This is a genomic window from Paracoccus sp. SCSIO 75233 (assembly GCF_027912675.1).
Lineage (GTDB): Bacteria > Pseudomonadota > Alphaproteobacteria > Rhodobacterales > Rhodobacteraceae > Paracoccus.
In genome coordinates this window covers 1,474,258-1,697,573 of sequence record NZ_CP115757.1, presented here as the reverse complement: position 1 = coordinate 1,697,573, position 223,316 = coordinate 1,474,258, and the positions used below count along the sequence as shown (strand labels likewise).

220 protein-coding genes, 4 tRNA genes, 1 other RNA gene and 1 pseudogene (2 of these 226 only partly in view) are annotated in these 223,316 nt (G+C 63.6%); 116 read left to right on the top strand and 110 right to left on the bottom strand.

Going from position 1 to position 223,316, the window contains the following annotated elements; all coding sequences use genetic code 11:
* From PAF12_RS08210 to PAF12_RS08195, 4 genes are all read left to right on the top strand, one after another.
* Positions 1 to 1,174 carry the end of a ligase-associated DNA damage response DEXH box helicase gene (locus PAF12_RS08210; protein WP_271106457.1) on the top strand. It extends 1,223 nt beyond the left edge of the window, so 1,174 of the gene's 2,397 nt are visible here — the last part of the coding sequence; the start codon falls outside the window, past its left edge; its stop codon occupies positions 1,172 to 1,174.
* A complete protein-coding gene (gene pdeM / locus PAF12_RS08205; RefSeq protein WP_368045132.1) occupies positions 1,171 to 1,812 on the top strand; it encodes a ligase-associated DNA damage response endonuclease PdeM in 642 nt (213 codons plus the stop codon). Before PAF12_RS08210 ends, pdeM begins: the two co-directional genes overlap by 4 nt.
* 101 nt (positions 1,813 to 1,913) lie before the next feature.
* On the top strand, positions 1,914 to 3,653 hold the full coding sequence (gene recJ, locus PAF12_RS08200) for a single-stranded-DNA-specific exonuclease RecJ (protein ID WP_271106456.1): 1,740 nt from the start codon (positions 1,914 to 1,916) through the stop codon (positions 3,651 to 3,653).
* A 104-nt stretch (positions 3,654 to 3,757) separates the two neighbouring features.
* Positions 3,758 to 3,832: transfer RNA gene (locus PAF12_RS08195), tRNA-Glu, on the top strand.
* A 218-nt stretch (positions 3,833 to 4,050) separates the two neighbouring features.
* Here the strand turns inward: PAF12_RS08195 and PAF12_RS08190 are convergent.
* Positions 4,051 to 5,358, bottom strand: coding sequence for a methyl-accepting chemotaxis protein (locus PAF12_RS08190; protein ID WP_271106455.1), 1,308 nt, complete (start codon positions 5,356 to 5,358; stop codon positions 4,051 to 4,053).
* A 137-nt stretch (positions 5,359 to 5,495) separates the two neighbouring features.
* Between PAF12_RS08190 and PAF12_RS08185 the strand changes: the two genes are divergently transcribed.
* Together PAF12_RS08185 and PAF12_RS08180 are read left to right on the top strand one after the other, a co-directional pair.
* Complete coding sequence (locus PAF12_RS08185) at positions 5,496 to 6,332, top strand: TIGR00282 family metallophosphoesterase (RefSeq protein ID WP_271106454.1); 837 nt, start codon at positions 5,496 to 5,498, stop codon at positions 6,330 to 6,332.
* 81 nt (positions 6,333 to 6,413) lie between these two features.
* On the top strand, positions 6,414 to 8,192 hold the full coding sequence (locus tag PAF12_RS08180) for an SLC13 family permease (protein ID WP_271106453.1): 1,779 nt from the start codon (positions 6,414 to 6,416) through the stop codon (positions 8,190 to 8,192).
* A gap of 9 nt (positions 8,193 to 8,201) precedes the next feature.
* On the opposite strand, the gene PAF12_RS08175 is transcribed toward PAF12_RS08180, so the two are convergent.
* Complete coding sequence (locus PAF12_RS08175) at positions 8,202 to 9,986, bottom strand: SLC13 family permease (protein WP_271106452.1); 1,785 nt, start codon at positions 9,984 to 9,986, stop codon at positions 8,202 to 8,204.
* A 155-nt stretch (positions 9,987 to 10,141) separates the two neighbouring features.
* Here PAF12_RS08175 and PAF12_RS08170 point away from each other — a divergent pair, with 155 nt between their 5' ends.
* The gene (locus tag PAF12_RS08170) at positions 10,142 to 10,885 is read left to right on the top strand and encodes a YebC/PmpR family DNA-binding transcriptional regulator (RefSeq protein ID WP_271106451.1); all 744 of its coding nucleotides are present in this window, start codon (positions 10,142 to 10,144) and stop codon (positions 10,883 to 10,885) included.
* A 31-nt stretch (positions 10,886 to 10,916) separates the two neighbouring features.
* Here PAF12_RS08170 and PAF12_RS08165 read toward each other — a convergent pair whose 3' ends face one another.
* The gene (locus tag PAF12_RS08165; RefSeq protein WP_271106450.1) at positions 10,917 to 11,789 is read right to left on the bottom strand and encodes a LysR family transcriptional regulator ArgP; all 873 of its coding nucleotides are present in this window, start codon (positions 11,787 to 11,789) and stop codon (positions 10,917 to 10,919) included.
* 84 nt (positions 11,790 to 11,873) lie between these two features.
* Between PAF12_RS08165 and PAF12_RS08160 the strand changes: the two genes are divergently transcribed.
* Both PAF12_RS08160 and PAF12_RS08155 read left to right on the top strand, forming a co-directional pair.
* Complete coding sequence (locus tag PAF12_RS08160; protein ID WP_271106449.1) at positions 11,874 to 12,470, top strand: LysE/ArgO family amino acid transporter; 597 nt, start codon at positions 11,874 to 11,876, stop codon at positions 12,468 to 12,470.
* A 42-nt stretch (positions 12,471 to 12,512) separates the two neighbouring features.
* On the top strand, positions 12,513 to 13,352 hold the full coding sequence (locus tag PAF12_RS08155; protein ID WP_271109672.1) for a DMT family transporter: 840 nt from the start codon (positions 12,513 to 12,515) through the stop codon (positions 13,350 to 13,352).
* A gap of 18 nt (positions 13,353 to 13,370) precedes the next feature.
* On the opposite strand, the gene choV is transcribed toward PAF12_RS08155, so the two are convergent.
* The 3 genes from choV to choX are packed head-to-tail and all read right to left on the bottom strand — an operon-like array spanning position 13,371 to position 16,155.
* Positions 13,371 to 14,369 carry a choline ABC transporter ATP-binding protein gene (gene choV, locus PAF12_RS08150; protein ID WP_271106448.1) on the bottom strand — a complete coding sequence of 333 codons (999 nt, stop codon included), beginning with the start codon at positions 14,367 to 14,369 and terminating at the stop codon, positions 13,371 to 13,373.
* Positions 14,366 to 15,214 carry a choline ABC transporter permease subunit gene (choW, locus tag PAF12_RS08145; protein ID WP_271106447.1) on the bottom strand — a complete coding sequence of 283 codons (849 nt, stop codon included), beginning with the start codon at positions 15,212 to 15,214 and terminating at the stop codon, positions 14,366 to 14,368. Before choW ends, choV begins: the two co-directional genes overlap by 4 nt.
* Positions 15,215 to 15,222: 8 nt before the next feature.
* Positions 15,223 to 16,155: a choline ABC transporter substrate-binding protein gene (gene choX / locus PAF12_RS08140; RefSeq protein ID WP_271106446.1), complete on the bottom strand. Its 933-nt coding sequence runs from the start codon at positions 16,153 to 16,155 to the stop codon at positions 15,223 to 15,225.
* 80 nt (positions 16,156 to 16,235) lie between these two features.
* On the opposite strand from choX, the gene betI reads away from it, so the two are divergent.
* Complete coding sequence (gene betI / locus PAF12_RS08135; protein WP_271106445.1) at positions 16,236 to 16,817, top strand: transcriptional regulator BetI; 582 nt, start codon at positions 16,236 to 16,238, stop codon at positions 16,815 to 16,817.
* Between the two features lie 68 nt (positions 16,818 to 16,885).
* Here betI and rpsD read toward each other — a convergent pair whose 3' ends face one another.
* A complete protein-coding gene (rpsD, locus tag PAF12_RS08130) occupies positions 16,886 to 17,506 on the bottom strand; it encodes a 30S ribosomal protein S4 (RefSeq protein WP_271106444.1) in 621 nt (206 codons plus the stop codon).
* Positions 17,507 to 17,717: 211 nt separating this feature from the next.
* Here rpsD and PAF12_RS08125 point away from each other — a divergent pair, with 211 nt between their 5' ends.
* Positions 17,718 to 18,515 (top strand): glycosyl transferase, encoded by a 798-nt coding sequence (locus tag PAF12_RS08125; RefSeq protein WP_271106443.1) that lies wholly within the window; start codon positions 17,718 to 17,720, stop codon positions 18,513 to 18,515.
* Between the two features lie 130 nt (positions 18,516 to 18,645).
* Here the strand turns inward: PAF12_RS08125 and PAF12_RS08120 are convergent, their stop codons facing one another.
* Positions 18,646 to 19,605, bottom strand: coding sequence for a glycosyltransferase (locus PAF12_RS08120; protein WP_271106442.1), 960 nt, complete (start codon positions 19,603 to 19,605; stop codon positions 18,646 to 18,648).
* Positions 19,606 to 19,691: 86 nt separating this feature from the next.
* On the opposite strand from PAF12_RS08120, the gene PAF12_RS08115 reads away from it, so the two are divergent.
* Positions 19,692 to 20,063, top strand: coding sequence for a DUF4260 domain-containing protein (locus PAF12_RS08115; RefSeq protein WP_271106441.1), 372 nt, complete (start codon positions 19,692 to 19,694; stop codon positions 20,061 to 20,063).
* Positions 20,064 to 20,140: 77 nt separating this feature from the next.
* Positions 20,141 to 21,493 carry a proline--tRNA ligase gene (gene proS / locus PAF12_RS08110; protein ID WP_271106440.1) on the top strand — a complete coding sequence of 451 codons (1,353 nt, stop codon included), beginning with the start codon at positions 20,141 to 20,143 and terminating at the stop codon, positions 21,491 to 21,493.
* Positions 21,494 to 21,574: 81 nt separating this feature from the next.
* Here proS and hisG read toward each other — a convergent pair whose 3' ends face one another.
* Genes hisG through hisS form a run of 3 tightly spaced genes read right to left on the bottom strand, consistent with a single transcriptional unit; the run spans position 21,575 to position 24,788 of the window.
* Positions 21,575 to 22,252 carry an ATP phosphoribosyltransferase gene (gene hisG, locus PAF12_RS08105; protein WP_271106439.1) on the bottom strand — a complete coding sequence of 226 codons (678 nt, stop codon included), beginning with the start codon at positions 22,250 to 22,252 and terminating at the stop codon, positions 21,575 to 21,577.
* Positions 22,246 to 23,307, bottom strand: a complete 1,062-nt coding sequence (locus PAF12_RS08100; RefSeq protein ID WP_271106438.1) for an ATP phosphoribosyltransferase regulatory subunit — start codon at positions 23,305 to 23,307, stop codon at positions 22,246 to 22,248. The genes hisG and PAF12_RS08100 overlap by 7 nt, the downstream gene beginning before the upstream one ends.
* Complete coding sequence (hisS, locus tag PAF12_RS08095; protein ID WP_271106437.1) at positions 23,301 to 24,788, bottom strand: histidine--tRNA ligase; 1,488 nt, start codon at positions 24,786 to 24,788, stop codon at positions 23,301 to 23,303. Before hisS ends, PAF12_RS08100 begins: the two co-directional genes overlap by 7 nt.
* 47 nt (positions 24,789 to 24,835) lie before the next feature.
* Between hisS and PAF12_RS08090 the strand changes: the two genes are divergently transcribed.
* Entirely contained in the window at positions 24,836 to 25,039 is a 204-nt protein-coding gene (locus PAF12_RS08090; protein WP_271106436.1) for a SlyX family protein, read from the top strand.
* 431 nt (positions 25,040 to 25,470) lie between these two features.
* On the opposite strand, the gene PAF12_RS08085 is transcribed toward PAF12_RS08090, so the two are convergent.
* On the bottom strand, positions 25,471 to 25,827 hold the full coding sequence (locus PAF12_RS08085; protein WP_271106435.1) for an SUF system Fe-S cluster assembly protein: 357 nt from the start codon (positions 25,825 to 25,827) through the stop codon (positions 25,471 to 25,473).
* 15 nt (positions 25,828 to 25,842) lie between these two features.
* Between PAF12_RS08085 and arsC the strand changes: the two genes are divergently transcribed.
* On the top strand, positions 25,843 to 26,256 hold the full coding sequence (gene arsC, locus PAF12_RS08080) for an arsenate reductase (glutaredoxin) (RefSeq protein WP_271106434.1): 414 nt from the start codon (positions 25,843 to 25,845) through the stop codon (positions 26,254 to 26,256).
* Positions 26,257 to 26,272: 16 nt separating this feature from the next.
* On the opposite strand, the gene kdsA is transcribed toward arsC, so the two are convergent.
* Genes kdsA through PAF12_RS08065 form a run of 3 tightly spaced genes read right to left on the bottom strand, consistent with a single transcriptional unit; the run spans position 26,273 to position 29,347 of the window.
* A complete protein-coding gene (gene kdsA, locus PAF12_RS08075) occupies positions 26,273 to 27,109 on the bottom strand; it encodes a 3-deoxy-8-phosphooctulonate synthase (protein ID WP_271106433.1) in 837 nt (278 codons plus the stop codon).
* Positions 27,106 to 28,710: a capsule biosynthesis protein gene (locus PAF12_RS08070; protein ID WP_271106432.1), complete on the bottom strand. Its 1,605-nt coding sequence runs from the start codon at positions 28,708 to 28,710 to the stop codon at positions 27,106 to 27,108. The genes kdsA and PAF12_RS08070 overlap by 4 nt, the downstream gene beginning before the upstream one ends.
* The gene (locus PAF12_RS08065; protein ID WP_271106431.1) at positions 28,694 to 29,347 is read right to left on the bottom strand and encodes an ABC transporter ATP-binding protein; all 654 of its coding nucleotides are present in this window, start codon (positions 29,345 to 29,347) and stop codon (positions 28,694 to 28,696) included. The genes PAF12_RS08070 and PAF12_RS08065 overlap by 17 nt, the downstream gene beginning before the upstream one ends.
* Before the next feature lie 201 nt (positions 29,348 to 29,548).
* Between PAF12_RS08065 and PAF12_RS08060 the strand changes: the two genes are divergently transcribed.
* Both PAF12_RS08060 and PAF12_RS08055 read left to right on the top strand, forming a co-directional pair.
* A complete protein-coding gene (locus PAF12_RS08060) occupies positions 29,549 to 30,148 on the top strand; it encodes a uracil-DNA glycosylase family protein (RefSeq protein ID WP_271106430.1) in 600 nt (199 codons plus the stop codon).
* On the top strand, positions 30,135 to 30,899 hold the full coding sequence (locus PAF12_RS08055) for an SseB family protein (protein WP_271106429.1): 765 nt from the start codon (positions 30,135 to 30,137) through the stop codon (positions 30,897 to 30,899). Before PAF12_RS08060 ends, PAF12_RS08055 begins: the two co-directional genes overlap by 14 nt.
* On the opposite strand, the gene PAF12_RS08050 is transcribed toward PAF12_RS08055, so the two are convergent.
* From PAF12_RS08050 to folK, 11 genes are all read right to left on the bottom strand, one after another.
* Entirely contained in the window at positions 30,896 to 31,798 is a 903-nt protein-coding gene (locus tag PAF12_RS08050) for a glyoxylate/hydroxypyruvate reductase A (RefSeq protein WP_271106428.1), read from the bottom strand. The genes PAF12_RS08055 and PAF12_RS08050 overlap by 4 nt on opposite strands.
* A 142-nt stretch (positions 31,799 to 31,940) precedes the next feature.
* A complete protein-coding gene (rodA, locus tag PAF12_RS08045) occupies positions 31,941 to 33,080 on the bottom strand; it encodes a rod shape-determining protein RodA (RefSeq protein WP_271106427.1) in 1,140 nt (379 codons plus the stop codon).
* Positions 33,080 to 35,026, bottom strand: a complete 1,947-nt coding sequence (gene mrdA, locus PAF12_RS08040; protein ID WP_271106426.1) for a penicillin-binding protein 2 — start codon at positions 35,024 to 35,026, stop codon at positions 33,080 to 33,082. Before mrdA ends, rodA begins: the two co-directional genes overlap by 1 nt.
* Entirely contained in the window at positions 35,026 to 35,556 is a 531-nt protein-coding gene (locus PAF12_RS08035) for a rod shape-determining protein MreD (protein WP_271106425.1), read from the bottom strand. Before PAF12_RS08035 ends, mrdA begins: the two co-directional genes overlap by 1 nt.
* Positions 35,553 to 36,473 carry a rod shape-determining protein MreC gene (gene mreC / locus PAF12_RS08030; RefSeq protein WP_271106424.1) on the bottom strand — a complete coding sequence of 307 codons (921 nt, stop codon included), beginning with the start codon at positions 36,471 to 36,473 and terminating at the stop codon, positions 35,553 to 35,555. Before mreC ends, PAF12_RS08035 begins: the two co-directional genes overlap by 4 nt.
* 15 nt (positions 36,474 to 36,488) lie before the next feature.
* Positions 36,489 to 37,523, bottom strand: a complete 1,035-nt coding sequence (locus PAF12_RS08025) for a rod shape-determining protein (RefSeq protein ID WP_271106423.1) — start codon at positions 37,521 to 37,523, stop codon at positions 36,489 to 36,491.
* Between the two features lie 340 nt (positions 37,524 to 37,863).
* Positions 37,864 to 39,426 (bottom strand): 2-isopropylmalate synthase, encoded by a 1,563-nt coding sequence (locus PAF12_RS08020; protein ID WP_271106422.1) that lies wholly within the window; start codon positions 39,424 to 39,426, stop codon positions 37,864 to 37,866.
* 222 nt (positions 39,427 to 39,648) lie between these two features.
* On the bottom strand, positions 39,649 to 40,341 hold the full coding sequence (locus PAF12_RS08015; protein ID WP_271106421.1) for a DUF2062 domain-containing protein: 693 nt from the start codon (positions 40,339 to 40,341) through the stop codon (positions 39,649 to 39,651).
* 43 nt (positions 40,342 to 40,384) lie between these two features.
* Positions 40,385 to 42,511 carry a bifunctional (p)ppGpp synthetase/guanosine-3',5'-bis(diphosphate) 3'-pyrophosphohydrolase gene (locus tag PAF12_RS08010; RefSeq protein ID WP_271106420.1) on the bottom strand — a complete coding sequence of 709 codons (2,127 nt, stop codon included), beginning with the start codon at positions 42,509 to 42,511 and terminating at the stop codon, positions 40,385 to 40,387.
* Positions 42,512 to 42,530: 19 nt separating this feature from the next.
* A complete protein-coding gene (gene rpoZ / locus PAF12_RS08005) occupies positions 42,531 to 42,887 on the bottom strand; it encodes a DNA-directed RNA polymerase subunit omega (protein ID WP_271106419.1) in 357 nt (118 codons plus the stop codon).
* Between the two features lie 9 nt (positions 42,888 to 42,896).
* Entirely contained in the window at positions 42,897 to 43,556 is a 660-nt protein-coding gene (gene folK / locus PAF12_RS08000) for a 2-amino-4-hydroxy-6-hydroxymethyldihydropteridine diphosphokinase (RefSeq protein WP_271106418.1), read from the bottom strand.
* Between the two features lie 49 nt (positions 43,557 to 43,605).
* Between folK and PAF12_RS07995 the strand changes: the two genes are divergently transcribed.
* Positions 43,606 to 44,172: an NYN domain-containing protein gene (locus PAF12_RS07995; RefSeq protein WP_271106417.1), complete on the top strand. Its 567-nt coding sequence runs from the start codon at positions 43,606 to 43,608 to the stop codon at positions 44,170 to 44,172.
* 45 nt (positions 44,173 to 44,217) lie between these two features.
* Here the strand turns inward: PAF12_RS07995 and PAF12_RS07990 are convergent, their stop codons facing one another.
* On the bottom strand, positions 44,218 to 45,402 hold the full coding sequence (locus tag PAF12_RS07990; RefSeq protein ID WP_271106416.1) for a PQQ-dependent sugar dehydrogenase: 1,185 nt from the start codon (positions 45,400 to 45,402) through the stop codon (positions 44,218 to 44,220).
* Positions 45,403 to 45,501: 99 nt separating this feature from the next.
* On the opposite strand from PAF12_RS07990, the gene ispH reads away from it, so the two are divergent.
* From ispH to rnhA, 4 genes are all read left to right on the top strand, one after another.
* The gene (gene ispH, locus PAF12_RS07985) at positions 45,502 to 46,458 is read left to right on the top strand and encodes a 4-hydroxy-3-methylbut-2-enyl diphosphate reductase (protein WP_271106415.1); all 957 of its coding nucleotides are present in this window, start codon (positions 45,502 to 45,504) and stop codon (positions 46,456 to 46,458) included.
* 65 nt (positions 46,459 to 46,523) lie between these two features.
* Positions 46,524 to 47,129 (top strand): glutathione S-transferase family protein, encoded by a 606-nt coding sequence (locus tag PAF12_RS07980; RefSeq protein WP_271106414.1) that lies wholly within the window; start codon positions 46,524 to 46,526, stop codon positions 47,127 to 47,129.
* Entirely contained in the window at positions 47,126 to 47,728 is a 603-nt protein-coding gene (locus tag PAF12_RS07975; protein WP_271106413.1) for a LysE family translocator, read from the top strand. Before PAF12_RS07980 ends, PAF12_RS07975 begins: the two co-directional genes overlap by 4 nt.
* The gene (rnhA, locus tag PAF12_RS07970) at positions 47,725 to 48,177 is read left to right on the top strand and encodes a ribonuclease HI (protein WP_271106412.1); all 453 of its coding nucleotides are present in this window, start codon (positions 47,725 to 47,727) and stop codon (positions 48,175 to 48,177) included. The genes PAF12_RS07975 and rnhA overlap by 4 nt, the downstream gene beginning before the upstream one ends.
* On the opposite strand, the gene PAF12_RS07965 is transcribed toward rnhA, so the two are convergent.
* Entirely contained in the window at positions 48,174 to 48,701 is a 528-nt protein-coding gene (locus PAF12_RS07965; protein ID WP_271106411.1) for a DUF177 domain-containing protein, read from the bottom strand. The two genes, rnhA and PAF12_RS07965, sit on opposite strands and share 4 nt — an antisense overlap.
* Positions 48,702 to 48,822: 121 nt before the next feature.
* On the opposite strand from PAF12_RS07965, the gene PAF12_RS07960 reads away from it, so the two are divergent.
* Together PAF12_RS07960 and PAF12_RS07955 are read left to right on the top strand one after the other, a co-directional pair.
* Positions 48,823 to 49,266 carry an outer membrane protein assembly factor BamE gene (locus tag PAF12_RS07960; RefSeq protein ID WP_271106410.1) on the top strand — a complete coding sequence of 148 codons (444 nt, stop codon included), beginning with the start codon at positions 48,823 to 48,825 and terminating at the stop codon, positions 49,264 to 49,266.
* A gap of 113 nt (positions 49,267 to 49,379) precedes the next feature.
* Positions 49,380 to 50,555: an AI-2E family transporter gene (locus PAF12_RS07955; RefSeq protein ID WP_271106409.1), complete on the top strand. Its 1,176-nt coding sequence runs from the start codon at positions 49,380 to 49,382 to the stop codon at positions 50,553 to 50,555.
* Here PAF12_RS07955 and PAF12_RS07950 read toward each other — a convergent pair.
* Positions 50,522 to 51,583 carry an NAD-dependent epimerase/dehydratase family protein gene (locus PAF12_RS07950; RefSeq protein WP_271106408.1) on the bottom strand — a complete coding sequence of 354 codons (1,062 nt, stop codon included), beginning with the start codon at positions 51,581 to 51,583 and terminating at the stop codon, positions 50,522 to 50,524. The two genes, PAF12_RS07955 and PAF12_RS07950, sit on opposite strands and share 34 nt — an antisense overlap.
* A gap of 45 nt (positions 51,584 to 51,628) precedes the next feature.
* Between PAF12_RS07950 and PAF12_RS07945 the strand changes: the two genes are divergently transcribed.
* Positions 51,629 to 52,249 carry a TetR/AcrR family transcriptional regulator gene (locus PAF12_RS07945; protein ID WP_271106407.1) on the top strand — a complete coding sequence of 207 codons (621 nt, stop codon included), beginning with the start codon at positions 51,629 to 51,631 and terminating at the stop codon, positions 52,247 to 52,249.
* 6 nt (positions 52,250 to 52,255) lie between these two features.
* On the opposite strand, the gene msrB is transcribed toward PAF12_RS07945, so the two are convergent.
* The gene (gene msrB, locus PAF12_RS07940; protein WP_271106406.1) at positions 52,256 to 52,648 is read right to left on the bottom strand and encodes a peptide-methionine (R)-S-oxide reductase MsrB; all 393 of its coding nucleotides are present in this window, start codon (positions 52,646 to 52,648) and stop codon (positions 52,256 to 52,258) included.
* Between the two features lie 84 nt (positions 52,649 to 52,732).
* Here msrB and PAF12_RS07935 point away from each other — a divergent pair, with 84 nt between their 5' ends.
* On the top strand, positions 52,733 to 53,485 hold the full coding sequence (locus PAF12_RS07935) for a GNAT family N-acetyltransferase (RefSeq protein WP_271106405.1): 753 nt from the start codon (positions 52,733 to 52,735) through the stop codon (positions 53,483 to 53,485).
* Positions 53,486 to 53,559: 74 nt separating this feature from the next.
* Here the strand turns inward: PAF12_RS07935 and PAF12_RS07930 are convergent, their stop codons facing one another.
* Complete coding sequence (locus tag PAF12_RS07930) at positions 53,560 to 54,303, bottom strand: MipA/OmpV family protein (RefSeq protein WP_271106404.1); 744 nt, start codon at positions 54,301 to 54,303, stop codon at positions 53,560 to 53,562.
* Positions 54,304 to 54,449: 146 nt separating this feature from the next.
* Positions 54,450 to 56,297 (bottom strand): ABC-F family ATP-binding cassette domain-containing protein, encoded by a 1,848-nt coding sequence (locus PAF12_RS07925; protein ID WP_271106403.1) that lies wholly within the window; start codon positions 56,295 to 56,297, stop codon positions 54,450 to 54,452.
* Between the two features lie 226 nt (positions 56,298 to 56,523).
* On the opposite strand from PAF12_RS07925, the gene PAF12_RS07920 reads away from it, so the two are divergent.
* The 10 genes from PAF12_RS07920 to PAF12_RS07875 all read left to right on the top strand — a co-directional run bounded on the left by PAF12_RS07920 (position 56,524) and on the right by PAF12_RS07875 (position 62,760).
* Positions 56,524 to 56,763, top strand: a complete 240-nt coding sequence (locus PAF12_RS07920; protein WP_271106402.1) for a hypothetical protein — start codon at positions 56,524 to 56,526, stop codon at positions 56,761 to 56,763.
* Positions 56,760 to 56,981, top strand: coding sequence for a hypothetical protein (locus PAF12_RS07915; protein ID WP_271106401.1), 222 nt, complete (start codon positions 56,760 to 56,762; stop codon positions 56,979 to 56,981). Before PAF12_RS07920 ends, PAF12_RS07915 begins: the two co-directional genes overlap by 4 nt.
* A gap of 3 nt (positions 56,982 to 56,984) precedes the next feature.
* Positions 56,985 to 57,248 carry a hypothetical protein gene (locus PAF12_RS07910; protein ID WP_271106400.1) on the top strand — a complete coding sequence of 88 codons (264 nt, stop codon included), beginning with the start codon at positions 56,985 to 56,987 and terminating at the stop codon, positions 57,246 to 57,248.
* A 289-nt stretch (positions 57,249 to 57,537) separates the two neighbouring features.
* The gene (gene ndk / locus PAF12_RS07905) at positions 57,538 to 57,960 is read left to right on the top strand and encodes a nucleoside-diphosphate kinase (protein WP_271106399.1); all 423 of its coding nucleotides are present in this window, start codon (positions 57,538 to 57,540) and stop codon (positions 57,958 to 57,960) included.
* A gap of 115 nt (positions 57,961 to 58,075) precedes the next feature.
* Positions 58,076 to 59,005 carry an ACP S-malonyltransferase gene (gene fabD, locus PAF12_RS07900; RefSeq protein ID WP_271106398.1) on the top strand — a complete coding sequence of 310 codons (930 nt, stop codon included), beginning with the start codon at positions 58,076 to 58,078 and terminating at the stop codon, positions 59,003 to 59,005.
* 3 nt (positions 59,006 to 59,008) lie between these two features.
* Positions 59,009 to 59,719 (top strand): aspartate/glutamate racemase family protein, encoded by a 711-nt coding sequence (locus tag PAF12_RS07895; protein ID WP_271106397.1) that lies wholly within the window; start codon positions 59,009 to 59,011, stop codon positions 59,717 to 59,719.
* Positions 59,712 to 60,449, top strand: a complete 738-nt coding sequence (fabG, locus tag PAF12_RS07890; protein ID WP_271106396.1) for a 3-oxoacyl-[acyl-carrier-protein] reductase — start codon at positions 59,712 to 59,714, stop codon at positions 60,447 to 60,449. Before PAF12_RS07895 ends, fabG begins: the two co-directional genes overlap by 8 nt.
* Positions 60,450 to 60,684: 235 nt before the next feature.
* Positions 60,685 to 60,918, top strand: a complete 234-nt coding sequence (locus PAF12_RS07885) for an acyl carrier protein (RefSeq protein WP_271106395.1) — start codon at positions 60,685 to 60,687, stop codon at positions 60,916 to 60,918.
* A 468-nt stretch (positions 60,919 to 61,386) separates the two neighbouring features.
* Positions 61,387 to 62,058 carry a M15 family metallopeptidase gene (locus PAF12_RS07880; protein WP_271106394.1) on the top strand — a complete coding sequence of 224 codons (672 nt, stop codon included), beginning with the start codon at positions 61,387 to 61,389 and terminating at the stop codon, positions 62,056 to 62,058.
* Between the two features lie 6 nt (positions 62,059 to 62,064).
* Positions 62,065 to 62,760: a glycoside hydrolase domain-containing protein gene (locus tag PAF12_RS07875; protein WP_271106393.1), complete on the top strand. Its 696-nt coding sequence runs from the start codon at positions 62,065 to 62,067 to the stop codon at positions 62,758 to 62,760.
* 240 nt (positions 62,761 to 63,000) lie between these two features.
* On the opposite strand, the gene PAF12_RS07870 is transcribed toward PAF12_RS07875, so the two are convergent.
* Positions 63,001 to 63,606: a DUF1190 domain-containing protein gene (locus PAF12_RS07870; protein ID WP_271106392.1), complete on the bottom strand. Its 606-nt coding sequence runs from the start codon at positions 63,604 to 63,606 to the stop codon at positions 63,001 to 63,003.
* Between the two features lie 2 nt (positions 63,607 to 63,608).
* The gene (locus tag PAF12_RS07865) at positions 63,609 to 64,832 is read right to left on the bottom strand and encodes a glutathionylspermidine synthase family protein (protein WP_271109611.1); all 1,224 of its coding nucleotides are present in this window, start codon (positions 64,830 to 64,832) and stop codon (positions 63,609 to 63,611) included.
* A gap of 355 nt (positions 64,833 to 65,187) precedes the next feature.
* On the opposite strand from PAF12_RS07865, the gene PAF12_RS07860 reads away from it, so the two are divergent.
* The 4 genes from PAF12_RS07860 to PAF12_RS07845 all read left to right on the top strand — a co-directional run bounded on the left by PAF12_RS07860 (position 65,188) and on the right by PAF12_RS07845 (position 72,734).
* On the top strand, positions 65,188 to 66,417 hold the full coding sequence (locus tag PAF12_RS07860; RefSeq protein ID WP_271109610.1) for an efflux RND transporter periplasmic adaptor subunit: 1,230 nt from the start codon (positions 65,188 to 65,190) through the stop codon (positions 66,415 to 66,417).
* Positions 66,414 to 69,470, top strand: a complete 3,057-nt coding sequence (locus PAF12_RS07855; RefSeq protein ID WP_271109609.1) for an efflux RND transporter permease subunit — start codon at positions 66,414 to 66,416, stop codon at positions 69,468 to 69,470. Before PAF12_RS07860 ends, PAF12_RS07855 begins: the two co-directional genes overlap by 4 nt.
* Entirely contained in the window at positions 69,467 to 70,633 is a 1,167-nt protein-coding gene (locus PAF12_RS07850; RefSeq protein ID WP_271109608.1) for an RsmB/NOP family class I SAM-dependent RNA methyltransferase, read from the top strand. Before PAF12_RS07855 ends, PAF12_RS07850 begins: the two co-directional genes overlap by 4 nt.
* 103 nt (positions 70,634 to 70,736) lie before the next feature.
* A complete protein-coding gene (locus PAF12_RS07845) occupies positions 70,737 to 72,734 on the top strand; it encodes an ATP-binding protein (RefSeq protein WP_271109607.1) in 1,998 nt (665 codons plus the stop codon).
* Here PAF12_RS07845 and PAF12_RS07840 read toward each other — a convergent pair.
* The gene (locus PAF12_RS07840) at positions 72,723 to 73,307 is read right to left on the bottom strand and encodes a hypothetical protein (RefSeq protein WP_271109606.1); all 585 of its coding nucleotides are present in this window, start codon (positions 73,305 to 73,307) and stop codon (positions 72,723 to 72,725) included. The genes PAF12_RS07845 and PAF12_RS07840 overlap by 12 nt on opposite strands.
* 204 nt (positions 73,308 to 73,511) lie before the next feature.
* Between PAF12_RS07840 and recA the strand changes: the two genes are divergently transcribed.
* The 3 genes from recA to PAF12_RS07825 all read left to right on the top strand — a co-directional run bounded on the left by recA (position 73,512) and on the right by PAF12_RS07825 (position 76,940).
* Entirely contained in the window at positions 73,512 to 74,570 is a 1,059-nt protein-coding gene (gene recA, locus PAF12_RS07835; RefSeq protein WP_271109605.1) for a recombinase RecA, read from the top strand.
* Between the two features lie 310 nt (positions 74,571 to 74,880).
* The gene (locus PAF12_RS07830; protein WP_271109604.1) at positions 74,881 to 75,864 is read left to right on the top strand and encodes an imelysin family protein; all 984 of its coding nucleotides are present in this window, start codon (positions 74,881 to 74,883) and stop codon (positions 75,862 to 75,864) included.
* Positions 75,864 to 76,940 (top strand): DUF1513 domain-containing protein, encoded by a 1,077-nt coding sequence (locus PAF12_RS07825; RefSeq protein ID WP_271109603.1) that lies wholly within the window; start codon positions 75,864 to 75,866, stop codon positions 76,938 to 76,940. The genes PAF12_RS07830 and PAF12_RS07825 overlap by 1 nt, the downstream gene beginning before the upstream one ends.
* A gap of 8 nt (positions 76,941 to 76,948) precedes the next feature.
* Here the strand turns inward: PAF12_RS07825 and PAF12_RS07820 are convergent, their stop codons facing one another.
* Positions 76,949 to 77,278: a hypothetical protein gene (locus tag PAF12_RS07820; protein ID WP_271109602.1), complete on the bottom strand. Its 330-nt coding sequence runs from the start codon at positions 77,276 to 77,278 to the stop codon at positions 76,949 to 76,951.
* A gap of 71 nt (positions 77,279 to 77,349) precedes the next feature.
* Positions 77,350 to 79,140, bottom strand: coding sequence for an extracellular solute-binding protein (locus tag PAF12_RS07815; RefSeq protein WP_271109601.1), 1,791 nt, complete (start codon positions 79,138 to 79,140; stop codon positions 77,350 to 77,352).
* Between the two features lie 316 nt (positions 79,141 to 79,456).
* Here PAF12_RS07815 and PAF12_RS07810 point away from each other — a divergent pair, with 316 nt between their 5' ends.
* A complete protein-coding gene (locus PAF12_RS07810) occupies positions 79,457 to 80,239 on the top strand; it encodes a 3-hydroxybutyrate dehydrogenase (RefSeq protein ID WP_271109600.1) in 783 nt (260 codons plus the stop codon).
* Complete coding sequence (locus PAF12_RS07805) at positions 80,217 to 80,393, top strand: hypothetical protein (RefSeq protein ID WP_271109599.1); 177 nt, start codon at positions 80,217 to 80,219, stop codon at positions 80,391 to 80,393. The genes PAF12_RS07810 and PAF12_RS07805 overlap by 23 nt, the downstream gene beginning before the upstream one ends.
* Positions 80,394 to 80,401: 8 nt before the next feature.
* On the opposite strand, the gene PAF12_RS07800 is transcribed toward PAF12_RS07805, so the two are convergent.
* Positions 80,402 to 81,313 carry a LysR substrate-binding domain-containing protein gene (locus PAF12_RS07800; protein ID WP_271109598.1) on the bottom strand — a complete coding sequence of 304 codons (912 nt, stop codon included), beginning with the start codon at positions 81,311 to 81,313 and terminating at the stop codon, positions 80,402 to 80,404.
* A gap of 209 nt (positions 81,314 to 81,522) precedes the next feature.
* Here PAF12_RS07800 and PAF12_RS07795 point away from each other — a divergent pair, with 209 nt between their 5' ends.
* Positions 81,523 to 81,783, top strand: a complete 261-nt coding sequence (locus PAF12_RS07795) for a hypothetical protein (protein ID WP_271109597.1) — start codon at positions 81,523 to 81,525, stop codon at positions 81,781 to 81,783.
* 37 nt (positions 81,784 to 81,820) lie between these two features.
* Here the strand turns inward: PAF12_RS07795 and PAF12_RS07790 are convergent, their stop codons facing one another.
* The gene (locus PAF12_RS07790) at positions 81,821 to 83,023 is read right to left on the bottom strand and encodes a pyridoxal phosphate-dependent aminotransferase (RefSeq protein ID WP_271109596.1); all 1,203 of its coding nucleotides are present in this window, start codon (positions 83,021 to 83,023) and stop codon (positions 81,821 to 81,823) included.
* A 70-nt stretch (positions 83,024 to 83,093) separates the two neighbouring features.
* Between PAF12_RS07790 and PAF12_RS07785 the strand changes: the two genes are divergently transcribed.
* Positions 83,094 to 83,417 carry a succinate dehydrogenase assembly factor 2 gene (locus PAF12_RS07785; RefSeq protein ID WP_271109595.1) on the top strand — a complete coding sequence of 108 codons (324 nt, stop codon included), beginning with the start codon at positions 83,094 to 83,096 and terminating at the stop codon, positions 83,415 to 83,417.
* Between the two features lie 52 nt (positions 83,418 to 83,469).
* Complete coding sequence (locus tag PAF12_RS07780; RefSeq protein ID WP_271109594.1) at positions 83,470 to 83,970, top strand: MarR family winged helix-turn-helix transcriptional regulator; 501 nt, start codon at positions 83,470 to 83,472, stop codon at positions 83,968 to 83,970.
* Between the two features lie 75 nt (positions 83,971 to 84,045).
* Here the strand turns inward: PAF12_RS07780 and PAF12_RS07775 are convergent, their stop codons facing one another.
* Positions 84,046 to 84,474, bottom strand: a complete 429-nt coding sequence (locus PAF12_RS07775; RefSeq protein ID WP_271109593.1) for a VOC family protein — start codon at positions 84,472 to 84,474, stop codon at positions 84,046 to 84,048.
* A 124-nt stretch (positions 84,475 to 84,598) separates the two neighbouring features.
* On the opposite strand from PAF12_RS07775, the gene PAF12_RS07770 reads away from it, so the two are divergent.
* Positions 84,599 to 85,432, top strand: coding sequence for a thymidylate synthase (locus PAF12_RS07770; protein WP_271109592.1), 834 nt, complete (start codon positions 84,599 to 84,601; stop codon positions 85,430 to 85,432).
* Positions 85,432 to 85,911: a dihydrofolate reductase gene (locus PAF12_RS07765; RefSeq protein ID WP_271109591.1), complete on the top strand. Its 480-nt coding sequence runs from the start codon at positions 85,432 to 85,434 to the stop codon at positions 85,909 to 85,911. Before PAF12_RS07770 ends, PAF12_RS07765 begins: the two co-directional genes overlap by 1 nt.
* Here PAF12_RS07765 and PAF12_RS07760 read toward each other — a convergent pair.
* The 10 genes and pseudogenes from PAF12_RS07760 to hutI form a co-directional block, all read right to left on the bottom strand.
* Positions 85,904 to 87,097, bottom strand: coding sequence for a UbiH/UbiF family hydroxylase (locus PAF12_RS07760; RefSeq protein ID WP_271109590.1), 1,194 nt, complete (start codon positions 87,095 to 87,097; stop codon positions 85,904 to 85,906). The two genes, PAF12_RS07765 and PAF12_RS07760, sit on opposite strands and share 8 nt — an antisense overlap.
* A gap of 4 nt (positions 87,098 to 87,101) precedes the next feature.
* Positions 87,102 to 87,308, bottom strand: coding sequence for a hypothetical protein (locus PAF12_RS07755; RefSeq protein ID WP_271109589.1), 207 nt, complete (start codon positions 87,306 to 87,308; stop codon positions 87,102 to 87,104).
* A 49-nt stretch (positions 87,309 to 87,357) separates the two neighbouring features.
* Positions 87,358 to 88,020 carry a pyrimidine 5'-nucleotidase gene (locus PAF12_RS07750; RefSeq protein WP_271109588.1) on the bottom strand — a complete coding sequence of 221 codons (663 nt, stop codon included), beginning with the start codon at positions 88,018 to 88,020 and terminating at the stop codon, positions 87,358 to 87,360.
* A gap of 50 nt (positions 88,021 to 88,070) precedes the next feature.
* Complete coding sequence (hutG, locus tag PAF12_RS07745; protein WP_271109587.1) at positions 88,071 to 88,994, bottom strand: formimidoylglutamase; 924 nt, start codon at positions 88,992 to 88,994, stop codon at positions 88,071 to 88,073.
* On the bottom strand, positions 88,987 to 90,531 hold the full coding sequence (locus tag PAF12_RS07740) for a TRAP transporter large permease subunit (RefSeq protein WP_271109586.1): 1,545 nt from the start codon (positions 90,529 to 90,531) through the stop codon (positions 88,987 to 88,989). The genes hutG and PAF12_RS07740 overlap by 8 nt, the downstream gene beginning before the upstream one ends.
* Positions 90,524 to 91,039, bottom strand: coding sequence for a TRAP transporter small permease subunit (locus tag PAF12_RS07735; protein ID WP_271109585.1), 516 nt, complete (start codon positions 91,037 to 91,039; stop codon positions 90,524 to 90,526). The genes PAF12_RS07740 and PAF12_RS07735 overlap by 8 nt, the downstream gene beginning before the upstream one ends.
* Positions 91,039 to 92,121 (bottom strand): TRAP transporter substrate-binding protein, encoded by a 1,083-nt coding sequence (locus PAF12_RS07730; protein WP_271109584.1) that lies wholly within the window; start codon positions 92,119 to 92,121, stop codon positions 91,039 to 91,041. The genes PAF12_RS07735 and PAF12_RS07730 overlap by 1 nt, the downstream gene beginning before the upstream one ends.
* Positions 92,122 to 92,184: 63 nt before the next feature.
* Positions 92,185 to 93,873, bottom strand: a complete 1,689-nt coding sequence (hutU, locus tag PAF12_RS07725) for a urocanate hydratase (protein ID WP_271109583.1) — start codon at positions 93,871 to 93,873, stop codon at positions 92,185 to 92,187.
* A complete protein-coding gene (gene hutH / locus PAF12_RS07720; protein WP_271109582.1) occupies positions 93,870 to 95,408 on the bottom strand; it encodes a histidine ammonia-lyase in 1,539 nt (512 codons plus the stop codon). Before hutH ends, hutU begins: the two co-directional genes overlap by 4 nt.
* Positions 95,402 to 96,514: pseudogene (gene hutI, locus PAF12_RS07715) on the bottom strand (imidazolonepropionase); the annotation flags it as partial. The pseudogene hutI and the gene hutH, both read right to left, overlap by 7 nt.
* 195 nt (positions 96,515 to 96,709) lie before the next feature.
* Here hutI and PAF12_RS07710 point away from each other — a divergent pair.
* Positions 96,710 to 97,381, top strand: a complete 672-nt coding sequence (locus tag PAF12_RS07710; RefSeq protein ID WP_271109581.1) for a GntR family transcriptional regulator — start codon at positions 96,710 to 96,712, stop codon at positions 97,379 to 97,381.
* 192 nt (positions 97,382 to 97,573) lie between these two features.
* Here the strand turns inward: PAF12_RS07710 and PAF12_RS07705 are convergent, their stop codons facing one another.
* Complete coding sequence (locus PAF12_RS07705; protein ID WP_271109580.1) at positions 97,574 to 98,347, bottom strand: alpha/beta fold hydrolase; 774 nt, start codon at positions 98,345 to 98,347, stop codon at positions 97,574 to 97,576.
* Positions 98,348 to 98,417: 70 nt separating this feature from the next.
* On the opposite strand from PAF12_RS07705, the gene PAF12_RS07700 reads away from it, so the two are divergent.
* Genes PAF12_RS07700 through PAF12_RS07690 form a run of 3 tightly spaced genes read left to right on the top strand, consistent with a single transcriptional unit; the run spans position 98,418 to position 100,504 of the window.
* Positions 98,418 to 98,801: a hypothetical protein gene (locus PAF12_RS07700; protein ID WP_271109579.1), complete on the top strand. Its 384-nt coding sequence runs from the start codon at positions 98,418 to 98,420 to the stop codon at positions 98,799 to 98,801.
* Positions 98,802 to 98,858: 57 nt separating this feature from the next.
* Positions 98,859 to 100,172, top strand: coding sequence for a tRNA (N6-isopentenyl adenosine(37)-C2)-methylthiotransferase MiaB (gene miaB / locus PAF12_RS07695; protein ID WP_271109578.1), 1,314 nt, complete (start codon positions 98,859 to 98,861; stop codon positions 100,170 to 100,172).
* The gene (locus tag PAF12_RS07690) at positions 100,172 to 100,504 is read left to right on the top strand and encodes a multidrug efflux SMR transporter (protein WP_271109577.1); all 333 of its coding nucleotides are present in this window, start codon (positions 100,172 to 100,174) and stop codon (positions 100,502 to 100,504) included. Before miaB ends, PAF12_RS07690 begins: the two co-directional genes overlap by 1 nt.
* A gap of 31 nt (positions 100,505 to 100,535) precedes the next feature.
* Here PAF12_RS07690 and PAF12_RS07685 read toward each other — a convergent pair whose 3' ends face one another.
* From PAF12_RS07685 to PAF12_RS07675, 3 genes are all read right to left on the bottom strand, one after another.
* Entirely contained in the window at positions 100,536 to 101,117 is a 582-nt protein-coding gene (locus PAF12_RS07685; RefSeq protein ID WP_271109576.1) for a DUF4177 domain-containing protein, read from the bottom strand.
* Between the two features lie 124 nt (positions 101,118 to 101,241).
* Positions 101,242 to 102,756: an Asp-tRNA(Asn)/Glu-tRNA(Gln) amidotransferase subunit GatB gene (gene gatB / locus PAF12_RS07680; protein WP_271109575.1), complete on the bottom strand. Its 1,515-nt coding sequence runs from the start codon at positions 102,754 to 102,756 to the stop codon at positions 101,242 to 101,244.
* Positions 102,757 to 102,884: 128 nt separating this feature from the next.
* Positions 102,885 to 104,267: a dipeptidase gene (locus tag PAF12_RS07675; protein WP_271109574.1), complete on the bottom strand. Its 1,383-nt coding sequence runs from the start codon at positions 104,265 to 104,267 to the stop codon at positions 102,885 to 102,887.
* Positions 104,268 to 104,422: 155 nt separating this feature from the next.
* Between PAF12_RS07675 and hemA the strand changes: the two genes are divergently transcribed.
* Both hemA and PAF12_RS07665 read left to right on the top strand, forming a co-directional pair.
* Complete coding sequence (gene hemA, locus PAF12_RS07670) at positions 104,423 to 105,652, top strand: 5-aminolevulinate synthase (RefSeq protein WP_271109573.1); 1,230 nt, start codon at positions 104,423 to 104,425, stop codon at positions 105,650 to 105,652.
* Between the two features lie 113 nt (positions 105,653 to 105,765).
* Positions 105,766 to 107,052 (top strand): helix-turn-helix domain-containing protein, encoded by a 1,287-nt coding sequence (locus PAF12_RS07665; protein WP_271109572.1) that lies wholly within the window; start codon positions 105,766 to 105,768, stop codon positions 107,050 to 107,052.
* A gap of 79 nt (positions 107,053 to 107,131) precedes the next feature.
* On the opposite strand, the gene hemN is transcribed toward PAF12_RS07665, so the two are convergent.
* The gene (gene hemN, locus PAF12_RS07660; RefSeq protein WP_271109571.1) at positions 107,132 to 108,490 is read right to left on the bottom strand and encodes an oxygen-independent coproporphyrinogen III oxidase; all 1,359 of its coding nucleotides are present in this window, start codon (positions 108,488 to 108,490) and stop codon (positions 107,132 to 107,134) included.
* A 37-nt stretch (positions 108,491 to 108,527) separates the two neighbouring features.
* Between hemN and fnrL the strand changes: the two genes are divergently transcribed.
* Positions 108,528 to 109,292 (top strand): transcriptional regulator FnrL, encoded by a 765-nt coding sequence (gene fnrL, locus PAF12_RS07655; protein WP_271109570.1) that lies wholly within the window; start codon positions 108,528 to 108,530, stop codon positions 109,290 to 109,292.
* A gap of 3 nt (positions 109,293 to 109,295) precedes the next feature.
* Here fnrL and PAF12_RS07650 read toward each other — a convergent pair whose 3' ends face one another.
* The 6 genes from PAF12_RS07650 to PAF12_RS07625 are packed head-to-tail and all read right to left on the bottom strand — an operon-like array spanning position 109,296 to position 114,110.
* Positions 109,296 to 109,985, bottom strand: a complete 690-nt coding sequence (locus tag PAF12_RS07650) for a M48 family metallopeptidase (RefSeq protein WP_271109569.1) — start codon at positions 109,983 to 109,985, stop codon at positions 109,296 to 109,298.
* 39 nt (positions 109,986 to 110,024) lie between these two features.
* Complete coding sequence (locus tag PAF12_RS07645) at positions 110,025 to 110,648, bottom strand: DedA family protein (protein WP_271109568.1); 624 nt, start codon at positions 110,646 to 110,648, stop codon at positions 110,025 to 110,027.
* Entirely contained in the window at positions 110,645 to 111,076 is a 432-nt protein-coding gene (locus PAF12_RS07640) for a hypothetical protein (protein ID WP_271109567.1), read from the bottom strand. Before PAF12_RS07640 ends, PAF12_RS07645 begins: the two co-directional genes overlap by 4 nt.
* A 15-nt stretch (positions 111,077 to 111,091) precedes the next feature.
* A complete protein-coding gene (locus PAF12_RS07635) occupies positions 111,092 to 112,273 on the bottom strand; it encodes a VWA domain-containing protein (protein ID WP_271109566.1) in 1,182 nt (393 codons plus the stop codon).
* The gene (locus tag PAF12_RS07630; RefSeq protein ID WP_271109565.1) at positions 112,273 to 112,437 is read right to left on the bottom strand and encodes a hypothetical protein; all 165 of its coding nucleotides are present in this window, start codon (positions 112,435 to 112,437) and stop codon (positions 112,273 to 112,275) included. Before PAF12_RS07630 ends, PAF12_RS07635 begins: the two co-directional genes overlap by 1 nt.
* Positions 112,434 to 114,110 (bottom strand): 2-isopropylmalate synthase, encoded by a 1,677-nt coding sequence (locus tag PAF12_RS07625; protein ID WP_271109564.1) that lies wholly within the window; start codon positions 114,108 to 114,110, stop codon positions 112,434 to 112,436. The genes PAF12_RS07630 and PAF12_RS07625 overlap by 4 nt, the downstream gene beginning before the upstream one ends.
* Before the next feature lie 117 nt (positions 114,111 to 114,227).
* On the opposite strand from PAF12_RS07625, the gene PAF12_RS07620 reads away from it, so the two are divergent.
* The 4 genes from PAF12_RS07620 (at position 114,228) to rpmG (ending at position 117,986) form a co-directional block, all read left to right on the top strand.
* On the top strand, positions 114,228 to 115,898 hold the full coding sequence (locus PAF12_RS07620) for an NAD+ synthase (protein WP_271109671.1): 1,671 nt from the start codon (positions 114,228 to 114,230) through the stop codon (positions 115,896 to 115,898).
* 104 nt (positions 115,899 to 116,002) lie between these two features.
* Positions 116,003 to 117,235, top strand: coding sequence for a SulP family inorganic anion transporter (locus PAF12_RS07615; RefSeq protein WP_271109563.1), 1,233 nt, complete (start codon positions 116,003 to 116,005; stop codon positions 117,233 to 117,235).
* Positions 117,236 to 117,326: 91 nt separating this feature from the next.
* Positions 117,327 to 117,695, top strand: an RNA gene (gene rnpB / locus PAF12_RS07610) — RNase P RNA component class A.
* Positions 117,696 to 117,818: 123 nt separating this feature from the next.
* Positions 117,819 to 117,986 (top strand): 50S ribosomal protein L33, encoded by a 168-nt coding sequence (gene rpmG / locus PAF12_RS07605; RefSeq protein WP_011750518.1) that lies wholly within the window; start codon positions 117,819 to 117,821, stop codon positions 117,984 to 117,986.
* A 143-nt stretch (positions 117,987 to 118,129) separates the two neighbouring features.
* Here the strand turns inward: rpmG and lnt are convergent, their stop codons facing one another.
* On the bottom strand, positions 118,130 to 119,671 hold the full coding sequence (gene lnt, locus PAF12_RS07600) for an apolipoprotein N-acyltransferase (RefSeq protein WP_271109562.1): 1,542 nt from the start codon (positions 119,669 to 119,671) through the stop codon (positions 118,130 to 118,132).
* 10 nt (positions 119,672 to 119,681) lie between these two features.
* On the bottom strand, positions 119,682 to 121,760 hold the full coding sequence (locus PAF12_RS07595; protein WP_271109561.1) for a DEAD/DEAH box helicase: 2,079 nt from the start codon (positions 121,758 to 121,760) through the stop codon (positions 119,682 to 119,684).
* Between the two features lie 209 nt (positions 121,761 to 121,969).
* On the opposite strand from PAF12_RS07595, the gene PAF12_RS07590 reads away from it, so the two are divergent.
* Both PAF12_RS07590 and PAF12_RS07585 read left to right on the top strand, forming a co-directional pair.
* On the top strand, positions 121,970 to 124,072 hold the full coding sequence (locus PAF12_RS07590; RefSeq protein WP_271109560.1) for a cation:proton antiporter: 2,103 nt from the start codon (positions 121,970 to 121,972) through the stop codon (positions 124,070 to 124,072).
* A gap of 105 nt (positions 124,073 to 124,177) precedes the next feature.
* Positions 124,178 to 125,806, top strand: coding sequence for a DUF4139 domain-containing protein (locus PAF12_RS07585; RefSeq protein ID WP_271109559.1), 1,629 nt, complete (start codon positions 124,178 to 124,180; stop codon positions 125,804 to 125,806).
* Positions 125,807 to 125,812: 6 nt separating this feature from the next.
* Here PAF12_RS07585 and PAF12_RS07580 read toward each other — a convergent pair whose 3' ends face one another.
* From PAF12_RS07580 to tkt, 3 genes are all read right to left on the bottom strand, one after another.
* Entirely contained in the window at positions 125,813 to 126,703 is an 891-nt protein-coding gene (locus PAF12_RS07580; protein ID WP_271109558.1) for a lysophospholipid acyltransferase family protein, read from the bottom strand.
* Entirely contained in the window at positions 126,696 to 127,625 is a 930-nt protein-coding gene (locus PAF12_RS07575; protein WP_271109557.1) for a DMT family transporter, read from the bottom strand. Before PAF12_RS07575 ends, PAF12_RS07580 begins: the two co-directional genes overlap by 8 nt.
* A 68-nt stretch (positions 127,626 to 127,693) precedes the next feature.
* Entirely contained in the window at positions 127,694 to 129,712 is a 2,019-nt protein-coding gene (tkt, locus tag PAF12_RS07570; protein ID WP_271109556.1) for a transketolase, read from the bottom strand.
* 476 nt (positions 129,713 to 130,188) lie between these two features.
* Here tkt and PAF12_RS07565 point away from each other — a divergent pair, with 476 nt between their 5' ends.
* From PAF12_RS07565 to glpK, 6 genes are all read left to right on the top strand, one after another.
* Positions 130,189 to 130,908 (top strand): 50S ribosomal protein L21, encoded by a 720-nt coding sequence (locus PAF12_RS07565; protein WP_271109555.1) that lies wholly within the window; start codon positions 130,189 to 130,191, stop codon positions 130,906 to 130,908.
* A 4-nt stretch (positions 130,909 to 130,912) separates the two neighbouring features.
* Positions 130,913 to 131,185, top strand: coding sequence for a 50S ribosomal protein L27 (gene rpmA / locus PAF12_RS07560; protein ID WP_271109554.1), 273 nt, complete (start codon positions 130,913 to 130,915; stop codon positions 131,183 to 131,185).
* A 151-nt stretch (positions 131,186 to 131,336) separates the two neighbouring features.
* Positions 131,337 to 131,867 carry a GNAT family N-acetyltransferase gene (locus tag PAF12_RS07555; RefSeq protein WP_271109670.1) on the top strand — a complete coding sequence of 177 codons (531 nt, stop codon included), beginning with the start codon at positions 131,337 to 131,339 and terminating at the stop codon, positions 131,865 to 131,867.
* A 279-nt stretch (positions 131,868 to 132,146) separates the two neighbouring features.
* Entirely contained in the window at positions 132,147 to 133,040 is an 894-nt protein-coding gene (locus PAF12_RS07550) for an aldo/keto reductase family oxidoreductase (RefSeq protein ID WP_271109553.1), read from the top strand.
* Positions 133,037 to 133,528 (top strand): flavin reductase family protein, encoded by a 492-nt coding sequence (locus PAF12_RS07545; RefSeq protein WP_271109552.1) that lies wholly within the window; start codon positions 133,037 to 133,039, stop codon positions 133,526 to 133,528. The genes PAF12_RS07550 and PAF12_RS07545 overlap by 4 nt, the downstream gene beginning before the upstream one ends.
* Before the next feature lie 44 nt (positions 133,529 to 133,572).
* Positions 133,573 to 135,066: a glycerol kinase GlpK gene (gene glpK, locus PAF12_RS07540; protein ID WP_271109551.1), complete on the top strand. Its 1,494-nt coding sequence runs from the start codon at positions 133,573 to 133,575 to the stop codon at positions 135,064 to 135,066.
* Here the strand turns inward: glpK and PAF12_RS07535 are convergent.
* Positions 135,054 to 136,532, bottom strand: a complete 1,479-nt coding sequence (locus PAF12_RS07535) for a carboxypeptidase M32 (protein ID WP_271109550.1) — start codon at positions 136,530 to 136,532, stop codon at positions 135,054 to 135,056. The genes glpK and PAF12_RS07535 overlap by 13 nt on opposite strands.
* Positions 136,529 to 137,677, bottom strand: a complete 1,149-nt coding sequence (gene ctaA / locus PAF12_RS07530) for a heme A synthase (RefSeq protein ID WP_271109549.1) — start codon at positions 137,675 to 137,677, stop codon at positions 136,529 to 136,531. Before ctaA ends, PAF12_RS07535 begins: the two co-directional genes overlap by 4 nt.
* A gap of 214 nt (positions 137,678 to 137,891) precedes the next feature.
* On the opposite strand from ctaA, the gene PAF12_RS07525 reads away from it, so the two are divergent.
* Positions 137,892 to 137,966, top strand: a tRNA-Gly gene (locus PAF12_RS07525).
* A gap of 101 nt (positions 137,967 to 138,067) precedes the next feature.
* Here PAF12_RS07525 and PAF12_RS07520 read toward each other — a convergent pair.
* Genes PAF12_RS07520 through trpA form a run of 3 tightly spaced genes read right to left on the bottom strand, consistent with a single transcriptional unit; the run spans position 138,068 to position 139,962 of the window.
* Positions 138,068 to 138,574, bottom strand: a complete 507-nt coding sequence (locus PAF12_RS07520) for a GNAT family N-acetyltransferase (protein ID WP_271109548.1) — start codon at positions 138,572 to 138,574, stop codon at positions 138,068 to 138,070.
* Positions 138,571 to 139,158 (bottom strand): VOC family protein, encoded by a 588-nt coding sequence (locus tag PAF12_RS07515; RefSeq protein ID WP_271109547.1) that lies wholly within the window; start codon positions 139,156 to 139,158, stop codon positions 138,571 to 138,573. The genes PAF12_RS07520 and PAF12_RS07515 overlap by 4 nt, the downstream gene beginning before the upstream one ends.
* 6 nt (positions 139,159 to 139,164) lie before the next feature.
* The gene (gene trpA, locus PAF12_RS07510) at positions 139,165 to 139,962 is read right to left on the bottom strand and encodes a tryptophan synthase subunit alpha (RefSeq protein WP_271109669.1); all 798 of its coding nucleotides are present in this window, start codon (positions 139,960 to 139,962) and stop codon (positions 139,165 to 139,167) included.
* Between the two features lie 114 nt (positions 139,963 to 140,076).
* On the opposite strand from trpA, the gene PAF12_RS07505 reads away from it, so the two are divergent.
* Positions 140,077 to 141,396 (top strand): GH1 family beta-glucosidase, encoded by a 1,320-nt coding sequence (locus PAF12_RS07505; protein WP_271109546.1) that lies wholly within the window; start codon positions 140,077 to 140,079, stop codon positions 141,394 to 141,396.
* On the opposite strand, the gene PAF12_RS07500 is transcribed toward PAF12_RS07505, so the two are convergent.
* The gene (locus PAF12_RS07500) at positions 141,386 to 142,525 is read right to left on the bottom strand and encodes an amidohydrolase (RefSeq protein ID WP_271109545.1); all 1,140 of its coding nucleotides are present in this window, start codon (positions 142,523 to 142,525) and stop codon (positions 141,386 to 141,388) included. The genes PAF12_RS07505 and PAF12_RS07500 overlap by 11 nt on opposite strands.
* Before the next feature lie 44 nt (positions 142,526 to 142,569).
* Between PAF12_RS07500 and PAF12_RS07495 the strand changes: the two genes are divergently transcribed.
* Genes PAF12_RS07495 through PAF12_RS07485 form a run of 3 tightly spaced genes read left to right on the top strand, consistent with a single transcriptional unit; the run spans position 142,570 to position 144,451 of the window.
* Positions 142,570 to 143,139 carry a DUF4202 domain-containing protein gene (locus tag PAF12_RS07495; protein ID WP_271109544.1) on the top strand — a complete coding sequence of 190 codons (570 nt, stop codon included), beginning with the start codon at positions 142,570 to 142,572 and terminating at the stop codon, positions 143,137 to 143,139.
* 42 nt (positions 143,140 to 143,181) lie between these two features.
* Complete coding sequence (locus PAF12_RS07490; RefSeq protein WP_368045167.1) at positions 143,182 to 144,114, top strand: DnaJ C-terminal domain-containing protein; 933 nt, start codon at positions 143,182 to 143,184, stop codon at positions 144,112 to 144,114.
* A complete protein-coding gene (locus PAF12_RS07485; protein WP_271109542.1) occupies positions 144,086 to 144,451 on the top strand; it encodes a hypothetical protein in 366 nt (121 codons plus the stop codon). The genes PAF12_RS07490 and PAF12_RS07485 overlap by 29 nt, the downstream gene beginning before the upstream one ends.
* A gap of 236 nt (positions 144,452 to 144,687) precedes the next feature.
* Here the strand turns inward: PAF12_RS07485 and smpB are convergent, their stop codons facing one another.
* Positions 144,688 to 145,161, bottom strand: a complete 474-nt coding sequence (gene smpB / locus PAF12_RS07480; RefSeq protein ID WP_271109541.1) for an SsrA-binding protein SmpB — start codon at positions 145,159 to 145,161, stop codon at positions 144,688 to 144,690.
* A 131-nt stretch (positions 145,162 to 145,292) separates the two neighbouring features.
* Between smpB and sseA the strand changes: the two genes are divergently transcribed.
* Together sseA and PAF12_RS07470 are read left to right on the top strand one after the other, a co-directional pair.
* Positions 145,293 to 146,144 (top strand): 3-mercaptopyruvate sulfurtransferase, encoded by an 852-nt coding sequence (sseA, locus tag PAF12_RS07475; RefSeq protein WP_271109540.1) that lies wholly within the window; start codon positions 145,293 to 145,295, stop codon positions 146,142 to 146,144.
* Positions 146,144 to 147,325 carry an amino acid aminotransferase gene (locus PAF12_RS07470; RefSeq protein ID WP_271109539.1) on the top strand — a complete coding sequence of 394 codons (1,182 nt, stop codon included), beginning with the start codon at positions 146,144 to 146,146 and terminating at the stop codon, positions 147,323 to 147,325. The genes sseA and PAF12_RS07470 overlap by 1 nt, the downstream gene beginning before the upstream one ends.
* A 96-nt stretch (positions 147,326 to 147,421) precedes the next feature.
* Here PAF12_RS07470 and PAF12_RS07465 read toward each other — a convergent pair whose 3' ends face one another.
* From PAF12_RS07465 to ubiA, 3 genes are all read right to left on the bottom strand, one after another.
* Complete coding sequence (locus PAF12_RS07465) at positions 147,422 to 147,751, bottom strand: hypothetical protein (protein ID WP_271109538.1); 330 nt, start codon at positions 147,749 to 147,751, stop codon at positions 147,422 to 147,424.
* Positions 147,748 to 149,814 carry an OmpA family protein gene (locus PAF12_RS07460; RefSeq protein WP_271109537.1) on the bottom strand — a complete coding sequence of 689 codons (2,067 nt, stop codon included), beginning with the start codon at positions 149,812 to 149,814 and terminating at the stop codon, positions 147,748 to 147,750. Before PAF12_RS07460 ends, PAF12_RS07465 begins: the two co-directional genes overlap by 4 nt.
* A gap of 99 nt (positions 149,815 to 149,913) precedes the next feature.
* Positions 149,914 to 150,861: a 4-hydroxybenzoate octaprenyltransferase gene (gene ubiA, locus PAF12_RS07455; protein ID WP_271109536.1), complete on the bottom strand. Its 948-nt coding sequence runs from the start codon at positions 150,859 to 150,861 to the stop codon at positions 149,914 to 149,916.
* 11 nt (positions 150,862 to 150,872) lie between these two features.
* On the opposite strand from ubiA, the gene PAF12_RS07450 reads away from it, so the two are divergent.
* The 4 genes from PAF12_RS07450 to PAF12_RS07435 all read left to right on the top strand — a co-directional run bounded on the left by PAF12_RS07450 (position 150,873) and on the right by PAF12_RS07435 (position 153,652).
* Positions 150,873 to 151,589: a 16S rRNA (uracil(1498)-N(3))-methyltransferase gene (locus PAF12_RS07450; protein WP_271109535.1), complete on the top strand. Its 717-nt coding sequence runs from the start codon at positions 150,873 to 150,875 to the stop codon at positions 151,587 to 151,589.
* A 191-nt stretch (positions 151,590 to 151,780) separates the two neighbouring features.
* Entirely contained in the window at positions 151,781 to 151,990 is a 210-nt protein-coding gene (locus PAF12_RS07445) for a DUF1127 domain-containing protein (RefSeq protein ID WP_271109534.1), read from the top strand.
* Between the two features lie 211 nt (positions 151,991 to 152,201).
* Positions 152,202 to 152,783: a peptide-methionine (S)-S-oxide reductase MsrA gene (msrA, locus tag PAF12_RS07440; protein WP_271109533.1), complete on the top strand. Its 582-nt coding sequence runs from the start codon at positions 152,202 to 152,204 to the stop codon at positions 152,781 to 152,783.
* Positions 152,783 to 153,652, top strand: coding sequence for a 50S ribosomal protein L11 methyltransferase (locus PAF12_RS07435; protein ID WP_271109532.1), 870 nt, complete (start codon positions 152,783 to 152,785; stop codon positions 153,650 to 153,652). Before msrA ends, PAF12_RS07435 begins: the two co-directional genes overlap by 1 nt.
* A gap of 18 nt (positions 153,653 to 153,670) precedes the next feature.
* Here PAF12_RS07435 and PAF12_RS07430 read toward each other — a convergent pair whose 3' ends face one another.
* From PAF12_RS07430 to PAF12_RS07420, 3 genes are read right to left on the bottom strand one after another with little or no spacing between them, the layout of a single operon-like run.
* Positions 153,671 to 154,708, bottom strand: coding sequence for an ABC transporter substrate-binding protein (locus tag PAF12_RS07430; RefSeq protein WP_271109531.1), 1,038 nt, complete (start codon positions 154,706 to 154,708; stop codon positions 153,671 to 153,673).
* A complete protein-coding gene (locus PAF12_RS07425) occupies positions 154,705 to 156,096 on the bottom strand; it encodes a sensor histidine kinase N-terminal domain-containing protein (RefSeq protein WP_271109530.1) in 1,392 nt (463 codons plus the stop codon). Before PAF12_RS07425 ends, PAF12_RS07430 begins: the two co-directional genes overlap by 4 nt.
* Positions 156,089 to 156,760: a response regulator transcription factor gene (locus PAF12_RS07420; protein ID WP_271109529.1), complete on the bottom strand. Its 672-nt coding sequence runs from the start codon at positions 156,758 to 156,760 to the stop codon at positions 156,089 to 156,091. Before PAF12_RS07420 ends, PAF12_RS07425 begins: the two co-directional genes overlap by 8 nt.
* 158 nt (positions 156,761 to 156,918) lie before the next feature.
* On the opposite strand from PAF12_RS07420, the gene PAF12_RS07415 reads away from it, so the two are divergent.
* From PAF12_RS07415 to PAF12_RS07405, 3 genes are all read left to right on the top strand, one after another.
* Positions 156,919 to 157,896: a tripartite tricarboxylate transporter substrate binding protein gene (locus PAF12_RS07415; protein ID WP_271109528.1), complete on the top strand. Its 978-nt coding sequence runs from the start codon at positions 156,919 to 156,921 to the stop codon at positions 157,894 to 157,896.
* Between the two features lie 82 nt (positions 157,897 to 157,978).
* Entirely contained in the window at positions 157,979 to 158,410 is a 432-nt protein-coding gene (locus PAF12_RS07410; protein WP_271109527.1) for a tripartite tricarboxylate transporter TctB family protein, read from the top strand.
* Between the two features lie 10 nt (positions 158,411 to 158,420).
* Positions 158,421 to 159,959: a tripartite tricarboxylate transporter permease gene (locus tag PAF12_RS07405; protein WP_271109526.1), complete on the top strand. Its 1,539-nt coding sequence runs from the start codon at positions 158,421 to 158,423 to the stop codon at positions 159,957 to 159,959.
* 48 nt (positions 159,960 to 160,007) lie between these two features.
* On the opposite strand, the gene PAF12_RS07400 is transcribed toward PAF12_RS07405, so the two are convergent.
* Positions 160,008 to 160,430 (bottom strand): helix-turn-helix domain-containing protein, encoded by a 423-nt coding sequence (locus PAF12_RS07400; protein ID WP_271109525.1) that lies wholly within the window; start codon positions 160,428 to 160,430, stop codon positions 160,008 to 160,010.
* Between the two features lie 84 nt (positions 160,431 to 160,514).
* Here PAF12_RS07400 and PAF12_RS07395 point away from each other — a divergent pair, with 84 nt between their 5' ends.
* Positions 160,515 to 162,818, top strand: coding sequence for a heavy metal translocating P-type ATPase (locus PAF12_RS07395; protein WP_271109524.1), 2,304 nt, complete (start codon positions 160,515 to 160,517; stop codon positions 162,816 to 162,818).
* Positions 162,819 to 162,840: 22 nt separating this feature from the next.
* On the opposite strand, the gene phnE is transcribed toward PAF12_RS07395, so the two are convergent.
* From phnE to PAF12_RS07380, 3 genes are all read right to left on the bottom strand, one after another.
* Positions 162,841 to 163,656 carry a phosphonate ABC transporter, permease protein PhnE gene (gene phnE, locus PAF12_RS07390; protein WP_271109523.1) on the bottom strand — a complete coding sequence of 272 codons (816 nt, stop codon included), beginning with the start codon at positions 163,654 to 163,656 and terminating at the stop codon, positions 162,841 to 162,843.
* The gene (locus tag PAF12_RS07385; protein WP_271109522.1) at positions 163,649 to 164,461 is read right to left on the bottom strand and encodes a phosphonate ABC transporter ATP-binding protein; all 813 of its coding nucleotides are present in this window, start codon (positions 164,459 to 164,461) and stop codon (positions 163,649 to 163,651) included. The genes phnE and PAF12_RS07385 overlap by 8 nt, the downstream gene beginning before the upstream one ends.
* 72 nt (positions 164,462 to 164,533) lie before the next feature.
* The gene (locus PAF12_RS07380) at positions 164,534 to 165,385 is read right to left on the bottom strand and encodes a phosphate/phosphite/phosphonate ABC transporter substrate-binding protein (protein ID WP_271109521.1); all 852 of its coding nucleotides are present in this window, start codon (positions 165,383 to 165,385) and stop codon (positions 164,534 to 164,536) included.
* 76 nt (positions 165,386 to 165,461) lie between these two features.
* On the opposite strand from PAF12_RS07380, the gene PAF12_RS07375 reads away from it, so the two are divergent.
* From PAF12_RS07375 to phnA, 3 genes are read left to right on the top strand one after another with little or no spacing between them, the layout of a single operon-like run.
* On the top strand, positions 165,462 to 166,610 hold the full coding sequence (locus tag PAF12_RS07375) for an alpha-D-ribose 1-methylphosphonate 5-triphosphate diphosphatase (RefSeq protein WP_271109520.1): 1,149 nt from the start codon (positions 165,462 to 165,464) through the stop codon (positions 166,608 to 166,610).
* A complete protein-coding gene (phnF, locus tag PAF12_RS07370; RefSeq protein ID WP_271109519.1) occupies positions 166,603 to 167,412 on the top strand; it encodes a phosphonate metabolism transcriptional regulator PhnF in 810 nt (269 codons plus the stop codon). Before PAF12_RS07375 ends, phnF begins: the two co-directional genes overlap by 8 nt.
* Positions 167,409 to 168,650 carry a phosphonoacetate hydrolase gene (gene phnA, locus PAF12_RS07365; protein WP_271109518.1) on the top strand — a complete coding sequence of 414 codons (1,242 nt, stop codon included), beginning with the start codon at positions 167,409 to 167,411 and terminating at the stop codon, positions 168,648 to 168,650. The genes phnF and phnA overlap by 4 nt, the downstream gene beginning before the upstream one ends.
* 27 nt (positions 168,651 to 168,677) lie before the next feature.
* On the opposite strand, the gene PAF12_RS07360 is transcribed toward phnA, so the two are convergent.
* Entirely contained in the window at positions 168,678 to 169,298 is a 621-nt protein-coding gene (locus tag PAF12_RS07360; RefSeq protein ID WP_271109517.1) for a TetR/AcrR family transcriptional regulator, read from the bottom strand.
* A gap of 95 nt (positions 169,299 to 169,393) precedes the next feature.
* On the opposite strand from PAF12_RS07360, the gene PAF12_RS07355 reads away from it, so the two are divergent.
* The 3 genes from PAF12_RS07355 to PAF12_RS07345 all read left to right on the top strand — a co-directional run bounded on the left by PAF12_RS07355 (position 169,394) and on the right by PAF12_RS07345 (position 172,691).
* Positions 169,394 to 170,242: a DUF6544 family protein gene (locus tag PAF12_RS07355; RefSeq protein WP_271109516.1), complete on the top strand. Its 849-nt coding sequence runs from the start codon at positions 169,394 to 169,396 to the stop codon at positions 170,240 to 170,242.
* Between the two features lie 11 nt (positions 170,243 to 170,253).
* On the top strand, positions 170,254 to 171,099 hold the full coding sequence (locus PAF12_RS07350) for a DUF6544 family protein (protein WP_271109515.1): 846 nt from the start codon (positions 170,254 to 170,256) through the stop codon (positions 171,097 to 171,099).
* A gap of 170 nt (positions 171,100 to 171,269) precedes the next feature.
* Positions 171,270 to 172,691, top strand: a complete 1,422-nt coding sequence (locus PAF12_RS07345; protein ID WP_271109514.1) for a tyrosine-type recombinase/integrase — start codon at positions 171,270 to 171,272, stop codon at positions 172,689 to 172,691.
* Between the two features lie 108 nt (positions 172,692 to 172,799).
* On the opposite strand, the gene PAF12_RS07340 is transcribed toward PAF12_RS07345, so the two are convergent.
* The 7 genes from PAF12_RS07340 to PAF12_RS07310 all read right to left on the bottom strand — a co-directional run bounded on the left by PAF12_RS07340 (position 172,800) and on the right by PAF12_RS07310 (position 177,868).
* A complete protein-coding gene (locus PAF12_RS07340) occupies positions 172,800 to 173,642 on the bottom strand; it encodes a hypothetical protein (RefSeq protein WP_271109513.1) in 843 nt (280 codons plus the stop codon).
* Positions 173,639 to 174,331, bottom strand: coding sequence for a hypothetical protein (locus PAF12_RS07335; RefSeq protein ID WP_271109512.1), 693 nt, complete (start codon positions 174,329 to 174,331; stop codon positions 173,639 to 173,641). The genes PAF12_RS07340 and PAF12_RS07335 overlap by 4 nt, the downstream gene beginning before the upstream one ends.
* A 395-nt stretch (positions 174,332 to 174,726) precedes the next feature.
* Complete coding sequence (locus tag PAF12_RS07330) at positions 174,727 to 175,206, bottom strand: BRO family protein (protein ID WP_271109511.1); 480 nt, start codon at positions 175,204 to 175,206, stop codon at positions 174,727 to 174,729.
* A gap of 510 nt (positions 175,207 to 175,716) precedes the next feature.
* Positions 175,717 to 176,325 (bottom strand): recombinase family protein, encoded by a 609-nt coding sequence (locus PAF12_RS07325; RefSeq protein WP_271109510.1) that lies wholly within the window; start codon positions 176,323 to 176,325, stop codon positions 175,717 to 175,719.
* Between the two features lie 530 nt (positions 176,326 to 176,855).
* Positions 176,856 to 176,931 (bottom strand) — tRNA-Ala (locus PAF12_RS07320).
* A gap of 144 nt (positions 176,932 to 177,075) precedes the next feature.
* On the bottom strand, positions 177,076 to 177,474 hold the full coding sequence (locus PAF12_RS07315) for a DoxX family protein (protein ID WP_271109509.1): 399 nt from the start codon (positions 177,472 to 177,474) through the stop codon (positions 177,076 to 177,078).
* Between the two features lie 67 nt (positions 177,475 to 177,541).
* On the bottom strand, positions 177,542 to 177,868 hold the full coding sequence (locus tag PAF12_RS07310) for a TIGR02300 family protein (RefSeq protein ID WP_271109508.1): 327 nt from the start codon (positions 177,866 to 177,868) through the stop codon (positions 177,542 to 177,544).
* 85 nt (positions 177,869 to 177,953) lie between these two features.
* On the opposite strand from PAF12_RS07310, the gene PAF12_RS07305 reads away from it, so the two are divergent.
* The 8 genes from PAF12_RS07305 to PAF12_RS07270 all read left to right on the top strand — a co-directional run bounded on the left by PAF12_RS07305 (position 177,954) and on the right by PAF12_RS07270 (position 185,050).
* Entirely contained in the window at positions 177,954 to 178,637 is a 684-nt protein-coding gene (locus PAF12_RS07305) for a M48 family metallopeptidase (protein ID WP_271109507.1), read from the top strand.
* A 30-nt stretch (positions 178,638 to 178,667) separates the two neighbouring features.
* On the top strand, positions 178,668 to 179,324 hold the full coding sequence (locus tag PAF12_RS07300; RefSeq protein ID WP_271109506.1) for a GntR family transcriptional regulator: 657 nt from the start codon (positions 178,668 to 178,670) through the stop codon (positions 179,322 to 179,324).
* A gap of 51 nt (positions 179,325 to 179,375) precedes the next feature.
* Positions 179,376 to 181,121, top strand: a complete 1,746-nt coding sequence (gene argS / locus PAF12_RS07295) for an arginine--tRNA ligase (protein ID WP_271109505.1) — start codon at positions 179,376 to 179,378, stop codon at positions 181,119 to 181,121.
* 63 nt (positions 181,122 to 181,184) lie between these two features.
* Positions 181,185 to 182,315 (top strand): SPOR domain-containing protein, encoded by a 1,131-nt coding sequence (locus tag PAF12_RS07290; RefSeq protein ID WP_271109504.1) that lies wholly within the window; start codon positions 181,185 to 181,187, stop codon positions 182,313 to 182,315.
* Positions 182,312 to 183,307 (top strand): glycoside hydrolase family 3 N-terminal domain-containing protein, encoded by a 996-nt coding sequence (locus tag PAF12_RS07285; protein ID WP_271109503.1) that lies wholly within the window; start codon positions 182,312 to 182,314, stop codon positions 183,305 to 183,307. Before PAF12_RS07290 ends, PAF12_RS07285 begins: the two co-directional genes overlap by 4 nt.
* Before the next feature lie 151 nt (positions 183,308 to 183,458).
* Positions 183,459 to 184,184, top strand: a complete 726-nt coding sequence (locus tag PAF12_RS07280; protein WP_271109668.1) for a ScpA family protein — start codon at positions 183,459 to 183,461, stop codon at positions 184,182 to 184,184.
* Entirely contained in the window at positions 184,181 to 184,825 is a 645-nt protein-coding gene (gene scpB, locus PAF12_RS07275) for an SMC-Scp complex subunit ScpB (protein ID WP_271109502.1), read from the top strand. The genes PAF12_RS07280 and scpB overlap by 4 nt, the downstream gene beginning before the upstream one ends.
* A gap of 3 nt (positions 184,826 to 184,828) precedes the next feature.
* The gene (locus PAF12_RS07270; protein WP_271109501.1) at positions 184,829 to 185,050 is read left to right on the top strand and encodes a hypothetical protein; all 222 of its coding nucleotides are present in this window, start codon (positions 184,829 to 184,831) and stop codon (positions 185,048 to 185,050) included.
* On the opposite strand, the gene PAF12_RS07265 is transcribed toward PAF12_RS07270, so the two are convergent.
* The 4 genes from PAF12_RS07265 to ihfA form a co-directional block, all read right to left on the bottom strand.
* Entirely contained in the window at positions 185,031 to 186,110 is a 1,080-nt protein-coding gene (locus PAF12_RS07265) for a 2'-deoxycytidine 5'-triphosphate deaminase (RefSeq protein WP_271109500.1), read from the bottom strand. The genes PAF12_RS07270 and PAF12_RS07265 overlap by 20 nt on opposite strands.
* A gap of 54 nt (positions 186,111 to 186,164) precedes the next feature.
* Positions 186,165 to 186,242 (bottom strand) — tRNA-Pro (locus PAF12_RS07260).
* Positions 186,243 to 186,326: 84 nt separating this feature from the next.
* Positions 186,327 to 187,070 (bottom strand): MerR family transcriptional regulator, encoded by a 744-nt coding sequence (locus PAF12_RS07255; RefSeq protein ID WP_271109499.1) that lies wholly within the window; start codon positions 187,068 to 187,070, stop codon positions 186,327 to 186,329.
* A gap of 1 nt (position 187,071) precedes the next feature.
* Complete coding sequence (ihfA, locus tag PAF12_RS07250; protein ID WP_271109498.1) at positions 187,072 to 187,374, bottom strand: integration host factor subunit alpha; 303 nt, start codon at positions 187,372 to 187,374, stop codon at positions 187,072 to 187,074.
* A gap of 254 nt (positions 187,375 to 187,628) precedes the next feature.
* Here ihfA and dps point away from each other — a divergent pair, with 254 nt between their 5' ends.
* From dps to PAF12_RS07230, 4 genes are all read left to right on the top strand, one after another.
* A complete protein-coding gene (gene dps, locus PAF12_RS07245) occupies positions 187,629 to 188,102 on the top strand; it encodes a DNA starvation/stationary phase protection protein Dps (RefSeq protein WP_271109497.1) in 474 nt (157 codons plus the stop codon).
* Positions 188,103 to 188,203: 101 nt separating this feature from the next.
* Positions 188,204 to 189,802, top strand: a complete 1,599-nt coding sequence (locus PAF12_RS07240) for a peptide chain release factor 3 (protein WP_271109496.1) — start codon at positions 188,204 to 188,206, stop codon at positions 189,800 to 189,802.
* Between the two features lie 170 nt (positions 189,803 to 189,972).
* A complete protein-coding gene (locus PAF12_RS07235) occupies positions 189,973 to 190,341 on the top strand; it encodes a hypothetical protein (protein WP_271109495.1) in 369 nt (122 codons plus the stop codon).
* A gap of 91 nt (positions 190,342 to 190,432) precedes the next feature.
* Entirely contained in the window at positions 190,433 to 190,876 is a 444-nt protein-coding gene (locus tag PAF12_RS07230) for a GNAT family N-acetyltransferase (RefSeq protein ID WP_271109494.1), read from the top strand.
* 234 nt (positions 190,877 to 191,110) lie between these two features.
* On the opposite strand, the gene PAF12_RS07225 is transcribed toward PAF12_RS07230, so the two are convergent.
* From PAF12_RS07225 to PAF12_RS07205, 5 genes are all read right to left on the bottom strand, one after another.
* Positions 191,111 to 192,409, bottom strand: a complete 1,299-nt coding sequence (locus PAF12_RS07225) for a pyruvate dehydrogenase complex dihydrolipoamide acetyltransferase (RefSeq protein WP_271109493.1) — start codon at positions 192,407 to 192,409, stop codon at positions 191,111 to 191,113.
* Positions 192,410 to 192,421: 12 nt separating this feature from the next.
* Positions 192,422 to 193,795, bottom strand: coding sequence for a pyruvate dehydrogenase complex E1 component subunit beta (locus PAF12_RS07220; protein WP_271109492.1), 1,374 nt, complete (start codon positions 193,793 to 193,795; stop codon positions 192,422 to 192,424).
* A gap of 14 nt (positions 193,796 to 193,809) precedes the next feature.
* Positions 193,810 to 194,877 (bottom strand): pyruvate dehydrogenase (acetyl-transferring) E1 component subunit alpha, encoded by a 1,068-nt coding sequence (pdhA, locus tag PAF12_RS07215; protein ID WP_271109491.1) that lies wholly within the window; start codon positions 194,875 to 194,877, stop codon positions 193,810 to 193,812.
* Positions 194,878 to 194,975: 98 nt separating this feature from the next.
* Complete coding sequence (locus tag PAF12_RS07210; protein ID WP_271109490.1) at positions 194,976 to 195,269, bottom strand: septum formation initiator family protein; 294 nt, start codon at positions 195,267 to 195,269, stop codon at positions 194,976 to 194,978.
* A 207-nt stretch (positions 195,270 to 195,476) separates the two neighbouring features.
* Entirely contained in the window at positions 195,477 to 195,875 is a 399-nt protein-coding gene (locus tag PAF12_RS07205; RefSeq protein WP_271109489.1) for a hypothetical protein, read from the bottom strand.
* A 237-nt stretch (positions 195,876 to 196,112) separates the two neighbouring features.
* Here PAF12_RS07205 and PAF12_RS07200 point away from each other — a divergent pair, with 237 nt between their 5' ends.
* On the top strand, positions 196,113 to 196,502 hold the full coding sequence (locus PAF12_RS07200; RefSeq protein ID WP_271109488.1) for an NUDIX domain-containing protein: 390 nt from the start codon (positions 196,113 to 196,115) through the stop codon (positions 196,500 to 196,502).
* Between the two features lie 47 nt (positions 196,503 to 196,549).
* Here PAF12_RS07200 and PAF12_RS07195 read toward each other — a convergent pair whose 3' ends face one another.
* Together PAF12_RS07195 and PAF12_RS07190 are read right to left on the bottom strand one after the other, a co-directional pair.
* A complete protein-coding gene (locus PAF12_RS07195) occupies positions 196,550 to 197,095 on the bottom strand; it encodes a hypothetical protein (RefSeq protein ID WP_271109487.1) in 546 nt (181 codons plus the stop codon).
* Positions 197,082 to 198,371, bottom strand: coding sequence for an acetylornithine deacetylase/succinyl-diaminopimelate desuccinylase family protein (locus tag PAF12_RS07190; protein WP_271109486.1), 1,290 nt, complete (start codon positions 198,369 to 198,371; stop codon positions 197,082 to 197,084). Before PAF12_RS07190 ends, PAF12_RS07195 begins: the two co-directional genes overlap by 14 nt.
* A gap of 335 nt (positions 198,372 to 198,706) precedes the next feature.
* Here PAF12_RS07190 and PAF12_RS07185 point away from each other — a divergent pair, with 335 nt between their 5' ends.
* From PAF12_RS07185 to PAF12_RS07145, 9 genes are all read left to right on the top strand, one after another.
* Positions 198,707 to 199,780, top strand: coding sequence for a hypothetical protein (locus tag PAF12_RS07185; protein WP_271109485.1), 1,074 nt, complete (start codon positions 198,707 to 198,709; stop codon positions 199,778 to 199,780).
* Positions 199,781 to 199,801: 21 nt separating this feature from the next.
* Positions 199,802 to 200,938, top strand: a complete 1,137-nt coding sequence (locus PAF12_RS07180) for a hypothetical protein (RefSeq protein WP_271109484.1) — start codon at positions 199,802 to 199,804, stop codon at positions 200,936 to 200,938.
* The gene (locus PAF12_RS07175) at positions 200,938 to 201,507 is read left to right on the top strand and encodes a putative glycolipid-binding domain-containing protein (RefSeq protein ID WP_271109483.1); all 570 of its coding nucleotides are present in this window, start codon (positions 200,938 to 200,940) and stop codon (positions 201,505 to 201,507) included. Before PAF12_RS07180 ends, PAF12_RS07175 begins: the two co-directional genes overlap by 1 nt.
* A complete protein-coding gene (locus PAF12_RS07170; protein WP_271109482.1) occupies positions 201,494 to 203,422 on the top strand; it encodes an ATP-binding protein in 1,929 nt (642 codons plus the stop codon). The genes PAF12_RS07175 and PAF12_RS07170 overlap by 14 nt, the downstream gene beginning before the upstream one ends.
* A gap of 229 nt (positions 203,423 to 203,651) precedes the next feature.
* Positions 203,652 to 205,034 (top strand): DUF6638 family protein, encoded by a 1,383-nt coding sequence (locus PAF12_RS07165; protein ID WP_271109481.1) that lies wholly within the window; start codon positions 203,652 to 203,654, stop codon positions 205,032 to 205,034.
* Between the two features lie 3 nt (positions 205,035 to 205,037).
* Positions 205,038 to 205,316 carry a hypothetical protein gene (locus tag PAF12_RS07160; protein ID WP_271109480.1) on the top strand — a complete coding sequence of 93 codons (279 nt, stop codon included), beginning with the start codon at positions 205,038 to 205,040 and terminating at the stop codon, positions 205,314 to 205,316.
* 13 nt (positions 205,317 to 205,329) lie between these two features.
* Positions 205,330 to 206,028, top strand: coding sequence for a DUF1523 family protein (locus tag PAF12_RS07155; RefSeq protein WP_271109479.1), 699 nt, complete (start codon positions 205,330 to 205,332; stop codon positions 206,026 to 206,028).
* A gap of 103 nt (positions 206,029 to 206,131) precedes the next feature.
* On the top strand, positions 206,132 to 207,082 hold the full coding sequence (gene deoC, locus PAF12_RS07150; RefSeq protein ID WP_271109478.1) for a deoxyribose-phosphate aldolase: 951 nt from the start codon (positions 206,132 to 206,134) through the stop codon (positions 207,080 to 207,082).
* 8 nt (positions 207,083 to 207,090) lie between these two features.
* Positions 207,091 to 209,424 (top strand): aldehyde dehydrogenase family protein, encoded by a 2,334-nt coding sequence (locus PAF12_RS07145; protein WP_271109477.1) that lies wholly within the window; start codon positions 207,091 to 207,093, stop codon positions 209,422 to 209,424.
* Between the two features lie 462 nt (positions 209,425 to 209,886).
* Here PAF12_RS07145 and PAF12_RS07140 read toward each other — a convergent pair whose 3' ends face one another.
* Both PAF12_RS07140 and PAF12_RS07135 read right to left on the bottom strand, forming a co-directional pair.
* Complete coding sequence (locus PAF12_RS07140; protein ID WP_271109476.1) at positions 209,887 to 210,732, bottom strand: transglutaminase family protein; 846 nt, start codon at positions 210,730 to 210,732, stop codon at positions 209,887 to 209,889.
* Positions 210,729 to 211,151, bottom strand: coding sequence for an OsmC family protein (locus PAF12_RS07135; RefSeq protein WP_271109475.1), 423 nt, complete (start codon positions 211,149 to 211,151; stop codon positions 210,729 to 210,731). Before PAF12_RS07135 ends, PAF12_RS07140 begins: the two co-directional genes overlap by 4 nt.
* Positions 211,152 to 211,213: 62 nt before the next feature.
* On the opposite strand from PAF12_RS07135, the gene PAF12_RS07130 reads away from it, so the two are divergent.
* Positions 211,214 to 212,131: a DMT family transporter gene (locus PAF12_RS07130; protein ID WP_271109474.1), complete on the top strand. Its 918-nt coding sequence runs from the start codon at positions 211,214 to 211,216 to the stop codon at positions 212,129 to 212,131.
* A 10-nt stretch (positions 212,132 to 212,141) separates the two neighbouring features.
* Here PAF12_RS07130 and PAF12_RS07125 read toward each other — a convergent pair whose 3' ends face one another.
* Positions 212,142 to 213,290: a deoxyguanosinetriphosphate triphosphohydrolase gene (locus tag PAF12_RS07125; RefSeq protein WP_271109473.1), complete on the bottom strand. Its 1,149-nt coding sequence runs from the start codon at positions 213,288 to 213,290 to the stop codon at positions 212,142 to 212,144.
* 69 nt (positions 213,291 to 213,359) lie between these two features.
* On the opposite strand from PAF12_RS07125, the gene PAF12_RS07120 reads away from it, so the two are divergent.
* The 3 genes from PAF12_RS07120 to PAF12_RS07110 all read left to right on the top strand — a co-directional run bounded on the left by PAF12_RS07120 (position 213,360) and on the right by PAF12_RS07110 (position 218,082).
* Positions 213,360 to 213,686: an iron-sulfur cluster assembly accessory protein gene (locus PAF12_RS07120; RefSeq protein WP_271109472.1), complete on the top strand. Its 327-nt coding sequence runs from the start codon at positions 213,360 to 213,362 to the stop codon at positions 213,684 to 213,686.
* Positions 213,687 to 213,758: 72 nt separating this feature from the next.
* Entirely contained in the window at positions 213,759 to 214,544 is a 786-nt protein-coding gene (gene xth, locus PAF12_RS07115) for an exodeoxyribonuclease III (protein WP_271109471.1), read from the top strand.
* A gap of 94 nt (positions 214,545 to 214,638) precedes the next feature.
* Positions 214,639 to 218,082, top strand: a complete 3,444-nt coding sequence (locus tag PAF12_RS07110) for a pyruvate carboxylase (protein WP_271109470.1) — start codon at positions 214,639 to 214,641, stop codon at positions 218,080 to 218,082.
* 109 nt (positions 218,083 to 218,191) lie between these two features.
* On the opposite strand, the gene PAF12_RS07105 is transcribed toward PAF12_RS07110, so the two are convergent.
* The 5 genes from PAF12_RS07105 to pbpC all read right to left on the bottom strand — a co-directional run.
* Positions 218,192 to 219,817: a di-heme oxidoredictase family protein gene (locus PAF12_RS07105; protein ID WP_271109469.1), complete on the bottom strand. Its 1,626-nt coding sequence runs from the start codon at positions 219,815 to 219,817 to the stop codon at positions 218,192 to 218,194.
* 63 nt (positions 219,818 to 219,880) lie between these two features.
* A complete protein-coding gene (gene bfr / locus PAF12_RS07100; protein ID WP_271109468.1) occupies positions 219,881 to 220,366 on the bottom strand; it encodes a bacterioferritin in 486 nt (161 codons plus the stop codon).
* A 16-nt stretch (positions 220,367 to 220,382) separates the two neighbouring features.
* Positions 220,383 to 220,637, bottom strand: coding sequence for a bacterioferritin-associated ferredoxin (locus PAF12_RS07095; protein ID WP_271109467.1), 255 nt, complete (start codon positions 220,635 to 220,637; stop codon positions 220,383 to 220,385).
* Positions 220,638 to 220,664: 27 nt separating this feature from the next.
* Complete coding sequence (locus tag PAF12_RS07090; RefSeq protein ID WP_271109667.1) at positions 220,665 to 221,906, bottom strand: imelysin family protein; 1,242 nt, start codon at positions 221,904 to 221,906, stop codon at positions 220,665 to 220,667.
* A 173-nt stretch (positions 221,907 to 222,079) separates the two neighbouring features.
* Positions 222,080 to 223,316 carry the 3' portion of a penicillin-binding protein 1C gene (gene pbpC / locus PAF12_RS07085; RefSeq protein WP_368045166.1) on the bottom strand. 890 nt of this gene lie beyond the right edge of the window, so the window shows 1,237 of its 2,127 coding nt (coding positions 891-2,127); its start codon lies beyond the right edge, outside the window; the stop codon is at positions 222,080 to 222,082.

The following is a 223,316-nucleotide window of genomic DNA, read 5'->3' as shown; positions in this document are numbered from 1 at the left end:
CAGTGCCGGACCTTACGCCTCGCTCAGCCGGGCGCAATTCGACGATTGCCTCGATTTCGTGGCGACCGGCGGTTATGCGCTGCGTGCCTATGACCGCTGGCAAAGGCTGGTTGAACGGGACGGCAAATGGCAGCTGCGTGATCCCCGTGCTGCCCGGATGATCCGCATGAATATCGGCACCATCACCGATACCGAAACGCTGAAGGTCAGGCGTCGCAATGGCGGTGCCCCGCTGGGCGAGGTTGAGGAAGGCTTTGCCGCCAGTCTCGCCCCCGGTGACACCTTCCTGATCGGCGGGCAAACCGTGCGATATGACCGGCTGCGCGAAATGGTGGTCGAGGTCACGCCGCAGCCGTCGAAAACCCCGAGGATTGCGGTGTTCAGCGGCACCAAGCTGGCCACCTCGACTGAGTTGTCGGCGCGGGTTCTGGCGCTGATCGGCAACCCCGATGCTTGGGACGCGCTGCCCAGGCATACGCAGGACTGGCTGGAATTGCAGCGCGAGATTTCCGTCCTGCCGCAGCCCGGCACGCTGACCTGCGAGAGCTTCCTGCGTGGCCGCGCCTATTTCTGCGCCTACAGCTTTGCGGGGCAAAACGCGAACCAGACGCTCGGACTGCTGGTCACAAGGCGGATGGAGGAGGCGGGGCTTGGCCCGCTGGGCTTCGTCGCCACCGATTATGCGCTGCTGATCTGGTCAATGGACCCGGTGACCGATCCCGCGCCGTTCTTCGCGCCGGAGGCGCTGCGCGACGGTCTGGATGACTGGCTGGGCGAAAACGCGGTGATGAAGCGCAGTTTCCGCAATGTGGCGATGGTGGCGGGGCTGTTGCAGCGCAACCTGCCGGGGCAGCGCAAATCCGGCAAGCAGGCGACGTTTTCCAGCGACATCATCTATGACACGCTGTGCCGCCACGATCCCGATCATCTGCTGATGCGGCTGACCCGGTCAGAGGCGATGCGCGGGCTGGTCGATTTTGGCCGGGTTGAGGAGATGCTGTCATCGCGACCTGAGATCGTTCACGCCACGCCGCCCCATGTCACGCCACTCTCCGCGCCGCTTCTTCTGGAGGTCGGCAAGGTCCCGATCCGCGGCATGGGCGAAGATCGCCTGCTGGAAGAGGAAGCCGCGCGGATGATGGCCGAGGCCGGGCTGGAGGGCGAGGCGGCATGAACGGCAATATGAATGGCTGCGCGTTCCGATTTGCCGGGCAGGATTTCATCGCCCGCGCCTCCGGTGCGCTTTACTGGCCGTCGCAGGACATGCTGATCGTGGCGGATCTGCATCTGGGCAAATCCGAGCGTATGGCGCGGCGCGGCGGCGCGCTTCTGCCGCCATTCGAAAGCCGCGAGACCTTGCAGCGCCTGCGGGCGGAGATGGCGGCGGTCTCTCCTTCGCATCTGGCGCTGCTGGGGGACGTCTATGATGACGATGCGGCGGCGGAGGCGTTGGCGCCGCAGGACCGGGCCGATCTCGATTCGATCATGGCCGGGTGCCGCTGCACGCTTCTCTCGGGCAATCACGACGCCCGGACCGGGGCGGAGGAGATTGCGCTTGCCGGTATCACGCTGCGCCATATCGCCGGGGATGGTCCGGACATTTCGGGTCATTACCACCCGAAAGCCACGCTCGCCGGACGCAGCCGCCCCTGTTTCCTGATCGGCGCGCAGCATGTGATCCTGCCCGCCTTCGGTCACTATACTGGCGGGCTGCGCCATGACAGTCCGGCCCTGAGCGCGCTGGTGCCGGAGGGGCGGGCGATCCTGACAGGCCGGGCGGCGCTGGCAATCCCGCTCAACCGCGCGGGATAGCGCGGAAGGGTCAAGGGGGTTCTGCTGGACGCCCCTATAGGGATGGCCTACGACATGGTGACAGACAGCCCTCCAAGAATGACGCCTTTCAACGCCCTGCCATGACCGATTTCCTCAACGTCTCAGATTCCCTCACGCATCGCCGCTGGGTCGGACCGGATGACAACGTCACCCGCCGTGCCGAAGCCCTGTCGCAAACCGCCGCATTGCCGCTGCCGGTCGCACGCATTCTGGCCGAGCGGGGGGTGGTGGTGGCGGAGGCCGCGGGCTACCTCGCCCCGACCTTGCGCGACATGCTGCCCGATCCGCTTTTGCTGCGCGATATGGAACCGGCAGCGGCGCGGCTGGTTGCGGCGGCCACGGGCGGGGAGCGGATTGCGATCTTTGCTGATTATGACGTCGATGGCGGGTCTTCGGCGGCGCTGCTGCTCGACTGGCTGCGCCAGCAGGGGCGGGATGCGACGCTGTATATCCCGGATCGGATAGATGAGGGCTACGGTCCCAATGCGCCTGCAATGGCGGAGCTTGCGGCCTCGCATGATCTGATCGTGTGCGTCGATTGCGGGACGCTGTCGCATGATGCGCTGGCGGCGGCGGACGCGGCGGATGTGATCGTGCTGGATCACCATCTGGGCGGCGAGACCCTGCCGCCCGCGCTCGCCGTGGTGAACCCGAACCGGCAGGACGAGGATGGCGGACTCGGCCATCTCTGCGCGGCGGGCGTCGTGTTCCTGACGCTGGTACAGGCAGGCCGGGTGCTGCGGGAACAGGGCAAAAAGGAACCGCAGCTTCTCCCGATGCTGGATCTGGTCGCGCTTGCCACGGTGGCCGATGTCGCGCCGCTGATCGGGGTGAACCGGGCCTTCGTCCGGCAGGGTCTGGCGATCATGGCGCGGCGGCAGCGTCCGGGGCTTGTCGCGCTCTCGGATGTGTCGCGGCTGGATACGGCACCGTCGAGCTTTCATCTGGGCTTCATGCTCGGGCCACGGGTCAATGCCGGGGGGCGGGTCGGCAAGGCCGATCTCGGCGCCCGCTGCCTCAGCGCCGTCGACGCGGCGGAGGCACGGAAACTGGCGGAGATGCTGGACGACCTGAACCGCGACCGCCGCGCCATCGAAGCCGCCGTCCGGGAGGAGGCGCTGGCGCAGGTGGAGGCGCGCGGCGACAGCGTGCTGTCATGGGCCGCGGGCGAGGGCTGGCATCCCGGCGTCGTCGGCATCGTCGCCGCCAGGATCAAGGAACGCAGCAATCTGCCCTCCGTGGTGATCGGGGTCGAAGACGGCATCGGCAAGGGCTCCGCCCGGTCGGTGCCGGGGGTCGATCTGGGCCATGCCGTGCAGCGTCTGGCCGCCGAAGGGCTGATCGAGAAGGGCGGGGGCCACAAAATGGCCGCCGGTCTGACCGTCGCCGCCGCCGGGATCGAGGCGGCAATGGCGCGGCTGGCCGATCTGATCGCGCCGGAGCTGGCCGGGCGAAGCGGCGTCAACGATCTGCGCATCTCCGGCCTGATGGAACCCGCCGCTGCCACGCCCGAACTGATGGACATGATCGAGGCCGCAGGCCCCTTCGGTCAGGCGGCCCCCGCGCCGCGCTATGCGTTCTCTGATCTGTTGCTGGACAGCGTGGCGGGCATGGGCGACGGCCACCTGCGCGCGACGTTCCGCGCGAGCGGGCAAAACCCGCTGGAGGCGGTCGCCTGGGGTGCCATGTCCGGCCCGCTCGGCCCGGCGCTGATGGGCGCGAAAGGCAGGCGTTTCCACATCGCCGGCAAGCTGGAACTGTCGCAATGGGGCGGCCGCAGCCGCGTCCGCCTGCGCCTCGACGATGCGGCCTCGCTCTAGCGGAAGAAATTTTCCGGAAAGGCGATTTTTCGTCTTGCAGCCCCGGCGCGGCTGACCTAAACACCGCTCCACGCCACGGGGCAACGCCCCTTGCCGCGAAGGCTGGCCCGTTCGTCTATCGGTTAGGACGCCAGGTTTTCAACCTGGAAAGAGGGGTTCGATTCCCCTACGGGCTGCCATTTTTCAAATTCGTCCTTTGAAATCATTCACTTTTTCGCTGTTTCCTGTATCACGAATCGCGGGTGATATACCGTTCCCAGTGTATCCGTCGCCCATGATCAGCTTTTGGTCTCGGCGGAGCGTCCGCAAAGGGCGAACTTATAACGCGTCCTGTGGTTGCCCAATTGCATGATCGCCGACGGCAGGTTCCCTGCCGCCGCCGCCAACTGCCTGTGGGTCACGCCACCTGCCGGATCGGGGTCGTCCGTGCCGTGTCGGTTTCGAACTTCTCCAGCAACTGCGTCAGTTCGTCGACCTGCGAGGACAGCGAGCTTGCTGCCGTTGCGTAGTTTTCCGACATTGACAGATTGGCCTGATTGACCCCGTCGAGATGCGCCAGCGCGGAGGAGACCTCCTGCACGCCGGTCGACTGTTCCGCCGTGGCGTGCGCGATGCCGGAGATGTTGCCGACCACGTCGCGCACGGCGGTCTGAATATCGTTCAGCGCGGTGCCGGTCTGACGGACCAGATCGGCGCCCGATTTCACCTCGTTCTCGCTTTTCCCGATCAGCTCCGCGATGCTCTGCGATGCCTTGCCCGATTGCTGGGCGAGGTTGCGGACCTCCTGCGCCACGACCGCGAAACCCCGGCCGACCTCACCGGCGCGGGCGGCCTCCACGGCGGCGTTGATGGACAGAAGATTGGTCTGGAAGGCGAAATTCTCGATCACCGTGGTGAATTCGCCCATGCTTTTCGTATGCTGCTCGATCCGCTCGATGGCGGAGACCGCGTCTGCGACCACGTCATTGCCGTGTTTCACCACCTTCTCCGCGTTCTGGGCGGCGTCGTTCACCTCCTGCGCGGCGCCGCTGGTGGTGGCGGTATTGCCCGATATCTGCTCGACCGCCGCCGCCGTCTGCTCCAGCGATGCGGCCTGGCTTTCGCCGCGCTTGGCCAGATCGTCGGCACCCTGCGCGATCTGGGCGGCCTCCTTGTGGATCATGCTGGCGCGTTCGCGGATATCCTCGACCATACCGGCGAAATTCTCGACCGTCCGGTTGAAATTGTCCCGCACGCCGAGGAACTCCGCCGGCATGTCCTGCGTCAGCCGGTAGGTCAGCTTCCCGTCAGCCAGCTGGACCAGCCCGTCGATAATCCCTTCGACAGCGCGTTTCTTCGCTGTGATGTCCGTCGCCATCTTCAGCACGCCGCGCACCTGTCCGGCCGTGTCGATCAGCGGCACATAGCTGCCGCTTATCCACACCCGGGCACCGTCGCGGTTCACCCGTTCAAACTCGCCGGTGAAGGCCGCGCCAGAGCTGAGCTGCCGCCAGAAATCGGCATATTCGATGCTGTTCACATGGTCTGGCCGCACGAAGGTGCGATGATGCCGCCCGACAATATCGTCGCGCCGATAACCCATCAGGGACAGGAAATTCTCATTGGCGTCCAGAATTGTCCCGTCGGGCTTGAACTCGATCACGGCCTGCGCGTTGCTCAGCGCGCGAACCCGGTCGCTGTCGGTAATCTGAATTGATTCGGTCATCGCCGTCCTCTCGGTTTGCTGGCGACGGTTTTATCTATCAAAGATTAAAATCCGCTTTATTCCCGGCAAATTTCTGGAAAGGCTCAGCGTTTTCCGTTATCAGCCGCCTAAATTCCCGGCGACTCGCAGGGGGGCGAATGCGGATATTGTTTCTTGGCGACGTTATGGGCCGCGCCGGTCGTGCGGCGGTTGTGGATCGTCTGGCCGGGCTGAAATCCGCCACGCGCGCCGATTTCTGTATCGTGAACGGCGAAAACGCCTCGGGCGGGATGGGGCTGACCGGGGGGCATGCCCAGCTTCTGCTCAGCGCCGGCGCCGATGTGGTGACGCTGGGCGATCATGCCTTCGATCAGCGCGACATGCTGGGCTTTATCGAGAAGGAACCGCGGGTGCTGCGGCCCATCAACTTCGCCAAGGACGCCCCCGGTCGCGGGGTTGCCGTGTTCGAGGCGTCGCGGGGGCGCAAGGTCCTCGTCGCGCAGGTGCTGGGCAATGTGTTCATGAAACGCGCCTTTGACGACCCGTTCTCCGCGCTTGATACGGTCCTGCGGGCGCATCCGATGGGGGCGATGGCCGGTGTGCAGGCGGTAATGATCGATTTCCACGCCGAAGCAACGTCGGAGAAGATGGCGGCAGGGCATTTCTGCGACGGGCGCGCCAGCCTTGTGGCAGGCACCCACACCCATGTCCCGACCGGCGATGCGCAAATCCTGCCGCGCGGCACCGGCTATCTGACCGATGCCGGGATGTGCGGGGATTATGACAGCGTCATCGGCATGGAAAAGGCAGAACCCATGCGCCGCTTTGTCACCGGCATGAGCCGCGAGCGCTTCACGCCAGCCGGGGGCGATGTCAGCCTGTGTGGGGTGATGGTCGAAACCGATGACCGCACCGGGCTTGCGCGCCAGATCTGGCCGGTCCGCGACGGCGGCAGGCTTGCCCCTGCGATGCCGTCAATCGGCGGTGAAAGTTAACGCTTCGCTTGCACACACCCCCGTGATCGTCCAATGATGCGCCGATTGACCGGCCATGCCGGTTGCGGATTTGAGGGCTGAATGTTCGGCTTCGAACTTACCGGGACGGCGTCCGCCATTGCCACGATTGCCATTATCGCCGGCATGCTGACCCTGTTCATCCGCGAAATCTATCCGCCGGAAGTTACTGCAATTATCGGCGCTATGGTTTTGCTTTCGCTGGGAATACTTCCCGCCGACCGAATAGTCGACGTGCTCGCCAACCCGGCGCCGTGGACGATTGCCTTCATGTTCATCATCGTTGGCGGGCTGGTGCGCACCGGCGCGCTGGACTGGATCGGCCAGCACGCCGCGCGCCACGCGAAGGAGCGGCCCTTTGTCACGCTGGCCGGGCTGTCGGCGACCGTGCTGGCGATGTCGGCTTTCGTCAACAATACCCCGCTGGTGGTGGTGATGATGCCGATTTTCATCCAGCTTGCGCGGGAGCTTGAACAATCCCCGTCCAAGCTGCTGATGCCGTTGTCTTATCTGTCGATCCTCGGTGGCACGGTGACGATGATCGGCACCTCGACAAACCTGCTCGTTGATGGTGTGGCGCGTCAGGCCGGTCAGCCCGCCTTCGGGATTTTTGAGATTACCCCGGTCGGGCTTTGCATGGCGGCTGTCGGGCTGACCTATCTGCTGTTTGTCGCCCCGCGTATCCTGCCGGAGCGGGATTCCATGTCCTCGCTCATTTCCGGGCGCTCGAAGATGAAGTTTTTCACCGAGGTTGCAATCCCGGAGGACAGCGCGCTGGTCGGCAAGAAGCTGGAGGAGATCGACATTTTCTCCCGCGAAAACGCCCGCGTGATCGACGTTCTGCGCGGCGACGCCTCGCTCAGGCGCGATCTGGGGGCGGTGACGCTGGACGCGGGCGACCGGGTGGTGCTGCGTACCCCGATGTCGGAGGTGCTGGGCCTGCACGGCAACAAGGATCTGCGCATGGTCGACAAGCTCAGCTCCGTCCAGACCTCGACGGTGGAGGTGCTGATTACCCCCGGCTGCCACATGGTCGGCCGCTCGCTCGGTTCGATGCGGCTCCGGCGGCGCTACGGGGTCTATGTGCTGGCCGCGCATCGCAAGAACCAGAATATCGGGCGGCAGCTTGACGATCTGGTGGTGCGCGTCGGGGATACGCTGCTGCTGGAAGGCGCGCCTGCCGATATTCAGCGTCTCGCCGCCGATATGGAAATGGTGGAGGTGAACGCGCCCTCCGACCGCGCCTTCCGCCGCCGCCACGCGCCGATTGTGGTTGCGGTCCTTGCGGCTGTGGTGATCCTGTCGGCGCTGGATGTGGCACCGATCCTGCTTCTGGCCTTTGCCGGGGTCGCCATCGTTCTGGGCACGCGCTGCATCGACGCCGATGAGGCGCTGAGCTTCGTCGACGGGCGTCTGCTCGCGCTGATTTTCGCCATGCTTGCGGTCGGTGTCGGGCTGGACAATTCCGGCGCGGTCGAACTGATCGTCTCCGGCGTCGCGCCGCTTCTGGCCAATCTGCCGAACTGGGCGCTTGTGCTGGCGGTCTATCTGCTGGCGATGGCGCTGACCGAAACCGTCACGAATAACGCCGTCGCGGTGATCGTGACGCCGGTCGCAATCAGCCTTGCGCTGTCGCTGGAGGTCGATCCGCGCCCGCTGATCATCGCCGTCATGATGGGTGCCTCGGCCAGTTTTGCCACGCCGATCGGCTATCAGACCAACACGCTGGTCTACGGTCCCGGCGGCTACCGGTTCAGCGACTTCATCCGCGTGGGCCTGCCGCTGAACCTGTTGATGGCGGTGACCGCCTCGACCGTGATCCCGATTTTCTGGCCGCTCTGAGCGTTCGCCCTATAGCGGCCAGACAATCAGCAGCATCGGGACGGAGACGAGCATCACGATCACCTCCAACGGCAGCCCCATGCGCCAGTAATCGCCGAAACGATAATCGCCGGGGCCCATGATCAGCGTGTTGTTCTGGTGCCCGATGGGGGTCAGGAACGCACAGGCGGCAGAGACCGCGACGCCCATCAGGAATGCGTCCGGGTTGACCTCCAGCTTTTCGGCCAGACGGATGCCAACCGGGGCGGCAATGATCGTGGTCGCGTTGTTGTTCAGAATATCCGACATGAACATCGTCGTGACCATCAACAGCGCCAGCGCCACCCATGCCGGGAATCCCGCCGTCACGCTGGCCAGCCCGCTGGCGATCAGCGCCGAACCTCCGGTCGAATCCAGTGCCAGCCCCAAGGGGATCATCGAGCCCAGCAACACCACGACAGACCAATCCACATGGTCGTAAATCTCGGTGATCGACAGCACCCCGAACAGCACATAAAGCACGATCACGCAGCCAAGCGCGATCGGCATGGTAATCAGCCCGAGGCTGGTCAGCACGACCGCGGCCACAAACAGACCAAGCGTCATCGCCATCTGCCATTCGCGCATCACCGAGCGCGTGGCCCCGTCCAGACGCAGCAGGCCAAGCCCGCCACGAACCTGCTCCTCGCGCCCCTCGGGGACCAGCAACAGCAGCATATCGCCCGCCTGCACGGTCTGGCGGCGCAGGTTTCCGGTGACGATCTCGCCCCGCCTCCGCATCCCCATCAGGACCGAGTTATAACGATTGGTCAGCCCGACCTGCTGCACCGTCTGTCCGGTCAGGTCGGATGTCAGCGGCGCCAGAAATTCGATCAGCGATTCCCCGCGTTCGCTGCGGGGGCGTGCGCGTGCCTCGGAATGGCCATCGGGATAGGCCAGCTTCATCGAGGACCGGAAATCGTCCAGCGCATTGGGATCGGCCCGCAAGGTCAGCACGTCGCCGGCGGCGAGGGTCACGGTGGCGGGATCGTCCTCGACCCGATGGTGATGGCGGCTGAGCGCGTTGATCCACGCATCCGAGGCGCGGGCGCTGTCGCGCAGATCGGCCAGCGTCATGCCAAGCGCGGCGCTGTCCTCGGTCACGACCAGCTCGGCCTGATAGCCGCGCGGCAGGTTTTCGGCGTTGCTGCCATCATCCACCTTGTCATGCAGCGGGATCAGCCGCCAGCCGATCAGCGCCACGAAGGCGATCCCGGCAATGGCGACGGCGCCGCCGACCGGCAGGAACTGGAACATCCGGTACGGCTCGCCCAGCACCTCCTGCCGGAAGCCCGAGACGATCAGGTTCGGCGGCGTCCCGATCAGCGTCAGCATGCCGCCAAGGATGGTGGCGAAGGCCAGCGGCATCAGCGTCAGCCCGACGGCGCGGCCCGCCTTGCGCGCGATCTGGATGTCGATGGGCATCAGGATCGCCAGCGCCGCGATATTGTTCATGAACCCCGACAGTGCGCCGCCGATCCCGCCCATCACCGCGATATGCAGGCTGATCGGGCGATCCGCATCGACCAGCAGCCGCGTGAGCCGCGCCACTGCGCCAGACCGCATCAGCCCCGCCGTGGTGATCAGGATCAGCGCCACGACCATCGTCGCGGGGTGGCCGAAACCGCTGAACGCCTCGTCCCCCGGTACGACGCCCAGAAGCACGCCGGCCATCAGCCCGGCGAAGGCGACCAGATCATGCCGCCATTTGCCGATGAACATCAGCACCATGACCGCGCCGAAAATCGAAAACAGGACAATCTGGGGGAAGGTCATCGCGAAATCCTCGCCATCAATCAGGTGGCGATGATAACCGCCTCCGCTTATGGTGCAATGGCGTTCGCGGCTCCGCAATGCCTTGCGGTCGGCCCCCGTGCTGGATTAAAAGCCCAAAAAACCCGATTTCTGCTGACGTTTAAGGACCATCTATCATGGCAGGCCATTCAAAATGGGCGAATATTCAGCATCGCAAGGGTCGCCAGGACGCGATCCGGTCGAAGCTGTTCTCGAAGCTGGCGAAGGAGATTACCGTCGCCGCGAAGATGGGCGATCCCGACCCCGAGAAGAACCCGAGGCTGCGGCTGGCGGTAAAAGAGGCGAAGTCGAACTCGGTCCCCAAGGACGTCATCGACCGCGCGATCAAGAAGTCGCTGGGCGGCGATGCGGAGAATTACGACGAAATCCGCTATGAGGGTTACGGCCCGAATGGTATCGCGATCATTGTCGAGGCGATGACCGACAACCGCAACCGCACGGCGTCGAATGTGCGCTCGACCTTCACCAAGAATGGCGGCGATCTGGGCCAGACCGGCAGCGTCAGCTTCATGTTCGACCGCGTGGGGGAGATCAAATACCCGGTTGAGGCAGGCGATGCCGACACGGTGATGATGGCCGCGATCGAGGCCGGGGCGGAGGATGTGCAATCCGATGATGACGGCCACTGGATCTATTGCGCCGATACCGACCTGAACGAGGTCTCGACCGCGCTTGAGGAGGCTCTGGGCGAATCCGAGACGGCGAAGCTGATCTGGAAACCGCAGGCCCCGACCGAAGTGACCGATATGGACACGGCGCAGAAGCTGATGAAGCTGATCGAGACGCTGGAGGATGACGACGACGTGCAGAACGTCACCGGCAATTTCGATCTCTCGGACGAGGTTGCGGAGCAATTGTGATCACGTTGCCCCGGTGATTTCGGGGCTGTGATCACAAAGGGCGCAGCGCCGCGCGGGCGGTGCGTCTGATATTGCGGGTCAGATCGGTCAGCGCCGGGGCCATGATCCGCGCGATCTGCCAGTATAGCGGCACGCCGAGTTTCGTGTCCGGCAATAGCGGGATCAGGCGACCGCTGCGCAGATCCTCCGCAATCAGGATTTCAGGGTTCATCCCCCAGCCCATGCCGAGCCTGACCGCCTGCGCAAATGCCTCGCTCGTCGGGATCAGATGGGTCGGCAGGGTGATCCGCTGGCCGAAATTCCGCTTCACCCATTCATTTTGCAGCGCGTCCTTCTTGTTGAAGGTGATCGCGGGGGCAGCCCGCAGCGCCTCTGCCGTGATCCCGTCGGGGAAATGGCGGGAAATGAAATCCGGCGTCGCCACAGCGAGGTAATCCATCACCCCGAGCGCGTGGCTGTCGCATCCGGCGACCGGCCCGCGCTGTGCCGTGACCGCCGCGCTGACCAGCCCCGCCCGCAGCAGCCCCTCGGCATGGTCCTGATCGTCGATCACCAGATCCAGCAGCCCCGGCGCGTGCGGCAGCGCCGCAATCGCCCAGCTTGCAAGGCTGTCGGCATTCACCGCCACCCGGATGGTCGGGGGCAGGGCGTCGCCTGGTGCGATGCCTGCCAGACCCGCCTCCAGCAGACGGACCTGATCGTGATGCGCGACCAGTCGCATCCCGGCCTCAGTCGCGGTCACAGGCGGGCCGCGATCCAGCAGCACCTGTCCCAGCCGAGCCTCAAGCGACTTGATCCGCTGGGACACGGCGGGCTGCGTGATGCCGAGTGCATGGGCGGCGGCGTCGAAGGAACCGCGCCGGATCACCTCTGCCAAGGCCGCGAGGGCGGGGTAGTCGATCATTAGAATTTCTTATCCAGATAAATCAAAATGAATTTCACTTATTTCGACGGCTGATGCAAGACGGGCGCAACGAAAGGGTTAAACATGCACGCTTATCTTGCAGGTCTCGGCACCGGATTATCGCTGATCGTCGCCATCGGGGCGCAGAACGCCTTTGTGCTGCGACAGGGGCTGTTGCGCAGCCATGTCCTGCCTGTGGTGCTGTTCTGCGCCATTTCCGACGCGATCCTTGTCAGCGTCGGGGTGTTCGGCGCGGAGCTTCTGACGCAGGTCGCGCCATGGTTCACCGAAGCGATGAGATGGGGCGGGGCGGCGTTTCTGATCCTCTACGGGTTGCGCGCCGCAATGTCCGCGCTCAAGGGTGGGGATGCGCTTCGGGTTGCGGGACAGGCGCAGGCGTTCTGGCCGACAATGGCGGCGGTTGCGGCAATCACCTGGGCCAACCCGCATGTCTATCTGGATACGGTCGTGCTGCTTGGCGCGGTTTCTGCCGATTTTGCCAACAAGACCGCCTTTGCCGCCGGTGCGATCAGCGGATCGTTCCTGTTTTTCTTCTCGCTCGGCTATGGGGCGCGGCTGCTTGCGCCGGTCTTTGCGCGGCCCCGTGCATGGCAGATCCTCGATCTGGTCATCGCCTTTATTATGTGGTCTATCGCGCTCAGGCTGATAATGGGTGACTAGGTGAACGAGACGCAGCGCAACGATCTGGCCGGGATCGGGTGGATGGTTGTGACCGGGCTGTGCTTCGTTTTCGTCAACGCGCTGGTCAAGCATTTCGGGCAAGGGCTGCCAGCGCCGCAATCGGCTTTCATCCGCTTCGTGTTCGGCATTTTCTTCACCATGCCGGTTCTGGTGCAGATCGCGCGGCAGGGCCTGCCGGCGGGAACGCTGGGACCGTTTGCCCTGCGGGGCGCGCTGCATGTGCTGGCGGTCATGCTGTGGTTTTACGCCATGACCCGGATCTCCATTGCCGAGGTGACGGCGATCGGCTTTCTCAACCCGATTATCGCCACCATTGGTGCTGCGCTGCTGTTTGGCGAGTTGCTGTCATGGCGGCGCGGGATCGCCATCGGTGTGGCGCTGATCGGGGCGCTGATCGTGCTGCGGCCCGGTGTCCGGGAGCTGAACAGCGGTCATCTGGCGCAGACCGCGGCGGCTTTTGCATTCGGGATTTCCTACCTCATCGCGCGGCAACTGGCGCTTCGGGCCCCGGCGCAGGTGGTGGTCGCGATGATGTCGCTGACCGTGACCGTGGCGCTTGCGCCGATTGCCCTTGCCGTCTGGGTGCCGCCGACATGGGCACAGATCGGCGGGCTTGGTCTGGTCGCGGTTTTCGCGACCACGGGTCATTATACCATGACGCGGGCCTTCGCCTCGGCGCCGATGTCGGTGACCCAGCCGGTCACATTCCTGCAACTGATCTGGGCCAGCCTGCTGGACGTGGCGCTGTTCGCGGAGCCGGTCGACCCGATGGTGCTGCTGGGCGGCGGCGTGATGATCGGGGCGATCACCTATATCACATGGCGCGAGTCGCGGAAGCGCGGTCTGCCGCCGGATCATTGAGCGGCACGTCCGACCCGTTTACGACCCCGCCAGCCGCCGCAGCAGATCGGCGCGGGTGATCCGTCCCGCGCCCGCCACCGGCAGCGCCTCACGCTCGGCAAGCGCCGTCAGCACCTGTTTCAGCGGCATATCCGGCGGCAGGGGCGTGCCCGTCGCATCGCCTTCGCGCGCCAGATCGCCCGCTGTCAGCACGTCGAGCGGGTTGAGATGGGCGACGAAGGCCGCGACATAATCATTCGCCGGTTGTGCCATGATCTGCCGCGCGGTGCCGGTCTGCACGATCCGCCCGCCCTCCATCAGCGCGATGCGGTTGCCGAGCTTGAACGCCTCGTCCAGATCGTGACTGACAAACAGGATGGAGCGTTTCGCGGTTCGCTGAAGCGCCAGCAGGTCGTCCTGAAGCCGCGCCCGGATCAGCGGGTCAAGCGCGCTGAACGGTTCATCCATCAGCAGGATCGGGGCGCGTGTTGCGAAGGCACGGGCGAGGCCGACGCGTTGCTGCATCCCGCCCGACAATTCCGCCACCTGACGATCCGCCCAGCCATCTAGCCCGACCAGTTCAAGCTGCTCCGCCACGCGGGCCGCGCGCTGGCTGCGGGGCATGCCGGCCAGTTCCATGCCCAGCCCGACATTATCCGCCACGCTGCGCCACGGCAGCAGGCCGAATTGCTGGAACACCATCGAGACATGGTTCAGCCGCAATTCCCGCAGCGTCGCCCGGTTCGCACCGGGAACGGAGATCATCCGGTCCCCCATCCGGACCCGCACATCGCCGCGCGCCACCGGGTTCAGCCCGTTCACGGCCCTGAGCAGCGTCGATTTGCCGGAGCCGGAAAGACCCATCAGCACGACGATTTCCCCATCATCGACGCTCAGCGAAGCATCATGGACGCCCAGAACCTGCCCGGTCGCGGCCTCGATCTCGCTGCGGTCGTGACCGGCATCGGCGCGGTTCAGCGCCGTATCGGGCCGGTCCCCGAACATGATCGAGCAATTGTCGAAGGCGATGGCGGTCACGGTTTTTCCCTTCTGCGCAAGGCCCGGTCGAGCATCACAGCCAGCACCACGATCACCAGCCCGGATTCGAAACCCAGTGCCGCATTCACGCTGTTGAGCGCGCGGACCACCGGCACCCCCAGCCCTGCCGCGCCGACAAGTGCCGCGATCACCACCATCGACAGCGACAGCATGATGGTCTGGTTCAGCCCGGTCATGATCTGGGGCAGGGCGCTTGGCATTTCCACCTTCCACAGAAGCTGTCGCGGGGTGGCGCCGAAGGCCACGGCCGCCTCGCGCAGCGGCGCGGGGGTGGAGGCGATGCCAAGCTGGGTCAGCCGGATCGGCGCGGGCAGCACGAAAATCACGGTCGCGATCAGCCCCGGCACCATGCCGATATTGAACAGCACCACAGCCGGGATCAGATAAACGAAGGTCGGCAGCGTCTGCATCAGATCAAGCAGCGGGCGCACCCATTCATAGAGTTTCGGACGATGGGCGAGCGCGATGCCCGCGGGCACGCCCAGCCCCATGCAGACGACACAGGCCGACAGCACCAGCGTCAGCGACTCCATCGTCTCCTTCCAGTAGCCCTGATTGAGGATGAACAGGAAACCCAGCCCGATGCCGAGCGTGATCGTCACGCTGCGCTGCAACGCATAGGTGACGGCCATCGCGATCAGGATGAACAGAAACGGAGGCGGCGCGGTCAGCAGAAACAGGACGCCGTCAATCCCGGCCTCGATCGCTGCGTGAAGCGCGTCGAAAAACCCGGTTGCATTGGTGGCCAGCCAGTCAAAAACCCGGTCGGCGGTTTGGCCGACCGGGATTTTATGGGCTGTGACCAGTTCGGTCAGTTGTTCCAAGGCGCGGCTCAGCCTTCCAGTGCGGCGTTGAGCATGTCGGCGGCGTCGCTGCCATCCTGCGCGGTGACGCCCTCCAGCCACGGGGTCGCGGCGTCGGGATTGGCCTTCAGCCATTCGGTTGCCGCGTCGCCGGGCATGGCGCCGTCATTCAGGATCGCGCCCATGATCTGATTTTCCATCTCCAGCGTGAATTCCAGATTTTTCAGGAACTGGCCGACATTGGGGCATTCATCGACATATCCGGCGCGGGTATTGGTCCGTACCTCCGCCCCGCCGAGATTGGGGCCGAACACATCGTCGCCGCCTTCGAGATAGGTCAGCTCATATTCGGCATTCATCGGATGCGGCTCCCAGCCGAGGAAGACGATCGGGTTGCCCGCCCGCACCTCGCGCGCGACCTGTGCCAGCATCCCCTGTTCGGAGGATTCCACCACCTCGAACGTGCCCAGGCCGAACTGATCCTCTGCCACCATCTCCAGCAGCAGGCGGTTGCCGTCATTGCCCGGCTCGATCCCGTAGATCTTGCCGTCAAGCGCCTCCTGATGCTGGGCGATGCTGGCGAAATCGGTGATGCCGAGATCGGCCCCGGCCTTGTTCGTGGCCAGCGTATATTTCGCGCCGGTCAGATTGGTGCGCACCGTGTCGACCGTGCCGGAATCGCGATAGGGGGCAATATCGGCCTCCATCGTCGGCATCCAGTTGCCCAGGAACACATCGACATCGCCGGTCGACATGGCCGTATAGCTGACCGGGACGGAAAGAACCTTGATCTCGGTCTCATAGCCGAGACTGTCGAGGATGGTCGTCGCGACCGCCGTGGTTGCGGTGATATCCGTCCAGCCGACATCGGAGAACACGATATTCTTGCAGCTCTCGGGCTCCTGCGCGGCGGCGGGCAGGGCGATGGCGGCGGTTACGAGGAAAGCGGCGATACGGGTCATTTTTATTCTCCTTGATTTTATTGATTGACCAGTCAATCAAGCCGGGTTAAAAAACACTAAACCGACCGCGAGGTGCGCGGATGCGTAAGCGTGCGCGGGAGAATACCCGAAAAAGCGAATTGATCAACGCCGCAATCCAAACGATTGCGCGATCCGGCACGATTGACGTGACGGTCGCCGAAATCGCGCGGGAGGCGGGGATGTCCCCGGCACTGGCGCATCATTATTTCGGCTCCAAGGACATGATGTTCCTTTCCGCCATGCGCGAGATCCTGCGCCGCTATGGCGTCGCGGTGCGCAAGGCATTGGCTGAGGCAGAGGGGTCACGGGCGCGGCTGCTGGCGGTGCTGGAAGCCAGTCTCGGCCCGGAGCATTTCGATGACGATACGGTCGCGGCGTGGCTGAATTTCTACGTTCTCGCCCAGCAGGATACGGAAGCCGCGCGGCTGCTGGCGGTCTATCAGCGACGGCTGCGCTCGACGCTGCTGGTGGATCTGCGCGCCTTGCTTGGGCCGGAGGCGGAGCCGGTGGCGGAGACGCTGGCGGCGCTGATCGACGGGGTCTATCTGCGCAAGGCGCTGTGCCGGAGCGCGCCTGCGGATCTGCTGGTGCTGCCGCGCCGCTATCTGCTGGGGGTTCTGGACGCCGGGGCCGGGGGCTGAGCCTGACGGGGCTGCCATGCAAAAGGCCGCCCGATGGGCGGCCTTCGAATTCTGCGGATCGGCGAAGATCAGTTCTTCGCGTAATATTCGACCACGAGGTTCGGTTCCATCTGCACCGCGTAAGGCACATCGCCAAGGGCCGGGGTGCGCACGAAGGTCGCGGTCATCTTGTTGTGGTCCGCCTCGACATAATCCGGGACATCACGTTCCGGCAGTTGAACGGCTTCCAGAACCAGGGCCAGCTGGCGCGAGCGTTCGCGGACCGAGACCACGTCGCCTTCCTTGACGCGGTAAGAGGCGATGTTCACCTTCTTGCCGTTCACCTCGATATGGCCGTGGTTGATGAACTGGCGCGCGGCGAAGATCGTCGGCACGAATTTGGCGCGATAGATGACGGCGTCCAGACGACGCTCCAGCAGACCGATCAGGTTTTCGCCGGTGTCGCCCTTGACGCGTTCAGCTTCGGCATAGATGCGGCGGAACTGCTTTTCGGTCAGGTCGCCGTAATAGCCCTTCAGCTTCTGCTTGGCGCGGAGCTGGGTGCCGAAGTCGGACAGCTTGCCCTTGCGGCGCTGGCCGTGCTGGCCGGGGCCGTATTCGCGGCGGTTGACCGGGGATTTGGCGCGGCCCCAGATGTTTTCGCCCATGCGGCGGTCAATTTTATACTTGGCAGACGTGCGTTTGGTCACGGCTGATCTCCTTTTGTCAATTTCAAAAGGGCGTTGTCCTTTGGGTTTCCCCCGACAGGCATCCCCTTGCAGGGGCCACCAACACCAATGAAGCGGCGCTTATAGCCGGGATGGCGGCGGAGTCAACAGCTCTCGGGCCGTCTCTTTCGTTTGGACGGGCAAATATCCGACCGTCCTTGTCGCGGCCTCATATTATGTCCAATATGACTGCATGAAACAGATTATCTGCATCAAATGGGGCACGAAATACGGGCCCGACTATGTGAACCGCTTCTATAACATGGTGGCGCGCAACATCACTCCGCCTTTCCGGGTGATCTGTTTCACGGATCAGACCGATGGCATTGATCCGGGCGTCGAGACCCGGCCCTTGCCCGACCCGGATTTCGTGATGCCGAAGAACACGCCGGGAAAATGGCCGAAATCGCAGCTTTGGGGCGATCTGGGCGATATCACCGGCACGGTGCTGTTCATGGATTTGGATGTGATCGTGACCGGCAATCTGGACGAGTTTTTCGACTATGGCGATCCCTCCGACACGATCACGGCGAAAAACCCGAACACCCCGTTCGAGCGGTTGGCGCAGACCTCCATCTACCGGATGCAGGTCGGACGGCTGAAACCGATGCAGGAGGCGTTTCTGGCCGACCCGCAGGCTGCCGCCGATAAATACCGCTATGAGCAGCGCTTCGTCACCCATAACGCGCCCGGCGGGGTGAAGTTCTGGCCGAAGGGCTGGGTCAGCCATTTCCGGCTGCACTGTATCCCGCCGTTTCCGCTGAACTATATCCAGCCGCCACGGGTGCCGAAGGGGACGAAAGTGGTGATCTTCGCCGGGCATCTGAACCCGGATGACGCGGTGATCGGCCAGTGGTCGAAGAAAGACCCGATCCGCTCTCCGGCGGATCATCTGAAAGCCACATTCAACGGCGGGCGGCGCGAGAGCGTTGCGAAACATCTGCGGCATTTTTATCTGCCGGCGGGGTGGATTTCGGAGAAGTGGCAGTAAGCTGGGCCGTCGCTGCCGAACCTGCTTAGCACAGAGCGTCCGACCTGGTGGGCGCGCAACGCGCCCGCCTGGGGGAGGGCGGACGCGTGGCTGTCGCTGGCGCGACAGCGATGCGAAGCGTCAATGGCATCTATAGCAATGTATATTCATCCGCGAACCGGCCCAGATAATCCAGCATCGGCCCGACCGCGCGCCATTGCTTGAACAGCGATTTTCCCAGTTCCCGCCCTGCGGGCCAGTGGCGGCGATCCAGTGCCGTGCCGCGGGGCGCATCGGGGAAATGTTCCGGCAGGATGCGGGCGTAATCTTTGCGCAGCCGCATCGGCACGCGGGTATCGGCGCTGTCCAGCCACGGTTTATGCGGGCCGATGAAATGGATCAGGCAGGGATCGGCCATCGACATCAGATGCGCCGAGGACCAGGTGAATTGCCAGTTCCATAGCGGGCTGATCTCCGCCCAGTTGCCATAAAGCACGCCGTTCATCAGCGCCTGATCCCGGCCCAGCCCCACCAGATGATCGCGCGCGAAATCGGCGGCCTCGGCGGACAGACCGGCCCCGGCCCAGCCCTCGGTGTCGATCATCACCACGCCCGCGTTGAAATAGGGGGCTGCGGGGCGGTTCAGCTTGCGGAACTCTGCCACGCGGCGCTTCGGGCTGCGCCATTGCCGGTTGTCGCGCACCGCCGCAACCGCATGACCCCGCATATCGGCGCGCAGGAGCCTGCCCGGATCGCCGCGCTCAAAGATCACGTCGCTGTCGAGGACGAGGATCCGGCGATAGACCCCATGCAGCGCGCGGGCGAGAAACAGCTCCATATAGGTCGCGATAGAACGCCGGGCATCGGTCGGCAGCGCATCGATGATCGTATCGTCCAGTGCCGCGACATGGCCGATCCCGGCGTCACGCAGGAATTGCGGCAGCTCCAGCGTCTCCGGCCCGCCGATCAGCACGTCGAAGTCGCGCCCCGGCCGGGCAAGCTGCAAAGCGGGGATCGCTGCATAGGGCAGATAATTCGCGTCACATGCGACGATCACGGCAACATCATGCCGAGGCGAGAAACCTGCAGAGAATTCGGGTCTTTTCGGCATCCGCAGTTTTCCTCTAGATGTCGGGCATATCCGGCAGGGCAGTTATGCAATTCGGATGCAAAACAGACAATAGAGGAGCGAACCCGATGACAGGCGTGGTGATCTGGCAGCGTGTCGAAGGCGCGGTCATCTTTCTGGCCGGGCTTTGGGTGGTGAACGCCATCGGAACAGGGCTCCCATGGTGGGCGTTGCTGCTGCTGTTCTTCGCCCCGGATATCGGCTTTGCGGGCTATGCGCTGGGTCCGAAGGTCGGGGCTGCGGTTTATAACATCCTGCATTTCTACGGGTTCGGGCTGCTGCTTCTGATGTTGGGGAGCGTCTCGGGAAGCAGTCTCATGATTGCGCTCGGTGCGCTGTGGTTCGCCCATGCCGGGCTTGACCGGATGCTGGGATACGGACTGAAAACCGGCGAGGGCTTCAGCCATACCCATCTGGGCCGGATCGGGCGGGGCGGCTGAGGGCAGGCGGCATGGGCCTTGCCCCGCGCATGGGCATCGGCTAACCGTCGCGGAAACCCGTTACGGAAGGCCCGCCCATGCGTCTGTCGCGTTATTTTCTGCCCGTCCTCAAGGAAGACCCCAAAGAGGCGCAGATCGTCAGCCACAGGCTGATGCTGCGCGCCGGGATGATCAAGCAGCAGGCAGCGGGGATCTATTCCTGGCTGCCGCTTGGCCAGAAGGTGCTGCGCCGGATCGAGCAGATCGTCCATGAGGAACAGCAGCGCGCCGGTCACATCCCGGTTCTGATGCCGACGCTGCAATCGGCGGATCTGTGGCGTGAAAGCGGGCGCTACGATGCCTATGGCGAGGAATTGCTGCGCATCACCGACCGCCATAAGCGCGACATGCTGTATGGTCCGACCAATGAGGAGATGATTACCGACATCTTCCGGTCCCATGTGAACAGCTACAAGGATCTGCCGCTGACGCTGTATCACATCCAGTGGAAATTCCGCGACGAGGTCCGCCCGCGTTTCGGCGTCATGCGGGGGCGCGAGTTCCTGATGAAGGACGGCTATAATTTCGACCTGACCCGCGAAGACGCGCTGCATGCCTATAACCGGCATCTGGTCAGCTATCTGCGGACCTATGAGCGCATGGGGCTTCAGGCGATCCCGATGCGGGCCGATAGCGGGCCGATCGGGGGGGACGACACGCATGAATTCCTCGTGCTGGCGGAGACCGGCGAGTCGGAAGTGTTCTATGACAGCCAGATCACCGAGCTGAAATTCGGTGATCGCGAGATCGACTATGACAGCGTCGAGCAGTGTCAGGCCGTGCTGGAGGAATTCACCAGCCGTTACGCCCGCACCGACGAAACCCATGACGAGGCGGTCTTTAACCAGATCCCGGAGGAGCGCCGCCGCAGCGCGCGAGGCATCGAGGTCGGGCAGATATTCTATTTCGGCACCAAATATTCCGAACCCATGGGCGCCACGGTTGTCGGTCCTGACGGGCAGCGCGTGCCAGTCCATATGGGCAGCCACGGCATCGGCGTGTCGCGTCTTGTCGGCGCGATTATCGAGGCGAGCCATGACGAAAAGGGCATCGTCTGGCCGGAGGGCGTGACGCCGTTCCATGTCGGTATTGTCAATCTGAAACAGGGCGACGGCTCCGTCGATTCCGCCTGCGAGGCGCTTTATCGCGAATTGACGGCGAAGGGGTTCGATGTCCTCTATGACGACCGCGACGAACGGGCGGGCGCGAAATTCGCCACGATGGATCTGATCGGTCTGCCGTGGCGGATCACCGTCGGCCCGCGCGGCCTGCAGGCGAACAAGGTCGAGCTGACCTCGCGAAAAACAGGTATGTCCGAGGAGATTTCGCCCGCCGAGGCCGTGGCGCGGTTGGAGAAGATCTATCAGCCGGTGTTTGACGCGGCGAAGTGATCGCCCAAGTGACCGCCGGGGGCTGCGCGCCCCCGGACCCCTGCGGGATATTTTTGCCAGGATGAAAGAGGCTTTAGCCGCTCAGGCGTTTGCTGAGAGGCGGGTGGCGAAGTTGTCCACTTTCGTCTGATCGGCTTTTGTTGAGGCAAACAGGGTCGCCTGGCTCGCGTGGATCAGCGCGTCGGGCAGAATCTTCAGGTGGTTGGCGCGCAGCGTCTCGCCGGTGCTGGTGATATCGGCAATGGCCTCGGCCGTCAGATTGGCGACGGTGCCTTCGGTCGCGCCCTGACTGTCGGTCAGTTGATAATCCGCGACCTCATGTTCCGACAGGAAGGCGCGGACGAGGCGGTGATATTTCGTCGCGATCCGCAGGCGGAAGCCGTGATTTTCGCGGAACTGCCGGGTGATGGCGGCGAAATCGTCGAGGTTCTCACAATCGCGCCATGCAGCGGGAACCGCCAGCACCAGATCGGCATGGCCGAACCCCATCGGTGCCACCTCGCGCACATCGGAGCGCCAGCCGGCCAGTTTCTCGCGCACCAAATCAGAGCCGGTGACGCCCAGATCGATCCGGCCCGAGGCCAGTTCGCGGGGGATTTCGCTGGCCGAAAGCAGCAGCAGCGACAGTTCCGCGCCCTCCACCCGTCCGGCATATTCGCGGTCGGAACCGCTGCGCGACAGGGTGATGCCGCGATCCGCGAACCACTGGAAGGTTTTTTCCATCAGCCGCCCTTTGGACGGCACGCCGAGCTTCAGCATGTGGCCTCCATCACTGCCAGCAAACCGGGGCGGATGATACCGCCAACCGCCGGGATGGCGCGGCCCTGACCGAGCTGGGCGGTCAGCGCGTCATAGCGCCCGCCGGAGGCGACCGGGGGCCAGTCGGGGTTTTGGGCTTCAAAGGTGAAGGTCATGCCGTCGTAATATTCCATCGTCTCCCGCCCGTGGCTGGCGGCGAAGCGGATCGAGGCCGGATCGACGCCGCGCGCCGCGATCTGGTCGAGGCGCCGGGCAAGGCGGTCCACAGCCTCGGCAATCGCCGGGAGTTCATCCGTGATGCCGCGCAATTGGGCAAGCGCATCGGGGGCCGGGGCGTCGATGGCAAAGAGCCGGGTTAGCCGGTCGCTCCATTCCGCTGGCAGCGGCGGTTCCTGCGGTTCGGCGTTGAGCGTGGCGATGCGGGTTTCCATCTCGGACCCGGTGCGCAGGCCGGTCCAGGGCGCATCGCTGTCCGGCAGGTCGCGCGGGCTGGCGGGGGCCGAGAACCGGGCGAGCAGCCGGGAAAACCGGATCGGCCGCCAGACATGGTGCAGCAGTGCCGCACGGCGGGCATCGGAAACGGGCAGGGCGCGGATCGCATCCAGCAGGATGTCCATATCGCCCATTGATGCGCGCAACCCGTAAGGGGCGAGCAGGTTATGGAACAGCGCGAAGATTTCGGCGTCGGCCTCTTCATCACGTGCGAATATCTCGAAACCTGCTTGCAGATATTCATTGTCGCGTGGCGTGTCGGGGCGTGTGTCGCCGTGATCCTGCTTGCGGAATATCTCGCCCAGATAGCAGTAGCGGGCGGGCTCGGCCCCGTCCTGCATATGCATCTGCACGACCGGAACGGTGAAATCCGGGCGCAGCACCACCTCGCCCCGCACCGGATCGGTGGTGACATAGGCGCGGGCGCGGATATCCTCGCCGTAAAGATCGAGCAGCGTGGCGGCGTTGAGCAGTATATCCGGCGCGACCTCAGCCGCCCCGGCCTCGCGGAAGGCGGAGAGCAGGCGCTGCCCGATCTCCTGCTTGGCGGCCTTGCTTACCATCTTGCCAGCATCTCCTGCACGGCGGCGACGAGGTTTTCGCGCGCGGCCTCCGTCTGGGCGGGCTGGGATTTCCATTCCTCATGGCTGACCTCGGAGGCGAGTTTTGCGCCGAGGATCAGATCCTTGATCTGGACGATGCCGCGTTCCGCCTCGTCCCCGCCCTGAATGATGGCAATCGGGGCGCTGCGCTTATCGGCGTATTTGAGCTGGTTGCCGAAGTTCTTCGGGTTGCCCAGATAGACCTCCGCGCGGATCCCGGCGGCGCGGAGTTCAGCAGCCATGGCGTGATAATCGGCCATGCGGTCGCGGTCCATGACGGTGACGACGACGGGGCCCGTTGCCTCGCCGCCGGTCAGCCCCTTGGCGCGCAGCGCGGCCAGCAGCCGGTCGACGCCGATGGAGACGCCGGTGGCAGGTACTTTCTGGCCGGTGAAGCGTTCGACCAACCCGTCATAGCGCCCGCCCCCCGCGACGGAGCCGAATTGCCGCCTGCGGCCTTTTTCGTCTAGGATTTCGAAGGTCAGTTCCGCCTCGAAGACCGGCCCGGTGTAATAGCCGAGGCCGCGCACGACGGAGGGGTCGATGACGGCGCGGTCTTCGCCGACACCGAGGCTGGCCAGAAGGGCCGCCATCTTCGCCAGTTCCTCCACGCCTTCCGCGCCTGTGGCCGAGGGGCCGACGGCGGCGCGCAGATTATGCAGCGTTGCGGCATTGTCGTGGCCCTTGGACGTCAGGAACGCCAGCACCGGCACGGCCTGCTGATCGCTGAGCCCGACACCGTCGATAAAGGCACCGCTGTCATCCTTGCGCCCGGCGGTCAGCAGCTGACGGACGCCGTCCTCGCCTACCTTGTCGAATTTATCTATCTGGCGCAGCACATCGTCGGCCTGATCGTCGCGGATCTCTGCCGCCTCAAGCACGCCGTTCAGCACCTTGCGATTGTTGATCCGCACGAGGTAATCGCCGCGCGCGATCCCGACCGCTTCCAGCGCGTCCGCGAGCATGGCGCAGATCTCCGCATCCGCCGCGACTGAGGCGCTGCCGACCGTATCGGCGTCGCATTGATAGAACTGCCGGAACCGGCCCGGCCCCGGCTTTTCGTTCCGCCAGACCGGCCCCATGGCGTAGCGGCGATAGGGCGTCGGCAGATCGTTGCGATATTGGGCCGCGACACGGGCCAGCGGCGCGGTCAGGTCATAGCGCAGCGCCAGCCAGTCGCCGGAGCCGCCGCCGGGGACGTCCTCTTCCTGCCAGGCGAAGACGCCGGCATTGGGGCGGTCCACATCGGGGAGAAATTTGCCAAGTGCCTCCACCGTTTCGACGGCGGAGCTTTCCAGCGGCTCGAACCCGTGGAGATGGTAGATTTCGCCGATCCGGTCGAGCATCGCCTTGCGCTCGGTGACTTCTGCGCCGAAATAGTCGCGGAACCCCTTGGGCGTGGCGGCTTTGGGGCGGGGTGATTTCTTCTTGTCCTGCGGCATGGAACCTGTCTCCAGTCTCGGGAGCGGGCTTAACGGAGATAGACGAGATGGACAAGTTGCAGCGGGTGGAAGAGACGATTGCGCATCTGGCGCGCGTGGTGGAGGAGCTTTCGGACGTGGTCGCCCGCCAGGATCAGGAGATCGTGCGGCTGAAATCGCGGGTCGGCATGTTGATGGAGCGCGAGGCGGAGCGGGAGGCCGATGCGGGCGCGGGGGTTCCGTTGGCGGATCAGCGGCCGCCGCATTGGTGATGGGTGTGTTTGGGTTGGTGGTGCGTTGAAATGCAGCCCACGGGTTGTGGAAATGCGGTCCGGGGTTTGGTGCGTTGAAACGCACCCTACGGGGTGTGGAAATGGGGCGCGGGTTGTGGAAACAGATGCGATGCGGCGTAGGGTGCGTTTCAACGCACCGTGAAAAACACCGGAACATCCCGATCCACGTAGGGTGCGCTTTAGCGCACCAAACCGACACCCCGAAAACACCGATACGGGATCCGCACCATCCCACCCACCAATAATGACCAAACCACGCATCGTGCGTTTCAACGCACCACGCAAAAAAAACCGCGCGATGCGCGCAATTGACGAACCGAACCCCGCAAACCCCGTAGGGTGCGTTTCAACGCACCATCACCCGAAACAACCGCCCAGCCCGGCCATGACAGCGCGCCCGCAAACCGCCCTCAGATGAACCCCAGCTCCAGCCGGGCCTCTTCGGACATCATGTCCATGCCCCATTGCGGCTGGAAGGTCATTTCCACCTCCACCTCGCGCACGCCGGGCACGGCTTCGACGGCATCGGCGACCCAGCCGGGCATCTCGCCGGCCACGGGACAGCCGGGCGCGGTCAGGGTCATGGTGACATTCACCTTGCCGTCATCCGAAATAACCAGCGTATAGATCAGCCCGAGATCGTAGATATTCACCGGGATTTCGGGGTCATAGACTGTCCGGCAGGCCTCTACCACCTGATCGTAAAGCGGATGATCCGTGCTGGAGGGCCGGATCAGAGGTTCGCCTTCCTGAAGCTCTTCGTGCATATCTGTTACCCCGTGATGACAATCCCTGATATAGGCGAAACGCGGCAATGCTTCCAGACCCGGAACAGGATGAGCGACGAGATGACCGTGAAGATTTACCACAACCCCAAATGCGTGACCTCCCGCAAGGTTCTGGCGGCGATCCGCGACAAGGGCGTTGAGCCGGAGGTGATCGAATACCTCAAGACCCCGCCGTCGCGAGCGGATCTGATTGCGCTGGCAGAGGCGTCAGGGCTGGGTGTGCGTGGATTGCTGAGGCGGCGTAACACGCCCTATGACGAGTTGGGGCTCGGTAATACTGACCTCAGCGACGATGCGCTGCTGGATGCGATGGCGGCGCATCCGGTGCTGCTGGAGCGACCGATTGTCGTCACCGAAAAGGGTGTGCGTCTGGTGCGGCCGGTTGAAAAGCTGGAGGAGATCCTCTGAGCCCCGCCGGGGCGTTTCACGCGTCCATCACCGGATCGGCTTTCGCCAGCTTGTCAAACCGCATCAGGCTGGCGATCAGCCCCGCCATCTGGTCGAGATGGATCATATTCGGCCCGTCCGAGGGGGCGTTGTCGGGGTCCTGATGGGTTTCGATAAACACCCCCGCCACCCCGAGCGCGACCGCCGCACGCGCCATCACCGGCGCAAATTCGCGCTGCCCGCCGGAACTGCCGCCCTGACCGCCGGGTTGCTGGACCGAATGTGTGGCGTCCATGATCACCGGATAGCCGGTGCGCGCCATGATCGGGATCGAGCGCATATCCGCAACCAGCGTGTTATAGCCGAAGCTCGCCCCGCGTTCGGTCAGCAGGATTTTCTGATTACCGGTCGAGGCGACCTTGTCCGCCACATTCGGCATATCCCACGGCGCGAGGAACTGGCCCTTCTTGATATTCACCACGGCCCCGGTTTCCCCGGCTGCCAGCAACAGATCGGTCTGGCGGCACAGAAAGGCCGGGATCTGGATCACGTCCACCACGCTGCCTGCCGCGCGTGCCTGTTCGATGTCGTGAACATCCGTCAGCACCGGACAGCCGAGCCGTTCGCGCACGGTTTCCAGCATGCGCAGCCCCTCATCCATGCCAATGCCGCGCCGCCCCTTGAGCGAGGTGCGGTTGGCCTTGTCGTAGCTGGCCTTGAACACATAATGCGCACCGGCAGCGGCACAGGCTTTCGCGACAGTTTCGGCGATCATCAGGGCGTGATCCAGCGTCTCAAGCTGACAGGGGCCGGCGATCACCGTCAAAGGCTGATCGTTGCTGCAGTTGAAATCGCCGATACGGACCTGTGTCATGTGGATACCTGTTCACGCAAGATGGATGCCGTCAGCGACATCATGAGATAGATACCCATGAATATCAGGAAGGCGACGATGGTGTTCAAGACCGCTTTCGGATAGCTCGCTTCCTGGGGCGCCACCGGCGACACTGAAAGCGAAAGATAGCGGACCTGCTTGTTGGCTTCGCCGCGCGCCCTTTCAAGCTGTTCGGCGGCTGTGAAAAGCAGTTGCTGGCGAATCTCGAGATCCGCCTGCGCAATCGCCAATTGCCCGCCGATCTGCGCCAGCGAGCTGTGATCCTCGCCGCTTTCGGTCAGATCGGCACGGGTTTCGGCGATCAGTTCCTGAAGTCGCTTGATGTCACCCCGGACCCCCGAGACCCGGCTTGCATTGGGGTTGGCGTTCGAAAGCAATTGTGAAAGTTCAAGCTGCTTATCGATGAGCTGGGATTGTAGCTGGCCGACCTGGCTCATCACCAGGCTGGATTCGGATTCGGCGTCGAGCATCCCGACCTGTTCCTGAAGCTTCTGGACTTCGATCTGAGCATCCCGGAGCTTCTTTTCCGCAGCTTCGTAACCGGCCTGCGCACCCGACATCTGGTCGTTGCGCACCCGTGCGGTCATTTCGTCCACCATGCCCTCGGCATAACCCAGAAGCGCGCGCGAGAATCTTTCGCTGAGTTCCGGATCGGGGGCGACCACATCCATGTTCAAGACGCCCTCCGTCGGGTCGTATCCGACCTTCACCATGTCGGCATATGTCTTGAAAGCGTCGTCTTCCGTTGCGTCGGGCGGCAGGCGCAGAAGCGGATCGATGGAGGGATCCTGAAAGGCTTCCTTGAAGCCGATTTCCTCATCCAGCCGCAGCATGGCGTTCTTGGAGGTGAGATAGCTCTGCACGGACACGGAATCGGGGTTAAGCTGGATGCCGCTGAGGATCGACGTTCCCATCTCTGTCGAGGCGGCGTCCGCTTGCTGGATCAGGAACTGGGATTTGGTTTCATAAAGCGGGGTTGCGACGGTGAAATAATACCATCCCGCGATGAAAGTCGGTAAGCCGACCAGCAGCAATAACCGGACCGCGAGCCAGAATTGACGGCTGCGCCGCCGCCGCGCGATGTCGCGCTGGATGCGGATGATTTCGGCGGCGCGTTTTTCCTCGTTGAGTTTTTCGTGAGGCGAAATCTGATCGGCGGGGATCTGCCCCTTGGCGATGCGGCCCAGCGGGGTTGCGCTGCCCGGCAATTGCGGGCCTTTTCTGAGCGCGAGTTCCTTGATGCCGCTGCCTTGCTGCGCCTGCGCGTCGGCATTGCCCATTGCCGAGCCGAGCGAGGACCGGTGGAACGGGTCGACGCCGCGTTCGCGCAGCCGGATCACGGCTTCCTCGTCGCTTTCGACGGGAACGCCATGCATCGCCGCGATGCGTCGCGCCAGCCGTAGCTGGCGAGAGGTCAGCCCCTCGGCCTTGACCGCCTCGATCCTGGCTTGCAGGTCGCCGTCATCCGCGGGCTCTGGCAGTTCCTCATCGGCCGACTGTTCTGCCGCCGTATCCTGTTCGTCGGGAGCCGATTCGCCGCGCTTCCGGCGGTAGATGCGCACCTTAGGCGGAGTAGTCATAATATTGTTTTGCCTCTTGAAGCGTGTCGAACATATAAAGCTTGCCATCGCGCAGGACGGCCGCGCGCTGGCAGAATTCTTCCAGAATCTGGGCGCTGTGGGAAACGACGACGACGGTGGAGTTCTTCAGCCGCTCTTTCAGGACCTGTCCCGCCTTGCGGTTGAATTCGGCGTCGGTGGCGTTCGGCATGCCTTCGTCGATCAGGTAGATGTCGAATTCCAGCGACAGCAGCAGCGAAAACACGAAACGCTGACGCATCCCGGAGGAGTAGGTCGCGACCGGCATGTCGAAATATTCGTCGATATCGGTCAGCCAGCGGGTGAAGGCGGCGACATAATCCGGGTCAAGGCCATAAATTCTTGCTATAAAACGAGAATTTTCATTGGCGGAATGCATCGAAACCACCCCGCCCATGAACCCCAGCGGAAATGAGACCCGGCATTCGCTTCTGATGCTGCCCTCGTCAGGCTTTTCCAGCCCGCACATCATATTGATGACCGTGGTCTTGCCGGTGCCGTTCGGGGCCAGAATGCCCAGCGATTGCCCAAGATCGACACGGAACGACGCCCGATCGAGGATGACCTTGCGCTGCGTCCCGGTCCAGAATGATTTTGAGACGTTATCGAATTCCAGCATTCATCAATTCCGAGCGACGATTTTCGCCATCAAGCCCTATAAATACTCCAGAATCGACGCAAAACGCACTGATGGTTGTCAGGGTAAGCGCCGGGCCTCACAAAATCTACTCGCTCTCTGCGGTCATGGTTTACGCTGAACTCGCCACATCTTCAATAACCGATGGAAAGGGCACAGATATTAGCGCATGACAGGTAGCGCATGACTGACACAGCCGAACTGATCGCGGAAATCCGCGCCTGCACGATCTGCGCGGAACGCTTCGCGGGGACGCAGACGCATCACCGCCCGCGCCCGGTGGTCTGGTTTGCGCCGGGTGCGAAGCTGCTGATCGCAGGGCAGGCGCCCGGTGCGCGGGTGCATGAAAGCGGCAAGCCGTTCGATGATCCCTCCGGGAAACGGCTGCGGGAATGGATGGGTGTCGATGAGGCGACGTTCTATGACAAAAGCCGGATCGCAATTGTGCCGATGGCATTCTGTTTTCCCGGATATGACAAGAACGGGGCCGATCTGCCGCCGCCTGCGATCTGTGCTGCGACATGGCGGGCGCGGGTCATGGATTTTCTGCAACCCAAACTGACGCTGCTGATCGGCGGCTATGCGCATCGCTGGCATCTCGGGTCTCGGCAGAGCGTTACGGCGGCGGTGGCGGGTTGGCGCGATCATGCCCCGTCCGTCTTCCCCTTGCCTCATCCGTCCTGGCGCAATACCGGGTGGCTGAAGCGCAATCCGTGGTTTGAGGCTGAGTTGCTGCCGGAGTTGCGCGCAAGGATTCAGGAGGTGCTGAATGACCCCGCTTGATGCGCTTTGCGAAGCGCCGTTTCACGAACTGCCCGATGCGGCGCGGGCCCGTGTGCTGAACCGGCTGGCGGATACGGAGATCGTCGTCGCTCTCGCCGACGAGCCGGAGGGGGACCGGGTCGAGTTGAAACTGTTCGATCTGGCAGAGGGGCGGATGGCTGTCGCCGCTGATCGGGAGGATCGTCTGTCGGCGTTTTTCGATGCGCCGGTCGCCTATGCAGCCCTGCCGGGGCGGGTGCTGGCGGCGATGCTTGCGCCGGAAAATGTCACGCTGATGGTTAACCCTTCCGCACCCTCGGAGATGTTACTGTCGCCGGAGACGCTGGGTTGGCTTTCAGAGGCGCTGTCTGATGCGCCGGACGAGGATCAGGTTGGCCCGGCCAGCTTGTCGGCACCGTCTGCGCAGATGATCGCGGCGCTGGCAGGCCCTCTGGCCACACGGCTGGAGGATATGTCGGGGCTGGTCGAATCGGCGGCGCTGGTGACGGCGGAATGGCCGGATGGCGGTCGGGGGCATCTGATCGTGGTGCATGGCGTTGCGGAGGCACGCCGGGCCGTGTTGGCGAAGGCATTGGCGGAGCTGATCGCTTTCCTGCCGCCCCTGCCGGATGCCTGCGATGTCGCCTTTGATCTGCCCTTGCCGGAAAACGCGCTGATTATCCGGCTGGAAAAGACCGAAGCCCGGCAGCCAGGCACAGGCCCGGTCGCGCCCGGCAGCGACCCGGAGAAGCCGCCGATCCTGCGCTTCTAGTAACCCTTGCCCCGATCCACGAGATACAGGGCGCTTTCCCCACGCATGACCCGGCGCAGATTCTCCGCCACAACCAGCGATGCGGTCTCTGGTCTGGTGTCGGAGGCGATATGCGGCGTGACCGTGACCTGCGGATGCGCCCAGTAGGGGTGATCGGGCGGCAGCGGCTCGGTCCGGAACACGTCCAGCACGGCGTGGCTGATATGGCCGCGATCCAGTGACGCCAGCAATGCGTCGTCGTCGATCAGCGTGCCACGACCGGGGTTGATGATGGTGCAGCCCTGAGGCAGCAGGGCAAGCGTTTCTCCATTAAGAATGTCCCGCGTCTCCGCCGTATCCGGCAGCAGCAGAACAAGAATTTCGGCGCGCGCCAGCGCCTGTTCCAGTTGGTCGCCCGCAAATGCCGTGGCACCGTCGACGCCCCGGCCCGACAGCGACCATGTCGCGACATCGAAGCCCAGACCGACGAGCGCGCCTGCGACCGCACCGCCAAGCGCGCCTGCGCCCAGCACCGTCACGCGCCGGTTTTTCGCCAGCGGCGGCACCTCTCTGCCACGCCATTTGCCGTCTTGCGCATAGTGATCCATGCCCAGATGCGCCCTGAGCACCCAGCCGGTGCAATATTCGGTCATGCCCTGCTCAAGCCCCGGATCGACCATGCGGGCAAGGGGCTGGGTCAGGCTTGGATCCGGCGCGATGCGTTCGACCCCGGCCCACAGGCTCTGAACCAGACGGGCGGACGGGTAGGCGGCAAAATCGCAGCCCGGCCCGCTGGGTGCGTACAGGATTGCGTCGACGCTGTCCGGCGCTGCCGCTTGCAGCAATTCCATCTCCGGGCAGGCAGTCCGCAGCGCCGCCGACCATTCCTCCCAGTCACTCGCCGCAAAGAGTACCCGCATGCTGCCTCCCTGAAAAATGGATCGGGGTTTCCGATGCGGATCATCAAGCATCGAAGCGGCGGGATTGGCAAGCGGGTTGGGAAAACTGGTCCTGTCGCGGCGTCTGGATCGGGCTTATGCGCAAGCGCCGATGCTGATCCGTCTATCTCGGCCGGTGAACATGCGCCGATTGCACCATCCCGAAGGCCATCAGCAGAATCATCATCGCCGTCCCGCCATAGCTGACCAGTGGCAGGGGTACGCCGACGACCGGCAGCAGTCCCATCACCATGCCCATATTGATCGAGAAGAACAGGAAGAACGTACCCGCGATACCGATGGTCATCAGGCTGGAAAAACGGTCGCGATTGGACAGCGCCGAGTAGAGGCAGAAACCGACGATCAGCGTGTAGAGAAGCAGCAGCGATCCGGCACCGATGAAGCCGAATTCCTCGGCCAGCGTGGTGAAAATGAAATCGGTTTCCTTCTCGGGCAGGAAGTTCAGCCGCGACTGGCTGCCCTGCATGAAGCCGCGTCCCGACCAGCCGCCGGAACCAAGGGCGATCTGCGCCTGGGTGATGTTGTACCCGGCCCCGAGCGGATCGGATGAGGGGTCAAGAAATGTGTCGATGCGGCGATATTGGTAATCGCGCAGCAATTGCCATGAGGTGCCGCGGCTTTCCAGCACCGCCCAGACGAGGCCCGCTCCGGCGGCGAAGACGGCACCGAAATACCACAGGCTGACGCCGGCTGCGAACATCACGATGGCCCCGCCCATCAGCAGCAAAAGCGAGGTGCCGAGATCGGGCTGTTGCAGTACCAGCCCGGTCGGGATCAGGATCAGCACGACCGGGATCAGCACCCAGAGCGGGCGTGAGGTCTTGGAGATGTCGAGCCATGCGTAATAAGCCGCCAGTACCAGCACGAGGGCGATTTTCATCAGCTCTGACGGTTGCAGGCGGATCGGGCCGAGATTGATCCAGCGTTGCGCGCCCATGCCGACATGGCCGAACAGATCGACCGCGATCAGCAGCGCGATGCAGCCCAGATAGGCAAAGATCGAGATCCCGCGCCAGAACCATGTCGGCACGAAGGCAAGCCCGATCATGGCGACCATGCCGACGGCAAAACGCTCCATCTGGGGGCGGGCCCATGTGTTGATATTGCCGCCCGCGACCGAGTACAGCATCAGAAACCCGACCGAGGCGACCGCCGCCAGCAGCACCACGAGCGGCCAGTTGAGATAAAAAATCTTGCGGAAGCCGCGCGGGGTCTCGGCGACCTTGTAATCGAGATAGCTCATCAGGCGCGCGTCCGGCTGGTGGTGTTTTCCGCAACCGGCGCAAACAGGCGCATGTTGCGGTGCATTTCCTCGATGCCGCCGCGCTGCCCGTCGGGATAGGCGTCAAGGGGCGGAACGCCGCCCGCGAGTGCATAGAGCAGGATGTCGCGCGCAATCGGGGCCGCGACCGAGCCGCCGCCGCCGCCATGTTCCACGACGACGGAGACCGCGTATTTCGGGTTTTTGTAAGGTGCGAAGCAGACGAACAGCGCGTGGTCACGGCGGTTCCACGGCAGCTGGTCGTTGCGGATGACGCCGCGCGCGCGCTCGGCGGCGGTGATATTGCGGACCTGGCTGGTTCCGGTCTTGCCAGCCATGCGCCATTCCTCGGTCACGATGCGGGCCTTGCGCGCCGTTCCTGCCGCGCTGTTCATCACGGCATCCATCCCCTGCTGCGCGATCCGCAGATTTGCGGGGTGCAGGCCAAGGTCGGAAAACTCCGGCGCGGGTTCTGCCACGCCGTCGATCGCACGGACCAGACGCGGCTTGACCTCCAGCCCGGTCGCGACGCGGGCCGTCATGACCGCGAGTTGCAGGGGCGAGGCCAGCACGAAGCCCTGACCTATAGAAGCGTTGAGCGAATCCCCGATCACCCAGGGTTTTTCAAAACGCTCCATCTTCCATGCCTTGTCCGGGGCGATCCCGGTCGCGACCGCTGACATCGGCAGGTCATGTTCGACACCGACGCCCAGCCTGCGGGCCATCTCCGCGATCCGGTCGATGCCGACTGCGCGGGCGGTTTCGTAATAATACACGTCGCAGGATTTCTGCAGGCTTTCGATCGGGTTGACATACCCGTGGCCGCCCCGGCTCCAGCAGTGGAATTTGCGTCCCCCCACTTCCAGCGCGCCATTGCAGAAAAAGCTGGAGCCGCCATTGATCGCACCGGCTTCCAGCCCCGCCAGCAAGGTAATCATCTTGAAGGTGGAGCCGGGCGGATAGACGCCCTGCACCGTCTTGTCGGCCAGCGGTCTATGGTCATGGTCCATCAGCGCCCGGTAATCCGCCGAGGAAATTCCACGAACGAAAAGATTGGGATCAAACACCGGGGAAGAGGCGATGGCCATGATGTCGCCATTGGTCACGTCGATCACCACGGCGGCAGCGGATTCCTCGCCCAGCCGTTGTGTCGCGTAATTCTGAAGCCCGGCATCCAGTGTCATGCGAACCGTCGCGCCTTGCTGGCCTTCCTGCCGGCTGAGTTCGCGCATCTCGCGCCCGGCTGCGTTCACCTCCACCTTGCGGGTGCCGGCCTTGCCGCGCAGGATCGGCTCCAGCTTGTTTTCTACCCCGACCTTGCCGAACTGGAATTCCGGCAGCATCAGCACCGGGTCGGGGTCTTCCATCTTCGACAGGTCGTAATCGGAAACCCGACCGACATATCCCAGCACATGCGCGAAATCCCCGGCGCGCGGATAGACGCGTGACAAGACCGATTCCGGCTGCACGCCGGGCAGGGCGGGGGCGTTGACGGCGATGGAGCTGAACTCCTCCCAGCTCAGATGATCGCCGATGCTGACCGGGGTGATGGCGCTGCGCTTCTTGATCGTCTCTAGAAGCTCCTTGGCTTCCTCGTCGGACATATGCACCAGATGGCGCAGCTTGCCGACAACCTGATCGACGTCGCCTGCCAGTTCGCGGGTAATGGTGGCGCGGTAATTCTGTTCGTTCCCAGCGATGACGATGCCGTTGCGGTCATGGATCAGCCCGCGCACCGGGCGCAGCAGGCGGATCTTGATCGAGTTGCCATCCGCCAGCAGGCGATATTCATCCGCCTGTTCGATCTGCATCGAGCGCAGCCGCCAGGCCAGCGTCCCGATCACGGCAGCCTGGGCGATGCCCAGAATGATGCCGCGGCGCGTGATCATCCGCGCGCTGTCGATAACGTTCTTTGGCGATTTGCGCATCAATGCCCTACCATCTCAAGCTCCGCAGCCGTCAACCGCCTGACACCGATCAGCCGCACGGCCAGCACCACCAGCGGATAAGCCGCAATCGTTGCCAGCAGTTTCAGCAGGACCGGCCCCAGCGGCGGAACCGGCAAAAGGAACAGGATCATAATCATCCTCTCGCCGATGATCATCAAGCCCATGAGGACGGAAATTCGCAGCCACTCGAACAAGAAGGCTTGATCGGCCCAGCGTTGCGAGCGCAATCGCAGCATCTCGGAGCCGACGAGGACCAGGAAACTCCACAACCCGAATGGCCGGCCCAGAATGAGATCGCCGGTCAGGGTCAGGGCGACGATGGCGATGGCGGGAAGTTGATCGGGCCTGCGCAGCACCCAGGCGAAGGTCAGGCAGAGCGTCAGTTCCGGCCCCGGCAGGCTCGGCTCTCCGGGGTTGAGCGGCATCAGCCGGAAGAACAGGATCACCAGTCCGATGGCAATATACCCGAGAGAGGCCATCAGCCCCTTCCGCGTCAGCAGCCCGTTCATGCGTCGTCGCCGTCAGCTGGCCGTGCTGCGGGTGCGGCGGGCATGGCCGGACCGATCAGCCCCGGCTCCGGCGGCAGGATCAGCGCGCCGCCATCCTCCAGCCGCTCGGACGGGTGAGAGCGCAGGACGCGCAGGAATTCCAGCCGCCCGTAATCGGCGGCCATGCGCAGCCGCAACCGCCCGTCGCTGCCCTGTACGACCTGACCGATGAGGATATCGGGCGGAAACACCCCGCCATCGCCCGAACTGACCACCCGGTCGCCGGGGCGGACATTTTCGGGCCGCTCGATGAAATCCAGTGTCGGCAGGGTCGAGTTGTCGCCGTTCAGCAGCGCATTTTCGCCGGAGGGCTGCACCTGCACCGGAATGCGCGAGGACGGATCGGTCAGCAGCACGACCCGGCTGGTCTGGTTGCCGACGCCCGAAATCCGGCCCACCAGCCCCAGCCCGTCCATCACGGCCCAGCCATCGACCACACCGTCGCGGCGACCGACATTGATCAGCACCGACTGCCGGAACGCGGTGCCGGAATCGGTCAGCACCACCCCGGTGAGCGAGGTCAGCGACGGGTCGATCTGGACGTTGTTCTGCGCCAGCAGCTTGGCGTTTTCCTGCTCAAGCTGGACGGCGGCTTCCTTCCAGCGCTCCATCTCCCGCAACTCGCGGCGCAGTTCCTGATTTTGCTGATAGATGCGCGAATAGCTTTGCAGGCCGGACACCATGCGGCTGACCTGCGTCACTGGCGTCATCGCCCATTCGAAACTGGGCACGAAGCGGTCGATGAAATCGGAACGCATTGCCTCGGCGCGGGGGCTGTCGATGCGCCAGAACAGGAACAGGGCAAGCAGGCACAGTCCAAGCAGACCGATCAGGATCCGGCGGACAGGGGTGGCGAAATCATAACCCTTGCGCGCCATCGCGCCTTACCTGCCTTAGCTGTCGTAATCGATGACGTGGCGAAGCTGCTTTTCGTATTCGAGCGCCTTGCCGGTGCCCAGTGCCACACAGCTCATCGGCTGATCCGCGATGGAGATCGACAGCCCGGTCTGCTCGCGCAGCGCCAGATCCAGCTCACCCAGCATCGCGCCACCGCCGGTCAGCATCACGCCACGGTCGACGATGTCAGCCGCCAGATCGGGCGGGGTCGCCTCAAGCGCCACCATCACCGCCTCGCAGATCTGCTGGACCGGCTCGGTCAGCGCCTCGGCGACCATGCCCTGTGTAATCTCCAGCTCACGCGGCACACCGTTCAGCAGGTCGCGCCCGCGCACCGGCAGCGTCGCGCCGCGCCCGTCATCGGGCATCCGTGCCGTGCCGATGGAGGTTTTCACCCGCTCCGCCGTCTGATCCCCGATCAGCAGGTTATGGTTGCGGCGCAGATAGTTGATGATCGCCTCGTCCATGCGGTCGCCGCCGACCCGGACCGAGCGGGCATAGACGATGTCGCCAAGGCTCAGCACCGCGACTTCCGTGGTGCCGCCGCCGATATCGACCACCATGCTGCCCGTGGGATCGGTGATCGGCATTCCCGCCCCGACCGCCGCCGCAATCGGTTCCGCGATCAGCCCGGCCTTGCGCGCGCCCGCCGACAGGACGGACTGGCGGATCGCACGTTTCTCCACCGGGGTGGCACCGTGCGGCACGCAGACGATCACTTTCGGTTTCGAGAAGGTGGTGCGATTGAACACTTTCTTAATGAAATGCTTGATCATCTGTTCGGCGCTGTCGAAATCCGCGATCACGCCTTCACGCATGGGCCGGATCGCCTCGATGCTGCCAGGGGTGCGGCCCAGCATCAGCTTGGCATCCTCGCCCACGGCCAGAACCTGCTTCTTGCCGTCCTTGACGTGATAGGCCACGACAGAAGGCTCATTCAGGATGATGCCTTTGCCCTTCAGGTAGACCAGCGTATTCGCGGTCCCCAGATCGATTGCAATATCCGTCGAAAACAGCCCGAAGAATGCCATCCTGCCTAAACCCTTCGATGCCGGACTTATGCCGGCTTGATCACGTTTTTCCCGCCCCGAGACTCGCCCCGCAGCGGATTGCGCTTCGTATAAGGGAGCATTTCAGGGCGCGAAACCCCAATATTTAAGGGTTTAGCTGGCTTTTGCGGCATTTGGGCGGGGGATTGCCACGAACGCTGCGGCAAAGCGGGCGATTATCGTGACGTATCGTCATGCCCTGACAACGCGCGAAATGGGGCTGCGCGCTCCGGTGACAGGCTGCATGCCGGTAAACTGTGGCGGCCAAAAAGAAAACGCCGCCCCGAAGGGCGGCGCTGTCCTGTGCATCGGCTGGTTTGCGTCAATGCGAATACATGGTCACCTGTTTCGCATCGCTGCCTTCGCCGACCTGATCGCGGCGGACCTTCAGCCGGTTCAGTGCGCCGACATAGGCTTTGACGCTGGCGAGGATGGTGTCGGTATCGGCGGCCTGCCCGGTGGCGATCCGGCCTTCCTCCTCCATCCTGACAGATACGGTTGCCTGCGCATCCGTGCCCTCGGTCACGGCATGAACCTGATAAAGCTGCAAGCGCGCGTGATGCGGATAGATTTCCTTGACCGCGTTGAACACGGCATCGACCGGCCCGTCGCCGCTGGTTGAGGCGGTTTTTTCCGCGCCGTCCACGATCAGCGTCAGATCGGCGCTTTGCCCGTCCGATCCGCAGACGACGCGCAGATGCTTGACCTGCATGTAATCGTCGCCGGTATTCGCGGCGCTGTCCTGCATCAGCGCGATCAGGTCTTCGTCATAGACCTCCTTCTTGCGGTCGGCGAGGCCCTTGAAGCGGACGAACACGTCCTTCAACTGGTTGTCGCCGACCTCATAGCCCAGATCCTTCAGCTTCGCGCGCAAGGCAGCGCGGCCGGAATGCTTGCCCATGACGATATTCGCCTCGTTCAGGCCGATATCGGCGGGCTTCATGATCTCGAACGTCTCGACGTTTTTCAGCACGCCGTCCTGATGAATGCCGCTTTCATGCAGGAAGGCGTTCTTGCCGACGATGGCCTTGTTGAACTGCACCGGAAAGCCCGAGACCTGCGAGACGCGGCGGCTGATGCCCATGATCTTCGTGGTGTCGATGCCGGTCGTAAACGGCATGATGTCGTGACGCACCCGCAGCGCCATCACCACCTCTTCCAATGCGGTATTGCCCGCGCGTTCGCCCAGTCCGTTGATCGTGCATTCGATCTGACGCGCCCCGGCCTCGACCGCAGCGAGGGAGTTCGCCGTCGCCATGCCCAGATCGTTATGGCAATGGGTGGAGAAGATCACCTCATCCGCGCCCGGCACCCGCTCCAGCAACATGCGGATCAGGGCCGCCGATTCCAGCGGCGCGGTATAGCCGACCGTATCGGGGATGTTGATCGTGGTCGCCCCGCATTTGATCGCGATCTCGACGACCCGGCACAGGTAATCATGCTCGGTCCGTGTGGCGTCCATTGGTGACCACTGCACATTGTCGCACAGATTGCGGGCATGGGTCACGGTCTGCTCAATCCGCTCCGCCATCTGGTCCATATCCAGATTGGGGATCGCGCGGTGCAGGGGCGAGGTGCCGATGAAAGTATGAATGCGCGGGCGTTTCGCGTGCCGGATCGCCTCCCAGCAACGGTCGATATCGGGGATCTGCGCGCGCGCGAGGCCGCAGATCACGCTGTTCTGCGATTGCCTGGCAATCTCGGAGACGGCCTTGAAATCGCCTTCGGAGGCAATCGGGAACCCGGCTTCGATAATATCCACCTTCATCTCGTCCAGCATGGAGGCGATCTCCAGCTTTTCGGAATGGGACATGGTGGCGCCGGGGGATTGTTCACCGTCACGCAGGGTGGTGTCGAAAATATAAACGCGGTTCTTGTCGGACATTTTGCTTCTCATGCTTGAATGGGTCAGGTGCCGGGCACGGGACCGGCTGAGCGGCGGCCCGGCTGGACCCGCTCAGCGCAGCGTAAGAAGCAGAAGACCGCAGAGCCTCACGGCAGAACGCGCGCAAATCTGCGCGTTCAACTCGGATATGATATGTCGTGTCCCGGTCATGTTCGCGACTATACAAAGGTCAGACGCGATGAAAACCCCAAAATTCAGGGCTCAGTCCGGTTTTCCTTCGGATGACCCGGCTTGGCCGTCATCCTGATCGGGCAGGGCCCGCTGCGCCCGTTTTCCCGCACCGGCATCGCGCATCTTCTCCACCCGCTTGGCGAGGCGACGCGCACGGCGGCGGTGATAGGCGCGGATGACCGGCACCGTCATGTAATGCGTGGCGATGCCCGCCAGAATGCCCATGATGATGCCGCCCACCAGATAGGGCAGGAAAATATCCTGGAAAAAGGAATGCAACCTGTCCCAATGCACCTGCTCCGGCCCGAACATGGCGCGGATATTCTGCCAGATCTGCCCGCCCGCATCCGCGAACTCGTTCAGGATCAGACGCGGCGACAACTTGCCATCGGTGCCCAGAATCCTGCGGCCAAGCCAGGTCGAGCTATAGGCGATGAACGGAAATGTCAGCGGGTTGCCGACGAAGGTCGCCAGCAGGGCCGCCAGAATATTCCCGCCGATCACCCAAGCCGCCGAGGCGGCTGCCAGAAAATGAAGCCCGAACAACGGCGTAAACGACGCGAAGACGCCCGCCGCCATGCCGCGCGCGATCCGGTGCGGCTGATCGGGCAGGCGGCGCAGGCGGTGCAGCACATATTGCCCGGCGCGGAACCAGCCGCCGCGCGGGTAAATCAGCTCGGTCGCCATTTGCGAGTAGCTTCGAGGCTTGCGGCGTTTGAACATCTTTACTGGCTATTTCCATCCACGAAGCTGCTTGAACGCCGGTCTAAGGCGCAAGTTCCGGCCTGAGAAGCCGGCTGACCTGCGCCACATCCGATTCTGCCTCAAGCGAGGTTAACAGCGCGTGAAGCTGATCGGTACCGTGCAACTCTACCTCAACTTGCAGTCGATAGAAATCCGGCTTTCGGTCCGCGAAGACGAGATCGGAGATATTCGCCCCTTGCGCCCCGATCAGCGTGCAGATCCGGCCCAGCACGCCCGCGTCATGGCGTATGGTGACCGACAGCGTGACCGCATAGGCGGACGGGTGGCGGCCATCGCGCCATTGCAGGTCGATCCAGCGCTTCATGTCCTCCTCGCTCTCCAGCGCGGCGAGGGCGGGGCAGTCGATGGCGTGGATGATGATCCCGCGTCCGCGATAGGTGATGCCGACGATCCGCTCCCCCGGCAAGGGCTGGCAGCAATTCGCGCGGCCCAGCGTCTGATCGGCTTCCAGCCCGGCGACGGGGCGCTTGGGGTCGACGGTCTCCTCGCCCACGGCCAGTTCCGGGTAAAGCGTCGTCAGTACATCCTGGGCAGAGGTCTCCGCGCAGCCGATCCGGGCCAGCAATTCATCGGCGCTTGGCAGGGCGAGTTTCGATGCCGCCGTCCGCAGGGCCTTGTCGGTGACCCGGCGCCCGTGATGCTCAAAGGAAATCCGCACCAGTTCCGAGCCGAGCCGGATCAGCCGCGCGCGATCCTCTTCCCGGAGCGAGCGGCGGATGGCGGATTTCGCGCGCCCGGTCTGCACGATCTCCAGCCACGCCGCCTGCGGGCGCTGCCCGGCGGCGGTGATGATCTCCACCACCTGACCGTTTTTCAGCCGCGTCCACAGCGGCACCCGGATGCCGTCGACCTTCGCGCCGACAGTGCTGTGCCCGATCCTTGTGTGAATCGCATAGGCGAAATCAATCGGCGTCGCGCCCTTCGGCAACTGGATCACGTCGCCCTTGGGGGTGAAGATGAAAACCTGATCGGAGTACATCTCAAGCTTCACATGCTCAAGAAACTCGTCGTGATCCTCGCCGCCCAGACGTTCGTTCAGCTGCGAAATCCACTCCGCCGGATCGACGGCGAAGGGGTTGGTCGACCGCACACCGTCGCGATAGGCCCAATGCGCGGCCACCCCGGCCTCCGCCACCTCGTGCATCTGGCGGGTGCGGATCTGCACCTCCACCCGCTTGCCGTCGCGGCCCGTGACCGTGGTGTGAATGGACCGGTAACCGTTGGCCTTGGGCTGGCTGATATAATCCTTGAACCGCCCCGGCACGGCCCGCCAGCGGTGATGGATCAGGCCAAGTGCGCGATAACATTCCGCCTCGGTCCCGACGATGATGCGGAAGCCGTAAATATCCGACAGCCGCGAGAAGGTGAGCTGCTTTTCCTGCATCTTGCGCCAGACGCTGAACGGGCGCTTGGCGCGGCCATAGACATTCGCCTCGATCTCCTCCCGGTCCAACTCGGCGCGGATATCGGCAGTGATCTTCGCGATAATGTCGCCGGATTCCTTTTGCAGCGTCAGGAAGCGGCGGATGATGGAGTTGCGGGCCTCGGGGTTGATGACCTTGAAGGCGAGGTCTTCCAACTCCTCCCGCATCCACTGCATCCCCATGCGCCCGGCGAGCGGCGCATAGATGTCCATCGTCTCGCGCGCTTTCGTCGCCTGTTTGTCGGGACGCATGGCGCGGATGGTGCGCATATTATGCAGCCGGTCAGCCAGCTTGACGAGGATCACGCGCAGGTCGCGGGTCATCGCCATGAACAGCTTGCGGAAATTCTCCGCCTGCTTGGAATGGCTGCCGGAAAGCTGGAGATTGGTCAGCTTGGTCACACCGTCGACCAGATCGGCAATCTCGCGACCGAATTTCTCCGCCACATCCGCCCAGGTGGAGCGCGTGTCCTCGATCGTGTCGTGCAACAGTGCCGTTACGATGGTCGCATCGTCCAGCCGCATCTCCGTCAGGATTGCGGCGACGGCGACGGGATGGGTGAAATAGGGCTCGCCCGAATGGCGAACCTGCCCCTCATGCATACGCTGGCCGTAATCGAAGGCCTTGCGGATCAGGGTTTCGTCAGTGCGCGGATTGTAGTTGCGGATCAGCGCCAGAAGGTCTTCGACGTCGAACTTTTCCAATCGAAGACCCTGCCTGCACTCACTTCCGTTCGTTTGCTTCCAGCATCATGCGGAGCATTTTTTCTTCCGACTCCTCGTCGGTCGGGGTCGGGCGGTCGGTTTCCGCACCCAGCAGAAGCGCCATCGCGTCCTCTTCCGGCTCGTCAACCTCGATCTGGGTCTGGCTGGCCTCGATCATGCGCTCGCGCAGATCGTCGACCTGCTGGGTTTCCTCGGCGATTTCGCGCAGGGCGACGACGGGGTTCTTGTCGTTGTCGCGCTCGACGCTCAGCGGGCTGCCGGTCGCAATCTCGCGGGCACGATGGGCGGACAGCATTACCAGGTCGAAGCGGTTCGGAACCTTGTCAACGCAGTCTTCGACGGTCACGCGAGCCATTGGAATCACCTATTGGTTCGAATCAGATGCAAATGCGGAAGGGGCTTTCTCGTCAGTTTCGCAAGCGGTGTCAAGCAAAACCCTTACCGAACGGCGGTCGCTTTCCGGCAGCGCCGATAACATTTCCGCGACGCGCAAACCGCTGACCGGATGCACCCAGTTCGCGGCGATTTCTGCCATCGGAACAAGCACGAAGCTGCGGTCCTGCAGTCTTGGGTGGGGCAGAACAAGTTGTTCGGGCGCGCGGCGCATCTGCTGGGCGGGGTCGAGGTCGCGCCAGGCCGCGTAACCCTGCCGGTCCGGCGCGACTTCCTGCTCATACCCCAGCAAATCCAGATCAATCGCCCGTGCGCCCCATCTTGTGCCGTCACGGACCCGGCCCAGATCCGCCTCGATCCGGTGCAAGGCGGTTAACAAATCATCCGGGCTCAATGTTGTCATAATTGCCGCACAGGCGTTCACAAAATCAGGACCGCTGCCCACGGGGAAAGCAGGGGTCTTGTAGAATCGAGAAACGGCAGCAATATTGACGTTCCGAAGATTGGAAACGGATCGGAGCGCGGCAGAAAGGCTCGATTGCGGGCGACCTGACAAAGAAGACAAGTTTGCCCCCAAGGCAATAAAAGCTAATTTGTATAGCATTCTGGCTTCGTTGTACGTTTCCAGCATTTTACCAGTATAATGTGACGCGGCTGGCTGGCCGTGTCGAGGAGTATCAGTGTTCTATAAAGATGACCGTCTCGCATTGTTTATTGACGGGGCCAACCTCTACGCAGCCGCAAAATCCCTTGGCTTCGATATTGATTACAAATTGCTTCGGCAGGAGTTCGAACGACGCGGCAAATTGTTGAGAGCTTATTATTACACAGCGCTGCTGGAGAACGAGGAATATTCCCCGATCCGCCCCCTTGTCGACTGGCTGCAATATAACGGCTTCGCGCTGGTGACCAAGGCAGCGAAGGAATATACCGACGCGCTCGGTCGCCGCAAGATCAAGGGCAATATGGATATTGAGCTGACCGTGAACGCGATGGAACTCGCGCCGCGGCTGGATCATGCGGTGCTGTTCTCAGGTGATGGCGATTTTCGCCCGCTGGTCGATGCGCTGCAACGGCAGGGTGTGCGCGTCTCCGTCGTGTCCACGACCCGCAGCCAGCAGCCGATGATCGCGGATGAGTTGCGTCGTCAGGCCGATAATTTCATCGAACTCGACGCGCTGCGCGATGTCATCGGACGCCCGCCACGCGAAACCAATCTGCGGGAAGAACCGGCGCTGGAAACCTGAGCCGGGCAGGGGGCGGCGACCCGCCCCGATCCGGAAGACGCAGGCTCAGCCGCGTGGCGACAGGCGATACAGCCCGCCGCGATTTTCATCCGTGACCACCCAGACCGTGCCGTCATCCGCGACCTGCACATCGCGGACGCGACCGACGCCAAGGTCGAAGCGTTCCTCGCCGGTGACGCGGCCATTCTCCAGCGACAGGCGCACCAGACCGGGCGGGCTCATCGCGCCGATCAGCAAATCGCCTCGCCAGGCGCCGAACAGATTGCCGTCATAGAAATCGGCGCCCGAGGGCGCGATGACCGGGTCCCAGTAATAAACCGGCTCCTCAAACCCGTCGCGGCGGCTGATGCCCTCATTGATCGGGCCGCCTGAATAATCGATCCCGTAGGACACCACCGGCCAGCCGTAGTTTTTCCCCGGCTCGGGCCGGTTCAGCTCATCTCCGCCGCGCGGTCCGTGTTCGACCGTCCAGATCTGACCGGAGGCGTCGAGCGTCGCCGCCTGCACATTGCGCAGCCCGCTGGCATAAATCTCCTGCCGCCCGCCTTCGCCGCTGGCATAGGGGTTGTTGGAGGGGATATTCCCCTCCGGCGTGATGCGGACCAGCTTGCCCAGATGGTTCTGCATATCCTGCGCTGTGTCGCGGATCGGCACGTCCGACCGCTCGCCCAGCGTGATGAACAATGTGCCATCGGGGGCGGGGACGATCCGGCTGCCGAAATGCCTTGTCCCGTTATAGGTCGGTGACTGGCGGAAGATCACCTGCACATCGCTGACCGATGTGCCATCGTCTGACAGTACCATCCGCGCCACCGTGGTGCCGTTGCCGCCGTCGCGCGGCTCGGCATAGGACAGGAAGATCACGCGATTTTGTTCGAAATCAGGCGACAGCGCCACGTCCAGCAGCCCGCCCTGACCGCGCGCATCGACCGCCGGGATGCCGCTGACGTCGCGGATGCTGCCGTCTGTGGCGTAATGTTTCAGCCGGCCGGGCCGTTCGGTGATCAGCGCGCCGCCGCCGGGCAGAAGCGCGACCGCCCAGGGGTGGGCCAGACCTTCGACGACCGGTTCGACCTCCAGATTGACGCCGCTGTTCATTGCTTCGGCGCGGGTTTGCTGCGGAAAAGCTGGCTGGAAACCGGCATTCGCGGCACCCTGAGGCCACGGATCGGCAAATGCAGCGCCAGAGATCAGGATGGCTGCTGTCGTGCCCGTCAAAAGAAATTTCATGAGAAAGCTCCACTCAAAAAGTTGCGCCTGACCGTACAACGTCCGGCGCCTTGTTCGGGTCCACTGGATTTTCCTTCAAGGGCGGGTTACCTGCGTTCTATGGAAAACGCGCTGCCCCCGCTGAAGCTCTATCTCGCCGCGCCGCGCGGCTTCTGTGCCGGTGTCGACCGGGCGATCAAGATCGTCGAGATGGCGCTTCAGAAATGGGGCGCGCCGGTCTATGTCCGCCATGAGATCGTCCACAATAAATTCGTCGTCGACGGGCTGCGCGAAAAAGGTGCGGTCTTTGTCGAGGAGCTGGACGAATGCCCCGATGACCGCCCGGTGATTTTTTCCGCCCACGGCGTGCCGAAATCGGTCCCGGCAGAGGCGCAGCGGCGCGAGATGATCTATGTCGACGCGACCTGTCCGCTGGTCTCCAAGGTCCATGTCGAGGCGGAACGGCACCATGCCGACGGTTTGCAGATGGTGATGATCGGCCATGCCGGTCACCCGGAGGTGCTGGGCACGATGGGCCAGTTGCCACCGGGCGAGGTGCTGCTGGTCGAAACCGTCGACGACGTCGCCGGGATCGAACCGCGCGACCCGGACAGGCTTGCCTTCATCACCCAGACCACGCTGTCGGTCGATGACACCGCCGCCATTGTCGCCGCCCTTCAGGCCCGGTTTCCGGCGATTATCGGTCCGGCCAAGGAAGATATCTGCTACGCCACCACCAACCGTCAGGCCGCCGTGAAATCCGTTGCGCCGAAGATCGACGCGCTGCTGGTCATCGGCGCGCCGAACTCGTCCAATTCCCGCCGTCTGGTCGAGGTCGGCAAATCCGCCGGCTGCGCCTATTCGCAGCTTGTGATGCGCGCCGATCAGATCGACTGGCGCGCGATGGAGGGGGTCACTGCAGTCGGCGTCACCGCCGGGGCGAGCGCGCCGGAGGTGCTGGTGAATGAGGTGATCGACGCTTTTCGTTCGCGCTTTAAAGTCGACGTCGAGATCGTTGAAACCGCGCAGGAAAATGTCGAATTCAAGGTTCCTCGGGTGCTGCGTCAGCCTGCCTGAGATGCCGGACCGGGGGCGCGTCGCCCCCCGGACCCCCAGAGGATATTTTGCCAGGGTGAGATGAGATGAAGCTTTATTCCATGCCGTCATCGGGCAACAGCTACAAGGTCAGGCTGCTGCTGGCGCTTCTGGGGCGCGAGCTGGAGATTGTCGATGTCGAGGATAGCTCGCCCGAGATTGCGGCCGCGAAACAGGCCGGGCGGCTGCCCTTTGGCAAGGCCCCGGTGCTGGAACTGGATGACGGGCGGCTGCTGCCGGAATCGAACGCGATCCTGACCTATCTGGGTGAGGGGACGGATTTCGTGCCGGGGGATGCGGGTGACCGTGCGTCCATGCTCGGCTGGATGTTCTGGGAGCAGAACCAGCATGAGGGGGTGATCGCCGTGCGCGCATCGCTTCGGAGTTATGAGAATCGCCGTCACCTCGCTACGCCGGAACGGATGGCGGAGTTGCTGGAACGTGGGCATGCGCTTTTGCAGATCATGGAGAACCGGCTCGCGGATCGTGACTGGCTGGTCGGCGACAGCGTGACTCTGGCCGATCTTTGCCTTTACGGCTACACCCATTCCGCCGGGACGAAAGGCGGGTTTGACATGACCCGTTTCCCCGGCATCAATCGCTGGATCGCGCGGATCGCCGCGCTGCCGGGATATAAGGGGTCAGGCGCATGAGCTGGGATTATCTGCTGACGGCGTTCATCGTCTGCCTCGCACCGGGGATCGGTGTGGTTTATACGCTGTCGGTCACGCTCGGCGGCGGCTTTCGGGCCGGGTTCTGGGCTGCGCTTGGCTGCACCATTGCGACCGTGGTTCACATGATCGTCGCCATGGCCGGGCTGGCGGCGGTGCTGCACACCAGCGCGGTGCTGTTCCAGATCATCAAATTCGCCGGGGTGGCCTATCTGCTGTGGATGGCCTGGGCGGTGCTGAAGGATCGCGGCGGGCTGTCGGTGCGCCCGTCAGAGCCGGAACCGGCGTGGCGTCTGGTCCGTCGTGGCATTCTGCTGAATATCCTGAACCCGAAACTGCCGCTGTTCTTCATGGCGTTCATCCCGCAATTCATGCCGGAAGGTGCCGGAACCGCCATGCTCATGCAACTGGGTGCGGGCTTCACGGCGATGACCTTCGCCGTGTTCATGGGTTATGTCGCCCTTGCCGCGACCGGCCGACAGCGTGTGCTGGCCAGCGAGACGGCGATGAACTGGATGCGCCGCATCTTTGCCGCCAGCTTCGCGGCCCTTGGCCTGAAACTCGCGACGGAGCGGGCGTGACCGAACTTTACGCCTGGACGGACGGCGCCTGCAGCGGAAATCCCGGCCCCGGAGGCTGGGGGGTTCTGATGCGCGCCATGCGTGGCGATGAGATCGTCAAGGAACGCACGTTGAACGGCGGCGAGCCGGAGACCACGAATAATCGCATGGAGCTGATGGCGGCGATTTCGGCGCTCGAAACCCTGACCCGACCGTCCGCGATCACCATCACCACCGATTCTGCTTATGTCAAAAACGGCGTCACCGGCTGGATTCACGGCTGGAAGAAAAACGGCTGGAAGACGGCGGCGAAAAAGCCGGTGAAGAATGTCGATCTGTGGCAACGTCTGGATGCGGCGCAGGGGCGGCATCGGGTGACATGGGAATGGATCAAGGGCCATGCCGGTCACCCGGAGAATGAACGCGCCGACGAACTCGCCCGCGAGGGAATGAAACCCTATAAGGCCTAGCCGTCCTTTTTCAGCAGATCGGCCAGCCCGGCGAAGGGTTTGCGCCCGTCATCCCCAGTCATATCGACCTCCTCAGCGGGCGCAGGCATCTCCGCGCCCGGTGCGCGCGGATTGACCGGCAGGGCCAGTGTCAGCGCCTCGATGGCGATTTCGCCCAGCATGATCGACTGACCCAGAGGCTCGACGGTTTCATCGCCCATCTCGACCTCCTCTTCCTCCGGGTCGGTGACATGGGGGGAGAAGATCAGCGAAACATCCTCGGTGATGTCCGTCTCGACCGGCTCCAGCGTGATAACGCAAGGCTGGACCACGCGCGCGGTCAGCCTGCCGTCCAGCGCCCATTCATCCGACCCCGACGCCCTGACCTCGCCCTTGAAACGCATCGCGGGCAGGGCGGTCAGATCAAGCTGCCCGGCCAGCGCCTGAAGCCGGTCTTCCGCCGGTTGCAGATCGAACGGGTTCGGGCGGTTTGGCGACAGATGCGCCACGCGCAGCCGTTCGGGCAGGGGGTTGCGTTCCGACATAAGACCTTATCCAATGAGCAGCGACACTTGCCCGTGATCTTCTTGAGCGGGCTGACGGAGTTTGCTAAGCCTTGCGGGCGGCGTCAACCGGGGCCGTTTAAACGGCGGGAAAGACTGATATATGATACCGATCCGCAGCCTCTTGGTCGTTCTGGCCCTGACCGTGACCGCATGTGTCCCGGTATATCGCCATCACGGCTATATCCCGCCCGAGGAAGATCTGGCGCTGGTGCAGGTCGGACAGACCAGCCAGGTAGAGCTTGAGGGCATGATCGGCGAACCCTCCGCAATGGGGCTGCTGGAAGGCTCCGGCTGGTATTATGTCGGCTCCCGCTGGCGTTACTACGGCGCGCGCCGCCCGGCGGAGATCAACCGCGAGGTCGTGGCGATCAATTTCACACCCGACGGGACGGTCGCGAATATCGAGAGATTTGGGCTGGAGCAGGGGCGCATCGTGGTGTTGTCGCGTCGCGTCACCGATTCGAACATCACTTCGATCAGCGTGATTCGCCAGATCCTCGGCAATCTTGGCAATTTCGACGCTTCGAATATCTTCGACGAATAATATCCGCGATCTGCCGTGCAACTGCGCGGCGCCAGATCCGTTTCTTTCGACCCGGCCCATGTGAAACCTGAGGCGCAGCGGGCCAGCGCCATGTGAGCAGGTGGAGCAGCCGCATGCCGAGACAGCCGGAACTGCCCGACCCCGAAGCCGATGACGGCGCGCTGAAAATCTCTCGCCGCCCGGTGCCGGTCCCGACCATCCTGACCACATTCGCCGTGGCCCTGACGCTGCTGCTGATCTGGGAGCTGTCCTTCGTTCTGCTTATGGGCTTTGCGGCTGTGCTGTTTGGCATCGCGATCCGCAAGACCGCGAATTACCTTGTGCGCTGGACCGGGCTGTCGCCATCGCTGGCGGTGTTCACCGTGCTGGCGCTCGGGTTGCTGGCTGTGATCGGGTTGTTCCTGAATGCCGGGCCGCAGATATCCGAACAGATGCGCCAGCTTGTTGCAGCGATTCCGCGGGCATGGGGGCAAGTGCTGGACTGGATCAACAGCTCGGCCCTTGGCAATTTCATCTTTGAGCGCAATGCCGAGGCCGCGGCTGCCGCCAACGGGCAATCCGGCAGCGGCAGTGGCGGGGGCCGGAATGCGGCGCGCGCGGCGATGGAGTCCTTTACCGGCCTGTTCGGCGTCGTGCGCGGTACGGTCAACGCGGTCATCGGCGGGATCGCCAATCTGGTGCTTGTGCTGACCGTGGCGATTTTTCTGGCGCTTCACCCGGAAACTTATGTGCAGGGCATGCTGCGGATGGTTCCGATCGCGCATCGCGAGCACGCCGCCGAAATCCTCCGCGAAATCGGCGACAAGCTGTGGAGTTGGCTGGCCGGGCAATCGCTCGACATGCTGATCGTGGCGATCCTGACCGGCGGCGGGCTGTGGTTGCTGGACATTCCGCTGGCGCTCGTCCTTGGGATCATCGCGGGCCTGACGAATGCGATCCCCTATATCGGCCCGTTCCTCTCCGGTATTCCTGCCGTGCTGTTCTCGCTGACGCAGGGTCCGCGTGATGCGCTTTATGTGCTGCTGTTGTTCGTTGCCGTGCAGCAGTTGGAGGGCAATGTCATCATGCCGTTGATCCAGCGCCGGGCGGCCGGGCTGCCGCCGGTGATGACGATTTTCGGCGTCATCGGCTTCGGCGTGCTGTTCGGCCTGCCCGGCATCCTTGTCGCGGCACCGCTGATGGTCGTGGCAATGGTGCTGGTCCAGCGGCTTTATATCGAGGGCGTGCTGGGCGACGATCTTCCCGATCACGTCCCCTATAAGGACGATGCAACCAGCGAAGACGGCTGATCGTCCCCGACCAATCCCTGCCTTATCATCGAGGTGACCGTGGCCCGGATGGTTTCCCGCACCGGATAGGGGTCCCGCCCGATCAGCGCCCGACCGCGCCCGCCATCGGTGATCTTGCGCACGCCCAGAAACGGTTTCGCATCGCGCAGCGCGGGCTGAAACGGTGCGATCAGCGCGGCCATCCAGCCGGGCATCTGACGGCGTGGAAGCTGCCCGGCGAATTCCGGGAAATCCTCGCGGATGAAATTTGCGATCTCCAGAAGCGACAGGTTCGGGCCCGACACGATATGCCGATGCCCGCCCGCCTCCGGTGCGCTGAGCGCCGCGACATGGGCGGCGGCCACGTCCCGCACATCCGCATATTCAAGCCGGATCTCCGGTGCCAACGGCATTTTCCCCGTCAGCATCGGTAGCAGCATCGCCGGTGATGTGCCGGGGTCGCGATCCAGCAGCGGGCCGAGAATTGCGGACGGGTTGATCGTAACCAGCCGCTCCGCCAGCCCGGCACGCGACATGATCTGCCACGCCGCGCGCTCCGCCAGTGTCTTTGACGCCGCATAGGCGGTCACAGTTTTGTCATCAGGGTCGGTCCAATCGCTTTCACTATAAACTTTGTTATACGTTAACGGTGCCGAATCTATCGCAGCGACGGAGGATGTGAGTACGATGCGTTTATGCCCGGCCCGAAGCGCGGCATTCAGCGCATGTTCCGTTCCGTCAACTGCGGGCCGGATCAGCATGTCCGGGTTTTTCGGCATCACGGTCACGAAGGGCGAGGCCGTGTGGATAAGAAACCGGCATTGCGCCGCCGCCTCCCCCCATCCGTCGCCGTCCAGCAGATCCAGCGTCACGAAGGACAGTCTGGAGGTATCCCCGCGGGCAAGCGCAATCGCCTTGCGCGCCATCTCCGCTTTTTCGGGACTGCGGACCGAACCCAGAACCCGATACCCTTTTTGCAGCAACTGCAATGCAACATGACCCCCCAGAAACCCGGAGGCCCCGGTCAGAAAAACCTGATCGCCCGACATGAAAACCAGCCTTAACGGTAAAATTTTAACAGTGATAAAATCGATATGAGTGTAATCCCTGACTCTGTCAAGAAGGTGCGGGCGCATAAATGGGGCAATCTGCGTCCCGTGCTGCTGGAGGTTGCGGAGGCGCTTCTCGCGGAGCGTGGCGTTGACGGCTTCAGCCTGCGCGAAACCGCGCGCCGTGCCGGGGTCTCACCCGCTGCACATGCCTATTACTTCAAGGACACCCGCGCCATTCTGACCGCGATTGCGGTCAGGGCATTCCGGGATCTTGGTGAGCGGCTGCGGCAGGCGACGGAGGATGCCGGGCCGGATCGCGATGCGGCGATCCGCGCCCAAGCGCGCGCTTATGTAACCTTCGCCTATAGCGAACAGGCGAGATTCGACCTGATGTGGCGGCGCGGCGTGCTCGATCCCGAGGATCCCGATTTCGTCAAGACCGCGAATGAGACCTTCCAGCAACTCGACAGGATCATTCGCGGCGAAGATGCGGATATCTGCAAGAACAGCGATCCCGCGCTGGCGCCCTCTATCGGGTGGTGGTCATTGGTGCATGGGTTTTCGATGCTGCTCAACGAAGGCGTTCTGGGCGAGCCGGAGATGATGGCGGACGTGATGCTGCCCGCCATGCTCGACCGTTTCCTGCTGGATGAAAAAGGCTGAGACTGCTCAGCCTTCCTTCGCCGGCACGAATTTGATCGCCACCCCGTTGATGCAATAGCGCAGCCCGGTCGGGGGCGGGCCATCCGGGAAGACATGGCCCAGATGTGCGTCACATTCATGACACCGAACCTCGGTCCGGATCATGCCATGCGTGGCGTCGCGATGCTCGTCGATCTTGCCGCCGGGGGCGGAAAAGCTTGGCCAGCCGCAATGGCTTTCGAATTTCGCATCCTGCTCGAACAGCGGCGCGCCGCAGCAGACACAGGCGAAATACCCTGCATCCTTGGGAAATCCGGGATGTGAAAACGGTCGCTCGGTTCCGGCCTGACGGGTGATGCGATATTCCTCGTCAGACAGCTGTGCCCGCCATTCCGCATCGGATTTCTGAACATTTGCCATTTCAATCTCCTGTTGCAACGCCGTTACAAGATAGGATTATGCAGATGCGGAACAAGTATGTGTCACGCGTGAGGATGCGGCAAGATGATGCTGAAACGGGGGCGCTATCACGCGCGGCTGGCCGGGAACGCCGATGATCTGCGCGCAGCCCAGCGTTTGCGCTGGCTGGCTTTCATCGGCAAGCGTGGGGTCGTCGATGACGGCGCGGCAATCGACGCCGACCAGTATGACGATGCCTGCCACCATGTCCTGATCGAGGATCAGCGCAGTGGCATCCTCGTCGCCACCTTCCGCTTCATGCTGCTGGAAAGCGGCACGGAGATCGAGCGGAGCTATTCCGCCAGCCATTACGATCTCGGCCGGCTGCGCGAATTTGAAGGCCCGATGGTGGAAATGGGCCGGTTCTGCATCCACCCCGAACATGCCGACCCGGATATTCTGCGGGTGGCATGGGGTGCGATGACCCGCTTTGTCGATGACAACAAAGTCGGGCTGCTGTTCGGCTGCTCGTCCTTCATGGGCACGGATGCGCAGGGCTATGCCGACGCTTTCGCCATGCTGAAGGAACGCCACCTCGCCCCCCGCCGCTGGCTGCCCCGCGTCAAGGCTCCGAAAGTGTTCCGCTTCGCCCGCGCCTTGCGGCTGATGAAGCCCGATCCCCGCCGTGCGCAGGCCGGTCTGCCGCCGCTTCTGCGCAGCTACCTGCTGATGGGCGGCTGGGTCAGCGATCATGCCGTGGTGGACGAGCAACTCGGCACGCTGCATGTCTTTACCGGCCTAGAAATCGCCGCCATCCCGCCCGCGCGCCAGAAATTGCTGCGCGGCGTGGCGGGATAGCACCGGAACCCCTGCGTCTGCGCATGAAAAAGGGGCGGTCCTGCCGCCCCCCTGCTCGTCACCCTGATCGACGATCAGAACGCGAAATTCAGCGTCCGCACGATGCCCAGTTTCACCGAGGGCTGGTTTTCTTCCATCACCAGCGGGCTGTCCGCCGCGTCACCGATGATGCGCGAATATTTCAGCTCACCCAGAACGGCGGTGTTCGGGGCCAGCTCATAACGCGCCTCCAGCGATGCACCGGCCATGTTGATGCCGCCGCTGGGCTGATATTCCGTGTATGCGCTCCGCCGTGCCTCTGTGGCGGTGACGCCGAAATAGGTCTCGTTATAGGTGTCGTCGCCGTAGCCCGCTTCCAGCCCGGCCCACAGGGTCAGCTGATCGCTGGCTTCGATCCGGTAGCGCGTCCCGAACTCGCCGGTGATGCCCTTATGGCCGCCGAAGCCCTTGCGCGCGGTGACATAGCCTTCCGTCGCGCCGGCACGCCAGCTTGCTTTAAGCCCCAGCTCATAGGCGCGGTTGATCTTGTCCATGCCTTCCAGCCGGTCGTCATCGCCGCTGTCGCGCTCCCCGACATAGCCGAGGCTTGGGGTCAGCGAAAAGGCCCGGCCCGCGTTTTCGCGGCCGCTATAGCTGAAATTGCGGAAGATGAACCAGGCCGAGGTATCCTGATCGTCGGAGCCCTGATAGGTCGGCTTGTAATTTGCCCCGATCCCCAGATCGACCGTGATGGACTGGGCCGGGTTAATGATCGTGTCCTGCGCCATGACGGGCGCGGCAGTGGTAAGGGCGACGATCAGCGGCAGAGCGATCTTCATCGGGCGAATCCTGAAACTTGGGTGATTGATACGAGACTGCAAACTCGCCAATCGCCGCATGAAATTCAACCCATACGCATCGGGCGGGGCCCATTTTGCGGACCGGGTTGCCGCAGCGCAACATCACGTTTCCGGCATCGAGGCGTTCAGCCCCGTTCCGCCTGCTCCAGCCGCTCCATCGCTGCCGTCCACAGGTCTTCGGCGCGAATCATCGCCTCTGACGCCTCGGCATGTTTGCGGCCCCATTTCTCGACCTCCGCCGGTTGGTCGTAAATCGCCGGATCGGCCATTTTCGCGCCCAGCTTGTCCAGCATCTCGGTCAGCTTCTCGACCCGCTCTTCGGCCTTGCGCACCTCGGCCCGCATGACCAGAATTTCGTCCCGGCTCGCCCGTTTCGGTTTCGGGGCCGGGGCGGGTTTCGCGGGCTTGTCGTCGGGCGTCTGCAACAACATGGCGCGGTAATCGTCCAGATCGCCCTGCCACGGCGTAACGCCGCCCTGATCGACCAGCCACAGCCGGTCGGCGACCAGTGACAGCAGATGCATATCGTGGCTGACCAGCACAACGGCGCCGGAATATTCGTTCAGCGCCTGCGTCAGCGCCTCGCGGCTTTCAATGTCCAGATGGTTCGTCGGCTCGTCCAGCACCAGAAGATGCGGCGCGTCGATGGTGGCGATCAGCAGCGAGAGCCGCGCCTTCTGCCCGCCCGACAGCTTGCCGACCGGCGTCTCCGCCTGCGCCTCCATCAGCCCGAACCCGGCCAACCGCGCCCGCTGCTTCGCCTGCGCCTCGTCCGGCCGCAACCGCCTGACATGGTCGAGCGGCGTGTCCGCCAGCACCAGCTCATCCACCTGATGCTGCGCGAAATACCCGACCCGCAGCTTGCCCGACCGGGTGATCTGCCCGGCCATCGGGGCCAGTTTCTCGGCCAGCAGCTTCGAGAGCGTCGATTTCCCCTGACCGTTCCGGCCCAGAAGCGCGATCCGGTCGTCCTGATCTATCCGCAGGTTCAGCCGCCGCAGCACCTCGCGTTCGCCATAACCGACGCTGACCCCCTCCATCGCGATGATGGGCGGGGAAAGCTGCTCCGGTGCGGGGAAGGTGAAACGGTGGAACTTCGCCTCCTCCGGGGCGGTGATCGGCTCCATCTTCTCGATCATCTTGATGCGGGCCTGCGCCTGCTTGGCCTTGCTGGCCTTGGCGCGGAACCGGTCGACGAAGCTTTGCAGATGTGCGCGCCGTGCATCCTGCTTGCGCGCCTCCGCCGCCTGCACGGCACGCCGCTCCGCACGGGTGCGGGCAAACACGTCGTAGCCGCCGGAATACAGCACCAGCCGCCGCTCCTCCAGATGCAGGATATGGCTGACCGCCCGGTTCAGGAGCCCCCGGTCGTGGCTGATGACGATCACCGTATGCGGGTAACGCGCCAGATAGCTTTCCAGCCACAGCGCGCCTTCAAGGTCCAGATAGTTGGTCGGCTCGTCCAGCAGCAGCAGGTCCGGCTGGGCAAACAGCACGCCGGCCAGCGCGATCCGCATCCGCCACCCGCCCGAGAAATCCGCGCTCGGTCGTTGCTGATCGGCGTCCCCGAACCCCAGCCCCTTGAGGATCGTCGACGCCCGCGCCTCCGCCGACCAGGCGTCTATATCGGCCAGCCGGGTCTGGATCTCTGCAATCCGGGCCGGGTCGGTCGCGGTCTCCGCCTCCGTCATCAGCGCCGCGCGTTCGGTATCGGCGTCCAGCACCGTGTCCAGAACGCTGCGCGCGGTCCCCGGTGCCTCCTGCGCCACGCCCCCGATCCGCGCCCGCGGCGGCAGCGAAATCGTACCGCCGTCAATCGCGAGTTCGCCCCGGATCAGCCGGAACAGCGTCGTCTTGCCAGCCCCGTTCGGCCCGACCAGCCCGACCTTATGGCCGTCCGGGATCGTTGCCGAGGCATGCTCCAGCAGCGGGCGTCCGGCAATGGAATAGGATATATCGTCAATACGCAGCATGGCCCCGCATCGCCCGCCCGGCGAAGCTTGTCAATCGGGCGAAATGCAGACGCCCGGCCCGATACTGAAATTTGCTTTTTATTCATTATTCTATTCTTAATTCCTGCCGTGGCGTTATCATGTTTCAAAGCTCGCCAGATTCGTCGCGGCGCGGATCGTCGTCGCGGCACTGTCAGTGGCGAAACCGCCCGAAATGCACTATGTTGAAAGGATAAGACGCAACGCCATGAGCGATAACGTGACCAACGAACTGATCCTTGAGCATCTGAAGGCGATGCATCGTCGCATGGATGACCTTGCCCACAAGGCGGACGAGACCAACGCGCGCATCGCTGAACTGAACGATCACATGCATGGCGCGATAGGCTCCCTTAACCGGCATGACGCCGGTCTCGTGGCGTTGACAGCGCGTGTTGAACGGATCGAGCGCCGCCTTGAACTCAGCGAGGGTGAGGCATGGTCATGATCGTGACCAATGAATTGCTTCTGGAGCATCTGAAGGCCATTCAGTCAAAGCTGGTCAGGACAGACGAACGGATCGGCCATATCGAAGGTGACACACGAGTCATCAAGGGCCATTTGGCGGGCTTCATGCAGGCGGAACTGCATCAGGATGCGGCGATTGCATCCTTGCAGGCGCGCCTGGACCGGATCGAGCGGCGTCTCGTATCTGACGGCGGGTGAGACATGAACGAGGCAATTACGGATGGCATGCTCACCCGTGCGGAGTATGAGCGCGAACTGGCCGAGGTACATAAGCTGAATCAGGAAACCCGCAAGTTGATGTCGGAGGCCTCAAAGCTCGATGCCGAGACTAGAAAACTCGCAAATGAAGCCTCCAAGCTCGATGTGGAGAGCAAGAAACTGGCAGGCGAGACGCGTTGGTATCTGCTGGTTGTCGGATCGGGCGCGACGCTGGCGATCGTCGCTATCGCCAAGCTGTTTCTCTAGGCTGACGTGATCGGGCGCTGCTGAACAACTCGCTTCCTTCCCAGTTTTCGGGACTTGAAGTGTGGGCATGAGCGTCACGAGTGACCGCCGCCCTATTTCCATCCCTTTTCCAGTCGGTTAACCCAGCCCTGTACACCCAAGCGGTGCACGGGCTGTGTACGCCCTGTGTACAGCCGGTGTACGCGCTGTGCGGCACTCAAGCCGGGTTTTCAACCTCCCGCCAGCGTGATACGAGCCGCGCATATTTTCCGCGCGGGGCGCTCCCGCGCCCTGAATGACGGAGTATAAAATGGCGACCGAACTGACCCTTTCCATCATCAAACCCGATGCCACCAAACGCAACCTGACCGGCAAGGTCGTGGCGAAATTCGAGGATGCCGGCCTGCGTGTCGTCGCCTCGAAACGCATCCATTTGTCGCCCGCTCAGGCCGGTGCCTTCTATGCCGAGCACAGCGAGCGTCCGTTCTATGGCGAGCTGGTCGAATTCATGTCGTCCGAGCCGGTTGTCGTGCAGGTTTTGCAGGGCGAAAACGCCATCGCGAAGAACCGCGAAGTGATGGGTGCGACCGATCCGGCGGAAGCCGCTGAAGGCACCATCCGCAAGGAATTCGCGCTGTCGAAGGGCGAAAACTCGGTTCACGGCTCCGACAGCCCGGAATCGGCGGCGCGTGAGATTGCATTCTTTTTCTCGGGCCTCGAACTGGTCGGCTGATCCGGTCTGAATGATCTTTTGAAGGGGCGCGGTCATCACGATCCGCGCCCCTTTGACATTGCCGCGCCCTCACTGCCGCGCTAGGACAGGTGAAACCAGATATGAGGGCAAGATCATGCGCGCATTCGTTTTTCCCGGTCAGGGCGCCCAATCCATCGGCATGGGCCGTGAACTGGCCGAAGCCTATCCCGCCGCAATGGATGTGTTCCGCGAGGTTGACGAGGCTCTGGACGAAGAGCTGTCGAAACTGATCTGGGAGGGGGATGCGGAGGAGCTGACCCTGACCCGCAATGCCCAGCCAGCACTTATGGCAACCTCGATGGCGGCGTTCCGGGCGCTGGAAAGCGAGGGGATCAATATCGCGGATGCGGATTACGTCGCCGGTCACTCGCTCGGCGAATATTCGGCGCTCTGCGCGGCAGGGGCGCTGAGCCTTGAGGACACGGCCCGTCTGCTGCGGCTGCGCGGGCAGGCCATGCAGGATGCCGTGCCGGTCGGGATCGGTGCTATGGCCGCGATTCTAGGGCTGGATTTCGCCACCGTGGATGAAATCGCGCGAGAGGCTGCAGGGGACGAGGTCTGTCAGGCCGCCAATGACAACGATCCTGCACAGGTGGTGATCTCGGGTCACAAGGATGCCGTGGAACGTGCGGCGGCGCTCGCCAAGGAACGCGGGGCGAAGCGCGCGCTTATGCTGCCGGTCTCGGCCCCGTTCCATTGCGTGCTGATGCAGCCCGCCGCCGCTGCAATGGCGGATGCGCTGGCCGGGGTGGAGATTCAGCCCCCCGCCGTGCCGGTCATCGCCAATGTCCGCGCCGAGCCGGTGATCGAGCCGGGTGCGATCCGCCGCCTTCTGGTCGAACAGGTCACCGGCTCCGTCCGCTGGCGCGAATCCGTTGAGTTTCTCGCCGGGGCGGGCGTCGGTGAATATTGGGAAATCGGTGCCGGCAAGGCGCTGTCGGGCATGATCAAGCGCATCGCCAAAGGCGCGGAAACCCGTGCCATCGGTGTGCCTGCGGATATTATTGCACTCAAAGAAAGCTGAACCATGCGCCCGATCGGTATTCTGGGCGGCATGTCATGGGTCTCGACGGCCCATTATTATGCGCGGCTCAACCAGATGGTCGCGGAACGCATGGGCGGGCTGCACTCGGCGCGGATATTGCTGCATTCGGTCGATTTCGCATCCATTGCACAGATGCAGAAGGACGACGACTGGGACGGTGCCGCGGCACTTCTGGTCGATGCGGCACAGGGGCTGGAGCGGGCCGGTGCCGGGGTGATCGTGATCGCCGCGAACACCATGCATCTGGTCGCCGATCAGGTGGCAGCCGCGACGAAATTGCCGCTGATCCACATCGCTGACGCGACCGCCGACAAAATCAACGCCGCAGGCTTCCGCCGCCCCGCCTTGATCGGCACCGCCTACACGATGGAGCGGCGTTTCTACGTTGACCGGCTGGTCGCCAGCGGCCTGAAACCCGTCCTGCCGGATGCCGGGACGCGCGGCGAAATTCATCGGATCATCTTTGACGAGCTGGTCCGCGGGGAGGTGCGCGAGGACAGCCGGCGCATCTATCAGGACGCCGCTGCTGCGATGATCGCGGAGGGCGCGGATTGCGTCATTCTGGGCTGCACCGAGGTTGGCCTGCTGCTCAATCAGGACAATGTCGCTGCGCCCGTGTTCGACACGGTCGAAATTCACTGCCGGGCGGCGCTCAATGCCGCCTCTTTCGAGACAGGAGAGAAATATGTTTGATCTGACAGGAAAACGCGCCCTGATCACCGGCGCGTCGGGCGGCATTGGCGGCGCGGTTGCCGAGGCGCTGCATGCCGCCGGGGCGACGGTCGCCTTGTCAGGCACGCGAGAGGCGCCGCTGAACGATCTGGCGGGAAAGCTGGGCGAGCGGGCGCATGTCGTGACCGCCAATCTGGGCGATGCCGAGGCGGTCGAGGCGCTGCCCAAAGCCGCTGCCGAGGCAATGGGCGGGGTGGATATTCTGGTCAACAACGCTGGCATTACCCGCGACAATATCTTCATGCGCATGTCGGACGAGGAATGGGCGCAGGTGATCGATGTCAACCTGACCTCCAGCTTCCGCCTCTGCCGCGCGGTGCTGCGGGGGATGATGAAATCCCGCTGGGGCCGGATCGTGAACATCACCTCCGTCGTCGGGACCACGGGCAATCCGGGGCAGGGCAACTATGCCGCTGCAAAGGCCGGTCTGGTCGGCATGTCGAAATCGCTGGCCTATGAGGTCGCGAGCCGCAATATCACCGTGAACTGCATCGCACCGGGCTTTATCGCCACGGCGATGACCGACAAGCTGAACGACGATCAGAAGGGCAAGATTCTGGCCCAGATCCCGGCGGGCAGCATGGGTAAGCCCGAAGATATTGCCTCTGCGGCACTTTATCTCGCCAGTGCAGAGGCGGGCTACGTCACCGGCGCAACGCTGCATGTCAATGGCGGCATGGCAATGGTCTGACGGGCGTCCGGGCGGCTGAAACGCCCGGTTTTACTCGCTTTCGGCGGGGTCTGGCGCAGGGTTTGCAGAGCGGAACCGACCGCGATTTGCCGCCTGTCAGCCATGATTTTCCGGCGAAAGCGGTTGCATGGGGCCATTCCGCTGCTATATGCGGGATTGACGCAAAGGGGATTACCCCGGCATCGCGGCATGGCCGCTAACCTTGGGCATGTGCCCGCGAACATGAGGGAAAAACATGAGCGATATTGCTGATCGCGTGAAAAAAATCGTTGTCGAGCATCTCGGCGTTGAAGAGGACAAGGTGGTCGAATCCGCTTCGTTCATCGACGATCTGGGTGCAGACAGCCTCGACACCGTTGAGCTGGTCATGGCATTCGAAGAAGAATTCGGCATCGAGATCCCGGATGACGCAGCCGAAACCATCCAGACTTTCGGTGATGCTGTGAACTTCATCAAGGGCGCGGTCTGATCCGGTCCGATTGATGATGGAATGCTGAACGGCGCCCTCTCGGGCGCCGTTTTTCGTTTCCCGCCTGTGCGGAACGTCATGCAGCTCTTTCCCAAACCGGACCTTAGACACCGGCCCCTCAAGGGAGCTGGTAAGCGGGACGAAGCTGCCGTTCGGTGACGACGATCCAAGGTCTGCTCAAACAAGGGGCTGCGAAGCTGCCGAACCCCGCACCGGATCTGTGCGCCATTTACACAGTCTGGTTTCTTGAGCTTCTGAATAAGGCCCAAAGCTCATGACTTGTGCACCAGTCGCACTGTGTCCGGTGTGAACGGTCGTTCATATGGTACACATGGGGCCAACGAGGTCAAAAAACAGGGGTAAAATTTCGATGCTTCCTTCCCTCACAACCCCTGAGCATCCGAAGTGACTCATCGGACAGCATGTGGTATCATTTCTTGGGTAAGGTTAAGTGAAGGGGTGAACTTCATGTCACTTGAAGAATTTGAAACCGAATTTGAAGCGTTGACCAACTCCGACGACGATGATGGCCTGTTTGATGTCCCGCTCGATGAAAACTCGTTCTCAATAAATAAAACGGCGCGCTTTGGGCTTCGTTTTAGTTTTGGTGATCTAGAGAAGGACTTTGCTGATAAGGTTCAAAAAGTTCTCGGCATTTGTGAAGAGCAGGGATATTTAATGGTGCCCTATTTTGGCCTTCGCGATCCATGGGAGCAAGCTAGACTTTGGCGCCAATCGAGATCTACAACTGTTGTCAACGAAGCAATAGCAAAACTGAAATCTCAAGGGGCGGATTTTCTAGCTGCTGTTCTTCGGGATGTCGGCCCGCAGGGGCCAGACCAAAGGGTCACAAACGCCCTTCCTGGGTATAGCTGGCATCAATATGGAAACGCGGTTGACGTCTATAGATCAGTTGGTGGAGCAGCCGCATGGTCATGTGATCCGCACTACAAGGTCTATGCGGAAACCGCGCGCGATCTCGGTCTGACCTCAGGGTATTTCTGGTCATTCAAAGACTGTGGCCACATCCAAGCCGCCGGGCCTTCGTCGCCAGGCAAGATGTATTCCGCAAAGCAAATTAACAACCTAATGGTTGAAAAATTTGGTAAATCTTCTGAGCGCTCACCTTTAACTTCATAGAGTACCATGGCCGCCAAAAAATCGAAAGATTACTGTCGTATCGCTAGTGGCGTACAGATGGTCGATACATCCTTTCAGGCTACAGATTCCTTTGTTGACCACATGAAAGACGTCGGCGTTTCCATTGTTGCCCGCTACTATGATTACGAAAATGAAACATTGCCGGGAAAGCGCCTTAGAGAATATGAAATACCAATAATTTCTAAAGCTGGAATGTCTATTTTAGTTGTTTTTCAGCATAACAACAATAAATCAGAAACCTTCGAAGACTGGAAAAATCGAGGTCTAAATGACGCTGAACGGGCCTTGAAAATGGCCACTGAACTGCGCCAACCAAGCGGTAGCGCGATTTATTTCGGTGTGGATGGTGACTTTGTCGGATCAATTCCTGGAATTAAATTTTATACCAAGGAGGTAGTTGGCTACTTCTCTGAAATAAATAAGGTTTTCGAGGCCGATGGCGGAAAGTACAGAATTGGTGCGTATGGGTCTGGCGAGGCGTTGCGCGTACTCAAAACATCGGACCTCATCACACTGCGCTGGCTTTCCCATTCCCATGGATTTGTTGGTTCCAAGGATGCTTTGGCTGCTGATCGATATGAAATAGAGCAGTATTTGCCTGGACAATGTGGTGGTAGGTCAGTTGATTTCAATTCTTTGCGCGATGGAGTGAGTGACGTTGGGCAATTCAAGTTGATCTAGGCAAGGCTTACATAGAGAGCCTTATCGGTTCATATCGTGAGCATGGGCGCATAAGCCCTTGTATGTTACTTGCGCCCAAAGCCGTGAACCCGGACATTCATACACATTGCAGCATCAGTTGCTAAGGGCTCAAACCCGGCCTTCGCCGCACCGCGATCGAAAGTCTGCATTGACATTGGCTCAGAAATTTGACGGAAAGCCAGAAATATCTGACTGATGATAGCCGGCATGATGCGGTGTTCAGCCACCACTGCGCGCCGCGCCGCCGCGCGAGGTGGAGGATGCGCCGAAGCCGCCACGCTGGCTGACCTGTGCGGGGGTCATCGGTGCCTTGCCCATTGTGGTCGGGGCCTTGGTGAAGGCGGAGCTGGAGACCCGGCCGGTGCCGCGATTCGTCGCGAAGCTCTGCTTGCCGTCCGGGGTCGCATAATTGCCCGACGCCGTGCGCACCATCGGTTGAGAGGTCACGCCGCGACCGCCGCCCAGCATCGAGCCGAGCATATAGCCCATGAACAGCGGCATGAAGATCGAGCCGCCGCCGGACTGATTCTGCGCCGCCGGATCGGTTTCGCAATTGCCGGCCCCGTGCTCCTGTTCGCAAAGCTCCTTGGAATCGTAGCGGGGCGCGGTCTCCAGATGGGTCTGCTGGGCTTCGGCGAACTGGGTTTCGCAATCCTCGGCGGTGAAGAACAGCGAGCCTTTCTCGGCCTCGGCAATGCAGCTTTGCAGATCGGGGAAGGCGGCGGCGTCGGTCTTTTCCTCCTCACACGCCGCCAGCCCCATCACGGCGGTTCCGGCCAGAAACAGGGCGACGTGGCGCGAGCGTTTGCGGATCGGTGCGGTCATGGTCAGTCCTCGATATAATGCGGCTTGAACCGCGACATATTATGCGTGATGCGGCTGGTGTCTTCGCGCAGACCCATGCCGACACAGGCGTCGCCGATGATCCACGCGCCGATCACCGGGTGAAAGCCGCCGAAATCGGGCAGCGGCGCGAGCGCCTGAATGATGCGTGGGTGGTCGTCATAGCTGTCATCCGGGGCGCGGTCGGTTTCGCGCCCGGCCTCACGGATGATAACCCCGGCACCTTCGCGCGAAAAGATCGGTTTGCTGACATGGCCCTGCAAAAGCGCGTCTTCGGCCTTCGCGAAGGCTTGCGAGACGCTGCGCGGCGGAATGCCGCCCTGAAGCGCATCGGCGATGTCGGCTTCGAAAAACGCGGGAAGCAGGTTCGGATGGCCGGGGAACATCTGCCAGAGCAGCGGCAGGATGGCCTTGTTGGACAGGACCGCTTTCCAAGGCGGCTCGATGAAGCGCGCACCCGACGCGGCGAGATGCCGGGCGAAATCGTCGCGCAGCATGTCCTCCCACGGGTAAAGCTTGAATAGCGTGCCGATCACCCGGTCCTCGTCATCCGCGAACTGCCCCTCATCGGTCAGCCCGATCCCGGCGAGGTCGGTGAAATGCGCGCCCAGCCCTGCCTCGCGGGCCGCGTAGGCAAGGGTTTCGACCGTGGCATAATCCTCGGGGTTGTCCTTGTCGGCGGCGAAATGGATGTCCTCGCCCGTTGCGGCGATGGCGGCCCAGCGGGTGACGAGTGCCTCGTAGATGCCGTTGAACTGGTCGGTATCGGGCGAGATCACCCCCAGTTTTTGCTGCTCCTCCAGCCAGAGCCACTGGAAGGAGGCAGATTCGTAAAGCGATGTGGGCGTGTCGGCGTTGTATTCCAACAGCTTGGCCGGACCGTCGCCGGAATAGGAAAAATCCATCCTCCCATAAAGCTCGGGCTCGCCGTTTTTCCAGCTATCGGCGATGAAATCCCAATGTGCTTCGGGGATCGCCATGCGGGTCAGCCAGTCGTCGCTGGCCAGCGCCGTGGCGACGGCCTCGCGCGTCATGGCGTGAAGCTCTGTCGCGGGGTCTTCGATATTGTCCTCGATCTCACGCAGGGTGAAGCGGTATGCGGTGCTTTCGTCCCAATAGGGTTCGCCCCCCATATCGGCGAAGGTGAAACCCAGCTCGGCGGCGCGGTCGCGCCAGCCCGGGCGCTCAGGCAGGTCGATCTTGTCCATCAGTCCCTCTCGGTCGCGGCAAGCCCGTTGATGGCGGCTCGCGGCGGATTGCGCAAGCTTATCCCGGTCCGCCATGCGCGGATTGATGCGAAAGCCGCGCGATGTCAGGCCGGGACATCGCAGATTCCTGTTGCTTTTGTGAAGGCTGACGCAGGGTCCTGCCTATTCCCTCGGGGCAGCGCATCGGCTAGCCTGACAGATGACGAGGAGTCCGCCATTGTCGCCTGAATTCGCGCGACGGACCGGCGGGCCGCAGGGGACGAGCATTTTCCGGATGAAACCGATTTTTCTATTCTCAGAACGGTGTTTTTCTATTTTTGTATCGGCAGTTTTTGCCGTGATATTCGCGTTTGCGATGCCGGCAGTCGCGCAGGATGCGGAGGCGGAGGCTCAGGCTCAGGAGGTGCAGGCTCAGGCCGCGACCGTATCCGCCGCCCGCATGGCCCCGATCGAGATTCGGGTGCCGATGTCGGGTTCGCTGGTGCCGCGGCAGGAGGCGCTCGTTTATCCGCAGCTCTCCGGCTATGAAATCATGGAACTGCTGGCGGAGCCGGGCGATCAGGTCTCGCGCGGGCAGGTTCTGGCGAGGCTGTCCGATCTGACGGTGCGCGCCCAGCTTGCGCAGGCAGAGGCGGAGGCGCAGCGGGCAGGGGCTGCGGTCGGACAGGCGCGCAGCGAGATCGACCGGGCGGAGGCGGCACTTGTTCAGGCGGCGGCGGCCTTGGAGCGAACCCGGCGTTTGCAGCGCGGCGGAACGGCCACGCAGGCGGCGCTTGATCAGGTTGTCGCGAATGAGGCGGCGGCGCGCGCGGCCTCGGCCTCTGCGACGGATGGTCTCGCCGTGGCGGAGGCCGCGAAGGCGACGGCGGATGCTGCTGTCGAAATCGCCCGCCTCAATCTGGCCCGGACGGAGATCACGGCACCCGTCGACGGCATCGTGACCGACCGCAACGCGCAGATCGGCGCGGTCGGCAGCGCCGCAGGCGAGCCGATGTTCACCATTGTCGCAGGCGGCGAGATCGAATGGAGCGCGGAGATTATCGAGACCGCGCTGGAGCGGCTGGCGGTCGATGATCCGGCGGTGGCGAGCGTCGCCGGGCTGGGCGAGGTTCAGGGCGTGGTGCGGCGCTTGCCTGCCGCCGTGGACCCGGTCACGCGTCTGGGTGAGTTGCGGGTCTCGCTGGAGCAGGTGCCCGGTCTGCGCAGCGGCCTGTTCGCCTCCGGCTGGGTCGTGGTCGACCGGCATGAGGGGCTGAGCGTGCCGATGGCCGCTGTGCTGTCCTCCGGCGATGTCGAGGTGGTACAGGTCGCCAGGGACGGGATCATCGAAACGCGGGAGGTGGTCGCGGGCGCGATCTGGCAGGGCCGGCGGGAAATCCTGTCCGGGCTGGAAGAGGGCGAGATGGTCGTGTCCCGTGCCGGTGCGTTCTTCCGTGATGGCGACCGGGTCAATGCGGTCGTTGAAGATGCCGAAGGCGACGATGACGGGGCTGCGGTCGCGGACGAGGCCGATGCGCCGCAGGAATCGGCCGATGCCGGCGAAGATGGCGGCGCAATGAGGGCGGTTGCGGGGGCAGGGCGATGAACCTATCGACCTGGTCCATCCGCAACCCGGTCCCGCCGATTGCACTGTTTCTGATGCTGGTGCTGGCGGGGTTGTTCAGCTTTCGCAGCCTTGCTGTCACGGCGTTTCCGAATATTGACCTGCCGCTTGTCACCATCTCCATCGGCCAGCCCGGCGCGGCGCCTTCGGAACTGGTCACGCAGGTGGCGCAGCCCTTGGAGGATTCGATTGCCTCGATCACCGGGGTGCGGCACACGACGACCACGGCGACGGATGGCCTGCTGTCCGTTCTGGTCGAGTTCGAGCTGGAGACCGATAGCGACCGTGCGGTGAACGACGTCAAGGACGCCGTCGCCGGGATCAGGGGCGATCTGCCGGAGGGGATCACCGAACCCGTTGTGCGGCGTCTGGATGTGACCGGGATGCCGATCCTGACCTATGCGGTGCGCGACGATTCACGCTCTATCGAGGAGCTGTCGGATTTCGTCGATGACGTGGTGTCGCGCGAGTTGGCGACGGTCGATGCGGTCGGCAAGGTCAGCCGTCTGGGCGGCGCGGACCGGGAGATCAAGGTCGAGTTGGACCCCGACCGTCTGCTGGCGCATGGGCTGACGGCGGCGAGCGTGTCGCAGCAGCTTGGCGCGCGCAATATCGACCTCGGCGGCGGGCGCGGCGATGTGGCGGGGACGGAGTTCTCCATCCGCGCGCTCGGTGCCGCCGACACGCTGGAGCAACTCGGCGCGACGGTCATTCAGGCTGCGGGCGGTGCCACGATCCGGCTGGATCAGCTTGGTGAGATCATCGACGGCCCGTCCGAGGAGCGCAGCTTCGCGCTGTATGACGGCAATCCGGTCGTGGCGTTCGGGATTTTCCGGGCCAGCGGCGAATCCGATCTGGAAGCCTCCGAGGGCAGCAAGGAGAAGCTGGCGGAACTGGCCGAGACCTATCCCTCGACCGAGATTTATCTCATCAACGACACCACGATCTATACCGAGTCGAATTTCCATCGTGCGATGGAAACGCTGTACGAGGGCGCGGCGCTGGCGATTATCGTGGTGTTCCTGTTTCTGCGGAACTGGCGGGCGACGCTGATCGCGGCGGTGGCGCTGCCGCTGTCGATCATCCCGACCTTTCTGGTCATGGACCTGATGGGGTTCACGCTCAATACGATCAGCCTGCTGGGGATCACGCTGGTGACGGGCATTCTGGTCGATGACGCCATTGTCGAAATCGAGAATATCGTCCGCCATATCAATATGGGCGTGCCCGCCTATCAGGCGTCGGAGGAGGCCGCGACGGAGATCGGCACGACGGTCATCGCGATCAGCTTTTCCATTGTCGCGGTTTTTGCCCCGGTCAGTTTCATGTCCGGGATCGCCGGGCAGTATTTCAAGCAATTCGGTCTGACCGTCGCCGTGTCGGTGCTGTTTTCGCTGCTGGTGGCGCGGATCATCACGCCGATGATGGCGGCCTATTTCCTGAAAGACGCCAAACATGTGGAGCAGGGCGACGGGTTCATCATGCGGGTGTTGATGCGCGTGTCCGGCTGGACGCTGCGGCACCGTTTGCTGACGCTGATCGCGGGTTTTCTGGTCTTTGCCGGGTCGATCTATTCGGCCACGCTGCTGCCCAATGAGTTCATGCCGCCGCAGGATGTCGGCCGCTCCACCATCGAACTGGAACTGCCGCCCGGCTCCACCGTCAGCGATACGGAGGATGCGGCGCGCCAGATCACCCGTGCGCTCGACCAGTTCCCCGAGGTTGCCTCGGTCTTTGTCGAGGGGGGCGGGCAGGCGGTGACCTCAGCCCAGCTTTTCGTGGATTACGGCCAGAAGGAGGATCGCGAGAAATCGCAATTCGTCCTTGAGGAAGAGGTGCGGGCGGCGCTGTCCGGGACGCCTGATATGCGGCTGAGCTTCCTGAACGAGGAGGGCGCGAACGACCTGTCGATCAGCGTTCTGGGCGACACGGAAGAGGCCGCGACGGTGGCCGCACAGCGCATTGCCGCGCGGATGAAGCAGCTTCCGCAGCTTGAGGATGTGACCAGCTCCGCCAATCTTCGCCGCCCGGAGATCACGGTGAAGCCGCGCCCCGATCTGGCGGCGCAGCTTGGCGTGACCTCCGTCGATCTGGCCACCACGCTGCGGGTGGCGACGATTGGCGATGTCGAGGCGAATCTGGCGAAGTTCAACGCCGGTGACAGCCAGTTGCCGATTATGGTGCGGCTGAACGAGGCGGCGCGGGCGGATCTGGAGAATATCCGCAATCTGCGCGTCCCGAGCTCCGTGGGGCAAGTGCCGCTGGAAACCGTGGCCGAGGTCGGGCTGAGCGCCGGCGCGACGGAGATCAACCGGTATGACCGGCGCTTCCAGACCTCGGTATCTGCGAACCTCGCCGGGGATACCCGGCTGGGCGAAGCCGATGCCATCGTGCAGGCCGAGGCGCTGACGATAGATTTCCCCGAAGGCGCGGAAATTCAGGCCTCCGGCGATCTGGAGATCATGGCCGATATTTTCGAGGCGTTCGGCACCGCCATGGCTGCTGGGATCATGCTGGTCTATGTCGTGCTGGTGCTGCTGTTCCGCAGCTTCATCACCCCGGTCTCGATCCTGCTGTCGCTGCCGCTGGCAATTGGCGGGGCGATTTTCGGGCTGTATTTCTTCGGCTTCGCGATGAGCCTGCCGGTGCTGATCGGGTTTCTGATGCTGATGGGGATCGTCACCAAGAACGCGATCATGCTGGTCGAATTCGCGCTGAGTTCGATGGCAGAGGGGGTGCCGAAACGGCAGGCGCTGCTGGATGCCGTGCATAAGCGGGCGCGCCCGATTGTGATGACCACGATTGCCATGACGGCGGGCATGGTGCCGTCTGCCATCGGCTCGGGTGCGGGGGGTGAGTTCCGCTCGCCCATGGCGATTGCCGTGATCGGGGGGCTGCTGCTGTCGACGCTGCTGTCGCTGCTGTTCGTGCCGTCGCTGTTCTCCGTCATTCATGGCGGGCAGACCCGGATCGGCGGCTGGATGTCGCGGCGCATGGGCATCAACAAGGCCACTCACGCGGATGCGGTATCGTGACCCCGGCGGCGCGCGTCGCGGCGGCGATTGAGATACTGGACCGGATTTTGGCGGGCAGCCCGGCAGAGCCTGCGCTGATCGGCTGGGCGCGGGCCAGCCGCTATGCCGGGTCCGGTGACCGCGCCGCTGTGCGCGATCTGGTGTTCGGGGCATTGCGGCGGCGTGACAGCCTCGCGGCCCTTGGCGGCGGGCTGAGCGGGCGGGCGCTGATGCTGGGCCTGATCCGCGCCGAAGGAAGCGATCCCGATACGGTATTTTCGGGCGAGGGCCACGCGCCGCTGCCGCTGTCAGGGACGGAGCGGGCAGGGGGCGTGACCCTGAGCGAGGCGGAGAGGATCAGCGATCTGCCGGACTGGCTGTGGCCCGACTGGGTCGCCTCGCTGGGCGCGGACGCCCTGCCGCTGGCCCATGCGATGCGGGAGCGCGCGCCGGTCTGGCTGCGGGTGAACCCCCGCCGGGGCGGGGTGGTGGAGGCGCGGGCCGCGCTGAGCCGCGACGGGGTCGAGACCGAGGCGGACGATCATCCCAATGCGCTGCGTGTCATCTCGGGCGAGCGGCGGATCAACGGCTCCGCTGCCTATCGGGACGGGCTGGTCGAATTGCAGGATTTGTCCCCGCAACTCGCCTGTGTGGCGTTGCCACTGTCAAAGGGCGCGCTTGTGCTGGATTACTGCGCGGGTGGTGGCGGGAAATCGCTGGCGCTTGCGGCGCGGGAGGATGTGCAGATCACGGCGCATGACGCCGATCCGGGGCGTATGGCCGACCTGCCGGAGCGCGCGAGGCGGGCCGGCGTCCGCGTCGATCTTGCACGGCCCGGTCAGCCGGGGTCCGGCTATGATCTGGTTGTGGCGGATGTTCCCTGCTCGGGGTCCGGCACCTGGCGGCGCAGCCCGGATGCGAAATGGCGGCTGGACCGGGCCGGGCTTGACGCCCTGATCGCCACGCAGGCGGGGATATTGGCAGAGGTCGCGCCGGTGGTGCGTCCCGGCGGGCATCTCGCCTATATGACCTGCTCGCTGCTGGAGGCGGAAAATGCCGGGCAGATCGACCGTTTTCTGTCCGTGCAGCCCGAATATACCGAGACGCAGCGCCGATTCTGGACCCCGATAAACGGCTCGGACGGTTTTTTTCTGTCGCTTTTGAGGCGTAACGGCTCAGATTAAGTCTTTTTTAAGAGCTGCCGGCTAACCGTCTGAAAAAAGACGGAAGGCCGTGACGCAGATGGGTGCATTTCTGAGCAGGGTTTCGCGAAACCTTGGGCTTTGGTTGCCGCTTCTGGTTGCGCCGATGGTGGTCACGCGGATCTGGGAACTGGCGGTTGATCCGCAGCTTCGTCATGACGATCTGTTGACGCTGGGTGCGAGCGGGCTGGTGCTGGGCTGGTCGTTCCTTGGCGGCGGCGTGGTGCTGGTGCGGCTGAGCGAAGCCTATGCGCGGCGCCGGGCGCTTCGTCATCTGCGGGGGGAGCTGGACAACTCGGAGGCGGAGGCGTGGCTGGCCGATCCGGAAGGTGTCATCCTCGCCCAGTCGCCTGCCGCGCTGGAACGCTACGGCGATCAGAAGCAGCGTTCACTGGCGCAGTTTCTTGCGACCCGATGTGCCGATGCCGAACGGCAGGCGGCACGGTTGCTGCTGCGCGCGCAGAGCCGGGGTCAGGCGAAGCTGGAATATGCGGGCGGCAATGTCATGAATGCGACCAAGAGGGAGTGCCTGCTGCATCTGCACCTTATTCCCGCTGACCGGGAAGACGATAATTTGCCGGTGCTGGATTACGATCTTTTGCCCATCGGGGTGCTGCGGCTCGACGCAGACGGGACGGTCATTCAGGTCAACCGCGCGGCTGAGCCGTATCGAAGCGGCGCGCCGGACAGGCCGCATGTTTCGCAATTGCTGGAGGGGTTGGGGCGGCCTTATGAGGTCTGGTTGTCGGAGGCGAAATCCAGCCCCGGACCGGCGGCGCCCGAAGTGATGCGCGCGCCCTTTGCCGGGCAGGACCGTTTCGTGCAGGTCTCGCTTTACCCGGAGCGGGCGCATGGCAAGACGCTGGTGGCGGTGCTGACCGATGCGCGCGCGCTCAAGACGCTTGAGGCGCAGTTCGTTCAAAGCCAGAAGATGCAGGCGATCGGCAAGCTCGCCGGGGGGATTGCGCATGATTTCAACAATCTTCTGACCGCGATCAGCGGCCATTGCGATCTGCTGATGCTGCGTCGCGACAGCGGCGATCCGGACTATGCCGATCTTGCCCAGATCAGCCAGAACGCCAACCGTGCGGCAAATCTCGTCAATCATCTGCTCGCATTTTCCCGAAAGCAGAAGCTGAAGCCTCAGCGTGTGGATATGCGCGAAACCCTGTCGGATCTGTCGCATCTGCTGCGCAGGCTTGTCGGCAACGGTATCGCGATAGATTATCGCCACGATCCCGGGTTGAACCCGGTCCGTGCGGATCGCAGCAAAGTCGAGCAGGTCGTCATGAATCTGGTCGTCAACGCACGCGACGCCATGCCGCAGGGCGGGACGGTCGAAATCGTCACCGAAAATATCGACCTGACGGAGCCGGAACGTCATGGCCGCTTCGCCGTTCCGCGTGGCCGCTATGTCAGGGTCGTGGTGCGCGATCAGGGCTGCGGCATCGCGCCGGATGTTCTGGACCGGATTTTCGAACCGTTCTTCACCACCAAAAGCGCCGGTCGCGGCACCGGGCTGGGGTTGTCGACGGTCTACGGCATCGTCAAGCAGACGGGCGGCTACATCACCTGCGAAAGCCGTCTGGGGGAGGGGACACAGTTCACCATCTATCTGCCGGTTCATACCGGCAATGCTGAAGAAGAAAGTGACGACGCGCATGAGGCGGAGGCCGCACCCGTCAGGCCGACCCATGCGGGCAAGTCGGTCCTGCTGGTCGAGGACGAAGCACCAGTCAGGGCGTTCGCGGCAAGGGCGCTCAAGATGAACGGTTATCAGGTGACCGAGGCCGGTTCGGGCGAGGAAGCCTTGTCGCTGCTCGCAAATGAGGAACTGCGCATCGATCTTTTCCTCTCCGATGTGGTCATGCCGGGCATGGGCGGGCCGGCCTGGGTCCAGCGTGCATTGGCAGCCCGTCCTGTGGCCCGCGTGGTGTTCATGTCCGGCTATGCCGAGGAGGTCGTGCAGGGACAACAGGCGGCTGTAGAGGGCGCGAGGTTCCTGCAAAAGCCCTTCGCGCTGAATGATCTTGTTGCCGTCGTGGGAGAGGCACTCGAAGCGGCGGACGAGTCAGGGCAATGATGCGTAAAGGGTAAAATCCGGCTCAAGGGTCTTATGCAGCGTCTCCGTCGCCGCATCAGAAAGCGTGACATCGGCGGCTGGCGGCACGTTGATCCGCGGCAGGTTGATTTCGCAGCCCAGCCGGTCCTCCAGAAACCGGGTGAAGCTCTGCATATCCTCATAGCGGAAAATCCGGTCGGGCGGTGCGCTGCCGATGCCCAGAAAGCCGGATTGCGTCCCGATCCCCATCGTGACCTCTTTCGGCTGTTCGATATAGCGCCCGACGAAGCCCTCGAACCCGCCTGCCGGGATGTCCTCCGGCCCGTCATGGTAGTCGCGCAGATGGAACCTGTACCAGCTTCGCAGCCACTCGACCGGCTCGCGCATCAGGGCGACCGTGGTGAAGCGATCCTCGGTCATGTCCTGAAGCCAGGGGTGGATATGGCGGTTGAACCGCGCCGCATCCGCATGTTTCATCTGTGGCGGGTGCTGGACGGCCAGGCTGGCCAGCGGTTCCAGCGCCACCTCGACCGCGGTTGATCCGGCTTTGGGCGTTGCCAGAAATACCAGCCGCTGCTCCCAGAAAATGAGCATAAAAATAATCCCGTCGTCTTATCGGATGCCGGACCTAAGCCGGTGCCGGGCCGGTGTAAACCAATTTGCAGGAAATTCCGGCTATAACCGCAGAAGACTTGCCATGCGGAAGCTGTTCGCGTATGAGAACATTAAAGGAACATTGATCCGCGCCGATTGAGCCACGGGCAGGGTTCTGACATAAGGGCAAGGAGTTTGGGCAGGATGAGCGAATTAGACATGGATAAAAGATCGGCCGACAAGCAAAAGGCGCTCGACAGCGCGTTGGCACAGATTGAACGGCAGTTCGGCAAGGGCTCGATCATGAAGCTCGGCGCGGATAATCCCGTGGCGGAGATCGAGGCGACGTCGACGGGTTCGCTGGGCCTGGATATCGCGCTTGGCATTGGCGGTTTGCCGAAGGGCCGGATTATCGAAATTTACGGCCCGGAAAGCTCCGGCAAGACGACGCTGACGCTGCATGCCGTTGCGGAAGAGCAGAAGAAGGGCGGGGTCTGTGCGTTTGTCGACGCGGAACACGCGCTCGATCCGCATTATGCGCGCAAGCTGGGTGTGAATCTCGATGAATTGCTGATCTCCCAGCCGGATACGGGCGAGCAGGCGCTGGAGATCGTGGACACGCTGGTGCGGTCCGGCGCGGTCAATATGGTGGTTGTGGATTCGGTCGCGGCGCTGACCCCGAAATCGGAAATCGAAGGCGATATGGGCGACCATCAGGTCGGCGCACAGGCCCGGCTGATGAGCCAGGCGATGCGCAAGCTGACCGCCTCGATCGGGCGGTCGAACTGCATGGTGATTTTCATCAACCAGATCCGCATGAAGATCGGGGTGATGTTCGGCAGCCCTGAGACCACCTCGGGCGGGAACGCGCTGAAATTCTACGCCTCGGTGCGGCTGGACATCCGCCGTATCGGCTCCATCAAGGACCGGGACGAGGTGGTCGGCAACACCACCCGCGTCAAGGTGGTCAAGAACAAGGTCGCGCCGCCCTTCCGGCAGGTGGAATTCGACATCATGTATGGCGAAGGCATCTCCAAGATGGGCGAGCTGGTCGATCTGGGCGTCAAGGCTGGCGTGGTCGATAAATCCGGTGCCTGGTACTCTTATGGTGACGAGCGTATCGGGCAGGGCCGGGAAAACGCCAAGCAGTTCCTGCGCGAAAACGCGGCGATGGCACATGAGATCGAGGACAAGATCCGGGCCAGTCACGGGCTGGAATTCGATGCCGCAACCGGCGAGGATGACGTGCTCGCGGAGGAGTGATCCCCGTTTGTTGAAAAAGAAGGCCTGCCATTTTTCCCGTGGCGGGCCTTTTTGATTGCTGCATTGCCGGGACAACGCCAGGGGGATGTATCTGCTGCGCAGCCTTGGTTCGTTAAAATGCGTTTCAAATAAGCGTTCTTTTCGGCTGTCTGAACCGGGCCTGATATTGCCTTCCGAAACACGCTCTGGCATTGTTTCATCAGCGATTTCGTCGGGTTAGTTGCCAGCCATGCCATATGCCCGCCTGTGACCGGCGTGACGCGCAATCTCCGGGGTTTGCTCTGGGCCGGTCGGATAAGAGTGGTGGGTGATGACGAAAACTTTGGCAATCGCATTCGGATTTGGGCTTCTGGTCCAACCGGCCTTCGCGGATATCGAGGAGGTCGCGAATGACCTGATCGGGCCGGGATATGTCGAACTGGCCGGGGCGGCTGCCTCGCTCGCCGATATTGCCCGCAATGATTGCTCGCCGGATGCGCTGCGCGAACCATATCAGCAGGTATGGGATATCTGGGCGCGGCTTGGCGGGTTCCATCTCGGGCCGGTCGAAACGGAAGGGCGCAGCTTTGCGATCAGTTTCTGGCCCGACCCGAAATCCTCCGGCATCCGTTCCCAGCAGGAGATGATCGACACGAATTCCCCGGCCATTGACGACGCGGCGGCCTTCGCCCACGCCTCGGTCGCCATGCGCGGGCTGACCGGGCTGGAGCGGTTGATCTACCCTTCGGACCTGACGGGTGACGAAGCCGTCCTGTGCAGGTTAAGGCAGGCAACGACAGCGGATCTCGCATCCACAACCGCCGCTGTCAGCGATGAATGGCCCGCTTTCGCACAGCTTCTGCTGACTGCGGGCGAGGACGGAAATACGCTCTATCTCAGCCGGAAGGAGGCGCAGCAGGCGCTGTTCACACAGCTGCTGACCGGAATCGAGTATCTCGCCGACAAACGGATCGGCCGCCCCCTTGGCAGCGAGGAGAAACCACGACCGGAGCGGGCAGAGGCACGGCTGGCGGGCCGTAGCCAGCGCAATATCGCCCTGTCGCTGGCGGGTTTGCGTGATCTGGCGCTGGCGCTTTACCCCGATGCGCCCGAAACCGTCGCTGCCTTCGATCAGGCCATCGAACTGGCGGAAGGGCTGGACGATCCGGTGCTAGCCGGTGTCGCGACACCGGAAGGCTGGGCGAAGGTGGCGGCGCTGAAGGCGGCGGTGAAGGCGATCCATCCGATTGCGCAGCAGGAAATCGGCGGCGGGCTTGGCGTCGATCTGGGGTTCAATTCGCTGGACGGCGACTGATGGCGGATCGGCGGACGCTTCTGAAAGGGCTGGTCGCGGCGGCGGTGCTGCCGGTGCGTGGCTGGGCGGCGGCGGGTGCGCCCGACTGGGTGGCTGCGGCGCGCGCCGCCGATGGCAGCTATTCGCTGCACGGGATCGACGCGGCGGGTGGCATCGTGTTTTCCGTGCCGATGCCGGATCGCGGCCATGCGGCTGCGGCGCATCCATACCGGGCCGAGGCGGTGGCGTTTGCCCGCCGTCCCGGCCTGTTCGGGCTGGTCATCGATTGCCGCAGCGGCGATGTGATCCGCAGGCTGTCCCCGCCCGAGGCGCGGCATTTCAACGGGCATGGCGCGTTTTCCGCCGATGGCGCGCTGCTCTACACGTCGGAGGTTGTCGCGGAAGGATCGGCCGGGCGCGTCGGCATCTGGGATGTGAAGGCGGGTTATCGCCGCGTGGGAGAGTGGGACAGTTTCGGCATCGGACCGCATGAGCTGCGCCTGCTGCCGGATGGCGGCATCGTGGTTGCAAATGGCGGGATCGAGACGGACCCGGCGGACCGGACCAAGCTGAACCTCGACAGGATGCGGCCCAATCTGGCGATCCTCGATACAGGCGGCGGGCTGGTGTCGCGCCGTGAATTGCCGTCCGGGCTGGCGCAGAACTCGATCCGCCATCTGGCGCTTTTGCCCGACGGCGTTGGCTTCGCGATGCAATGGCAGGGCAGCGAGGGGGAGGCGGTGCCGCTTCTGGGCATCGCGCGCGGCGACAGCGCTTTGCAGGCTTATGCCCCCGCACCGGGTCAGGAATATGCGATGCGCGGCTATGCCGGGTCTATCGCGGCGACGGGCGGGATGATCGCGCTGACCTCCCCGCGTGGGGGTGTGGCGATGATACACGATGCGGATGGCGGGCATCTTGCGACGCTGAACCGGGCCGATATTTGCGGCGCGGCGGCAAGGGATGGGTCCGGCTTTGCGCTGACCGATGGTGGCGGGGCGATCTGGGCTGCGGACCCGGACGGGCTGACGCTGCTGGCCCGGCACGATCTGTCATGGGACAATCACCTCGTGCGGATCAGCAAGCTGACAGGCTGATCCCGGGCTTAATCGTCGTCCTGATCGTCATCGCCGAACCGGGCGTCGTCGTCATATTCGTCCTCGCCCTCGCCGACATATTTCGACGAATTGCGGATCGAGACGCCGTCATGCATCTCGTCCATGACCACGTCCGAGGGAATCTCGCCCGCCAGCCATTCGCGAATATCCTCGCGCGCTTCGTCGCGTTCCATGCCTTCGATTTCGGCGATGTAGCGCAGGAAGCGGCGCTGATCGCCGTCGATTTCGTCAAGCTCGGCCTCGTCAGCGGCGGGCCATTTATCGATGATCGCCTCATAGAAAGCGGGCCAGTTTTCGGCGACGTGATGCCATTTCATGCGCGACTCCTTTCCATGAGGCGTTGTGCGGGATTTATGTTCTGAAACATCGTGAAAGTGCGGATGGTTCCCTATTGCGACCCGCTGTCGCGCCACCAGGTTTCGGGAAGAAATCCGGGATAGTCGCCATAGACCGGGATTTCGTCCGGATATTTCAGCGCCGCATCATGCGCAAGGCGGCTGACCGGGGAATATCCGGCGGGAATGACATAGCGCCCGGCGGTCAGGATGCGGTCGAGGGCGCGCACGGCGGCGATGAAATCCTCGCGCGATCCGGCATTCAGCATCTCCGCAATCATGGCTTCGGCAGCGGGGGAGTTCATGCCCATGAAGTTCCGCGTGCCGTCCTGTGTCACCCCGTCAGAGCCCCAGTAGAGCATCTGTTCATTGCCCGGCGACAGCGACAGGGCGCGGTCATACCATGTCATGTCGAAGCTGTAATTATTCGTGCGCTCGATATATTGCGCGCTGTCGAGCGTGGTGATGGTGGGCTGCATGCCAAGCTGGCGCAGCGACTGGATATAGATCTCCGCGATCTGCTTCATCTCGGTCGCGCTGCTCATGGCGCTGCCCGACTGGTTGAGCAGGATTTCAAAGGTGAAGCTCTCACCGGCCTCGTTGGTCAGCACGCCGTTCTCTACCGTCCAGCCGGCTTCGTTCAGCAGCTTCGTCGCGCTGCGCATGGCGCGGCGGTCCATCGGCTGGGCGGAGCCTTCGGGCAGGGCGTAGCCTTCGATGGTGCCGGGGGGCAACTCATCCACGAACGGTTCCAGCAATTCCAGCACGCGCCCTTCGGCGGGTGTGCCGGGGATCATCGCCAGATCGGAATTCGCGAAATAGGAGGAGATGCGGGTTTCCGCGCCGTTCGACAGCGTGGCGTTGATGAACTGCCAGTTGAATGCCTCGATCATCGCCTGACGGACGCGCCAGTCCTGAAAGATCGGGTTCCGCGTGTTCATCACCAGCCCCATAATGCCGGAGGGGCGCTCGTTCGGAATTTCGGATTTCACCACCTCGCCGGAGGTGGCGCGGGCGAAGTCATAATCGTTTTCCCAGCGGTTAGGATCAAGCTCGCGCCAGACGTCGATATCTCCGGCGCGGAAGGCTTCGGACATGGCGTTGCTGTCGCCAAAATATTCGTAGATCACCTGATCGAAATTATGCAGCCCCTGATTGACCGGCAGATCCGCGCCCCACCAATCGGGGTTGCGGCGGAAGGTAAAGCTGCGGCCGGGATCGACATTTTCGATGACATAGGGGCCGGAGCCGATCGGAACTTCAAGTCCGGGATTGGCAAAGTCCTGCCCCTCCCACTGCGCTTTCTTCAGGATCGGGCGCATGCCCATCAGCATGGCAAGTTCGCGGTCTTCGACATTGAATGTAAAGCGGATTTTGTTCTCGCCGGTCTGTTCCATCTTCTCGACCTTGGACCATGCGCCGCGATAACGGGGATGGCCCTGCGTGCCGAGGATCTCATAGGACCACATCACATCCTCGACCGTGACCGGGGTGCCGTCGGAGAATTTTGCCTCCGGACGCAGGGTGAATTCGACCCATGTCCGTTCGGGATCAGTCTCGACAGATTCGGCCAGCAGGCCATAAAGCGTAAACGGCTCATCCATCGAGCGCAGCATAAGCGTTTCGGCCAGCACACCGGGCATGGTGAAGATCGGCCAGGCCGGGTTGCCGCGCAGCACCCACGGTTTAAGCGAATCGAAACTGCCCGATTCACCCAGCCGAATCGCCCCCCCTTTCGGGGCGTCGGGGTTGGCGTATGGCAGGGCGGTGAAACCATCCGGCAGGGCGGGTTCGCCATACATTGCAATAGCGTGGGACGGTTCAGCGAGGGTTGTCAGCGGCATCGCTGCAACAGTTGCAAAGCTCACCAGACCGGCGAAAAAAGCGGTTCTGATCCAGGATTCGTTAGGATTCTTGAAGATTCGCATCTTTGCGTGAGCTCCCCTGCGGCAAAGGCCAGTAATTTCAAGCCGCAGACTAGCCGACCGACTTTGCCCTGACAAACAACAGCCTTGGACTCACGCGCGGTTTCGCCTATATATGACTTACTGCTCGATAGGTTTCTTGCCTGTATGAAACCTGCCTCATGACTTGCGCCCGCCTTGTGCGGGCGCTTTTTTTGTGTTCCGGTCCCGGCGGAAACAAGGTGAGGGATTCCCTATGTTCGAGAATGTTCTGAATGGTAAAACGGCGGTCGTGACGGGGTCAAACTCCGGTATCGGGCTTGGCATCGCGCGTGAACTGGCGAAGGCCGGGGCCTCGGTCGTGCTGAACAGCTACACCGATGACGAGGCAGATCATAAGCTGGCCGACGAAATCGGGGCGGAGTTCGGCGTCACCGCGCGCTATATTCAGGCCGATATGTCCAAGGCCGATCAGTGCCGTGCCCTAATCGAGAAGGCCGGGACCTGCGACATCCTGATCAACAATGCCGGCATCCAGCATGTCGCGCCGATCCCGGAATTCCCGCAAGGCAAATGGGATGCGATCATTGCGATCAACCTGTCCTCCGCCTTTCACACCACGGCGGCGGCGCTGCCGATGATGCGCAAATCCGGCTGGGGCCGGGTCATCAATATCGCCTCTGCCCACGGGCTGACCGCCTCGCCGTTCAAATCCGCCTATGTCGCCGCAAAACACGGTGTCGTCGGGCTGACCAAGGTGACGGCGCTTGAAACCGCGCAGGAACCCATCACCGCCAACGCGATCTGCCCCGGCTATGTGCTGACCCCGCTGGTCGAGGCGCAGATCCCGGACACGATGAAGGAATACAATATGTCGCGCGAGGACGTGGTGAAGAACGTCCTGCTGGAGCGTCAGCCGTCGAAGGAATTCGCCACGGTCGAACAGATGGGCGGCACGGCGATTTTCCTGTGCAGCGACGCGGCGGCCCAGATCACCGGCACGACGATCAGCGTCGATGGCGGCTGGACCGCATTGTAAGCGCGGGCCGGGCCGTTTCGCGGCCTGGTTCGACCGCTGGTCGAAGCGGCGGGCGGAGAAGAACCGCCGCTTCAAGATCCCCTGTCACCTTGGGGTCAAACCGGGCAGGGCGGATGACCAGAACCACCAGACGACGCGGGGTGGCAAGGGCTGACGCCGGGCCTATGCCGCGCCCTGTTGCGGCATGTTCGCCGCGTCCTCCGCTGCCGCCTCGTTCAGCACGAAGCGCAGGAACGACTTGATCATCGGGCGGTTGCGGCGCGCATGAGGGTAGACCACCCAATAGGCCAGATCATCCTGCCAGCACAGATCGAAGGGCTGGATCAGTGCCCCCGTCGTCAACTCGCTGCGGAAGAAACGCGGGTCGAGCAGCGCGATCCCTTCCCCGGCAATCGCCGCGCGGCTGAGTTGAAGCTGGCTGTCCATCTCGAACCGTCTTGTGGGCGCGCAGGACAGTTCATCGACCCCGGCAAGGACAAGCCACGCATCCCAGTTCTTGTCATGGTTGTTCAGCCACGGCAGGTCGACCACATCTTCGGGCCGGGTGGCGGGGCCGTATTTCTCGACCAGAGCCGGGGAATACATCGGCGTCAGCCTGGCCTCGAACAGTTTGTGACTGACCATTCCATCCCATGATCCACGCCCCTTGCGGATGGCGACGTCGATGTCCTGACGGTTGAAATCGACCAGCTTGTCATTCGTGTCCAGCCGAACGGCCAGATTCGCATGCGCCATCTGGAACCGTCCCAGCCGGTGTGACAGCCAGTTGCCCGCGACGGTCATCATGGTGGAGATCGCCAGCGTTTCCTGCTGGCCGTTCTGACCGGCATAGGTGTCGCGCAGAAGCGCAAACGCCTCCGCCGTCGGTCCGGCATAGCGGCGGCCCATCTCTGTCAGTTCCAGCCCTTTCGGGTTGCGCAGGAAAAGCTGCCCGCCCAACCGTTCCTCCAGCAGCTTGATCTGATAGCTGACCGCCGCCTGCGTCATGCCGAGCGTTTCCGCCGCCTGCGTAAAGCTGAGCTGTCGGCTGGCGGCGTCGAACACGCGCAAGGCGGCGAGGGGCGGGATGTCCATAAGCTGTCCTTATGTGCGCTTGCCGGCGTTTTGTTGGCTTTCGGAGGCGCAGCGTAGCATTCTTTCCCCATGCAGCAAAGCAGAGCCGCCGCAAACGCCGCCCCTGACGCTGACATGAAAAATGAAACGCCCGTTCCCGCGCCTCTGGCGGCAGAAGCCCGCTTTATGAGGGTGAGTGTGAACGTGTCACTGAATGAAGGAGGTTGAGGATGACGATCATGCCGATTGAACAACGTGCAGGCTGCGACCTCGGATCGCCGCTGGCCCGGATGCTGAACCGCCTCGCGGCGTGGAGCGAGGCACGCCACCAGAAGCGGATCTGCCGCAAAAGCGCGGGCGCGGTGCCTGAGCATCTCCGCTGGGATGTGGGGCTGGATGGTGGCGCGCCGGTTACACGGCACCGGCCATCGGGGCGCAGCTTCGTCACCGATGAGAAACCCGGATCGGCGCAAAGCTCACTTTACTGGTAAAAGCGGCGGCCCGTTCATCGCGGGCCGCTTTCCATCGTCAGGCGCAGCCGTCGCAGAATGCCCTGATGCGGCTGATCGCCTCGCCCAGCATCTCGTCGCTCGCGGCGTAGCTGACCCGGAAATGCGGCGACAGCCCGAATGCCGCGCCGAAGACGACCGCCACGCCTGCCTCGTCCAGAAGCGCATTCGCAAAGGTCTCGTCATCGGTAATCCGCACACCCCCGGCAGAGCTCTTGCCGATCAGCCCGGCAATCGACGGGTAGACATAGAACGCGCCCTGCGGGGTCGGGCAGTCGATGCCCGCGCATTCGTTCAGCCCGGCCACAACCAGATCGCGGCGACGCTGGAATGCGGCGCGAGAGGTGGCGATGTAATCCTGCGGCCCGGTCAGCGCGGCGAGCGCGGCATATTGGCTGACCGTGCAGGGGTTGGAGGTGGATTGCGATTGCAGCTTGGCCATTGCGCGGATCAATTCGCGCGGTCCCGCGCCATACCCGATCCGCCAGCCGGTCATGGCGTAGGCCTTGCTGACGCCGTTCATGGTCAGCGTGCGGTCGATCAGCCCCGGCTCCACCTCGGCTGGGGTGACGAAGCGGAAGCCGTCGAACACCAGATGTTCGTAAATATCATCCGCCAGCACCCAGACATGCGGGTTGTCCATCAGCACATCGGTCAGGGCGCGCATCTCTGCCGCGCCATAGGCGGCACCTGTCGGGTTGGAGGGGGAATTCAGGATCACCCATTTCGTGCGCGGCGTGATCGCCTGACGCAGCGCATCGGCGCTGAGCCGGAATCCCTGATCGGCAGGGCAGGGCACCACGACCGGCACCCCACCCGCAAGCGCCACGATGTCGGGATAGCTGACCCAGTAGGGCGCGGGGATAATGACCTCATCACCGGGATTGACCGTCGCCAGAAGCGCGTTGAACAGGATCTGCTTGCCGCCGGTCCCGACGCTGATCTGCTCCGGGGCGTAGTCCAGCCCGTTATCGCTAGAAAATTTCTCGCTGATCGCCGCCTTCAGCTCTGCAATGCCGTCGACGGCGGTGTAGCGGGTTTTCCCGGCGTCGATGGCGGCTTTCGCTGCGGCGCGGATATGTTCGGGCGTGTCGAAATCCGGCTCCCCCGCTGACAGTCCGATAATATCGCGCCCCGCTGCCTTCAGATCCGCCACCCGGCCGGTCATGGCCACGGTCGGCGAAGGCTTGATGCGGGCGATTGCGTCGGAAAGGAAAGCCATCATACGCTCCTTGGAAAAACCACTCTTCCGTCATAGGTTGCGCGCGGACCGGCGACAAGCGAGGCACGTCATGGAAACTCAGGAAACCCGTCTGAAACGGCTGCGGATGCGAAGCTGGCGGCGCGGGATGAAGGAAATGGACCTGATCCTTGGCCCGTTCGCGGACAGGAAGCTGGCCGATCTGCCGGACGAGTTGATGGCCCAGTATGAGCAGGTGATGGGCGAGAACGATCAGGATCTTTATCGCTGGATCGTCGCCCGCTCGCGCGGCGACAGCGAAGGCCCGGCGGAGATTTCGGCGGTGCTGGACGTGATCGCCGCCGCCGCCTTCGGGCATTTTGCCGAAGATAGCGAGCATTTTAACAATAAACCGCTGGATTCACGGCGGAGTTAACCCGAAATTCGGCTTTCGCGGTCATCGTCCTCCTAACCAAGGGGATGATGACATGAAAGCTCTTATGCCCATAGCGGATCGCGAGATGGAGCGCGATCAGACCGATGCTTATTTCCAGTCGCTGCAATTGCTGGAGCGGTTGCACCGGCTGATGCTCGATCTGGTCAAGGACGAGTTTGAACGTGTGGGAAAATGCGACCTGACCCCGGTGCAGGGGTTGCTGCTCTACCATCTGGGCGAGGCGGAGGTGTCCGCGGGGGAGTTGCGATCGCGCGGCATGTATCAGGGTTCCAACGTGTCTTATAACCTGAAGAAGCTCGTCACGATGGGCTATGTCCATCATGAGCGCAGCGATCAGGACCGGCGCGCCATCCGCGTGCGGCTGACCCCGGAAGGGCAGGAGATGCGGGCGGTGATCCGGCAGCTCTTCGCCCGCCATGCAGAGGCGCTGTCGATGGGCGGGGTGCTGGACGATCCGCCGCTGGACCGGGTGAACCGTCAATGGCAGCGGGTCGAACGCTACTGGACCGAACAGATCCGGTATATCTACTGACATCGCTGACGAAAAACCCGGCCGCAGCATGAACCGGCGCGGTCGGGTTTCGTTGCCTGTCGTGGCGAAACCGCCTTACCAGTGGCCGGTATTTTCCATGCTGGCCCAGGGCTCCTGCGGGGGCAGGTGTTCGCCCTCCTGCAGCAACTCGATCGAGATATTGTCGGGGCTGCGCACGAATGCCATGTGACCGTCGCGCGGCGGGCGGTTGATGGTCACGCCGGCATCCATCAGCTTCTGGCAAGCCTCGTAGATATTATCGACCCGGTAGGCGAGATGACCGAAATGGCGGCTGTCCGACGGCAGCCCGTCATCGCCGTCCCAGTTATAGGTCAGTTCGACCGGGCATTCCTCCTGACCGGGAGGGGCCATGAAGATGAGCGAGAACCGGCCCTTTTCATTCTCGATCCGGCGCGTCTCCTCCAGCCCCAGAAGCCGGTAGAATTCCATTGATTTCTCAAGATCCTTCACCCGGACCATCGTATGCAGATAGCGTAGCGGCATGGAATATCCTTTCATCGCGGGAAAACTGTGGTCGTTTCAGCTAGGCAAACTCCGCCATCCCGGTCGAGGTTGCAACCGCAGACCGGCACGGTAAGAAGATAGAAGCACAGGACAGGGCCAGATCATGCAGCAATATCACGATGCGCTGAGGACGATCCTCGAACATGGCGAAGACTCGACCGACCGCACCGGCACCGGCACGCTGTCCTATTTCGGGATGCAGTGCCGCTATCCGCTGGCCGACGGGTTTCCGCTGGTGACGACGAAGAAGCTGCATCTGCGCTCCATCATCCATGAATTGCTGTGGTTCCTCGCCGGGGACACGAATATCGGCTATCTGAAGGACAACAAGGTCTCGATCTGGGATGAATGGGCGGATGAGAACGGCGATCTCGGTCCCGTCTACGGCCATCAGTGGCGGCGTTTCCCGGCGCTTGAACCGAGTGGCGAGGTCAGGGACGGACGCCCCCTGTTCTTTGCCCGCTCCGTCGATCAGATTGCCGATCTGGTGGAAAATATCCGCAAAAGCCCCGACAGCCGCCGCCTGATCGTCTCCGCCTGGAACCCGGGCGAGGTGCCGGATATGGCGCTGCCGCCCTGCCACACGCTCTGGCAGGTGCGGATCATCGGGCGGAAAATGCATCTCCAGCTTTATCAGCGGTCGGCCGATATGTTCCTCGGCGTGCCGTTCAATATCGCATCTTACGCGCTGCTGCTGGCGATGCTGGCCCATGTCACCGGCTACGAGGCGGGGGATTTCGTCCATACCATCGGGGACGCGCATATCTATTCCAACCATATGGATCAGGTGAAAACCCAGCTTGCGCGCCAACCCAAGCCGCTGCCGGAGTTGCGGATCGCCCGTGAGGTCGGCTCCATCTTCGATTTCCGTTATGAGGATTTCGAGTTTCTGAACTACGATCCCGACCCGGCGATCAAGGCCCCGGTGGCGGTCTGATGCTCAGCCTGATCGTCGCGCGCGACCGGAACGGGGCGATTGGCCGGGACGGGAATATTCCGTGGCACATCCCCGAAGACTTGGCGTTCTTCAAGCGGGAGACCCTTGGCGGCGCGCTGATCATGGGGCGGCGGACATGGGAGAGCCTGCCGTTCAAGCCGCTGAAGAACCGGCTGAACCTTGTCGTGTCCTCGACGCTGGATCTGCCTGAACATGTCGTGCCTGATGCCGAAACTGCGATAGAGACCGCGCAGCGTCAGGGTTATGCCCGTATCTATGGCATTGGCGGGGCGGGCATCTATCGCGAGCTGCTGCCACGCGCCGACCGGCTGCTGATCAGCGAGGTCGATCTCAGCGTCGACGACCCCGACACGTTCTTTCCCGCGATTGAGGCAACCGACTGGAGGCGGGGGGCGGAGATCACGCTGCGCGCCGATGGCCCGCCTTGCATTGCCGTCGAATATCTGCGGATCAGGTAACGCCCAGACCCGCCTTCATCATCAGCCGTCGCACCGGCGGGATGCCGTAGATCGCGCCCAGACCAGCCGCGCGCAGATCGCGCAGCGGGCGCGCCTCGATCATGCTGGCGCGGTTCAGCAGGTCGATGCCGGTCAGCCGCAGCTTCGCCTCCCGCCAGCGGCTGCGCTGAAACGCGTCGAGGCTTTCCCGGCTGCCCGGATCGCTCCGCGACAGATCCAGCAGCAGCGACAGATCGGCAAGGCTCATATTCAGCCCTTGCGCCCCGATGGGCGGCACGACATGCGCGGCCTCGGCAATCAGGGCGGTGCGCGGCCCGGTAAAGCGCCGCGCGATCTGGCTGATGATCGGCCATGCGCTCAGCCGTGTGACCGGGGTCAGATGGCCCAGAATGCCGGTGGAGCGTTCGTTCAGCTCCGCCTCGAAAAGCGGAGGGTCCAGCGACATCAGCCGCGCAACCTCCGGCCCGCGCTCCATCCAGACCACGGCGGAGGAGGGCTTGCCGTCGCGATCCGGCAGCGGGACCAGCGTGAACGGCCCGCCGGAGCGATGGATTTCGGTCGAGACATTTTCGTGCGGCTTTTCATGCGTCACCGCAAAGGCCAGCGCCTTTTGCCCGTAACGGATCGTGTCGACACCGATATTCAGCGCGTTCCGTATGACGGATTCGCGGCCATCCGCACCGACCACCAGCCGTGCAGAGACGCTGCTGCCATCTGACAGCGTCACGACCGCCTCGCTTTCGCGCGCGACCAGCCCGATCGTTGCCTTGCCGGGGCGGAAGGTCACATTCTCCTGCTTCGCCAGATGCGCCACGATCTCGCGCCGCAGCAGCCAGTTGGGCAGGTTCCAGCCGAAGGGCGCGTCCGAAATATCGGCGGCGTTGAAATCGCGCACCAGCCGGGCTTTCGGCGTCGCCCCGCCCGCGTCGATGATCCGCATGACCTGCAACGGCATCGCATGTGGGGCAAAGCGATCCCACAGCCCGACCCGCTCCAGAAGCCGGATCGAGGGATGCAGAAAGGCCGTGGTGCGCAGATCAGAATTCGCTGCCGCCTCCTCCGTGACCGGGGGGGCGGGATCGACACAGATCACCTGATGGCCATCCGCCGCGAAGGCCGCCGCCGCCGTCAGCCCGGCAATACCGCCGCCGGAGACAAGAATATCGGTTTGCGCGGCCTTCGTCATTGCGTCAGCTCCCTGCCATAAAGGCCAGCATGACGGCGAAGCAAAGCGCCGTCAGGATCAGCCCGATCAGCCCAAGCGCGGGCAGCCCGAACAGGACCACGATCAGGACCGCGACCACCAGCACCACAAGAATGCCAAGAAAGATGCGCACAGCCAGTGCATTTTCGCGCCGGCTGGCCTGCGCGTCGTCGGTGAGTGCCTGTTCGGACATCGGGAAACCTCCGTAAAAACCAGCCCCGATCTTGCCAGAGCCTCCGCCCTCAGACAAGCGCCCGCAGGAAGCCCGCAAGGTCGCGGGTCCGGTGTCGTACATGCGCAGCGGGGGCCTTGCCGGGGCTGATCTGGTCCGGTCCGGCGCGGCCGTCACCGACCAGAACCGTCTGCATGCCCAGCCCGAACGGGACTTCAAGGTTGCGCGGATCGTCCTCGAACATAACGGCTTTTTCCGGATCGAAGCGGCATTCCGCCATCACTGCGGCATAAGCGCGCGGATCGGGTTTTGGATGAAATCCGACCTCTTCGATTCCGATCACGGCCTCGAACCCGGCAAGCTGAAGCTGGCTCAGCACCTTGCCCGCGTAATGCGAATCCGCATTGGTGTGGACGATCTTGCGCCCCGGCAGCGCGGCAATGGCCGCCGCCAGCTCCGGGGCGGGGGAGAGAACCGAAAAATCGATATCGTGGACGTCCAGCAGATATTCATGCGGATCAATGTCATGTTCGGCCATCAACCCGGCCAGCGTGGTGCCGTAATCGCGCCAGTAATGAATGCGCAGCCGGTCGGCCTCTGCCGCCTCCACGCCCAGAACCCGCTGGAGATGGGCGGTCATCCGCGTCTCGATCTGCGCGAAAAGCGCTGCCTCCGCCGGGTACAGCGTGTTGTCGAGATCGAAGATCCAGGTGTCGATATGCGCGAATTCCATGCCTCAGTGATAGGCGGAAGCCGGTGCGGGCGCAATCGGCGGGGGCAGGCTCACGCCTTGCCGCCCAGCAGCAGGCGGCGGCCCAGCAGGGCGGCGGTTCGGGCGGACAGGCCGGTCGGGTCCAGCCGCGGGGAGAACTCCACCATATCGGCCAGAGCGACGACCGGGGCTGCGTCGAAAACCGCGTCAATCAGCGCCTCCACCACATGCAGCGGCACGCCGCGCCCGGCGGGGGCGCTGACGGCGGACATGGCGGCATGCGGCAGCACATCCAGATCGAGCGTCAGATAGATATGGTCGTTGCGCGCACAGATCGCTTCGATCGCTTGCAGCGCCGCATCCGGCCCGGTTTGCAGCGCCCGGTCGGGGACGATGCCGACTGACCAGTCACGCGCGCGATCCAGAAGCGCCTGAGTGTTGCCCTCTGCCGCGAGACCCAGCACGAGGTAATCGAACCCCTCCGGCTCAGCCGCGCGGATCTGCGCGAAAGGCGTGCCGGAGGAGGGGCCGCTCTCGCCCGCATTCCTGATGTCCAGATGCGCGTCGATATTGATGATCCCGATCCGCCCCTGCCGCGCGGATCGCAGCCCGGTCCAGCTTGCGAATGCGGTCTCATGGCCGCCGCCCAGAACCACGGCGCGTTCAAGGGTGGCCAGCGCCCCGGTGATCTGACCGGCCATCATCGCCTGCGCGGCCTCCAGCCCGGTCCCGCTCAGCGCCACATCGCCCAGATCGGCGAAACCCGGCCAGCCGGTCGGCGCGGCAAGGTTGGCCATCGCCATGCGCAGCGCCTGCGGTCCCTCTGCCGCGCCGGGTCGGCCCTTGTTGCGCCGCACCCCCTCGTCACAGGCGAAGCCGAGCAGGGCGACATCCGCCCCCGCTGCGCCTGCCAGATGATGCAGCCTCAGCGCCGCAGGCCCGTCCTCCGGGTCGCTGCGGCCGGTCCATTCAGGGGCGGCGACCAGATCAGCCATAAAGCCACCCCGGCAGCCATGTCGCGATGATCGGGATCAGCCAGACGACCGCCACGGCCAATGCCTGCAGGAACAGGAACGGGGCGACGCCGCGATAGATCTGGCCGGTCGTGACCTCCGGCGGGGCCGCGCCGCGCAGATAGAACAGCGAGAAGCCGAAAGGCGGGGTCAGGAAGCTTGTTTGCAGATTAATCGCGATCAGCACCGCCAGCCAGACCGGATCATGGCCCATGGTGATCAGCACCGGCACCACCAGCGGCAGCAGGATGACGGAGATCTCCACGAAATCGAGGAAGAAGCCGAGGAGGAAGATCAGCCCCATCGTGAACAGCAGCGCCCCGGTCGGCCCGCCCGGCATCCGCTCCAGCAGATCGGCCAGCCGGTCCTCGCCACCCAGCCCGATGAACACCAGCGAGAACATCCCTGCCATCAGGATCGTGGCAAAGATCATCGCGCTGACCGTCGCGGTCTCCGTCACCACGGCGCTCAGCATTCCGCCCAGCCGGATCCGCCAGGCCGCAAGCGCCAGCACCAGCATGGAGATCAGGGCGAGTGCGGCGTAAAGATAGCCCAGCATCTGCTGCGTCTGTGTCAGGTCGCTGCGTTGCAGCCGCACCGGGGCCACGCCCGCCGCAATTGCCAGTGCCAGCAGCGCGCAGAAGCCCAGCCAGAACTGCCATGCCGGCATCCCGGCGTGCCGTCCGGCCAGCAGAAGCGCCCCGGCTGCACCGACCGCCCCGGCCTCCGTCGGGGTGGCGATCCCGCCAAGGATAGCGCCCAGAACAGCCACGATCAGCGCAATCGGCGGCACCACGGCGGCCATGATCTCGCCCGCGCCGGGACGTCCGGCCTCGTCAATGACTGGCGGCATGTCCTGAGGGCGCAACCATGCCCGCGCGATCAGATAGATCAGATAGATCCCCACAATCGCCAGCCCCGGCAGCATCGCCGCCGCAAATGTCTGCCCGACGGAGATCGTCTGGATGGAGAATTTTCCCTGTGCATATTGCGCCTGCTGATAGGCCGAGGACATCACGTCCGACAGGATAATCAGCAGCGTTGAGGGCGGGATGATCTGACCCAGCGTTCCCGCCGTGCAGACCGTCCCGCAGGCCAGCGGCACATCGTAGCCGTTGCGGATCATCGTCGGCAGCGCGATCATCCCCATGGCGATTACCGTTGCCCCGACAATCCCGGTCGAGGCCGCCAGCAGCGCGCCGACCAGCACGACCGAGATGCCAAGGCCGCCGCGCCGGTGCCCGAACATCCGCGCCATCGTCTCCAGCAGCCGCTCGGCAATGCCGGATCGTTGCAGGATCACGCCCATCATCACGAATAGCGGAATGGCGATCAGCGTGCGGTTGGTCATCACCCCGAAGAAACGCTGCCCGATGGCGCCGAACAGCGCCGCATCGAAACCGCCGGTCAGCCAACCGATCCCGGCGAACAGAACCGCGATGCCGGAAATGGTGAAGGCCACCGGATAGCCCAGCACGATCCCCACGATCAGCGCCGCGATCATCCACAGATCAAGCATCAGGCGTCCCTTCCTTGCCGCTCAGCCGCACCAGATCGCGCAGGATCAGCGCGACCCCCTGTATGGCGAGCAGCGCGCAAAACCCCAGTGTCAGCGATTTCAGCAGATAGGAAAACGGCAGCCCGCCCACGGAAATCGCCCCCTCCCGGATCGCCCATGAGGCGCGGATCGACGGCCAGCTCCACCACGCGATCACGGCAAGGCTGGGCAGCAGCAGCAGGCAATGCCCCGCCAGATCCAGCATGGATTTCCCGCGTGGCGACCATTTCGCATAGAAAATATCCACCCGTACATGCCGGTCCATCAGCAGCGTATAGCCGGAGGCCAGCATGAACAGGCTCGCATGGGTATAAAGCACGATCTCATCCGCCCAGATCGCGCCGATCCCGAAGACATAGCGCAGCAGCACAATGGCAAACTGCGCCGCCAGCAGCAGCAGCGCCAGCCAGCGAACCGTCTGGCCGGTGATCCGATTGATCGCGTCCAGACGGTCCGCCAGCCTCAGCATCAGACGCCCATTGCCGCGGCGCGGGCGTTGATCGCACCGGCTTCGGACTGGACCTGATACCCGGCGATCAGATCTCGGTAGGCCATGAAGCTTTCGGTGACCTTCTTGGTGGTCTCGTCACCGGCCAGCAACTCGTTATAGACCTCACCGGCGGCGGTCCACATCGCGGCCAGCACGTCGTCGGGCAGGCGATGCACCTCCACCCCGTCATTCGCGACAAGCTGTTCCAGCGCGCGGGCGTGGTTGGTCAGATACTCCGTCAACACCTCGTTATAAAGGCTCTCGCAGGCGGCGCGGACGGCGGCTTTCAGATCGTCGGGCAGGGCGTTCCAGCTTTCCAGATTGACCGCGCATTCCTCCGCCGATCCGGGCTCGCCGATGCCGGGCCAGTAGTAATGCTTGGCGATCTGCTGATAGCCCACGGCGGCATCCGTCCACGGCCCGATGAACTCACCGGCGTCGAGCGCGCCCGATTGCAGCGCCTGGAACATCTCGCCCCCCGACAGCGCCTGCACCGACATGCCCAGCTTGGTGCACATCTCGGATGCGAGCCCGGTCGAACGGAACCGCAGCCCCTTCAGATCCTCGGCAGAGTTGATCGGCTCGCGGAACCAGCCTGCCCATTGCGGCCCGGAATTGCCGCACAGGAAGGGTTTCAGCCCGAAGCCCGCATAGACCTCGTCATAAAGCTCCTGGCCGCCGCCATAGCTCATCCAGCCGACCTGCTCCGTCGCGGTCAGACCGAAGGGCTGGCTGCAAAACAGCAGGATCGCCTTGGACTTGCTGCCCCAATAGCTCGGGACCGCGTGGTACAGATCCGCCGTGCCCTGCGATACCGCGTCGAACACGCCATTGCCGGGGACCAGCTCGCCCGCTGCGAAAAGCTGCACCTCGATCCGGCCACCCGACAGCAGCGTGATCCGGTCGGCCAGCTTCTGCGCCGCGACACCGGGGCCGGGCAGGTTTTTCGGCCAGCTGGTGACCATTTTCCATTGCAGAACATCCTGCGCAACCGCAGGTGCCGCAAGTGCGGAAGCTGCGGCCCCGATCCCGGCAGTGGCGATAAAGGAACGTCTTTTCATCGTATTATCCTTCCCTGTTGATGGTCTGGTTGCGGGCAGTTTGGGCCTGCCCCTTCGGTCGCGTCAAGCCTCGCGGTTCAGGATGCCGGGCAGGTTCAGCCCGTATTCCTTTGCGCAGTCGATGGCGATGTCATAGCCCGCATCGGCATGGCGCATGACCCCGGTCGCGGGGTCGTTCCACAGCACATTGGCGATGCGCCGGTCGGCATCTTCGGTCCCGTCGCAGCAGATCACCATGCCGGAATGCTGCGAGAACCCCATGCCGACGCCGCCGCCGTGATGCAGGCTGACCCAGGTCGCGCCGGAGGCTGTGTTCAGAAGCGCATTCAACAGCGGCCAGTCGCTGACCGCGTCACTGCCATCCTTCATCGCCTCGGTTTCCCGGTTCGGGCTGGCAACGGAGCCGCTGTCGAGATGGTCGCGACCGATCACGATCGGCGCGGACAACTCGCCATTCCGCACCATCTCGTTGAAGGCGAGGCCTAGCTTGTGGCGCAGCCCCAGCCCGACCCAGCAGATGCGGGCGGGCAGACCCTGAAAACTGATCCGCTCCCGCGCCATGTCCAGCCAGTTATGCAGATGCGGATCGTCGATCAGCTCCTTCACCTTGGCGTCGGTCTTGTAAATATCCTCCGGGTCGCCCGACAGCGCGGCCCAGCGGAACGGCCCGATGCCGCGACAGAAGAGCGGACGGATATAGGCGGGCACGAAACCGGGGAAGGCAAAGGCGTTCTCCAGCCCCTCCTCCTGCGCGACCTGGCGGATATTATTGCCGTAATCCAGCGTCGGCACATCGGCATTCCAGAAATCGACCATGGCCGCGACATGGGTTTTCATGCTGGCCCGCGCGGCTTTCTCGACCGCTTTCGGATCGCTCTCCTGCTTCGCGCGCCACTCCGCGACGGTCCAGCCCTGCGGCAGATAACCATGCACCGGATCATGGGCGGAGGTCTGGTCGGTCACGATATCCGGGCGCGGCTCGCCCGCCTTCATGCGGCGGACCAGCTCGGGGTAAATATCCGCCGCATTGCCGATCAGCGCCACCGATTTCGCCTCGCCCGCCTTGGTCCAGCGGTCGATCATGGCAAGCGCCTCGTCCAGATCGTCGGTCTTTTCGTCGACATAGCGGGTCCGCAGCCGGAAATCGGCCCGCGTCTCGTCGCATTCGACCGCCAGACAGCAGGCCCCGGCCATCACGGCGGCCAGCGGCTGCGCGCCACCCATGCCGCCAAGCCCGGCGGTCAGGATCCATTTGCCGGTCAGATCGCCGCCATAATGCTGCCGCCCGGCCTCCACAAAGGTTTCATAGGTGCCCTGTACGATCCCCTGAGAGCCGATATATATCCACGACCCGGCGGTCATCTGGCCGTACATGGCCAGCCCTTTCTTGTCCAACTCGTTGAAATGGTCCCAGTTCGCCCAATGCGGGACGAGGTTGGAATTCGCGATGAGCACCCGTGGCGCGTCCTTATGGGTGCGGAACACGCCCACGGGTTTGCCGGACTGAACCAGCAGCGTCTCATCCGCCTCCAGATCGCGCAGCGAGGCGACGATCCGGTCGAAATCCTCCCATGTCCGCGCCGCGCGCCCGATGCCGCCGTAAACGACCAGTTCCGCCGGGTTCTCGGCCACATCCGGATGCAGGTTGTTCATCATCATGCGCAGCGGTGCCTCGGTCAGCCAGCTTTTCGCGCTGAGTTCGGTGCCGGTGGCAGGGCGCACCTCGCGGGTGTTCTTGCGGCGGTCGGTCATGCGGTTTCCTCCAGTAGCGGGAAGGCGATCCCTGTCGCCCCTGTCAATGCGCCCGAGGCGATCAGCGACGCCGCCGCCTCCAGATCGGGCGCGATATAGCGGTCCTCGGTCAGCGCCGGAATATCGGCGCGCAGCCGGTCAATGGCGCGGCTGACGGCGGGGCTGGGGGCCAGCGGCGCACGGTGACGCACGCCTTCCGCCCCGGCCAGTGCCTCCACGCCGAGAATGCGGAACAGATTATCCGCCATCCGCGACAGCCGCCGCGCGCCATGCGCGGCCATGCTGACATGATCCTCCTGATTGGCGGAGGTCGGCGTCGAATCGGTGCTGCACGGGTTCGCCAGATGCTTGTTCTCGCTCATCAGAGCCGCCGAGGTCACCTCGGCGATCATCAGCCCGGAATTCAGCCCCGGATCGGCGGCAAGGAAGGGCGGCAGGTCATAGGACAGCACCGGATCGACCAGGAGCGCAACCCGCCGCTGCGCAATCGCCCCGATCTCCGCCAAGGCCAGCGCAATCATGTCGGCGGCGAACGCTACCGGCTCGGCATGGAAATTCCCGCCCGAAACGATCCGGTCCTCGCCCACCAGCACCAGCGGATTATCCGTCGCCGCATTCGCCTCCCGCAGCAGCGTCGCCGCCGCCATCCGCAGCAGATCCATCGCCGCCCCGGTCACCTGCGGCTGACAGCGCATGCAATACGGGTCCTGCACCCGCGGATCGTCCTGCCGGTGGCTCTCCCGGATCTCGGACCCCTCCAGCAGATCGCGCATCACCGAAGCCGCCGCGATCTGGCCCGGATGACCGCGCAGATCATGGATCTCAGGCGCCAGCGGCGCGGTCGAGGCCATCGCGGCATCAATCGACATGCACGAGGTCAGCAGTGCCGCCCCCGCTGCCCGCCACGCCATGAACAGACCGGCAAGCGCGAAGGCGGTCGAAAACTGCGTCCCGTTGATCAGCGCCAGCCCCTCTTTCGGGCCAAGCTCGACCGGGGCCAGCCCGGCGGCAGCCAGCGCCTCCGCCCCGCCCATGCGCCGCCCGTCATAATCCGCCTCTGCCGCGCCGATCATCACCGCGGCCATATGCGCCAGCGGGGCCAGATCGCCCGACGCGCCAACCGAACCCTGCGCAGGCACGACCGGCACCACGCCGCGATCCAGCATCCCCTCGATCAGCGCGATGATCTCCGGTCGGACGCCCGACGCACCGCGCCCCAGCGAGATCAGCTTGAGCGCCATCATCAGCCGCACGACCTCCGTGGGCGTATCCGGCCCCACGCCAGCGGCATGGGACAGGATCAGATTGCGCTGCAATTTCGCCGTGTCCCCCGCCGGTATGCGGATGGAGGCGAGCTTGCCGAAACCCGTATTCACCCCATAAACCGGCGCGTCCCCCTGTGCCGCCGCCGCGACCCGCCGTGCCGCCTCGCGCACACCGTCAAGCGCCTGCGGATCAAGCCGCGCGGCCACGCCATCCGCCCAGATCGCCTCCAGATCGGCAAGCCGGACCGCGCCGGGTGTCAGTGTCAGCATGGGGTCCCCCTGTAATAGCGGCAATGCAGTGGCGCATCGCCCATCCGATAGGTCAGTTCCGCCGGGGTCTCGCAATCCCAGACCGCCAGATCGGCGCGCAGCCCCGCCGCGATCCGCCCGCGATCAGACAGGCCGAGCGCGCGCGACGCATTGACCGTCGCCCCCCGCAACGTCTCCTCCGGGGTCATGCGAAACAGCGTCGCGGCCATGTTCATCGCCAGCAACAGCGAGGTCATCGGCGCGGAACCGGGGTTGGAATCCGTCGCCACCGCCATCGCCACCCCGGCCTCGCGCAGCGCATCGACAGGCGGCAATTGCGTCTCCCGCAGCGTGTAGAACGCACCGGGCAGCAGAACCGCGACCGTGCCTGCCCCGGCCATCGCGGCGATCCCGTCGGGGCCGAGATATTCCAGATGATCCGCCGACAAGCCGCCGCGCCGCGCGACAAGCGCCGCCCCGCCGAGATCGGAAAGCTGTTCGGCATGAAGCTTCACCGGCAGACCCAGCTCCGCCGCCGCATCGAAGATCCGCGCCATCTGCGCCGTGTCGAACGCGATCCCCTCGCAAAACCCGTCAACCGCATCGACCAGCCCTTCCGCCGCCGCCGCGCGCAGCGCCGGAATGCAGATCTCGTCGATATATTGATCCGCATCCGCCCCCTTCGGCACCGCATGCGCCCCAAGGAAGCTGGTCACGACATCGACCGGACGCGCCTCGCCCACCTGACGGGCGACACGCAGCATCCGCAATTCGGTCTCACGATCCAGCCCGTATCCCGATTTGATCTCTATTGTCGCGACACCTTCGGCAATCAGCCGGTCGGCGCGGCGCAAGGCTGCCGCCAGCAGCGCGCTTTCCGATGCGGCCCGTGTCGCCGCCACGGTCGAGACGATACCGCCGCCCGCCTGCGCGACCTCGGCGTAGCTGGCACCGTTCAGCCGCATCTCGAACTCCGTCGCGCGCGAGCCGCCATAAACCAGATGGGTGTGGCAATCGATCAGGGCAGGGGTCACCAGCCTGCCGCCAAGATCGTCTGTATCGGCACCCGCATGGCTCTCCGGCAGATCGGCATCTTGTGCCAGAACGGCGGCGATCTGCTCTCCCTCCAGCAGCAGCCGCGCCGGTTGCGGGGTGTAACCATCCGCGCCCGCCACCATCGACGCCACGCTACAATTCTCCAGAATGCGACGAATCATGTGGTCCTCCTCTGAATATGTTTGTACATAATCGAATTATGTTCAATCATATTTATGCTGTGCTTTTCGCGCCGCCAGACGTATTGTCGAAGGTCAGGGGGCGGAATGACGCGATTTGAAGCCATACGGGACGAGATGCTGCGCCGGATCAATGACGGTGACTGGCCGGTCGGCCACGAACTGCCGACGGAGCCGCAGCTTGCGCAGGAATTCGGCGTCGCGCGCGGCACGATCCGGCGGGCGATGGATGCGCTGTCCGATCAGGGGCTGGTGGACCGGCGCAAACGGGCCGGGACGCGGGTCGCGCCACGTCTGGGCCACGCCTCCCGCATGACCATCCCCATTGTCCGCCACGGGATCGAGGCGCGCGGCGACCGCTACGGCTACAGCCTGCTGTCACGCCGCATCGGCAAGGCCAGCCTCGGTTTCGGCGGCCCAGCGGGGGTGCTGGAGCTGGACTGCCTGCATTACGCCAATGACCGCCCGTTTCAGCTTGAGCAACGCCGGATCAGCCTCGACGCGCTGCCCGAAACGGCGGATGCGGATTTTTCCGCGGAAAGCCCGAATGAATGGCTGGTCCGGCAGGTGCCCGCGACCGATGTCGAAACCACGCTGCGGGCCGATGGCGCGACCGAGGAGGAGGCGCGCTCGCTCGACCTCACCCCCGGCGCGCCGATCTTCGTTTTGGAGCGTCGGACCTTCCTGAACGGTGCTCCCCTGACACAGGTGCGCATGTCCCACCCGGCGGCGCTGTTCTCGATCACGACGCGGAACTGATCCTCGGATTCCGGCGGATAGCTCTGCCGCTCAGCCCGCCTGTCGCGCAAGCGGCAGGCACGCGTCCGCCCGCCCCACGGCGGGCGCGTTCCGCACCCACCCGGACAGACGCTTTGTGCGTAGCTCAGGCAGGGCTGTGTACAGTCGGTGTACAGTCTGTGTACGCCCGGTGTACGCGCTGTGCAGGCAGAATCACCCCAGAAAATCGGCCACCGTATCCGCGACCAGCTTCGGCTTCTCGGCGTGAAGCCAGTGCCCGCAACCGGCGATATATTGCAGCTCGGCCTGCGGGAAATAAGCCCGGATCGCATCCGCCGCCGCGCCCTCGGCGGCATAATGGGAAGCTCCACCGGCAAGGAACAGGGCCGGGCCGTCAAAGGCCGCTTTCTGCAACCCGTCGGGCCAGCCGACAAGCTTGTCCATCTCCGCCGCCAGCACGTCGAGATTGGGTTTCCACTGCGGCGGATCGGCCTTCAGATCGAGGTTCTGAAGCAGGAAGGCGCGCACGCCGGGATCGCTGATGACCGCCGCCATGCGCCGGTCGGCCTCTGATCTCCGGTCGATGCCGTCAAGGTCGAGATCGCGCATTGCGTCCAGCGATTCCTGCTGATCGTGGCCATAGGCGAAGGGCGCAATATCCATCGCGACCAGCTTGCGGACCAGTTCCGGCCGGGTCAGGGAAAGCGTCATCGCGGCCTTGCCCCCCATGGAGTGACCGACCACGTCGGCAACCCCGCCATTGGCCGTGATCACCTCGGCCAGATCATCGGCAAGGGCGGGGTAGCTGTGATCGGGATCATGTGGAGAATCGCCGTGATTGCGCATGTCGACCGCAATAACCTTACGCTCGCCCGACATCCGCCGCGCCAGCCCGCCCAGATTGCGGGCAGAGCCGAACAGCCCATGCGCCAGCAGCACCGGCACACCGCCGTTTTCATCACCGGAAACAATCGAATTCAACTTCATGCCGCCACCCTATCCCCTCTGGCAGAGCTCCGCCAGCCGGTCTATACCCGCCCCGGAAGGAGCATCACCCATGACACCACTCAACGTCAGAAGCTGGGCCGAAGAAGTGGCGGTTCTGATGGCTACGCGGCTGGGTGGAACGCGGCGGGGTGAGGTGATCGATCTGGACAAGATGATCCGGCGTCGCGGTCGAGCTTTGCCGCGCAAGCTGCTGAAAAAAGCTGAAATACTGCGCGAAGCGGAGCGGGTTACGAATATTCCGAAGATTGCCCGCCAGACCGATTTCAGCGATGCCGCGCAGGCGCATGCCGATCTGGTGGCCTATCTCAAACCCTTTGGCCGGGTCAGCCGGATGCGCGACGGGATCACCAATTTCCTGGCCACGGTTCTCTTCGGATTGCTGATCCTGGGCGCCCTGATCCTGTGGTTCATGCTGAGCCAGGGAAAGCTCTGACGCGGCTTTGCTTTGGCGCGGCTTTCGGCTAGAACGCGCGCGCAAAGGAACGCGATCATGGCCGAACCCAAGAAGCTATTCATCAAGACCTATGGCTGTCAGATGAATGTCTATGACAGCTCGCGCATGGCGGAGGCCATGGGCGCGGATGGCTATGTGCTGACCGAGGATCAGGGCGAGGCCGATATGGTCCTGCTCAACACCTGCCATATCCGGGAAAAAGCGGCGGAGAAGCTGTATTCCGATCTGGGCCGGTTGAAGCCGTTCAAGGCGGAGAAACCCGATCTCAAGATCGCCGTGGCGGGCTGCGTGGCGCAGGCCGAGGGGGAGGAGATCGTGAACCGGATGCCTCTGGTCGATCTGGTCGTCGGCCCGCAAAGCTATCACAAGCTGCCTGCAATGGCGCGTGGCGAGGGGCCGCGCGTGCTGACCGAGTTCCCCGAAGAAGACAAATTCGACCATCTGCCGAAATCCCGCGCCACCCGCCGTGCGCCGACGGCATTCCTGACCGTGCAGGAGGGTTGCGACAAGTTCTGCGCCTTCTGCGTGGTGCCTTACACACGCGGCGCGGAGGTCTCTCGCCCGGTTGAGCGGATCATGGCGGAGGCGCGCGATCTGGTAGAACGCGGGGTGCGCGAAATCACGCTCTTGGGCCAGAACGTCAATGGCTGGCACGGGGCCGGTGCCGATGGCAGGGAATGGCATTTCGGCAGGCTGATCCGCGCGATTGCGGAGATCGACGGGCTCGACCGCATCCGCTACACCACCAGCCACCCCAACGATATGACCGACGACCTGATCGAGGCGCATGGCAATGAGCCGAAGCTGATGCCCTATCTGCATCTGCCGGTTCAGTCGGGCAGCGACCGGGTGCTGAAGGCGATGAACCGCAAGCATACGGCGGCGGAATATCTGCGCCTGATCGACCGCATCCGCGCGGCGCGGCCCGATATCATGCTGACCTCCGATTTCATCGCCGGTTTCCCGGGAGAGACGGATGAAGATCATCGCGATACGCTGAAACTGATCGAGGATGTGGGCTACGGCACGGCGTTCAGCTTCAAATATTCGCCACGTCCGGGAACGCCTGCGGCGGGTCGGGAAGAGGTGGCGTCCGATGTCGCTGATGCCCGGTTGCAGGAATTGCAGGCGCTTCTGAGCCGTCAGCAGAAGGCGGCGCAGCATTCCATGATCGGCCGCCGTCTGGGTGTGCTGTTCGAGAAGAAGGGCCGGGAGCCGGGGCAGATGGTCGGCAAATCGGATTACCTCCACTCCGTCTTCGTGGACGCGCCCCATGTCGAGCCCGGCGCGTTGCTGGAGGTGGAGATCACCCATTCCGCGCCGAACTCTCTGGCAGGGCGGCTGGTCTGATGCCGGTCTGGGCATGGCTGATGGGGGCCGTTGCGCTTGAGGTGGTCGGCACCACGGCGCTGCAACAATCCGCCCAGTTCACCCGCGTTATCCCGACGGTGCTGATGGCGGTCTGCTACGGGCTGTCTTTCTATGCGCTGTCGGTCGTCGTGCAGTCCATGCCGATGGGCATGGTCTATGCGATCTGGTCAGGCACCGGGATTGCGCTGATTTCCCTTATCGGGGCGGTATTCCTGAACCAGCAGATCGACACGGCGGGCGTCATCGGCATCGCGCTGATCGCCGCCGGGGTGATTGTCATCAACCTGTTTTCTGGTTCCGGCCCGCATTGAGAGACAGGATCGGGGGCCGGAACCGGCAGGATCAGCTTGCCGGACCGACACGGTTTTTCTGCGTTGCGTCCTGAGCTTGCGGCTCGGTGGCGGGGCGCATCGTTCCTGAAAAGATCGGGGAGGAGGCCGCGTCCGCGTCCGTCTTGACCGCCGGTTTTTCCGCAGCAGCCTTGTCGGCACCGGGTTTATCGGTTGCCGGCTTTTCGCTGGGTTTCGCCTCGGTCGCGGCAGATGCGGGTGGCAGCCGCGTTTCGGGATCGGCAGCGGGCGGCGTCACGGGTCCGGGCGGCGTCACCGGGGTCGTCGCAGGGTTTGCCGCTTGCGCCGCAACGGCTGCAGGCTTTTTGTCAGCCGCCGGGACCATCCCCGGACGGGCCGCGGCAAGCGGGCGGCGGAAGATCAGGACATTGTGAAACACCGTGGTGCGCCCGGTCAGCCCGCTGCGTTCTTCCGAGGGAAGCGTCTCCGCGCGCAGATATTCCCAGCCATCGGCGGCCATCTGGTTGATGGCGTCGGTCAGGGTGACGGCATAGCGGTCGGTCGGGGTCTTGGCACCCTTGACCTTGTCGCTGCGCATCGGGGCCGGGATGGCACTGTATTCGAATTCCTGCATGAGCTGTCCCTCGTAGAGTTACCCGCTTTTAGGACAAGCCATGCCGGAAGCGCCACCCCCCAATCCGGTTTGCGGGATCAACAAGTTGCGCGGTCTGAAACCGATATTCACGCAGGGGCGCGCGTCAGCCGCCCAGCTTCTTCGCCACAAGTTCGTTAACTGCCGCCGGATTGGCCTTGCCGCCGGTGGCTTTCAGCACCTGACCGACGAACCATCCCGCCAGTTTCGGGTTCTGCTTAGCCTTCTCGACCTGCGCCGGATTGGCGGCGATGATTTCATCCACTGCCGCCTCGATCGCGCCCAGATCGGTGACCTGTTTCATGCCGCGCGCCTCGACGATGTCCGCCGGGTCGCCGCCGTCGGTCCAGACGATCTCGAACAGATCCTTGGCGATCTTGCCGGAGATGTCGCCCTTGGCGATCAGGTCGATAATCCCGCCGAGCTGGTCTGCGGAGATCGGCGAGGTCTCTATGGTCAGGTCTTCCTTGTTCAACCGCCCGAAAAGCTCGTTGATGACCCAGTTCGCCGCCATCTTGCCGTCGCGGCCCCCGGCCACTTTCTCGAAATAATCGGCATTCTCGACCTCGGCGGTCAGCACGCCCGCGTCATATTCCGACAGGCCCAGATTCTTGACGAAGCGGGCCTTCTTGGCGTCGGGCAGTTCGGGCATGGATGCGCCGATATCGTCCACCCAGCCCTGCTCGATCTCCAGCGGAAGCAGGTCGGGGCAGGGGAAGTAGCGATAATCATGGGCTTCTTCCTTCGACCGCATGGAGCGCGTCTCGCCCTTGTCCGGGTCGTAGAGCCGGGTTTCCTGAACGATGCTGCCGCCATCTTCGATAATGGCGATCTGTCGGCGGGCCTCATATTCAATGGCCTGCTGGATAAAACGCAGCGAGTTCATGTTCTTGATCTCGCAGCGCGTGCCGAGATGGCTGAAATCCTGCATTTCCTGGTATTTCTCGTAATCGCCCGGCTTGCAGACGGAGACGTTCACATCGGCGCGCAGATTGCCGTTCTGCATATTGCCGTCGCAGGTGCCGAGATAGCGCAGGATCTGGCGCAGCTTGCTGACATAGGCCGCTGCTTCCTCCGGTCCGCGAATATCGGGGCGGGAGACGATCTCCATCAGGGCGACGCCGGTGCGGTTGAAATCGACGAAGGACATGTTCGGGTCCATGTCGTGGATCGATTTGCCCGCGTCCTGTTCCAGATGGATGCGCTCGATACGGACCTTGCGGCCCACGCCCGGACCCATATCAATGATGATTTCACCCTCTCCGACGATGGGGTGGTAAAGCTGGCTGATCTGGTAGCCCTGCGGCAGATCGGGGTAGAAATAATTCTTGCGGTCAAAGGCGGAGCGCAGGTTGATGTCCGCCTTCAGGCCCAGCCCCGTTTTCACCGCCTGCGCGACGCAGAATTCGTTGATGACCGGCAGCATTCCCGGCATGGCGGCATCGACGAAAGCGACATTGCTGTTCGGCTCCGCCCCGAAACTGGTCGAGGCGCCGGAGAACAGCTTCGCATTGGACGCGACCTGTGCGTGAACCTCCAGCCCGATCACCAGCTCCCAGTCCGAGGTGGCCCCGGCGATGCGCTTGGGGTCGGGGGCGGTAAATTCGAGGTGGTCGAGCATGTCTCTATCCTGTCTGATCGCGCCCCGGTTTCTATGCCGGGTGCGGTTTATGGGCAAGTCCCCGCCGCAGCCCGTGCGGCGGAGATATGCGCGATTATGGGCCGGATTGTCGTCGTCCGGGACCGCGCTCAGCGCAGCCGGTGCAGAATCCGCGCCCAGCTTCGCGCGCCCTTGGCGAAGCTTTCGACATTGTATTTCTCGTTCGGGGAATGAATGCGGTCGTCGTCACGGCCAAAGCCGATCAGCATCGCGTCCATGCCGAGAATGCGCTTGAAGTCCCCCGCAATCGGGATCGAGCCGCCCATGCCGATAAAGACGGCATCCCGCCCCCATTCCTCGCTGAGTGCCTGTTTCGCGGTTTCGAATGCCGGGTCGGAGGTGTCCATGACCGAGGCGGGACTTTCGCCGTGTTCATGAAACTCCACCGTGCAATCCGCAGGCAGATGGGCGCGGATATGTGCGCGGAATGCGGCGCGGATCTTGGCCGGGTTCTGGTTGCCACTCAGCCGGAAGCTGACCTTTGCCCGCGCCTCGGCTGGCAGGACGGTCTTGAAGCCGTCGCCGGTATAGCCGCCGGTGATCCCGTTGATTTCAGCCGTGGGCTGGTTCCAGACCATTTCCAGCGGCATCCGGCCTTTCTCGCCTATCGGATGTTTCAGGCCGACGCGGGACAGGAATTCCTCGGCATCGAAGTTCAGCGCCTGCCAGTCCCGGCGCAGATCGTCCGACAGTTCTTCGACCCCGTCATAGAAGCCGGGCAGGGTGACCCGTCCGTTCTCATCCTTGAGTGCTGTGAGCGCGTTGCACAGGATCTGGATCGGGTTCGCGGCCAGCCCGCCGAACATGCCGGAATGTAGGTCGCGATCCGCGCCGCGAATGATGACTTCCTCGCCAACCAGCCCGCGAAGCTGGGTTGCGATGGCGGGGCGTCCGTCGGATGACAGCCCGGTGTCGCAGATCAGGGCCAGCGATTGCGACAACTCGTCGCGGTTCGCCTCCAGAAACGGGACCAGAGAGGGGGAGCCGGACTCTTCCTCGCCCTCGAACAGAAGCGTCAGGCCGGGGGGGAGTTGACCGTAAACCGCCTTCCACGCACGGCAGGCTTCCACGAAGGTCATCAACTGCCCCTTGTCGTCGGATGAGCCCCGCGCGCGGATCACCTGACCTTCCGGCGTGTCCTCGATGACCGGCTCGAATGGCGGGGTGGTCCACAGCTCCAGTGGGTCGGCCGGCTGGACATCGTAGTGACCATAGAAAAGCAGTGATCTGTCAGGGCTTTCCGGGGTCTTTGCGACCACCATCGGATGCCCCGAGGTTTCGCGGATTTCGGTTTCGAAACCCAGCCCCGAAAGCTCATCACGCAGCCAGACGGCGGCGGCGCGGACATCGCCGTTATGGGCCGGATCGGTCGAGATTGACGGGATGGTCAGAAAGCCCTTCAACCGCGACAATGCTTCGGGAAGGCCGCCGTCGAGATAATCGAGAACTTCGTCTAGCTTCGTTGTGGTCATGGTGATCCTGACTGTTTTTATAGGGTTTAAGGCGAAGATTTGTCAGGAAAATTCTGTAAAAATGCCCTGTCAATCTCGCGGTTTGACCCTTATCAATGTGGCGTTCTAGGGATTTGACATGATCGCCCCCAGCAAGCAAGGCAAGGGACCCCGCGATGGATTATGAAGCCGCTCTCGACCAGGCCATCAGCAAGCTGCATGACGAAGGCCGTTACCGCACGTTCATTGATATTGAACGTCGCAAGGGCGATTTTCCGAATGCGGTCTGGACCCGGCCCGATGGCACCCAGCAGAATATAACTGTCTGGTGTGGCAACGACTATCTGGGCATGGGCCAGCACCCGGTTGTGCTGAGCGCCATGCATGAGGCGCTTGAGGCTGCGGGTGCTGGCTCTGGCGGGACGCGCAATATCTCCGGCACAACGGTTTATCACAAACGGCTGGAGGCCGAACTTGCCGATCTGCATGGCAAGGAAGCGGCACTTGTCTTCACCTCCGCCTACATTGCCAACGATGCGACGCTGTCGACGCTGCCGAAGCTGTTTCCCGGGCTGATCATCTATTCGGACGAACTCAACCACGCCTCGATGATCGAGGGGATCAAGCGCAATGGCGGTGCCAAGCGCATCTTCCGGCATAATGACGTGGCCCATCTGCGGGAGCTGATCGAGGCGGACGATTCTGCCGCGCCGAAGCTGATCGCCTTCGAATCGATCTACTCGATGGACGGTGATTTCGGCCCGATTGAAGCAATCTGCGATGTTGCCGACGAATTCGGCGCGCTGACCTATCTCGACGAGGTGCACGCGGTCGGCATGTACGGCCCCCGTGGCGGCGGCGTGGCCGAGCGGGACGGGCTGACCGACCGTATCGACATCTTCAACGGCACGCTGGGCAAGGCCTTTGGTGTCGCGGGCGGCTATATCGCGGCGACGGCAAAGATGGTCGACGCCATCCGCTCCTACGCGCCGGGCTTTATCTTCACCACCTCGCTGCCGCCGGCTGTTGCGGCGGGTGCTGCGGCCTCGATTGCGTTTCTGAAGACCGCCGAGGGGCAGGAACTGCGCGACAAGCAGCAGCTTCACGCGAAGATGCTGAAAATGCGCCTCAAGGGCCTTGGAATGCCGATCATCGACCACGGCAGCCATATCGTGCCGGTGCATGTCGGCCATCCGGTCCACTGCAAGTCGATCTCGGATATGCTGTTGAGAGATTTCGGGGTTTATGTACAGCCGATCAATTTCCCGACCGTGCCACGCGGTACGGAAAGGCTGCGTTTCACGCCGTCGCCGGTCCATTCACCCGACCAAATTGACTCAGTTGTCCGGGGAATGGACGCACTTTGGTCACAATGTGAACTGAATCGGTCATCTGCGGTGGCATAAATCCGCCATTGGGGTGATCGCCTCTCGCCACTGTGATACGGTTATCTTAACAAAGTAGGGCGAAGCCGCGATTCGCGCGGCACGTCATGAGCAGTTTGTATAGGACAGGCGTGATGATAGGGCTGCCGGTGCAGGACAAGCCAGAGCACGAAATTGGTGTATCAGAACAGGGCCATAACATCGAACCCGACACCAAGCTTGGCGATGTTATGCGCGGCGAACGTGCGACGCTGGGGAAATCCCTTCTGGACGTGCAGCGGGAATTGCGGATCCGGGCAAGCTATGTCGCCGCGATCGAAAATTGCGACGTTTCCGCCTTCGATGCGCAGAGCTTTATTTCCGGCTATGTCAGGTCTTACGCGCGTTACCTGAAAATGGACCCCGAATGGGTGTTCGAACGGTTCTGCGCCGAATCCGGTTTCCAGCCCACCCACGGCATGGCACCAGCGGCATCGGGCCGGAAGCCGCAGCGACGCCCCGGCGATCCGGTGGAGGCGCTGGCCAATCCGCGTGCCCTGTTCATTCCGCAGCCCGAACCCTTCTGGTCGTCGGTCGAACCGCGCGCCATCGGTTCTGTTCTGGTGCTGGTCGCGCTTGTCGGCGGGCTTGGTTATGGTGGCTGGTCTGTGCTGCAGGAGTTGCAGAAGGTCAGTCTGACCCCCGGCGATGAGCCGCCCGGTGTGACAGCGACCCTGGACCCGGCGGAGGCGGCGACGCAGCCCGTGGTTGAGGATATGGGCGATCTGACCGTCAACCTGCCGCAGCCGGACGGGATCGACCGGCTGTATCGTCCGCAGGTTCTGGAAGTGCCGGTGCTCGCCTCGCGCGACGGGCCGATTGCCTCCATCGACCCCGAATTGCCCTCGCTGGAAGAGGTGGCCCGTCAGGTCGAAGCCGCGAATGCCGGGCCGGCCGAGCCTGCCGCTTCGGGTGCGGAGCCGCGCCGGGTTGCGGCCGCCACCGATTACGGCCCGCAATTGCCGCCGGAGGAAGCAGCGGTCCGTACCGTCGCACCCGATGCGCCGGAGCTTGAAATTCTGGCCGTGCGCCCGGCATGGGTTCGTGTGACCTCTGCCGACGGAACGGTGCTTCTGGAAAAGACGATGGATGCGGGGGAACGCTTCGCCCTGCCCAAGCTGGAATCGCCGCCGGTGCTGCGTGCGGGCAATTCCGGCGCGGTTTACTTCTCCGTCAACGGGCGCACTTACGGGCCGTCCGCCCCGGGCGCGCAGGTGGTCAGCAATCTGGAGCTTTCGCCCGCCAATCTGACCGCGCGTTATGCCTTCGCCGATCTGTCGCAGGACGAGGATCTGCGTAACCTGATCGCCGTCGCCTCTGCCGATCCGTCGCTGATACCGGGCAGCGCTGCGGAAGGTCAGCCGGTTTCCGTGCAGGAATGACGCCGCGCTGACAAGCCGGTCTGCCCATAAGCTGAAATCATGAGCCGCCACCGTTTGATCCGGTCGCGGCTTTCTTGTTTCAGATGGCGGAGGAATGTCCCGTCGATGCCATCTCGTAGGCGTCCAGCATACGGGCGATCATCCGGGTCAGCGGGCGGGCGACGAGCGGGATGGAAAGGCTGCCATCCTCCTCAATCTCGACCATTTGCCCGAAATGCGACTGGATCGGCGCGAAAAGTGCCGACAATTCCGCCGATGTGAACCGGAAACGCTGCTGCATTTCCCGGGCGTCGATGCGGAAATCGCACATCAGCGCCTCGATCATCCGGGACCGCCAGATATCTTCGTCGCTGAACCGATGTCCCCGGGTGATCGACAACCGACCCTCGCGGATCGCCTTGCTATGCGCGCCGGTTGCGGGGGCGTTCTGCGCGAAACCCTGCGGATAGCGCGAGATCGAGGACGCGCCGAGCCCGATCAGGATATCCGCCTGATCGTCGGTGTAGCCCTGAAAATTGCGCCGCAACCGGCCCGTTCGCTGTGCCGTGGCCAGCCCGTCATCGGGGCGGGCGAAATGGTCGATTCCGATTTCGGCATAGCCATCTGCGACGAATAATTCGCGGGCCGTGTTGAACAGCGCCAGCCGCGCCTCCGGTCGGGGCAGGGCCTCCTCCGGGATCATCACCTGACGCTTTGCCATCCACGGCACATGGGCATAGCCATAAAGCGCCACCCGGTCGGGCGACAGCGACAGCAGTTTCTGCACCGATTCCGCCATGCGGATGCTGTCCTGATAGGGCAGGCCATAGAGGATATCGGCATTCACGCTTTCGATGCCGCGATCGCGGATCATCTGAACCGTTCTGGCGGTCATCTCGTAGCTTTGTTCGCGCCCGATGGTTTTCTGGATCTGCGGGTCGAAATCCTGCACGCCGATGCTGGCGCGCGTCAGCCCGGCCTCGGCCAGTGCATCCATTCGTGCATCGTCGATTTCGTTCGGGTCGATCTCGACCGAGAATTCCGCGCCTTCTGCCAGCGGAAACCCGTCGAGTACGGCACTCGCGATTCGGCGAATCATGTCCGGTGGCATAAGCGTGGGCGTGCCGCCGCCCCAATGCAATCTTGACAACATCACGCCGGGGGCGAGACGCGATTTTAGCATCTCCAGCTCTGCCAGCAGGATTTCTGCATAAGCTCTGACTGGGGCGTCCGTCTGCGTGCCCTGCGTTCTGCAGGCGCAGAACCAGCACAGCCGGCGGCAGAAAGGAACGTGCATATACAGGGAAATCCGGGCATTTGCCGGAATTGTCGCCTGCCATTCTTCCACGTCCAGCGGTCCAACCCCGCCCCGGAACTGCGTCGCGGGCGGGTAAGAGGTATAGCGCGGGACACGTGCGTCAAACAGTCCCAGGCGCGAGAGTTGTGAGTCCTGCGTCATAAAGGTAGTTTTAGGCGGCGAACAGGAAACTTCATTGATGCAAATCAAGGCCAAGCCTGACCTGCCTCAGGCCCAGCACGGTACACAGAGATGTGAGGAATGCCCGATCCGCTATCGCGCCGTTTGTGCGCAATGCGAAGCGGACGATCTCGCACGTCTTGAGGAAACGAAATATTACAGCACCTACAGCGCCGGTCAGGTGATTGTCTGGGCCGGAGACCGTATGGATTTCGTGGCCTCCATGATCAGCGGCGTCGCCAGCCTGACCCAGACGATGGAAGATGGCCGGACGCAGATGGTCGGGCTGCTGCTGCCCAGCGATTTTCTGGGGCGGCCGGGGCGGGAGAATGCGCTTTATACCGTCACGGCGGTCAGCGATGTGAAGCTGTGCTGTTTCCGCCGCAAACCGTTCGAGGCGATGATGTCCGCCAACCCCCGCATCCCGGCGCGGCTGCTGGAGATGACGCTGGACGAGCTTGACGCTGCCCGCGAATGGCTTCTGCTGCTGGGCCGGAAATCGGCCCGCGAAAAGATCGCATCCTTCCTTGCCGTCATCGCGCGGCGCGAGGCGGCGTTGGTGCGCGAGCGTCCGACCGGAACCCGCCGCATGGTGCTGCCGCTGACGCGGGAGGCGATGGCCGACTATCTGGGCCTGACGCTGGAAACCGTCAGCCGGCAGATGTCGGCGCTAAAGCGTGACGGTCTTATCGAGCTTGAGGGCAAGCGGGGCGTGATCCTGCCCGATTATCAGGCGCTCGTCGACGAAAGCGGTGACGATGCCGACGGGGTCATGGTCAGCTAGGGCTTAATCAGCAAGCTTTTCCCATTTCCGGCGGTTTTCCTCGATCGCGGCAATCCGGCGGTCGGGATGCGGGTGCGACATCAGCCATGCAGGCGTGCCGCCACGCGGGCCGCTGAATCTCTCCAGCTTGCGGAACAGGCTGATCTGGGGTGCCGCGCCGATACCGGCTTTCACCAGCAGTGCTGTAGCGAAGCGGTCGGCCTCATATTCGTCCTTCTGCGACAGCCGCGCCGCAATCGCCATGCTGGCGAGATTGACCAGCCACGGCCCGATAAACGGAACGAACCGCCCGACCACGCCGATCAGCACCGTGCGCAACACGTTCTGACCGGCGAAATCGATCATCCGGCGGCGGGCGTGGCCATGCGCGACATGGCCCAGCTCATGCGCCACGACGGAGGAGATTTCTTCGGGCGTCACCTCTCCCAACTCCATCTTGTCGATGAAGCCGCGCGTGACGAAGACCCGCCCATCCGGTGCGGCAAGCCCGTTGATGGTCGGGATTTCATAGATCTGCGCCCTGATCCGCGGCAGATCCATCGCCGCGCCCAGCCGGTCGAGTAGCGGGTTCAGTTGCGAATGGCTTAGCGGCGTCGAACGCTCGTTCAACTCCCGTTTCAGCCGCCATGCGGAGAAGAACCACAGCGAGGCGGTATAGGCGACGATCAGCAGGAGTGGCAGGAATTTCAGCATGGTTCAGATGTGGGTTCTGCCGGGGTTGCGGTCAAGCGCTCAGTCCTGCGGGGCTTTTTGCGTCACCCGGTCGCGTCCCTCGCGCCGCTCACGCAGCCGCCGGAACAGCGCCGCGCCGAGCAGCAACGCCACGACAAGCGCCGCGATCAGTCCAAGCGCCGACCCGGCCAGATCCGTCGCGGCCGAGATATTGCTGCCAAACGCCACCCCCAGTCCCAGGTAAATGCAAATCCAGATGACGGCACCCGTCGAACTGGCCAGCGTAAACGCCAGATGCGAATACCCGGCAGCGCCTGCCGCCACCGTGACCCACGGGCCCAAGGGGGAGAACAGCCAGCGTGACAGGAACACGGCAAGGCTGCCGCGCTGGTGCAGAAACCGCCTTGAGCGGTCCACCAGCCTCGCGCTGCGCCCCTGCCTGCGCGCGAGCCAGCCCTCAGCCCCGCGACCGGCGAAGAAGGCGATCTGATCGCCGATGAAGAACCCGCCGAATGCTGCGACTGCGACCGGTGTAAGCCCGAGATCGCCCGAGGCGACAAACGCCCCCGCAGCGATCAGCAGCAGCGAGGCCGGGGCGGGCAGCAGCAGGCAGGCCGCAAGCGTGGTCAGCGCGATAAGCCACGGGCCCCAATCTGGCAGAAGGGCGAGGATCGTGTCGGTCATTGCTGGCCGGTCGCTCCCCTGTCGCGCCCGTCACGCAGCGTCTCCTGCGCGAGCCGCTGGTTCAGCCTGTCAATCAGCTCCGCCACCGGAATGCCGGTCTCCTCGGCAATATCTGACAGCCGGTTGCCGCGAATATCCTCGGGTTCGAGGTCAAGCGTGCGGCCAAGCTCTTGCGGGGGCATTTTCCACGACCGCGCCAGATAGCCGACCGTCATCCACGGGGCAGGCTCCTGATGCAGATGGTCAGGATCGGCCCAGTAAAGCGCCCGGTCGACCAGCCGGAAGCCGAAAAACCCCGACAGCGCCACGGCCAGCAGAAACGCCGCGCCGAGCGGCCAGTCACGTTTGCTGAGCCGCCGCGACAGCCACAGCCCGGTCACAGCGGTCAGCAGAACGGCGAAGATCAGATTTGCCGTCGGACCGAACATCGGCGTTTCCCTTGTTTACCCCAGAACCCGCATGGCCTGCGTCAGCCCGTCCAGCGTCAGCGGCATCATCCGGTTCTCGAAAATATCGCCGATCATGCGGATCGACTGCGTGTAGCGCCAGTGCTTCTCGGGCACCGGGTTCAGCCAGACGTGATCCGGCCATGTCTCCGCCGCGCGGCGCAACCACAACTCGCCCGGCTCCGGGTTCCAGTGCTCATTGGCGCCGCCCGCCACGGCGATCTCATAGGGCGACATAGAGGCATCCCCGACGAAGATGCATTTATAGTCGCGCCCGTAGCGATGCAGGATGTCCCAAGTCGGTGTGGTTTCCGTCCAGCGGCGGCGCGAATCCTTCCAGACCGCCTCATAAAGGCAGTTATGGAAGAAGAAATGCTCCATATGCTTGAACTCGGCCCGCGCGGCCGAGAACAGCTCGTCCACCACCCGGATATGATCGTCCATCGAGCCGCCGACATCCAGAAACAGCAACACCTTGACCGCATTGCGGCGTTCGGGCCTCGTCTGCACGTCGATATAGCCGTGATCCGCCGTGGCGCGGATCGTGGCGGGCAGGTCCAGCTCCTCCGCCGCGCCGTGTCGCGCCCATTGCCGCAGCCGCTTCAGCGCCACCTTGATATTGCGGGTGCCGAGTTCGACGCTGTCGTCGAAATCCCGAAACTCGCGCTTGTCCCAGACCTTCACGGCGCGGCGATGGCGGCTTTCATGCTGGCCGATCCGCACGCCCTCCGGGTTGTAGCCGTATGCCCCGAAAGGCGAGGTGCCCGCCGTGCCGATCCATTTATTGCCGCCCTGATGCCGCCCCTGCTGCTCCGCCAGCCGCTCGCGCAGCTTTTCCATCAGCTTTTCGAAACTGCCCGATGCCTCAACCTCGGACTTCTCGGCCTCCGTCAGCAGTTTTTCGGCCATTTTCTCCAGCCATTCGCGCGGCAGTTCGGCGGTCTCGACCAGTGCTTCGACCGGGATCTGTTCGACGCCCGCGAAGCTTTCGGCGAAAGCGCGGTCGAAACGGTCGATATGGCGTTCGTCCTTGACCAGACAGAGCCGCGCGAAATGATAGAACTCATCCGGGCTGGCACCCGTCACCCCTGCCGACAGCCCGCCCAGCAGATCGAGATATTCCCGCAGGCTGACCGGTACGCCATGACGGCGCAGGCTGTCGAGGAAGGGGCGGAACATCAGATCATGCGGTCGATGAAGATCGTGGCGAACAGCCCGACCAGGGTCAGGATCATCAGATGCGCGAAGGCCCATTGCCAGCGATCCTTGCGGTTCCCCCCGGCACGGCCCGCCCGCGTCCAGCCAAGCCAGAAACCGATTGCGGCGCAGACGATCACGATCATTCTTCTTCTCCTTCACCGAGGCCGGACGGAAGTTCCGGGACAGAGGTCGCGACGCCGCCCGACGGGTTCGAGGCGTCATCGTCTTGCGCTGAAACGTCCTGCGCCGGTGCCTGCGCTGGCTCTGGCGCATCAGTGTCGCCGGGAAGCGACGGGGTTGCGTTCTCGTTCACCGGCGCGTCAGGTGCAGCTGCGGCGTCCTCTGCCGCGCCGTCGGACGCAGGCGCGCCCGCATCATCCTGACGCTCGCCGGGTTGCGCAGGCGGGGCAGGGCCTTCGGTGGCGACCGGACGCGCGGCGCTCAGCCGGTTCTGGTCCCACTCGCCCGAGGCGATCTGGCCGGTCGCATAGCGCATCACGCCCTCACCCTGCCGCTTGCCTTCCGCGAATTGCCCGACATAGCTGTCGCCGGTGGCATAGGTCGCGACGCCTTCGCCGTGGATCTCGCCATTCTGCCAGCCGCCTTCGTAGATGAACCCGTCCGGCGTCGTCAGCTTGCCCTGACCCTGCCGCAGACCGCCCGCGAATTCGCCGGTATAGACGGTGCCGTCGGGATAGGTGGCCTGACCGCGACCGTCGCGCTGACCGGCTTTCCACTCGCCGTTATAGACATAGCCGTCGGGATAGGTCATCCGCCCCTGACCCTCGATCTTCGCGCCGCGGAAACTGCCCTCGTAGATCATGCCATTGGCGTATTCGGCGCGGCCCTGACCCTCGATCACGCCATTCACCCAATCGCCCTCATAGGTCGCGCCGTCGGGATAGGTGATCCGGCCGCGCCCATTGGGCTGATCCGCCGCCATCTGCCCCTGATAGACGGAGCCGTCGGGATAGGTGATCTTTCCCTCACCCTGCATCTGCCCGTCCGTCCACTGGCCGGTATAGACATATCCATCCGTACCCGTGAATGTCCCGACGCCGTCGCGCTTGTCGTCGCGGAACTGGCCGTCATAGACATCGCCGTTCGCGTAGGTGGCAATGCCCTGACCTTCGCGCTTGCCGCCGCTCATCTCGCCCTCGTAGCGGTCGCCGGATTGCTGAACCAGCTGGCCGCGCCCGGACATCTGACCTGCCTCCCACACGCCGTCATAGACCAGCCCGTCCGGCATCGTCAGCCGTCCCCGCCCGGCGCGCTGCCCGGCGAGCATCTGGCCTTCATAGACGGCACCATCGGGATAGGTGATCCTGCCCATGCCTTCCTTCACGCCTTCGACCCAGTCGCCGTCATAGCGGTAACCGTTGGGCTGGGTCAGCACCCCCTTGCCGTTATGCATGGCATTGAGGAACCCGCCCTCGTAACGCGCGCCATTGGCATATTCGGCCACGCCTTCGCCGGTGATCTGGCCGTCCTGCCAGTCCCCCTCATAGGTGCCGCCATCGGCATAGGTGATCTTGCCGGTGCCATGCGGTTTTCCGGCGACGAAGCTGCCCTCATAGACCGAACCATTGGGGAACCGCGCCCGCCCCTGACCGAGGATCTCGCCCTCGACCCAGTCGCCCTCATACTGATAGCCGGAGGGCAGGGTGTAGCTGCCGCGCCCGTGCTGAAGCCCGCCGCGAAACGTGCCTTCATAGACGCCGCCATCGTCATATTGCTTGGTCACGATATTCTGCTGCGCCAACGCCGCCGCCGGTGCCGCGAGTGTCAGGATTGCTGCCGCGAGAGCTGCCTTCATGCCCGTCTCCGTTCTTTGGCTCCCGTTTAGCCTATGGCGCAGCGCAGCGCAAAGCCTGCCGTTCACCTTCGCCGCCGCCTGCGCTATGGCTGGCGCAAGGACATCGAGGGACCGACCATGACCGACAGCATCCGCATCACGCTCGCCCAGCTCAACCCGACGCTCGGCGATCTGGAGGGCAACGCCGCGAAAGCCCGCTCCGCCTGGGAAAAGGGGCGCGATGCCGGCGCCGCCATCGTCTATCTGCCGGAGATGTTTATCACCGGCTATCAGACGCAGGATCTGGTGCTGAAAGCGGGGTTCACCGATCACGCCGTTCAGCAGGTGGAGGCACTGGCGCGGGAATGCGCCGACGGACCCGCCCTTGGCATCGGGACGCCGTGGCGCTCCGACGGCAAGCTCTACAACGCCTATTTCATCTGCGAGGGTGGCAAGATCGTCGCCCGTATCCTGAAACATGACCTGCCGCATAAGCAGCTTTTCGACGAAATGCGCCTGTTCGATTCCGGCCCGGTTTCCGGTCCTTATGTTGTCGGCGGCGTCCGCTTCGGCTCGCCCATCTGCGAGGATAGCTGGTGGCCGGAAGTGGCCGAGACGCTGGAAGAATCGGGGGCGGAGATCCTCGTCGTCCCGAACGGCTCCCCCTATCACCGCAACAAGCTGGACCTGCGCATGGGGCATATGGTCGCCCGCGTGGTCGAAAACCGGCTGCCTCTGGTCTATCTGAACTCGGTCGGCGGGCAGGATGACCAGATCTATGACGGGGCCAGTTTCGTGCTGAACCCCGGCCCGGATGGCGGGGCGGAGAAGGTGGTGCAATTTCCGCCTTTCGACGAGGTGATCGAGCATATCGACTTCACCCGCACCGATCAGGGCTGGCGCTGCAAGTCGGGGCGGATGGACGACCAGCCCGATGAGTGGGAGCAGGATTATCGCGCCATGCTGACCGGCCTGCGCGACTATGTCCGCAAGAACGGCTTCCGCAAGGTGCTGCTGGGCATGTCGGGCGGCATCGATTCGGCGCTTGTCGCGACGATTGCGGCAGACGCGGTCGGGCCTGACAATGTCCGCTGCGTGATGCTGCCGTCCGAATACACCTCGCAAGCCAGCCTCGACGACGCCGCCGACTGCGCGACCCGGCTTGGCGTCCGGCTGGATACGGTAAAGATCGACGGCGCGCGCGATGCGGTCTCGGGCGCTCTGGCGCATCTGATGGAGGGCACGAAGCCCGACGTGACCGAGGAAAACATCCAGTCCCGCCTGCGCGGCGTCATGCTGATGGCGATCTCCAACAAGTTCGGCGAGATGCTGCTGACCACAGGCAATAAATCCGAGGTCGCCGTGGGCTATGCCACCATCTACGGCGACATGGCGGGCGGCTATAACCCGATCAAGGATCTCTACAAAACCCGCGTGTTCGAGACCTGCCGCTGGCGCAATGCAAACCACCGTGGCTGGATGATGGGCCAGAAGGGCGAGGTTGTTCCGCCGCAGATCATCACCAAGCCGCCAAGCGCGGAACTGCGTCCCGATCAGAAAGACAGCGACTCGCTGCCGCCCTATGACGTGCTGGACGAAATCCTGTTCGGTCTGGTCGAGGAGGATCTGTCGCTGAAGGAACTCGTCGCGCGCGGTTTCGATGCGGAAACCGTGAAGAAGGTCGAGCGGCTGCTTTATATGAGCGAATGGAAACGCTATCAGGCCGCACCGGGGCCGCGGATTTCGACCAAGGCCTTCTGGCTCGACCGCCGCTATCCGCTGGTCAATCGCTGGCGGGACGAGCTGTGATGGTTTGTCCCTTTTCGTGAATGTCTCGTAACTGACTGAAAATAGGACGTTATGAACGGAATTCCGGCTGGATTGATAATGTCCGGCGCATTACCCTGCGGGCGATGAAACCGAAGATCCTGACCACGCAGCAAAGCTATTCGCGCCAGCTTTTCTTGGCCGATCTTTTTGCCGGGATCACGGTCGCGATGGTCGCCATCCCGCTGAGCCTCGCCATCGCCATCGCCTCCGGCGCGGACCCTGCGACAGGGCTGGTCACGGCGATTGTCGCGGGTTTCCTGATCTCCGTGCTTGGCGGCAGCCGGGTCCAGATCGGCGGGCCGACCGGGGCGTTTATCGTCGTGGTTTACGGGGTGATCGACGAACACGGCTTCGACGGGCTGGTGATCGCCACATTCATGGCCGGGATTATCCTGCTGATCGCGGGAATCCTGCGTGCCGGTCGGCTGATCCGCCATGTGCCAGAGCCGGTCGTGAACGGTTTCACCATCGGGATTGCGGTCATCATCGCCACCAGCCAGCTCGCCGATCTGCTGGGGCTGACCTTGCAGGATGCGCCTGCGGCGTTCTTCGCCAAACTTGACGCGATCTGGGACGCGCGCGGCAGTTTCAACCCGTGGTCGCTGCTGATCGGCCTGGGGACGATGCTGCTGATCGTGACCTTCCGCCGCGCCGCGCCAAATCTGCCGGGGTTGATCGTCGCCGTCGCCATCACCTCCGCCATCGTTGCCTTTGCGGGGCTGCCGGTCGAGACCATAGGCTCGCGCTTCGGTGCCTTGCCGCGCGGGCTTCCGCTGCCTGCCATGCCCTCGCTGGAGGCAGACAGGCTGCTGAGCCTGCTCCCTTCCGCCGTGATTATCGCCTTCCTTGCAGGGATCGAGTCGCTGCTTTCAGCGATGGTGGCGGACCGGATGATCGCCAGCCGTCACCGCTCAAATGCCGAACTGATCGCGCAAGGTGCCGCCAATCTCGGCTCGGCCCTGTTCGGCGGGCTGCCTGCAACCGGTGCGATTGCCCGTACCGCGACGAATGTCCGGGCAGGCGGCAAGACCCCGGTCGCGGGGATCATTCACGCGCTGACCATTCTGATCGTGATGCTGATCGCCGCCCCGCTGGCAGGCTATCTGGCCATGCCCGCCCTTGCGGGTCTGCTCCTGCTGACTGCGTGGAATATGAGCGAACCGTCGCATTGGCCGACCTATCGCCGTGCGCCGCTGACGGACAGGGCCCTGCTGTTGCTGACACTGGTGGTGACCGTCGTGGCCGACCTGACCATCGCCATCGGCACCGGCATCACGCTCGGCCTGATCCTGAACCGACGCCCCAAAAACCCGTAGGCTGCCCCCCGTAGGGTGCGCTTCAGCGCACCCCTCCAACCGCACCACCCACCTTGACCCACCCCACAAAACCCCTCATATCCCCCTCCACGCGGATGGCCGGATGACCGCGGGGGCGCGCCTCCGAGGAAAGTCCGGACTCCATGAGGCAACGGTGCCGGGTAACGCCCGGCGGGGGCAACCCCAGGGAAAGCGCCACAGAGAACAGACCGCCGGTCTGCGGACAGGCAAGGGTGAAACGGTGAGGTAAGAGCTCACCGGGGGGCTGGCAACAGACCCCGCATGGCAAGCCCCACCGGGAGCAATGCCGAATAGGGATCTCGCGCCGGCAACGGCAGCGCCGCCTTGCGCCAGAAGATCCGGGTTGGCAGCTTGACGCCCGCAGCGATGCGGCGCGCAGAGGAATGGTCATCCAGGGGGCAACCCCGGACAGAATCCGGCTTACAGGCCATCCGCGTGTTTTCAATCTGAACCGCCGAAACACGGTGTTTTCCTGTTGACATGGCGGCTGTGGGCGCTAAATAGCGGGCTTCACGAATTTCCACGGTGGCCGTCCGGCGCCGCCGCAGCAGGAGAAGCAACAATGGCGAAGCCGACGACGATCAAGATCCGTCTGAACTCGACGGCCGGGACCGGGCATTTCTATGTCACCAAGAAAAACGCCCGCACGATGACCGAAAAAATGACGGTCAACAAATACGACCCGGTTGTTCGCAAGCATGTCGAATACAAGGAAGGCAAGATCAAGTAAGATCGCCTTTCACCGACGCTTTGACAGAACCGCGCTCCGGCGCGGTTTTTTCATGCCCGCACGTCCCGCAGCCTGTGCTGTCCTATGGATATTTGAACCAGGGTGAGTTTCAGCCTGGCGGAAATATCCCCGCCGGAGGCATCTTACCGTGGCAAGGCACGCGTCCGGCGCAGTGCCGCGCAGAACAGAACGAGGACAGCCGCCAGCAGTACCGGCCACGGCCCGGTCCGCGTCCAGAAGGTACGGGGCAGCGGTGCGGGGAGGGCGGCGTCGATATGACCCTCTCCGCCCAGCGGAATGCTGGCGGTCACCCGGCCCAGCGGGTCGATGGCGGCGGTAATCCCGGTATTGGCCGCCCGCATCAGCGGCAGGCCCGATTCGATGGCCCGCAGCCGCGCCTGCGCCAGATGCTGATACGGGCCGGAGACGGTGCCGAACCACGCGTCATTGGTGATCTGCAACAGCCACTCTGCGCCCTCCGTCGCGCGAAGCTGCTGGGGAAAGATCGCCTCGTAGCAGATCAGGGGCTGGAAGGGCGGCAGCGTCTCGGGCGCCAGAACGGCGGGGCCGTCCCCCGGCGTGTAGCCGTAGCCCTGCTGCGCGGCGAAGGCGCTGATGCCGATCCGGGACAGGGCGTTGCCCCAGGGGATATATTCCCCGAACGGGACGAGGTGGTACTTGTCATAGACCTGCCGGACCTCACCTTCCGGCGAGAGTTCGATGAGCGAGTTATAATAGCGCGGCTCCTCCGCCCGCTGGATGCCCATCAGAACCGGCGTGCCCGCGGCATTGGCGATCACCGGAAGCGCCTCCCCGGCGTAGTTGAGCAGAAAGCTGACAGCGGTTTCCGGCCAGATCACGGCATCGGGCGCAGGCCCGTCGGGCGGCGCGGCGCTTTCGTTGAGCAGGCGCTGCCAGAAAATCTGCGCCCATTCAGGATCCCATTTCAACGCTTGTTCCGCGTTCGGCTGAACCAGCCGCAGTGTCAGCCCGGTATCGCTGATCGGCGTGTCGAGCCGTTTCAGCCCGCCCGCCCAGAACACCGCGATCAGCAGCAGCGACAGGATCACCCCCGGTGCCGCAGCGCGGATCGGCGGCTCGGCGTCGCGCCAGAACAGCACGGGCAGGGCGGCCAGTGTCGCGGTCAGCGCCGACAGCCCGACCGCGCCGATCAGGCTCGCCGCCTGTGCCACTGGCGTGCCGATCCAGATATGGCCCAGAACGGTCCAGGGAAACCCGGTGAAGATCCAGCCGCGCAGCCAGTCCGACATGGCCAATGCAGCTGCGAGCCCCGCCGCGCGACCCCATTTGTCACCGCTGATCCGGGCCACGAACCAGCCCGGCAGACCCCAGAACAAACCGCCACCAAGCGCCATCAGCAGCAATGCGAAAGGGGCCATCCAGCCGTAAATCTCCGGCTGGACAAGGAACGGCTCCACGATCCAGCTCAGTGCCACGGCGAAATATCCGGTCCCGGCGAGGAAGGCGCACCAGAACATCCGACCGGCAGTCTGCAAACGGGAAAACCGCCAGATGACGAGGCCAAGCGCGATTACCGTCAGCGGCCAGATGCCCCAGGGTGCCTGACCGAGTGCGGCGGCGGCACCAAGGGCGAGATCGGGCAGGTAACCGGCGATGCGGCGGCTCAGCCCTGCTGTTCGCGGCGTGTCGTTGGCGATGCTCATCGCCGCCTGCTCAGCCTTCCTTGCTTTCCGGATCAGCCGCCTGCGAAGCTTCCGCCGCATCTTCCGTCACCGGCTTCTTCCGGCTGCGGGTCGAGGCGCGGCGTTTGGGCTTCGGCTTTTCTTCGCTGGCGGCGTCGGTCGGGGACGGTTCCGCCGGGGCGGCATCGTCCGGCGTCGCCTCCGCCGGTTTGGCCCCGTCCTCGGCGTCTTTCTTGGCCTTGGTCGTGCGGCGTGTGCGCTTCGGCTTGGCCGGTGCCGGCTCCTCTGCCTGAACGTCCGCCGCGTCCGGTGCTGCGTCCTCGGCCACCGGCTCCGCCTTCTTGCGGCTGCGGGTCGAGGTGCGGCGTTTGGGTTTCGGTTTTTCCTCCGCCGCATCCGCCTCAGCCGTTGCAGGCTCTGTCGGGGTCTCCGGCGCAGCCTCGGGGGCGGCAGCGGGTGTTTCGGCGGCCTGATCGGGTGCCTGCTCCGCGACCGCGTCCTTTGCCTTGCTGCTGCGCCGTTTGCGCTTCGGCTTGGGTTGCTCTTCCTGCGTCTCGGGGGCAGGCGTATCGGCGTCAGAGGCCGCTTCCGCAGCGGCTTCGGTCGCGGCGAGCGCGTCAGCGAAGCTGTGCTTCAGGAATTCCGGCACATGATCGCCCATGCCGACAACCGACGGGCCGTGATCGCCGCGCCGACGGTCGTCGCGGCGTCCGCCCCGGCGATCCTCGCGCCGGTCATCGCGGTTGCGGTCGCGGCGGTCATCCTGACGCTCCTGACGGTCCTGACGCGAGTCGTCCCGTTGCCGGTCGTCCTGCGCCCGGTCCTGAGCGGCATCGGCACCATTGCTGCGGCGCTGATCCTCGCCCCGGTCATCCCGGCGGGAACGGGACCGCGAACGCGAGCCATTTCGCGACTCCCGGCCCTCACGGGGGGACGATTTCGCGGCTTCGCTCAGCGAGAAGCCTTCCGGCGTCTCGGCGCGCGGCAGCGCCTGTTTGACGAGGTTTTCGATCCCGGAGAGATATTTCTCATCCGCCGGGGTCGCAATCGAATAGGCCGTACCCTGACGCCCGGCGCGGCCGGTGCGGCCGATGCGGTGAACGTAATCCTCGGCATGAGAGGGCAGGTCGAAGTTGAACACATGGCTGACATCGGGAATATCCAGCCCGCGCGCTGCTACGTCAGACGCGATCAGGAAACGCAGCGAGCCGTCGCGGAACCCGTCCAGCGTCCGCATCCGCTGCGACTGATCCAGATCGCCGTGGATCGGCGCCGCGTCATAGCCGTGTTTCTTCAGCGACTTGGCGACAATATCGACCTCGGTCTTGCGGTTGCAGAAGATGATGGCGTTTTTCAGCTTTTCGCCCTCGGCCTCGATCAGGGCGCGCAGCAATTCGCGCTTCTGCTTGGCGGTCTGGTCCTTCCGCGTGGGCGTGATCTCCACCAGCTTCTGGGTGATGGTTTCCGAGGTGGTGGCCTGACGCGCGACCTCGATCCGTTCCGGCGTGTGCAGGAAGGTATTCGTGATCCGCTCGATCTCCGGGGCCATCGTCGCGCTGAAGAACAGCGTCTGGCGGGTGAAGGGGGTAAGCTGGAAAATCCGCTCGATATCCGGGATGAAGCCCATATCCAGCATCCGGTCGGCCTCGTCCACGACCATCACCTCGACCCCGGTCAGCAGCAGCTTGCCGCGTTCGAAATGATCCAGGAGCCGGCCCGGCGTCGCGATTAGCACATCGACGCCGCGGTCGATCAGCTTGTCCTGTTCGACAAAGCTGACACCGCCGATAAGCAGCGCCTTGGTCAGACGGGTGTGTTTGGCATAGATGTCGAAATTCTCCGCCACCTGCGCGGCCAGTTCCCGCGTCGGGCACAGCACCAGCGAGCGTGGCATCCGCGCCCGTGCCCGGCCCCGTGACAGGCGGGTGATCATTGGCAGCGTGAAGCTGGCGGTCTTGCCGGTGCCGGTCTGGGCGATGCCCAGTACGTCGCGGCCTTCAAGCGCGGGCGGAATCGCGCCCTCCTGAATCGGCGTGGGGGTTTCGTAGCCTGCCTCGGCAATTGCCTTGAGGACTTTCGGATCGAGCTTGAGATCGGAAAACTTGGTCATATGCGTCCATTTGCTGCGCCGGTGGCACAGATGAAAAAATGGGACGCTGTCCTACGCCCCTCGTCTGTTCGCCGTATGCGAACGGGTTTGCCCTAAACCAATGCGGGCAACTCGTCAATATTAGCGCAATTCCCGCCCGGTTTTGCGACAATGGGGGAACAGAATCGCCACACCGGCTGTTTCTGACCAAACGCTTCGGGGGATAGATAATGGCAACGGAAAGCGCTGGCGGGTTGAACCCGGTCGAGGCATTCGCTCTGGTCGGGGTCGTCGGCGTGGGCGCGCAATGGCTCGCATGGCGGTTCAGACTGCCCGGCATCGTGGTGATGCTGGCAGCGGGGCTGATCCTCGGGCCGGTGACGGGGATTTTCATCCCGTCGCGCGATATCGGGGATCTGGTGGGTCCGATGATCTCGCTCGCCGTTGCGGTGATCCTGTTCGAGGGCGGGCTGACGCTGAATTTCAAGCAACTGGCCGATGCCGCCCCCGGCGTGCGGCGGCTGGTGGTGATCGGCGCGCCGGTTGGCTGGTTCCTGTCATCCCTCGCGCTCGCCTATATCGCCGGGCTGAGCTGGCAGGCGGCCATCGTCTTCGGCGGCGTCATGATCGTCACCGGCCCGACCGTGATCGCGCCGCTGCTCAGGACCGCGAAACTCTTCAACCGCCCGGCCCAGCTTTTGCAGTGGGAGGGGATCGTCAACGACGCCGTCGGTGCACTTGTCGCGGTTCTGGCGGTCGAGGTGGTGCTGGTCCGTCAGCAGGAACTGCGCGCAGGGGAGGCGATCTGGATCTTCGGCTCCGGCATTGCCTTTGCCGCGCTGGTCGGATTTGGCGCGGCGCTTGGTATCGTGCGCGCCTTTCGCCGCTCGCTGGTGCCGGAATACATGAAGGTGCCGCTGCTGTTTGTGGTGGTCATCGCGGTGTTCGCGCTGTCGGACGCGCGGCTGCACGAATCCGGGCTGCTTGCGGTGACGGTCATGGGGCTGATCATCGCCAACGCAAACCTGCCGTCTTACACGGAAATCTACCGCTTCAAGGAGCAGGCGACCACGCTGCTGCTCTCCGGCGTCTTCATCCTGCTGGCCGCCGGGGTCAATCTGGAGATGCTGGAGATGCTGAACTGGCGCTCCGTGCTGTTCATCCTCTCGGTCATTCTGCTGGTCCGTCCGGCAACGGTGCTGATCTCGCTCGCCGGCACGCCGATCCCGTGGAAAGAACGCCTGCTGGTGGCCTTTACCGGGCCACGCGGGGTGGTGCTGCTGGCCATTTCCGGGCTGTTCGGCGAACGGCTGGTGGCCGAGGGCGTGGCGGATGGCGCGGTGCTGCAACCGCTGGCCTTTGCGCTGGTGCTGACCACGGTGATCCTGCACGGCTTCGGGCTGAAACCGCTGGCGCAAAAGCTGGGGCTGAGTTCGGGCGAAACGCCGGGCCTCATCATCGTCGGCGGCTCTGCCTTCTCGACCGGGCTGGCAACGGCGCTCATCAAGGCCGATGTCAACGTGCTGGTCACCGATCCGAACCGGGGCATGCTGCGTTCCGCCCGGCAGGCGGAGGTGCCGACCTATTATGGCGACATCCTGTCGGAAGCGGCGGAACACGGGGTCGAATTCATCACCTATTCCACCATTCTCGCCGCCTCCGACAACGACGCCTATAACACCCTCGTCGCCACCGACCTTGCGCCGGAATTCGGCCGCGACGCGATCTGGCAGGTCTCGCGCGCGAAGGAGGACCGGGCGCGCCATTCCCTGCCCAGCCAGTTGGGCGGCAAGGCGATCAATGGCGGACGCACGCTGGCGCAATATCTGGAACTGCTGGCCGATGGCTGGATCTTCCGCACCACCCGCCTGACCGAGGAATATACGCTTGAGGACTGGCAGGCCGCCCGCGAAGGCGCGATCCCGCTGGCGATTGTGGAGGAAAACGAGGTCCGCTTCGTTGGCCGCGACGAAAAACTGACCGGACGGCCGGGCATGCGCATCATCTCGCTGATCCCGCCTGAAATCGCCGAGCAAATCCGCCGCGAATCCGAAGAGGTGGCGAAAGAACGCGAACTCGCGCGGGAGGAGGCGAAGGCGGTGCGTGAAGGTGCGGGCAACGGCTCGCGCAACGGCGGCGAAACCCGCGACCCGGCGGACAGGCCGGATGACGAGGTGGCGGCGAAGGATGCCAGCGACGCGCCGGAACAGGCCGACGCCGAGGATGGCCCGAAACAGCCCGACAAGGATGCGAAAGGCGCCTATTACGGCGGCTCCGGCCAGCCCGACGGCGGCGATGCCGCAGATGCGCCCGCTAAGGACAAGCCGGAATAGCGGTGCGGGACAGCCGCCGAACACGGTGAGTTGACGGGCTGTGATATCACGCCGCTTGCCGCCGGGTGGCGTCCGGGCCACTCTGCCACAAAACGGAGTGTTTTCATGCGCCATCTGCTCATCACCGTCGCCCTGCTGACCGCCGCCCCGGCCTCTGCCGAGGTTTTCGAAATGCAGGCCCCGGTCCGCGAAGTCACGCTCTACCCGCAAGGGGCCAGCCTCATCCGCATCGTGAAGGCCGAATTGCCGGTCGGTTCGCATGAAATCGTCATCACCGGCCTGCCGCGCGATACCAGCCCCGACAGCCTGCGCATCGCGGCAGAGGGCGCGGTGATCGGCGCGGTCAGCCTTCAGACCGGGCGCGCGCTACCCAGCAGCCAGCCCGATCCGGCGGCGGTACAAGCCGCGCGGGAGGAGGTGCAGCGGCTGGAACGGGTCTTGCGCGACCGCGATGCGGGGATCGCCTCGATCCGGGCGGAGGTGGCAGCGTCCGAGGACCTCGTGGCATTCCTGCGCGATCTCGCCGGGTCGGAGGGTGCCGCGTCGGGCAATGTCGCGGAGCTGGCCGATACCGTCGGCACCCGCATCCTCGCCGCCCGCCGGGCCGGGATCGAGGCCGAAACCCGCGCGCTCGAAGCCGAACAGGGGCGGGAAGACGATGTCCGCCGTCTCGACAACGCCCGCGCCCAACTGGCGGCACTCCAACAGCCAAGCCAGCGCGACGAAGCGGCGCTGGTGATTGCCGTCGAAGGGCAGGGCGGCGCGGCGGAAATCCGTATCCGGTCCAACGCCGACGCCGCAAGCTGGCGTCCGGTCTATGACCTGCGGCTGGATCAGGAGGCGGAGACGCTGACGCTGGAACGCGGGCTTCTTGTCAGCCAGTCAACCGGGGAGGATTGGTCGGATGTGTCCCTGACGCTGTCGACCGCGCGCCCCTCGCAGCGTTCCGTCCCGTCCGAGGTCCATTCCGAAATCATCCGCGCCCTCGATCCGCAGCAGCGCCGCCTGCGCGGACAGTTCGCCGCCGACGCCGCCATGCCGATGGCCGAATCCGACGTGATGCTCGAAGCCGCCCCGGTGGTGGTGGAACCCATGGCCAAGGTTGATTTCATGGGCGCCACGGCGGTTTACCGCTACGGCTCGCCGGTCGATCTGCGCAACGGGGTGGATGCGCTGCGCCTGTCGCTTGACAGCCGTGACCTGCCGGTGTCGACAATGGTGGCCGAGGCCGTGCCGCTTTATGACAGCACCGCCTATCTGGTCGTCGAAAGCCAGAACACGCTGGATGAAGTTATCCTGCCGGGCGAGGCGGTTCTTTATGCCGATGGCGCGATGATCGGGCAAAGGCAACTCGATCTGACTGCCGCCGGGGACGAGATGACGCTGGGCTTCGGCGCAATCGACGGCATCGTGCTGGAACGCCGCCTGCCGGACCGCGCAACCGGCGATCGCGGGCTGATCCGCCGCTCGACGGAGCTGAACGAAACCGCGATCCTCTCGGCGGAGAACCTGACCGGGCGCGACTACACGCTGCGCATGATCGACCGCATCCCGGTCTCGGAGCAGGAGGATCTGCGCGTTGACTGGACCGCCTCCGTCCCGCCGACCGAAACCGATCCCGATGGCAAACGCGGGGTGCTGGTGTGGGAGTTGCCGCTGGCCGCCGGTGACCGGCAGGAGATCACGCTTCAGACCGAACTGAACTGGCCGGAGGATATGGAACTGATCCGCTGACCGGCCTCAGCCGCCGCGCTTCTTCCAGCGGCGATGCACCCAGAACCATTGCCCCGGATTGGTGCGGATCTGCCGCTCCAGATCGTCATTGAGCGCCTGCATCATCGTGGCCGCATCGCTGTGCGCGACCGGCGCGCCCACCTCGACCGCGAAGCTCAGCCCGTCCGGCTGGCGAACCCCCGCAATCGGGATCAGCAGCGCATCATAACGCAACGCCAGCTCCGCCGGGGTCAGCACGGTGCGGGACGGCAGGCCAAAGAACTGCAACTCCGTCCCGTCATGGACGAACTGATCGAAGCCAAGCGCCAGCATCCCGCCGCCGCGCAGAAATTTCAGCATCGCCGCGAAGCCAGAGCGCCCGCGCGGAAATAACGGCTCCGCAATCGCCCGGATCGCGGGGATATAATGCGCATTGAACGCCGCGTTGTTCATTGGCCGGTACAGCGCCCCGACCGGCCAGCCCTGTGCCGCCAGCGCCGCCCGCATCGCGTCGTAATTGCCGAAATGCGCACAGGCGAGGATCACCGGACGTTCCGCCTCAGCGGCCTCGCGCAGCGCCGCCAGCCCCGGCCCGGTCAGCGGATCGGATGCGGTGACGCGCGCGGTAAACTGCGCCCCCGAATAGATCTCCGCCATCGAGCGCCCGGCATTGTCCAGCACATCGCACGCGATCTGCCGCCGCGCCTCCGCCGACAACTCCGGCATCGCCAGTTCAAGATTTTCCCGCGCCCGCCGTGCCCAGCCCGCCACCGGGCCAAGCAGCCGCGAAAACACCCAGCCCACAACAGGAACCCGCCGCCGATAGGGCAGCAGCCGTGCCAGCCCCATCACGGCCAGGAAAGCGCCATTGGCGAACCAGTCGAGCCAGCTCACCTGTTCCTCCCGCGCCTCAGCCATCTTCCGCCAGCTTCTTCTCGCGCGACCAGATATAGATGCCGGCGCTGACAATGATCGCCGCCCCGACCACCGTCCACAGATCCGGCAGCACGCCCCAGAACAGCCAGCCCCAGATCCCGGCCCAGATCACGCCGGTATAACCGAACGGCGCAATCGCCCCGGCCTCCGCGACCGAAAACGCCCTGATCAGCAGCGCCTGCGAAGCCGCGCCGAAACAGCCGATCAGCAGGAACGCCCAAAGATGCGCCGCCTGTATCGGCTGCCAGAAAAACGGCACCGCCAGCGTGCTGATGATCGCACCGATCACGACCGACCAGATCAGCGATGTGCCCAGCGAATCCCCCCGCACCATCCGGGTCAGCAGCGCCCCGGCGGCATAGGTGAACGCCCCGATCATCGGCAACAGCGCTGCGGGGTGGAACACCCCCAGCCCGGGCCGGATAATGATCATCGCCCCGATCATCGCCGCGACAATCCCCGCGATCCGCCGCCAGCCGATCTTCTCACCCAGAAACAGCGCGCCCCCCAGCGTGATCAGCACCGGGTTCAGGTCCATGATCGCCGTCGCCTCCGCGATGCCGATATATTGCAGCGAGGTGAAGAACAGCGAGACCGAGGCAAGCTGCGTCATCGCCCGCCAGAATTGCAGCTTCGGATGGCGGGACCGCAGGCTGGGCAGGAACCGTCCGCGATAGACCAGCACCAGCACCGCCAGATTGCCCATGAACCGCGCCCAGACCACCTGTGCGGGCGCGTAGAACTGGCCAAGATATTTGGCCGTCACATCCATGAGCGTGAACACAAAGACCGCAGCGAGAAGCAGCAGAATGCCCTGCGTATGATCGCTTTCGCGCACCACGCGCTTGCCGTCGCGCTCCCGCCCGAACAGCGCGAATGCGCGCGGAAGCGGGTGGAGCGACATCAGAAAATCACAGCGAAATCAATTCGCTGTGACCTAATATTGAAGTGGTTTCCTGACCCGGCCCGCACTTACAACAGAGCCTTGGCCTTCGCGACGACATTCTCCGCCGTGATGCCGAACTCCTCATAAAGCTTCGGTGCCGGGGCGGAGGCGCCAAAGCCCTCCATACCCACAAACGCCGCGCGCTCATCGCTGCCACGCTCGCCCATCAGCAGCCAGTCCCAGCCCTGACGCACGCCAGCTTCGACGGCGACGCGCACCGTGTCACCCGGCAGGACAGAAGCGCGGTAATCCGCATCCTGTTCGCGGAACAGCTCCATGCAGGGGACGGACACGACGCGGGTCGGGGTGCCGTCCGCCTCCAGCTTCTCCTGCGCCTTGACCGCGATTTCAACTTCGGAGCCGGAGGCCATCAGGATCACCTTCGGGGCAGCCGACGCCTCGCGCAGCACATAAGCGCCCTTGGCCGACAGGTTCTCGCCCGCATCCTGACGCAGCAGCGGCAGGCCCTGACGCGACAGCGCCATGACTGACGGTGCGTCGTCGCTGTCAATGGCGATCTCCCACGCCTCGGCGGTCTCGATCAGGTCACAGGGCCGCAGCATCAGCGTGTTGGGCGTCGCGCGGCACATCGCCAGATGCTCGACGGGCTGGTGCGTCGGGCCATCCTCGCCCAGACCGATGGAATCATGGGTCATGACATAGATCGTACCGACCCCCATCAGCGCCGACAGCCGCATCGCGCCACGGGCGTAATCGGTGAAGGTCATGAAGGTGCCGCCATAGGGGCGGAAGCCGCCATGCAGGACCATGCCGTTCATCGCCGCGGCCATGCCATGTTCGCGAATGCCGTAATGCAGATAGCGACCGGCGCGGTTCTGGACGTTGAACACCCCCAGATCCGGGGTTTTGGTGTTGTTCGATCCGGTCAGGTCGGCAGAGCCGCCGAACATTTCCGGCAGATGCGGGTTGATGACTTCCAGCACCATTTCCGAGGCTTTGCGGGTGGCGACCTTGTGCTGGCCCTCAAGCGCCTGCTGTTTCAGCGCGGTAATCGCCGGACCCAGCTTGCCATTGCCCTCGCCAGAGATGCGGCGGGCAAATTCGTCACGCTGATCAGCGGGCAGGGCGTCGACGCGACCGGCCCATGCCTCGCGGTCGGCCTTGCCGCGTGCGCCGATGTCGCGCCATTCGGTCAGGATCTCGTCAGGGATGATGAACTCGGCATGATCCCAGCCGTAATTGCGGCGGGTCGCGGCGATTTCCTCGTCACCCAGCGGCGAGCCGTGCACGCCCGACGTGCCTTGTTTCTTGTCGGAGCCGAAGCCGATCACGGTCTTGCAATCGACCAGCGTCGGACGCCCGTCGCTGTTCTTCGCCTCGGTCAGCGCGCGGTCGATATCGGCGGCGTCATGGCCGTTACAGGACAGGACACGCCAGCCCGACGCCTCGAACCGCTTGCGCTGATCGGTCTTGTCGGACAGCGAGACCGCGCCGTCGATGGTGATGTCGTTATTGTCCCACAGCACGATCAGCTTGCCGAGCTGCTGCATGCCGGCCAGCCCGATCGCCTCCTGGCTGATGCCCTCCATCAGGCAGCCATCGCCCGCGATGACCCAGGTCCGGTGATCGCAAAGCTCCTGACCGAACTCCGCCCGCATGGCCTCTTCGGCGATGGCGAACCCGACCGAGGTGGCGATGCCCTGACCCAACGGGCCGGTCGTCGTCTCGATCCCTTCCGCGTGACCATATTCCGGGTGGCCTGCCGTGATTGCGCCCCATTGGCGGAAATTCTTGATCTGCTCCAGCGTCATTTCCTCGTAGCCGGTCAGATAGAGCAGCGCATAGATCAGCATCGAGCCGTGACCCGCCGACAGGATGAACCGGTCGCGGTCGAACCAGTTCGGGGCGGCGGCGTCGAATTTCAGGTGATTGCGGAACAGCACCGTGGCGACATCGGCCATGCCCATCGGCATGCCGGGGTGGCCCGAATTGGCGGCCTGCACGGCATCCATCGCCAGCACCCGGATCGAGGTGGCGAGGTTCCAGTGCTGCGGGTCGGCATTGCGGCGGGCTTCCAGGTCCATGACATTCATCCTCTGATGCGATCTGGAACCCCTGATAGCAGGTGCCGCTATGGTTTCAAGACATAGGCGCCCGGGAACGGTTAGCGTTATCAGAAATTCTTCCGAAATGCGTTTGCAAAGACCATCGGGCAGAAAGGGCCGATTTGTCAGGCGCACCGTTCCGGGCGGTTTTCGGTGTACAGGCTGTGTACAGCCTGTGTACGCCCGGTGTACGGGGTGTGCAGGGGCCGGTTCGGGTAATCCCGGCGCGCCGGACCCCCTTGCCGCGTCGCGGGGTTCGTCGGGCGATGCAGCTTGACTTTGAAGCGCGAATCCTTCATATCCCCTACACCGGCCGGGCACGCGCCCGTTGCCGGCGTTTATATTTTCAACCAACACCCGATACGCGGGTGCGCTGTCTGAAGGCAGGGCAAAGCCCTCGCAACGCCAGCAAATGCTGGGGCCACAGGATGCGGGATACGAAGGAAGACGAAGCGATGTTCGCAGTTCTCAAAACGGGCGGCAAACAGTACCGCGTCCAGACGGGCGATGTGCTGCGCGTGGAAAAACTGGCTGCCGATGCCGGCGAAAAAGTCCAGTTCAACGAAATTCTCATGGTCGGCTCGACCATCGGCTCGCCGCTCGTCGAAGGCGCCGCCGTTCAGGCCGAAGTCATCGACCAGATCAAGGCTGACAAGGTCATCACCTATGTCAAGCGCCGCCGCAAGCACAGCTCGCAGCGGACCCGTGGCCACCGTCAGCAACTGACCCTGCTGCGCGTGACCGAGGTGCTGGAAAACGGCGGCGACAAGTCCGGCGTCAAGGAAGCCATCGGTGCCCGTACCGCCGGTGCGTCCTATGTCGCGGAAGCCAAGCCGGCGAAGAAAGCGACCAAGCCCGCAGCCAAGAAAGCGGCAGCAAAAGCTGGCGATGCGGCCAAGGCGGATGATGCGCCGAAAGCCGTCGGCACCCGCCCCGCGAACCTTTTGACCGAGGCCCGCGAAGGCGGTCCGGACGATCTGAAGAAGATCTCCGGCGTCGGTCCGAAACTGGAAGAACTGCTGCACCAGAACGGCGTTTTCCACTTCGATCAGATCGCGGAGTGGAAGAAGGCAGAGATCGAATATATGGACGACCAGTTGTCGTTCCACGGTCGCATCGAACGCGACGACTGGATCAAGCAGGCCAAGGAACTGGCCGCAGGCAAGAAGGACTGAAACCATGGCACATAAAAAAGCAGGCGGTTCGTCCCGGAACGGTCGCGACTCAGCCGGTCGCCGCCTTGGCGTGAAGCTTTACGGCGGCCAGACCGCCATCGCAGGCAACATCATCGTGCGCCAGCGCGGCACCAAATGGTGGCCGGGCGACAATGTCGGCATGGGCCGCGATCACACGATCTTTGCCCTGACCGAGGGTGAGGTGACCTTTAAAAAGGGCCTCAAGGGTCGCACATATATTTCGGTAATGCCCGCCAACGCCGAGGCCGCTGAATAAGCCGAACCAACCCGGCAAACATATCAGGGGGATCGGCGGAAGCCGGTCCCCCTTAGCTTTTCAGGGGCATTGTTCGAGCATTGTTTCGGGCCGCTCCAGATGCCCGGAGGGAGGAGAGATCATGAACGCATTCGCTGAGGCCGTTCCGGTCATGGTGAAGGACCAGCCCGTCATCTCGACGGAACGTCTGGTGCTGCGGCCTCTGCGCCGCTCGGATGCGGGGCTGATCGCCCATTACACCGCAGATCGCCGCGTCGCGGAAGGAACCCGCGCGATCCCGCACCCGCTGCCGCCCGGTGCCGCAGAGGCTTTCGTCGCGCGCGCCATCGACCCGGAACGGACCGAGGATGTCTGGGCCATCGACGGTTCCGCCGGGGGCTTGGGCGAGGTTCTGGGCATCGTGTCGCTGACCCGGATGGAGGATCAGCAGTCCGAGCTGGGGTTCTGGGTCGGGGCAGGGTTCTGGAACACCGGCTTCGCGAGCGAGGCGGTTTCGGCATTGGTGGCGGAAAACCCGCATGAGGCCCGCACGATCTTTGCCGAAGTGTTTCAGGACAATCCCGGCTCGGCCCGCGTGCTGACCAATTGCGGCTTTGCCTATCTGGGCGATGCCGAAAGCTGGTCGGTCGCGCGCAATTCCCGCGTGCCGACATGGACCTATCTGCGGCGCATGTCGGGCTGATCTGATCGGCCCGGTCATGCGCTGCCCGATAAGTATTTTGCCCGTATTTATGGCGATTTAACAACTCCCGGACAGACGGGCTTCCTCACCATCTGGAATGAACCGCGTGTTTTTCCCGGCAGTTTGGCGTTGATCATCATTGCGTTGCGTGGTTGATATTGGGCGGAATATCGCACTCCGAAACGGGCCGCGGACGAAATATTATGTCTCGTGGCGGTTGGCTGAGTGTGCAGGAAAATGATAAGGCTGAGACGTCACCGAAAGGGTCTGCCGATGGAGATGGAGCGCATTGAAATCGCAGGTGATGTGGCGCTCAGCCGCATTGCTTACGGCATGTGGCGCGTTGCCGATGATTCCGACACCAGCCCGGCCCATATTCAGGCCAAGATCGAAGCCTGTCTGGAACAGGGCATCACGACGCTGGATCAGGCGGATATTTACGGCGGCTACACGGCGGAGGCGCTGCTGGGCACGGCGCTGGCACAGGCCCCGCATCTGCGCGACAAGGTCGAGATCGTGACGAAATGCGGCATCGTCGCGCCGGTCGGGCGTTACGCAGGTGCGCGGGTGAAGCACTACGACACCTCCTCGGCGCATATCGTTGCGGCGGTCGATGCCAGCCTGCGCGACATGAACACCGACCGGATCGACCTGCTGCTGATTCACCGGCCCGATCCGATGATGGACCCCGACGATACCGGGCGCGGGCTGGATAGCGTGGTCGAGGCCGGGAAGGTCCGGGCGGTCGGCGTGTCGAATTTCCGCCCGCATGACGCGGAACTGTTGCAGTCCTGCATGAACACCCGGCTTTGCACCAATCAGATCGAGATTTCGCTGGCCGCGACCCAGCCGTTCACGAATGGCGATCTGGCCTATGTCCAGCGTCACGGCATGTTGCCGATGGCATGGTCGCCGCTGGCGGGCGGGGCGTTGTTCGCCGGTGTCTCGCCGGCCCTGATCGAGGCGCTGCGGAATATGGCGGCGGCGAAGGGCTGCGATATCGCAGCACTTGCCGTCGCCTGGCTGCTGGCGCATCCGGCGGGGATATTGCCGGTGATGGGCACGAACACGATCTCCCGCATCGCGACGCTGTCGGATGCGCTGCGCGTGGATGTCTCGCGCGAGGATTGGTTCGTGCTTTACGAGGCGGCGCTCGGCCATGAGGTTCCATGACGGTCTTCACGCCCGACCATGAACATGCGCGCGCGTTTCGGGATGCTCTGGGCAGCTTTGCCACCGGGGTGACGATTGTGACGATCACCGGGCCGGACGGCGCGGCAGGAATGACGGTGAACAGCTTCACCTCGGTCTCGCTGGTGCCGCCGCTGATCCTGTGGTCGCCGGGAAAATTCTCCAACCGCCATGACCTGTTTGCCCGTGCGGCGCATTTCAGCGTGCATGTGCTGCGTGAGGAGCAACGGCCGATTGCCGATCATTTCGCCCGCACCGGGGTCGATTTCACCGGGATCGCCCATCAGCCGACGCCGGAGGGGGTTCCGGCCATTCCCGATGTGCTGACCCGGTTCGACTGCGCGCGCGAGGCGGCGCATGATGCGGGCGATCATACGCTGGTGGTGGGCCGTGTCCTGCGGGTGGAGGCCGGGCAGGGCCGTCCGCTGGTCTTTGCGCAAGGGCAATGGGGCGGGCATCGCGTGGATTGACAGCGCCGCCCGCCCGCGCGACGACAGGGGCAGGGAGGCCAGATATGACAATTCTCGCGATAGATCAGGGGACCACCTCGTCCCGAGGCATCGTTTTCTCGGACGATCTGCGTCCGCTTGCCACGGCGCAACAGGAATTCCGCCAGCATTTCCCCCGTTCCGGCTGGGTGGAGCATGACCCGGACGATATCTGGACGACCGTGGCGGCGACGGCGCGTGGTGCGATCGAAAAGGCGGGCGCGCCGCGGATCGACGCGATCGGGATCACCAATCAGCGGGAAACCACGCTGATCTGGGATCGCGGCACCGGCACGCCGATTCACCGGGCGATTGTCTGGCAGGACCGCCGGACCGCGGATATTTGTGCCAGGATGAAAGCCGACGGGCAGGAAGAGGCCGTCAGCGATGCGACAGGGCTGCTGCTGGACCCGTATTTCAGCGCGACCAAGATCGGCTGGATCCTCGATCAGGTCGAGGGTGCGCGGGCGCGGGCCGAAAAGGGGGAGCTTGCCTTCGGGACCGTGGACACGTTCCTGATCTGGAAGCTGACCGGCGGGCGCAGCCATGTGACCGATGCCACCAATGCGGCGCGGACCATGCTCTATGACATTCGCAAGGGGGAATGGTCGGCGGAGATGTGCCGTCTGTTCGGTGTGCCGATGGCGCTGCTGCCGGAGGTGCGCGATTCGGCGGCGGAATTCGGCGTGACGCGGGCGGATCTGTTCGGGCGCGAGGTGCCGATCCTGGGCGTTGCGGGTGATCAGCAGGCGGCGACGGTCGGGCAGGCCTGTTTTGCACCGGGGATGATGAAGTCGACTTATGGGACCGGCTGTTTCGCGCTGCTGAACACCGGCGGTGATGCCGTGCGCTCGGGGAACCGGCTGCTGACCACCATTGCTTATCAGTTGGAGGGGAAGCCGACCTATGCGCTTGAGGGCTCGATCTTCATTGCCGGGGCCGTGGTTCAGTGGCTGCGGGACGGGCTGAAGATCATCCGCGATGCGGGCGAGACCGGGCCGCTTTCGGCGGGTGCGGATGATGGGCAGGACATCATCATGGTGCCGGCCTTTACCGGGCTGGGTGCGCCCTATTGGAACCCGGAGGCGCGCGGCGGGGTGTTCGGGCTGACGCGCAACACCGGCCCGGCGGAGTTCGCCCGCGCTGCCTTGCAGTCGGTCGGGTTTCAGACCCGCGATCTGTGGCAGGCGATGCAGGCCGATTGGCCGGGTGCCGGGGATGCGGTGCTGCGGGTCGATGGCGGCATGACCGCGTCCGAGCCTGCGATGCAGTTTCTGGCTGATATTCTGGGTGCGCCTGTCGACCGGCCCGAGAACACCGAAACCACGGCGCAAGGGGCCGCGTGGCTGGCGGGTTACAAGGCCGGGATCTGTCCGGGGCCGGAGGAATATGCCGCGTCATGGAAGCTCGACCGGCGGTTCGAGCCGCAGATGGGCGCGGATGACCGGCAGACCCGCTATGCCGCGTGGCAGCGCGCCGTGCAGGCGGTAATTGCGGTGGCCGGGGATCAGAGCGCGTAGATGGCGCCGAATTTCTCCTCCAGATAGGACAGCAGCGGCTCGGCTGAGATTTCGGCCCCGCTGGCCTCCTCGATCAGTTTCACCGGCGGGATCAGGCTGCCGTGGCGATGCACGTTCTCGCGCAGCCATTCGACCGCTGGGGTGGCGTCGCCCTGAATGAGCGAGGCGTCCAGATCGGGCAGGGCCGCGCGCATCGCCTTGTTGAGGCAGCCCGCATAGACATTGCCAAGCGCGTAGGTCGGGAAATACCCGAACAGCCCGACCGCCCAATGCACGTCCTGAAGCACGCCATTCGAGGGTTTGTCGACCGCCACGCCGAAATCCCTAAGGAAGCGGGCATTCCACGCCTCTTCCAGATCGTCCGTGTCGAGCTTGCCGGAGATCAGGTCACGTTCCAGATCGAAGCGCATCATGATGTGCAGGTTATACTGCACCTCGTCGGATTCGGTGCGGATATATCCGGGCGTCACCCGGTTCACGCTGGCGTAGAAATCTTGGGGGTCGGTGATGTTGAGACCGCCAAATGCCTCGCTCATCCGTTCGAACAGCCATTCGGTGAACGGGGCGGAGCGGCCGATCTGGTTTTCCGCGATCCGCGACTGCGATTCATGGACGCCGAGCGAGACGCCGCCGCCAAGCGCGGTAAAGGCATAATCGCTGTCGATGCCGAGTTCGTAATTCGAATGCCCGACCTCGTGGATCGTGGAATAGAGGCAATTGAACGGGTCCGCCGTAACCACCCGCGTGGTGATCCGGCTGTCCTGCCAGCGGCCGGAGCTGAACGGGTGAACCGCCAGATCCATCCGCCCGCGTGACCAGTCATAGCCGAAGGAGGTGGCGCATTGCCGGGCGAGGCGAAGCTGGGTTTCCGCCGGGAACTGCCCGTCGAGCGGGGCGGGCTGGTTTTCCGCCCCCATGACATCGTCACGAAGCTGCACCAGACGCGGGCGAAGCTGCGCGAAGATATCGGAGATGGAGGCCGCCGTCGCCCCCGGTTCGTAATCGTCCAGCAGGGCGTCATAGGCATTGCCGCCATCGGACAGCGCCGCCGCCTCCTCCCGTTTCAGCATCAGAATGTCGGAGAGGGTCGGCAGGAAGCTGGCAACGTCATCGCTGCTGCGCGCCTCCGCCCAGATACCCTGCGAGAGCGAGGTCAGCCGGGCCAGCTCCGTCGCCAGCCGCGCCGGGATGCGGGTCTGGCGGCGGTAGTCCCGTCCGATCAGCTCCAGCATCCTTGCGTCCTCGGCATCCTCGATTTCGGATTCCGCGCCGTCGAGCCATTCGCCAATGCGCGGATCGGTGCGGCGTTCGTGGAGTACGGCTTCCATCGCCGCGATTTCCTCCGCCCGTTGCTCGGTCGCGCCGCGCGGCATGACGGTTTCCTGATCCCAGCCGAGGCGTTCCGCGACCGATGACAGTGCCTCCGTCGTGCGCTGAAATTCCATGAGGGCGTCGAAATCGCTCATTTCCGGGCTCCGCGAAGAGAGGTTTCGTAAGGGTAACGGGCGTGGTGGCGCGCGCGGATAATCAGCACAAACAGCGCGACAGCCCCGATCTGATGGGCCAGTGCCAGCGGCAGGGGCGAGGCATGGATGACATTCATGATCCCCAGCCCGATCTGGACGGCGAGTGCCACCAGCATGACGGTGAAGGCCCCGCGTGTGACCTGATGCGGCGAGCGGCGCGATTTCCGCCAGACCACCACGGCGAAGATCGCCAGCAGATAGCCGGTCATCCGGTGGATGAACTGCACCAGCGCCGGGTTTTCAAAGAAATTCCGCCAGCCGAGCTCCGCCTGCCAGATCGCCGCCGGGATCCACTCGCCGCCCATTGTCGGCCAGCCGGTATATTGCCGGCCCGCGTCGATCCCGGCCACGAGTGCGCCGATGAGGATTTGCAGGAAGGCGAGATGCATCAGCCCGGTGGAGATGGAAAACAGCCTTGGTTCGGCGGCACGGCGGGCGCGCAGAAGCTCGGCCTCGGACCGGGAAAGCTGCATGGCGTACCATGCGATCAGCCCCAATATGGTGAAGGCGAGGCCAAGATGGATCGCCAGCCGGTAGCTCGCGACGGAGGTCAGGCTTGTGGTGGCGACGCCGGAATTGACCATCCACCAGCCGATTGCCCCTTGCAGACCGCCCAGAACACCAAGGCCCAGCAGGCGCGGCGTCCAGCCGGTCGGGATGCGTTTGCGCAGGAAAAACCACAGGAAACCCACGGCCCAGACAAGCCCGATGATCCGGCCCAGTTGCCGGTGCGACCATTCCCACCAATAGATCCGCTTGAACCCGGCGAGGTCCATATCCGGGTTCACCTCGGCGAATTGGGGGATCTGCTGATAGGCGTCGAATTCGGATTGCCACGCGGCCTCATCCATCGGGGGCAGCGCGCCGGTGACCGGCTTCCATTCGGTGATCGACAGTCCCGATCCGGTCAGCCGCGTCGCCCCGCCAAGCGCGATCATGGCGGCGACGAGGATGAACAGCACGATCAGCCATGCCCTGATGGCGCGGCGTGCGCCCTTGGGGGCGGCGTCGATCATCCCGCCGGTCGCGGGCGCGGGTCGGGTGGTGTCTTCGGTCACGTCCTGAAAGATCGGGCGTTTGGCCATTTGCGGGGCTCCTGTCGCCTGGCGGGTGTTGCTGTGACAGGACTTAGCCTGTGCGGTCAACTGCGTCCAGCCGCCAGCCAAACTCGTTCGGTCGGCGGCGGTGCGGCGCGGATGAAATTTTTTCCGGAACTGCCGATTTTCCGCTTGCACCACCCGGCGGGCTCGCCTAAATCACCCCTCACCGGCGGCGATGGACCGCTGGGCAGAAACGGATGCGGGCGTAGCTCAGGGGTAGAGCATAACCTTGCCAAGGTTAGGGTCGTGAGTTCGAATCTCATCGCCCGCTCCAGTTTCTTCTTAGAATTTTCCGACATTGAGGGACGGTTGACCGCGAAGGCGGGTAGTGCTGTCCGTGTCAGGCGTCAGGCGTCAGGCGTCAGGCGTCAGGCGTCAGGCGTCAGGCCGGTCGGCCTGCAAATCCTTCACCATGAACACCAGATCGTGCCATGCGCCGAATTTGAACCCCGCTGCGGGAATGCGTCCCTGTTCGACATAGCCGTGCCGGGCATGAAAGGCGATGGAGCGGGCATTGCTGCCGGTGATGCCGCCGATCATCAGCCTTGCGCCGCGCGCTTTGGCATGTTGCTCCAGATGCCGCAGAAGCGGCGCGGCGATGCCGCTGCCCCGGGCGGCAGGGGCGAGGTGGATCGTGTGTTCCATCGAATGCGCATAGCCCGCGCCATCCCGGAACTGCCCGTAGCTGGCGAAGGCGCGGATTTCGTCGCCGTCCTGCCACACGAAACATCCATGACCGCCAGATATGCGCGAGGTGATGTAGCTGCGGATCTCCGCCTCGCTGCGTTCGGTTGGCCAGAAGGAAATAGCCGTTTCGCGAATGATCGGATTCCAGATCGCGCCGATGGCGGAGGCATCATCCGGGCGCGCGTCGCGGATCACAGCGTGACCTTGCCCTGCGGGGTGGAGATATGGGCGACCAGCCCGGGCGCCTCGCCCCTGGTCAGTTTGATGCGCGGATCGTTCATGTTGTTCAGCTTCGGCGGCTGCGGATGGGTCAGGTCCAGCCCAAGCAGCCGCGCGCCCCGATCCTCCATCGAACGCGCCGGATGCGGCCCGCCCTGCCAGTCGATCAGCAAGGGCGAGAGGCCGTCGCGTTCTGACACGCCGCTCTCCGGGATGGTGATCCGCCATCTCAGATCTCCCCTAGCGGCGTCCATGATCGTGCTGCCCTTCGGCGCATTCAGGCGTTCGGTGCTGCAAACCCACGCCACCAGCCGGGGCGCGCCGGAGAAGCTGTCGAGGCCGAACCAGCGGGGATAGGCTGGCGCGTCTGCCCCCGGATCGATGGCGATCAGTTCGATATATTCATCCACGCCAAGCCGCCAGAGACGGTTATGCGTGCCCATGAACCCATGCTTGCCGCCGCCTTGCGCGGCGGTTTTCAGCACGCCCGACAGAAATGCCTCGCCCTCGCTGAGGTCTTCGGTGGCGATGACGAGATGATCGAAGGCAAGCCCCGCCATTGCCTCTCAGCCCCGATGCGCGCCGTCGGCGAGGGTTTTGACGAAGGCCAGCACATCCGCGACCGCCTCGCCTGCGCCGATCTTCTTGACGATGGCGGACCCCACAACGGCACCGTCCGCCACGCGCGCGATGTCCTCCGCCGCTTCGGGGGTGGAGATGCCGAACCCCACAACGACCGGCAGGCCCGCGGCGTCGCGGATGCGGGCGACCTCTGGCGCGACGTCTTCGGCCTTGGCCGCCGCGCCGCCCGTGGTGCCGGTCACGGCGACGTAATAGACGAAGCCGGACGTGTTGGAGACCACGGCGGGCAGGCGTTTATCGTCCGTCGTCGGGGTCGCCAGCCGGATGAAGTTCAGCCCGGCCTTCTGCGCGGGAATGCACAGCTCCGCATCCTCCTCCGGCGGCAGATCGACGATGATCAGCCCGTCAATGCCGGCGTCAGTGGCATCTTTCAGGAATTGTTCGACCCCGCCTTGCCGCGCATAGATCGGGTTGTAGTAGCCCATCAGCACAATCGGGGTTTCATCGTCGGATTTGCGGAAATCGCGCACCATATCCAGCGTTTCGGTGACGCTGCCCCCGGCATCGAGCGCGCGATGTGCCGCCGCCTCGATCGTCGGGCCATCGGCCATGGGATCGGTGAAGGGCAGGCCAAGCTCGATAATATCCACACCCGCCCCCGGCAGACCGGCGAGGATCTGCGCCGAGGTCGCGCGATCCGGGTCGCTGGCCATGATATAGGCGACGAAAGCCTTGCGGTCAGCGGCTTTCAGCGCGGCGAATGTCTTGTCGATGCGGGTCATGCGGGCGTCCTCCGTGTCGGTCATTGGGTTAGCGCGGGCGCGCGTCGGGATCAATCCGGGGATTGCGTTCTTTGCCCTGCCGCGTAAGCGTTAACCATTCTGTAGGAGGTGAGCATGTTTAAGCGAAGCGATTTCCCGGATGATTTCATTTTCGGCGTGGCGACCTCGTCCTATCAGATCGAGGGCAGCCGGTTCGGCGGCGCAGGCGTCAGCCATTGGGACACATTTGCCAATACGCCGGGCAATATCGCCGATGGCAGCGACGGATCGGTCGCCTGCGATCACTATAACCGCTGGCAGGAAGATCTGGACCTGATCCGCGACGGCAATTTCGACGCCTATCGCTTTTCGACCGGCTGGTCGCGGGTGATGCCGGACGGCAAGACGGTGAACCCGGAGGGGCTGGATTTCTATGACCGGCTGGTGGACGGGATGGTCGAACGCGGCCTGAAGCCGGTGCTTACGCTGCATCACTGGGACCTGCCATCGCCGCTGGCCTCGCAAGGCGGCTGGACCAATCGCGATATTGCCTTGTGGTTCAGCGATTATGCGCGTGCCGTGATGGCCCGGATCGGCGACCGCGTGGCGATGACCGCGACGCTGAACGAGCCGTGGTGCATCGCCTATCTGTCGCATTTCATGGGCGCGCATGCACCGGGGCTGCGCGACATCCGCGCCACCGGGCGGGCGATGCATCATGTGCTGCTGGCCCACGGCACGGCCATTCAGGCGATGCGTGCCGACGGTCATGACAATCTGGGCCTCGTACTGAATTTCGAGACCGCAGCCCCGGCGAGCGACAGCGAGGCCGACCGCAAGGGTGCCGCCACGCAGGATGCGATCTATAACCGCTGGTTCCTTGAGGCGGCTATGGGGCAGGGCTATCCCGCCGAGGCTCTGGAAGGCTTCGCGCCGCATCTGCCCGTTGGGTGGGAGCAGGATATGGGCATCATCGCCACGCCGCTCGACTGGTTGGGGGTGAACCATTACACACGCGCCCATTATCGCCATATCGGCGGCGCGTGGCCGCAGACGGAGATGGTGCCGGGTCCGCTGCCCAAGACCCAGATCGGCTGGGAGATGCGGGCGGAGGGGTTGTACGAATTCATCATGCGCGCCGCGCAGGCGATCAAGGGCAAGGGCATGAAGCTCTATGTCACCGAAAGCGGAATGGCCTGGGATGACCGGGTGGTTGATGGCGGCGTGGCTGACGATGTGCGGCAGGGCTATATCCGCGATCACCTTGCCGCCACGCAGCGGGCGATGGCTGACGGCGTCGATGTGAAGGGCTTCTTCCAGTGGTCGCTGCTGGACAATTACGAATGGGCGCTCGGCTACGGGCCGCGCTTCGGGATCGTGCATGTGGATTACGAGACCCAGAAGCGCACGCCCAAGGGCTCGTATCTGATGTTCCGCGACGCGCTCAGCCGGTGAGGTCGCGCGCCACCCGGTGCAAAAGACGCACCGAGGGCGCGATGAGGTCGTCGGGGTAGTCGTAATTTTCGGCATGAAGCGGCGGATGATCCTCGCCGCTGCCCAGCAGGATCATGGCGGTCTTCGCGACGCTGCCGAAGCGCCCGAAATCTTCGGAGGCGCGCATTGGCAGGCTTTGATCGGAAACGGCAAACCCCTCGGCCTCCGCTGCGCGGGCAAAGATCGCGGCGGCTTCTGGATCGTTGATCGAGGCGGCGAAGTCGTCATGCCAGTCGAAACCGGCGCTCAACCCATGCGCTTCTGCCGCGCCGGTCACGATGCCGGTTGCCGCGTCGCGCAGCGCGGCCATGCTTGCGTCAGTCCGGGTGCGCAGCGTGACCCAGATTTCGGCGCTGCCGGGGGTGATGCCGAATGCCGGTTCGCCCATTGAGAGATGGGTGATGGTGACCAGCCGGAAATCCTCCTGCACCTGCGTGCCCTGCGACAGCGCCATCAGCGCGGGCAGGATGGCGGCGATGGCGGGGCTTGGCGTGCGGGCCTTCTCGGGTTCCGAGGCATGTGAGGTCGCACCCTGCAAGACCGCCCGCATCCCGACCGAGGCGCAGTTCATCGCACCGGGCGCAATCAGCGCGTGACCTTGGGCGAGACCGGGGAAATTATGGATCGCAAAGCCGTAATCGAAGCCGGGCAGCGCCGGATCGGCCAGCATCGCGGCGGCACCTGCGCCGTTTTCCTCGGCGGGTTGGAACAGCAGCCAGATTGTGCCGCTTGCGGGGCGTTGCCGCGCGATCAGCCGGCCCAGACCGACCAGCCCGGTCATATGCCCCTCATGCCCGCAAAGATGAGCTACCCCTTCCGAGGTGGAGCGATGTGCCGGACCTTCCGCCTCCAGAATCGGCAGCGCGTCCAGCTCGGCCCGGAACATCACCGACGGGCCGGAGGTTTCGCCGCGAAACCCCGCGACGACGCCGGTGCCGCCGATCCCGGTCCTGATCTCATCCGCGCCGAGGTCTTCCATCAGTGCGGCGATTTTCGCGGCGGTCTTCGTTTCCTGACCCGACAATTCGGGCCTTTGATGCAGTTCGCGACGCAGTTCGGTCAGTTCGGAAATATCGGCATTGGTCAGCATGATTGAGACATGACACGGGCCGCGCGGCGCGGCAAGATGGTGCCATGACACAGAGACTCGACCAAGCCTTCGCCCGGATCGATGCCGCCAATGCGGAAGACCCGAATATGGAAAACGGCCAGCCCGCCGAACTGCTTTATGGCCAGCGGATGACGCAGGAGCAGCGCAAGCTATATCCCGATGCGTCCCAGCCGTTGCAGATCGCCTGCCGGGGGCAGCATATCGAACGCTGGCTGCTGCCGCGCAAGGATTTTCCCGATGACCGCAAGGGCTATCTGGCATGGCGGACGGAGCAGGGGCGGCGTCATGCGGAACGGGTCGCCGGAATCATGCAGGATGCCGGGTATGCGCCGGACCAGATCGAGCGCGCCCGGCAGATGCTGCAAAAACAGGGCATCAAGCGCGATGATGAGGTGCAGGCCCTTGAAGATGTTGCCGTGTTTACCTTTATGCGACACTACATGGCACCTTTTGCCGAAACTCAGACGGATGAGGAAATGGACCGGATCGTCCGCAAGACGGCCCGGAAGATGTCGGCGAAGGCCCGGGCGAAGGCGCTGGAGGAATTCGCCCTGCCGGAACCGCTGGCAGGTTATTTCCGCGACGAACCCTGAGGGCGGCGGGTGTGCTGACAGGTAAATGACGAAGGCATTGTGATGGACGACCCCTATGAGGCGCTCGGGCTGACGAAAACGGCCAGCCAGGACGAAATCAAGAAGGCGTATCGCAGGATCGCCAAGACCGACCACCCCGATCTGAACCCCGATCCGGCGGCGGCGGAGCGGTTCAAGGCGGCCTCGGCGGCCTATGATCTGCTGAAAGACCCGGAGAAGCGGGCGCGGTTTGACGCGGGCGAGATCAATGCGCAGGGTCAGGAACGCCCGCAGCAGCAATATTACCGCGATTTCGCGGAGCGGGGGGAGAACCCCTACCGGCAATATTCCTCGGCCGGGTATGGCGATTTCTCGGATGTGTTCGACGATCTGTTCGGCGCGCGCGCGGGCCGGGCCGGGATGGGCGAGGGGTTTGCAGGCTATCGCCGCTCCGGCGCCGGTCAGGGGTTCGACATGCGCGGGCAGGATGTCCGTTATGAGTTGGAGGTGGATTTTATGACTGCCGCAAAGGGCGGTTCCACCCGGATCACCCTGCCGGATGGCAATTCGCTTGAGGTGAAGATCCCCGAGGGCGCGTCGGACGGCCAGACGATCCGGCTGCGCGGCAAGGGCGGCGAGGGCTATGGCGAGGGCGGTCGCGGCGACGCCTATCTGACGCTGCATGTGGCCCCGCATCCCGACTGGACGCGCGACGGAAACGACGTGACGCTGAGCCTGCCGATCTCGATCGACGAGGCGGTTCTGGGCGGCCGGATCGAGGTGCCGACCCTGACCGGCAAGGTGGCGATGAACATGCCCAAGGGCGCGACCACAGGCCAGAAACTTCGGCTGAAGGGCAAGGGCATCAAGGGCGGCGATCAATATGTCGAGCTGCGCATCGCCGCGCCGTCTGCGATTGACGACATGCTGGCCGAATTCATGGAAAGCTGGCGCAAGGACCACGGCTATGATCCGCGCAAAGGGATGGGAGGCTGAGATGACCCGTTACACGGCTGAAGAACTGATCGCCGCCATCGAGGAACTGACTCCGCCGCGCCTGACCCATTATGTCGAGATGCGGATGGTTCAGCCGGTGATCTCGGACGCAGGCGAAACCTATCGCGAGGTCGATCGCGCACGGGTGCAGCTTCTGTGCAATCTGACCGAGGATTACGGGTTGCAGGACGATGCGCTGCATATGGTGATGTCGGTGCTGGACGAGATGCACGGGCTGCGCGGCGAGATGCAGGCGCTGATGTCGGCTTTGGCCGAGGAGCCGGACGAGACGCGGGAGCGGATCACCGTGCGGGTGCGGCGGCTGCGCGGGCATTAATTGCGCGCGACACAGGAACTGCGCACAACAAAGGGCCAGCGTCCGACCGCGGGCTGACGCTGCTGAGTTTGCCGCAGTGGGCTTTATGTTTCAGCCCCGCTGAAGGGCCGGTTCGCGTGTACGGGCGAAGAAGCGTCCGCCCATGATGCTTTGCATGTCAACGACATGACGGGCGGTCGGACGCTGGCCCGGCGGCGCTGCGCGCCTTGTTCCGGGCCCGGTGGCAAACCGGACTATCAGTAATTCTGCTTCAGCAACCGTTGTTTCTGGCGGTTCCAGTCGCGCTTGGCGGAGGTTTCGCGCTTGTCGGCGAGTTTCTTGCCCTTGGCGACGCCGATTTTCAGCTTCACCAGCCCGCGATGGTTGAAATACATCACCAGCGGAACCAGCGTCATCCCCTCACGCCCGATTGCCGCCCAGAGCCGTGACAGTTCGCGCTTTGAAACCAGCAGCTTCCGGTGCCGCCGCTCCTCATGGCCGAAAACGCCGGCATGGGGCAGGGCGGCGATATGGGCGTTGATCAGCCACAACTCGCCATTCTCGATACTGGCATAGGATTCCGCGATATTCGACTGGCCGGTGCGCAGCGATTTCACTTCCGATCCGGTCAGCACGATGCCCACCTCAAGATCGCTCTCGATGGCGTAATCGAACCGCGCGCGGCGGTTTTCGGCGATGACTTTATAATTCGTGTCGGTATTCGTGGCCATGATCGCGCAGAGATAGGATCGCGACCGGGCAAAGTAAAGGCGGGTTTCCCGGCAGGGTCACGCATAACTGTTGCCCCGCCCATGCGGCGGCGTTACATCTGCCCGGCAAGGCGCAGACGCGGGAGGGGAGCATGACCGACGATCACAGGATGCTGGTGTCGACCGAATGGCTGGCGGCGCATCTGGGCGATGCCGGGCTGCGCATCCTCGACGGAAGCTGGCACATGCCGGCGACCGAACGCGATCCGCGCGCGGAGTTCGAGGCGCAGCATATCCCCGGTGCGCAGTTCTTCGACATTGATGCCGTGGCGGCGGAAAGCGATCTGCCGCATATGGCAGCCCCCGCCGATGTTTTTGCCGCTGCCGTCGGTAAGCTGGGTATCGGTGATGGTTCGCAGATCGTGGTGTATGACAATGCCGATACGCGCAGCGCGGCACGGGTGTGGTGGAATTTCCGCCTGATGGGGATCGGGAATGTCGCCGTGCTGGATGGCGGGCTGGCAAAGTGGCTGGCAGAGGGCCGTCCGGTGGAGGCGGGTGCCGTGCCGGAGGCTGCCGGGCAACTGACCGTCGATCCGCAGCCGGAGCTGGTCCGCGATGCGGCGCAGGTCGCCCGAGCCTCCGCCTCTGGCAGTCACGAAATCATCGACGCCCGCCCGCCCGGCCGCTTCCGTGGCGAGGTGCCGGAGCCGCGTGCCGGGCTGAAAAGCGGTCATATGCCCGGCGCGAAGAATGTCCCCGCCGGGCGGCTCTATAACGGCGATGGCACGATGAAGGATGCCGCCGCCCTGCGTGCTGAGTTCGAGGCTGCCGGGGTCGATCTGTCCCGCCCGGTCATCACCAGCTGCGGCTCTGGGATAACCGCCGCCTCGCTGTTTCTGGCGCTCGACCGGATCGGGCATGAACACCACGCGCTTTATGACGGGTCATGGACCGAATGGGGCGCGCTTCCTGACGTAGAAATCGCAACCGGAGAAGCATGATGCTGGGTAATCTGAAACCGCAGGCCCCTGACAAGATCCTTGCCCTGATGGGCGAATACAAGGCCGATACAAGGCAGGGCAAGATCGATCTCGGCGTCGGGGTGTACAAGGACCCGAACGGCGTCACCCCGGTCATGCGCGCGGTCAAGAAGGCTGAGCAGAAGATCTGGGAGACGCAGGACAGCAAGGCCTATACCGGGCTCGCCGGGACCGAGGAGTACCGCAATGCCATGTCGCGTCTGGTGCTGGGCGATGTCCCCGCCGACCGTCTGGCCTCGGCGGCGACCGTGGGCGGCACCGGCGCGATCCGGCAGGGGCTGGAACTGATCCGCATGGCGAACCCCGATGCGGTGATCCATGTCTCCGACCCGACCTGGCCGAACCACCTGTCGATCCTGAAATTCATGAAGCAGGATTTCGTCGAATACCCGTATTTCGACAGCGAAACGCGGGGCGTGGCCTTTGACCGGATGCTCGACGGTATCGGTAAGGCGAAACAGGGCGATGTGGTGCTGCTGCATGGCTGCTGCCACAACCCGACCGGCGCCAACCCGACGGCGGAGCAATGGGATGCGATTGCGCAATCGCTGGAGAAAACCGGCGCGATTCCGATGATCGACCTTGCCTATCAGGGCTTCGGTGACGGGCTGGACGCGGATGCGGCGGCGACCCGCAAGCTGGCGGCGCGCCTGCCGGAGGTGCTGATCGCGGCGTCATGCTCGAAGAATTTCGGCATCTATCGGGAGCGGACAGGTATCCTGATGGCGCTCGGCAGCGGCGGCGAGGCGCGCGACATGACGCAGGGCGCGATGACCTTCCTCAACCGCCAGACCTACAGCTTCCCGCCCGATCACGGCGCGCGGATCGTCAGCACGATCCTTGACGATGCGGAGCTGTCGGCGGACTGGAAGGCTGAGCTTGAGGAGGTCCGCCAGACCATGCTGGGCCTGCGCAAGCAACTGGCCGACGAGCTGCGCAGCCTGACCGGCGGCGACAAGTTCGATTTCATCGCCGATCACCGTGGCATGTTCTCCCGCCTCGGCGCGACGCCGGAGCAGGTGGCGAAGATGAAAGAGGATTCCGCGATCTACATGGTCGGCGACTCGCGTCTGAACATTGCCGGGCTGAACAAGGACAGCGTCCCGGTTCTGGCGCGCGCCATTGTCGAGGCGGGCGTCTGACGTCGCCGGTTTTGCCGCAAAACGAAACAGGGCGCGTCCTTTGCGGCGCGCCCTTTTTCGTGTTCCGTGTTTCAGTTCACCGGCTGAAAAGTCTGTTCAGCGTTTGCGCACATATTCCTCGATATAGGCCCGAAGCTCTTCGATCTCCTCGCTGGCATCGGAGAGGGCGGCGCGGGCTGACGACAGTTCCGAAGAGGTGAACGCCACCCGCTCATGCAGCGCCGCCTCGCGCTTCTTGCCTTCGTCAATGGCCTGATTCAGCCGGTCCTCCGCCGCGTGCAGATCGGCGGCCATGCGCTTGACCGCGCCGATTTCCGCGTTGCCGGGGCGGGTGACGCGGCCCAGCAGCCAGCAGGCGAACCAGCCGAGTGCGAAAGCGGCGAACAGGGTCAGTGCGGTTGCAAGGATGAGGTCTTCGCGGGTCATTGGGCCTCCTCCGCCACGGCGGGTTCGTGTTCTTCGGGACGATGCGGCGGGCGGGGCGTGTCCGGCGTGGCCTCCAGAACCTCGGCCGGGGGTTCCAGCCCGACCGGATCGGACAGCAGGCCATCGTCGGTTTCGGGGCCGGGGATTTCGATTGTCACTTCCGGGGTCTCCTCGACCGGCTCCGGCTGTGCGATCCGCGCCTCTGCCGCCAGCAGCGCTTCGGTGGCCTTGTCGGCGGATGGCGTGACGCCGGTCACGATGGCGGCCTCCGCGCTGTCCAGCGGCACCGGCTCGGGCGAGACGGAGGTGAATTCGATGCGCCGGTTCATCTCACGCCCTTCCTCGGTGTCGTTCTCGGCAATCGGGCGGGTTTCGCCATAACCGGCGGTTGTGACATTCCCGACCGGCAGACTGGCATCGCGCATTGCCGCGAAGACCGCTTCTGCGCGATCCCTGGACAGTTTCAGATTGGACGCATCGCCGCCTTGCGCATCGGTATGCCCGGCCAGCTCGACGCGATAATCGCCGCAAAAGGCGAACACATCGCGCAACTGATCCAGAACGGGCGCGATGTCACCGGCGATGCGCGCGCCGCCCGGTTCGAACCCGATGGGGGATTCCAGCATGATCTCGTTCATCTGGTCGACGCAGGTCGCGGCGTCCGGCAATTCGACCAGCGGATCGAGGCGGCGGTCATAGGAGACGGCCAGCCGGTAGGCGGCCCCGGCACCCAGCCTGTCGGCGAGCGCTGCGACGGCTTTTTCCTGTGCAAGCTGATCGCCGCTTACCCCGGTCAGTGCGATCTGATCTTCGGCGATGTCCAGCTCCCCGCTGTCCAGAACGCCAGCGGCATCCAGCCCTGCCAGAACCCGCACGGCCCAGCTTTCCGGCAGCGCCTGATCCAGCCTCAGATCGTCCTCTATCGGGCCAAGCTGCGCGCGGGCAAGCGAGCTGACGGTTTCGCGCATGGTCGCATCATGCACCACACCATCGACGGAGGCGGGCTTGTCAGCTGCAATCACAGCGTGGAAACGGGCGGGGCCGTCGTCAGGTGCCACTTCCGCGCGCTGATAGCTCAGATCGAAGCCCTGCGGCAGCGCGCTGCGCAGCGTCGCGACGGATTGCTCCAGCGTGTCTTGCGGAACCTCCGCGCCGCCCGTGATCGCGATCTGGTGGTCGGTCATGACCAGCGTCGCGCTGTCGAGTTCCGAGGTCGCCGTGATCGCCGCCGTCGCCGCATCTGCCCAGCCGGTCGGTGCGCCGATCCCGATGGCGCAATCCTCCGGGCCGGGGGTGGCACCAGCGGCGCGCAGCGCTTCGAACAGTTGTTCGCGGGTCACGGTGCTGTCAGCGGCGCAAAGCTCCAGCCGCGCGCCGTCCGGCAGCTTCACGAAGCGCAGGCCGTAGGGGGAGATCACCGGCAAGGGTGCGGTCACGGTAATGCTGGCGTCGATATTTGCAGGCCGGGCAGTTGCAAGCTCTGTCTCGATCCGGGTCTTTTCGTCGGCGCTTGCCGCATTGGCCTGAATGCTGACCGATCCGGGAAGAACGGAAATCGCACCCCGGTCGAAAATGGCCGCGGCGGCGAGTGCGTAATCGACGGCGACCTGCCAGCCCTCCGGCGCAGGCGCGGCGGCGCTGGTGGTGAGGTCGGTCACCTCCCGCTCACCGGGAACGCGTTCGGCCAGATCGTCATCCGCCGAATTTGCCGGGATCAGCCCGATCAGCGAGACCGCGTCACCTTGCCGCAGCAATTCCAGTTTGAAATCGGGCTGAATGGCCGCGTCCGACCGGGCAATGGTCATTCCGTCCACGACCCGGCGTTCATCGACCAGACCGCCCGCGACGCTGAGTGCGCGGAACCGGGCGATCTCATCGGGTGCCGTGCCGGACAGATGCAGCGCCAGCCCGTCGGTTGCGACATTTGCCCAACCCAGCCCCGAATCCGCCAGTGCAGCGCGTGCCTGCGCTGCGGTCGTCGTCTCGATCCTTACGGCGATCTGCTCTGCCGCCATCCAGGCAGCGGCCCCGGCAGTGGCGAACATGAGCGCACCAAGAAGCATCCTGCCGCTCTTGCGGGGGGGCGCAGGACCTTCGCTTTTCCGTTTACTCGTCATGTGCTTGAGTTAATTCCGAGTGAGGTGGAAGTAAATCGCTGACGATTACACAAGACCGGCAAGCGCGAAAAACAGCGACAGGATCAGACCCGCATCCCGGTTGGAGCGGAACAGCATCAGTTGGTTGTCGGCATCCTCCAGATCGAGGCTGCGGAACTGCCAGATCAGATGCGCCGCGAAACCGGCCAGCCCGCACATCGCGATCAGCCATGACGCGCCGCTGACCCCGGTCGCGGAAATCGCGAAGGCCAGCAGGATGACGGTCAGCACGGCAAAGCCGATCAGATAGGGGCGGGCGTTGTCGCCAAACAGCCGCGCGGTCGATTTGACCCCGATGAGCGCGTCATATTCCTTGTCCTGCAAGGCATAGATCGTATCGTAAAACACCGTCCAGGCGATGCCCGCCAGCCACGCGATGATCGGTGCCGCATCCAGCCCGCCACGATGCGCGGCATAAGCCAGCATGACGCCCCAGTTGAAGGCGATGCCCAGAAACACCTGCGGCCACCATGTGAAGCGCTTTGCGAAGGGATAGACGGCGACCGGCAGCAGGCTGAGTAGGCCCAGCCAGATCGCGGCACCGTTGAGCGTCAGCAGCACCGCCAGCCCGATCAGCGCCTGAACGATCAGCCAGATCATGGCCCCGCGGACCGTGACCTGCCCGGATGGGATCGGGCGTTTCCGCGTGCGGTCGACCGAGCCGTCGATATGGCGGTCGGTGATGTCGTTCCATGTGCACCCCGCGCCGCGCATGACGGTCGCGCCGATGGCGCAGGCGATCACGATCCAGATGTCGATCAGGCGCGGCCGGTCCGCCATCATGGCCAGCCCGACGCCCCACCAACAGGGCAGCAGAAGCAGCCATGTCCCGATCGGCCGGTCGATCCGGCTCAGCCTCAGCCAGGGACGCCATGAGGGCGGGGCGGCGTTATCGACCCAGTTTCCATTGACCGCATCGCGCACGGCATCTGGTATTTGGATGGCGGGTTTCATAGGAACATCTCATGTCGAAAGTCAGATTGTACATAGATCACCCGCTTGCATCGGGGCAACCCGTCGCGCTTTCGCCGGATCAGGCGCATTATCTTTCCGGAGTCATGCGGCTGAAACCCCGCACCGTGATCGAGGTGTTTAACGGGCGCGATGGCGCTTGGGATGCGGAAATCGTCGCGGCCAGTAAGCGCGGCGGCGAACTTTCCCCGCTGGCGCAGGTGGCGCCGCAGCGAAATCCGCCCGATCTCTGGCTGCTATTCGCGCCGATCAAGAAGGCGCGGACCGATTTTATCGTGGAAAAAGCGGCGGAACTCGGCGCGGCGCGCATTCTTCCCGTGCAGACGGAGTACACCAATTCCGAACGTATCCGGCAGGACCGGCTTCAGGCCCATGCGGTCGAGGCGGCGGAGCAGTGTGGCGGGACATTCGTGCCGGAGGTGGCGGAACTCGCGCCGCTGGGCCGGCTGCTGGATGGCTGGGATAACAGCCGGCGCATCCTCTGGGCCGACGAATCGCTGGTCGGGCCTGCAGCGACGCTGGCCGGGCTGGAACGTGGCAGTTGGGCGGTGCTGATCGGCCCGGAGGGCGGGTTTTCGCCTGCCGAGCGGACCCGGCTTCGTGACGCTGCGTTCATTCAGCCCATCAGCCTCGGGCCACGGATTTTGCGCGCCGATACGGCTTCTGTTGCCGCAATGACACTGTTTCAGGCCCATCTTGGCGACTGGTAATGCCGCGCCGCAGCAAAATTGCGCGATCATGTTCCAATGTTATCAGGGATTTCGTCACGGGCAGGGCTAAAAATACTTCAAAACCGTGACTTATTCGCTTTTTGCATGGCGGGTTTGCGGCTTTCGGGGCTACTTGCAGATGCAGCATTGTTTATCTTTGCCTCATCACGAAACGCGCCCATCCGGGGCGCATGAAAGATGAGGTAGATATGGCTTCCGTCAGCACCAATAACCCGATCAGCCTGAACTTCGGCCCGCTCGCACGTCTCTCGGCGTTTATCCGCGCGAAGCTGGACCAGATGAACACCCGCGCCGAGCTTGAGCGTCTGTCCGAGCGTGAGTTGAACGATATCGGTCTGTGCCGCGCCGACATTGATGATGTCGTCAAAAACTATGCGTAACGGCGCAGAAACAGCCCGCTACGGCAAAACCCCGGCTCAGCGTTAAGCAGCCGGGGTTTTTCTTTGGGCTTTCCCTGCCATTTCCGCGGCGCGTCGCGCGGCCCCTCTGGTCTTCGCCGCAATTTCGCCTAAATGAAGCGGCAGGTCCCAATTCAGGCCGAACCCTCCGGGCGGGCCTTGCGTTGAGGCGGACAGGACAAGAGGTGACAAGATGGCCAATCACGCGATTTTCGACCGCCCGATGGATGCGCCGGTGCCGAAAGGCTTTGAGCAGGCGATTTTCGGGATGGGCTGCTATTGGGGCGTCGAGCGCCTGTTCTGGCAGCAGGACGGGATCTGGATGACGCAGGTCGGCTTTGCCGGCGGCAGCGTTCCGAACCCGAGCTATCGTCAGGTCTGTGCAGGTGGCACGGGGCATGCGGAAGTGGTGCATCTGGTCTTCGATCCGGCGCGGATCAGCTATGACCATCTGCTGAAACTGTTCTGGGAAAACCACGACCCGACACAGGGCAACCGGCAGGGCAACGATGTGGGCGATCAGTATCGTTCCATGATCATGTATTACAACGAAACCCAGCGGGCTCTGGCGGAGGCGTCGAAGACCGATTACGACAACCGTCTGGCCGTCGCGGGCAAAAACCGGATCACCACGGAAATTCTGCCGGTCAGCGAATTCTACCCCGCGCAGGAGCTGAATCATCAGCAATATCTGCACAAGGTGCCGGACGGTTATTGCAATATGCGCGGCACCGGGGTCGAGGCGTCGATGCCCGAAGGACATGAGTTGCCCTGATGCCGACCTGGACTGCGCTGACGCATATCGACGGTCGCGAAGCGGCTGAGGACCTGGCGGAACTCTGCGGGGATCTGACACCGGAGCCGGTCGGGACCGGCGTGTTTGAGATCGAGGATGGTTCCGACCGCTGGGAAGTGGGGGTCTATTTCACCGAAGCCCCTGACGAGATCGGGCTGGCGCTTCTGGCGGCGGCACAGGGGGCGAACCCATTCACCGTCAGCGAATTGCCGGAGGTGGATTGGGTCGCCCATGTCCGCCGCGAGCTGACCCCGGTCGAGGCGGGGCGGTTTTTCGTCTATGGCGGCCATGATGCCGACAAGGTGCCGGACGGGGCCGAGGGGCTTCTGATCGAGGCGGCAATGGCTTTCGGGACCGGCCATCATGGCACGACGAAAGGCTGTCTGGAAGCGCTCGACCGGCTGGCCGCGACCGGCTGGCAGCCGGGGCGCATTGCCGATATCGGCTGCGGTACTGCCGTGCTTGCGATGGCGGCGGCACGGGTCTGGCCGGGGACGATCCTCGCCTCCGACATTGACGAGGTGGCCGTGGATGTCGCGGCGGCCAATGTCATCGCCAACGGGCTGGATGGCCGGGTCGAGTGCCTGCAGGCGGTCGGTTTCGATCATCCGATGCTGGATGAGGCCGCGCCGTTCGGTCTGGTCTTCGCGAATATCCTGAAACAGCCGCTGATCGATCTGGCGCCCGACATGGCCCGCCATGTCGCGCCAGAGGGACGCGCGATCCTTTCGGGCCTGCTGACGACGCAGGCGGATGAGGTGGTCGCGGCCTATGATGCGGCAGGGTTCGATCTGGAACGTCGCGACGATCTGGGCGAGTGGTCCACGCTGGTGATGCTGCGCCGCTGAGCCTCGTGACGGCGGTAGTTACGGGGTCGTCTCCCGGAACACATCGCTCCAGAACCGCAGCAGCGTGGCGCGGCGGTTGGGATCGCGCGCGACCAGCAGAGCAGGGGAAAGCGGGATCGCCCGCTGCGCGCTTGGGGCGAGGTCGGTTTCGGCGGCGTCCAGCACCGTGACCAGCCCGGCCTGTCCCAGAAGGTTCTGGCCCTCCGGCGTCAGTAGGAATTCCAGCAACGCGACGGAGGCGGCCTTCTGCGTCGCGCCTTTCGGGATCATGTAGCCGCGCGACAGAACCAGCGTGTAATCCTGTGGCAGAATGATCCCGACATTTGGGGCCTCGGCCTTCGGGACATAAGAGCCCAGCACGTTATAAGCGATCAGATAACGCCCCGCTTCGACGCCTGCGATAATCTCAGCCGAGCAGCAGGTGGCGACGGCGTCGACGCGCGCGAAGCTTTCCATCAACGCACCGAAGGTCGAGGCCTCCAGGCTGTCGCTGAACGCAAAGAGATAGCCGAGCCCGGAGGCGGAGATATCGTAGGTGGCGATTTTGCCCCGATAAAGCTCGGGATTCTCGCGCAGTGCGTCCAGCAACGCAAACCGGGTGCGCGGCACATCCCGGCCGTTCAGCAGCCGGGTGTTGAAGGCGATGACGGCAGGTTCGGTGGTGATGCCCCACAGCTCGTCCCGCCATCGCCGCGCATCGGGCAGGGCTGCCGTCGCGGGGGAACGGTACGGTGCCGCGCAGGCGGCGTTGACCAGCCAGATCATCTGGTGAATAGCCGAGGAAAAGATGGCATCCGCCGGGGTGTTGCCGCTGACACAGTCCTGACGGCTTTGCCCGAACAGGGCGTTTGACCCCCATTGTTCGTATCGGATGGTGAAGGCGGGGTGGAGCGTGGAGAAACGCTCCATTATCGGGCGGGCGACGCCGATATCGGTTGTGGATCGCAGCAGGAACGGAACCGGGCCGTGACCGAAGGATGTCGTCGCCTCCTGCGCGGATGGCGGGAGGGGCAGCAGGCCCAGGAGGGCCGCGAAGAGGGCGGCGAGAAACCTCATGGCCTTCTGACGCAGGCAGGAAAGACAAGGGCCGCGCTGAAGCCCTTCTTGTCGCGGTTCAACTGGACCGAGCCATCGAACGCGGCGGCGACGGACTGAACGATGGACAGGCCGATGCCCGTGCTTTTCTCGTAGGAGCCGGCGTTCCGGTTGAACCTGTCGCCGAGCCGCTCGATGATGGCCGGATCGGGTCCGGGACCAGCATCGCGCACCCAAAGGACGGCGGTTCTGCCATATTGCCCGGCCCCGACCGTCACCGGCGGCTTGCCGTGTTTCAGCGCGTTGCCGAGCAAGTTGATCGCCGCTTCGCCCAGCGAAAACGCGTCGCCGCGCATCATCACCGGGGTTTCGTCGATCTCCAGCCGCAGATCGACACCGGGGGTCAGCAGAGCGTGGTCGTTGCGCTCCACGATATCCAGCGCAACCTCACGCAGATCGACCGGCACGCGTGACACGCTATCGGTGCGGTGCACGACCAGCGCGCGGCTGAGGAGCTGCTCCAGCAGATCACCGAGCGAGCGGGTCCGCGACAGCAGCCGCCTCATGGCGCGGCTGTGGCCCGAGCCTTCCGCCTCGGTCATCGCGGTTTCCGCCTGCACCCGGATCGCGGCAACCGGCGTGCGCAGCTGATGGGCCGTGTCGGAGATCAGGTTGCGCATGGCGTCGATCTGCCCGTCCAGCCTGCCCATGAAGCGGTTCATTGCCGCCAGCATCACCTGCAATTCGCGCGGCAGGCGGTCGGTCGCCATCGGGGTGAGATCATAGGGGTCGCGCTGTGCGAGATCCTCCGTGATCGCCTCCAGCGGACGCAGGGCGGTGCGCACCACCAGCCACGCGATCAGCACCAATGCCAGCCCGGCCATGACCATCGGCAGAAGCGTGTCCCGCACCAGCCCCGCCGTCATTGCCTTGCGCGCGCGCAGCGTCTGGCCGACGACCACCTCCACCGGGCCGGAGAAATCCCGTTCCGCGAAACGATGAACGACGCGGATGAAACGGGCGGGCTCTCCGTTCAACTCGGCGTCAAAATAGGCCGTCGCCCCGCCACGATGATCGGGGATGTGGATGCCCAGCGAGCCGTCGACGCTGGTAATCATCTCGCCGTTTGCCTTGCGCACCGTGTAGTAGATGCGATCGTCGGGGGCCTGCGCCAGAAGCTCGAACGCGGAGACGGGAAGATCGACCACAGGCGTGCCGTCCTGAATGCGGATCGATTCCGATATATCGCTCGCCGCGCCCAGCAGGATGCGGTCATAGGCCTGCCGCGCTGCCTGCTGACCGTTGCGCCATGTCGAGGCCGCGACCATCAGCCCGCCAAGCAGCAGGATCGACAGCACAGCCCCAAGAACCCGGCGGAGAAGGCTTCGCGCGGCGTAACGCTCAGCCATCGGACTGGATCCTGTAGCCAATGCCGCGCTGCGTGGCGATGCTGACATCGCTGCCGGCGAATTTCTTGCGCAGCCGGGCGATGTAAAGCTCAATGGCGTTTTCGCCCACATCGGCATCGTCGAAACCGTAAAGCGAATCGTAAAGGCGCGACTTCGACAGATACTGGCCCTGATGACGGACCAGCATGTCGAGGATGGTGGCCTCGCGCCGGGTCAGGTTCATCTGACGACCGCCGAGTTCGGCGCTGCGGTCGCTTGGCGCAAATACCAGCGAGCCGAGCGTGATGCGGTCGTCCTTGCTGTCCGCCTCGCGCCGGATCAGCGCGCGCAGCCTTGCCTCAAGCTCGCGCTGGTCGAAGGGCTTGCCCAGATAATCATCCGCGCCCTGATCGAGCGCAGTGACCCGGTCGTCGATGGAACTGAGCGCCGTCAGCATCAGCACCGGCGTCCGGTCCGCCGATTTTCGGATTTCGCGCAACAGCGACAGGCCGGAGCCGTCCGGCAGGTTGATGTCGAGAATGATCGCATCGTAGCGCTGCACGGCGCGGGCGTCGCGGGCGTCCTCGATCCTCGGGGCGAGGTCACAGACCATTCCGGCGCGGGCAAGATGCGCGATCACGCCCTCGGCCAGATCCTCGGTATCCTCCACAAGCAGGATGCGCATCGCGCCCCTCTTCCCTCGCTAACCGAACCGACAGGTTCGTGACAGCTTCATGGGTTACACCTCACGGACCCGCAAGGAAAGAGTCTTCCCCTCAATACCTTGCGGGTACTTTTTGGGTGCGGAGGAGTGTGCGCCCCGGATGATCTAAGGAGGAACATATGAAGTTTTTGCTATCCCGTGGCGCGCTCGCTGCCGTCGCCCTGTCGTTCTCTGCCATCGCCGCTGCAGCGCAGGAAAACCCCGAATGCATCGCGCCTGCCAATCCCGGCGGCGGTTGGGATTTCACCTGCCGTCAGGTCGGCAAGTCGCTTCAGGATCTGGGGCTGATCGACAGCACCATGCAGGTCGTCAACCTCGCCGGTGGCGGCGGCGGCGTGGCCTTTGCCGAGGTGGTGAACAAGCGCAACGACGCGGATAACCTGATCGTTGCGGCGTCCTCCGCCACGGCGACGCGGCTGGCGCAAGGGGCGTTTCCCGGCAATACGATGGATCAGGTTCGCTGGGTGGCGTCCATCGGCGCGGATTACGGCGTGATCGCGGTCGCCGCCGACAGCGAGATCGAAACCCTGCCGCAGCTTCTGGACCAGATCAAGGCCGACGCGTCCTCGGTTTCGGTTGCGGGCGGCTCTGCCGTGGGTGGCTGGGATCATCTGAAGGTTCTGATCGCCGCCAATGCTTACGGCATCGAGGATGTGCGCAGCATCAAATATATCGCCTTCGATGGCGGCGGCGAGGCGGTGACGCAGTTGCTGGCGGGTTCGGTTCAGGCCTTCACCGGCGATATTTCGGAGGCCAAGGGGTTCGTCGATTCCGGCGATATCAAGGTCATCGCGGTGCTGTCGCCCGAACGGCTTCCGGGTGAGCTTGAGGGCTTTGCAACCGCGAAGGAGCAGGGCATCGACGCAATCGGTGCCAACTGGCGCGGCTTCTACGCCCCCGGCGGGATGAGCGATGCGGCCTATGACGACTGGGTGTCGAAGATCGGCGAACTTTACGCCTCCGACGAATGGAAAGCGGTGATGGAGGCCAACAGCATCGCCCCGCTCGATTTACAGGGCGAGGCGTTCGAAACCTTCGTCGCCGACTCCGTCGCGCAGATTCAGGCGATTTCGCAGGATATCGGGATCATCAAGTAAGCATATTTTCCGGTGCTGACCGGGCGCGGTGCGGATGCGCTGCGCCCTTCATCTTAACCCATACCCGAAAAGGAGATTCGTCATGAGTGATCGCATCTTCGGGGTCTTCGGTATCCTCCTCGCCATCGTTTTCGCGGTCTCCGCCGTCGCGATTGAGGAAAGTTTCCTTTCGGATGCCGTGGGCCCCAAGGTTTTTCCCCTGATTATCGCCGCCATTCTCGGCCTGTCGAGCGCGGTCATCGCGTGGCGCCCGGACCCGGAACCCGACTGGCCCGCCTTCGACCGTCTGGCGGAAGTCTTCGCGGCGGTTGTCGTGCTGATCCTTTACGCCAAATTCCTGCCGGTGGCCGGTTTCGTGATCGCCACCATGATCGTCGCCGCCTATCTGGCGTGGCGGCTCGGCTCGTCGCTGCTGGAGGCGATTGCGGTCGGGATCGGCACCTCGGTTGGCATTTACGTCATTTTCCACCTGATCTTGGGCCTGTCTCTGGCCCGTGGACCGCTGGGCTTCTGAGGAGCGCGTCATGGAACTTCTTTCATCCCTTGGCGACGGGTTCGCCATCGCGCTGACCTGGCAGAACCTGCTTCTGGCGCTGCTGGGCTGCTTTCTCGGCACGATCATGGGGGCGTTGCCGGGGCTCGGGCCGTCGAACGGGGTGGCGATCCTGATCCCGCTGGCCTTCACCATGGGTCTGGGGGCGACACCGTCGCTGATCCTGCTGACCTCGGTTTATTACGGGGCGATGTATGGGGGGCGGATTTCGTCGATCCTGCTGAACATACCCGGCGATGAGCCGGCGATGATGACCTGTCTCGACGGGCATCCGATGGCGAAAAAGGGTCTGGCCGGGGAGGCGCTTTCGCTGTCCGGCGTGGCCTCTTTCGTGGGCGCGTTCTTCGCCACATGGGGGCTGATCCTGCTGGCCCCGCAACTGGTCAAGATCGCGCTGCTGTTCGGCCCGGCGGAGTATTTCGCGCTGTTCGCCCTGGCCTTCATGACGCTTGGTGGGGTGTCCTCGACCAATCAGGCGAAATCGGCCTTTGCGGCGGCGCTCGGGCTTGGGCTGGCGACCATCGGGGTCGACACGCAGACCGGGGTGCCGCGCTTCACCTATGGCGAGGTGCATCTTTATGACGGACTGGATTTTCTGGTCGCGATTGTCGGGCTGTTCGCGCTGTCGGAAGTGTTCATCTTCCTTGAGCATCGCAAGGGCAAATCCGATATGGAGGGCGGCAAGCTGAGTATCGGGCGGCTCTACCCGCCGATGTCGATGCTGAAGCAATGCACGCCGACCATGCTGCGCACGTCATTCCTCGGCTTTATCGCGGGCGTGCTGCCGGGGGCAGGGGCGTCATTGGGGTCGTTCATCTCCTACTCGATGGAGAAACGGCTGGTGGACAAGGAAGGTACGTTCGGCACCGGCGATCCGCGTGGGGTCGCCGCACCCGAGGCGGGCAATAACGCCGCTGCGGGCGGGGCGCTGGTTCCCATGCTGGCGCTTGGCGTGCCGGGATCGGGGACGACCGCAGTTCTGCTGGCGGTGCTGTTGTCGCTCAACATCACGCCGGGACCGCTGCTGTTCACCGAAAACCCCGATGTGGTCTGGGGCCTGATCGCAGCGCTGTTCATCGCCAATTTCATGCTGCTGGCGATGAATATCCCGATGGTCGGGCTGTTCACCCGGCTGCTGATGGTGCCGTCGCGCATCCTGATGCCGATTGTAGCGATGGTCAGCTTTGTCGGGATCTATGGCATCTCCGGATCGAGCTTCGATCTGCTGGTGATGATCGGGTTCGGAGTCCTGGGCTGGCTTTTGCGCAAGCTGGATGTCCCGCTGGTGCCGATCATCCTCGGGACGCTGCTCGGCAATACGATGGAGAATAATCTCCGCCGTGCCGTGACCATCGACAACGGCGACTGGCTGACGCTGATCGACAGCCCGCTTTCGATTGTGCTCTGGACGATTGCGATTATCGGCTTTGTGCTGCCGCTGATTATCGGCGCACGGGTGAAGGCGAAGATGTACCAGAACCGCGAGGATCTGGACGCCATCACCGACTGACCACGCGCGCCGCCATGCCTGCCACGTTGCAGGGATGGCGGCGTTGCCTTATCCGCCGTGATCGTGGCTCACGCAAAGCTCGTGATTGCCCAGCACCTCGATCACCCGGCAATCGGAAATCGTGCCATGCGCGCATTGCGCGATCATCCGCTCCAACTCTCCCTGCAAAGCCTGCAAGCGGGTGATCCGGTCCTTGACCGTGACAAGCTGCCGCGTGGCGATTTCGTCTGCCGCAGCACAGGCGATCTCGGGCTGATCCGACAGGCTGAGCAATTCCCGGATCGCCTCCAGCGGAAATCCCAGCTCTCGTGCGTGGCGGACGAAGGACAGCCGGTCAAGCGCGTCCGATCCGTAAAGCCGCTGATTTCCCGAACTTCTTTCCGCCTCCGGCAAGATCCCGATCTGCTCGTAATAACGGATTGTCGGGACCTTCACCCCTGCCGCTTTGCTCAGCTTGCCGATGGTCAGCATGAAAACCTCTTGAACCTCTAGTTGCTAGAGACAGTAGCTATCCGAATCAATGGAGACAAGTGGCCGGACGTTACCGGCAGGAGAATGGCGATGGCGGAAACAACGAAACGCGAATGGACCGTAAGCGGCATGGATTGCGCATCCTGTAGCGCCAAGGTGACAAAGGCGGTCGAGCGGTTGCCGGGTGTCAGCGACGTGAAGGTTGCCCTGATGAGCGAACGGCTGACGCTGGAGCTCGAACCCGGTGCGAGCACGGATGAGGATGTCGAGAAGGTCGTCAAGCGTCTGGGCTACGGGATTGCGCCGCGAGGGGCGGCGAATGTTTCGGCCCCGCCAGCGACCGCGAAAAAACCGCATGTCCACGGACCGGATTGCGAAGGACATGACCACGATCATGGGCACGATCATGACCACGACCACGATCATGACCACGGCGGCGAAGCCGTGACGGGCAAAGCCGATGCCGGGCATGGCAGTCCGGGGCATGTCCATGACGATCCCGCCGATCGCGGCAAGCCGTGGTATAAGACCTCAAAGGGGCGGCTGGTCCTTCTGACCGGCGCGCTTCTGACGGCGGCATGGGCGTTCAAGCTGCTGGTGCCGGGCGATCTCAGCTACTGGGCTTTCGTTGCGGCCTGTGTGATCGGCGTCGCACCCGTGGCCAAGCGCGCTTTCGAGGCGCTGCGCATGGGTCAGCCCTTCACCATTGAAAGCCTGATGGCAGTTGCCGCCATCGGCGCGCTGTTCATCGGCGCGGCGGAGGAGGCGGCGCTTGTCGTGTTCCTGTTCGCCGTGGGCGAGGTGCTGGAAGGTGTCGCCGCTGGCAAAGCGCGTGACGGCATTCGCGCGCTCGCCAATCTGGTGCCCAAGACCGCGCTGCTGGAGGTGGACGGCAAGACCACGGAAGTGCCTGCCGAAACCCTGCAGATCGGTCAGGTGGTTCTGGTCCGTCCCGGCGACCGCATCCCGGCGGATGGCGAGATCGTTGACGGCACAAGCGGCATCGACGAAAGCCCGGTGACCGGCGAAAGCGTCCCTGTCACGCGCGGCCCCGGCGAGGCTGTCTTTGCCGGTTCGATCAACACCGAGGCCGCCTTGCGGGTCAGCGTCACCAAGGAAGCCGCCGATAATACGATTTCCCGCATCATCCGCCTCGTTGAAGAAGCGGAGGAGGCGCGCGCCCCGACGGAGCGTTTCATTGACCGTTTCTCCCGCTGGTACATGCCCGCAATCGTCGCAGTCGCGGCTCTGGTGATCCTCGTGCCGCCGCTGGCCTTCGGGCAGCCGTGGGACACTTGGGTCTATCGCGGTCTGGCGCTGCTGCTGATCGGCTGCCCCTGTGCGCTGGTGATCTCCGTTCCGGCCTCCATTGCGTCGTCTTTGTCCTCGGGCGCGAAACGCGGCCTGCTGATGAAGGGCGGGGCTGTGATCGAGGCAGCCGGGGGCGTCAAGCGCATCGCCTTCGACAAGACCGGCACGCTGACCCACGGCAAGCCGAAAGTGACCGAGATCGTGCCCGCGCCTGGCGTGCAGGAAAGCGATCTGCTGGCCGTCGCCGCAGGGGTCGAGGCCGGGTCGAGCCACCCGCTTGCGCTCGCCATCCTGAACCGTGCGGAGGAGGCGGGCGTCGCCCCGCTTCCTGCCAGCGATGCCCGTGCCATTGTCGGCAAGGGGGTCGAGGCGCAGGTCGGCGGCGCGAAAGCATGGGTCGCCTCTCCGGGTTTCGCGGGTGACGCGGGCGGGATCGTGGCCGATCAGGCGGGACGGGTGAGCGAGATGGAGTCCGAAGGTAAGACCGTCGTCGCCGTGTTCCGCGAGGGCGAACCGCTCGGCCTGATCGCCATGCGTGACGAGCCGCGCGACGATGCCTCCGACGCCATGCGCCAGCTTCGCGATATGGGCATCAGCCCGGTGATGCTGACCGGCGACAACCCGCGAACCGCGAAAGCCATCGCGGAAGGGCTGGGCATGGATTACCGCGCCGAGATGATGCCGGAAGACAAGCTGACCACCATCCGCGAGATGAGCGCCGATGGCGGGGTGATGATGATCGGTGACGGCATCAACGACGCCCCGGCCCTGAAACAGGCCAGCGTCGGCGTGGCAATGGGCTCCGGCACCGATGTCGCACTTGAAACCGCCGACGCCGCGATCCTGCGTGACCGGGTGATCGACGTGCCCGCCCTGATCCGGCTGGCGCGCGCGACAATGGGCAATATCCGGCAGAACGTGACCATTGCGCTTGGGCTGAAGGCCGTGTTCCTCGTCACCTCGGTGCTGGGGATTACCGGGCTGTGGCTGGCCATCCTCGCCGATACCGGGGCGACGGTTCTGGTGACGCTGAACGCGCTGCGCCTGCTCGGGTTCGACCCCACCAGGGAAGCGTAAGACTGCCGCGATCAGCCGGGCGCTATTGCACGGCTGATCGCAGACGATCGGTGACGTATTCCATCGCCAGAACGATCACGAAGATCGCCAGAATGATGGTCGAGGCGTTCCGGTACTGGAACAGATCGAAGGCGACTTTCAGTTCCTGCCCGATCCCGCCGGCCCCGACCAGACCCAGCACAACCGAAGACCGCACCGCCTTTTCCAAAGCGAAAAGCGAGGTGTTGATCATCGACGGCGCGGCATCCGGCAGGATCGCACCCAGAAAGACGGAGACCCGGTTCGCGCCAATGGCCGACAGCGCCTCCTGCGGTTCCTTGTCCGAATCCTCGATGGCTTCCGCGAAGAAGCGACCGCAGAACCCGATTGTGTCGACAACGATGGTCAGCGTCCCGGCAACCGCGCCGAGTCCGACGGTGCCGACGAACAGCAGCGCCCAGACCAGATCGGGAATGGTGCGCAGCAGCGAGACATAGGCCTTCACCAGATAACCGAACCGCCCCAGTGGGGTCACGCCGCGCGCTGCCAGCCAGCCGATTGGCAGGCTCAGCACGATGCCGATGGCGGCCCCGGCAAGCGCGATCTGGAAGGTCTCGACAATGCGCAGCCCCATGCGGCTCAGGAAAGCCGGATCGGTGTTGGGTGGCATCATCCGGTCGACAAGCGAGATCATGCCCGGCACCCCCTCGACAAGCTGCGCGGGACTTGGCGCGACCTGTTGAAGGGAGGAAATGACGATGGCCGCGCAGACGATCAGCAGCACATAGGTCACCGGGGATACCCCGGATAGCCGCGCAGGCAGGGGTTTTGCCGGGCCGGGTGTTGTGCTGTCAGACATCGAAGACCTCCTCCAGATCGCGGGGCGTTATGTCGCGGCTTGGCCGGTCGATGAAAATCCGGCCTGCGCGCAGCGCGACGGTGCGGTCGGAGAACTCACGCGCCTGCGCCATGTCATGCGAGGTGAAAATCAGCGTGATCCCGTGCTGACGGCACAGCCGCGCGAAAAGCGCCATCACATCGCGACCGGATACCGGGTCGCGGCTGGCCGCCGGTTCGTCCGCGATCAGCAGCCGGGGACGGCGGACAAGCGCGCGGGCGATGGCGACGCGCTGCTGCTGACCGCCGGACAATGCGTCGGCGCGTGAATCGGCGAAACCGGCCAGATTGACCTCTGCCAAAGCGTCCAGGGCCGCCTTGCGCCAGCTTTCCGGGGCGGTCGACTGGCTGAAACCCCGCCAGCTTCCCTCGGTCCCCAACATGCCGTGGACGACATTGGACAGGACTGAGCGGCGTTTTACCAAACAGTGTTTCTGAAACACGAACCCGGTCGATCGCCGCATCCGGCTGCGTTGTGCGGAGTCGGGCAGGCGGGTGAAATGCTCGCCCAGTGTCGTCACCTCGCCCTCGGAAATCGGGTGCAGGCCGATCAGGCATTTCAGGAAGGTCGATTTGCCGCTGCCGTTTGAGCCGATGAGCGCGACACGCTCGCCCTCGCGGATGGTCAGATCGACGCCTTTCAGCACGACACGCCTGCGGTCATAGGATTTGTGCAAGCCCTTGGCGATCACCACCGGGTCGCCTGTCGCCGGGGCGGGTGCGGTTTCCGCTGCGGCGGCGCGGGTGGCTTCCATCAGGTCCGACATGGCGCATCCCTTGTCGCGTGAACGTGAGAAGGGGCGGAAATCTCCGCCCCCGTGCCGTTTTCTGCCTTGGGTTCAGTCGCCGACAAAGCTGGCGGTGTCGACGCCGATCGTGGCGTACATGTCGCGGACGTAATCGTAATTGCTGTCGTCGATGGAGGTCAGGAAGAACCCGCCCTTGTATTTCTGGTTGTCGTCGCCTTTCAGCACGGCGGCCATCAGCGTCTCGCCGTCATTGACGAAGGCGTCGGCGATCTTCTGCTTGGCCTCGGCATCCATATCCTTGCGGGCGACCAGAACGTCGTTCGGCAGGTCGCGGCCACGGGCGATGACGGTGAAAGACTGCTCCGGGAAGGCCTCGCGGATGGACTGGAGGTGACCTTCATTCATGCCGACCGCCTGCACGTCGCCACGGATCAGCGCCTCGACCGCGACGTTGCGGGAGATGATCTGGGGTTCGTAATCGGTGCCATAGACCAGCCCGAAATCGGCCAACACCTGCGCCGGACCAAGATGCTGGGAGGTAGAGCCGACGGAGCCGAAAGTGACCTTCTTGCCGCGAAGATCCTCAACCGATTCCACGTCGCCTGCCGACAGGGTGACGATCTGCGCGTAATAGTTCGGGCGCTGCCAGGCGGCGATGATCTCTGCGTCGGTCAGTTCCTTGATGACGACATATTCGGCAGGACCGGTCAGGACCAGATCGACCTGACCCTGATTGATCGCCTCGACCGCTGCGGTGCGCGAGTTGACCGGGAACAGTTCCATCTCCATCCCGGTGACCTCTTCAAGCGCGGTTTCAAAGGCGGCGAATTCCTGTTGGAGGGCTTCCAGCCCCTCGATGTCGGTGACGGCGAAACGGATCGGTTCGGCGGCGAGCGGGGTTGCAGCGGCAAGCGCGGCTGCGGTCAGAATGGCGCGGTACATGTTGTTTCCTCATGTCTACGCTGTATACACAGCAATGTCACACAACGCCCGTATAGGTGATTCCTGTAACGAGACCATGACGCAGCAAATGGAAGGCGCGGGAATGACGCAGGACTGGGTGATCGAAGGCGGCCGCGCGCTGATGCCGGGGGGGTTCGAGACGGCGGATATTGCCATCAGCGACGGAAGGATCACCGACGCGGCCCGGAATGCGCGGCGGTTTTCGGGGGCCGGTTGCCTCGTCCTGCCGGGGATCGTCGATATGCATGGCGACGGGTTCGAACGCATCCTGCATCCGCGCCCGAATGTCAGCTTTCCCTTGCCGCTGGCTCTGGCGGAGGCGGATCGGCAGCTTATCGTCAACGGCATCACCACGGCGTTTCACGGCCTGTCCGTTTCGTGGGAGCCGGGGTTGCGCAGCGTGGGGGCCGCGCGGTCGTTTCTGACCGAGCTTGACGCGCTGTCGGGCAGGCTGGACTGCGACACGCATGTCAATCTCCGCTGGGAGACCTATTGCCTCGATGATCTGGATGAGATCGAAAGCTGGCTTACGCGGCACCCCTCGCTGCTCTTGTCGGTGAACGATCATCTGACGGCTGAAAAGGGGCTCGGCGCGGATTCCGTCAAGATCGGCAGGATGGCAGACCGCTCCGGCCTGTCGCGGGAGGCATGTGTGGGGCTTATTCATCGCCTGCTGGAACGCTCTGACGAGGTGCCGGGCGCGATCCGGCGCATGACCGGCGCGGCACGGCAGGCCGGGCGGATGGTGTTCGCCCATGACGAGACCAGCCCGGAACAGCGCCGGGACAATCGCGATCTCGGGATCAGCGTGTCGGAGTTTCCGATGACGCTGGCGACCGCGTCCGAGGCTTCGGCTGCGGGGGAGGCGGTCGTGCTGGGCGCGCCGAACGTGGTGCGCGGCGGCAGTCAGAACAACGCTGTCAATGCCGAGGATGCGATTGCGGCCGGGCTGTGTTCGGCGCTTGCCTCCGACTATTACTATCCCGCCCCGATGGCCGCAGCCTTTGCGCTGGCGGATCGCGGGACGCTGCCGCTGGATCAGGCATGGCGGCTGATTTCCACCCGACCGGCGCGCGCTGCGGGGTTGGCCGACCGGGGTGAGATCGCGCCGGGACAGCGGGCGGATCTGATCGTGCTCGACCCGGACAGGCGCTATATCAGGGCGGTCTTCTCTGCCGGAAGGAAGGTTCTCGAACGTGAATAAGCGACTCAATATAGACAGTTTCGACAGCGACGCTCTGGCTGAGATTACCCGGATCGCCGGGCAGCCTTACGCGCCACGGGGGCAGCGGGCGATCTGGTTGCAGATCTATGATCGGCTGGCGGAGGCCTGCACCAGCGGTCCCTTGCCGCCCGGTGCGAAGTTGCCCGGTGAGAACGATCTGGCGGAGCTGTTCGATGTCAGCCGGCTGACCATCCGCAAGGCGCTGTCGAAGCTTCAGCAGGAGGGGCAGTTGCAGGCGCGCAAAGGCGTCGGCATTTTCATCCGCAGCCGTCCTGCGCGTTATATCGTTGAGGATAATCTGCGTTTTTCCAGCAGCCTTGAGACCGGCGAGGCCCGGATCGAAAGCAGCACGCTGGAGCTTGTCCGGGCGCCGGTCAGCGCGGAAGGCGCGGATTTTCTGCGTCTGCCCGCCGGGACGGAGGTCGTGCGGCTGACCCGGCTGCGGATCGTCGACGGCGCGCCCGCCTATCTCGCGACGAAGGAGTTCCCTGCCGCGCGCTTCACGGATTTCGAGGCGCGTTACAGCCTTCAGCAATCCGTGGCCGATGTCTATCGCGCGCATGGCATTCCGCATTATGGCCGGGCGGAGACGCGGGTGACGGGCGGGTTTGCTCCACGCAGCGACGCCGCCGCGCTGCATCTGTCGCACCGGACGCCGTTGATGATCGTCCGCTCGGTCAATCGCGACCCCGAGGGCCGACCCATCGAGTTCAGCATTGGCCGCTGGCCGCTCGCCTCCGTCGAACTGGTGCTTGGCGACAAACCGCCGGAGGAAAGATGATGACCGGAACCCTGACCATCAACGGGCGCGACTATCCGTGGCCCAAACGTCCCGCCGTGGTGATCTGTCTTGACGGGTGCGAGCCGGAATATCTCGACAGGGCGATGGAGGCCGGGCTGATGCCAAACCTCTCGCGCATGATCGCAAATGGCAGCCGGGCAGAGGCGCTGTCCGCGATGCCGAGCTTCACCAACCCGAATAATATGTCGATTGCCACGGGCCGTCCGCCCGCCATTCACGGAATTTGCGGCAATTATTTCCTCAACCCGGAAACCGGCGAGGAGGTGATGATGAACGATGCGCGATTTCTGCGCGCGCCGACCATCTTCGCCGGGTTCTTTGACGCGGGCGCGCGTGTGGCGATTGTGACCGCGAAGGACAAGCTGCGCGCCTTGCTCGGCACCGGGCTCGGTTTCGATGACGGTCGCGCGATCTGCTTTTCGGCGGAGAAAGCGGACCTGACCACGCAAGCGGATCACGGGGTCGAGGCGGCATCGGACTGGCTTGGCCTGCCGGTGCCGGAGGTCTATTCCGCCGCGCTGTCGGAATTCGTCTTCGCTGCCGGGGTTCGCCTGCTGACGGAGTTCCGGCCCGATCTGATGTATCTGACCACGACCGATTTCATCCAGCATAAATATCCCCCCGGCCACGATGTCGCGAATGCGTTCTACGCCAGTTTCGACCGCTATCTGCCGGGGTTGGAGGCCACGGGTGCTGCAATTGTGATCACAGCCGATCACGGGATGAAGGCGAAGCATCACCCGGATGGCCGCCCGGCGGTGATCTATCTTCAGGAGATGCTGGACGACTGGCTCGAGGCAGGGGCGGCGCGTGTGATCCTGCCGATCACCGATCCTTATGTGGTTCATCACGGCGCGTTCGGGGCCTTCGCGACGGTGTATCTGTCCGATCCGATTCAGGCGACGGAGATTGCCGCGCGTGCGCGGGACCTCGACGGTATCGACGATGTGCTGACCCGTCATGAAGCCGAGGCGCGGTTCGAACTGCCCGGCGACAGGATCGGTGATCTTGTCGCCACCTCCGTCGCGGGCCGGGCCATCGGGACGCGCGAGGCCGAGCATGACCTGAGCGCGCTTGACGCGCCGCTGCGTTCGCATGGCGGGCGGCAGGAACAATCCGTGCCCTTCATCTCGAACGCGCCAATCGGGCCGCACCCCGAGGGCTTGCGGAATTTCGATGCGTTTCATGTCGCCCTGACGGCAGCTTCGAAGGGCTGAGAGACCGTCAGCCTTGAGACAGACAAGCTATTGCTGCCGATCCTTGCCGTAGAGCCTGCTGACCAAGCTCAACGCCCGATCCGCACGCGCCCTGCATTCAGCGTCGGTGAGCGGGTCCAGGCGGCCAAGCGCCTGCCGCATGGGGACTTCGCCCATCAGCAGGCTGACATAGGTCTCGGCAGCGTCGGCGGGCTCCACATCCGAAGCGAATCGGCCCGTCTCGATGAGCTGTTCCATAATGGCGGTGATCAGCCCGAACATATCCTGCCGTGCACCACGATCGATTGCCTCACCCAGCAACCCGGTTTCGCCGGCATCGGTGATCGCGGCGCGGTTGACGATGATGGCTTTCTCGCCCGTCGTGAATGCCAGAAACATCGGCCCGAGCGCCCGCAGCGCCTCCATCGGGTCGCTTCTGCGGTCCAAAGCCGCGTGGAGCAGGTCTTTGATATTGCGCGCGTTTTCTTCGATAAGGTTCTGAAACAGCGTCTGCTTGTTCCCGTACCACGCATAAAGCGTCTGGTTCGATGCCGAGGCGCGCTTGGCGATCTGTAGCATGCTGGTGCTGCGATAGCCCTTTTCGGCCAGCAACTCAAAAGCCGCCGTCTCGATCTGCCGCCGCCGTTCGTCCTGTTTGTCCGTGCTCATATCCCTGTCCCGCTTTTATCTTGACAGGAAGTGTATACGCATGTACGACGCTGTCAATGGCAGTACATTAGTGTACGATTTAGATGGAGCCTGACATGAAAATTCTCAGATACGTCGCCATCGGTGTTGGCACTCTCGTCGTTGCGGGTGTGGGCGCTGTTGCCTGGTCCGCGTCGCGGACCGAAGCCGATATCAACGGGTTTGCTGCCCGCGTGGCGGAACTCGGCGAAGAAAACCCGGCACCCGCGCTGAACCCGGCGCTGATGTCGGAACTGCCCGCGCCGGTGCAGCGCTACTTCGACTATGTGTTCATTGGCCCGGTGCCGCGCTACAGTTCCGTCCGGCTGGAGGCAAAGGGCAGCTTCCGCCGCCCGCTGACGGAGACCTTCAACGACACGACCGCCCAGCAGACCATTGCCGTCGGTGAGCCTGCGCTGGTTTTCGCCGCCACGACGCCGGTCATGCCGGGTGTCTGGGCGCGCGCCTATGATTTCTTTGCCGAAGGGCAGATGGAGATGAAGGCGAAGGTGCTGTCCACCCTGACCGTGGTGGATGAGCGCGAAACACCGGAGCTCAACCAGATATCGCTGCGCCGCTGGCTGTTGGAAAGCGCCCTCTACCCGGAGGCGCTGCTGCCCGGCGGGCCGGTCACCTGGGAAGCCATCGACGACGGCAGTGCCCGTGCCATCGTCAGCGCCGACGGGCTGTCAGCCTCGCTGGTGGCGCGGTTCGATACGGAAGGCCGGATGACGGAGATGGTAGCGGAAGAGGATGGTGACCTGACGACGCCATATCACGGATCGGGCGAGCATGTCGCGCGGCGCGATTATCGCCCGGTCGGCAACCAGATGATCCCCTTCGGCTTCACCATCTCACGCATGGCGGGTGGTGAGCTGTACCCGTTCTGGGACGCCGAGATCACCGACATCAGCTATCGGGAATGAGGGGCGGGGCGATGATTAAATATCCATTGATCCTGATCGGGCTGATCGTTCTGGTTGTCGCGGTCGGTTTCTGGCGCGCGGGCCGTGAAAATGCACGGCTTGTGGCGGAGGATGTGATCGGGGAAACCGAGGTGGTAACGATCGACCTGCGTCCGGAGGTTTACGCCGATCTGCCGGCCCCGGTGCGCCGCTATTTCGACTATGCTTTCAACGGCCAGACAGAGGTCACGCTGCGCGCCGTCGAGTGGCGGGAGGCCGGGGATTTCCTGCTGCCGGTCGGACAATTCACGGCAAAGGGGCGGCAGGTCAATCGCCCCTCATCCCCGGTCTACGCCTGGACCGGCACATTTTATCGCTACGGTCTGCCGATGCTGGAAAGCCGCGACGCCTATTTCCTCGACCGCCATAATATGCGCGCCAAGCTGGCGGGCTGGATGAAGGTCATGCAGACCGATTATGAAGACCCGAGCGAGGTTGCCTCGCTCCACAGCTATCTGACGCTGCGCTACTACGGTCAGGCCCCGCTGATGCCATGGGCGCTTCTGCCGAACGAATACGTGGCGTGGGAACCGCGCGACGACAGCTCCGCCCTGCTCAGCATCACCCGCCCCGGTCTAGAGGGCGCTTATATCGTGCGCTTCGGCAGCGACGGCCAGATCGAGGAAATGGCAACCGACCGCCTGCTGATGGAGGGCAACAACACGATGCAGTTCGAAACGGGCCGCAAGCTCGACTACCGGAATGTCGGCGGTTTCATGGTGCCGACGCGGATGGACTACCGCTGGACACTGGAGGACGGCACGCTGTCGAGCCACTACCAGTTTTCAGTGAGCGGTATGAAGGTGATAGCGGAGTAGGGGCGTGCGATCTGGCTTTTGCCGATAAGACAATGTGCGGATCTGCGGAGTTTTTTTTGGTGGAGCCAAGGGGAGTCTACACGAAGTTGCGATAACCCGTTAAAACCCTTGAATTATTGGACTTTATCGGAAAGAAATTGGTCAGAATGGTTGGTCAGAATGGGTAACAAGTGGCGGGACGAAGCAAGAACGCAGGGCGGCGTCTTCTGACGCTCAAGGGCAACCGCTGGTGGTTCCGCAGGGAAATCCCGGAGGTGATCCGAAAGGCTGTCGGCAGGGGCAGATATTGGCAGGTCAATCTGCGCACGGGCGATCTGCGAGCCGCCCAGAGGATGCGCGATGAGCTGGAACGAGAGACCGCAGAGACATTTGCTGCGTTCCGTTCGGGGGAAGTAATCAGCCCCGTCACATTGTCCGCCCGTGAACAGGGTGTCGTGTATCGTGAAGCTATCGCCGCCGCCGAAGACGATCAGCAGCAAGGACCGGATGACTGGCCGGGCATGTACGACATTTCCGTGGAGTCGGCAGAGGCGACCGCAGAGGCTTTCAGGAAGCCCGCAGAGCGTGAAGCCTTCCTGTCCGCCCTGCATGGCTATGAGCCTGTAGACGCTCATCTGGAAGCCTATCTGAGGCTCGCCAAGGTCGCCCCGAAGACACGCAAGGAACGCGCAGGGTTGATCGGCAGAATGGCCGCATGGGCAGCAGGGCAGACGCCTCGCGCCCTGACCTTGGACCGGATAGACCGGCGACAGGCTGGCCGCTATGTCTCTGAGGTCATCGACAAGATGCACCCGGCAACCCAGACGAAACACCTGACAGCCCTGCGTGGATATTGGAAGTATCTCGCTTCCCGTGGTCTCATTGACTTGCCGCCGGGTGAACCAAGGGGTGCAGGGTGGCCGTGGAATGACCAGCAGCTAGAGAACAAGGGCAAGCGTGTCGAGCGCGACAGCAAGGAAGCTGAGGAACGCGCCTTCACCGAACAAGAGGTCAGGACATTGCTGCATTCCCCCGATCCTGCACGGATGCGTGAAGAACATATCCCTGCCATCCGGGATGCTCTGACGATCTCGCTTCTGTCCGGGATGCGGCTGGCTGAGATTGTGTCGCTCTGGGTCGAGGAAATCCGGGAAGGGCCAGACGGGGTTGGTCTCGTCTTTGACATTCAGCAGGGCAAGACCGATGCAGCGCCGCGCCCTGTTCCGGTCCACCCCGATCTGACAGCAATCGTTCAGCGTCGAATGGTCGGCAAGACCGGCAAGGCGTGGTTGTTCCATGAGTTGGAGAAAGAGCGCGATCCGTCAGACACTTTCGGCAAGCGGTTCGCTCGCTTTCGCAAGCAACTTGGCGTTGACGACATGCAACCCGGCAAACGCCGCAGCCTCGTCAACTTCCACTCTGCCCGCCGCTGGTTCATCACTCAGGCGCGACATGAGGGGCAGCCGAGAGAGACCATAGCGGATGTGGTCGGGCATGTGCCGGACAAGAAAGACATGACTTTCGGCGTCTACACCCGTGGCGCTTCACCGGCCCAGATGCGGGCATGTGTGGAGGCCGTGAGGTTGCCTGAACGCCAGTGGCTGAGCGCCTAGCGGCTGAGCGGCTTGTCAGGGGGTGAGAGGGGCGACCTTCGCCGCCCGTCTCTGAGGGTCCAAAAACACGCATATGCGTGTTCCTACTACGTGCGTATTCTGAGGGTGTCAGAAGGCAGGTTCTTCCTCGTCCTGCGCTTCGTCGGCAAGCCCTTCGTGGTCCATGTCATCGCCTTCACGGGCAAACTCAAGCCACTCGTTCAGTTCCCCGCCGTGCTGATATTCGCACAACTCATTGAACCGCTGGTCGCCAAGGGCATCCAGAACCGCCCTGTTGACCGCCTCAGCGTCCCTCAGAATGGGCATCTCAGGGTGCTTCCTGCGATCCAGCAAATCCCGGATCATGCCGGTCAGTTCCTTGGTTGCCCGTTCCCGTGCCTTGTCGGTCATCGGTTGCCATCCTTCATCTGGTCCATAGGGTTCCTCGTGCTGGTCTCGTGACCACCCGCCTGTCGGTTCCTCGCCGCGTTCCTGCATGAGCGTCCACCTTGCCCGCATCTTGTCCACGACACGGCCAGAGACGGACGCCAGCCGGGCCACCTCATTCACCTTGAAGCGAGGCTTCACGGGTTCCCTGACAAGCCGCCAAGCGGCATCCATCCGTTCAGCCTGTGAGAACGGCAGGACATGCCTCGTGTTCTCTTTCAGGGCCACGGCAAGGGCATCCTTGCGCGTCACTTGAAGGATCACAGCGGGGATCGGCCCGGACCACTTGGCGGCATGATACGCGGCGATGCGGTGCAGACCATCAAGCACAGTCAGCTTGCTGTTCGCTTGTGCTTCGGGGTCAACCCAGAGCGTCACGGGATCGAACGGCTTGCCGCCATTCCGCCCCAGAGCCTGAACCAGATCGGCCTTGTGGTGCCGGTCCACTCCGCCCCAGCGGAAACAGAAGTCACCGGGGCGGCGGTTGATCCGCCCCAAATCAATCATCTCGACCGTCATGCTCATGCTTCTCCGTTCGTCTGGTGGTGGCGCTGTTGCTGGTCCGCTTCGCTGGCGGGGATGCCGTAATCCTTCCCGGCACATGACTGACGCAATGCAGCCTGTTCCCGGATCAGTGCCACACTGTCGGTCTTCGCCGTCTTCTTCCCCCCGTCAGTCCAATTTGGACTGCCATTGAGGTATATATTGGACCGGCGTAGGTTCAGCGGGTTGTGGTCCAGCGTCCGGGCTTGCTGTCCGGGCTTGGCGTTCACTATCAAGCGGACGACAGCCGTTTTCCCGGTGGAAGCCGCGCTTCGCATAGGCACGTTCGTCATCACCTGACCGTCAGTCCGTCCATTCCCCTTCCCGACAAAGCGCCACGCGTTGATTGCGCCCATCTCCAAAAGGTCCAGCCAGATGCCAAGCTCAATTTGCGCCCAGACTTTCGCACCGGGGCGGCGCGGGTCATTCATCGGCACGTTGACGATAATGCTTGTCCCATTTTCGATGGTAAGCTTTGCGTCCCTGCGCTGCTTTCCCGCCGTGCCTATCACTCGGCTCGCCTGATTTGCAGATAGGTGGCACGTCTGTAACGCGTCTATCCGCTCAAGGTATTCATCTAGGGTTTCAACGCCGTGGCTGTTCGCAAAGCGTTCCCGGATGATCTGGTTGGCTAGATCGCGGACGAAGTCGCTGTTATGGAAGTGTTGCATGAGGAAAATCCTTCACAATTAGGGGGATATGAGAAAACCGCCACGGCATGATGACCGGGCGGCGGTTGAGGGGGTGGAAGATCGTCGTCGCTATCAGCGGCATTCAGCACTGGCGTTCAGATACCGATAGATGAGGTGATGAACGCTAGTGCTGAACGTGATGGATGAGCGACGATATGTCCTAAGAAGAGGGGTTATCGGCTTCATCGGAGAACGACGACAATAAATCCTAGGACAGGCCCTAATTGATTCGCCCGCACAGACTCAGGAAGACACCACAGAGAGCCATCACGTCGTCCCGCTAGGTAACAGCCGGGATTTCATGAAGACTCTGACAGGCCCGATCAGTGCCTCTGAGGGGCATCGTCCCGTTCCGCCTGCCCGCTGAGGTCGCTTCAAGCCGGGGTAGAGCTGCCGTTCCGAACGCTGGCGATCAGACGTTGCCTGTCGTAATGGCATCTACCGCAGAAGTTCTGAGGGTGTGGAAGGCCAGATGGGTTGCCGCAGCAAGACCCTCTTCGCCTTGGACGTAAGAGCCCGTCTTGCGGATGGACGGCAGGACCGTACCCGCGACCCAATCTTGAGCGCCGCTGGCGCGGCTGGAACGGCTTGGCCTCCGGCTTGTTGGACCGCAGGACGAGCTTGTAGAACCCCGCTTCGTTGACGAGCTTGTTTGCCCTGCCGTGCTTGGGGCGGAGGCGGGTTTCAGTAACATCAGTTTTATTGACGTTACTCAGCGCCATAGACATATTTCCGATGCCCAGCACGTCGAGTACATCGCGGGCAACCAGCCAAGGTTCCCCGTCGATGCTCACGGTGCGGATCGAGTGCTTGTCCAAGTAGGTGAAGGCGGTGATTTCATGAGGGGTGGACATTGTAGTGTTCCTTTCTCAGTCTGTTCGAGAACGGATAATGACTTGTCCAGTGGAAGCAGCTTTCTTACTGCCAGATTAAGATACTGGTCAGCCTCGTTGAAGCCGCGCTGATCTTCCATCGCAATTCCTCGTATTGCAGCCATCAGAAATTCCACCGCAAGTGTCATTTCTTCCAAGCGATGATGTTCCTTGTGGTTGTCTCTCATGGTGTTCCTCATGCTGTGCTAGGTGATGCAGAAAGGGGCATCACAAGCGGAATCATGAATCTACATAAAACGCATGTAAAGCAATAACTTAGTTCCCATATAGGAACTGACGCATTAGATATTTGTGACATTCCAGAAAGATCAGATGGTTGCTCGATTTGGCACACTTATCTAACGCGGAAAAAACACAGATGGACCGACATACTGTTGCAGATATGTCACACCGCAGACCACACGGACAGTATCGCTCCGACCACCAGCACACCGTTAATAACCCAAGGGGCAATCTCCAAGATCGTCATAATCATGCCGCTGCTTCCTTTCCACCGCCGTCCTTCGCGTCATCGGCGCTCTCGCTGAGTATCCGATAGACACTCGCCCTGCCGATCTTCAACCGCTTGGCGATCTCGGTCCCGCCGACACCCTCACGGTGCAGCCTCAGCACATCTTCCGTCTTCGCCCGTGCCGTGGGCTTCCGGCCCTTGTACTTCCCTGCTGCCTTCGCCTTGGCGATCCCCTCCCGCTGCCGTTCCAGCATGATTTCCCGCTCAAACTCAGCCACGCCACCCAAGACCGTCAGCATCAGCTTCCCGGTCGGTGTGCTGGTGTCGATCCCCATGTTCAGGATGCGCAGAGCCGCACCCTTCCCCGTCAGCACCTCCAATATCTCCAAGAGATGCGCCACAGAGCGGGCCAGACGGTCCAGCTTGGTCACCACCAGCGTGTCACCCGTGCGGATGAAGGCGAGCGCCTCAGCGAGTTCTTCACGCGCTTTCACGTCCACCGACGACACCTGTTCGATGAACAGCCGGTCACACCCGGCGGCTCTGAGGTCTCTTTCCTGCCCCTCAAGACCAGCCTTCTGGTCCAAGGTGGATGTTCTTGCGTATCCTATCAGCGCACCAGTGGTCATGTCTCGGGGTTCCTCTGCATCTGTCCCATAAGCATCTTAGACGTGATACCAAAGACTGTCCCAAAATGTCAACACCATTCTAATGGGGCGGAAATCAGGGTGCCGTGAGACGACTCACTAGACCTTGCCCTAACGGGACAGCAGGGATGTGCAGAGGGTGCGGGAAGGGATGACGCAGATGCTGAGCGCCTAGCGGCTGACGCAGCAGAGTTCAGAAGGTGAGCGGGACCGGCGACGGAGGAACATGCCCCACCTTCCAATCAACCGCCCATCTGCGCCCATGAGAACGGGACGGCATCCGGGGGGAACGCGCTTGCGATACCTGTCGAGGTCGGGGCCTCAGAAAATTTTGTCAAAATATTGCCGGGCAAGACGGACGAAGAACAGGGCAGGATGGTCCGTAGAATCGTCCTGTCATCCGCTCTGCCGGAAATTGGTCAGAATGGTTGGTCAGAATGGTCAGAAAGCCTTCCCGGCATCTTCCCGTATCTCGCTGAATTGTAAGGGAAAATCAGGAAAAACAGAATCACTGGTGGAGCCAAGGGGAGTCGAACCCCTGACCTCTTGAATGCCATTCAAGCGCTCTACCAACTGAGCTATGGCCCCACCGGAGGTCTGCGTGGGCGCGGTGCGCCGTTGCGTGGGCGGTCTATATGGGGTCGCATCACGGGGCGCAAGGGGAAATTCGTGCAGTGATGGAAAAAGAAAGCGCCGGGGCTTGGGTGAGGCCCCGGCGCGAGGTGATGCGGATCAGCGGTCGCGGCCGGCGCGGGCATCAAGGCTCCACGGGCCGGGGCCCGCAAACACCAGATACAGGAAGATGAAGCAGAACAGGATCGCCGCGTCGCCGCCGTTCAGCGCAGGCACCCAGTGACGCGGGGCGTGGGCCATCCAATAGGCGAAGGCCATCAGGCCGGACAGCACGAACGCCACGGGGCGCGAGAACAGCCCGACAAACAGCAACGCACCGCCGATCAGCTCCAGCACACCGGCGAACCAGAAGCGGGAGAAGATTTCAGGAAAAGCCCGGTCGCTGGCCGGGAAGCCGATGATTTTCTGGCTGCCATGCGCAAAGAAAACCGCGGCGGATACCATCCGCAGGACGCTGCGCATTTGCGGGGCGAGCGCGTTCAGAGTTTTGTATTTCATGGGCTTATCCCTGTTTTAGATCTGATATGTCTAAAACGGGGATAAGCAATATTGGTTGCGAATGCAATCAATCTTCGTCGTCGCCGGAGACATCCGCGATGTCGTCAAGTGACACGTCATCATCGTCGTCGTCATCTTCCAGCAGGTCGTCATCGACGCTGCCGCTGTCGTCGTCATCGTCCAGATCGTCGTCGATCAGGTCGTCGCTCTGATCGTCGTCATCCTTGGATGCGGTCTTTTCGGATGTCAGCGACCGGCCGCGCCCGCTGGTCAGGCTTTCCAGCGTGAACTCGGTATTGCAGACCGGGCAGGTCATCGGGTCGTTCTGCAGGTCGTAAAAGCGCGACCCGCAATGCGGGCACAGGCGCTTCGTGCCCCATTCCTCTTTGGGCATGGTATTCTCCTTACGCCGCGGTTAGGTAAATCCGCGTTCCCCTGCCACAAGCCTGACAGGCTGTAAAGTCCTATCCTTTCGCGTGATGAACGAGCAGATCAAGATTGGCGATATTGCGGTTTCGGTGCGGCGCAATGCCCGCGCCCGCCGGATGACCCTGCGGGTGCCGCGTGCGGGCGGGGATGTGGTGCTGACCATGCCGCCCCGGATGAGCCTGTCGGAGGGCAGGAATTTCGTCGCCTCGAAGGAGGATTGGCTGCGGCGGACCGTCTCTGCCATGCCGGGGCCGCAGATCGTGGCGGAAGGGGCGCGGCTGCCTGTCGGCGGGACCGAGGTCACGCTGAGCGTTATGCCGCTGCGCCAGGTCCGGCTGGAGGGCGATGTGCTTTATGTCCCGCAGGGCAGGGCGGTCGGGGCGACGGTGCAGGCGTGGCTGAAACATCGCGCCCATGCGGCGCTGCGCGAGGCTGTGGATCGTCATGCCGGACATCTCGGTCGCCAGCCAAGGGCGATGACTTTGCGCGACACGCGGTCCCGCTGGGGAAGCTGCACGGCGGACGGGCGGCTGATGTTTTCGTGGCGGCTGGCGATGGCCCCCTATGCGGTGCTGGACTATGTCGCCGCCCATGAGGTCGCGCATCTGGCGCATATGGATCACTCGCCGCGTTTCTGGGCGCAGGTCGAGGCGCTGATGCCGGGATACGGGGTGCACCGGCATTGGCTGCGCGAAAACGGCGCCGGATTGCAGGCGTGGCGTTTCAAGGATTGACCCTGCCCGGATTTGTGATCACATGACCGGATGAGCGCCGCACGTCCCGCCGATCCGACCGCACATGAGCGGCTTTACCGAAATTTGCGGGCACGCATCCTTGTCGGCGAACTGCCGCCCGGTCAGGCGCTGACGATTCGCGGCATAGCCTCCGAGTTCGGCGTCTCGATGACCCCGGCGCGAGAGGCGGTGCGCAGGCTCGCGACCGAAGGTGCGCTGACGCTTTCTTCTTCCGGGCGGGTGACGACGCCGGAATTGTCGCTTGAGCGGATCGAGGAACTGGCCGCACTTCGCGCCCTGATCGAGCCGGAGCTTGCCTCCCGCGCCCTGCCGCGCGCGCATTTCGCCCTGATCGACCGGCTCAGCGCGATGAACAACGTCATTGCCGAGGCTGTGATGCGCAATGACGCGGTCGGCTATATCCGCAGCAATCTGGATTTTCACCGGGCGCTTTATCTGCGCGCGCAGGCCCCGGCGATGCTGGCGATCCTTGAAACCGTCTGGCTGCAGCTCGGCCCGACGATGCGGGCGCTTTACGGCCGGGTGGAGCGGAATAGCCCGCCACGCCATCACCGGATGATCATCGCGGCGCTGAAAGCCGGGGATGAACCGGCGCTGCGCCTCGCCATTCGGGCGGACGTCACCCACGGGCTGCGTCACCTGACGGCAGAAGCGCCGCCCCGTTGACCTTTGACCCGCTGCGGGGCTATCGCAGGCGGGAACAAGCGGAAGATGAAGATGAACCTCTTTGCCGAAATCCACGGTGTCGTTCTGGACGCCCTGAACGCGATGACCGAGGCGGGCGAGCTGCCCCAAGGTCTGGATATGAAGAATGTCACGGTCGAGCCGCCGCGAGATCCGGCGCATGGCGATATGGCGACGAATGCCGCGATGGTGCTGGCCAAGGCGGCGCGTGCGAAGCCGCGCGATATTGCGGAGGCACTGGCGGCGCGGCTGACGGGCGATGCGCGGATCACCTCGGCGGAGGTGGCGGGGCCGGGTTTCATCAATCTGCGGCTGGACCCGTCGGCGTGGCATGCTGTCGTCAAGGCGGCGCTGACCGCACCGGAGGCTTATGGCCGTTCCGCCCTCGGGCAGGGGGTGAAGGTGAATGTCGAATTCGTCTCCGCCAACCCGACCGGGCCGATGCATGTCGGCCATACGCGCGGCGCGGTTTTCGGTGACGCGCTGGCAAGCCTGCTGGATTTCGTGGGCTATGACGTGACGCGCGAATACTACGTCAACGATGGCGGCGCGCAGGTCGATGTGCTGGCACGCTCCGCATATGAGCGTTACCGGGAGGCGAACGGGCAGGAACCCAGCATCGCAGAGGGGCTTTATCCCGGCGACTACCTGATCCCGGTCGGCGAGGCGCTGAAGGAGAAATATGGGGATACGCTGCTCGACAAGCCGGAAGAGGAATGGCTGGCCGAGATCCGCGACTTCGCCACCGAGGCGATGATGGGGATGATCCGCGAGGATCTGGCATCGCTGAATGTGAAAATGGATGTCTATTCCTCGGAAAAGGCGCTGTATGGTTCGGGGCGGATCGAAGCGGCGATCGAGCGGCTGCGGGCGGCAGGGCTGATCTATGAGGGCGTGCTGGAGCCGCCGAAGGGCAAGCTGCCCGATGATTGGGAGGCGCGGGAGCAGACGCTGTTCCGCTCGACCAGTCACGGCGACGATCAGGACCGGGCGGTGATGAAATCCGATGGAAGCTGGACCTATTTCGCCCCCGATATCGCCTATCACTGGGACAAGATCGACCGGGGTTTCGACCAACTCATCGACGTGTTCGGCGCCGATCACGGCGGCTATGTCAAACGGATGCAGGCGGCGGTTCGGGCCTTGTCGAACGGGCGGGTGCCGCTGGATGTGAAGCTGATCCAGCTGGTGAAGCTGTTCAAGAATGGCGAGCCGTTCAAGATGTCAAAACGCGCCGGCACCTTCGTCACCTTGCGCGATGTCGTCGAACAGGCGGGCCGCGATGTGACGCGCTTTCACATGCTGACCCGCAAGAACGACGCGCCGCTGGATTTCGATTTCGCCAAGGTGCTGGAGCAGTCCAAGGATAATCCGGTCTGGTACGTCCAATACGCCTCTGCCCGGGTGCATTCGGTGACGGCGCGCGCGGCGGAGATGGGCGTGGATGTGTCGGACGCCGCCCTCGCCGGGGCCGATCTGTCCGCGCTGACCCACCCCGCGGAGATGGAGCTGGTCCGCAAGCTCTCCGAATATCCGCGCCTGATCGAGGCGGCGGCAGCCGCGCATGAGCCGCATCGGGTGGCGTTCTACCTTTACGATCTGGCCGGGTCGCTGCATTCGCTGTGGAATCGCGGCAATGACGAGACCTCGCTGCGCTTCATTCGGGACGGTGATCCAAAGGCCACATCGACAAAAATAGCGTTACTGCGTGCAGTTGGCGTTGTCATTTCGTCAGGTCTTGCTATTCTTGGGGTGACTCCGGCCAAGGAAATGCGCTGACAAAAGTGCCTGGCCGGTCTCGGGCAGTAATCAACAGCCGGAAAACCGGCAGGCAGGCATCGTATGGCAGTAACCGATTTCGGCTCGCGCCGTTTTGCGGAATTCGCGCCCCGTCAGGCGCGTGAATACCCCTATCAGCACCAGGCTCAGGACGATTACGACGATGAATATGGCTGGGATGATGAAGATCATGCCTATGCCGATGACTATCCTGAAAGCCTTGGTGTCCGGTTGGGACGGATTTCCCATTATATTGGCGCGCTGGTTTCCGTCGCGCTGCTGATCGGGCTGGTGGCCTGGGGCTACAAGCTGGTGGCGCGCGACGTCTCCGGCGTCCCGGTCATTCAGGCGCTGGACGGCGAGGCGCGGACCGCGCCCGATGATCCGGGCGGAGAGCTTGCGCGGAATGGCGGGCTTTCGGTGAACGAGGTTGCGGCGGGTGTGAACCTGCCCCCGAACGCCGAGATTGCCATCGCCCCGGCACCGACCGGGCTGGAAGATGACGATATGCCGATGGGTGAGTTGGCCAATGCCGCTGCCCTTGATGCGATGGCTGAAGATGTCGCGCCGCCGATGCCGGAATCGACCATTGTTGCGGTGTCCGATGCCGACGCGGCCTCCGGGCTGGCGGCGGAGATCATTGGCGAGGATACGGCTGCCCTGTCCGAACTCGGGATCGTCGGTGCCGAGGATCAGGCGGCGGAGATGATGGACGAACCTGCCGCTGAAGCCGCCCCGGTTGCCGCAATTGCCGCGACCCGCCCGGCACGCCGTCCGGCTGCCATCGCCGCGCGTGCGCAGGCCGCGCCTGCAACTGCAACTGCGACCGAAACCGTTGCCGCAACCGAAACCGCCGAGGCCGCCCCCGCCGCACGTCCCGAGGAAGCCCCGCAGGCTGTGGCAGAGGCCGAAGCGCCCGAACCCGCCCCGGCACAGGTCGCCTCCGGCGCGCCGCTGGTGCAGATCGGCGCATTCGATTCCGGCTCTATCGCGAACAGCGAATGGGGACGGATTTCGGGCCGCTTCTCGTCGCTGTTCTCCGGCAAATCGCCGGTTGTCCAGACGACGGAACGGAACGGCCGGACCTTCTATCGCCTCCGCGTCGCGGGCTTCGATTCACGCGACGATGCCCGCCGCTTCTGCGCCGCGCTGATCGCGGAAGGCACGGATTGCTACCCCGCCACCGCGCAATGACGACTGCTGCCATATTCGGGCTTTTGGGCACCAAACTCACCAAGGCCGAGCGGGATTTCTTCCGCTCGGCCGATCCTTGGGGGTTCATCCTGTTTGCCCGGAATATCGAAACCCCGGACCAGATTCGCCGCCTGACCGGCGATCTGCGCGATGCGGTCGGACGGGACGCTGTGATCACAATCGATCAGGAGGGCGGGCGGGTGCAGCGGATGCGCGCGCCGCATTGGGCCGAGTGGACACCGCCGCTTGAGGATGCCGAAAACGGATCGGCGGCGCTGCGTCTGCGCTATCGGCTGATCGGGCAGGAACTGCGCGCGGTCGGCATCGACAGCAATTGTGCGCCGACGCTTGATATTGCCTCCAACGAAACCCATCCATTTCTGCAAAACCGCTGCCTTGGCCGGAATGTCGCGGATGTCGTTTCGCATGGCCGTGCCGTGGCAGAGGGGCTTTTGCAAGCCGGGGTGCTTCCGGTGATGAAGCATATGCCGGGTCATGGCCGGGCGCGCGTCGACAGCCATTTCGAGACCCCCGCCGTCGCCGCGCCGCTGGCCGAATTGGCGGACACCGACTTCGCCCCGTTCCGCGCCCTGAACGATCTGCCCCTGGGGATGAGCGCGCATATCCGGTTCACGGAACTGGACGATGCCCCGGCGACCGCCTCCGCCCGCATGATCGGGATCATCCGCGATGAGATCGGCTTTGACGGGCTGCTGATGACCGACGACATCTCGATGAACGGGCTGAGCGGGAGCATTGGCGAACGCAGTGCGGCGGCGATTGCGGCGGGTTGCGATCTGATCCTGCATTGCCACGGCGATATGGGCGAGATGGAGGAGGTCGTGGCGAATGCAGGCGCGATGACATCAGTCGCGCAGCGCCGTGGCGATGATGCGCTCCGCCAGCGCGCGGCCCCCGATGATGTTGCTGCCGCAGAATTGCTGGCCGAATATCGCGCATCTGGCGGGCGTGTCGACTGGCCGCAAGCTTGACTCCGCAGGGTCTAGCCCCGATTCTGCCGTCCTGAGCATCCCGAGGCATCGTTTGACCGACAACGTCACCCCTTTGCGCCCCAGACACCGACAGGAACCCCTCGCGCCGGAGGTTCTCGCGTCGGTCGAGCAGCGGCGCAGTGAAGAAACCCTGATCGTCGATGTCGATGGTTACGAAGGCCCGCTCGACCTGCTGCTGACGCTGGCGCGGACGCAGAAGGTCGATCTGATGCAGGTCTCCATCCTGCAACTGGCCGAGCAATATCTGGGCTTTGTCGAGCAGGCTCGGAAGCTGCGGATCGAACTGGCGGCGGATTATCTGGTCATGGCGGCGTGGCTGGCCTTCCTGAAATCCCGCCTGTTGCTGCCCCCCGACCCGGAGGAGGAGGGCCCCTCGGCCGAGGAACTGGCGGCGCATCTGGCGTTTCAGCTTGAGCGGCTGGATGCGATGCGCAAGGCCTCGGCGCGGCTGATGGGGCGCGACCGGCTTGGCCAGACGAGATTCGTGCGCGGCATGCCCGAACAGATTGCCCGCAAGCGTAGTGTGACCTATGATGTCGGGCTGATCGACCTGATGCGCGCCTATGCGCGGATCAAGACCAAGGACGAATTCCGCCCCTACGCCTTCGACCGCAAGGATGTCTACACGATGGAACAGGCGCTGGACCGGGTCCGGCGGCTGATCGGCTTTGCGGGCGACTGGACCTCGCTGGCGGATTTTCTGCCCGAGGGCTGGGGTGCGGGAGAGCGTGGCCGGTCCGCGACCGCTGCCACCTTTGCCGCGACGCTTGAACTGGCGCGCGAAGGCAGGCTCGAAATCCGTCAGGCGGAGATGTTCGCCCCCATAGCCATCCGGCGGAGAAGCGACACCGAATGAGCGACGATTTCTCCCCCCCGCCGCTTGAGGAGCAGGAGCGGATGGTGGAGGCGATGCTGTTCGCCTCTGCCCAGCCGTTGAATTTGCGTGATCTGGCCGACCGGATGCCGCAGGGATCGGACGCGGCGGAGGCCGTGGCCCGGCTGCGCCAGCGCTATGAGGGGCGGGGTGTGGAACTGACGCGGGTCGGTGACGCTTTCGCCTTCCGCACCGCGCCGGATCTGTCCTTCCTGATGCAGACCGAAACCGTGGAGACGCGCCGCCTGTCGCGCGCTGCGACCGAAACGCTGGCCATCATCGCCTATCACCAGCCGGTCACCCGCGCCGAGATTGAAGAAATCCGGGGCGTGACCACCTCCCGCGGGACGCTCGATCAGCTGATCGAACAGGGCTGGGTGAAGATCGGGCGGCGGCGGATGACGCCGGGCCGGCCGGTGACATTCGTCGTGACCGAAGAATTCCTCGATCATTTCGGTCTGGAAACCGCGCGCGACCTGCCGGGTCTGTCGGAACTGCGCGCGGCAGGGCTTCTCGACAGTCGTCCGCCGGGAGAATTTCCCTCTCCGGTTGCAAATTCGGACGAGGAAGACGATATTTCGGATGGTATCCGCCCCGGAGATCTGTTCGGAGAAGAGGAATAGCCCATGAATATTGACCGAATTATCAGTATGGTCATTCGCCGGATTACCTTCCGCGCAACCGACGCGGGAATCAGCAAAGGGATCGAGTTGCTGTCGCGACGTGGCAAGCGCGAGGCTGACATGACGCCGGAAGAACGCCAGCAGGCGGCCAAGACCAGCCAGGATGCCCGTCAGATGGCCAAGAATACCCGCAAGGCCATGCGGGTCACCCGGCGGATGCGCTGAACTGCTTGGCCAGTTTCAGCCCCTGTCCCTGATAATTCGAGGCGATGTCCTGCCCGTAAAGCCGTTTCGGCGGGGATGACATTTTCTCGTAAACCAGCCTGCCGACCACCTGCCCATGCTCAAGCGCAAACGGCGCTTCATGGCAGCGCACCTCCAGCACGCCGCGCGCGCCCGCACCTGACGCGCCGATGCCGAAACCCGGATCGAAAAAACCGGCATAATGCACCCGGAACTCCCCGACCATCGCAAGATACGGTGCCATTTCAGCCGCATAACCCGCCGGAATTGCCACGGATTCGCGGCTGACCAGAATATAGAACGCGCCGGGATCGAGGATCAGCCGCCCATCCGTGCTGTGCAGCGAATCCCAGAATTCTCGCGGATCATAAGCCCCGATCCGGTCGAGATCGATCACCCCGCTATGCGGCTTTGCGCGATAACCGACCAGATCGCCCCCTTCGGGGCGCAGATCGACGGAGAAGCCGAGCCCCTGATCGATCAGCGCCGTACCGCCGACCAGCGGCGTCTCCGCGTGCAGGGACCGCAAGGCGTCGTCGCTGAGAACCGCATGACCGCGCCGCAGCCTGAGCTGGTTCAGCCGCATGCCGGGCCGGACCAGAACCGAGAAACTGCGGGGACAGATTTCCGCATAAAGCGGCCCGTCATAGCCATCCGGCAGCCGGTCGAACTCCGTCCCGTCATCGGTGATGAGCCGTGTCAGCAGGTCCAGACGTCCGGTCGATGATTTCGCATTCGCCACGGCAGATAGCCCTTTCGGCAGGCGCAGACGCTCCGCCAGCGGGACCAGATAGACGCAGCCTTTCTCCAGCACCGCGCCGCCGGAAATATCCATCCGGTGCATTTCGAAATCGGCCAGCCGATCCTCGACCCGCTGCCCCTTGCCGGGCAGGAATGACGCGCGCAACCGCCATGCCGCATGCCCGAGACGAAGATCGAGGCTGGCCGGCTGGATCTGCGCGTCGATGATGGGGGCAGAAGCCGAAATCGCGCCGTCAGCGATCAATCCGCGCAGGTCGCTGTCAGGAAGAACGCCGTTCATATCACCCCCCGGATAGGCGAACACCCACCCCGGATGGGATGGGCGTTTCGGTATTGGTCGGGCTGGCGAGATTCGAACTCACGACCTTCCGTCCCCCAGACGGACGCGCTAACCAGGCTGCGCCACAGCCCGACGCAGGCCATATAGGGCGAAGCGCGACCCGGACACAAGAGGCTGAAACAGAAAAAACCGCTTCCGCAGAAACCACGCCGGATGTCAGGCGCGAAGCGAGGCGCGAACCTCTTTCATGCGGGCGAGAACCGCCTGCGCCTCAACCGCGGGAAGGGAAGGCGTATCGCGCAGATCAATGCAAATGCTGTTCAACCGTCCAAGCCAGACGCTGCCGCTTGTGGTGTCGGCAAGCGGGGTTGCGGTGCCGTTGACCTTCGCAGCCGTCCGTTCCGGCTCGGCGGGCGATTGTAGCTCTGCGCTGACCGAAGCCGGTTCTGATGCGGGCTGAGGGTCTTCGTGCATATCCGGGAACAGGGGCAGCGTGTCCTGCATGTTTTTGGGCTTTGCCTTTGATTTTTTTACCGATTTTTCGCCATTCAATTTAGACGCGGCAGATGCCTGTTTCAAGTCGCCTTCGTGAACTGCGCCATTTCCCGCCAGTTTTCCGTTCGCGACCCCGTTCATCTTCTGCGCCGGTGCAGTGGTGTCGGCGTCAAGCGCGAACTCCCCGCCCAACCGTGCCGCGCCGCGTATCTTCAGCGACGCCCCGCGATCGGACGACATCTGCTTCTTGGCACCGCGTATCGACATGCCATCCTCGCGCAGAAGCTCGCAAAGCCCTGCTGCGATGCGCAAATCGTCCGGGCGGTAATATCGCCTGCCGTCGCGGCGTTTCACCGGGGAAAACAGCGGAAACTGGGTTTCCCAATATCGCAGCACATGAGGTGCAACCCCGACCAGTTGCGAGACCTCGCCAATAGACCGGAATGCTTGCGCCGCTTTTTTCATGTCACTCTTTATTCCCGACTGCGACACGATCCTTCATCAGATGCGAAGGCCGGAAGCTCAGCACGCGCCGAGGTGTGATCGGAACTTCTTCGCCGGTTTTCGGGTTGCGTCCGATACGTTCGTTCTTGTCGCGGACAGAAAACGTCCCGAAAGAGGAAATCTTGACTTGTTCACCGCGTACCAGAGCGTCCGAAATATGGGTCAGTACGGTCTCGACAAGCTGGCCGGATTCATGGCGCGACAATCCGACTTCACGGAACACGGCTTCGGCCAGGTCCATACGGGTTAAAGTATTTTCGCTCATCATATACCTCAATTGTCTGTGGTTCAGATTGATTTCTGCTTTTGGTTAAGTCAACGGATCAGGCTGCGGTTCCGTTCCGTCAAAAATTTAAAATCTTCGGTTTTTATAGGATTTTTTTATCCTTGCCGTTGTGAAACCACCTCCCATATTGCCAGTGTTTTCCGGCATACGCACCGGGCTGCGGAACTTTCCCGCAGTCGGAAGGTTGCCGCGTCGGGAATATTCGTGATTTTGGTTAACATTAAGGATGTATCATGGCGGTCAATCTGAAAAACCTCACCGACAACGCGCGCAAAACTTCCATCGAGTTGCTCAATGCCCGCGTCGCGGATGGAATCGCGGTCAGCCGCGCGCTGAAACAGGCGCATTGGAATGTGAAAGGGCCGGGTTTTATCGGCTTTCACGAGCTGCTTGATACCGTCAAGGCGCATATCGATGACGGCGTCGATGAAATGGCGGAGCGGGTGCAGCAGTTGGACGGGACCGCGATCAGCACGCTTCAGGACGTGGCCAAGGCGACCTCGCTGAAGGCCTATCCGACCGATCTCGTTTCGGTCGATGACCACGCGAAGGCAATTGCCGATATGCTGCGCGAATATGGCGGCAAGATGCGTGAGGCGATTGATACCACCGATGAGGCGGGCGATCCGAATACCGCCGATATCCTGACCGCAGCGTCGAATGCGGTCGACAAGGATACCTGGTTCGTCGCCTCCTATCTGGGCTGATCTGCCGGGAAATGGCGGGAAAGGGGCGCGCGCTGCGCCCTTTTCGATTTGCGGGCGGCCTTCGGTCAAGCTAGATGACGCGCTCAGGAAAGGACGCCACCATGACCAGCAACCGCCCCGAATTGCCGCCCGAGATTGCGCGCCGCCGCACATTCGCGATCATCAGCCACCCGGATGCCGGGAAGACGACGCTGACCGAGAAATTCCTGCTGTTTGGCGGCGCGATCCAGATGGCCGGTCAGGTGCGCGCCAAGGGTGAGGCACGGCGGACCCGGTCGGACTTCATGAAGATGGAGCAGGATCGGGGTATCTCGGTCTCGGCCTCCGCCATGTCCTTCGAATACCGCGATTTCCGCTATAATCTGGTCGATACGCCCGGCCACTCCGATTTCTCGGAAGACACTTACCGCACGCTGACAGCGGTCGACGCAGCGATCATGGTGATCGATGGCGCCAAGGGCGTCGAAAGCCAGACCCGCAAGCTGTTCGAGGTCTGCCGGCTGCGCGATCTGCCGATCCTGACCTTCTGCAACAAGATGGACCGCGAAAGCCGCGATACTTTCGAGATCATCGACGAAATCCAGGAAAACCTCGCCATTGACGTCGCTCCGGCAAGCTGGCCGATCGGCATGGGGCGGGAGTTCATTGGCGCCTATGACCTGCTGCATGACCGGCTGGAAATCATGGACCGCGCCGACCGGAACAAGGTGGCGGAGACGGTGAAAATCTCCGGCATCGACGATCCGAAACTGGCTGAATATGTGCCGGAAGGGCAGTTGGAAACGCTGCGGGAAGAGATCGAGATGGCGCGGGAATTATTGCCTGCGTTCGACCGGAAATCCTTCCTTGAGGGGCATCTGACGCCGATCTGGTTCGGCAGCGCGATCAACAGTTTCGGGGTGCGTGAACTGATGGACGGGATCGGAGATTTCGGGCCGGAGCCGCAGCCGCAGAATGCCGCCGAGCGTGAGATCGCTCCGGAAGAAAAGAAGGTCTCGGGCTTCGTCTTCAAGGTGCAGGCGAATATGGATCCGAAGCACCGCGACCGGGTGGCGTTCGTGCGCCTCGCCTCCGGCCATTTTGAGCGGGGCATGAAGCTGCTGCATGTGCGGTCGAAAAAGCCGATGGCGGTCAGCAATCCGGTGCTGTTTCTGGCCGCCGACCGGGAACTGGCGGAGGAGGCCTGGGCGGGCGATATTATCGGCATTCCGAACCACGGCCAACTGCGGATCGGGGATGCGCTGACCGAAGGGGAAAGCCTTAAATTCACCGGGATTCCGTCCTTCGCCCCGGAGCTTCTGCAATCGGTCCGCGCCACCGATCCGATGAAGGCAAAGCATCTGGAAAAAGCCCTGATGCAGTTCGCGGAAGAGGGGGCCGCGAAGGTGTTCAAACCACAGATCGGCTCCGGCTTTATTGTGGGCGTCGTGGGGGCCTTGCAGTTCGAAGTCCTCGCCAGCCGGATCGAGCTGGAATACGGGATTCCGGTGCGTTTTGAATCCTCTCAGTTCACCTCCGCGCGTTGGCTGGCCGGGCCGAAAGACAAGGTGGAGGCTTTCGCGAACAGCAATAAGCAGCATATGGCGACGGATCATGACGGCGATCTGGTCTATCTGACGCGGCTGCAATGGGACATCGACCGGGTAGAGCGGGACCATCCCGATCTGCAACTGACCGCGACGAAAGAGATGATGATCTAGGCCCGGATTTGGGCTGCACAGCGCGTACACAGGCCGTACACCGCCTGTACACAGAACGTACACAGCTTCGGCATTGGCTGGTGGCAAGTGGTTGAATCGGGCGCATTTGCAGGCCATCTCTGAAGCGAAGGCCGCGCAGTATCGCGCTGGCCGGGGAAAGGTCGGAACGCATGCGTGCTGCGGCGATGATGCTGGGGGTGATTGGCGGGTTGTTCGCCATGTTGGTCGGGTTCTTCAGCTACGGGTTTATCGAGCTGTCGACGCGCAGTGCCGCCTTTGCCGAAACCTTTGGTTCCATGGACAATGCCGATCTGATCCGGGTGGCGAGTATCCTTGCGCCGCTGATGGCGATTGCCGGCGGGGCGATGGCCACGGCCCGCGCGCTTTGGGGCGGGATCCTGATGCTGATCGCGGGCGGGCTGATGTATTACGCCTTTGGCTTTGGCGTGTTTACCGTGTTTCCCATTGGGTTCTGCATTACCGGCGGTCTGCTGGCCCTTGCCGCCGGGAAGCCGGATGAGCCGAAGGCGCATTTCTGATCTGCTGCGCGGGTTGCCGGGCCGATTTGGATATTTGGGCCAAGGTGAGGGGCATGCGTGGTGAAATGCGGGCGATGCCGGGGCTGGTTGCATGAGGGTTAGGAAAGCCGCGCTTGCCGATGCCGGGGAGATCGCGCGGATACATCGGGCCGCTCGCCGGGCGGCAATGCCGTGGCTACCGGTTCTGCACAGCGCGGCGGAGGATCTGCGGTTCTTTCAGACGCGGGTGCTGGCGGAGCAGGCGGTCTGGGTTGCTGCCGATGAAGATCGGATCATAGGGTTTGCGGCAGTATCAGGCGAATGGCTGAACCATCTTTATGTTGATCCGGGGGATTGGCGGCGCGGTGTCGGCTCGCGATTGCTGGCGCGGGCGAAAGACGGTGTGGCCCGGCTGCAGCTTTGGGTCTTTCAGGACAACCAGATGGCCCGGCATTTCTATGCGGCGCATGGGTTTGCGGAGGTCGAGTTGACCGATGGCGCAGGCAATGAGGAAAAGACGCCGGATGTGCGGATGCTGTGGACGCAACGGGCGTGATGTGGCTGCGAGGCGGTCTGGTTCGCTGGATCGAGTGATTGCGCGTTTGGGCTTGCAGGGACCGATTATCGGCGGGATGTCGTTTTGCCGGAAATATGTCGGGGTTATGGCGATGATTGGTTTGGAGACCGGATCGAATTTCCGGAAATAATTTGATGAATTGTCGCTTTGGCGGATTTGCAAATTAAAAAGGGGCCGCGCGGCCCCTTTTCGTGTTTTGTGTCCCAGACCGGCTTACGCCAGCATCCCCATCGGGTTTTCCAGATGTCGCACAATAGCTTCCAGCAATTGTGCGCCCAGAGCACCGTCGATGACGCGGTGATCGACCGAGAGGGTCATGGACATGACGTTGCGGATGACGACCTCGTCGCCCTCGGCCACCGGGGTCTTGATGCCCGCGCCGACGGCGAGGATGGCGCCGTGGGGTGGGTTGATGACGGCGTCGAAATTCTCGATCCCGAACATGCCGAGATTGGAGATCGCGAAGCTGCCACCCTGATATTCATGCGGGGCGAGCTTCTTGTTCTTGGCGCGGTTTGCCAGATCCTTCATCTCCGCTGAGAGCGCCGACAGGGTTTTCTGCTGCGCGTCTTTCAGGACCGGGGTAAACAGACCGCCCTCGACGGCGACGGCGACGGCGACGTCGGACGGTTTCAGCTTCAGGATGCGGTCGCTGGCCCAGACGGCGTTGGCGTCCGGCACCTCTTGCAGGGCAAGCGCGCAGGCCTTGATGATGAAGTCGTTGACCGACAGCTTGATGCCGCGTTCCTCAAGCTGCTTGTTCAGCGTGGCGCGGAACTTCATCAGCTCGTCCAGCTTCGCCGAGCGGCGCAGATAGAAATGCGGGATGGTCTGCTTGGCCTCGCCCAGACGCGCGGCGATGGTGCGGCGCATCCCGTCGAGCTTGATTTCTTCGGTCTCGCGATCCGCATACATCTTGAGGATGGCATCTGCCGAAGGACCGGCAGGGGCGGCGGCGGCAGCCGGGGCGGCTTGCGGTGCAGCGGCCTGGGCTGCGGGTTTCGCGCCGGGCCTGGCATCTTCCACATCTGCCTTGACGATGCGGCCATTGGGACCGGAGCCCTTGATCTGGCTGAGGTCCAGCCCCTTATCCGCCGCGATGCGCCGGGCGAGGGGGGAGGCGAAGACGCGGCCGCCATCGCCGGATTTTGGCGCAGGCGGGGCCTTTGCCGGGGCGGTGTCGGCTTTCGGGGCTTCGGCCTTCGGTTCATCTTTCGCCGCCTGCGGGGCCGGGCTGGCGGAGGCGGTGCCGATGTCGTCGGCGCTTTCGCCCTCTTCCAGCAGCACGGCGATCGGGGTGTTGACCTTCACGCCTTCACTGCCTTCCGCGATCAGGATCTTGCCGACCGTGCCTTCGTCGACGGCCTCGAACTCCATCGTGGCCTTGTCCGTCTCGATCTCGGCGATGATGTCGCCGGAGGACACGGTGTCGCCTTCCTTGACCAGCCATTTGGCCAGCGTGCCTTCCTCCATCGTCGGAGAAAGCGCGGGCATCAGGATTTCTGTGGGCATCTCGCTTGCTCCTTACTTGTAGGTCACTTTTTTCACGGCCTCGGCCACTTCCGCCGGGGTGATCAGCGCGTGTTTTTCGAGGTTCGCGGCATAGGGCATCGGCACGTCCTTGCCGGTGCAGTTGATGACCGGCGCGTCGAGATAGTCGAAGGCGTGTTCCATCACATAGGCCGACAGGTGATTGCCGATGGAGCCGACAGGGAAGCCTTCCTCGACGGTGATCATGCGGTTGGTCTTCTTGACCGATTCGATGATCGTGCCGTAATCGATGGGGCGCAGGGTGCGCAGGTCGATCACCTCCGCCTCGATTCCGTCGCCGGACAGCGTTTCCGCCGCCTCAAGCGCGTGGGACATGCCGATGCCGAAGCTGACAATCGTCACGTCCGAGCCGGAGCGGGCCACGCGGGCCTTGCCGAAGGGGATGGTGAAATCTTCCAGATCCGGCACGTCGAAGGTCCGGCCATAGAGGATTTCGTTTTCCAGGAAGATCACCGGGTTCGGGTCGCGGATGGCGGTTTTCAGCAGACCCTTGGCGTCGGCGGCGCTGTAGGGCATCACCACCTTGAGGCCGGGGATGGCGGAGAACCATGCCGCGTAATCCTGGCTGTGCTGGGCCGCCACGCGGGCGGCGGCACCGTTCGGGCCGCGGAACACCATCGGTGCCCCCATCTGGCCGCCGGACATGTAGAGCGTCTTGGCCGCCGAGTTGATGATCTGGTCCATCGCCTGCATGGCGAAGTTGAAAGTCATGAACTCGACAATCGGGCGCAGGCCACCAAAGGCCGCGCCGACGCCTATGCCGGTGAAACCATGTTCCGAGATCGGGGTGTCAACGACGCGTTTGGGCCCGAACTCGTCCAACAGGCCCTGCGAGATCTTGTACGCGCCCTGATATTCGCCGACTTCCTCGCCCATCAGGAACACGGTGTCGTCGCGGCGCATTTCTTCGGCCATGGCCTCGCGAAGTGCCTCGCGCACGGTCATCTGTTTCATCGCCGTGCCTTCCGGCCAGTCGGGCGAGCGGTCAGGTTCGGGTGTCTTCACCTCTGCGACGGCGGAGGTGGCTTCGGCGGGTGCTGCCTCTGCCGCTGCGGGTTCGGCGCTGGCGGCAGGGGCGGCGGTCTGGATGTCGTCGGCGCTTTCGCCTTCTTCGACCAGCACGGCAATCGGGGTGTTGACCTTGACGCCTTCGCTGCCTTCTTCGATCAGGATCTTGCCGAGGATGCCTTCATCCACGGCTTCGAATTCCATCGTCGCCTTATCGGTTTCAATCTCGGCGATGATGTCACCGGCGGAGACGGTGTCGCCTTCTTTTTTCAGCCATTTGGCCAGCGTCCCTTCTTCCATGGTCGGGGACAGGGCGGGCATGAGGATTTCGGTAGCCATTCTTATTGCCTCCCTTACGCTTCTTCCTGGGGTGCCACTTCGGCGTAAATATCGGTCCAGAGTTCCTCAAGCGGTGGCTCCGGGCTTTCGCGCGAGAATTCCGCTGCCTTGTTGACGATCTCCTTGATGTCCTTGTCGATGGATTTCAGATCGTCCTCCGTCGCGTGCTTGCCTTGCAGCAGCATGGCGCGGATGCCCTCGATCGGGTCGCGTTCCTCGCGCATCTTCTGCACCTCCTCGCGGGAGCGGTATTTCGCCGGGTCGGACATGGAGTGACCGCGATAGCGATAGGTCATGATTTCGAGGATATAGGGCCCCTTGCCCGCGCGGCAGTGGGCGACGGCTTTCTCACCGGCTTCCTTGACCGCCAGCACATCCATGCCGTCGACCTGTTCGCCGGGGATGCCGAATGCCTCGCCCCGACCGAAAAGCGTGGTCGATTTGGTCGAACGCTTGACCGAGGTGCCCATGGCGTACTGGTTGTTCTCGATCACGAAGATCACCGGCAGGTCCCAAAGCTCGGCCATGTTGTAGGTTTCATAGACCTGGCCCTGGTTGGCGGCACCGTCGCCGAAATAGGTGAAGGTGACGCGGCCGTTTTCCAGATATTTATCCGCGAAGGCGAGGCCCGCACCAAGCGGCACCTGTGCCGCTACAATGCCGTGGCCGCCGTAGAAATGCTTCTCCTTGGAGAACATATGCATGGAGCCGCCCTTGCCCTTGGACAAGCCGCCCTCACGCCCGGTCAGTTCGGCCATGACGCCGTCCGGGCTCATGCCGCAGGCGAGCATATGGCCGTGGTCGCGGTAGGAGGTGATGCGCTTGTCGCCTTCCTCCGCCGCGGCTTCGAGGCCGACGACGACGGCTTCCTGACCGATATAAAGGTGGCAGAAGCCGCCGATCAGGCCCATGCCGTAAAGCTGGCCTGCCTTTTCCTCGAATCGGCGGATAAGAAGCATATCCTTGTAATATTTCAGCAGCTCGTCCTTCGACACATTCGGCTTCGCCCGTCTGGGCGTTGTGCTGCGCGCGCGTGTGCTGCTGCTGGTTGTCGCTTTGTTGGCTGCGGGTTTCCTGACCATACCGGTTACCTCCTGCAAGCTGACGGGAATAGTTCAGCGTTAAACTATCCGTAACGCATCGCTGCGGGGGCTGCAATCGGCTATGTTACCGCAAATTCTCAGCGGATGATGACTTCGTCCGGGCGGATCAGGCCCAGCACCTCGCGCGCGCGCTCGTCCAGCAGGTCGAGATCGAGGTAGTCGTCGGACAGCCGGTGCGTCAGGTTTTTCATCCGGTCCACCTCGGCCTGCAGCTCGTCGCGCTCGGCCCGCAATGTCTCGGTCTCCGCCTCAAGCTGGACACGGCGCATCAGCCCGGAAGGGCCCTGAACGGCCGCAAAGGCGAAATAGAGACTGGCCAGCACGGCCAGCAGAACGATGATGATCGCCGAAAGCGACAGGCGTTGCGACATGGGCTGCCCCGGTGGTGGTCTTCTGTGGACCGTTATCGGCCATATTTGCATGAAAGCCGGGCGGGGGGAAGCATCACCGTGCCGCGTGGCAGGCTTTTGCGCAAGGCGAGGTCTTGCGGGCAACGCGCCTTGCGTGACCGGGTCCGGCTGGTGGCGCGCGGAAACCGGGGGCTGCGCTGAATTCGGATCGGGCGGGATCGGTTGAGTTCAGAAAATCTCTGCCGGTTTGAAATAATAGGTCCAGATTTCCCAACCAAGCAGCGCCGCAATGGGTACTGCGAGCAATGCAAACCAGAATGTCAGCAGGTTTCGGGCGAAGAACAGGGCTGTGCGAATGACGAATTCGTAGAAGACCGAAAAGACAATGGCGATCACCCCGGTCACCAGTTCCACACGCCAATCGCTGCCGACCATGATTGCAATCCAGAACAGCAATGCCGCCAATGTCAGAAGAAATGCGCAGGTGCTGGCGAAGGCGGAAAGATAGCGGGTGCTGCGGGTCCGGGTGCTGGCGAGTTGCTGACTCCACGCGCCTATTTCCGCCTGACAGGCGATAAACAGGGTGAACAGGATGAGGATATGATCGGGTGGCAGTTCGCTGCGCATGCGTCCTCTCGGCTCTTAGCAGTGCGGGCGGCGGAAATTGCCGGGTTGAAAACAGGCCAATCAGAAAAACAGCATCATTTCATGGACGATCTAAGGCATAATGGTAAATTATTTGCAACTTTATTGTGGTAATCCTGCCGCGTTCCGCATCCATATATCCCGGTTAATGTCACGGTGATTGCCGTGGATTGTGATTTCTGGCTTTATGGAGGCATCGCAGGGGCGGGATTGCAGAAAATGGATGTCCATATTGCAGCAGCCGCGCTGATGCGGGCAGATGGTGCCACCTTGCTGGTGCGCAAGCGCGGCACCTCGGCCTTCATGCAGCCGGGCGGGAAGATCGACAGCGGCGAGGCACCGCTGGTCGCGCTGTACCGTGAGCTTGCGGAAGAGCTGGGGCTGGCCCCCTCCGACGGCAACGCCGCCTATATCGGCCGGTTCGAGGCACCTGCGGCGAATGAGACCGGCGATACCGTTATCGCGGAACTCTACCTGCTGGAGACATCGGCCGATCTGAGCGCGCAGGCGGAGATCGAGGAAATCCGCTGGCTCAGCCCGTCCGGCGACATGCCGGATGATCTGGCGCCGCTGACCCGCGATGTGGTGCTTCCTGCGATCTGGGGGTAGGGGCTGCATGCCTAGCGTGACAAGTCGGAATACTTGAGGCCATGCGATTAAGCTGATGCGCTATCGATGGCTTCGAGTGCTGGCTGTATCAAGTTTAGAACCGGGACATCTCTGAGCAGTGGTCCTCTGCCAGGAATGTAGTCGCCCGTTCCATTTCGCCAACGCCGCTTCTCCTGATCGAACTGCCACTCGATATCAATCAATATCTGTCGACCCCGATGTTCCGATCTCTGGAAATACGCACTCCAACTGCTGTGGTCATTGGAATAGACGGAGCCGCTCGCCGACACATCGGCGTGCGCGTTCTCTCGGATTGCATGCTTGGTTGCGTTTGATGCTTCACGAATAAGGCGAAATTGCCAACAACCACTGTCGGCGACTTTGTTCTTGAAGTTGATTTCCACGTCTTTTTTCTTTTGCCCTGATATGCCGGGTTGAGCTAGGGCGACGTGGGTTGCGTAGGCGTCTATCGCCCACATCACGCAGAATGCGTCGAGCAATGAGTCCGGCTGTCTTTTGCCACGAAGAACGGCTGGATCGACTATCTGCGTCCGAAATTCTGATGGTGAGAGCGCCGTTCTAAAGTCTGGCATCAGACACCTCAGCCAGCAGATCCGCCAGCACCAGCCCCATCACCCGCGCCGAATCCAGCATGTCGTCGACGCCGATCCATTCATCCGGCTGATGCGCCAGTTCCAGCACGCCGGGGCCGTAGGCGATACAGTTCTTCAGCTTGCCGATGCGGTCGATATGTTTCTGGTCATAGGTGCCGGGGCTGACGACGTAGCCTGCCTGTTTGCCCAGCACGCGCTCGATAGCGGCGGCAGTGGTGCGGACGACAGGGGCGTCGCGGTCGGTCATGGAGGGGATGACCTCGAACAGGTCGCGGATCTCGTAGCGGAAATTCGGGCGGCGGGCGCGGACGCGCTCCATCAGGGCGGTGATCTCGCGTTTGACCTCTGCCAGATCCTCCTCGATCAGGAAGCGCCGGTCGATGGTGATGCGGCAGCGGTCGGGGACGCAGGGGGCGGGCAGGCCGGTGTAATCCGGGCCCTGATCGGGTTCGCCGCCGTGGATGGAGTTGATGTTCAGCGTCGAGGACCGCGCCTCCTCCGGGATCACCGGCATCTCCGTGCGTTTTCCGGCGAGCAACGGCCAGAGCGTCTGTTCCATCTCCTCCAGCACGGCACCCATATGGCGGATGGCGCTGTCGCCGAGGAAGGGCATGGAGCCGTGGGCGATGCGGCCATGCGTCTCGATCTCTGCCCACCAGACGCCGCGATGGCCAAGGCAGATGCGGTCCTTGTGCAGCGGCTCGGGGATGATGACGTGATCGACATCGGCGAAGTCGCCGCGTTCGGCCAGATGGGCGACGCCGCCGTAACCGCCGGTTTCCTCGTCAGCGGTGGCGGAGATTTCGACGCGGCCGGCATGGTCGGGATAGGTTTCGATGAAGGCTTCGGCGGCGATGATGGAGGCGGCGAGACCGCCTTTCATGTCGCAGGCGCCGCGCCCGTAGATGCGGCCTTCGCCCGCATCGTATTCGGCGCCGAGCGGGTCGCGGGTCCAGCCGTGGCCGATTTCGACAACGTCATGGTGGGAGTTGAAATGCACCGCTTCGCCGGGGCGCGCGCCGTTGCGGCGGGCGAGGATATTCCAGCGGGGATAGGTCTCGCTGTCGCCGGGCGCGCCCTTGGCCCGGATCAACTCGCAAGCGAAGCCGCGCGGGGCAAGGCGGGCCTCGATATATTCGCAGATCTCCCGGTATTGCTGGCCCGGCGGGTTCAGCGTCGGGATGCGGATCAGATCCTGTGTGAGGCGGATCAGATCGTCGCGGCGGGAGAGAATGGCGGTATTCAGTTTTTCCATGCGGCGCAGATTGGCGCGGGTGGCGGGGACTGTCCAGATGCCGAAGCGTCCTGCCCGGAACAAAGGGCCGCAGGCCCGCCGGGCCAGCGTCCGGCCGCCCCCACGGGCGGACGCTTCTTCGCCGGACCGTGTCGAACGGCGGTTCGATGTGGCTGCACCATAAAGCGTGCAGCGAAGCGGTTGGATGCGTCCACCCGCGGCCGGACGCCGACCCTCATCTCAGGACTTCATATCAGCGGGATCGCCCCCGCCGTTTCGATTTGCCGCCATCAGCCCTTGTAAGCCGGGCCGCAGGGTCTAATGTCTGGGGCAACGCATTCTTCAGGAGACTTCCTATGGCCTCGCTCGACCAGCAGCTATCCGAAACCCAGAAGCAGATCGTCCTGACGCAGGAGAAAATGGCGGAGGTGACGAGCAGGCTCGACCGGGCCGCGTCGGATGCGGGGGTGGAGGAACCTTCGATCGACATCGCAAACGCGACGCTCGCGGATGTGAACGCCCATACGGAAACGATGAACGCCAACATCGCCGAACTCATCATGGGGCTGGACGATGTGACCGCCGGGTTCTCCAAGGATTTTGAGGAGATGCGCTCGAAAACCGGATGGGAAAGCTTCGTCGGGATTTTCGCTCGCAACAAGGCGGAATCGATGCGGCAGGAACGGCTGCGCACGGCCTCCATCGACGATAAATTGCAGGATCTGATCTCCAAATCCGATGTCATCACGCGGCTGCTTCAGGATCAGCTTGCCCAGCTGAACGACCAGAAGGCGAAGGTCGAGGCGAACCTGACCGGTACGCTGGACGAGCGCGAGGCGACGGTAGACACGCTGGAAGACCTGCGCGAAAAAATCCGCGCCATGGACCCGAAGCTGATCGAGCTGGAAAACAAGGTCGCCACTACCACCGATCCCTCGGACCGCACCAAGCTGGAGACCGAGCTTGCCAATGCCAACAAGGATCACAACGAGCTGATCCAGCAGGAACAGGTCGCACTTGCCAAGTCGCAGACCCTGGAACGCTATATCGAGGCGGGGAAAACCTGGGTCGACAGCCTTCAGAATCAGGCGGCGACGCAGATGGTGCTCATCAACAAGCTGCAAACGGACACCAAGCAGCGCGTGGTGCTGTATGATGCGCTGACCAAATCGCTGAAAACCGCGCAGCAGCAGGATGTCGCGCACCGGATCAACGAAATCGGCGTGAAAACCGATCAGGAGGCGCAGGCGCAGATGGCCGCAATCGGCACCGCGACGAATGACCGGATGGCCGATATGCTGGAAGCACATGGCGATCACATGGTCTTTGCCCGCAAGGTGCTGGAAGAAAAGGCCAAGGCCGATGAGCGTTTTGCGCGCCGTTTCGCCGAGATTGTCGAGAAACACGACAGCAATCTTTACGGCAGTTGATCCGGTAAGCGGGCAGGACAGATGAGCAAGGACCGCACCGGCACGCTCGACGCCGATCACCGGCAGCTTGAGGACGATCTGGTCGCGCGGCGCTATTTCGAAAAGCTGCGGCTGATCGCGCGGGTTCTGCCGGAGGTGCTGGCCGAAACCGTGCGCGACCGGCTGTTCAACCGGACGGAAACGGAGATCATCGAATCCTATCTTCGTGCCATGCTGAACTCGGTCGAGGCGCTGTCGATGAAATATCTGGTCTCGGGCCGGGTGGAGGGGCCGCTGAGGCGGTTCCTGACCATTGACGTGCATGAAAGCGGCTATCCGGTCTGGTCGGAGATCGGGCAGATGGCGGCGGATGCGGCGCAGGCGGCGGATCAACTGGCGCGGACGCAGGACACGGCGTCGATCAAGGATGACATGATCCGCCAGATCGTCGGCGATCTGACCATTCCGACGCGGCTGCAATACGCCATGTCGCAGCGGCTTTATTACGAGGCGCTCGATCGCGGCGGGCTGTTCTGGCCGCAGATGCACCCGCAGGGCTACTGGCTCTCCGATGCCGGCAACCGGCGCCGCTGGCTGCTGCATTGGGCGGTCTATGACAGCCAGCTGAATATCCCGGTGCTGTATCTGATGGAATGCGACGACAGCGGCAGGCGGCCTCTGGTCGAGGATTCGAAACGCTGGCCGGAGGTGCGGGCGCATCTGATGGCGCAGTCGGTGACGGGGTTGCAGCTTGTCACCATTGCGCAGGGCTTTGACCGGGATTTCGACAAGCTGCACCCGCACCGGCTGCGCCGCGTGCTGCTCGGCCCGATTTATTCGCAGCAATTCACCACGCAGGAAGGCCCGATCCGGGAGGTGCTGGACAATGCCCGTGCCCCCGCGGGCGAGGACTGGGCGATGGCGCTGACGGTCGAGGAATTGCGGGCCGAACGCGCGGTCATGGAAAGCAGCGGGTTCTTCGGCGTGACCGAACGCCAGATATTCCGGCTTGACCCCTTGGATCAGGGCGGGGCCGGGCAGGGGGCGAGCGCGGTTGAGCGCGCGCTGATCCTTCCGGTGCGGCCCTATCAGGCGCTGGCGGAGCTGGACCCGGCGGGCTTCCGCCATATCCGCAAATATGTCCCGCGTCCCGGCGGCGGCGTGACCGGGTATCGCTGATGGCGCGCAATCCGCAGATCCTGTGGCGGCGGCTGGACCGGCCCGGCCATGACGCCTGCCGCATCTGGGAGGATGGCGAGCGGCAGGGGGTTGAGGGGATGGCGGTCTGGCTTGATGAGGCGGGGCCTGCGCATCTGCAATATCTCGTGACGTGCGATATGGCGTGGGCCACCCGCTCGGCGCGGGTTCAGGGGCGGGTCGGCGCGCGCGAGGTGATGATCTCCGTTCATCGCAGCGATCTGGGCGAATGGCGGATCGGCGGCGAGGAAATCCCGGAATTGGGCGGGCTTCAGGACATCGACTTAGGGTTCACGCCTGCCACCAACACGCTGACCATCCGCCGCCTGCGCAGCTCCGGACGGAATGAAGCCGAGGTCGGGGCGGCATGGCTCAACCCCGCCGATTGGCGGCTGAGACTGTTGCCGCAAAGCTACCGCAGGACCGATGCTGGCTGGCACTACGCCGCGCCCCGGCACGGGTTCGAGGCGGTGCTGGCCGTGGATGCGGACGGGTTCATCACCGATTATCCGGGGCTTTGGATCAAAGAGGATTTCGATGGATATTCGTAACGAAATGGAACTGCCCGAGGCCGAGATCCGCAGCCATTACGCGCAGGCTTTGTCGCTGCTCAATGGTTTCGATCACGCGCCGAGGCTGGGCCGGGCATCGGTGCAGGCGGCCCCGGAACGCTCGCCCGGTATTCCGCGCCGTACCTCGCGCTTCCGCTCGACCACGCCGGGGCTGGCGGGGCGCTCCACCGTGCGGGCTGAGGGCATCCAGCTCATCGACCGGATCGAAGGGGTGGGCGGCGACGATCTGCCCTCGCCCGCAGCCGCCACCGTGGCCCGCGCGCTGCGTCGGGCGTTGGCGATTTCGCTGGCGGTCGTGGACGAGGTCGCGGCGCGCTCCGGTGCGGCGGAGTTGAAGCGCGCCAATCTGGAGGGGCGGTTGCCGGGAGACCGGCGGGCCGAGTTCGCGGAACTGCTGGCCGTGGAATCGCTCGCCGCCATGTCTGTCTTTGCCAATGCGACCGCGTTTCTGCTGGCCGAACATGCCGGGCCGGAAACGGTCGAGGGGATCACGGCGGATGAAATCCTGACCGATAATCCGACCGTCGCCTTGCAGGGCGCGCTGTGGGAGCTGGATCAGAACCTGTCGCGCGCAGCATTTGACGACAAGACGCTGATTGCTACCGTCATCGCCTATGCAGAGGCGCTGTCCGCCGCCGTGCAGGCCCGTGCGGAGACCGCGCCGAGGACCGGCAGCTTTACTGGCGCAAGCTGGCGCGTGGCGGCGGATGACTTCCCGATTGCCGGGTTTGCGCCTGCCACCAAGGCGCGCGGCAAGCCGGTCCAGCTTGCCTTCAAGACGCCGGAGGAGGTCGTCGGCAACGCCATTGCCAAGCACCAGATGATGCGGCTGTCGCGGATGCTGGTCGCCTATGATTTCGACAAGCGCATGAACCCCTTCGTGGAGCTTGGCGGTTTCATCTACACCTTCCTCGGCGACGGCAAGCCCGGCACCGGCAAGACCACGCTGATCCAGATGATGGCGGGGCTGATCAATGATTACTGCACCGTCGCGGGCTATCCGTTCCGCTATGCGAATCTGAGCATCGACAATGTGGACAGCTATCAGGGCAAGTCGGGCCAGAACGCGCGGGCCTTCATCGACGGGGTGATCGACCCGTCGGTGATCGGCTTCGGCACCATAGACGATATCGACCAGATCGCGGGCAAGCGCGGCGACAAGCAATCCTCAAGCGGCCAGCAGGAGATCACTGCGGTGCTGATGGAGGCGTTTGCCGGGGCCAGCACCATCGTGCGCGGCAATGCGACCTTCGGGATGTTCTCCAACTACGCCGAATCCATCGACGACGCGCTGCGCCAGCGGGCAGGCGCGCGCTTCCTGATCGACGGGCCGAAAAGCCGGGCCGATTACATCGACATCCTCGCCCTGCTTTTGGGCAAGCGGCACCAGATCCCGGTCGGTGAGCATGATCTGATGAAGGCGCAGGCGATCAAGACCGCCGTGGCCGACAGTCTGGAACGCCACAACCAGCCGCAGGAGGCGGGGCTGGCGAAGGTCTGGGGCGAGGTGACGGCGCAGACCGGCACGCTCGACACGTTGGCGGAGTTCGGCACCTATCTTCACGCGATCTCTCAGGCCGATGAGCGTTTCACCGGGCGCGCGATCAAGAACATCACCGACGCGATCAAGGCGCGCTCGATGGATTTCGACATGCCCGATGAATGGTTCGAAAGCCCGGAGCCGTTTCTGCATCAGCCCTATGCCCGCAAGCTGGAGATGATCGAGGCGCTGCGCCAGCCGATCACGCGCGAGATGATCGCCCAGGAAATCAACCGCTACGCCGACAGCGAGTGGCGCTATGCCGATAACAGCGACGAGGTCGCGATTGAGGAGGCAGTGCGGAATATGGAACGCATGGCAGAGGCGCAGAAGCGGTATCGGGGGGAGGGGTGAAGCGATACCGTTTGCAACCCCGCCCGGAACAAAGGCGCGTCAGCGCCGCCGGGCAGCGTCCGCCCGCCCGCCCGGGCGGACGCTTCTTTGCCGGTTCGTACCGTGCAAATGTTCAGCGGGGATGCGTCATAAATTGTTCAGATCAGCCGCCGCGGCGTCCACCCGCGACCGGACGCTGCCCGGCGGCGCGGCTCTGCCCTTCCGGTTTATCTGGTGTTAAGGTGACCGCATGAAACGCCTCATCGAAAAAGGCCTGATGTTCGGCAATCTGATCCGGGTGGACAGCCCGGCCTGGGTGGCGCGGTATAACCGGGCGTTGAAGCTGGTCACGGGGCGTGAAACCGCCTTGCCGGAGTTTCATATCGACCTTGCGGGATACTCGCCCGAGATCGGGGACGAGATCGGGGATATGGACTACCTCAACCCCGCAGGCGCGCATCGGCAGTTTATCCTGCTGACCACAGAGCAGAAGACCGCGCCTCTGCTGAACGCGGATCTTTCGGTGCTGCGCGAGCTGCTCAAGCAGTTCATCCATGACAATGAAAGCCAGCTGTTCAGCCTGACCGCCCGCGATGCGGTTGTCGGAGAGATGGACGATATGGTCTGGCAACTCCGCGCGCCTGCTGATCTTTTGCAGATCGGGCGGATCAGGATCAGCGCCGATACGACCGGCAATCACGTCGCCAATGCCGATCAGCTGACCGCGCTGATCGAGCGGTTCCGGGCGGAGCCGGATGGCTGGTATGACGATGTGCTGATCGCGCGGATGATCAGCCAAGCCAAGGAAACCGGCGATGTGATCCGCAATCCGATCCATCTGGAGGCGGGGGATTACGAGGTGCCGGATTTCTGGACCTCGCAATTTGGGGGCGTCTATGTGTTCCGCTCGCCGCGCGAGGATGCGATGATCTTCCGCGATCCGAAGGTGTTTACCGACCCGGCATTTGACGTCGATCTGGCGGGCGTCAAGCTGATGAGCCTTCAGGACACGAATGCGATTGCCATGTGGATGGCGCGGAATGCCCTGGGGGAGCCGATCGTGACCGCGAAAGGCGCGGACGGGGCGGCGATCCTGCGGCAGAAGATCGATTTCATACTCGTCGATGCCGCGACCCGGCTGGGGATCGGCACCGGCGACGGCACCCGCTCCGCGCTGCGCCGGGCGGCGGCACGGATGGGGCAGGGCCTGCCGGAGGAAATCCGCGGTCTGAGCGCGCTTCTGCGCTATGCCGAGGAAGGCGGGGCGTGGCCGGTCATCGACAGCGCCGATCCGGCCTATTTCTACGCCATCCGGGCCAGTGCCACACCGGCGCGCGATCTGGTCAACATGATGCTGACGGAACTGGCGCCGCATGATGTCCGCGCGCTGTTCATCATGAACAAGCCGCTTTTCTATCAGGAATATCAGGGCTGGGACGAGGCGAAGAAAGAATATGTCGCCAATCAGCTCGCGCGGGAGTATCAGATCGACAAGCAGGGCACGCGGGAGGCTCTCTTCGGACCGGAGCCGTCGATGGAAGAGCCTGCACCGATCATCGGACCCTGGGGGGCGGCGAAACCCGCCCGCGTCAGCCTGAGCGAGGCGACCATTCGCGGACCCTGGGGGAGCTGACAGATGGCGATTATCCGGCTGGCGATCACGCTGTTCATCATCGAGGCGATCTTCTATGTGCTGATCTCGATGTATCTGCGCTCCACCCGCGCTGAATATCTGGAAGAGGAATGGGACCGCCGCCATCCCGACCGGGCCGGAAACAGCCCGGAACGAAGGGAGTTCGTGCGGCGTTCGATGAGAGGGTTTCAGAAATCCCTCAAGGCGCGGCTTGTGGCGCTGATCTTTGTTATTCCGACGATTGCCATCGTGGTGATCGCATGGATCGTGAACGTGCAGTAAGGAGGCGCTTACGATGTATTACGTCAAGGTCGTTCTGGGTGTCCTGTTCGGTGTCGTCGTGTTCCTCAGCCTCGACTATGTGCTGCCCAGTCGCGATACGGTGCGGATCACCAACACCTATAACCGGCTGACCGATATTGGCAGCAATAGCTGGTTCTACGCGGCAGAGGATACCGGCACCGTGGTCAACGCCTCCGGTCAGCGCGATGTGCGGTTCATCGAAACCGTGCGCCCGAGCGAGAAGGTATTCGTCTATCGCAACGAGGATACCGGGCTGATCTGGCCGCCCTATTTCAAATATGACAGCTCGAATTTGCAGGCGGAGGCGACCAATCTGCGTTCGGATTCGCGCGATCCGATCTGGGTCAGCATGACCTCATATGGCTGGCGGATCCCGCTGTTCTCGATCTATCCGAATGCGATTTCGGTGCGGCAGGTCTCTGGCCCGGATGAGGCGCCGCTGAACTGGCCGGCGATGGTGATCCTCGGGCTGCTCGGCGCGTTGCTGGCGCTGATCTGGCGGATGTGGAACCAGTTCCGGCAGCGCACCATCGACCCGGCGGCAAAGCGCGTGGGCGAGGCTGTGGATAAGGTTGATGCGCGTGCCGATGCAGCGATGGACCGCGTTTCCGACGAGTTCAGTGAGGCGCGCGAGGGGTTCACCGGCTGGCTCGACACATGGAAGGGCAAGCCGCGCGATCCGAAGAAGTGAGGCGATGCCGCCGCTGAACAGCCGGTCATGATGCGGGCGGTTTGGCTTGTCGCGCGCGCCGTGCGAGGCTACCGTGCGGGCCTGTTGACGACGCGGGAACATGATGGCTGAGACGAGACGCAATCCGGGCACCGAGCTGACGCCGGAATGGTTCGAGACGATCCGGATCAACACCCCGGCGACCGAGCGGCGGGCGACGACGCTGCCGGTCAGGCGGTCGCTGAAGAAGGAATGGCAGGCGGCGTGGCTTCTGAACGCCATTCGCTGCATCGACCTGACCACGCTGGCAGGCGACGACACGGAGGCCCGCGTGGCGCGGCTTTGCGCCAAGGCCCGCCAGCCGGTCGCGCCGGAATTGCTGGCCGCTATGGGGGTTGAGGGGCTGACCACGGGCGCTGTCTGCGTCTATCCGACAATGGTGGCGGCGGCGAAGCGGGCGCTTGGCGACAGCGCTGTGCCGGTGGCGAGTGTCGCGACGGGGTTTCCCGCCGGGCTGATGCCGCTGGATCTGCGACTGGCGGAGATCCGCTATGCCGTCGATCAGGGCGCCGATGAGATCGACATCGTCATCACCCGCGCCCATGTCTTGCAGGGCGAATGGGCGGCGCTTTACGACGAAATCCGGGCGATGCGCGAGGCTTGCGGGGATGCCAAGCTGAAAGCGATCCTGGCGACGGGCGATCTGAAATCGCTGGAGAATGTCGCCAAGGCCAGCCACATCGCCATGCAGGCCGGGGCGGACTGGATCAAGACCTCGACCGGCAAGGAGGGCGTGAATGCGACGCTGCCCGTGTCCTTGGTCATGTGCCGGGCGATCCGGGATTATCAGGCGCAGACCGGCTATCAGGTCGGGTTCAAACCGGCGGGCGGGCTGAAGACCGCCAAGGACGCGCTGTCATGGCAGGTGCTGATGGTGGAGGAGTTGGGCCGCGACTGGGTCCGTCCCGATCTGTTCCGCATCGGGGCAAGCTCGCTTCTGGGCGATCTGGAGCGTCAGATCAGCCATTACGTCACCGGCCGCTATGCCGCGGCGCATCGCCTGACCATGGCCTGAGGGATATTATGCCGACTGTGAGCGAGATCATGGAAACCATGGAATACGGCCCCTCGGTCGAGGACAGCACCGCCGTGCGCGACTGGCTGGCGAAGCGGGAGCGGTTCGGCCATTTCATCGATGGCAGCTTCACCAATGCCGGGCGCGGCTTTGTGACCACCGATCCGGCGACGGGCGAGACGCTGGCGCAGATCAGTCAGGGCACTGGCGAGGATGTCTCGACTGCCGTGAAGGCCGCGCGCAAGGCGCAGCCGAAATGGGCGAAGCTGGGCGGGCATGAGCGGGCGCGGTATCTCTATGCCATTGCCCGGACCATCCAGAAGCGGGAGCGGTTCCTGTCGGTGCTGGAGACGCTGGATAACGGCAAGCCAATCCGGGAAAGCCGCGACGCCGATATTCCGTTGGTCGTGCGGCATTTCTATCACCACGCGGGCTGGGCGGAACTGATGGCGGATGAATTTCCCGATCATACCGCTATCGGCGTGGCGGGTCAGATCATCCCGTGGAATTTCCCGCTGTTGATGCTGGCGTGGAAGATCGCACCCGCGATTGCGGCGGGCAACACCGTGGTGCTGAAACCGGCGGAGTATACGCCGCTGACGGCGCTTGCCTTTGCCGAGATATGTCAGGAGGTCGGGCTGCCGCGTGGCGTGGTCAATATCGTGACCGGCGACGGGGAGACCGGCGCGGCGCTGGTCGCGGCGGATGTCGACAAGATCGCCTTCACCGGCTCGACCGAAGTCGGGCGCGCCATCCGCGCCGCGACCGCCGGGACCGGCAAGCGGCTGACGCTGGAACTGGGCGGCAAATCGCCGTTCATCGTGATGCCGGATGCCGATCTGGATGCGGCGGTCGAAGGCGTGGTCGACTCGATCTGGTTCAATCAGGGGCAGGTCTGCTGTGCGGGGTCGCGCATTCTGGTGGCGGAGGCCGTGGCCGCGCGGTTCGAGGCGCTGCTGCAGCGCCGGATGGCAAATCTGTGTCTCGGTTCGCCGCTCGACAAGTCGACCGATATCGGCGCAATCGTGCATCCTGTTCAGAAGGACCGGATTGTCGGGCTGTGCCGTCAGGCCGTCGATGCCGGGGCAGAGCTTGTGGGCGGCGATGCAGCGGAGGGCTGCTTTGTCGCGCCCGGCTATCTGCGCGCCGTCTCCCCCGCCAACCCGTCATGGAGCGAGGAAATTTTTGGCCCGATTGCGACACTGACCACGTACCGTACGGCGGATGAGGCGATCAGTCTGGCCAATAACAGCCATTACGGTCTTGCCGCGCAGATCTTCTCCGAAAGCGCGACGGTGGCGACCGATCTGGCCGCACAAGTGAAATCCGGCGTGGTCTGGATCAACGGTGCGAATATGTTCGATGCCGCAGCGCCCTTCGGCGGGATGCGCGAATCAGGCTATGGCCGTGAGGGCGGGCGTGTCGGCCTGCTGGATTATCTGACCGGCCCGAAGGTGGAGGCGACGAAGGAAAAGGCGCCGAAGCCGCTCAAGCCGGTTGTGGATGGCACGGCGACGGGCAAGGCGATTGACCGGACCGAAAAGCTCTATATCGGCGGCGCGCAGAAGCGGCCCGATGGCGGGGCAAGCTATCGCGCGGCCTCGGGCGATCTGGTCCCGCTGGGCAATCGCAAGGATATCCGCAACGCCGTCGAGGCGGCGAAGAAGGCGGGCAAATGGGCATCGATGGGCGGGCATGGGCGCGCGCAGGTGCTGTATTTCGTGGCGGAAAACCTGTCGCTTCGGCGGGAGGAGATGGCCAAGAAACACGGCGCTGACGCTGTGGATGCGGCGATCCGCAGATTGTTCTACTATGCCGGCTGGGCGGATAAATTCGACGGGCAGAATGTTCAGACCAAGCCGAATTATCTGGTCAATGTGATCCCGCAGCCATTCGGAGTGATGGGGATCGTCTGTCCCAATGATGCGCCGCTGCTGGGCCTCATCAGCCTGATCGCGCCTGCGATTGTCATGGGCAATGCGGTCGTGGCGGTCCCGGCGCAGGACGATCCGGTCGCGGCCTTCGATCTGGCGCAGGTCTTCGACACCTCGGATCTGCCGGGGGGCGTGGTCAATATCGTCTCCGGCCCGAAGGATGATCTGGCGGCGGTTCTGGCGGCGCATGACGATGTCGCGGCGCTCTGGTTCTGCGGTGCAAAGGGTGTCGCGGAGGTGGAGGCCGCATCGGTCGGCAATCTCAAGCCGGTGTGGTCGTTTGCCAATCGTGATTGGAGTGCGGCGGACGGGCAGGGGCGGGCATTCCTTGACCATGCGGTGCAGTGGAAAACGGTGTGGTTGCCCTATGGGGCCTTGCCGGCGGGGACGGGGAGTGTGGTGTATTGAGGGGATGGGGTGGTTTTCGGGCGTTGACGGGGGATGGGGCGTTCACGTTTGGCGGGTGAAATGACGTTTGATGGTGCGATGGCGTTTGGCGGTGCGCTAAAGCGCACCCTACGGGCGCATCCAACGGGTTTCGTGATTTCGCCGTAGGGTGCGTTTCAACGCACCGTCGGGATCGCCGGTTTAGCCGTAGGGTGCGTTTCAACGTACCAATGAAACCATCCCGATCCGCCCGTTCGGTACATTTCAACGCCCAATGAAACCATCCCATTGCCCCGTAGGGTGCGTTTTAACGCATCGATGAGATCATCCCGATCCCCCGTACGATACATTTCGACACGCCATCGGGATTACCGGCCTCGCCGTAGGGTGCGTTTTAACGCACCGATAAAATCATACCAATCACCCCGTACGATACATTTCAACGCACCGGCAACATCCCCCGCTTTGCCCGAATGGCACATTTCAACACACATCGCCCCGCTCAACCCGGTTGCCGTCGACGTCCACCTCTTCGGTGATGACGTGGAAATTCACCAACCGATGCGTCCCGAAGCTGGAGATCAGCGCGACATCGGTGGCGTCGCGCCCATAGCCGACTGGCAGGCGTCCGATCCGGCGTGAGTTGTTGCGCGGATCGAAATTCCACCACCTGCCCGACAGATAAACCTGCACCGAGGCCGCGTAATCCATCGGGTCCGGCTGCACCGGCACCCCGAAATCGCCCAGATGGCCGTTGACGTAGCGTGCCGGGATATTCAGCGCCCGGCACATGGCGATGGCCAGATGCGCGAAATCGCGGCAGACGCCCTTGCCCTGCTCAAAGGCGTCATGCGCGGTCCGGGTGGCGTCGGCGTCCATGTAGTTGAATGTGATGTGGTTATGCACCCAGCCCATGATCGCCTCCACCCGCGACCAGCCGGGCGTCATCTCGCCAAACAAATCCCATGCCGGTTGCAGTAGCAGATCGGAATCGCAGTAGCGCGACGGCCAGAGGAATTGCAGCACATCGTCGGGCAGCGCCTCGACCGGCATTTCCTGTGCCTCCGGGAAGTCCGGCTCCGGCAGGCCGCTATCGGTGATGATGGCGTTTTGCTGCATGCGGAACTGACCAGCCGGGGCGGTCAGGCGGCGGCAGAAATTGCCGAAATCATCGACGAAGGTCGAAAACGGCACGGCCGGGTCGGTCACGAATTCCTCCGTCCCGCGCAGGTCGAGCTGCCGTTCGGGGCGGACCGACATTTGCAGCAGCATCGGCAGGTCGGATTCGGTTTCTATGGTGATGTCATAGCCGTACCTAACATACATCATGTGATTTTGAGATCGAGCGTAACATCCGCGTTCAGCAGCTTCGAGACCGGGCAACCGGACTTCGCGCCCTCTGCCGCCTTGCGGATCGCGTCATGATCGCCCTGGCCCGAAACATGGGAGGACAGCGCCGCTGTCTTGATCGCAAAACCCTCGCCGTCCTTGTCGAGCGTGATGGCGGAGCTGGTTTCGATGGTGACATCGGTCACACCCGCCTCGGCCAGCTCTTTCGAGAGCGCCATTGAGAAACAGGCGGCATGTGCTGCGCCGATCAGTTCCTCGGGGTTGGTGCCGGGCTGCCCCTCGAAACGGGTCGCGAAACCATAGGGCTGCGCGGACAGCACGCCGGACTCGGTCGAGACCTCGCCCTTGCCGTCTTTCAGCCCGCCTTGCCATTTTGCAGAACCAGTCTTGGTAATCATCGCATCCTCCTATATCCGCCGGATTAACGCGGCAGAGCAGGGCGAGTTCACTGATTTGCTGAATGTTTGGCGGAAAGGGACAGGACTTGCCGATCTATGAGCTTGCCGCACTCGGCGCGGCGATATGCTGGGCCGTCACCGGGCTGATGTCCACGCCTGCGGTCGCGCATCTGGGACCGTTCGGGTTCAATTTGTACCGGCAGGGGACGGTGACGGTGGTTCTGCTGGTGATCGTGCTGATCTCCGGTCAGTGGCAGGGCGTGACCCCGGCGCAGGCCGGTACGCTGGCGGTTTCCGGGGTGGTCGGCATCTTTCTTGGCGATACGATGCTGTTTGTGACGCTGACCCGGCTGGGGCCGCGCCGGACCGGGGCGCTGTTCGCACTCAATGCGCCGATGGCGGCTGTGCTGGGCTGGGCGGTGCTGGGCGAAGAGCTGAGCAAGCTGGGCTGGATGGGGGTCTTCCTGTGCGCCGCAGGGGTCGGGATTGCCGTTCTGGGGCGTCCGGGTCGCAGCGGCACCCATAAATTCGAGGCGGTCAGCGGCAATGTCTGGATCGGGATCGGCTTCGGCCTGCTCGCTGCACTCGGTCAGGCAATGGGTTCGCTGATCGCGCGCCCGGTGATGGAGACCGGCTTTGATCCCTTCACCGGCAGTCTGATCCGGGTGGCCGTGGCCGTGATCTGCCTTGCCTTGCTGAGCAGCCTGCCGATACCGCGCGTGAAGCCGCGTGCGCCGCTGAATATGCGGGTGTTTCTGCTTCTGGCCGGGTCCGGCATCATTGCGATGGTCGTCGGCATGTCGCTGCTGCTGTTTGCCCTGCAGGGCGGCAAGGTCGGGATCGTCTCGACGCTGTCGGCGCTTTCGCCGGTGTTCATCCTGCCGGTGCTGTGGATCGTCACCGGCGCGCGGCCAAGTGCGGCAAGCTGGTTTGGAGCCGCGATTGCGACACTGGGGATGGCGATGATCTTCCTGCGCTGAGCGTCAGGGATCAGCTGCAAAGCCGCTCCCATTCCGCCATGGCGTAGCGGTCGGTCATCCCGGCGACGTAATCCAGCACGATCCGGGCCCGTTCGGTTTCGGAAGCGGCAAGCGCCTCCGCCTGCCAGTGTTTCGGCAGCATCTCCGGGTTGGAGATGTAGAGCGGGAACAGGTCGCGCAGCATGGCGGTGACCAGCTTTCGTTCGTCAACCACTGACGGCGCGCGATACATCCGGGTGAACAGGAAGGATTTGATCGCCTTGATGTTCTGATAGAGCGGTTTTGAAAACCGGATGATCGGCCCGTCCATGCCGCGGATTTCATCGACGGAGCGGGGCTGAAGCGAGGTCAGCCGGTTCTGCGCCACGGCGATCACATCCTCGACCATGACCCCGAACACCCGTCGCAGCGCTTCGTGCCGGCGACGACCGGAGGCGAGGCCGGGATGAAGCCGGTCCACCTCTGCAAAGGCCGGGCCGACGACGGGCAGATCAAGCAGATCTTCTTCGGTGAACAGCCCGGCGCGCAGCCCGTCATGGATGTCGTGGTGATTATAGGCGATGTCATCCGCGACCGCCGCCACCTGTGCCTCGGCGCTGGCATTGGTGGAGAGTTCCAGTTCCCAGGCGTGGTTCACCTCCGCCAGAGCATAGGGCAGGGGTGGCGCGACCGGACCATTATGCTTCGCGATGCCTTCGAGCGTTTCCCATGTCAGGTTCAGCCCGTCGAAATCGGCGTAGTGCCGTTCCAGCCGGGTGACGATGCGCAGCGCCTGTGCGTTGTGATCGAAACCGCCATAGGGCTCCATCAGTGCCGCAAGCGCGTCCTCGCCGGTATGGCCGAAGGGCGGGTGGCCGAGATCATGGGCAAGGGCCACGGCCTCCGCCAGATCGACATTGAGCGACAGCGCCCCGGCAATGGTGCGCGCGACTTGCGCCACCTCGATGGTGTGGGTCAGCCTTGTGCGGAAATAATCGCCGCGATAGGCGTCGCCCTCCTGCTCGACAAAAACCTGTGTCTTGTGCTTCAGGCGGCGGAACGCGGAGGAGTGGATGATCCGGTCCCGGTCCCGTTGCCACGGGCTGCGGAAGCTGGACAGGCTTTCGTCAAACAGCCGTCCACGGCTGGCCTCTGGCTGGCAGGCATAGGGCGCGATCATGCGGTTTCCTTGCAGCGGTTCGGGGCAAACCCTATATTTGTCTCAGGACTTGCGAAACGGGAACGCCCCATGAACCTGCCCCCTTCTGTGACCGAACGTGCCTTTGCGCGGCTGGCGGAAATTAATGACGGCAATGACGCCCCGCAGGCACTGCGCGTGGCGGTCGAAGGCGGCGGCTGTTCGGGGTTTCAATACGATATCCGACTGGATGCGCCTGCCGAGGATGATCTGGTGCTGGAGGGCAATGGCCAGCGTGTGCTGGTCGATCCGGTCTCGCTGCCATTTCTGGCGGGGGCGGTGATCGATTTTGCCGATGAGCTGATCGGGGCGCGGTTTGTGATCGAAAATCCGAACGCGGCGTCGTCCTGCGGTTGCGGAACCTCGTTTTCGATCTGATAAAGGGGGCGCTGCCCCCTCGGCGCGGTCCCGCGCCTCACCCCCGGGATATTTCAGCCAAGGTGAATGCGCATGAAGATCGCGAGTTTCAATATTAACGGCATCAAGGCGCGGATGAACGCGCTGAGCGACTGGCTGTTGGCCGCCTCGCCCGATCTGGTGGTGTTGCAGGAGATCAAGTCGGTCGACGAGAACTTCCCCGCCGGACATTTCGAGGATATGGGCTATAACGTCGTGAGCCACGGGCAGAAAAGTTTCAACGGGGTGGCGATCCTGTCGAAACTGCCGCTGGAGGACGTGACGCGCGGTCTGCCCGGTGATGATGCGGATGAACAGGCCCGCTATATCGAGGCGACCGTGGTGGGCCAACGCGCCGTGCGGGTGGCGGGGCTGTATCTGCCCAATGGCAATCCGGCGCCGGGGCCGAAATACGACTACAAGCTGGCATGGATGGAGCGGTTGCGGCTGCGCGCGGCGGAGTTGCTGGCGCTTGAGATGCCGGTTGTGATGTTGGGGGATTACAACATCATTCCTGAGCCCCGTGACGCCGCCGAACCCGGCGACTGGGTGAAGGATGCGCTGTTCCTGCCAGACAGCCGGGCCGCGTTTCGCCGCATTGCAGCGCAGGGCTGGACGGATGCGCTGCGCGATGCCGATCCGTTCGGCAAAAGGGGGCCGTTCACATTCTGGGATTTTCAGGCCGGTGCGTGGCGGCGGGATAATGGTATCCGTATAGATCACCTGATGTTGTCACCGCAAGCTGCTGATATTGTGATGGGTTGCGGTGTTGATCGTGAGGTTCGGGCCGGCGAGAAACCGTCCGATCACGTCCCGGTATGGGTCGATTTGGCCGCCTGACGCCGGGCCATAGGTGACGCCTGTGTGACATCCGCGTTTACAAGTTCCTCCATATCGCTATGGTCTTCGCAATTGCAGAATATCGGGGACCCTTATGCGCGACATAAACAAGATTCTCGTGGCCAATCGTGGCGAAATCGCGATCCGAGTCATGCGTGCCGCCAACGAGCTGGGCAAGAAGACCGTGGCAGTCTATGCCGAGGAAGACAAGCTTGGGCTGCACCGTTTCAAGGCGGATGAGGCGTATCGCATCGGCGAGGGGCTTGGTCCGGTCGCTGCTTATCTGTCGATTGACGAGATTATCCGGGTCGCGAAGGAAAGCGGCGCGGATGCGATCCATCCGGGCTATGGGCTGCTGTCGGAAAACCCCGAACTGGTCGATGCTTGTGAGCGCGAAGGGATCATTTTTATCGGTCCGCGGGCCGAAACCATGCGCGCGCTTGGCGACAAGGCCAGCGCCCGGCGGGTGGCGATCAAGGCCGGTGTGCCGGTCATCCCCGCGACCGAGGTGCTGGGCGATGATTTCGACGCGATCAAGGCAGACGCCGCCGAGATCGGCTATCCGCTCATGCTCAAAGCCTCCTGGGGCGGCGGCGGTCGCGGGATGCGTCCGATCAACGGCCCCGATGAGCTGGTCGAGAAGGTCCGTGAGGGGCGGCGAGAGGCCGAGGCCGCTTTCGGCAATGGCGAGGGTTATCTGGAAAAGATGATCACCCGCGCGCGCCATGTCGAGGTGCAGCTGTTGGGCGACAAGCATGGCGGGCTGTATCACCTGTATGAGCGCGACTGCACCGTGCAGCGCCGCAATCAGAAAGTGGTGGAGCGTGCGCCCGCGCCCTATCTGAGCGAGGCGCAGCGGGAAGAGGTCTGCGCGCTGGCGCTCAGGATCGGGCAGGCGGTCGGCTATGAGGCGGCAGGCACGGTCGAGTTCCTGATGGATATGGAAACCGACGCGTTCTATTTCATCGAGGTCAATCCGCGCGTGCAGGTCGAGCATACCGTCACCGAGGAGGTGACGGGGATCGACATCGTGCAGGCTCAGATCAAGGTGGCCGAGGGCGCGACGCTGGCCGAGGCGACGGGCGTGCCGTCCCAGGATCAGGTCACGCTGTCGGGTCACGCGCTGCAATGCCGGGTGACGACCGAGGACCCGCAGAACAACTTCATCCCGGATTACGGGCGCATCACGGCCTATCGTTCAGCCACCGGGATGGGTATCCGGCTGGATGGCGGCACCGCCTATTCGGGCGGGGTCATCACGCGGTTTTACGACTCGCTGCTGGTGAAGGTCACCGCTTGGGCGCAGACCCCGGATCAGGCGATCCGCCGGATGGACCGCGCGCTTCGGGAATTCCGGGTCCGCGGCGTCAGCACGAATATCGATTTCGTCATCAACCTGCTGAAACACCCGACCTTTCTCGATGACACCTATACGACGAAATTCATCGACACCACGCCGGAGCTGTTCGAGTTCCGCCAGCGTCAGGACCGGGCGACGAAGATCCTGACCTATCTGGCGGATATTACCGTGAACGGGCATCCCGAAACCGCCGGTCGGGCAGCACCGCATGCCGAGGCGCGGCCTGCGATACCGCCAAAGCCGCGCGTCTCCCCCCCGCCTGCCGGAACCCGGCAATTGCTGGAGGAGAAGGGCGCGCAGGCCGTGGCCGATTGGGTCGCAGCCCAGCCAAGGCTGCTGATGACCGACACGGCGATGCGCGACGGGCATCAGTCGCTGCTGGCCACACGGATGCGCTCCATCGACATGATCCGGGTGGCACCGGCCTATGCCGCCAATCTGCCGCAGCTTTTCAGCGTCGAATGCTGGGGCGGGGCGACATTCGACGTGGCCTATCGCTTCTTGCAGGAATGCCCGTGGCAGCGGCTGCGCGATATTCGCGCGCGGATGCCGAACCTGCTGACCCAGATGCTGCTGCGTGCCTCGAACGGGGTAGGCTACACGAATTACCCGGATAACGTGGTGCAGAGCTTTGTGGCGCAAGCGGCGGAATCCGGCGTCGATGTGTTCCGTGTCTTCGACAGTCTGAACTGGGTGGAGAATATGCGCGTCGCCATGGATGCCGTGATCGACAGCGGCAAGATCTGCGAGGCGGCGATCTGTTACACCGGCAATATCCTCGACCCGGATCGCGCGAAATATGACCTGCAATATTATGTTTACATGGGCAAAGAACTGCGGGAGGCCGGAGCCCATATCCTCGGGCTGAAGGATATGGCGGGCTTGCTGAAACCTGCTGCCGCGCGGAAACTGGTCACGGCGCTGAAGGAAGAGGTCGGGCTGCCGATCCATTTCCACACCCATGACACCAGCGGCATGGGCGGGGCGTCCTATCTGGCGGCGGCCTCGGCCGGGGTGGATATTGTCGATGGCGCAATGGATGCGCTGTCGGGCAATACCAGCCAGCCGACGCTCGGCTCTGTCGTGGAGGCGCTGGCGGGAACGGATCGCGATACCGGGCTGGATGTGGATGCCGTCCGCGAGATTTCCAACTACTGGGAGCGGGTGCGCGAGGATTACGCGGCCTTCGAATCCGGGCTGCAGGCCCCGGCGTCCGAGGTCTACCTGCATGAGATGCCCGGCGGGCAGTTCACCAATCTGAAGGCGCAGGCGCGTTCGCTCGGGCTGGAGGATCGCTGGCACGAGGTCGCGCAGGCCTATGCCGATGTGAACCAGATGTTCGGGGATATTGTGAAGGTCACGCCATCGTCGAAGGTGGTGGGTGACATGGCGCTGATGATGGTGTCGCAGGGGCTGACGCGGGCGCAGGTCGAGGACCCGGAGGTCGACGTGGCCTTCCCGGATTCGGTGATCGACATGATGCGCGGTAATCTGGGCCAGCCGCCCGGTGGATGGCCGGAGGCGCTGCAAAGGAAGGTGCTGAAGGGCGAAACGCCGATGACCACGCGCCCAGGTGCTGCGATGGCGCCGGTCGATCTGGAAGCGACCCGTGCCGATCTGTCGGAGCAGTTGGAGGGGCTGGAGGTCGATGACGAAGATCTGAACGGCTATCTGATGTATCCGAAAGTGTTCCTCGACTATATGGGCCGACATCGCGTCTATGGTCCGGTTCGCACTCTGCCGACGAAGAATTTCTTCTATGGCATGCAACCCGGCGACCAGATCGCGTGTGAGATCGATCCCGGCAAGACGCTGGAAATCCGCCTTCAGGCCATTGGCGAGACCGATGAGAAGGGCGAGGTGAAGGTGTTCTTCGAACTCAACGGCCAGCCGCGCAATATCCGCGTGCCGAACCGCGCCGAGGGGGCGAGTGCCGTCGCACGGGCCAAGGCAGAGCCGGGGAACGACGCCCATGTCGGCGCGCCGATGCCGGGGGTTGTGGCGACGGTTGCGGCTGTCGCGGGCCACGAGGTCAAATCCGGCGATCTGTTGCTGACCATCGAGGCGATGAAGATGGAAACCGCGATCCATGCCGACCGGGACGGCATCATCAAGGCGGTCCATGTCGCGCCGGGGCAGCAGATCGACGCGAAGGACCTGCTGGTCGAGTTCGAATAAGGGGAGGGGCGCTGCCCCTCGCGCCGTGCCGGCGCTCACCCCGGGATATTTGGACCAGAATGAAAGAGGCGTTGCTGCGGCAGCGCCTTTTTCTTGTGGCTTTTGGGTTTCAGAGGGATTTGAGCCAGGCGATCAGGGCCTCGCGATCCTCGGTCGGCAGCGCGATGACGGCATCGCGCGCCGCCTGTGCCTCGCCGCCATGCCACAGGATCGCCTCCAACAGCGTGCGGGCGCGACCGTCGTGAAGATAGCTTTCGACGCCGGTCACCTGCTTGTTCAGTGAAATCCCCCAGAGCGGGGCGGTGCGCCATTCCGTTCCCGTGGCCCGGGATTCGGGGCGGTTATCGGCAAGACCTTCGCCCATATCGTGCAGCAGCAGGTCGGTATAGGGCCAGATAAGCTGGAAGCTCTGCTCCTGCTGGTCCTCCAGACGGTTGGTCACGAATTTCGGCTTGTGGCAGGAGGTACAGCCGATGGTATAGGCGATCTCCTTGCCGCGCAGGACGGTCGGGTCGTCGAGATTGCGGCGCTCCGGCACGGCGAGGTTGCGGGAATAGAAGGTGACGAGGTCCATGCTTTCCTGATCGACCTCCAGCCCGTCACGGATGCCGGGTTCCTGACCTGCGGGGGCGGTGCGGCAATCGGTTTGCGGATCGGTGCATTCGCCCGACGGGTCGGGGAAAAGCGGGGTGGAAAGACCCATATCGCCGGAAAACGCACCGGCAGATTGTTCAAAGATCGTGGCATTGCCGGCCTTATGGCCGAAGCGGCCCAGCATGGGCTGGTCATACTGGTTCGACCAGACGATCTGCGGGCGGCCCGAAATGCCGTCGCCATCGGCGTCCTCCGGGTCGGCCTGCGCCAGAATATCGGCAACCGGGATGGCTTCCAGCAGGCCCAGCCCGATCATCTGCGGGGCGACGCGGGGGGAGATCATCAGGCCGGGATGCGGCGCGCCATAGGCGGGGCTGTCGATGCTGTAGCTGGGACGGCGCAGCGAGACGGTTTCACCATCCGCCAGCGTCACGGTTTCCTCCGCCCATGTCACGCCCATCTTCGCCTCGGCCAGATAGCCTGCAAGCGACAGATCCTGCAATTGCCCGCCATAGACCGGGTCGGGGCTGGTCGGGATGTAATCGGGGATGCCCTGAACGTCATGGCCACCGGGGATCGACAGCCGCAGGAAGGTGGAGACGCGGCTGTCATCGGGCCCTTCCGGCATATGGCCGCGCCCGTCCTTGATATGGCAGTTCTGACAGGCGCGGGCGTTATAGAGCGGGCCGAGACCGTCGCTGCCCTTGGTCGAGGACGGCGCGCCGACCCAGAGCTTGCGGAAAATGCCGTTGCCGACCTTGAAGTTCAGCTCATCCTCGAAGGGCATATTCGGGGAGAATTGCGAAAACGCGTCCGCGCTGTCGATATAGCGCGTTGTTGCGGCACCTGCCGGGTTCTGCTCGAACGGTTCGGGCTTGGTAAAATCCTCCGGCGGGGCAAGGACGCCTGCAATCCGGGCTGTCTCAGCCTCGGTGCGGGGGACGATGTTCAGATGCGGCTCCAGCCGCCAGAGATCCGGCGCGGTATCCGGTGCATCGGCAGGAACGGCCCGCACCGCGTCGGCGGGGTCTTCGGCCTGTGCCGGAACAGCGCCGATTGTCGCTGCGACGATCTGCCACATGACGAGCGTCACCGCCCCGCCTGTGGAAATGAGGGGGGCGGGAGCGCGAAGAACAGTCATTTTGTGGCCGGAAATAGTGGTGATGAAAGCGGAACTGGGCGGCACAGGCCGCCCATCCGAAGCTTATTCGGCCTCGCTGGCCGGTTTGGCGTTCAGCAGCCCGAAATTCTTGGCGCCGAGTTCGTCATGCAGAGCGATCTGGGTTTCGAGGAAGTCGATATGACCTTCCTCATCCGCGATCAGCGCCTCGAAGAGGTTCTTGCTGATATAATCGCCGACCTTCTCGCAATGATCGCGGGCCTCGATATAGAGATTGCGCGCGTCATGTTCGCCAGCGAGATCGCATTCCATCGTCTCCTTGACGTTCTGACCGATGCGCAGCGGATCAAGCTTTTGCAGATTCGGATGCCCCTCCAGAAAGATGATCCGTTGGATCAGCTTGTCCGCGTGGTGCATTTCCTCGATCGATTCCGCACGGGATTTATCGGCGATCTTGCCGTATCCCCAGTCTTCCTGAAGGCGGTAATGCAGCCAGTACTGGCTTACCGCGGTCAGTTCCGATCTCAGAGCTGCGTTCAGGTATTCGATGACCTTTGCGTCGCCCTTCATTCTCGTTCCTTTCCTGTCAGCCTGACGCCACCTTTCGGCGCAGGCCTGTCAACACTGCAGGCACCGGCGAGCCGTTACCGACAGCGAACCCATCCGCCGCGCGCATCTGGGCGACGAACAACTTCATGCAGCCGCCGCAATCGGCGCGCTTTCCGAGCGCATGGTAGATCTTGCCCGGAGTGACGATGGTATCAGGGTCCGCTGCCCGCATCCAGCCGACCGCGGCACGAATGTCGCGATCGGTGATCTGAGTACAGTGACAGACAATCATGACAAAAACCCTCGTGAAAAGAGCCTGTTACTGGAAAACCGCGTTCGGGTTGTCGAGGCTGTCGGAGCCCTCGAACTCGATCTTGCTGAGGCCAAGTGCCGCAACCGCGCGTTCGATCTCGGTGGTCTGGGCGACCAGCGCATCGACGGCGGCCATGATGGTTTCCTCGCCTTCGACATTGCCGGGGGCAAGCATCTGGTCATAGGCCATGCCGTTATCGGCTTTCTCTTTCAGCGCGGTCAGGGCGGCGACGGAGGTTTCCAGACCCGCTTTCAGCGCCGTGTCGACATCGGCATCGGCTGCCGCCACCAGTTCAGAAATCGCCGGTCCCGACACTTCCGAGCCGTCGACGCGCTTGTAATGGCCGAGATAGACGTTCTGGATGCCCAGCCCGTCATAGTAATGGCTGTTCTGGGTCTGGTCGGAGAAGCAGTCATGTTCCTCCTCCGGGTCGTTCAGCATCAGGCCCAGCTTCATCCGCTCGCCCGCCTGCTCACCGTAGGACAGGCTGCCCATCCCGGTCAGGATCGCGTTCAGCCCGGCCTGCGGGTCGCCGGTGACGGTGGCGCGCGCCTCGCCCTCGGCGGACCAGTTGGCGACCATTTCTTCAAGATCGGCGATCAGCAGATCGGTGACGGCGGTCAGATATTGCGCGCGGCGGTCGCAATTGCCGCCGGTGCAGCCGTCGCCCTGAATATAGTCGGTGTAAGGACGCTCGCCCGCGCCGGGGCCGGTGCCGTTCAGGTCCTGACCCCAAAGCAGGAATTCGATGGCGTGGTAGCCGGAGGCGACATTCGCCTCGATCCCGCCAGCCTCGTGGAGCTGGCCGGAGATCAGTTCCGGGGTGATGGTCGCCGCGTCGATAACCTCGCCCGACAGATCGAGCGAGCTATTCGCGATCACGTTCAGATGCGCCAGTTCGTTATCTTCGGCAGACGGGGTGTTCTCTGCGACATAGTCGATCAGCCCTTCATCCAGCGGCCATGCGTTCACGCGGCCTTCCCAATCGTCGACGATGGCATTGCCGAAGCGGAAAACCTCGGTCTGCTGATAAGGGACGCGGGCAGCGGTCCATGCCGCGCGGGCGGCGGTCAGGGTTTCTTCCGACGGGGTTTCGACAAGCGCCGCAACGGCCTCGCGCAGCGCCTGCGCCGTGGTCAGGCTGTCGCTGTAGCCTGCCTCGGCAATATCGGCATAGTTGCTGACAACCTCTTCAGGCGTGGCAGCAAAACCAGCGGTTGCGAGAAGGGCCAGGGGCAGGGCGGTCATGGTGGTGCGGAACATCATCTCTCCTCGATCCGGCAGCAATTCGGGCGGCCAATAAGAGGCCGCTGCGCAATTCTTAGCGTTTTTATCAGTTGAAATCCAGAGGGTCAGAGTTTTTTTGTCGGGAATGAATTCGCCGATAACAGCCGCGCGGCAGTGGCTTCAGGTTGGCGGGATCAGGGCCGGATCAGGCGCAGTCGTGCGCGCCGCGTGGCGCCTGTCGCATCGGTCACGGACAACTCCGACATGCCGGGGCTGCCGGGGATCTGTGTGGCCGAATCCGGCGTTGCAATCGCAGCAGGGCGGCCATTCAGCAGCCATGTGAACGGCGGCACCCCGCCACGCACCCGCACCGGGATATTCTCCGTCATCAGTTCGATCTCCGCCCCGTCGGGCGGGAAGGCAATGGTCAGGGGATCGTCGCGCACCGTGCCGTCGCTGCGACGGGCGAGGCTGGTTTCCCCCGCTGCGGTGAAACGTCGCAATGATGCGGGAAGCTGCGGATTCGCGGCGATAATCGTCTCCGGCGGCGGAGCGGGAAGCTTCCGCGATTCCGGTCCGACCGCGTCGAACAGATCGAACAGGATCGGCGCGGCGAGTTGCCCGCCAAACGCCCCCGGCACCGGCGTGCCGTCCGCGCGGCCCATCCAGACGCCGATCACGAACCGCCCGTCATAGCCGATGGCAAGCGCGTCGCGATGCCCGTAGCTGGTCCCGGTCTTGTAGGCGATGCGCCCCGTCTGGCGTCCGTTCGGGGGCGGCAATTGCGACAGGATCGCCCCGATCTGCCAAGCAGCAGCGGGGCTGACGAGGCGGGCTGGTGCCTTCTCCGCTGCGTCAAAAGGGACGGGGGTGTCGCGCAGGCTTACCGCCCGGCCACCATGCGCGAGCGCCGCGTAGCCCTGCACCAGATCATGCAGCGAGACACCGGCCCCGCCCAGCACGACGGCCAGCCCGGGCGTGTCGCCCGCCATCTCCACCCGCATCCCGGCGCGGCGCAGTGCAGCCATGATCCGCGCCGGCCCGATGGAGGCGGCGACCCGGACGACCGGGATATTCAGCGATTCCTGCAAGGCGCGGCGGATGGTGACGGTGCCGCGGAATTGCAGGTCGAAATTCTCCGGCTGCCAGCGCCCGAAGGCCGCAGGCCGGTCCTCGATCAGCGTGTCGGGGTGGATCAGCCCGTCATCGAAGCCGAGCGCATAGACAAAGGGTTTCAGCGTCGATCCCGGGGAACGCAGGGCACGGGTCATGTCGACAAACCCGTCGCGCGGCGTGCTGCCGTATTCGGCGGTGCCAAGCTCCGCCAGTATCTCCCCGCTCTGGTGATCCGCGATGATCGCGGCGGCGGACAGGCTGCTGCCGTAGCGGGTGACGGCACGGGAAAGCAGCGCCTCGGTCACGCGTTGCAGA

Coding starts and splice junctions, on each gene's coding strand:
- PAF12_RS07700 (WP_271109579.1), top strand. CDS start 98,418: ATGACACCACTCAACGTCAGAAGCTGGGCCGAAGAAGTGGCGGTTCTG.
- PAF12_RS07375 (WP_271109520.1), top strand. CDS start 165,462: ATGACGCAGCAAATGGAAGGCGCGGGAATGACGCAGGACTGGGTGATC.
- PAF12_RS07400 (WP_271109525.1), bottom strand. CDS start 160,430: ATGCTGACCATCGGCAAGCTGAGCAAAGCGGCAGGGGTGAAGGTCCCG.
- PAF12_RS07505 (WP_271109546.1), top strand. CDS start 140,077: ATGTTTAAGCGAAGCGATTTCCCGGATGATTTCATTTTCGGCGTGGCG.
- PAF12_RS07270 (WP_271109501.1), top strand. CDS start 184,829: ATGAATATTGACCGAATTATCAGTATGGTCATTCGCCGGATTACCTTC.
- msrB (WP_271106406.1), bottom strand. CDS start 52,648: ATGGCAAATGTTCAGAAATCCGATGCGGAATGGCGGGCACAGCTGTCT.
- PAF12_RS07110 (WP_271109470.1), top strand. CDS start 214,639: ATGCGCGACATAAACAAGATTCTCGTGGCCAATCGTGGCGAAATCGCG.
- PAF12_RS07590 (WP_271109560.1), top strand. CDS start 121,970: ATGGCAACGGAAAGCGCTGGCGGGTTGAACCCGGTCGAGGCATTCGCT.
- PAF12_RS07380 (WP_271109521.1), bottom strand. CDS start 165,385: ATGTACCGCGCCATTCTGACCGCAGCCGCGCTTGCCGCTGCAACCCCG.
- PAF12_RS07980 (WP_271106414.1), top strand. CDS start 46,524: ATGAAGCTTTATTCCATGCCGTCATCGGGCAACAGCTACAAGGTCAGG.
- ndk (WP_271106399.1), top strand. CDS start 57,538: ATGGCGACCGAACTGACCCTTTCCATCATCAAACCCGATGCCACCAAA.
- PAF12_RS07800 (WP_271109598.1), bottom strand. CDS start 81,313: ATGGACATCCCGCCCCTCGCCGCCTTGCGCGTGTTCGACGCCGCCAGC.
- PAF12_RS07550 (WP_271109553.1), top strand. CDS start 132,147: ATGGAGCGCATTGAAATCGCAGGTGATGTGGCGCTCAGCCGCATTGCT.
- xth (WP_271109471.1), top strand. CDS start 213,759: ATGAAGATCGCGAGTTTCAATATTAACGGCATCAAGGCGCGGATGAAC.
- PAF12_RS07790 (WP_271109596.1), bottom strand. CDS start 83,023: ATGGCTTTCCTTTCCGACGCAATCGCCCGCATCAAGCCTTCGCCGACC.
- PAF12_RS07130 (WP_271109474.1), top strand. CDS start 211,214: ATGTTTGGCGGAAAGGGACAGGACTTGCCGATCTATGAGCTTGCCGCA.
- PAF12_RS08175 (WP_271106452.1), bottom strand. CDS start 9,986: ATGACCTTCCCCCAGATTGTCCTGTTTTCGATTTTCGGCGCGGTCATG.
- PAF12_RS07780 (WP_271109594.1), top strand. CDS start 83,470: ATGAAAGCTCTTATGCCCATAGCGGATCGCGAGATGGAGCGCGATCAG.
- PAF12_RS07460 (WP_271109537.1), bottom strand. CDS start 149,814: ATGCTTCTTGGTGCGCTCATGTTCGCCACTGCCGGGGCCGCTGCCTGG.
- PAF12_RS07205 (WP_271109489.1), bottom strand. CDS start 195,875: ATGCGCAGCGAACTGCCACCCGATCATATCCTCATCCTGTTCACCCTG.
- PAF12_RS08185 (WP_271106454.1), top strand. CDS start 5,496: ATGCGGATATTGTTTCTTGGCGACGTTATGGGCCGCGCCGGTCGTGCG.
- PAF12_RS07855 (WP_271109609.1), top strand. CDS start 66,414: ATGAACCTATCGACCTGGTCCATCCGCAACCCGGTCCCGCCGATTGCA.
- ispH (WP_271106415.1), top strand. CDS start 45,502: ATGGAAAACGCGCTGCCCCCGCTGAAGCTCTATCTCGCCGCGCCGCGC.
- PAF12_RS07825 (WP_271109603.1), top strand. CDS start 75,864: ATGGCGGATCGGCGGACGCTTCTGAAAGGGCTGGTCGCGGCGGCGGTG.
- PAF12_RS07430 (WP_271109531.1), bottom strand. CDS start 154,708: ATGAGGTTTCTCGCCGCCCTCTTCGCGGCCCTCCTGGGCCTGCTGCCC.
- PAF12_RS07785 (WP_271109595.1), top strand. CDS start 83,094: ATGGAAACTCAGGAAACCCGTCTGAAACGGCTGCGGATGCGAAGCTGG.
- PAF12_RS07865 (WP_271109611.1), bottom strand. CDS start 64,832: ATGGACAAGATCGACCTGCCTGAGCGCCCGGGCTGGCGCGACCGCGCC.
- pdeM (WP_368045132.1), top strand. CDS start 1,171: ATGAACGGCAATATGAATGGCTGCGCGTTCCGATTTGCCGGGCAGGAT.
- hutU (WP_271109583.1), bottom strand. CDS start 93,873: ATGACCGACCGCCGCAAGAACACCCGCGAGGTGCGCCCTGCCACCGGC.
- smpB (WP_271109541.1), bottom strand. CDS start 145,161: ATGGCCACGAATACCGACACGAATTATAAAGTCATCGCCGAAAACCGC.
- pdhA (WP_271109491.1), bottom strand. CDS start 194,877: ATGGTCAGGAAACCCGCAGCCAACAAAGCGACAACCAGCAGCAGCACA.
- PAF12_RS07880 (WP_271106394.1), top strand. CDS start 61,387: ATGTCACTTGAAGAATTTGAAACCGAATTTGAAGCGTTGACCAACTCC.
- PAF12_RS07420 (WP_271109529.1), bottom strand. CDS start 156,760: ATGCGCATCCTGCTTGTGGAGGATACCGAGGATCTGGCCGAGGGCGTG.
- PAF12_RS07910 (WP_271106400.1), top strand. CDS start 56,985: ATGAACGAGGCAATTACGGATGGCATGCTCACCCGTGCGGAGTATGAG.
- PAF12_RS07775 (WP_271109593.1), bottom strand. CDS start 84,474: ATGCCGCTACGCTATCTGCATACGATGGTCCGGGTGAAGGATCTTGAG.
- PAF12_RS07240 (WP_271109496.1), top strand. CDS start 188,204: ATGACCAGCAACCGCCCCGAATTGCCGCCCGAGATTGCGCGCCGCCGC.
- PAF12_RS07705 (WP_271109580.1), bottom strand. CDS start 98,347: ATGAAGTTGAATTCGATTGTTTCCGGTGATGAAAACGGCGGTGTGCCG.
- PAF12_RS07950 (WP_271106408.1), bottom strand. CDS start 51,583: ATGTCGGGCGATCAGGTTTTTCTGACCGGGGCCTCCGGGTTTCTGGGG.
- PAF12_RS07675 (WP_271109574.1), bottom strand. CDS start 104,267: ATGACCACAACGAAGCTAGACGAAGTTCTCGATTATCTCGACGGCGGC.
- PAF12_RS08020 (WP_271106422.1), bottom strand. CDS start 39,426: ATGTCCGACAAGAACCGCGTTTATATTTTCGACACCACCCTGCGTGAC.
- PAF12_RS08085 (WP_271106435.1), bottom strand. CDS start 25,827: ATGCACGAAGAGCTTCAGGAAGGCGAACCTCTGATCCGGCCCTCCAGC.
- PAF12_RS07760 (WP_271109590.1), bottom strand. CDS start 87,097: ATGACGAAGGCCGCGCAAACCGATATTCTTGTCTCCGGCGGCGGTATT.
- rpmG (WP_011750518.1), top strand. CDS start 117,819: ATGGCGAAGCCGACGACGATCAAGATCCGTCTGAACTCGACGGCCGGG.
- ctaA (WP_271109549.1), bottom strand. CDS start 137,677: ATGGCCAAACGCCCGATCTTTCAGGACGTGACCGAAGACACCACCCGA.
- mrdA (WP_271106426.1), bottom strand. CDS start 35,026: ATGCGCAAATCGCCAAAGAACGTTATCGACAGCGCGCGGATGATCACG.
- PAF12_RS07405 (WP_271109526.1), top strand. CDS start 158,421: ATGGAACTTCTTTCATCCCTTGGCGACGGGTTCGCCATCGCGCTGACC.
- phnE (WP_271109523.1), bottom strand. CDS start 163,656: ATGTCTGACAGCACAACACCCGGCCCGGCAAAACCCCTGCCTGCGCGG.
- PAF12_RS07620 (WP_271109671.1), top strand. CDS start 114,228: ATGACCGACAGCATCCGCATCACGCTCGCCCAGCTCAACCCGACGCTC.
- PAF12_RS07975 (WP_271106413.1), top strand. CDS start 47,126: ATGAGCTGGGATTATCTGCTGACGGCGTTCATCGTCTGCCTCGCACCG.
- hisS (WP_271106437.1), bottom strand. CDS start 24,788: ATGCCGCAGGACAAGAAGAAATCACCCCGCCCCAAAGCCGCCACGCCC.
- PAF12_RS08070 (WP_271106432.1), bottom strand. CDS start 28,710: ATGACTACTCCGCCTAAGGTGCGCATCTACCGCCGGAAGCGCGGCGAA.
- PAF12_RS07650 (WP_271109569.1), bottom strand. CDS start 109,985: ATGCTGAAATTCCTGCCACTCCTGCTGATCGTCGCCTATACCGCCTCG.
- PAF12_RS07160 (WP_271109480.1), top strand. CDS start 205,038: ATGGCGATTATCCGGCTGGCGATCACGCTGTTCATCATCGAGGCGATC.
- PAF12_RS07415 (WP_271109528.1), top strand. CDS start 156,919: ATGAAGTTTTTGCTATCCCGTGGCGCGCTCGCTGCCGTCGCCCTGTCG.
- PAF12_RS07120 (WP_271109472.1), top strand. CDS start 213,360: ATGAACCTGCCCCCTTCTGTGACCGAACGTGCCTTTGCGCGGCTGGCG.
- PAF12_RS07140 (WP_271109476.1), bottom strand. CDS start 210,732: ATGATGTATGTTAGGTACGGCTATGACATCACCATAGAAACCGAATCC.
- mreC (WP_271106424.1), bottom strand. CDS start 36,473: ATGGCGCGCAAGGGTTATGATTTCGCCACCCCTGTCCGCCGGATCCTG.
- PAF12_RS08155 (WP_271109672.1), top strand. CDS start 12,513: ATGGTTGTGACCGGGCTGTGCTTCGTTTTCGTCAACGCGCTGGTCAAG.
- PAF12_RS07230 (WP_271109494.1), top strand. CDS start 190,433: ATGAGGGTTAGGAAAGCCGCGCTTGCCGATGCCGGGGAGATCGCGCGG.
- PAF12_RS07925 (WP_271106403.1), bottom strand. CDS start 56,297: ATGCTGCGTATTGACGATATATCCTATTCCATTGCCGGACGCCCGCTG.
- PAF12_RS07830 (WP_271109604.1), top strand. CDS start 74,881: ATGACGAAAACTTTGGCAATCGCATTCGGATTTGGGCTTCTGGTCCAA.
- PAF12_RS07955 (WP_271106409.1), top strand. CDS start 49,380: ATGCCGAGACAGCCGGAACTGCCCGACCCCGAAGCCGATGACGGCGCG.
- PAF12_RS07885 (WP_271106395.1), top strand. CDS start 60,685: ATGAGCGATATTGCTGATCGCGTGAAAAAAATCGTTGTCGAGCATCTC.
- PAF12_RS07545 (WP_271109552.1), top strand. CDS start 133,037: ATGACGGTCTTCACGCCCGACCATGAACATGCGCGCGCGTTTCGGGAT.
- PAF12_RS07300 (WP_271109506.1), top strand. CDS start 178,668: ATGAGCGCCGCACGTCCCGCCGATCCGACCGCACATGAGCGGCTTTAC.
- betI (WP_271106445.1), top strand. CDS start 16,236: ATGCGTAAGCGTGCGCGGGAGAATACCCGAAAAAGCGAATTGATCAAC.
- PAF12_RS07625 (WP_271109564.1), bottom strand. CDS start 114,110: ATGAAGGCAGCTCTCGCGGCAGCAATCCTGACACTCGCGGCACCGGCG.
- PAF12_RS07185 (WP_271109485.1), top strand. CDS start 198,707: ATGGCCTCGCTCGACCAGCAGCTATCCGAAACCCAGAAGCAGATCGTC.
- PAF12_RS07125 (WP_271109473.1), bottom strand. CDS start 213,290: ATGATCGCGCCCTATGCCTGCCAGCCAGAGGCCAGCCGTGGACGGCTG.
- PAF12_RS07920 (WP_271106402.1), top strand. CDS start 56,524: ATGAGCGATAACGTGACCAACGAACTGATCCTTGAGCATCTGAAGGCG.
- ihfA (WP_271109498.1), bottom strand. CDS start 187,374: ATGAGCGAAAATACTTTAACCCGTATGGACCTGGCCGAAGCCGTGTTC.
- PAF12_RS08025 (WP_271106423.1), bottom strand. CDS start 37,523: ATGGCATTCTTCGGGCTGTTTTCGACGGATATTGCAATCGATCTGGGG.
- PAF12_RS07175 (WP_271109483.1), top strand. CDS start 200,938: ATGGCGCGCAATCCGCAGATCCTGTGGCGGCGGCTGGACCGGCCCGGC.
- tkt (WP_271109556.1), bottom strand. CDS start 129,712: ATGGACCTGGAAGCCCGCCGCAATGCCGACCCGCAGCACTGGAACCTC.
- PAF12_RS07180 (WP_271109484.1), top strand. CDS start 199,802: ATGAGCAAGGACCGCACCGGCACGCTCGACGCCGATCACCGGCAGCTT.
- fabG (WP_271106396.1), top strand. CDS start 59,712: ATGTTTGATCTGACAGGAAAACGCGCCCTGATCACCGGCGCGTCGGGC.
- PAF12_RS08035 (WP_271106425.1), bottom strand. CDS start 35,556: ATGAACGGGCTGCTGACGCGGAAGGGGCTGATGGCCTCTCTCGGGTAT.
- PAF12_RS07810 (WP_271109600.1), top strand. CDS start 79,457: ATGTTCGAGAATGTTCTGAATGGTAAAACGGCGGTCGTGACGGGGTCA.
- PAF12_RS07535 (WP_271109550.1), bottom strand. CDS start 136,532: ATGAGCGATTTCGACGCCCTCATGGAATTTCAGCGCACGACGGAGGCA.
- PAF12_RS07815 (WP_271109601.1), bottom strand. CDS start 79,140: ATGCCGCTGACAACCCTCGCTGAACCGTCCCACGCTATTGCAATGTAT.
- PAF12_RS07805 (WP_271109599.1), top strand. CDS start 80,217: ATGGCGGCTGGACCGCATTGTAAGCGCGGGCCGGGCCGTTTCGCGGCC.
- hisG (WP_271106439.1), bottom strand. CDS start 22,252: ATGCTGAAGCTCGGCGTGCCGTCCAAAGGGCGGCTGATGGAAAAAACC.
- choX (WP_271106446.1), bottom strand. CDS start 16,155: ATGACCCGTATCGCCGCTTTCCTCGTAACCGCCGCCATCGCCCTGCCC.
- bfr (WP_271109468.1), bottom strand. CDS start 220,366: ATGAAGGGCGACGCAAAGGTCATCGAATACCTGAACGCAGCTCTGAGA.
- PAF12_RS07915 (WP_271106401.1), top strand. CDS start 56,760: ATGATCGTGACCAATGAATTGCTTCTGGAGCATCTGAAGGCCATTCAG.
- PAF12_RS08090 (WP_271106436.1), top strand. CDS start 24,836: ATGGACAAGTTGCAGCGGGTGGAAGAGACGATTGCGCATCTGGCGCGC.
- PAF12_RS07565 (WP_271109555.1), top strand. CDS start 130,189: ATGTTCGCAGTTCTCAAAACGGGCGGCAAACAGTACCGCGTCCAGACG.
- PAF12_RS08055 (WP_271106429.1), top strand. CDS start 30,135: ATGACCCCGCTTGATGCGCTTTGCGAAGCGCCGTTTCACGAACTGCCC.
- scpB (WP_271109502.1), top strand. CDS start 184,181: ATGAGCGACGATTTCTCCCCCCCGCCGCTTGAGGAGCAGGAGCGGATG.
- PAF12_RS08050 (WP_271106428.1), bottom strand. CDS start 31,798: ATGCGGGTACTCTTTGCGGCGAGTGACTGGGAGGAATGGTCGGCGGCG.
- PAF12_RS08115 (WP_271106441.1), top strand. CDS start 19,692: ATGACAGGCGTGGTGATCTGGCAGCGTGTCGAAGGCGCGGTCATCTTT.
- PAF12_RS07665 (WP_271109572.1), top strand. CDS start 105,766: ATGATAGGGCTGCCGGTGCAGGACAAGCCAGAGCACGAAATTGGTGTA.
- folK (WP_271106418.1), bottom strand. CDS start 43,556: ATGCTGGAAACGTACAACGAAGCCAGAATGCTATACAAATTAGCTTTT.
- PAF12_RS07635 (WP_271109566.1), bottom strand. CDS start 112,273: ATGTTCCGCCCCTTCCTCGACAGCCTGCGCCGTCATGGCGTACCGGTC.
- PAF12_RS07770 (WP_271109592.1), top strand. CDS start 84,599: ATGCAGCAATATCACGATGCGCTGAGGACGATCCTCGAACATGGCGAA.
- PAF12_RS08180 (WP_271106453.1), top strand. CDS start 6,414: ATGTTCGGCTTCGAACTTACCGGGACGGCGTCCGCCATTGCCACGATT.
- PAF12_RS07355 (WP_271109516.1), top strand. CDS start 169,394: ATGAAAATTCTCAGATACGTCGCCATCGGTGTTGGCACTCTCGTCGTT.
- PAF12_RS07200 (WP_271109488.1), top strand. CDS start 196,113: ATGGATGTCCATATTGCAGCAGCCGCGCTGATGCGGGCAGATGGTGCC.
- PAF12_RS07930 (WP_271106404.1), bottom strand. CDS start 54,303: ATGAAGATCGCTCTGCCGCTGATCGTCGCCCTTACCACTGCCGCGCCC.
- ubiA (WP_271109536.1), bottom strand. CDS start 150,861: ATGAAACCCGCCATCCAAATACCAGATGCCGTGCGCGATGCGGTCAAT.
- PAF12_RS08100 (WP_271106438.1), bottom strand. CDS start 23,307: ATGGTAAGCAAGGCCGCCAAGCAGGAGATCGGGCAGCGCCTGCTCTCC.
- PAF12_RS07465 (WP_271109538.1), bottom strand. CDS start 147,751: ATGACCCGCGAAGACCTCATCCTTGCAACCGCACTGACCCTGTTCGCC.
- PAF12_RS07945 (WP_271106407.1), top strand. CDS start 51,629: ATGAGTGTAATCCCTGACTCTGTCAAGAAGGTGCGGGCGCATAAATGG.
- PAF12_RS07750 (WP_271109588.1), bottom strand. CDS start 88,020: ATGGAATTCGCGCATATCGACACCTGGATCTTCGATCTCGACAACACG.
- PAF12_RS07875 (WP_271106393.1), top strand. CDS start 62,065: ATGGCCGCCAAAAAATCGAAAGATTACTGTCGTATCGCTAGTGGCGTA.
- PAF12_RS07325 (WP_271109510.1), bottom strand. CDS start 176,325: ATGACCACTGGTGCGCTGATAGGATACGCAAGAACATCCACCTTGGAC.
- PAF12_RS07500 (WP_271109545.1), bottom strand. CDS start 142,525: ATGCTGACCAATGCCGATATTTCCGAACTGACCGAACTGCGTCGCGAA.
- rpmA (WP_271109554.1), top strand. CDS start 130,913: ATGGCACATAAAAAAGCAGGCGGTTCGTCCCGGAACGGTCGCGACTCA.
- PAF12_RS07165 (WP_271109481.1), top strand. CDS start 203,652: ATGAAACGCCTCATCGAAAAAGGCCTGATGTTCGGCAATCTGATCCGG.
- PAF12_RS07155 (WP_271109479.1), top strand. CDS start 205,330: ATGTATTACGTCAAGGTCGTTCTGGGTGTCCTGTTCGGTGTCGTCGTG.
- PAF12_RS07190 (WP_271109486.1), bottom strand. CDS start 198,371: ATGGAAAAACTGAATACCGCCATTCTCTCCCGCCGCGACGATCTGATC.
- PAF12_RS07640 (WP_271109567.1), bottom strand. CDS start 111,076: ATGTTCGGTCCGACGGCAAATCTGATCTTCGCCGTTCTGCTGACCGCT.
- PAF12_RS07195 (WP_271109487.1), bottom strand. CDS start 197,095: ATGCCAGACTTTAGAACGGCGCTCTCACCATCAGAATTTCGGACGCAG.
- PAF12_RS07145 (WP_271109477.1), top strand. CDS start 207,091: ATGCCGACTGTGAGCGAGATCATGGAAACCATGGAATACGGCCCCTCG.
- phnA (WP_271109518.1), top strand. CDS start 167,409: ATGATGACCGGAACCCTGACCATCAACGGGCGCGACTATCCGTGGCCC.
- PAF12_RS07895 (WP_271106397.1), top strand. CDS start 59,009: ATGCGCCCGATCGGTATTCTGGGCGGCATGTCATGGGTCTCGACGGCC.
- hutH (WP_271109582.1), bottom strand. CDS start 95,408: ATGCTGACACTGACACCCGGCGCGGTCCGGCTTGCCGATCTGGAGGCG.
- PAF12_RS07575 (WP_271109557.1), bottom strand. CDS start 127,625: ATGTCGCTCCACCCGCTTCCGCGCGCATTCGCGCTGTTCGGGCGGGAG.
- sseA (WP_271109540.1), top strand. CDS start 145,293: ATGACCGACGATCACAGGATGCTGGTGTCGACCGAATGGCTGGCGGCG.
- PAF12_RS08015 (WP_271106421.1), bottom strand. CDS start 40,341: ATGTTCAAACGCCGCAAGCCTCGAAGCTACTCGCAAATGGCGACCGAG.
- PAF12_RS07580 (WP_271109558.1), bottom strand. CDS start 126,703: ATGGCTGAGGCGCGGGAGGAACAGGTGAGCTGGCTCGACTGGTTCGCC.
- PAF12_RS07290 (WP_271109504.1), top strand. CDS start 181,185: ATGGCAGTAACCGATTTCGGCTCGCGCCGTTTTGCGGAATTCGCGCCC.
- trpA (WP_271109669.1), bottom strand. CDS start 139,962: ATGACCCGCATCGACAAGACATTCGCCGCGCTGAAAGCCGCTGACCGC.
- PAF12_RS08160 (WP_271106449.1), top strand. CDS start 11,874: ATGCACGCTTATCTTGCAGGTCTCGGCACCGGATTATCGCTGATCGTC.
- PAF12_RS07485 (WP_271109542.1), top strand. CDS start 144,086: ATGATCCGCGCAAAGGGATGGGAGGCTGAGATGACCCGTTACACGGCT.
- PAF12_RS07555 (WP_271109670.1), top strand. CDS start 131,337: ATGGTGAAGGACCAGCCCGTCATCTCGACGGAACGTCTGGTGCTGCGG.
- rpoZ (WP_271106419.1), bottom strand. CDS start 42,887: ATGGCTCGCGTGACCGTCGAAGACTGCGTTGACAAGGTTCCGAACCGC.
- PAF12_RS07765 (WP_271109591.1), top strand. CDS start 85,432: ATGCTCAGCCTGATCGTCGCGCGCGACCGGAACGGGGCGATTGGCCGG.
- fabD (WP_271106398.1), top strand. CDS start 58,076: ATGCGCGCATTCGTTTTTCCCGGTCAGGGCGCCCAATCCATCGGCATG.
- PAF12_RS07690 (WP_271109577.1), top strand. CDS start 100,172: ATGCCGGTCTGGGCATGGCTGATGGGGGCCGTTGCGCTTGAGGTGGTC.
- PAF12_RS07385 (WP_271109522.1), bottom strand. CDS start 164,461: ATGTCGGACCTGATGGAAGCCACCCGCGCCGCCGCAGCGGAAACCGCA.
- PAF12_RS07265 (WP_271109500.1), bottom strand. CDS start 186,110: ATGAACGGCGTTCTTCCTGACAGCGACCTGCGCGGATTGATCGCTGAC.
- PAF12_RS08065 (WP_271106431.1), bottom strand. CDS start 29,347: ATGCTGGAATTCGATAACGTCTCAAAATCATTCTGGACCGGGACGCAG.
- PAF12_RS07135 (WP_271109475.1), bottom strand. CDS start 211,151: ATGATTACCAAGACTGGTTCTGCAAAATGGCAAGGCGGGCTGAAAGAC.
- PAF12_RS07310 (WP_271109508.1), bottom strand. CDS start 177,868: ATGCCCAAAGAGGAATGGGGCACGAAGCGCCTGTGCCCGCATTGCGGG.
- miaB (WP_271109578.1), top strand. CDS start 98,859: ATGGCCGAACCCAAGAAGCTATTCATCAAGACCTATGGCTGTCAGATG.
- dps (WP_271109497.1), top strand. CDS start 187,629: ATGGCGGTCAATCTGAAAAACCTCACCGACAACGCGCGCAAAACTTCC.
- PAF12_RS07495 (WP_271109544.1), top strand. CDS start 142,570: ATGACACAGAGACTCGACCAAGCCTTCGCCCGGATCGATGCCGCCAAT.
- PAF12_RS08170 (WP_271106451.1), top strand. CDS start 10,142: ATGGCAGGCCATTCAAAATGGGCGAATATTCAGCATCGCAAGGGTCGC.
- PAF12_RS07860 (WP_271109610.1), top strand. CDS start 65,188: ATGCCGGCAGTCGCGCAGGATGCGGAGGCGGAGGCTCAGGCTCAGGAG.
- PAF12_RS07645 (WP_271109568.1), bottom strand. CDS start 110,648: ATGACCGACACGATCCTCGCCCTTCTGCCAGATTGGGGCCCGTGGCTT.
- proS (WP_271106440.1), top strand. CDS start 20,141: ATGCGTCTGTCGCGTTATTTTCTGCCCGTCCTCAAGGAAGACCCCAAA.
- glpK (WP_271109551.1), top strand. CDS start 133,573: ATGACAATTCTCGCGATAGATCAGGGGACCACCTCGTCCCGAGGCATC.
- PAF12_RS07090 (WP_271109667.1), bottom strand. CDS start 221,906: ATGACCGCCCTGCCCCTGGCCCTTCTCGCAACCGCTGGTTTTGCTGCC.
- PAF12_RS07360 (WP_271109517.1), bottom strand. CDS start 169,298: ATGAGCACGGACAAACAGGACGAACGGCGGCGGCAGATCGAGACGGCG.
- PAF12_RS07685 (WP_271109576.1), bottom strand. CDS start 101,117: ATGCAGGAATTCGAATACAGTGCCATCCCGGCCCCGATGCGCAGCGAC.
- PAF12_RS07330 (WP_271109511.1), bottom strand. CDS start 175,206: ATGTCCACCCCTCATGAAATCACCGCCTTCACCTACTTGGACAAGCAC.
- hutG (WP_271109587.1), bottom strand. CDS start 88,994: ATGGCTGATCTGGTCGCCGCCCCTGAATGGACCGGCCGCAGCGACCCG.
- PAF12_RS07870 (WP_271106392.1), bottom strand. CDS start 63,606: ATGACCGCACCGATCCGCAAACGCTCGCGCCACGTCGCCCTGTTTCTG.
- PAF12_RS07340 (WP_271109513.1), bottom strand. CDS start 173,642: ATGAGCATGACGGTCGAGATGATTGATTTGGGGCGGATCAACCGCCGC.
- PAF12_RS07820 (WP_271109602.1), bottom strand. CDS start 77,278: ATGAAATGGCATCACGTCGCCGAAAACTGGCCCGCTTTCTATGAGGCG.
- PAF12_RS07965 (WP_271106411.1), bottom strand. CDS start 48,701: ATGTCGGAACGCAACCCCCTGCCCGAACGGCTGCGCGTGGCGCATCTG.
- PAF12_RS07305 (WP_271109507.1), top strand. CDS start 177,954: ATGAACGAGCAGATCAAGATTGGCGATATTGCGGTTTCGGTGCGGCGC.
- PAF12_RS07445 (WP_271109534.1), top strand. CDS start 151,781: ATGAAAGATGAGGTAGATATGGCTTCCGTCAGCACCAATAACCCGATC.
- PAF12_RS07285 (WP_271109503.1), top strand. CDS start 182,312: ATGACGACTGCTGCCATATTCGGGCTTTTGGGCACCAAACTCACCAAG.
- PAF12_RS07470 (WP_271109539.1), top strand. CDS start 146,144: ATGCTGGGTAATCTGAAACCGCAGGCCCCTGACAAGATCCTTGCCCTG.
- recJ (WP_271106456.1), top strand. CDS start 1,914: ATGACCGATTTCCTCAACGTCTCAGATTCCCTCACGCATCGCCGCTGG.
- PAF12_RS07105 (WP_271109469.1), bottom strand. CDS start 219,817: ATGACTGTTCTTCGCGCTCCCGCCCCCCTCATTTCCACAGGCGGGGCG.
- PAF12_RS07335 (WP_271109512.1), bottom strand. CDS start 174,331: ATGCAACACTTCCATAACAGCGACTTCGTCCGCGATCTAGCCAACCAG.
- PAF12_RS07225 (WP_271109493.1), bottom strand. CDS start 192,409: ATGCCCACAGAAATCCTGATGCCCGCGCTTTCTCCGACGATGGAGGAA.
- hemN (WP_271109571.1), bottom strand. CDS start 108,490: ATGACGCAGGACTCACAACTCTCGCGCCTGGGACTGTTTGACGCACGT.
- PAF12_RS07315 (WP_271109509.1), bottom strand. CDS start 177,474: ATGAAATACAAAACTCTGAACGCGCTCGCCCCGCAAATGCGCAGCGTC.
- PAF12_RS08120 (WP_271106442.1), bottom strand. CDS start 19,605: ATGCCGAAAAGACCCGAATTCTCTGCAGGTTTCTCGCCTCGGCATGAT.
- rodA (WP_271106427.1), bottom strand. CDS start 33,080: ATGAGCTATCTCGATTACAAGGTCGCCGAGACCCCGCGCGGCTTCCGC.
- PAF12_RS08165 (WP_271106450.1), bottom strand. CDS start 11,789: ATGATCGACTACCCCGCCCTCGCGGCCTTGGCAGAGGTGATCCGGCGC.
- PAF12_RS07450 (WP_271109535.1), top strand. CDS start 150,873: ATGTCGAAAGTCAGATTGTACATAGATCACCCGCTTGCATCGGGGCAA.
- PAF12_RS07730 (WP_271109584.1), bottom strand. CDS start 92,121: ATGAAAAGACGTTCCTTTATCGCCACTGCCGGGATCGGGGCCGCAGCT.
- PAF12_RS07235 (WP_271109495.1), top strand. CDS start 189,973: ATGCGTGCTGCGGCGATGATGCTGGGGGTGATTGGCGGGTTGTTCGCC.
- msrA (WP_271109533.1), top strand. CDS start 152,202: ATGGCCAATCACGCGATTTTCGACCGCCCGATGGATGCGCCGGTGCCG.
- PAF12_RS08190 (WP_271106455.1), bottom strand. CDS start 5,358: ATGACCGAATCAATTCAGATTACCGACAGCGACCGGGTTCGCGCGCTG.
- PAF12_RS08060 (WP_271106430.1), top strand. CDS start 29,549: ATGACTGACACAGCCGAACTGATCGCGGAAATCCGCGCCTGCACGATC.
- PAF12_RS07615 (WP_271109563.1), top strand. CDS start 116,003: ATGAAACCGAAGATCCTGACCACGCAGCAAAGCTATTCGCGCCAGCTT.
- PAF12_RS07755 (WP_271109589.1), bottom strand. CDS start 87,308: ATGTCCGAACAGGCACTCACCGACGACGCGCAGGCCAGCCGGCGCGAA.
- PAF12_RS07410 (WP_271109527.1), top strand. CDS start 157,979: ATGAGTGATCGCATCTTCGGGGTCTTCGGTATCCTCCTCGCCATCGTT.
- PAF12_RS07095 (WP_271109467.1), bottom strand. CDS start 220,637: ATGATTGTCTGTCACTGTACTCAGATCACCGATCGCGACATTCGTGCC.
- PAF12_RS07210 (WP_271109490.1), bottom strand. CDS start 195,269: ATGTCGCAACGCCTGTCGCTTTCGGCGATCATCATCGTTCTGCTGGCC.
- PAF12_RS07255 (WP_271109499.1), bottom strand. CDS start 187,070: ATGAAAAAAGCGGCGCAAGCATTCCGGTCTATTGGCGAGGTCTCGCAA.
- fnrL (WP_271109570.1), top strand. CDS start 108,528: ATGCAAATCAAGGCCAAGCCTGACCTGCCTCAGGCCCAGCACGGTACA.
- deoC (WP_271109478.1), top strand. CDS start 206,132: ATGGCTGAGACGAGACGCAATCCGGGCACCGAGCTGACGCCGGAATGG.
- PAF12_RS07585 (WP_271109559.1), top strand. CDS start 124,178: ATGCGCCATCTGCTCATCACCGTCGCCCTGCTGACCGCCGCCCCGGCC.
- PAF12_RS07840 (WP_271109606.1), bottom strand. CDS start 73,307: ATGCTCATTTTCTGGGAGCAGCGGCTGGTATTTCTGGCAACGCCCAAA.
- gatB (WP_271109575.1), bottom strand. CDS start 102,756: ATGCTCGACCACCTCGAATTTACCGCCCCCGACCCCAAGCGCATCGCC.
- argS (WP_271109505.1), top strand. CDS start 179,376: ATGAACCTCTTTGCCGAAATCCACGGTGTCGTTCTGGACGCCCTGAAC.
- PAF12_RS07960 (WP_271106410.1), top strand. CDS start 48,823: ATGATACCGATCCGCAGCCTCTTGGTCGTTCTGGCCCTGACCGTGACC.
- arsC (WP_271106434.1), top strand. CDS start 25,843: ATGACAATCCCTGATATAGGCGAAACGCGGCAATGCTTCCAGACCCGG.
- PAF12_RS07710 (WP_271109581.1), top strand. CDS start 96,710: ATGACGCGATTTGAAGCCATACGGGACGAGATGCTGCGCCGGATCAAT.
- PAF12_RS07435 (WP_271109532.1), top strand. CDS start 152,783: ATGCCGACCTGGACTGCGCTGACGCATATCGACGGTCGCGAAGCGGCT.
- PAF12_RS07395 (WP_271109524.1), top strand. CDS start 160,515: ATGGCGATGGCGGAAACAACGAAACGCGAATGGACCGTAAGCGGCATG.
- PAF12_RS07795 (WP_271109597.1), top strand. CDS start 81,523: ATGACGATCATGCCGATTGAACAACGTGCAGGCTGCGACCTCGGATCG.
- PAF12_RS07990 (WP_271106416.1), bottom strand. CDS start 45,402: ATGAAATTTCTTTTGACGGGCACGACAGCAGCCATCCTGATCTCTGGC.
- PAF12_RS07425 (WP_271109530.1), bottom strand. CDS start 156,096: ATGGCTGAGCGTTACGCCGCGCGAAGCCTTCTCCGCCGGGTTCTTGGG.
- PAF12_RS07170 (WP_271109482.1), top strand. CDS start 201,494: ATGGATATTCGTAACGAAATGGAACTGCCCGAGGCCGAGATCCGCAGC.
- PAF12_RS07595 (WP_271109561.1), bottom strand. CDS start 121,760: ATGACCAAGTTTTCCGATCTCAAGCTCGATCCGAAAGTCCTCAAGGCA.
- lnt (WP_271109562.1), bottom strand. CDS start 119,671: ATGAGCATCGCCAACGACACGCCGCGAACAGCAGGGCTGAGCCGCCGC.
- PAF12_RS07735 (WP_271109585.1), bottom strand. CDS start 91,039: ATGCTGAGGCTGGCGGACCGTCTGGACGCGATCAATCGGATCACCGGC.
- PAF12_RS07740 (WP_271109586.1), bottom strand. CDS start 90,531: ATGCTTGATCTGTGGATGATCGCGGCGCTGATCGTGGGGATCGTGCTG.
- PAF12_RS07935 (WP_271106405.1), top strand. CDS start 52,733: ATGATGCTGAAACGGGGGCGCTATCACGCGCGGCTGGCCGGGAACGCC.
- PAF12_RS08125 (WP_271106443.1), top strand. CDS start 17,718: ATGAAACAGATTATCTGCATCAAATGGGGCACGAAATACGGGCCCGAC.
- kdsA (WP_271106433.1), bottom strand. CDS start 27,109: ATGACACAGGTCCGTATCGGCGATTTCAACTGCAGCAACGATCAGCCT.
- PAF12_RS07220 (WP_271109492.1), bottom strand. CDS start 193,795: ATGGCTACCGAAATCCTCATGCCCGCCCTGTCCCCGACCATGGAAGAA.
- PAF12_RS07630 (WP_271109565.1), bottom strand. CDS start 112,437: ATGATCGTGATCGTCTGCGCCGCAATCGGTTTCTGGCTTGGCTGGACG.
- recA (WP_271109605.1), top strand. CDS start 73,512: ATGAGCGAATTAGACATGGATAAAAGATCGGCCGACAAGCAAAAGGCG.
- PAF12_RS07350 (WP_271109515.1), top strand. CDS start 170,254: ATGATTAAATATCCATTGATCCTGATCGGGCTGATCGTTCTGGTTGTC.
- PAF12_RS07490 (WP_368045167.1), top strand. CDS start 143,182: ATGGACGACCCCTATGAGGCGCTCGGGCTGACGAAAACGGCCAGCCAG.
- hemA (WP_271109573.1), top strand. CDS start 104,423: ATGGATTATGAAGCCGCTCTCGACCAGGCCATCAGCAAGCTGCATGAC.
- PAF12_RS07515 (WP_271109547.1), bottom strand. CDS start 139,158: ATGGCGGGGCTTGCCTTCGATCATCTCGTCATCGCCACCGAAGACCTC.